Origin of the sequence: Mesorhizobium sp. WSM3864 (genome assembly GCF_002294955.1) — a bacterium.
Classification (GTDB): Bacteria; Pseudomonadota; Alphaproteobacteria; order Rhizobiales; family Rhizobiaceae; genus Mesorhizobium.
Map to the genome: position 1 here is coordinate 1 of NZ_NSGD01000002.1, position 224250 is coordinate 224250.

231 protein-coding genes, 1 tRNA gene, 3 pseudogenes and 1 riboswitch (1 of these 236 only partly in view) are annotated in these 224250 nt (G+C 63.1%); of the genes and pseudogenes, 89 read left to right on the plus strand and 146 right to left on the minus strand.

Annotated features, from left to right (window positions below):
* The 6 genes and pseudogenes from CK215_RS04205 to CK215_RS04230 all read left to right on the plus strand — a co-directional run.
* Positions 1–668: pseudogene (locus tag CK215_RS04205) on the plus strand (hypothetical protein); the annotation flags it as partial.
* 132 nt (positions 669–800) lie between these two features.
* Complete coding sequence (locus tag CK215_RS04210) at positions 801–2849, plus strand: type I secretion protein (protein WP_141245441.1); 2049 nt, start codon at positions 801–803, stop codon at positions 2847–2849.
* An 854-nt stretch (positions 2850–3703) separates the two neighbouring features.
* Positions 3704–5836 carry a type I secretion system permease/ATPase gene (locus CK215_RS04215; protein ID WP_245418597.1) on the plus strand — a complete coding sequence of 711 codons (2133 nt, stop codon included), beginning with the start codon at positions 3704–3706 and terminating at the stop codon, positions 5834–5836.
* Between the two features lie 13 nt (positions 5837–5849).
* Positions 5850–7190, plus strand: coding sequence for an HlyD family type I secretion periplasmic adaptor subunit (locus CK215_RS04220; RefSeq protein WP_066995884.1), 1341 nt, complete (start codon positions 5850–5852; stop codon positions 7188–7190).
* 33 nt (positions 7191–7223) lie between these two features.
* Complete coding sequence (locus CK215_RS04225) at positions 7224–8834, plus strand: GNAT family N-acetyltransferase (RefSeq protein ID WP_095830199.1); 1611 nt, start codon at positions 7224–7226, stop codon at positions 8832–8834.
* Positions 8835–9444: 610 nt separating this feature from the next.
* Positions 9445–9521, plus strand: a tRNA-Pro gene (locus CK215_RS04230).
* Between the two features lie 316 nt (positions 9522–9837).
* Here the strand turns inward: CK215_RS04230 and CK215_RS04235 are convergent.
* Both CK215_RS04235 and CK215_RS04240 read right to left on the minus strand, forming a co-directional pair.
* Complete coding sequence (locus CK215_RS04235) at positions 9838–10116, minus strand: HNH endonuclease (RefSeq protein ID WP_095830200.1); 279 nt, start codon at positions 10114–10116, stop codon at positions 9838–9840.
* Position 10117: 1 nt separating this feature from the next.
* Complete coding sequence (locus CK215_RS04240) at positions 10118–10462, minus strand: hypothetical protein (protein ID WP_095830201.1); 345 nt, start codon at positions 10460–10462, stop codon at positions 10118–10120.
* A gap of 170 nt (positions 10463–10632) precedes the next feature.
* Between CK215_RS04240 and CK215_RS04245 the strand changes: the two genes are divergently transcribed.
* The 4 genes from CK215_RS04245 to CK215_RS04260 all read left to right on the plus strand — a co-directional run bounded on the left by CK215_RS04245 (position 10633) and on the right by CK215_RS04260 (position 13218).
* Positions 10633–10842 carry an XRE family transcriptional regulator gene (locus CK215_RS04245; RefSeq protein WP_245418598.1) on the plus strand — a complete coding sequence of 70 codons (210 nt, stop codon included), beginning with the start codon at positions 10633–10635 and terminating at the stop codon, positions 10840–10842.
* A gap of 301 nt (positions 10843–11143) precedes the next feature.
* Positions 11144–12106 carry an integrase gene (locus tag CK215_RS30600; protein WP_141245442.1) on the plus strand — a complete coding sequence of 321 codons (963 nt, stop codon included), beginning with the start codon at positions 11144–11146 and terminating at the stop codon, positions 12104–12106.
* A gap of 24 nt (positions 12107–12130) precedes the next feature.
* The gene (locus CK215_RS04255; protein ID WP_095830204.1) at positions 12131–12658 is read left to right on the plus strand and encodes a helix-turn-helix domain-containing protein; all 528 of its coding nucleotides are present in this window, start codon (positions 12131–12133) and stop codon (positions 12656–12658) included.
* A 107-nt stretch (positions 12659–12765) separates the two neighbouring features.
* Entirely contained in the window at positions 12766–13218 is a 453-nt protein-coding gene (locus tag CK215_RS04260; RefSeq protein ID WP_245418599.1) for a MucR family transcriptional regulator, read from the plus strand.
* Between the two features lie 300 nt (positions 13219–13518).
* Here CK215_RS04260 and CK215_RS04265 read toward each other — a convergent pair whose 3' ends face one another.
* Complete coding sequence (locus CK215_RS04265) at positions 13519–14412, minus strand: DUF1036 domain-containing protein (RefSeq protein WP_095830205.1); 894 nt, start codon at positions 14410–14412, stop codon at positions 13519–13521.
* Between the two features lie 1303 nt (positions 14413–15715).
* Here CK215_RS04265 and CK215_RS04275 point away from each other — a divergent pair.
* Positions 15716–15913: a hypothetical protein gene (locus CK215_RS04275; protein ID WP_095830207.1), complete on the plus strand. Its 198-nt coding sequence runs from the start codon at positions 15716–15718 to the stop codon at positions 15911–15913.
* Positions 15914–16470: 557 nt separating this feature from the next.
* Positions 16471–16830, plus strand: coding sequence for a hypothetical protein (locus tag CK215_RS30605; protein ID WP_141245443.1), 360 nt, complete (start codon positions 16471–16473; stop codon positions 16828–16830).
* Positions 16831–16944: 114 nt separating this feature from the next.
* Here the strand turns inward: CK215_RS30605 and CK215_RS04280 are convergent, their stop codons facing one another.
* The 17 genes from CK215_RS04280 to CK215_RS04360 all read right to left on the minus strand — a co-directional run bounded on the left by CK215_RS04280 (position 16945) and on the right by CK215_RS04360 (position 31395).
* A complete protein-coding gene (locus CK215_RS04280; protein ID WP_141245444.1) occupies positions 16945–17712 on the minus strand; it encodes an HNH endonuclease in 768 nt (255 codons plus the stop codon).
* Positions 17713–17718: 6 nt separating this feature from the next.
* Positions 17719–18180 carry a hypothetical protein gene (locus CK215_RS04285; protein WP_095830209.1) on the minus strand — a complete coding sequence of 154 codons (462 nt, stop codon included), beginning with the start codon at positions 18178–18180 and terminating at the stop codon, positions 17719–17721.
* Entirely contained in the window at positions 18167–18892 is a 726-nt protein-coding gene (locus CK215_RS04290; RefSeq protein ID WP_141245445.1) for a hypothetical protein, read from the minus strand. The genes CK215_RS04285 and CK215_RS04290 overlap by 14 nt, the downstream gene beginning before the upstream one ends.
* Before the next feature lie 92 nt (positions 18893–18984).
* Complete coding sequence (locus tag CK215_RS04295; RefSeq protein ID WP_095830211.1) at positions 18985–19257, minus strand: hypothetical protein; 273 nt, start codon at positions 19255–19257, stop codon at positions 18985–18987.
* Between the two features lie 213 nt (positions 19258–19470).
* Positions 19471–19845: a hypothetical protein gene (locus CK215_RS30610; RefSeq protein WP_141245446.1), complete on the minus strand. Its 375-nt coding sequence runs from the start codon at positions 19843–19845 to the stop codon at positions 19471–19473.
* A gap of 79 nt (positions 19846–19924) precedes the next feature.
* Positions 19925–20416, minus strand: coding sequence for a lysozyme (locus CK215_RS04305; RefSeq protein WP_245418600.1), 492 nt, complete (start codon positions 20414–20416; stop codon positions 19925–19927).
* Positions 20417–20462: 46 nt separating this feature from the next.
* On the minus strand, positions 20463–20699 hold the full coding sequence (locus tag CK215_RS04310) for a hypothetical protein (RefSeq protein ID WP_095830214.1): 237 nt from the start codon (positions 20697–20699) through the stop codon (positions 20463–20465).
* Positions 20700–21376: 677 nt separating this feature from the next.
* Entirely contained in the window at positions 21377–21790 is a 414-nt protein-coding gene (locus tag CK215_RS31705) for a hypothetical protein (RefSeq protein WP_245418601.1), read from the minus strand.
* A 12-nt stretch (positions 21791–21802) separates the two neighbouring features.
* Entirely contained in the window at positions 21803–23383 is a 1581-nt protein-coding gene (locus tag CK215_RS31710; protein ID WP_245418602.1) for a hypothetical protein, read from the minus strand.
* A gap of 53 nt (positions 23384–23436) precedes the next feature.
* Positions 23437–23802, minus strand: a complete 366-nt coding sequence (locus CK215_RS04325; protein WP_095830215.1) for a hypothetical protein — start codon at positions 23800–23802, stop codon at positions 23437–23439.
* Positions 23803–24216 (minus strand): hypothetical protein, encoded by a 414-nt coding sequence (locus tag CK215_RS04330; protein WP_141245447.1) that lies wholly within the window; start codon positions 24214–24216, stop codon positions 23803–23805. It abuts the gene before it with no gap.
* Between the two features lie 19 nt (positions 24217–24235).
* Positions 24236–24751 carry a hypothetical protein gene (locus tag CK215_RS04335; RefSeq protein ID WP_095830217.1) on the minus strand — a complete coding sequence of 172 codons (516 nt, stop codon included), beginning with the start codon at positions 24749–24751 and terminating at the stop codon, positions 24236–24238.
* Positions 24748–27453, minus strand: a complete 2706-nt coding sequence (locus CK215_RS04340; RefSeq protein ID WP_141245448.1) for a hypothetical protein — start codon at positions 27451–27453, stop codon at positions 24748–24750. Before CK215_RS04340 ends, CK215_RS04335 begins: the two co-directional genes overlap by 4 nt.
* Before the next feature lie 3 nt (positions 27454–27456).
* On the minus strand, positions 27457–27765 hold the full coding sequence (locus CK215_RS04345; RefSeq protein ID WP_095784194.1) for a hypothetical protein: 309 nt from the start codon (positions 27763–27765) through the stop codon (positions 27457–27459).
* Between the two features lie 134 nt (positions 27766–27899).
* Entirely contained in the window at positions 27900–28466 is a 567-nt protein-coding gene (locus CK215_RS04350; protein ID WP_095830219.1) for a DUF2163 domain-containing protein, read from the minus strand.
* Positions 28463–28903 (minus strand): hypothetical protein, encoded by a 441-nt coding sequence (locus tag CK215_RS04355; protein ID WP_141245449.1) that lies wholly within the window; start codon positions 28901–28903, stop codon positions 28463–28465. Before CK215_RS04355 ends, CK215_RS04350 begins: the two co-directional genes overlap by 4 nt.
* A gap of 167 nt (positions 28904–29070) precedes the next feature.
* Positions 29071–31395, minus strand: coding sequence for a phage tail length tape measure family protein (locus CK215_RS04360; RefSeq protein ID WP_170950220.1), 2325 nt, complete (start codon positions 31393–31395; stop codon positions 29071–29073).
* Between the two features lie 28 nt (positions 31396–31423).
* Here CK215_RS04360 and CK215_RS31225 point away from each other — a divergent pair, with 28 nt between their 5' ends.
* Positions 31424–31879: a hypothetical protein gene (locus CK215_RS31225; RefSeq protein WP_170950221.1), complete on the plus strand. Its 456-nt coding sequence runs from the start codon at positions 31424–31426 to the stop codon at positions 31877–31879.
* A 1-nt stretch (position 31880) separates the two neighbouring features.
* Here the strand turns inward: CK215_RS31225 and CK215_RS04370 are convergent.
* The 7 genes and pseudogenes from CK215_RS04370 to CK215_RS04405 form a co-directional block, all read right to left on the minus strand.
* Positions 31881–32057, minus strand: a pseudogene (locus CK215_RS04370) (phage tail assembly chaperone); the annotation flags it as partial.
* A gap of 20 nt (positions 32058–32077) precedes the next feature.
* A complete protein-coding gene (locus tag CK215_RS04375; protein WP_245418603.1) occupies positions 32078–32368 on the minus strand; it encodes a hypothetical protein in 291 nt (96 codons plus the stop codon).
* A gap of 52 nt (positions 32369–32420) precedes the next feature.
* The gene (locus CK215_RS04380) at positions 32421–32849 is read right to left on the minus strand and encodes a phage tail tube protein (protein ID WP_095784187.1); all 429 of its coding nucleotides are present in this window, start codon (positions 32847–32849) and stop codon (positions 32421–32423) included.
* A 23-nt stretch (positions 32850–32872) separates the two neighbouring features.
* A complete protein-coding gene (locus CK215_RS04385) occupies positions 32873–33313 on the minus strand; it encodes a DUF3168 domain-containing protein (RefSeq protein WP_095830225.1) in 441 nt (146 codons plus the stop codon).
* Positions 33314–33326: 13 nt separating this feature from the next.
* Positions 33327–33827: an HK97 gp10 family phage protein gene (locus tag CK215_RS04390; protein WP_095830226.1), complete on the minus strand. Its 501-nt coding sequence runs from the start codon at positions 33825–33827 to the stop codon at positions 33327–33329.
* 5 nt (positions 33828–33832) lie between these two features.
* Positions 33833–34213, minus strand: coding sequence for a head-tail adaptor protein (locus CK215_RS04395; protein WP_095830227.1), 381 nt, complete (start codon positions 34211–34213; stop codon positions 33833–33835).
* A 166-nt stretch (positions 34214–34379) separates the two neighbouring features.
* A complete protein-coding gene (locus CK215_RS04405) occupies positions 34380–34787 on the minus strand; it encodes a hypothetical protein (RefSeq protein WP_095830229.1) in 408 nt (135 codons plus the stop codon).
* 73 nt (positions 34788–34860) lie between these two features.
* Here CK215_RS04405 and CK215_RS04410 point away from each other — a divergent pair, with 73 nt between their 5' ends.
* Positions 34861–35637, plus strand: a complete 777-nt coding sequence (locus CK215_RS04410) for a hypothetical protein (protein ID WP_141245450.1) — start codon at positions 34861–34863, stop codon at positions 35635–35637.
* On the opposite strand, the gene CK215_RS04415 is transcribed toward CK215_RS04410, so the two are convergent.
* The 7 genes from CK215_RS04415 to CK215_RS04445 all read right to left on the minus strand — a co-directional run bounded on the left by CK215_RS04415 (position 35634) and on the right by CK215_RS04445 (position 41957).
* Complete coding sequence (locus CK215_RS04415) at positions 35634–36128, minus strand: hypothetical protein (RefSeq protein WP_245418604.1); 495 nt, start codon at positions 36126–36128, stop codon at positions 35634–35636. The genes CK215_RS04410 and CK215_RS04415 overlap by 4 nt on opposite strands.
* Positions 36129–36138: 10 nt before the next feature.
* Positions 36139–36342 carry a hypothetical protein gene (locus tag CK215_RS04420; RefSeq protein WP_095830232.1) on the minus strand — a complete coding sequence of 68 codons (204 nt, stop codon included), beginning with the start codon at positions 36340–36342 and terminating at the stop codon, positions 36139–36141.
* 53 nt (positions 36343–36395) lie between these two features.
* Positions 36396–37667 carry a phage major capsid protein gene (locus CK215_RS04425; RefSeq protein ID WP_095830233.1) on the minus strand — a complete coding sequence of 424 codons (1272 nt, stop codon included), beginning with the start codon at positions 37665–37667 and terminating at the stop codon, positions 36396–36398.
* A gap of 106 nt (positions 37668–37773) precedes the next feature.
* Entirely contained in the window at positions 37774–38421 is a 648-nt protein-coding gene (locus tag CK215_RS04430; protein WP_095830234.1) for an HK97 family phage prohead protease, read from the minus strand.
* Complete coding sequence (locus CK215_RS04435; protein WP_095830235.1) at positions 38418–39710, minus strand: phage portal protein; 1293 nt, start codon at positions 39708–39710, stop codon at positions 38418–38420. Before CK215_RS04435 ends, CK215_RS04430 begins: the two co-directional genes overlap by 4 nt.
* Positions 39707–41464, minus strand: coding sequence for a terminase TerL endonuclease subunit (locus CK215_RS04440; RefSeq protein ID WP_245418605.1), 1758 nt, complete (start codon positions 41462–41464; stop codon positions 39707–39709). Before CK215_RS04440 ends, CK215_RS04435 begins: the two co-directional genes overlap by 4 nt.
* A gap of 109 nt (positions 41465–41573) precedes the next feature.
* Positions 41574–41957, minus strand: coding sequence for a hypothetical protein (locus CK215_RS04445; protein WP_095830237.1), 384 nt, complete (start codon positions 41955–41957; stop codon positions 41574–41576).
* A gap of 478 nt (positions 41958–42435) precedes the next feature.
* Between CK215_RS04445 and CK215_RS04455 the strand changes: the two genes are divergently transcribed.
* Positions 42436–42717 carry a CRISPR-associated protein Cas2 gene (locus tag CK215_RS04455; protein WP_095830239.1) on the plus strand — a complete coding sequence of 94 codons (282 nt, stop codon included), beginning with the start codon at positions 42436–42438 and terminating at the stop codon, positions 42715–42717.
* Positions 42718–43793: 1076 nt separating this feature from the next.
* Positions 43794–44261, plus strand: coding sequence for a hypothetical protein (locus CK215_RS04465; protein WP_141245451.1), 468 nt, complete (start codon positions 43794–43796; stop codon positions 44259–44261).
* Between the two features lie 273 nt (positions 44262–44534).
* Here the strand turns inward: CK215_RS04465 and CK215_RS04470 are convergent, their stop codons facing one another.
* The 7 genes from CK215_RS04470 to CK215_RS04500 form a co-directional block, all read right to left on the minus strand.
* Complete coding sequence (locus CK215_RS04470; RefSeq protein WP_095830242.1) at positions 44535–44966, minus strand: hypothetical protein; 432 nt, start codon at positions 44964–44966, stop codon at positions 44535–44537.
* Entirely contained in the window at positions 44963–45913 is a 951-nt protein-coding gene (locus tag CK215_RS04475) for a hypothetical protein (RefSeq protein WP_095830243.1), read from the minus strand. Before CK215_RS04475 ends, CK215_RS04470 begins: the two co-directional genes overlap by 4 nt.
* 258 nt (positions 45914–46171) lie before the next feature.
* Positions 46172–47548: an AAA family ATPase gene (locus CK215_RS04480; protein WP_141245452.1), complete on the minus strand. Its 1377-nt coding sequence runs from the start codon at positions 47546–47548 to the stop codon at positions 46172–46174.
* Between the two features lie 49 nt (positions 47549–47597).
* Positions 47598–48020: a hypothetical protein gene (locus tag CK215_RS04485; RefSeq protein ID WP_095830245.1), complete on the minus strand. Its 423-nt coding sequence runs from the start codon at positions 48018–48020 to the stop codon at positions 47598–47600.
* Between the two features lie 109 nt (positions 48021–48129).
* The gene (locus tag CK215_RS04490) at positions 48130–48333 is read right to left on the minus strand and encodes a helix-turn-helix domain-containing protein (protein WP_095830246.1); all 204 of its coding nucleotides are present in this window, start codon (positions 48331–48333) and stop codon (positions 48130–48132) included.
* Positions 48334–48410: 77 nt separating this feature from the next.
* Positions 48411–48785, minus strand: coding sequence for a hypothetical protein (locus tag CK215_RS04495; protein ID WP_095830247.1), 375 nt, complete (start codon positions 48783–48785; stop codon positions 48411–48413).
* Positions 48786–50033: a site-specific integrase gene (locus tag CK215_RS04500; protein WP_095830248.1), complete on the minus strand. Its 1248-nt coding sequence runs from the start codon at positions 50031–50033 to the stop codon at positions 48786–48788.
* Between the two features lie 291 nt (positions 50034–50324).
* Between CK215_RS04500 and CK215_RS04505 the strand changes: the two genes are divergently transcribed.
* Both CK215_RS04505 and CK215_RS04510 read left to right on the plus strand, forming a co-directional pair.
* Positions 50325–50660 (plus strand): hypothetical protein, encoded by a 336-nt coding sequence (locus tag CK215_RS04505; RefSeq protein ID WP_095784165.1) that lies wholly within the window; start codon positions 50325–50327, stop codon positions 50658–50660.
* Positions 50661–50955: 295 nt separating this feature from the next.
* Complete coding sequence (locus tag CK215_RS04510) at positions 50956–51222, plus strand: hypothetical protein (RefSeq protein ID WP_095830249.1); 267 nt, start codon at positions 50956–50958, stop codon at positions 51220–51222.
* 36 nt (positions 51223–51258) lie between these two features.
* On the opposite strand, the gene hdaA is transcribed toward CK215_RS04510, so the two are convergent.
* From hdaA to CK215_RS04525, 3 genes are read right to left on the minus strand one after another with little or no spacing between them, the layout of a single operon-like run.
* Positions 51259–51963 (minus strand): DnaA regulatory inactivator HdaA, encoded by a 705-nt coding sequence (gene hdaA, locus CK215_RS04515; RefSeq protein WP_066995872.1) that lies wholly within the window; start codon positions 51961–51963, stop codon positions 51259–51261.
* Between the two features lies 1 nt (position 51964).
* Positions 51965–53176: an AI-2E family transporter gene (locus CK215_RS04520; RefSeq protein ID WP_066995869.1), complete on the minus strand. Its 1212-nt coding sequence runs from the start codon at positions 53174–53176 to the stop codon at positions 51965–51967.
* Positions 53118–53705 (minus strand): CDP-alcohol phosphatidyltransferase family protein, encoded by a 588-nt coding sequence (locus CK215_RS04525; RefSeq protein ID WP_066995921.1) that lies wholly within the window; start codon positions 53703–53705, stop codon positions 53118–53120. Before CK215_RS04525 ends, CK215_RS04520 begins: the two co-directional genes overlap by 59 nt.
* Before the next feature lie 298 nt (positions 53706–54003).
* Here CK215_RS04525 and purM point away from each other — a divergent pair, with 298 nt between their 5' ends.
* From purM to CK215_RS04540, 3 genes are read left to right on the plus strand one after another with little or no spacing between them, the layout of a single operon-like run.
* Positions 54004–55083: a phosphoribosylformylglycinamidine cyclo-ligase gene (purM, locus tag CK215_RS04530; RefSeq protein ID WP_095830250.1), complete on the plus strand. Its 1080-nt coding sequence runs from the start codon at positions 54004–54006 to the stop codon at positions 55081–55083.
* The gene (gene purN / locus CK215_RS04535; protein WP_066995863.1) at positions 55080–55787 is read left to right on the plus strand and encodes a phosphoribosylglycinamide formyltransferase; all 708 of its coding nucleotides are present in this window, start codon (positions 55080–55082) and stop codon (positions 55785–55787) included. The genes purM and purN overlap by 4 nt, the downstream gene beginning before the upstream one ends.
* A gap of 7 nt (positions 55788–55794) precedes the next feature.
* Complete coding sequence (locus CK215_RS04540; protein WP_095830251.1) at positions 55795–56313, plus strand: histidine phosphatase family protein; 519 nt, start codon at positions 55795–55797, stop codon at positions 56311–56313.
* 120 nt (positions 56314–56433) lie between these two features.
* Here the strand turns inward: CK215_RS04540 and CK215_RS04545 are convergent, their stop codons facing one another.
* The 3 genes from CK215_RS04545 to CK215_RS04555 are packed head-to-tail and all read right to left on the minus strand — an operon-like array spanning position 56434 to position 57201.
* Positions 56434–56640 carry a DUF680 domain-containing protein gene (locus CK215_RS04545; RefSeq protein ID WP_066995855.1) on the minus strand — a complete coding sequence of 69 codons (207 nt, stop codon included), beginning with the start codon at positions 56638–56640 and terminating at the stop codon, positions 56434–56436.
* 55 nt (positions 56641–56695) lie between these two features.
* A complete protein-coding gene (locus tag CK215_RS04550) occupies positions 56696–56902 on the minus strand; it encodes a DUF680 domain-containing protein (RefSeq protein ID WP_066995857.1) in 207 nt (68 codons plus the stop codon).
* A 53-nt stretch (positions 56903–56955) separates the two neighbouring features.
* Complete coding sequence (locus CK215_RS04555) at positions 56956–57201, minus strand: DUF680 domain-containing protein (RefSeq protein WP_066995852.1); 246 nt, start codon at positions 57199–57201, stop codon at positions 56956–56958.
* Between the two features lie 50 nt (positions 57202–57251).
* On the opposite strand from CK215_RS04555, the gene CK215_RS30615 reads away from it, so the two are divergent.
* The 3 genes from CK215_RS30615 (at position 57252) to CK215_RS04565 (ending at position 59759) form a co-directional block, all read left to right on the plus strand.
* The gene (locus CK215_RS30615) at positions 57252–57458 is read left to right on the plus strand and encodes a hypothetical protein (protein WP_141245453.1); all 207 of its coding nucleotides are present in this window, start codon (positions 57252–57254) and stop codon (positions 57456–57458) included.
* A 226-nt stretch (positions 57459–57684) separates the two neighbouring features.
* Complete coding sequence (locus tag CK215_RS04560) at positions 57685–58353, plus strand: response regulator (RefSeq protein ID WP_066995918.1); 669 nt, start codon at positions 57685–57687, stop codon at positions 58351–58353.
* A gap of 5 nt (positions 58354–58358) precedes the next feature.
* The gene (locus tag CK215_RS04565; RefSeq protein ID WP_095830252.1) at positions 58359–59759 is read left to right on the plus strand and encodes a sensor histidine kinase; all 1401 of its coding nucleotides are present in this window, start codon (positions 58359–58361) and stop codon (positions 59757–59759) included.
* Here CK215_RS04565 and CK215_RS04570 read toward each other — a convergent pair.
* From CK215_RS04570 to CK215_RS04595, 6 genes are all read right to left on the minus strand, one after another.
* Positions 59740–60615: an ABC transporter permease gene (locus CK215_RS04570; protein ID WP_095830253.1), complete on the minus strand. Its 876-nt coding sequence runs from the start codon at positions 60613–60615 to the stop codon at positions 59740–59742. The two genes, CK215_RS04565 and CK215_RS04570, sit on opposite strands and share 20 nt — an antisense overlap.
* Before the next feature lie 13 nt (positions 60616–60628).
* Positions 60629–61483 carry an ABC transporter ATP-binding protein gene (locus CK215_RS04575; protein ID WP_066995843.1) on the minus strand — a complete coding sequence of 285 codons (855 nt, stop codon included), beginning with the start codon at positions 61481–61483 and terminating at the stop codon, positions 60629–60631.
* 164 nt (positions 61484–61647) lie between these two features.
* On the minus strand, positions 61648–62649 hold the full coding sequence (locus CK215_RS04580) for an ABC transporter substrate-binding protein (protein ID WP_245418635.1): 1002 nt from the start codon (positions 62647–62649) through the stop codon (positions 61648–61650).
* Between the two features lie 189 nt (positions 62650–62838).
* Complete coding sequence (gene dapB / locus CK215_RS04585; RefSeq protein ID WP_095830254.1) at positions 62839–63618, minus strand: 4-hydroxy-tetrahydrodipicolinate reductase; 780 nt, start codon at positions 63616–63618, stop codon at positions 62839–62841.
* A gap of 299 nt (positions 63619–63917) precedes the next feature.
* Positions 63918–66023, minus strand: coding sequence for a molybdopterin oxidoreductase family protein (locus CK215_RS04590; protein ID WP_095830255.1), 2106 nt, complete (start codon positions 66021–66023; stop codon positions 63918–63920).
* Positions 66024–66273: 250 nt separating this feature from the next.
* Complete coding sequence (locus CK215_RS04595; RefSeq protein WP_095830256.1) at positions 66274–68151, minus strand: ABC-F family ATP-binding cassette domain-containing protein; 1878 nt, start codon at positions 68149–68151, stop codon at positions 66274–66276.
* Between the two features lie 129 nt (positions 68152–68280).
* Here CK215_RS04595 and CK215_RS04600 point away from each other — a divergent pair, with 129 nt between their 5' ends.
* Positions 68281–68535, plus strand: coding sequence for a hypothetical protein (locus CK215_RS04600; RefSeq protein ID WP_095830257.1), 255 nt, complete (start codon positions 68281–68283; stop codon positions 68533–68535).
* Between the two features lie 197 nt (positions 68536–68732).
* Positions 68733–68924, plus strand: a complete 192-nt coding sequence (locus CK215_RS04605; protein ID WP_095830258.1) for a hypothetical protein — start codon at positions 68733–68735, stop codon at positions 68922–68924.
* A 114-nt stretch (positions 68925–69038) separates the two neighbouring features.
* Here CK215_RS04605 and CK215_RS04610 read toward each other — a convergent pair whose 3' ends face one another.
* The 5 genes from CK215_RS04610 to CK215_RS31230 form a co-directional block, all read right to left on the minus strand.
* Positions 69039–69311 (minus strand): hypothetical protein, encoded by a 273-nt coding sequence (locus tag CK215_RS04610; RefSeq protein ID WP_095830259.1) that lies wholly within the window; start codon positions 69309–69311, stop codon positions 69039–69041.
* 10 nt (positions 69312–69321) lie between these two features.
* Positions 69322–69762, minus strand: coding sequence for a MucR family transcriptional regulator (locus tag CK215_RS04615; protein ID WP_066995912.1), 441 nt, complete (start codon positions 69760–69762; stop codon positions 69322–69324).
* 351 nt (positions 69763–70113) lie between these two features.
* Entirely contained in the window at positions 70114–70356 is a 243-nt protein-coding gene (locus CK215_RS04620) for a hypothetical protein (protein WP_245418606.1), read from the minus strand.
* 5 nt (positions 70357–70361) lie between these two features.
* A complete protein-coding gene (locus CK215_RS31715) occupies positions 70362–71423 on the minus strand; it encodes an EamA family transporter (RefSeq protein WP_245418637.1) in 1062 nt (353 codons plus the stop codon).
* A 47-nt stretch (positions 71424–71470) separates the two neighbouring features.
* Entirely contained in the window at positions 71471–72304 is an 834-nt protein-coding gene (locus CK215_RS31230) for a hypothetical protein (protein WP_066995820.1), read from the minus strand.
* Between the two features lie 110 nt (positions 72305–72414).
* Between CK215_RS31230 and CK215_RS04645 the strand changes: the two genes are divergently transcribed.
* Entirely contained in the window at positions 72415–73383 is a 969-nt protein-coding gene (locus tag CK215_RS04645) for a LysR substrate-binding domain-containing protein (RefSeq protein WP_066995818.1), read from the plus strand.
* A gap of 244 nt (positions 73384–73627) precedes the next feature.
* On the opposite strand, the gene CK215_RS04650 is transcribed toward CK215_RS04645, so the two are convergent.
* Positions 73628–73810 (minus strand): hypothetical protein, encoded by a 183-nt coding sequence (locus CK215_RS04650; RefSeq protein ID WP_066995816.1) that lies wholly within the window; start codon positions 73808–73810, stop codon positions 73628–73630.
* Positions 73811–73935: 125 nt separating this feature from the next.
* Here CK215_RS04650 and CK215_RS31235 point away from each other — a divergent pair, with 125 nt between their 5' ends.
* Positions 73936–74091, plus strand: coding sequence for a hypothetical protein (locus CK215_RS31235; protein WP_082980499.1), 156 nt, complete (start codon positions 73936–73938; stop codon positions 74089–74091).
* A 160-nt stretch (positions 74092–74251) separates the two neighbouring features.
* The gene (locus tag CK215_RS04660) at positions 74252–76333 is read left to right on the plus strand and encodes an ATP-dependent helicase (protein WP_095830260.1); all 2082 of its coding nucleotides are present in this window, start codon (positions 74252–74254) and stop codon (positions 76331–76333) included.
* Between the two features lie 83 nt (positions 76334–76416).
* Here CK215_RS04660 and CK215_RS04665 read toward each other — a convergent pair whose 3' ends face one another.
* From CK215_RS04665 to CK215_RS04675, 3 genes are all read right to left on the minus strand, one after another.
* On the minus strand, positions 76417–77202 hold the full coding sequence (locus CK215_RS04665) for a GGDEF domain-containing protein (protein WP_066995812.1): 786 nt from the start codon (positions 77200–77202) through the stop codon (positions 76417–76419).
* A 176-nt stretch (positions 77203–77378) separates the two neighbouring features.
* Complete coding sequence (locus CK215_RS04670; protein WP_245418607.1) at positions 77379–77891, minus strand: hypothetical protein; 513 nt, start codon at positions 77889–77891, stop codon at positions 77379–77381.
* 296 nt (positions 77892–78187) lie between these two features.
* The gene (locus CK215_RS04675; RefSeq protein WP_095830262.1) at positions 78188–78697 is read right to left on the minus strand and encodes a DinB family protein; all 510 of its coding nucleotides are present in this window, start codon (positions 78695–78697) and stop codon (positions 78188–78190) included.
* A gap of 54 nt (positions 78698–78751) precedes the next feature.
* Here CK215_RS04675 and CK215_RS04680 point away from each other — a divergent pair, with 54 nt between their 5' ends.
* Positions 78752–79444 (plus strand): glutathione S-transferase family protein, encoded by a 693-nt coding sequence (locus CK215_RS04680; RefSeq protein WP_095830263.1) that lies wholly within the window; start codon positions 78752–78754, stop codon positions 79442–79444.
* Positions 79445–79583: 139 nt separating this feature from the next.
* On the opposite strand, the gene CK215_RS04685 is transcribed toward CK215_RS04680, so the two are convergent.
* Entirely contained in the window at positions 79584–79799 is a 216-nt protein-coding gene (locus CK215_RS04685) for a hypothetical protein (RefSeq protein ID WP_095830264.1), read from the minus strand.
* Positions 79800–79975: 176 nt separating this feature from the next.
* Between CK215_RS04685 and ndk the strand changes: the two genes are divergently transcribed.
* Complete coding sequence (gene ndk, locus CK215_RS04690; RefSeq protein ID WP_066995802.1) at positions 79976–80398, plus strand: nucleoside-diphosphate kinase; 423 nt, start codon at positions 79976–79978, stop codon at positions 80396–80398.
* 148 nt (positions 80399–80546) lie between these two features.
* Here the strand turns inward: ndk and crcB (CK215_RS04695) are convergent, their stop codons facing one another.
* The 8 genes from crcB (CK215_RS04695) to CK215_RS04730 all read right to left on the minus strand — a co-directional run bounded on the left by crcB (CK215_RS04695) (position 80547) and on the right by CK215_RS04730 (position 86673).
* The gene (gene crcB, locus CK215_RS04695; RefSeq protein WP_245418608.1) at positions 80547–80948 is read right to left on the minus strand and encodes a fluoride efflux transporter CrcB; all 402 of its coding nucleotides are present in this window, start codon (positions 80946–80948) and stop codon (positions 80547–80549) included.
* 32 nt (positions 80949–80980) lie between these two features.
* Complete coding sequence (gene crcB / locus CK215_RS04700; protein ID WP_095830266.1) at positions 80981–81373, minus strand: fluoride efflux transporter CrcB; 393 nt, start codon at positions 81371–81373, stop codon at positions 80981–80983.
* 97 nt (positions 81374–81470) lie between these two features.
* A riboswitch (Fluoride riboswitch) is annotated at positions 81471–81544 on the minus strand.
* Between the two features lie 205 nt (positions 81545–81749).
* Positions 81750–82166, minus strand: a complete 417-nt coding sequence (locus CK215_RS04705; RefSeq protein WP_095830267.1) for a YbaY family lipoprotein — start codon at positions 82164–82166, stop codon at positions 81750–81752.
* Between the two features lie 220 nt (positions 82167–82386).
* Positions 82387–82866 (minus strand): molybdenum cofactor biosynthesis protein MoaE, encoded by a 480-nt coding sequence (locus tag CK215_RS04710; protein ID WP_095830268.1) that lies wholly within the window; start codon positions 82864–82866, stop codon positions 82387–82389.
* Between the two features lies 1 nt (position 82867).
* Positions 82868–83125 carry a molybdopterin converting factor subunit 1 gene (gene moaD, locus CK215_RS04715; protein WP_067330385.1) on the minus strand — a complete coding sequence of 86 codons (258 nt, stop codon included), beginning with the start codon at positions 83123–83125 and terminating at the stop codon, positions 82868–82870.
* A gap of 1 nt (position 83126) precedes the next feature.
* Positions 83127–83723 (minus strand): CDP-diacylglycerol--glycerol-3-phosphate 3-phosphatidyltransferase, encoded by a 597-nt coding sequence (gene pgsA, locus CK215_RS04720; protein WP_067330383.1) that lies wholly within the window; start codon positions 83721–83723, stop codon positions 83127–83129.
* Positions 83724–83827: 104 nt separating this feature from the next.
* On the minus strand, positions 83828–85912 hold the full coding sequence (uvrC, locus tag CK215_RS04725) for an excinuclease ABC subunit UvrC (RefSeq protein WP_095830269.1): 2085 nt from the start codon (positions 85910–85912) through the stop codon (positions 83828–83830).
* Entirely contained in the window at positions 85909–86673 is a 765-nt protein-coding gene (locus CK215_RS04730) for an SDR family oxidoreductase (RefSeq protein WP_095830270.1), read from the minus strand. Before CK215_RS04730 ends, uvrC begins: the two co-directional genes overlap by 4 nt.
* A 412-nt stretch (positions 86674–87085) precedes the next feature.
* Here CK215_RS04730 and CK215_RS04735 point away from each other — a divergent pair, with 412 nt between their 5' ends.
* Positions 87086–87736 carry an outer membrane protein gene (locus CK215_RS04735; RefSeq protein WP_066995784.1) on the plus strand — a complete coding sequence of 217 codons (651 nt, stop codon included), beginning with the start codon at positions 87086–87088 and terminating at the stop codon, positions 87734–87736.
* Between the two features lie 93 nt (positions 87737–87829).
* On the opposite strand, the gene CK215_RS04740 is transcribed toward CK215_RS04735, so the two are convergent.
* From CK215_RS04740 to CK215_RS30620, 5 genes are all read right to left on the minus strand, one after another.
* Complete coding sequence (locus tag CK215_RS04740) at positions 87830–88246, minus strand: GFA family protein (RefSeq protein ID WP_095830271.1); 417 nt, start codon at positions 88244–88246, stop codon at positions 87830–87832.
* A gap of 76 nt (positions 88247–88322) precedes the next feature.
* Positions 88323–88706 (minus strand): TfoX/Sxy family protein, encoded by a 384-nt coding sequence (locus CK215_RS04745; RefSeq protein ID WP_095830272.1) that lies wholly within the window; start codon positions 88704–88706, stop codon positions 88323–88325.
* A gap of 111 nt (positions 88707–88817) precedes the next feature.
* The gene (locus CK215_RS04750; RefSeq protein WP_095830273.1) at positions 88818–89414 is read right to left on the minus strand and encodes a glutathione S-transferase; all 597 of its coding nucleotides are present in this window, start codon (positions 89412–89414) and stop codon (positions 88818–88820) included.
* 121 nt (positions 89415–89535) lie between these two features.
* On the minus strand, positions 89536–89994 hold the full coding sequence (locus tag CK215_RS04755) for a GNAT family N-acetyltransferase (RefSeq protein WP_170950248.1): 459 nt from the start codon (positions 89992–89994) through the stop codon (positions 89536–89538).
* A 248-nt stretch (positions 89995–90242) separates the two neighbouring features.
* Positions 90243–90617, minus strand: a complete 375-nt coding sequence (locus CK215_RS30620; RefSeq protein ID WP_127246189.1) for a histone — start codon at positions 90615–90617, stop codon at positions 90243–90245.
* 737 nt (positions 90618–91354) lie between these two features.
* On the opposite strand from CK215_RS30620, the gene CK215_RS04765 reads away from it, so the two are divergent.
* Entirely contained in the window at positions 91355–91948 is a 594-nt protein-coding gene (locus tag CK215_RS04765; RefSeq protein ID WP_067330364.1) for a TetR/AcrR family transcriptional regulator, read from the plus strand.
* Positions 91949–91968: 20 nt separating this feature from the next.
* Here the strand turns inward: CK215_RS04765 and CK215_RS04770 are convergent, their stop codons facing one another.
* The 5 genes from CK215_RS04770 to CK215_RS04790 form a co-directional block, all read right to left on the minus strand.
* Positions 91969–92805, minus strand: coding sequence for a DMT family transporter (locus CK215_RS04770; RefSeq protein WP_095830274.1), 837 nt, complete (start codon positions 92803–92805; stop codon positions 91969–91971).
* On the minus strand, positions 92802–93380 hold the full coding sequence (locus CK215_RS04775) for a TetR/AcrR family transcriptional regulator (RefSeq protein WP_095830275.1): 579 nt from the start codon (positions 93378–93380) through the stop codon (positions 92802–92804). The genes CK215_RS04770 and CK215_RS04775 overlap by 4 nt, the downstream gene beginning before the upstream one ends.
* 205 nt (positions 93381–93585) lie before the next feature.
* Positions 93586–94038, minus strand: a complete 453-nt coding sequence (locus CK215_RS04780) for a hypothetical protein (RefSeq protein ID WP_095829242.1) — start codon at positions 94036–94038, stop codon at positions 93586–93588.
* 110 nt (positions 94039–94148) lie between these two features.
* Positions 94149–94511, minus strand: a complete 363-nt coding sequence (locus CK215_RS04785) for a DoxX family protein (protein WP_095830276.1) — start codon at positions 94509–94511, stop codon at positions 94149–94151.
* Positions 94512–94536: 25 nt separating this feature from the next.
* Positions 94537–94959: a VOC family protein gene (locus CK215_RS04790; protein ID WP_095779158.1), complete on the minus strand. Its 423-nt coding sequence runs from the start codon at positions 94957–94959 to the stop codon at positions 94537–94539.
* A 181-nt stretch (positions 94960–95140) separates the two neighbouring features.
* Between CK215_RS04790 and CK215_RS04795 the strand changes: the two genes are divergently transcribed.
* A complete protein-coding gene (locus tag CK215_RS04795; RefSeq protein WP_095830277.1) occupies positions 95141–95896 on the plus strand; it encodes a helix-turn-helix domain-containing protein in 756 nt (251 codons plus the stop codon).
* 24 nt (positions 95897–95920) lie between these two features.
* Here the strand turns inward: CK215_RS04795 and CK215_RS04800 are convergent, their stop codons facing one another.
* The 3 genes from CK215_RS04800 to CK215_RS04810 are packed head-to-tail and all read right to left on the minus strand — an operon-like array spanning position 95921 to position 98057.
* Positions 95921–96769 carry a 23S rRNA (adenine(2030)-N(6))-methyltransferase RlmJ gene (locus CK215_RS04800; protein ID WP_095830278.1) on the minus strand — a complete coding sequence of 283 codons (849 nt, stop codon included), beginning with the start codon at positions 96767–96769 and terminating at the stop codon, positions 95921–95923.
* A 7-nt stretch (positions 96770–96776) separates the two neighbouring features.
* The gene (locus CK215_RS04805; protein WP_095830279.1) at positions 96777–97400 is read right to left on the minus strand and encodes a hypothetical protein; all 624 of its coding nucleotides are present in this window, start codon (positions 97398–97400) and stop codon (positions 96777–96779) included.
* Between the two features lie 12 nt (positions 97401–97412).
* Positions 97413–98057: a TetR/AcrR family transcriptional regulator gene (locus CK215_RS04810; protein WP_245418609.1), complete on the minus strand. Its 645-nt coding sequence runs from the start codon at positions 98055–98057 to the stop codon at positions 97413–97415.
* 136 nt (positions 98058–98193) lie between these two features.
* Between CK215_RS04810 and CK215_RS04815 the strand changes: the two genes are divergently transcribed.
* From CK215_RS04815 to galE, 3 genes are all read left to right on the plus strand, one after another.
* On the plus strand, positions 98194–98649 hold the full coding sequence (locus CK215_RS04815) for a carboxymuconolactone decarboxylase family protein (protein ID WP_095830280.1): 456 nt from the start codon (positions 98194–98196) through the stop codon (positions 98647–98649).
* Between the two features lie 798 nt (positions 98650–99447).
* The gene (locus CK215_RS04820; protein ID WP_095830281.1) at positions 99448–100509 is read left to right on the plus strand and encodes a UDP-glucuronic acid decarboxylase family protein; all 1062 of its coding nucleotides are present in this window, start codon (positions 99448–99450) and stop codon (positions 100507–100509) included.
* On the plus strand, positions 100509–101555 hold the full coding sequence (gene galE, locus CK215_RS04825) for a UDP-glucose 4-epimerase GalE (RefSeq protein ID WP_095830578.1): 1047 nt from the start codon (positions 100509–100511) through the stop codon (positions 101553–101555). Before CK215_RS04820 ends, galE begins: the two co-directional genes overlap by 1 nt.
* Positions 101556–101831: 276 nt before the next feature.
* Here the strand turns inward: galE and CK215_RS04830 are convergent, their stop codons facing one another.
* Entirely contained in the window at positions 101832–102299 is a 468-nt protein-coding gene (locus tag CK215_RS04830; protein ID WP_245418610.1) for a DUF995 domain-containing protein, read from the minus strand.
* Positions 102300–102812: 513 nt separating this feature from the next.
* Here CK215_RS04830 and CK215_RS04835 point away from each other — a divergent pair.
* Genes CK215_RS04835 through CK215_RS04845 form a run of 3 tightly spaced genes read left to right on the plus strand, consistent with a single transcriptional unit; the run spans position 102813 to position 105827 of the window.
* On the plus strand, positions 102813–103730 hold the full coding sequence (locus CK215_RS04835) for a lysylphosphatidylglycerol synthase domain-containing protein (protein WP_095779161.1): 918 nt from the start codon (positions 102813–102815) through the stop codon (positions 103728–103730).
* A gap of 5 nt (positions 103731–103735) precedes the next feature.
* On the plus strand, positions 103736–104812 hold the full coding sequence (locus CK215_RS04840; RefSeq protein ID WP_066995901.1) for a glycosyltransferase family 2 protein: 1077 nt from the start codon (positions 103736–103738) through the stop codon (positions 104810–104812).
* A gap of 31 nt (positions 104813–104843) precedes the next feature.
* Positions 104844–105827, plus strand: coding sequence for an NAD-dependent epimerase/dehydratase family protein (locus CK215_RS04845; RefSeq protein WP_095779162.1), 984 nt, complete (start codon positions 104844–104846; stop codon positions 105825–105827).
* Positions 105828–105855: 28 nt separating this feature from the next.
* Here the strand turns inward: CK215_RS04845 and CK215_RS04850 are convergent, their stop codons facing one another.
* From CK215_RS04850 to CK215_RS04860, 3 genes are all read right to left on the minus strand, one after another.
* Positions 105856–108270, minus strand: a complete 2415-nt coding sequence (locus CK215_RS04850; protein WP_170950224.1) for a sulfatase-like hydrolase/transferase — start codon at positions 108268–108270, stop codon at positions 105856–105858.
* Between the two features lie 343 nt (positions 108271–108613).
* Positions 108614–109354, minus strand: coding sequence for a hypothetical protein (locus tag CK215_RS04855; RefSeq protein WP_095830283.1), 741 nt, complete (start codon positions 109352–109354; stop codon positions 108614–108616).
* Positions 109355–109491: 137 nt separating this feature from the next.
* Complete coding sequence (locus tag CK215_RS04860; protein ID WP_245299612.1) at positions 109492–110007, minus strand: hypothetical protein; 516 nt, start codon at positions 110005–110007, stop codon at positions 109492–109494.
* 206 nt (positions 110008–110213) lie between these two features.
* Between CK215_RS04860 and CK215_RS04865 the strand changes: the two genes are divergently transcribed.
* Positions 110214–112886, plus strand: a complete 2673-nt coding sequence (locus tag CK215_RS04865; RefSeq protein WP_095830284.1) for a DUF6212 domain-containing protein — start codon at positions 110214–110216, stop codon at positions 112884–112886.
* Positions 112887–113123: 237 nt separating this feature from the next.
* A complete protein-coding gene (locus tag CK215_RS04870; RefSeq protein WP_127215833.1) occupies positions 113124–113414 on the plus strand; it encodes a hypothetical protein in 291 nt (96 codons plus the stop codon).
* A gap of 34 nt (positions 113415–113448) precedes the next feature.
* Here the strand turns inward: CK215_RS04870 and CK215_RS04875 are convergent, their stop codons facing one another.
* The gene (locus CK215_RS04875; protein WP_170950225.1) at positions 113449–114399 is read right to left on the minus strand and encodes a glycosyltransferase family 2 protein; all 951 of its coding nucleotides are present in this window, start codon (positions 114397–114399) and stop codon (positions 113449–113451) included.
* Between the two features lie 257 nt (positions 114400–114656).
* Here CK215_RS04875 and CK215_RS04880 point away from each other — a divergent pair, with 257 nt between their 5' ends.
* Together CK215_RS04880 and CK215_RS04885 are read left to right on the plus strand one after the other, a co-directional pair.
* Positions 114657–117896 (plus strand): DUF6212 domain-containing protein, encoded by a 3240-nt coding sequence (locus CK215_RS04880; protein WP_095830286.1) that lies wholly within the window; start codon positions 114657–114659, stop codon positions 117894–117896.
* A 107-nt stretch (positions 117897–118003) separates the two neighbouring features.
* On the plus strand, positions 118004–118780 hold the full coding sequence (locus CK215_RS04885) for an OmpA family protein (RefSeq protein WP_095830287.1): 777 nt from the start codon (positions 118004–118006) through the stop codon (positions 118778–118780).
* Positions 118781–118972: 192 nt separating this feature from the next.
* Here the strand turns inward: CK215_RS04885 and CK215_RS04890 are convergent, their stop codons facing one another.
* On the minus strand, positions 118973–119422 hold the full coding sequence (locus CK215_RS04890; RefSeq protein ID WP_066995722.1) for a DNA polymerase III subunit chi: 450 nt from the start codon (positions 119420–119422) through the stop codon (positions 118973–118975).
* A 6-nt stretch (positions 119423–119428) separates the two neighbouring features.
* Positions 119429–120955, minus strand: a complete 1527-nt coding sequence (locus tag CK215_RS04895) for a leucyl aminopeptidase (RefSeq protein ID WP_095830288.1) — start codon at positions 120953–120955, stop codon at positions 119429–119431.
* 349 nt (positions 120956–121304) lie between these two features.
* Here CK215_RS04895 and lptF point away from each other — a divergent pair, with 349 nt between their 5' ends.
* The 6 genes from lptF to rsmA all read left to right on the plus strand — a co-directional run bounded on the left by lptF (position 121305) and on the right by rsmA (position 129106).
* Complete coding sequence (gene lptF, locus CK215_RS04900) at positions 121305–122504, plus strand: LPS export ABC transporter permease LptF (protein ID WP_095779171.1); 1200 nt, start codon at positions 121305–121307, stop codon at positions 122502–122504.
* 2 nt (positions 122505–122506) lie between these two features.
* Positions 122507–123589, plus strand: coding sequence for an LPS export ABC transporter permease LptG (gene lptG / locus CK215_RS04905; RefSeq protein WP_095830289.1), 1083 nt, complete (start codon positions 122507–122509; stop codon positions 123587–123589).
* Entirely contained in the window at positions 123589–126003 is a 2415-nt protein-coding gene (locus tag CK215_RS04910) for an LPS-assembly protein LptD (protein ID WP_170950226.1), read from the plus strand. Before lptG ends, CK215_RS04910 begins: the two co-directional genes overlap by 1 nt.
* Positions 126004–126209: 206 nt before the next feature.
* Positions 126210–127136, plus strand: coding sequence for a peptidylprolyl isomerase (locus CK215_RS04915; RefSeq protein WP_066995711.1), 927 nt, complete (start codon positions 126210–126212; stop codon positions 127134–127136).
* 78 nt (positions 127137–127214) lie between these two features.
* Positions 127215–128249 carry a 4-hydroxythreonine-4-phosphate dehydrogenase PdxA gene (pdxA, locus tag CK215_RS04920; protein ID WP_095830290.1) on the plus strand — a complete coding sequence of 345 codons (1035 nt, stop codon included), beginning with the start codon at positions 127215–127217 and terminating at the stop codon, positions 128247–128249.
* Positions 128246–129106, plus strand: a complete 861-nt coding sequence (gene rsmA / locus CK215_RS04925) for a 16S rRNA (adenine(1518)-N(6)/adenine(1519)-N(6))-dimethyltransferase RsmA (RefSeq protein ID WP_095830291.1) — start codon at positions 128246–128248, stop codon at positions 129104–129106. Before pdxA ends, rsmA begins: the two co-directional genes overlap by 4 nt.
* A 48-nt stretch (positions 129107–129154) precedes the next feature.
* Here the strand turns inward: rsmA and gmk are convergent, their stop codons facing one another.
* From gmk to fabD, 8 genes are all read right to left on the minus strand, one after another.
* Entirely contained in the window at positions 129155–129829 is a 675-nt protein-coding gene (gmk, locus tag CK215_RS04930) for a guanylate kinase (protein ID WP_067330287.1), read from the minus strand.
* Between the two features lie 5 nt (positions 129830–129834).
* Entirely contained in the window at positions 129835–130725 is an 891-nt protein-coding gene (locus CK215_RS04935; RefSeq protein WP_066995699.1) for a YicC/YloC family endoribonuclease, read from the minus strand.
* Between the two features lie 155 nt (positions 130726–130880).
* Positions 130881–132110, minus strand: a complete 1230-nt coding sequence (gene mltG / locus CK215_RS04940) for an endolytic transglycosylase MltG (RefSeq protein ID WP_095830292.1) — start codon at positions 132108–132110, stop codon at positions 130881–130883.
* 103 nt (positions 132111–132213) lie between these two features.
* Positions 132214–133476 (minus strand): beta-ketoacyl-ACP synthase II, encoded by a 1263-nt coding sequence (fabF, locus tag CK215_RS04945; protein WP_095779177.1) that lies wholly within the window; start codon positions 133474–133476, stop codon positions 132214–132216.
* Positions 133477–133510: 34 nt separating this feature from the next.
* Positions 133511–133747 carry an acyl carrier protein gene (locus CK215_RS04950; protein WP_006203723.1) on the minus strand — a complete coding sequence of 79 codons (237 nt, stop codon included), beginning with the start codon at positions 133745–133747 and terminating at the stop codon, positions 133511–133513.
* Between the two features lie 314 nt (positions 133748–134061).
* On the minus strand, positions 134062–134799 hold the full coding sequence (gene fabG / locus CK215_RS04955; RefSeq protein ID WP_095830293.1) for a 3-oxoacyl-[acyl-carrier-protein] reductase: 738 nt from the start codon (positions 134797–134799) through the stop codon (positions 134062–134064).
* A gap of 73 nt (positions 134800–134872) precedes the next feature.
* Positions 134873–135088, minus strand: coding sequence for a CopG family transcriptional regulator (locus CK215_RS04960; RefSeq protein WP_095830294.1), 216 nt, complete (start codon positions 135086–135088; stop codon positions 134873–134875).
* 11 nt (positions 135089–135099) lie between these two features.
* Positions 135100–136041 carry an ACP S-malonyltransferase gene (fabD, locus tag CK215_RS04965; protein ID WP_095830295.1) on the minus strand — a complete coding sequence of 314 codons (942 nt, stop codon included), beginning with the start codon at positions 136039–136041 and terminating at the stop codon, positions 135100–135102.
* A gap of 257 nt (positions 136042–136298) precedes the next feature.
* On the opposite strand from fabD, the gene CK215_RS04970 reads away from it, so the two are divergent.
* The 17 genes from CK215_RS04970 (at position 136299) to CK215_RS05055 (ending at position 154201) form a co-directional block, all read left to right on the plus strand.
* Positions 136299–138245: an LTA synthase family protein gene (locus tag CK215_RS04970; protein WP_082980493.1), complete on the plus strand. Its 1947-nt coding sequence runs from the start codon at positions 136299–136301 to the stop codon at positions 138243–138245.
* A gap of 358 nt (positions 138246–138603) precedes the next feature.
* On the plus strand, positions 138604–139098 hold the full coding sequence (rpsF, locus tag CK215_RS04975) for a 30S ribosomal protein S6 (protein WP_066995640.1): 495 nt from the start codon (positions 138604–138606) through the stop codon (positions 139096–139098).
* Positions 139098–139346: a 30S ribosomal protein S18 gene (gene rpsR, locus CK215_RS04980; RefSeq protein ID WP_006203718.1), complete on the plus strand. Its 249-nt coding sequence runs from the start codon at positions 139098–139100 to the stop codon at positions 139344–139346. Before rpsF ends, rpsR begins: the two co-directional genes overlap by 1 nt.
* 207 nt (positions 139347–139553) lie before the next feature.
* Positions 139554–140138 (plus strand): 50S ribosomal protein L9, encoded by a 585-nt coding sequence (gene rplI / locus CK215_RS04985; protein WP_095779181.1) that lies wholly within the window; start codon positions 139554–139556, stop codon positions 140136–140138.
* 226 nt (positions 140139–140364) lie between these two features.
* A complete protein-coding gene (locus CK215_RS04990) occupies positions 140365–141648 on the plus strand; it encodes a cyclopropane-fatty-acyl-phospholipid synthase family protein (protein WP_095830296.1) in 1284 nt (427 codons plus the stop codon).
* Between the two features lie 71 nt (positions 141649–141719).
* Entirely contained in the window at positions 141720–142043 is a 324-nt protein-coding gene (locus CK215_RS04995; RefSeq protein ID WP_095781493.1) for a YnfA family protein, read from the plus strand.
* Between the two features lies 1 nt (position 142044).
* Positions 142045–143010, plus strand: coding sequence for a small ribosomal subunit Rsm22 family protein (locus tag CK215_RS05000; protein WP_095830297.1), 966 nt, complete (start codon positions 142045–142047; stop codon positions 143008–143010).
* 270 nt (positions 143011–143280) lie between these two features.
* The gene (locus tag CK215_RS05005; protein ID WP_066995631.1) at positions 143281–144771 is read left to right on the plus strand and encodes a replicative DNA helicase; all 1491 of its coding nucleotides are present in this window, start codon (positions 143281–143283) and stop codon (positions 144769–144771) included.
* Between the two features lie 230 nt (positions 144772–145001).
* Positions 145002–146420, plus strand: a complete 1419-nt coding sequence (radA, locus tag CK215_RS05015; RefSeq protein ID WP_095830298.1) for a DNA repair protein RadA — start codon at positions 145002–145004, stop codon at positions 146418–146420.
* Positions 146421–146447: 27 nt separating this feature from the next.
* Positions 146448–147128: a CvpA family protein gene (locus CK215_RS05020; RefSeq protein WP_067001375.1), complete on the plus strand. Its 681-nt coding sequence runs from the start codon at positions 146448–146450 to the stop codon at positions 147126–147128.
* Between the two features lie 111 nt (positions 147129–147239).
* Positions 147240–148721, plus strand: a complete 1482-nt coding sequence (gene purF, locus CK215_RS05025; protein WP_095800085.1) for an amidophosphoribosyltransferase — start codon at positions 147240–147242, stop codon at positions 148719–148721.
* Between the two features lie 27 nt (positions 148722–148748).
* Positions 148749–149492: an SDR family NAD(P)-dependent oxidoreductase gene (locus CK215_RS05030; RefSeq protein WP_067001369.1), complete on the plus strand. Its 744-nt coding sequence runs from the start codon at positions 148749–148751 to the stop codon at positions 149490–149492.
* A gap of 76 nt (positions 149493–149568) precedes the next feature.
* Positions 149569–150210, plus strand: a complete 642-nt coding sequence (locus CK215_RS05035) for a hypothetical protein (protein WP_095779187.1) — start codon at positions 149569–149571, stop codon at positions 150208–150210.
* A 130-nt stretch (positions 150211–150340) separates the two neighbouring features.
* Positions 150341–150565 carry a hypothetical protein gene (locus CK215_RS05040; protein ID WP_067001363.1) on the plus strand — a complete coding sequence of 75 codons (225 nt, stop codon included), beginning with the start codon at positions 150341–150343 and terminating at the stop codon, positions 150563–150565.
* 140 nt (positions 150566–150705) lie between these two features.
* A complete protein-coding gene (locus CK215_RS05045) occupies positions 150706–152208 on the plus strand; it encodes a peptidase S10 (RefSeq protein ID WP_095830299.1) in 1503 nt (500 codons plus the stop codon).
* Positions 152209–152349: 141 nt separating this feature from the next.
* Positions 152350–153243: a DMT family transporter gene (locus tag CK215_RS05050; RefSeq protein WP_095830300.1), complete on the plus strand. Its 894-nt coding sequence runs from the start codon at positions 152350–152352 to the stop codon at positions 153241–153243.
* 58 nt (positions 153244–153301) lie between these two features.
* Positions 153302–154201 carry a DMT family transporter gene (locus tag CK215_RS05055; RefSeq protein ID WP_095830581.1) on the plus strand — a complete coding sequence of 300 codons (900 nt, stop codon included), beginning with the start codon at positions 153302–153304 and terminating at the stop codon, positions 154199–154201.
* Positions 154202–154349: 148 nt separating this feature from the next.
* Here CK215_RS05055 and CK215_RS05060 read toward each other — a convergent pair whose 3' ends face one another.
* Entirely contained in the window at positions 154350–155204 is an 855-nt protein-coding gene (locus CK215_RS05060) for a LysR substrate-binding domain-containing protein (protein ID WP_095830301.1), read from the minus strand.
* A 113-nt stretch (positions 155205–155317) separates the two neighbouring features.
* Between CK215_RS05060 and CK215_RS05065 the strand changes: the two genes are divergently transcribed.
* Positions 155318–155725 (plus strand): 4-oxalocrotonate tautomerase family protein, encoded by a 408-nt coding sequence (locus tag CK215_RS05065; protein ID WP_095829270.1) that lies wholly within the window; start codon positions 155318–155320, stop codon positions 155723–155725.
* A 306-nt stretch (positions 155726–156031) separates the two neighbouring features.
* Entirely contained in the window at positions 156032–158254 is a 2223-nt protein-coding gene (locus CK215_RS05070) for an AMP-binding protein (RefSeq protein ID WP_095830302.1), read from the plus strand.
* A 227-nt stretch (positions 158255–158481) separates the two neighbouring features.
* On the opposite strand, the gene CK215_RS05080 is transcribed toward CK215_RS05070, so the two are convergent.
* The 7 genes from CK215_RS05080 to CK215_RS05110 form a co-directional block, all read right to left on the minus strand.
* Entirely contained in the window at positions 158482–159225 is a 744-nt protein-coding gene (locus tag CK215_RS05080; RefSeq protein ID WP_245299656.1) for a phosphatidylcholine/phosphatidylserine synthase, read from the minus strand.
* A gap of 75 nt (positions 159226–159300) precedes the next feature.
* Entirely contained in the window at positions 159301–160038 is a 738-nt protein-coding gene (locus CK215_RS05085) for a phosphatidylserine decarboxylase (protein ID WP_280940557.1), read from the minus strand.
* 87 nt (positions 160039–160125) lie between these two features.
* Positions 160126–161382, minus strand: coding sequence for a DUF4375 domain-containing protein (locus CK215_RS05090; RefSeq protein WP_170950227.1), 1257 nt, complete (start codon positions 161380–161382; stop codon positions 160126–160128).
* A 149-nt stretch (positions 161383–161531) separates the two neighbouring features.
* The gene (locus CK215_RS05095; protein ID WP_095779192.1) at positions 161532–161873 is read right to left on the minus strand and encodes an antibiotic biosynthesis monooxygenase; all 342 of its coding nucleotides are present in this window, start codon (positions 161871–161873) and stop codon (positions 161532–161534) included.
* 253 nt (positions 161874–162126) lie between these two features.
* Complete coding sequence (locus tag CK215_RS05100) at positions 162127–164010, minus strand: ABC transporter ATP-binding protein/permease (RefSeq protein ID WP_095830304.1); 1884 nt, start codon at positions 164008–164010, stop codon at positions 162127–162129.
* Between the two features lie 7 nt (positions 164011–164017).
* Positions 164018–164365, minus strand: coding sequence for a metalloregulator ArsR/SmtB family transcription factor (locus tag CK215_RS05105; RefSeq protein ID WP_066997341.1), 348 nt, complete (start codon positions 164363–164365; stop codon positions 164018–164020).
* Between the two features lie 132 nt (positions 164366–164497).
* Positions 164498–166093, minus strand: coding sequence for a LysM peptidoglycan-binding domain-containing protein (locus CK215_RS05110; protein WP_095830305.1), 1596 nt, complete (start codon positions 166091–166093; stop codon positions 164498–164500).
* 116 nt (positions 166094–166209) lie between these two features.
* Here CK215_RS05110 and CK215_RS05115 point away from each other — a divergent pair, with 116 nt between their 5' ends.
* Entirely contained in the window at positions 166210–166821 is a 612-nt protein-coding gene (locus tag CK215_RS05115; protein WP_095830306.1) for a TIGR00730 family Rossman fold protein, read from the plus strand.
* Between the two features lie 70 nt (positions 166822–166891).
* On the opposite strand, the gene CK215_RS05120 is transcribed toward CK215_RS05115, so the two are convergent.
* The gene (locus CK215_RS05120) at positions 166892–167782 is read right to left on the minus strand and encodes a LysR substrate-binding domain-containing protein (protein ID WP_095830307.1); all 891 of its coding nucleotides are present in this window, start codon (positions 167780–167782) and stop codon (positions 166892–166894) included.
* 116 nt (positions 167783–167898) lie between these two features.
* Here CK215_RS05120 and CK215_RS05125 point away from each other — a divergent pair, with 116 nt between their 5' ends.
* Positions 167899–168189, plus strand: a complete 291-nt coding sequence (locus CK215_RS05125; RefSeq protein WP_066997354.1) for a muconolactone Delta-isomerase family protein — start codon at positions 167899–167901, stop codon at positions 168187–168189.
* 297 nt (positions 168190–168486) lie between these two features.
* Here CK215_RS05125 and CK215_RS05130 read toward each other — a convergent pair whose 3' ends face one another.
* Genes CK215_RS05130 through CK215_RS31240 form a run of 4 tightly spaced genes read right to left on the minus strand, consistent with a single transcriptional unit; the run spans position 168487 to position 176468 of the window.
* Positions 168487–171705: an efflux RND transporter permease subunit gene (locus CK215_RS05130; RefSeq protein WP_095830308.1), complete on the minus strand. Its 3219-nt coding sequence runs from the start codon at positions 171703–171705 to the stop codon at positions 168487–168489.
* Positions 171702–174803 carry a multidrug efflux RND transporter permease subunit gene (locus tag CK215_RS05135; RefSeq protein WP_095830582.1) on the minus strand — a complete coding sequence of 1034 codons (3102 nt, stop codon included), beginning with the start codon at positions 174801–174803 and terminating at the stop codon, positions 171702–171704. The genes CK215_RS05130 and CK215_RS05135 overlap by 4 nt, the downstream gene beginning before the upstream one ends.
* 29 nt (positions 174804–174832) lie before the next feature.
* Positions 174833–176326, minus strand: coding sequence for an efflux RND transporter periplasmic adaptor subunit (locus CK215_RS05140; RefSeq protein ID WP_245418611.1), 1494 nt, complete (start codon positions 176324–176326; stop codon positions 174833–174835).
* Positions 176327–176330: 4 nt separating this feature from the next.
* Positions 176331–176468 (minus strand): hypothetical protein, encoded by a 138-nt coding sequence (locus CK215_RS31240; RefSeq protein ID WP_170950228.1) that lies wholly within the window; start codon positions 176466–176468, stop codon positions 176331–176333.
* A 334-nt stretch (positions 176469–176802) separates the two neighbouring features.
* Between CK215_RS31240 and CK215_RS05145 the strand changes: the two genes are divergently transcribed.
* Positions 176803–178155, plus strand: coding sequence for a hypothetical protein (locus CK215_RS05145; protein ID WP_095830309.1), 1353 nt, complete (start codon positions 176803–176805; stop codon positions 178153–178155).
* A gap of 73 nt (positions 178156–178228) precedes the next feature.
* Here CK215_RS05145 and CK215_RS31720 read toward each other — a convergent pair.
* From CK215_RS31720 to cysS, 10 genes and pseudogenes are all read right to left on the minus strand, one after another.
* Positions 178229–178459, minus strand: a pseudogene (locus CK215_RS31720) (CorA family divalent cation transporter); the annotation flags it as partial.
* Between the two features lie 50 nt (positions 178460–178509).
* Positions 178510–179196 carry a glutathione S-transferase family protein gene (locus CK215_RS05155; RefSeq protein ID WP_095781505.1) on the minus strand — a complete coding sequence of 229 codons (687 nt, stop codon included), beginning with the start codon at positions 179194–179196 and terminating at the stop codon, positions 178510–178512.
* A 9-nt stretch (positions 179197–179205) separates the two neighbouring features.
* Complete coding sequence (rarD, locus tag CK215_RS05160) at positions 179206–180135, minus strand: EamA family transporter RarD (RefSeq protein ID WP_095830310.1); 930 nt, start codon at positions 180133–180135, stop codon at positions 179206–179208.
* 82 nt (positions 180136–180217) lie between these two features.
* Positions 180218–181834: a citramalate synthase gene (gene cimA, locus CK215_RS05165; RefSeq protein WP_095830311.1), complete on the minus strand. Its 1617-nt coding sequence runs from the start codon at positions 181832–181834 to the stop codon at positions 180218–180220.
* Positions 181835–181898: 64 nt separating this feature from the next.
* Positions 181899–182864 carry a prolyl aminopeptidase gene (gene pip, locus CK215_RS05170; protein WP_095830312.1) on the minus strand — a complete coding sequence of 322 codons (966 nt, stop codon included), beginning with the start codon at positions 182862–182864 and terminating at the stop codon, positions 181899–181901.
* Complete coding sequence (locus tag CK215_RS05175; protein ID WP_095830583.1) at positions 182861–183337, minus strand: GFA family protein; 477 nt, start codon at positions 183335–183337, stop codon at positions 182861–182863. Before CK215_RS05175 ends, pip begins: the two co-directional genes overlap by 4 nt.
* On the minus strand, positions 183334–183825 hold the full coding sequence (locus CK215_RS05180) for a GFA family protein (RefSeq protein WP_095830313.1): 492 nt from the start codon (positions 183823–183825) through the stop codon (positions 183334–183336). Before CK215_RS05180 ends, CK215_RS05175 begins: the two co-directional genes overlap by 4 nt.
* 18 nt (positions 183826–183843) lie before the next feature.
* Positions 183844–184230 (minus strand): VOC family protein, encoded by a 387-nt coding sequence (locus tag CK215_RS05185; protein WP_095777834.1) that lies wholly within the window; start codon positions 184228–184230, stop codon positions 183844–183846.
* Positions 184227–184631 carry a DUF559 domain-containing protein gene (locus CK215_RS05190; RefSeq protein WP_095830314.1) on the minus strand — a complete coding sequence of 135 codons (405 nt, stop codon included), beginning with the start codon at positions 184629–184631 and terminating at the stop codon, positions 184227–184229. The genes CK215_RS05185 and CK215_RS05190 overlap by 4 nt, the downstream gene beginning before the upstream one ends.
* Before the next feature lie 208 nt (positions 184632–184839).
* Positions 184840–186291: a cysteine--tRNA ligase gene (gene cysS, locus CK215_RS05200; protein WP_095830316.1), complete on the minus strand. Its 1452-nt coding sequence runs from the start codon at positions 186289–186291 to the stop codon at positions 184840–184842.
* Between the two features lie 388 nt (positions 186292–186679).
* Between cysS and CK215_RS05205 the strand changes: the two genes are divergently transcribed.
* On the plus strand, positions 186680–186835 hold the full coding sequence (locus tag CK215_RS05205; RefSeq protein ID WP_082953737.1) for a hypothetical protein: 156 nt from the start codon (positions 186680–186682) through the stop codon (positions 186833–186835).
* Positions 186836–186935: 100 nt separating this feature from the next.
* Here the strand turns inward: CK215_RS05205 and CK215_RS05210 are convergent, their stop codons facing one another.
* On the minus strand, positions 186936–187697 hold the full coding sequence (locus CK215_RS05210) for an SOS response-associated peptidase (RefSeq protein ID WP_095830317.1): 762 nt from the start codon (positions 187695–187697) through the stop codon (positions 186936–186938).
* 113 nt (positions 187698–187810) lie between these two features.
* On the opposite strand from CK215_RS05210, the gene CK215_RS05215 reads away from it, so the two are divergent.
* The 4 genes from CK215_RS05215 to CK215_RS05230 all read left to right on the plus strand — a co-directional run bounded on the left by CK215_RS05215 (position 187811) and on the right by CK215_RS05230 (position 190228).
* Positions 187811–188239 (plus strand): NUDIX hydrolase, encoded by a 429-nt coding sequence (locus CK215_RS05215; protein WP_095830318.1) that lies wholly within the window; start codon positions 187811–187813, stop codon positions 188237–188239.
* Between the two features lie 69 nt (positions 188240–188308).
* The gene (locus CK215_RS05220) at positions 188309–188686 is read left to right on the plus strand and encodes a TIGR02301 family protein (protein ID WP_066998125.1); all 378 of its coding nucleotides are present in this window, start codon (positions 188309–188311) and stop codon (positions 188684–188686) included.
* Positions 188687–189023: 337 nt separating this feature from the next.
* Complete coding sequence (locus tag CK215_RS05225) at positions 189024–189281, plus strand: hypothetical protein (protein ID WP_066997401.1); 258 nt, start codon at positions 189024–189026, stop codon at positions 189279–189281.
* A 152-nt stretch (positions 189282–189433) separates the two neighbouring features.
* The gene (locus CK215_RS05230) at positions 189434–190228 is read left to right on the plus strand and encodes a hypothetical protein (RefSeq protein WP_066997404.1); all 795 of its coding nucleotides are present in this window, start codon (positions 189434–189436) and stop codon (positions 190226–190228) included.
* Between the two features lie 179 nt (positions 190229–190407).
* Here CK215_RS05230 and CK215_RS05235 read toward each other — a convergent pair whose 3' ends face one another.
* On the minus strand, positions 190408–191739 hold the full coding sequence (locus CK215_RS05235) for a dihydroorotase (protein ID WP_095830319.1): 1332 nt from the start codon (positions 191737–191739) through the stop codon (positions 190408–190410).
* 85 nt (positions 191740–191824) lie between these two features.
* Between CK215_RS05235 and CK215_RS05240 the strand changes: the two genes are divergently transcribed.
* From CK215_RS05240 to CK215_RS05250, 3 genes are all read left to right on the plus strand, one after another.
* Complete coding sequence (locus CK215_RS05240) at positions 191825–192688, plus strand: folate-binding protein YgfZ (protein ID WP_095830320.1); 864 nt, start codon at positions 191825–191827, stop codon at positions 192686–192688.
* Entirely contained in the window at positions 192688–193326 is a 639-nt protein-coding gene (locus CK215_RS05245; protein WP_095830321.1) for an HD family hydrolase, read from the plus strand. The genes CK215_RS05240 and CK215_RS05245 overlap by 1 nt, the downstream gene beginning before the upstream one ends.
* Positions 193327–193391: 65 nt before the next feature.
* Positions 193392–195533 carry an EAL domain-containing protein gene (locus CK215_RS05250; protein WP_095830322.1) on the plus strand — a complete coding sequence of 714 codons (2142 nt, stop codon included), beginning with the start codon at positions 193392–193394 and terminating at the stop codon, positions 195531–195533.
* A gap of 13 nt (positions 195534–195546) precedes the next feature.
* On the opposite strand, the gene CK215_RS05255 is transcribed toward CK215_RS05250, so the two are convergent.
* Positions 195547–196437, minus strand: a complete 891-nt coding sequence (locus CK215_RS05255; RefSeq protein ID WP_095830584.1) for a fatty acid desaturase family protein — start codon at positions 196435–196437, stop codon at positions 195547–195549.
* 107 nt (positions 196438–196544) lie between these two features.
* Between CK215_RS05255 and CK215_RS05260 the strand changes: the two genes are divergently transcribed.
* Positions 196545–197459 carry a LysR substrate-binding domain-containing protein gene (locus CK215_RS05260; protein ID WP_095830323.1) on the plus strand — a complete coding sequence of 305 codons (915 nt, stop codon included), beginning with the start codon at positions 196545–196547 and terminating at the stop codon, positions 197457–197459.
* 3 nt (positions 197460–197462) lie between these two features.
* Here the strand turns inward: CK215_RS05260 and CK215_RS05265 are convergent, their stop codons facing one another.
* From CK215_RS05265 to CK215_RS05285, 5 genes are all read right to left on the minus strand, one after another.
* Positions 197463–197735, minus strand: a complete 273-nt coding sequence (locus CK215_RS05265; RefSeq protein WP_095830324.1) for a DUF3303 family protein — start codon at positions 197733–197735, stop codon at positions 197463–197465.
* A gap of 73 nt (positions 197736–197808) precedes the next feature.
* Positions 197809–199272, minus strand: a complete 1464-nt coding sequence (locus tag CK215_RS05270; protein WP_066997426.1) for a RimK family protein — start codon at positions 199270–199272, stop codon at positions 197809–197811.
* Positions 199273–199276: 4 nt separating this feature from the next.
* Entirely contained in the window at positions 199277–200374 is a 1098-nt protein-coding gene (locus tag CK215_RS05275) for a GNAT family N-acetyltransferase/peptidase C39 family protein (protein ID WP_066997429.1), read from the minus strand.
* A 207-nt stretch (positions 200375–200581) separates the two neighbouring features.
* The gene (locus CK215_RS05280; protein ID WP_095830325.1) at positions 200582–201376 is read right to left on the minus strand and encodes an anti-sigma factor; all 795 of its coding nucleotides are present in this window, start codon (positions 201374–201376) and stop codon (positions 200582–200584) included.
* The gene (locus CK215_RS05285; RefSeq protein WP_066998131.1) at positions 201373–201891 is read right to left on the minus strand and encodes an RNA polymerase sigma factor; all 519 of its coding nucleotides are present in this window, start codon (positions 201889–201891) and stop codon (positions 201373–201375) included. The genes CK215_RS05280 and CK215_RS05285 overlap by 4 nt, the downstream gene beginning before the upstream one ends.
* A 245-nt stretch (positions 201892–202136) precedes the next feature.
* On the opposite strand from CK215_RS05285, the gene CK215_RS05290 reads away from it, so the two are divergent.
* Together CK215_RS05290 and CK215_RS05295 are read left to right on the plus strand one after the other, a co-directional pair.
* Entirely contained in the window at positions 202137–202382 is a 246-nt protein-coding gene (locus CK215_RS05290; RefSeq protein ID WP_095777849.1) for a type II toxin-antitoxin system VapB family antitoxin, read from the plus strand.
* Positions 202382–202810, plus strand: a complete 429-nt coding sequence (locus tag CK215_RS05295) for a type II toxin-antitoxin system VapC family toxin (RefSeq protein ID WP_095777850.1) — start codon at positions 202382–202384, stop codon at positions 202808–202810. The genes CK215_RS05290 and CK215_RS05295 overlap by 1 nt, the downstream gene beginning before the upstream one ends.
* A 3-nt stretch (positions 202811–202813) precedes the next feature.
* Here CK215_RS05295 and CK215_RS05300 read toward each other — a convergent pair whose 3' ends face one another.
* Positions 202814–205558 (minus strand): DUF2339 domain-containing protein, encoded by a 2745-nt coding sequence (locus CK215_RS05300; protein WP_095830326.1) that lies wholly within the window; start codon positions 205556–205558, stop codon positions 202814–202816.
* Between the two features lie 240 nt (positions 205559–205798).
* On the opposite strand from CK215_RS05300, the gene CK215_RS05305 reads away from it, so the two are divergent.
* The gene (locus tag CK215_RS05305; protein WP_095781524.1) at positions 205799–206263 is read left to right on the plus strand and encodes an NUDIX domain-containing protein; all 465 of its coding nucleotides are present in this window, start codon (positions 205799–205801) and stop codon (positions 206261–206263) included.
* Between the two features lie 9 nt (positions 206264–206272).
* Here CK215_RS05305 and recO read toward each other — a convergent pair whose 3' ends face one another.
* Positions 206273–207025, minus strand: a complete 753-nt coding sequence (recO, locus tag CK215_RS05310; RefSeq protein WP_095830327.1) for a DNA repair protein RecO — start codon at positions 207023–207025, stop codon at positions 206273–206275.
* 289 nt (positions 207026–207314) lie between these two features.
* On the opposite strand from recO, the gene CK215_RS05315 reads away from it, so the two are divergent.
* Positions 207315–208109 carry a type II CAAX endopeptidase family protein gene (locus CK215_RS05315; protein ID WP_095830328.1) on the plus strand — a complete coding sequence of 265 codons (795 nt, stop codon included), beginning with the start codon at positions 207315–207317 and terminating at the stop codon, positions 208107–208109.
* Between the two features lie 34 nt (positions 208110–208143).
* Here the strand turns inward: CK215_RS05315 and CK215_RS05320 are convergent, their stop codons facing one another.
* From CK215_RS05320 to rpoZ, 10 genes are all read right to left on the minus strand, one after another.
* Positions 208144–209037 (minus strand): aminoglycoside phosphotransferase family protein, encoded by an 894-nt coding sequence (locus tag CK215_RS05320; RefSeq protein WP_095781527.1) that lies wholly within the window; start codon positions 209035–209037, stop codon positions 208144–208146.
* 40 nt (positions 209038–209077) lie between these two features.
* Positions 209078–210010, minus strand: coding sequence for a GTPase Era (era, locus tag CK215_RS05325; protein WP_170950229.1), 933 nt, complete (start codon positions 210008–210010; stop codon positions 209078–209080).
* Positions 209995–210711: a ribonuclease III gene (rnc, locus tag CK215_RS05330; RefSeq protein ID WP_066997455.1), complete on the minus strand. Its 717-nt coding sequence runs from the start codon at positions 210709–210711 to the stop codon at positions 209995–209997. The genes era and rnc overlap by 16 nt, the downstream gene beginning before the upstream one ends.
* A gap of 4 nt (positions 210712–210715) precedes the next feature.
* On the minus strand, positions 210716–211465 hold the full coding sequence (gene lepB, locus CK215_RS05335) for a signal peptidase I (RefSeq protein WP_066997458.1): 750 nt from the start codon (positions 211463–211465) through the stop codon (positions 210716–210718).
* Positions 211466–211545: 80 nt separating this feature from the next.
* The gene (acpS, locus tag CK215_RS05340) at positions 211546–211959 is read right to left on the minus strand and encodes a holo-ACP synthase (RefSeq protein ID WP_095830329.1); all 414 of its coding nucleotides are present in this window, start codon (positions 211957–211959) and stop codon (positions 211546–211548) included.
* Complete coding sequence (locus CK215_RS05345) at positions 211956–212540, minus strand: DUF2062 domain-containing protein (RefSeq protein WP_066997464.1); 585 nt, start codon at positions 212538–212540, stop codon at positions 211956–211958. The genes acpS and CK215_RS05345 overlap by 4 nt, the downstream gene beginning before the upstream one ends.
* Positions 212541–212817: 277 nt before the next feature.
* Entirely contained in the window at positions 212818–213198 is a 381-nt protein-coding gene (locus tag CK215_RS05350; RefSeq protein ID WP_066997467.1) for a VOC family protein, read from the minus strand.
* A 73-nt stretch (positions 213199–213271) separates the two neighbouring features.
* Positions 213272–213850, minus strand: coding sequence for an orotate phosphoribosyltransferase (pyrE, locus tag CK215_RS05355; RefSeq protein WP_066997469.1), 579 nt, complete (start codon positions 213848–213850; stop codon positions 213272–213274).
* 119 nt (positions 213851–213969) lie between these two features.
* Positions 213970–216198 (minus strand): bifunctional (p)ppGpp synthetase/guanosine-3',5'-bis(diphosphate) 3'-pyrophosphohydrolase, encoded by a 2229-nt coding sequence (locus CK215_RS05360; RefSeq protein ID WP_066997471.1) that lies wholly within the window; start codon positions 216196–216198, stop codon positions 213970–213972.
* Between the two features lie 125 nt (positions 216199–216323).
* Entirely contained in the window at positions 216324–216725 is a 402-nt protein-coding gene (rpoZ, locus tag CK215_RS05365) for a DNA-directed RNA polymerase subunit omega (RefSeq protein ID WP_095830330.1), read from the minus strand.
* Between the two features lie 296 nt (positions 216726–217021).
* Here rpoZ and CK215_RS05370 point away from each other — a divergent pair, with 296 nt between their 5' ends.
* On the plus strand, positions 217022–217603 hold the full coding sequence (locus tag CK215_RS05370) for an NYN domain-containing protein (protein ID WP_066997475.1): 582 nt from the start codon (positions 217022–217024) through the stop codon (positions 217601–217603).
* Positions 217600–218271, plus strand: coding sequence for a uracil-DNA glycosylase (locus CK215_RS05375; protein ID WP_164747319.1), 672 nt, complete (start codon positions 217600–217602; stop codon positions 218269–218271). The genes CK215_RS05370 and CK215_RS05375 overlap by 4 nt, the downstream gene beginning before the upstream one ends.
* On the opposite strand, the gene CK215_RS05380 is transcribed toward CK215_RS05375, so the two are convergent.
* From CK215_RS05380 to dapA, 3 genes are all read right to left on the minus strand, one after another.
* Complete coding sequence (locus CK215_RS05380; protein ID WP_245418638.1) at positions 218240–218941, minus strand: glycoside hydrolase family 25 protein; 702 nt, start codon at positions 218939–218941, stop codon at positions 218240–218242. The genes CK215_RS05375 and CK215_RS05380 overlap by 32 nt on opposite strands.
* Positions 218942–219027: 86 nt before the next feature.
* Positions 219028–219507, minus strand: coding sequence for an SsrA-binding protein SmpB (gene smpB, locus CK215_RS05385; protein ID WP_067321086.1), 480 nt, complete (start codon positions 219505–219507; stop codon positions 219028–219030).
* Positions 219508–219532: 25 nt separating this feature from the next.
* Positions 219533–220414 carry a 4-hydroxy-tetrahydrodipicolinate synthase gene (gene dapA / locus CK215_RS05390; RefSeq protein ID WP_095777859.1) on the minus strand — a complete coding sequence of 294 codons (882 nt, stop codon included), beginning with the start codon at positions 220412–220414 and terminating at the stop codon, positions 219533–219535.
* 301 nt (positions 220415–220715) lie between these two features.
* Here dapA and CK215_RS05395 point away from each other — a divergent pair, with 301 nt between their 5' ends.
* The gene (locus CK215_RS05395; protein WP_095830331.1) at positions 220716–222758 is read left to right on the plus strand and encodes a lytic transglycosylase domain-containing protein; all 2043 of its coding nucleotides are present in this window, start codon (positions 220716–220718) and stop codon (positions 222756–222758) included.
* A gap of 293 nt (positions 222759–223051) precedes the next feature.
* Positions 223052–223942: an alpha/beta hydrolase gene (locus CK215_RS05400; protein ID WP_095830332.1), complete on the plus strand. Its 891-nt coding sequence runs from the start codon at positions 223052–223054 to the stop codon at positions 223940–223942.
* A 71-nt stretch (positions 223943–224013) separates the two neighbouring features.
* On the opposite strand, the gene CK215_RS05405 is transcribed toward CK215_RS05400, so the two are convergent.
* Positions 224014–224250: the 3' end of a site-specific integrase gene (locus CK215_RS05405; RefSeq protein ID WP_095830333.1), read on the minus strand. It continues 837 nt past the right edge of the window; the window shows 237 of its 1074 coding nt (coding positions 838–1074); its start codon lies off the right edge, out of view; it ends in the stop codon at positions 224014–224016.

Sequence of the window (224250 nt, forward strand, 5' to 3'; positions counted from 1 at the left end):
CCACCGGTGGCGGCGGCGGTGGCGGCGGTGGCGGCGGCGGCGCCGACGCTGATGGCGGCAATGCCAATTCGGATGGCGGCAACGCCAATTCGAACGGCGGCGACTCCGAATCGTACGGCGGTGACGCCCTCGGCGCAGGCTGGGGCGCTGGTACGGGCTCGGGCTCGGGCTCCGGCACCGGCGGTGCCGGCGGCACGGGCGGTGCTGGCACGGGCGGTGACGGATCCAGCGGTGACGGAACCGGCGGCGCGGCCACCAGTGGCGACGCTTACGGCGGCGACAGCCTCGGCGGCTTCGCAGCGGCCTTTGGTGGTGACGGTGGCCATGCGCTGAGCGGCGCCTGGGCTGACGGTACCGGCGGCGACGCCACGGGTGGATACACCGCTTCCGGCTACGGTGGTGCCGGCGGCGCTGGCGGCCAAGCCTTCAACGGTGACGGCGGCACCGGCGGCGACGCTGGGATGTGGGGCTCGCAGAATGGCGATGACGGCTACGTGACCGGCACGAGCCACTCTTCGGCCGACGGCCTGATCGACGTCAGCGCCTTCAATCAGCAGATAGTGATGGGCGCCAACCTTCAGGAAAACCTGGTCGACCAGACCGTGGTTGGCGGCGACTACCACAACACGCTGACTGGCGAGGACGCCGGCGACCATACCGGTACCTGATCGATGTCACACGACTGATTTCGTCACGAAATCAGACAGCTTGGGACTGCGCGGAGTTTCCGCGCAGTCCTTCCATCCGGGAGACATGCCGCCCCGACCGAGCGCGAATGATCTCAAGATACGGAGGCTACCGTGTACACGATGCAGCTGGACAAGATGACCGAGGTCATCTCGCATTTCATCGGCATGTTCGAGATCTCGGTCGAGGAGGCACGGCAGCTAAAGACCTACGACGAGTTCAAAATTGCTGCGGCCACCAAGGAAGAAACTCCCGACCTTCCAAACACGAATGTCAACGTCAAGGCGCCTTATACCCTCGACGACTTCGATCCACACGTTCCGTATATGGGGGTCAAGCCGGACCTGGTGCTGAACACGGTCAGTTCGAGCTTCTGGTACACGCCGCCCGAAATCGTTCAGCACGGCCATCTGAGCCCCGGCCATCATCACTTCCATCTGCCGCATCTGCCGGCTTTCGGTGGCGGCATGGTCCTGCCAAACATCGAACCTCCAGGCGCGATCGCAGCCTACATCAACCAGGAAATCCGCCTGTCCGACAACGACTATGTCGGCGCCGGCGGACATGGGCTGATCTTCACGCCCGCGGCGGTCGACGACAGCAGCCATCTGGCCTCGCTGATGAACGCGGCGGCGGACGTGTCGCCGATCGACGATGTGACGTTGCTGGGCACTCCCGACGACATGGCGGCCGCGGTGGTGACCATGGGCGAACGCATCGCCGCCTACACCGAGGACCCGAGCGGCGAAGCGAACGTCTTCGTCCTGCACCCAGACGCGACTTCCGGCTCGATCTTGGGAACCTATGTCAACGGCCAGCTGGTCGACGATGCCGACGCGCCGAAGGCGGAGGACCACATCAATCTCCTCAAGGAACAGCACCAGGATGACGAGGTTGCCAGCGCTGGACCCGACAAGGACGACTACAACACGCCGCCGGATTCCTCCGATTTCATGTCGGGCTGGGGCAACGGCCTGCTCAGCCCATGCGTTGAACTGGACACCGGCACCAACACGCTGATCAATTCGGCCGTGCTGACCAACAACTGGACGACGACATCGGTCGTCGCCACTGTCGGCAACAGCTATGAAATCAATGCCATCATCCAGATCAACGCACGCTGCGACACGGATATCGTAAGCTCCTCCCTGAATGGGTGGAAGCTGGGCAACGCCCCCGACGAGGCCTTCAACATCGCCGCGTTCAAGCACATCGACCCGTCGGCCGGCAGCGTGGCGCCAACCGCAGCGGACGGTTTCCCCGCCGCCTGGGTGGTGACGCAGGTCACCGGCGACCTCATCATCACGAACTGGATCCAGCAGTACTGCTTCATGACCGACAACGACACCACGGTTATGTCCTCGTCGGGTGTCAGGACCAGCGTGAGCACCGGCGACAACACGGCGATCAACGACGTGTCGCTGAACGAGCTCGGTCACTACTACGACCTGATCATCATCGGCGGAAACATCTACGACGCCAACATCATCCAGCAGATGAATTTCCTGATCGACAACGATCTCATCGGCGCGGTCGATGGTTTCCAGACATCCGGAGAAGGCTCCTACTCGACCGCCGGCAACCTGCTCTGGAACGATGCGACGATCATCAATGTCGGCGGCCAGAACCACTATGAGGCCTTGCCGACGTCCTATCTTCAAGCGGCCCAGGACTTCGCGGCCGGCAAGGACGCCGGCCCTGGCGACATACTGAACGACCCAGCCTTCGCCGGTATCGGCGCCTTGCGGGTTCTCTACATCTCCGGCGACCTGCTCAACGTGCAGTATGTGTCGCAAACGAACGTGCTGGGCGACAGCGATCAGGTTGCCTTGGCGATGAACCAGTTCGTCGCCCATCCCGAGGCGGAATGGACCGTCACCACCGGCGGTAATCAGGTGGCGAACTTCGCGGGGATCATCGACGTCGACGGAACCGACAAGACCTATGTCGGCGGCGAGCACTATTCGCAGGAGATCCTGATCCAGGCCGACATCATCTCGAGCGATCCTGAACTCGGCGGACAGAATCCGGACGCGCTGGTCAACGAAGCGATCGCGTTCCTGGCCGACGATGCGGGCGCCGACGACACGCAGATGGACCATTTGATAGTCCCGACGCCGGATCATGTTCAGGCGGACGGCGTGCAAACAATATTGGGCTGATCCGGGAACCGGGGGATACAATGACCGATGATCGCGACCTGCCTTGGGACACGTTTGCCGAAGACCTAGAGGCGGCGATGCAGGAGGACGACCCGGGATCGTCGAGTTCCGCGGTGCCTCGCAAGACGCTTTCGAACGCCCTGCGGCAGCATGAGCAGGCGATCGACCGGACCATCAAGACAATCGACAATGCCGTCGGCCAGTTTTACGATGCAGTCCCCCATCGCGAAGTAAAGGCCGGTCAGGACCGACCTTTGCCGCAGGTCGACGGCCGGAGCGCAGTAACCAGTCAGCCGAAACCAGAGCAGGCCACAGCGCCCCTGCCTGCGCACCAGCCAGCGAGAACCCCTGCATCGACCAGCCCGGCTGGGCAGGCGGACGGGGGCGGCGTGGTCAGGCAAATCGTCACGCCTCCCACAACGACGAATCCACAGGTCAGCGAAGCGAAGGCGGCCGCGGCCGGCCCCATCAAAATCGCACCCGCCTTGCAGGAGGGGCGAACCGAGGAAAGAGCAAATCCAGTTCTGCAAACGACAGGCGGGCCACCGAACCTGCCCAACGAGATGGGCGCCAATGCAGGGCATCCTCCGGCTTCTTCCGCAGCGCCCAAACCCGTAGCCGCCGTTGACATACCGAACTTCATGGCGCAGCGCCAACTGTGTAAGCCGGAGCCGGCCCCGCAGCCAAGCCAAAGTTCCATCCCCGGCACCACACGGGCGCGTTCGACTGTCGCACCTGAGCCGCTGCCGCCAACGCCAACATTCCAGACGCGACCGGCCGAGTGGCAGGGGCCAGCTTTGACGGCCAAGAAACCTGCTGCTCCGCCTTCAGCCGCCGTTGCAAAAAGTGAGCCGGTGGCCACCGAGCCTCCCGCGACGACAGCGCCGACGATCGACAAACTGAATGTCCCGGCGGACGCGGCGTCGCCTAGGCCACAGCCTGTGCCCCAACGGCCAGCCGAACCCACGCCCAAGCCAATGCCAGCGGCCGAAAGGCAGAATATCCAGGCCAATGCAGCGCCGCCGAGGCCACAGCCTGTGCCCCAACGGCCGGCCGAACCGCAGGCCAAGGTCGCGCCCGACGAGCCAGCCAAGCCGTCGGTAACCGAGATGAAAGACGCGGCAAAGTCGCCCGGCATGATCACCATCGAAGGCGACACTGGTCCCATCAAGACGCAGCAAGGCGGATCTCCCCCAGGAGGTGTCGACGACAAGGGCCGGCGCGGCGGTGGTGGCGGCGGGGGTGGCGGCGCTTTCCACAAGCGCCTCGGCCCGGTCGATTTCGGCGCTTCGCTCAGGGCCGGATTGAGCGCGGTCAGGAAAAACCTGCTGATCGTCATGCTGTTCACGGTCGCCTGCAACATACTGGTCCTGGCGATCCCGATCTATCTGTTCCAGATCTCGGATCGCGTTCTCACCAGCCGTTCCCCCGACACGCTGGTGATGCTGACGGTGGTGATCGTCGGCGCGGTGATGCTGCAGGCGATGTTCGATGCGCTTCGCCGCTTCATCCTGATGCGCACGGCCGTCGAGATGGCGGCCCAATTGGGTGCGCCGATCCTCAGCGCGGCGGCCAGAGCCTCGCTTCACAGCAACGGCAAGGAGTACCAGGTCCTGGGCGACCTGCAGCAACTGAGGACCTTCCTGACCTCCGGCACGCTGCTGTCGTTCCTCGATGCGCCGATGGCTCCATTGATGGTGCTGGTGGTGTTTCTGATCCACCCGCATCAGGGCTTCATCGTCATGACCTCGGCGGTGCTGCTGTTGATCATCACGCTTCTCAACCAGCGCGCGACGGCCGCGACCTTCGGCGAGGCGAACGCGCACCAGAGCAAAGCCAACATCCATCTCGATTCGATGTCGCGCAACTCGCAGATCATCAACGCGCTGGCCATGATCCCCGAGGCCGTGAAGATCTGGGGCAAGGACACCGCAAACTCGCTCAGGGCGCAGGTGATCGCACAAGACCGCAACATCGTCTTTGCCTCCATGTCGAAGGCCGTTCGGCTGCTGACCCAGGTGACGATGCTTGGCTGGGGCGCTCATTTGGCGATCGAAGGGCATCTCACCGGCGGCATGGTCATCGCCGCATCGATCATCGCCGGCCGGGCGCTCGGCCCGATCGAAGGCGCCATCGAGGGCTGGAACCACGTCGTGCATGCCCGCGCCGCCTATGGCCGGATCGCATCGCTGCTGCAATCGTCGCCGCTCAATTTCGAGCGGTTGAACCTGCCGCGTCCCGAGGGCCGTCTCGACGTCGAACGGCTCCTGTTCGTGCCCCAGGGAACGAAGCGGGTTGTGCTGAACGGCATTTCGTTCGCGCTCTCGCCGGGCGATTCGCTGGCCATCATCGGCAATTCGGGCGCCGGCAAGACGACCTTGGGCAAGATGCTGGTCGGGTCGATCCTGCCGACGTCAGGCAACGTACGGCTGGATCTGATGGATCTTCGCAACTGGGATCCACGCCAGTTCGGCGAGAATATCGGCTATCTGCCCCAGGATGTTCAGCTGTTCCCGGCGTCGATCAAGGCCAACATCGCCCGTATGCGTGACGATGCGACCGACGCCGAGATCTACCAAGCGGCGGCGCTGGCCGACGTTCATGAGATGATCTCCACCTTGCCCCACGGCTACGAGACCTTCGTCGCCGCCGACGGAGCGCCGCTTTCAGGCGGGCAGAAGCAGCGCGTCGCGCTTGCGCGCGCCTTCTTCGGCAATCCCCGCCTGGTGGTGCTCGATGAGCCGAATTCGAATCTGGATTCGGCCGGAGACGCGGCACTGGAACGAGCCCTCCAGCACGCCAAGGAAAACAAGATCACGGTGATCACCATCACCCAGCGGCCATCGCTGCTGAAGAGCGTCGACAAGATACTGCTGCTTGTCAACGGCACCGTCGCCCTGTTCGGCATGCGACAGGAAGTGCTGCAGGCCCTTGCAAACCGGGGCTTGAGCATCGAAGGCGGCTCGTTCGGCCATCAGATCCAGTAGCGGGGCCGCAAAGATGACGACCGACATCGCAAAAGTTCACGACATACAGTGGTATTCCGAGGTGCCGCGCTCGATCTGGAAGCAGACCGCATTTGGCGCGCTGTTGATCACGGTGGCCTTCGGCGGCTTCGGCACCTGGGCTTTCACGGCGCCGCTCGCGTCCGCCATCATCGCCCAGGGCAGCTTTGTCGCAACCGGGCAAAACAAGATCGTCCAGCATCTCGAAGGCGGCATCATCAAGGAAATCCTGGTCAATGAAGGCGACCATGTCAGCCTCGACCAGCCGTTGATAAAGCTCGACGAGACCGCCGCGCAGACCAACGAACGGCAATTGTTCCTGCGCAAGGCGCGGCTCGAAGCGATCGCGGCCCGGCTGAATGCCGAGGTGCAGGGCAGCGGCAAGATCCGATTTCCCGCGATCATCCTCGACAACCGGTTCGATCCAGAGGTCTCCCCGATCATGGAAAGCCAGCAGGCCAACTTCGAGGCCGCGGAACGAAAGCGCGACAGCGACATAGCGCTGTTCGACCAGAACAAGAAGGCCATGGAATTCCGCAACGAAGGCATCGAGGAGCAGATCTCGTCGGTGCGCCGGCAACTGCAATTCCTCAAGGAGGAATATCAGGGCAAGCAAAGGCTCCTCGAGCAGGGCCTGATCCGCGGCACCGAGGTAAAGGCGATCCAGCGCGCGATGGCCGACGCCGATGGCCAGATCGGCAAGATGGTGGCGGAAGTCGCCGAGAACCGCGAACAGATCGTCAGGTTCGAGCAGCAGATCACGCAGACCAAGGATACCTATCGCCAGGCGGCGCTCCAGGAACTGCAAAGCCTGGAGGCCGAACTGGACGCCGTGCGAGAAAAGTCGCGCGAGGCGGAGAACGTGCTTCGCCGCGTGACCATCAAGGCTCCCGAGCCCGGCACGATCATACGCATGTACTATCACACCGCCGGCGGCGTTATCGAGAGCGGCAAGGCGATCCTCGAGATCCTGCCCTCGGACGTGCCTCTCGTCATCGAGGCCCAGGTGCCCCGCACCGACATCGACAACATCAAGGTCGGGCAGCAAGCCTCGATCCGGCTGATCGCTCTCAATCGCCGCACGACGCCGGTTCTGGAGGGCGAAGTCTACTATGTCTCGGCAGATGCGTTGCCGGAGATGAGCGGCCCCACGCCCAAGGAAGTCTATCTGGCGCGCGTGCGCGTGCCGGCAAGCGAACTGGCAAAGGTGCATGGTTTTACGCCGACCCCGGGTATGCCCGCCGAGATCCTCGTCGCGACGGAGTCGCGCACATTCTTCAGCTATCTGACGAAGCCGATCGCCGACAGCATGGCGAGAGCCTTCATGGAGCAGTGAGACCTACGAACAGGCAACGATTTCGGGGGAACCATGCAGATCGACGTCATCACGAAACGGGAGGAGCTGAACCGGCTCAGAAAGAACTGGGATGATCTCTACCAAAAGGATCCCGAAGCGCAGTTTTTCCTCTCCTGGACGTTCCTGTCGTCCTATATGCGACGCTATGAAGACGCCTGGTCCGTCCTGGCGGCACGCTCGGGGCCGCCAGGATCTTCCTATGTCGCCCTATTGCCTCTGCGACTGCGCACCAGGCTGAACAAGAAGACCGGTATCTGCCACAACGAGATCAACATGGCCGGCAACTACGCGGCCGACTATGCCGGTATCCTGTGCGCACCGGGCTTTGCCGAGCGCGCGATCCCGGCTCTTGCCAGGCATCTTCTGAAGATGAACTGGGCCAAGCTGCATCTCGAAAATCTGCGCATGTCGGAGAAGCGACGGCGCCTGCTCATCGACAACCTTGCCGACAAGCGGCTGACGGCCCACAAGATGCCGCGCGTCAACAAAACCGACAATGTCGACAATTGCATCTGCCCGGCCGCCGCACTGCCAGGCGATTGGGACAGCTATCTCGAACAAAAGACCAGCTCGAACACGCGCCAGAAGATCAGACGCTTCCTGCGCAAGCTCGATGGATCCGGCGAGTTCCGCATCACCCATGCCGACGCCTCCACGATAGATCGCGACATCGGCATCATCCTCGAAATGTGGCGGATCAAATGGGCGCCGCGGAAGGGCAACCTCCTGCCTGGCCTAGTCAGGTCCAACCGGATCCTGTTCAAGGACGCCTTCGAAAGCGGAACGCTGTTCCTGCCGATCCTGTGGCAGGGCGACAAGCCGCTCGGGGGCCTGGCATTCCTGGTCGACCGGGTCAAAAAAACGATGCTGTTCCATCTCGCGGGACGCGACGAGACCGCGAACGACATCCCGTCCGGGCTCGTGCTGCATGGCTATTGCATTCGTCATGCGATCGAACAGGGCTTCCGCAACTACGACTTCCTGCGCGGCAACGAACCGTACAAGTACTCCTACGGCGTGGAGGAGACCACCATCCATTGCGTCCTGATCAAGACCAGGACCGGTCGCAATCTCGGCGACCGGATCGACGAGAGGTCCGTCGGGAGCGTGCTGGAGCAGGCGACCAAATTCCACGAAGCAGGCAACCTTGCCAACGCCGAAAATGGCTACCGCCAGATCTTGGAGGTCAACCCTCGCCATCCGCGCACGCTTTACGGATTGGGCCAGCTGCTGGCCGCCAAAGGCGACCACTGGTCGGCGGCCGATACTTTCGGATCGCTCGTGGAGATCGCACCGAAATCGGTCAAGGCTTGGTCAAGGCTTGCCGTCGAACTTCAGCTGCTCAGCCGGCACGCGGACGCCGCCGACGCCTTCCGCAAATTGCTTGAGCTCAATCCAGACCTGTCGGGGGCGCGATATGGTCTTGGCCGCAGCCTCGCGCAGCTTAGTCAGGTGGATGAGGCCACCAGGGTGCTGAGCGCCGTCGAGGACAAAGCCGACCCAATGCTTCGCGCCAAAATCCGTCTACAGCTGCGAAAGCTGAAGGAGGACGTAAGTCCGTGCTACATAAAACTGGAGCCGGCAAACGCAGGCGTCTCCAGACTGGAGCGGATGGACGCCTAGCCATAGCGACGCAACCCGGAGATTCGCTTCTGGTGCGTGCACATGCTGCTATCGGATTTGAACTAAAGGGTTGGATCTGATCGGTGTTGGGGGCGAACGGCGCGAGTCTATCCAGGTCCGCCGTTCCGATGAACGACGTCGCTGGCCCTCGGAACGAGCAGCAGGAAGAGACGACAAATTTCGCGCCACACAATCAAGCTGCGTTTGCTATTCTTGCGTATCTTCGCGCGCACGCGAAAACGGAAAAATCGACTCTAGCGTTCCTTGCGTCCTAACCTGCTGTTTGTCTGTGGCTTTCAGTCAGCATCCTCCGGCCTCTACCGTCCCTTGCGCATCGAAGCTCGACGGCGGGCGCGGTCGATAGAGATGTTGCTGGGCGCGCATCCGTACGCCGCCGCGTATCTGCGCCTGCCCATCGCCCGCAGCCGGCATCGAGACTTATTACATTTTTGACCTTCGGCTCGAAAGCAGGAGGGGGGAACGACTGGGCAACACCGTGGGACTTTCCGTGGGACTTTGCGTGCCGAACTCTGCCAATGTACGCCGTTCGTTCCGCTCTTCCATTTTGGGGCTTGCTCAAAATGGTTCGGAACCCTATGGGGATGCCGTTCGGAGTGTAGCGCAGCCTGGTAGCGCACCTGATTTGGGATCAGGGGGTCGCGTGTTCGAATCACGCCACTCCGACCATTAAAGTCAATTAGTTAGCGGCCATCGAATATGTAGCCACGCATTTTGTAACCACCCTGCAACCACCCGAACATAAAAGCCGCCAAGGCGCGCTCCGGGGCTGCCTTGTTTTTAACACCTTCGGCAGACATATACCCGTCAGCCGCCGCCGCTGGCCAGGAACGTCCCTTCAGATAGTCGGAGAGGTTTCGCTAAGCGAGGCAGCATTTGAGCCGATTGACGGCGCGATGACCATGAATGTACCGGCATCGTGCATGAGTCTTGGCAACGAAGGGAAGCGGGCGAGAGCCCGCTTTTTTGTTGCCTAGGGGACGCCTCACCACCTCTCGTAATGCTCGCCGCGCCTGATCGTCTTGTAGGTCAGCCAGTCGACGTCACCACGTCCGGTATTGCAGCGGTAGCACGCCAAGGCGATGTTGCCGCGATCGTTGCCGCCGCGATCGGCACGCCTGTCCAGGTGCTCAAGCGTCTCTGAATCGGGCCGCATCTTGCTCTTGAACGAAATCCGCATCCGGACATCGCAGTAGCAGCAGCGGCCACCCTGCTTTTCCCGCAGGATGGCGCGCAGCTCAGGGCGATGAGACCCGTTGCCCATTTCAGGCAGCCCTCGCCCTCAGGGCTGAGGTTTCCCATGCGTGCTCTGCAGTCCGAACCGCTTCAGCATCACAGTCGGCGATAGGCACAAGCGCGCCGCTCAACATCATCAGGTCCGAAACCGGCACGTCATCTCGCAGGCGTCGGATGCCGTAGACCTCGTCCCCGCGCCTGGTCTTAGACCTGGCCAACACCATCGAGAGGAAGGGTTGGTCTTTATGCGAGACCAGCTGGCCGAGTTCAAAGGTCCAGTTTTCGGCAGTTGGTGTCCCTGCAAGCGCGGCGTTTGCGGCCAGCGCTGCCGCGCCAGCCAGGACAGAACGGCGGGTGATTGGGGTGTGCTGCATCTGATTTCTCCAATTGGTTCCTGCAACCCTGTAATTGGGTAAAATAACCATATGAGCAGCCGCCGCTTGCCGTCAAGAGCAAATTTGGGTACAAACGCCATATTCAGAGTTGAGGTACACACATGCCAGTGACAGGGAACCAAATCAAAGCTGCTCGAGCCTTGGCCGGAATGGACCAGAAGGCCTTAGCCGATGCGGCAAACATCGGAATCAATACAGTTCGAAATTTTGAGGGATGGGGTGGCGCGATCGTCCGCGGTCGACTGGATACCATGCAAGCCATCAACGACGCCTTTGGCGCCGTGGGCATTGAATTGCTCGAGGACGGCCAGATGTCATCGGAGGGTAGAGGCGTTCGTCTGCGCGAGCTAAAGGAATAAACCAAACAGGCGAAACCGACTTCGCCGTCAAGTTAGTTTAGGCGAAAACGCATAATGTTCTCAAAGGCTTGTGAGCGTCAGCGCGACATGAGATCATGGCGATATGGCAGAGCCAGTCCGCCAGATCAGAGTTCGCGCGCCCGGCCTTCGGTGGATCAGGCGGCCCACCCACTTTGAGCCGCGGTGGATCGCTCCAGAGCAAGACAGGAAGGCAGGCTATCGCCCAAAAACCATCAATCTGTCTCGGTGGGCTGGTAAGCCCGATGAGCTGGCGAAACGATGTGACGCGCTATGGGCAGACATGCTCGAATGGCGCTCATCTCGCCTAATGAACCCGTTCAGATTCGATGGAACGATAAAGTCACTTGTCACTGCCTACTCAACGCACCCGCAGAGTAGCTTCCATCAGCTAAAGGCCGTCAGCCACCGTGTCTACACCCACTACTTGAGCCAAATTGAGAAGGAAATTGGCGACCGAGCCGTAGGCGAAATATCCGGTCTGGACCTGAAGGAGTGGCATGTTCGCTGGTCCTCAAACGGGGAGAAGCCCGCGGCATCCAAGATGTGCCGCGCCGTCCTTATGGCTGCCGTTGCATTTGGCGTTGAGGCACGCCTGCCGGGCTGCGCTGATCTTGCCATCTCGCTGAAGGCAGCCAGTCGCAAATTACCAGGACCGAGGCGCCGCGAAACAGTGATGACGGCGGAGCAAGTAGTGGCTTTGCGGGCCGCCGCACACGCGGATGGCCGGCCTTCATGCGCCCTCGCCTACGCTATAGTCTTTGAGGCTGCAGCAAGATTGTGGGACGTGCTCCTGTGGCTGTCGTGGGAAGATGTCGACGCAGATCTGGTGCTGCGCTACGTGCCGTCCAAGACCAGCGGAAAGACCGGCCTGGTCGTCACCTATCCGCTCACCAAGGCGCCGATGGTGACGGAGGAGCTAGCGCACTGGCCAGAGCCGCGCAGCGGCCCGATGATCGTTTGCGAAGGCACAGGCATGCCGTACAGCAGCAACTACTTCGGCGAAAAGTGGCGCCTCGACAGAGCCAAGGCTGGCATCGCCGACAACGTGTGGGCGCGCGACCTCCGAGCTAGCGGTATCACCGAGGGTCGCGCCGGCGGCGTATCGACCGACGATGCGGCTAAGGTCGCCGGCCACGCATCAACCAAGACGACGTCGGGCGTTTACGACCGCGCCACGCTTGAGGCGGCGGAGCGTTTTGCGGATGCTAGAGTCGCTTATCGCCATCGAAAGTCGCACAGCTGAAACTGCTTAGTTCGAAAAGCGGCGATGACCCTCGACAGTATATACAAAGCCGACGAGGCGGCCGAGCGGATGCGCGTTACCAAGCGTGCGCTGATAAAGTTGGCCCGAAAGCATGGCGCATGTTCGCGCGTTGGCCGCGAGTATCTTTTCTCTGAATCTGACCTGCTTGCGATCTGGCAGGCAATCCGCGAGCCGGCCGCGGGCTCGACGTTTGGACTCAATGACAGCACGGGCCCACTCGACAGACACACCCCTGAAGACGAATTGAAGTGGCTTGTCGCTCGCCCACCCACAAGCGTGGATCGCCGCGTTATTGGCGTTCTGAGATACTTGGATCGCCAGACAGAGCCTCTGACTTATAATGAAATCCAGCGAGCCGGCGAAAACACAATTCTACGATTGCTTCAAAAAAATCTGGTGAAGCATTGCGGGTTAGACTGCTCTGGCTCTGTGCGGGTTCGAATAACACCGGAAGGACGAGAGCAGTTGAAGATTGTTGAGCGATGGCTGCAGAAGCGCGCAGCCAGAGGGCTGCACGCCAATAATTGGTGACTGCGCAGACACATGGGTTGGGAAAAAGCAATTGCTACATTGGCGAGTGACCGAACTTGCACTAGAAGCGAGCGCAGAGGGGTGGACAAATACAGGAGCGAATTGTCTTGACCGAACATATCGAAGCCCAAAACGGCGTTCTAATCAGCCTGACCGCGGACATCGTGTCTGCTTATGTCGGCAATAATCCCCTCCCCGTGTCAGGGCTGCCCGACCTCATCGCCTCGATTCATACGTCGCTATCCGGCATTGGCCAGGCCAGCAAGGCCAGGCAACCCGAACAGGAGCCTGCGGTCAATCCGAAGCGTTCGGTATCCCCAGAGCACATCGTTTGCCTCGAAGACGGCAAGAAGTTCAAGTCGCTGAAGCGGCACCTGTCGACTGACCACGGCCTGACACCAGACGAATACCGGGCCAAATGGAGCTTGAAGCCGGACTACCCGATGGTAGCGCCTAACTATGCCGCTCAGCGATCTGAGTTGGCTAAGGCCAGCGGGCTTGGTCGGAAGTCTGGGAAGAAGCCGGCGAAAGGCAATGGCAAAAAGCGCGCTTCGCGATGAATACGGAGCCTTGCCCGTTCTGCACCAGGAGGGCCGGTCGTGTTAGCTTTCAAGCGGATCGTGGTGAAGTGTGAAGACTGTGGCGCCGTCCGAGATACGCGGTGAGCGCCTATATTGCGATGCGATCTCGGACTCCTTCTTCGTAGCCGACGCCCCCTCCGCACCTGCTTGGCAAAAAAGCTGTTGGCCAAGGGAGGCGTTGCCGAGCACTCTCGGGCTGTTTTCGTTCGGCCATCGAATGCCCCAAAGAAGATTGCTATGAAATAGGGACGATCTCGCCGCAATCATCCATTCGGTTGTTCAAAGATACCAATATTCCCAATGGCTTTCCTCGCGGACCGTCGCGTCAAACTGCTTGCCCAAATAGTCTTGCAGATATGCTTTAATCTTTGATAGCGTGGTAAGGCACGAAATTGCCTCGGTCTTTACGTTGTCCAAATACGCATATGCGTTTGCAGCGGAAAGCGACCCTCCTCCGCCGACTACATCTCCCACCAAAGCAACCACGGCTTGCAATAAGTAGAGCGTTTTATTGTCGTTGAGCGCCCTATCTATACACGCATCTACATAGCTCTTCGCAACGCCTCCAATATCGACCGGACCGATTACCTTCAGCTCCACGCAGTGGCGAAGCTTTTTCATTTTTGTCCTTACTCGCTGGAAGTTCCAGTCAATAACTGTTTCGACCGAGTGCACTTGATGCGAGTCGTCCCAGCTAATGAGGCATTTCCTCTGTATAACTCCAGTTTTTATCCTCGGGAGCGCTCTCGCCGGGTCATTTAGGTTTTGAGTAAATTTATCATAGCCCTTAACGTCTATGATCGCGAATTTTTTCTTTGTCCAACCTCTGGGGCACCTGTTGCCTGTGAATGTAAACTCCTTTTTTGTGAAGCAGAACCAAGCCCCCTCCTCGTCTTCCTCGGCCTCCCACGCCCCGGCCGAAGGGCCTGTGTCAAACGCATAGTAATAATAATAGCGATTGGAGAAGTCGCCTATCGGAGAGAAGCACTTTCCGGCTTTCATCTCCCACCAGCCTTCGGCCAGCCATTCGCCGTCTTTGAGATGAGCCACGGCCACCCAAACAGTGTCGACAGTTTTATTGCAGAACTCAAGCTCAGCCCTGGCTTTCGTTGAACCCAAGCAAAAGCACGCAAAAAAGATCGAGAGGGTAAGGCTTCTTATGCTGGCATGCATCGCAGTGCCTCGCTATGAAAGCTTCCCCTAAGCATGCTCTCAATTTTGCTGAAAGGCAACGTGCAGACTCCCTTAGTTCTTACCCGCCAATCATGGGAGAACACGCAGACCTCCTGATGCCGCTAATCCTTGCCATGCGGTCGCCGTGATAAGCAAGGCGCTGAACGCCTTTGCTCAGCGGAGATAGAGGACAGGCGATGCCCGCTCACCCGGCGCCAGGCACCGAGCCATCCAAAGCCGGCCGGAAACTTCCGTGCTATCCGGACAATTGTCCTGAATTAAAAGGCGAAGAAACCCGTGACATCGTAGCGGCTAAGTCTGGCCTAGCCACAGGTGCGGCAACGCGCGGTGGCCTCCTTTCCCGGCTTACTCTTGGTCGCCGTCGTTTGCATCGTCTGCCGCGGCTTCGGCACAATAGTCACTTCGAGTTCCGTTATAACTTCGAATTACGCCCATTGTACTGACGGCGAGTTGCCTATTGCAGACGCTATAGATTTCATACGCTTCCTTCAGAGCGTCAACTGCAGAGGTCATATCGTCGCATTTTTCAACGGGGTCGTTGCTGTTAGTAGCGTTTTGCCAATACGAATAGGACAAACTGCCCAAGTCCCCGGCTCTGCGCAGGTCGGAGTTGAGATCGAACAGATCACAAATGTATTGAGCGTTCGCGCCGTTAACTGATGCGCCAAGAGCGTACAATGTGAATATCGCTCGCATCAACATCCAGCGTCTGCCTTGCAATCAGAATAGTCCAAGGAAACGTGCCCTTTGCAATCAGTAAGCAGGCTCCATTTGCAGTCGGTTAAGCCTTGCTTTCGCTCAGCTTTACAAGCCGAAAGCGCCTCCCTATTGCAATTAGGATTGTCGCTCGGCTTCGGCCGGGCACTGCCCGCACTGCCGCCAGTTCCCGCGCGAGCACCTCCACTGCCTTCTCTGACCGCAGGTGTTCCATCCGCCAAGGCAGCGTTGGCCAACGCTATGAACGCAAACACGAAGACAGCTGCAACTTTCATCGCTGTAGCCCGCTATTGGGAACAAAATATCACATGCAAATATCGTAATAAAGCTGTTGCATTTGCGCCGCGGTGTTTTCCTGATGCCGTTAGTGTCGAAGAAGGGCAGACGCAGCGGATGGCGCAGCGTCAATAGCACTAGTGTCTGTGGAATGCCGGCCTACCATCTCGGCTGCCCGCAGTGATCGAGACCCCAGAGGATAGATACGCTCGAGAGGGAACAAGCTGATCGAGTGCAAGTTGGGACGCTCCTTTGTTGGAGTGAGCCTGATGACGGTTAGGCTTACAGGGTGGAAGAGATGATCGGCGACATGCCGATATCCCATCGCGTGGCCAGCGCAGACACCCCTTGGGAGGCGACCAGAAAAGCCACCGGCAAGGACGTCACAGCCCGGAAAGATGAACGCTTTTGGGTGCGGGTGACAGATGAAGGAAACCGCACGGTTTACAAATATGCCTTCAAGTCTGGTGCCTCGGGCCGCCTTTAAGGTTCTGGGCCGGCTTGGCCGCAAGACTGACCTAGCGAGTCCGAAAAAGAGCCCGCCGCACCTCCGCGCGCGGGGCTCTTTGCGTCGGGACCGACCCGACAGGGCGCGCTCGACCGTCTGGGTGCTGCGACCAGAAACCGAACTGCATCGGCGGCTAAGTGTTCCAAGTCAACAGCCCGCCGACCGGAGCCGACGGGCTTTGATCCAAGACGAGCGAGTTTAACGCGGCTCGATGGGCAGTCCCGAAATCGGGGCAGCCGCAACCGTGGCCAGGCGCTCACGCTTGCGGAGAGTGGGCTTCTCTAAAATTCCCCCTATGTCCTCAAACGCCGCGGCCTGCGCCGATGGCTGGATGGGATACTTCTATGGTGTGCCCGATTTGCGGTCAGACGGTCGATCGCCGAGACCTACGGCAAGCCATCTCGAGCGAACAGCATGGACATGAGGCGCTGGTTGCCTCGCCCGGACTCCGCGGGCAACCTCGTATCGAGTCGTTGCCTTCTGTCCTTGGAGAATATAGGCGTAGAGAATTCATGTGGGAACGGGGGAATCGTGTAATGCTGAAATCTATTGGTATCCTAATTTGTTTTTCGGTCGTTCTGACCACGCTTCCTTCACTGGCACAAACGCGAGAGGACATTGAAAATCTGGCCGACGCTGCGGGTAGTGCTGCGGCTGACTTTGAGGCGTGCGGTAGATCCAGTATGGCACGACGAATAAAGGGCCGATTTGAAAGCCTCGCAGCGGTCTGCACTGATGGCAATGGTGACGAAGACGCTGCATTGAGCGCGTTCAGTTTGGGCTATTCAAATCGTCTAAACGATATCGGCGATCAAGGCGGCACCTGCAGAGGAAACTACCAGTCCAGGTTCAACGTCATCATGGACACGTTGAGGCGCGCCTATAAATCTTGCTAGGTCACCGTGTTGCATAGCTGCGAAGCGCGACAACACTAGCGTCATCGCAAACAAAAATGCCCCGCTGCCGGCGAGGCAACGGGGGGCTGGCAGATAGTCAGCGGAGGCTGCGGCTTAGGGGTTGCGGTTGGGCTTTCTGTTAGTAGGCGCCCTCCAGTCCTGACCAGGATAAAGAGATTCGGCGGCCTTAAGTTTTGCGGTGCGCTCCTTCGCTCTTTCCACCTGGGTTCCGTCTTCGTCTATCAACTCGGACTTTGCATTCTCCCGAAGGAGATCCTCAATCGCGGTCGCGATATTATCGTGGGCGTCTAGAAGTGCCTTGATGCCCCGGGCGGCCGGGCCTCTCAGGTGGGGTGGCAGCCGGTCAACGCTGAACGATCGAAGCGCACGCACACCCGCCGTGATATGCGCTTCACAATTAGAAAGTCGGCGCCTCAAATCCCGAAGTCGCTGAAGCGCTTCGCGATTCAAATCCAAGGCATGAATCGAATACCAGCCGGTCTTGGTAAGGGAGCGAAGTTCAAGACCCTTTCGTTCGAAATGGTCCAAAAACTCATCGGCGTCAGGCCTGAAGAACCTCAGACCATCTGCGCGAGCTGCCGCCGGTGGCGACCTGGTGCCCTTCCGAGTGTTGCACTCGTCGCACGCCCACATAAGATTGTCGTATACGTCTACAAGATCAGGCCGTGCAGTTTGTGGTTCGTAGTGGTCGATCGTGAACCGAATTGCTGCCGCCTCAGCTTCAGTCATCGTGCAATATGCACACGAGTGGAAGAAGTCGTGGCGCAGGAAATTGCGATATTTTGGGTATGGCAGCCCGGCAGGAACGGCCGACCTGACAACTAGCGTTTCCTCCTCGCGAACAACAATCTCGCCTGTCACGCAGAGCTACCGCCTTGATTTTCGAATCGACCTTTCATCCAGCTGATCATAGAACTTTTTGAGTTCGCTTACCACGTTTTCGAACGCCTCAACCTGCGTCTCGAGGAGATCGAGCGACTGCCCTTTTTGCGCGTCCTCGATCCGATCAAGGGACCACCGGACATATTCCAGTTTGTTTTGTTCACTGCGGGTTATCGTCCCTTCAAAAAGCTTATCAAGCAGAGCTTGCCTCGTTCGGAGAAGGTCTTGGGTTTCGGTGGGGGAGATAATCGTCGCGTTTAGACGCGCTGCCAATCTGGCCGAAGTAGCAAAGAGTGATCCGCGAGAGAGATTGGGCGACTCAAGCGCGGAAGCCACCCAGCCCTGTGGCGGGGGCTCAAGGGAGCCGCTCTCTGACACCCCCTCCACACTATTCGTTTTGGCGATGTCAGCCACAATGTCTGCGCTGCGACTCTTAGCCAAGGACATCGAATTCATCTCCAATCGCTAGCTTCTCGAAATATTCGATCGCGGCTTTTCTATTTCTTTGAAACTCTTTTTGAAGCGTATCTTTATTTATTGGGAACGACGTCACGTATCCTCGCTGCCAATCAAATTTGTAATTAGGTATATCAGAATCGTCATCTGGCTTTGTTATTCCGTAGATGCACCGATCTTCGTATTCCTTACTGGATGGGAGATTGCCAACAATCGAAACTTGGTACGCGGAGAGTGCTCCTGGCCACGGTTTAGCCAAGAAATCGATCAACTTTCTGACACCCGGCGGCATGTCGTCTTCGTCGGCATGCGTGCTGGAGACGATACCTACCCTATTTATCGAGCTTGATTTGGCGATTGGCAACAACAAGGTTAGCTCGATGATATCATCAATCGCCGCGTCCAAGAGGCCCGAAAATGGCAGCGGGCTCGAAATCAATTCAGCGACCGGTCGTCCACCACTGATGTTTCGGAATTTCACCCGGTGCTGATAGGCAATCGATACCCGGTTCGACTCCACGGCGTACGTGAAGCCGTTATTATGACGAATCTCTACCTTCAAAGGATCGGGTACGGAGATGGCAAAGTCGGCCTTGCCATCGACGGTCCACCGATTCAACATCGGCGCTATCGAATCGATAATCCTGTCGCTGGACACAAACACCGGCGCATAGAATATGCCCACCGATGGCACTGAGGCCATCTTATCGCACCAAGTCACAAATACCTCCAACCCAGACGCGGTTAGCCCAATAAAGCAGCTTCTGGCCGCTCGGTAAACGCGCGTCATACACATCAGGAGGCATGCCTCACCGGCTTTGCCTCAAATACACGGTCGAGTCGGCTGTTCATGCCGTCCAGCCGTTCGGCGACGGAATCGATCGCCTTCATGATTGCTTGCGTCTGCTCCTGCATGCCGGTCTTCGTGACGTAGGTCTCGGCCGTGTGGAGTTTGTGGGCGGCAAGCTCGTCGCGCACCTTCGAAATGATGGTGCTAAACCGCCAATAGGCAGAGCCGACCGCGCCACCAACCGCCAGCACCAGATAAACCATTTGTTCCGGCGTCATTCTCCCGCCCATCCTTTACGCAGGCGTGAGTCCCGCTCTTGGTAAAACTCTCGCAGCGCCTTCTGCCGGCGCCCGCATTCGATCAGCGACTTTCTATCCGTAACCCACAATCGCTCGACGGTGCGTTGGCTCAACTCGCCTTTGGGCAAGCGCACCGGACCAAGGCATGCCGCAACCAGTTTGGCATCCGGCTCGGCCAGGACAGGCGGCACGCTAATGTATCGCGTCGATACGCATCCCTGCACTGCTAGACAAAGCAGGCCGATCGCGATCAGGGTCGGCATCTGCCTCATCTGACTTTTCCTTGATAAGCTGTTCCAATGCTTGGTTTGCGGCCTCGAGTTCGGCGATGCGTCTCTGCTCCGCAGCCTTCGCCATTGCGTTGGCCTGCGCCTGGCGGCTGATTTCCGCCGCGGTCGCCTTGGCGATCTCAGCCTCGCGCTTTTCGTATTTGGCCGACCACACCGCGGCGGTATGCGATGAGCCAAGATGGTAGGTGTAGCCGAGGGTGGCCGCGATCGCGGCGGCAATCAGTCCGTACTTGATTGGCGAGGCGTAGCCCCCCGTGAGCTTGTCGAGTAGGTTCATGATTTCATGCTCCGCACATAGGCCGACAAAACTTTGTAATCGAGCCATCCGGCAAAAGCGGTCGCCCCTAACAGCGCAGCTACTCCAATCCCGAAACACATAGTTCGGCCTCTCCTATGCGCTGTGCGTCGCCCATCTCACGGCGCTTGACCAGGCCGGCAATCATCTTGCCGCCAGCCTTGTTGAATGCGGTCGCAGCAATGCAACTGTCGTGGTATTTGCCGGCATTTCCGAAAGCTGCGGCGCGCGAATTGCAAGCTGCCCGCGTGCCGACGTTGTAGGACAGCGAAATCATCATCGCGCGCCATGACAGCGGCTTGGCATCGTAGTTGGTAACGCATTTCTGCAGGCCGGGTTTGAAGTCCTTGGTCAGACGCTTCTGCAGCCGAGCATCGCAACCGGCGGGCGTCTCGACCATGCCCATATGGACGTTTTCGGTGTCGCCGTCGCATATCGTAACGACCCCGACGATGTCGCGGTACGCACGAAGTTCTCGGCCTTCCCACGGACGCACAAGCGCCGTGGAGGCCAGCAACACGTCGTCGCCGACCGACACGCCGCCAGGCAGCATTGCGTAGCCGCTAACGCACGCAGCCACTACCGCGGCAATAGCCGCCCTAGCCCGCCTTGACGACAGGATCTTGTTTATCGGCATCAGTGGTGACCTTGTCTGGCTGCCAGATTAGGCGTGCCGTCCAAGCGGAGCCGAGCAGAAGCAGCGTTAGCCACCACGGCAGGAAGTCAGCGATAGACGGGACGACGTTGATGATGAAGTTGGAGACAAATGCGAGCTCGATGAGCCGCATCGACCAAGCGCGCGCGAGCACGCGGCGCCAATCGGGGAGAAGTTTCATTGGTCTCTTTGCTAGACCGCCTCAGGTCATCGCGGCCACGTTGGTGCCACAATGACAGACAACCCACTCATAAGGCGGCAAAACGAGTGTCTGGCTCCGTAGACGGTGATGCGTGCTGAAAAGGGTCTGGTTGAGGGCCGCGAAAGGCTATTCAGAGAAGAAAATTTCCAACAAAATTCTTAGTAGTAGGAATGGCGAGCATCCAAGCAGCCATTTCGAGGCCTAGTAACAACTCACTATTGCCCATCGATATCCGCACTGGTGACCATGATGTGCCCAGGAGTCTTTCGTATAGTGGCCGCAATGCGGTCCATACGGATGACCACAGATCTGCTGACAGACATAGTTTGGTTTGTACCCGCCCGGGTTGCCGCCATCAAAGCAGCCGAACGTAATTGTCACTGTTCCAAAATCACTCGGCACAGCAGCGCAGTCTTCGGCGTCTCCGGGGCGGTCTTCGCCGACGCAAACGTGTTCCGTTCTGGTCGCAGCAGCGCTTGCAGTTACTCCAGCGAACACCAAAGCGACAGCCAGCATTAATAGAGGTATTCGCATTTGGGTATCTCCCCGCGCCAACTCCTAATATTAGCACTTATGACTGTCTATATCAAATGTCCCTTGCTTTGCCCGGCCCTCACGCGGGGAGCTTACAACACCAAAGATGCCCGCGTCCTCAATCACAATTTCCCGGCCGCCACGAAGAACGCATCGATTTGCTCTGCCGTGAAGCCAAGGGCAGCAAAGCCGACCGCCATCATCGGCTCGGTGCGGACGAAGGTTCCGCTATTGTCATATGCGATTTGCACCGCGGCGCCTTGCGACGCCACAAAGCTCTCAACCTGCTCAAGCAAGCCAGCCGCCAGCAGTTGAAGCTTGAACTGGCGTGCCGACACTGAGTTCGGCACGCGCACCTTTGGTCCTGGCAGCCCGTAGACTGCTAGGACGTCAGTTAGCTCGTCTTCGCTTGCGATCCGTGTCACGTTCTCCGTTGGTGGTGGCACAACATAAGCAGCCGCAGCGCTTGACCACGCGCGGCTTTCATCGTCGCCAACAATCCAAGACCAATCGCGAGGATTGTAATTATCAGACATCGAAACCAGCCTTTAAATGTATTGACCGCCATTGGTCGCGACGCCGGCAGCATTGCCGGGAAAATAGTTCGGCCCGGCACCGTTCGTTAGGATGACCGCGTTGCCATCGGTCTGATAACGTGTACCAGTCGCGGAAGCGAATGTTCCGGCGAACGTATTGCTATTGCCGAAAATAATAGCCCCTGTTGTCGCATTCGCAAAACAGCCGAATGAAACCGTTCCGGAGAACGTAACGGTTTGAGATTGCACCCGGATAACGGCACCGCCAACACCCGCCAAATGTAATCCGCCTGCTAAAGTGCTGCCGCTGATTGAATAAGGCCCGCTCGCGAACAGTATAGCGCCATCCGAAGCGCGCAAGTGATGCAGCAATCCAGCGCCAAAATCGAGGTTTTGAAATTCTAATCTGGATGAACCGACAGATTGAAGACCAAACGGATTACCGCCACTTCCGGTGCTTTCAAGTCGAAAGCCGCGAACCTTGTAAATGGTCGAAAGGTTCTGACAGACAAGGACGGCGACGCTTCCGGATAGAGAGCCGGTCAGACGCAAAACAACAGTGGACGGCGACGCTTCATTGCCGACAATATTAATCGAGCCGGCACCAACCGTATTCTTTCCGATCAACCCGACATTGCCAATATCATAGGTTCCCGCGCCTAGTTGAATAGTCACGTCATAAATCGACGTGTCCAACGACGCCGCAACGTCAATCGCCTTTTGAACGGTCAGAAACGCGCCGCCTGCCGTATTGGCTAAACCGTTGTTGCTATCGTTGCCGTCCGTACGAACATAATAGGTTCGCGCCGCCGTGAGAACTTCGCGCGCGTTCATCCATTGCGGCGCATTCGCGGCGGAATTCATGCGCAAGCTTTGCAGCGCCGTTCCTGCCGCGAGGCGCGACCACGTTGCCGAGCCACGGTAAAGGATATCACCTTGCGCCGCGCCGCCGATCATATCCAACACTTGCGACAGCGTAAGTTCTTGCGGCGCGCCGGTTGATGTGATGCGACCGCGAACACGATTAGCCGTCATGTCGGCAAGCTTAACGACCGGGATTGCCGGATTGGTTGCGTCAACCGTAATGCCGGTCCCGCCAACCAAGCTAGACACGCCTCCGCCTGCGACCGCGTCAGCCACGGTGAACGGTCCGATCCATGCAAGCGTCGGGCCGTCCCAGCGATAGAATGCAAACTCGACGCCAAGCTCAGCGCGCAGGAAGATGTAATTGTCATCGCTGGCGCCAAGGGTGAGCGCGTTCCGCTTAGTTAGCGTACCCGAATTGTCGGGATGAATACCGATGAGCGAAAGCTTGACCAGCACCTGCGCCAGGCGACCGTTCAGGTTGACTATGTCCGCCGCTTCAGAATTCTCCTGCGCGATCGCATAAACGGAACCGCTGGCCGTCGTGCCGGGCCACGCGTACGCCAGCGTCAGGGACGTGTCGCTACCAACCGAGAGGATCGGGATTGACAGGCCCGCACTCGAGAACATGCCGCCACTGATAAGCGCGACAGCCCACGCGGTGCCGCTGCCCGTAACCACAGCGTTGCCATTCGTCACGGAGACCGTGCCGGTGTTGTAGATGGTCATGGATTATCCTTGGGATGCGGCGTGCCGCGAATGGGCGTTAAAGGCTGCTGGCGCTACAGAAGCTCGTTAGCGAACACGTAGAACGATATCGTCCTAGCTATATTCCTGCGATTGGAGATCGTTAGCGACGTCAAGGCGTTATTCACCTTGGCGTAATAGTCGAAGAAGCTCGCCATCGAGCCGTCGCTGCTTTTCAGGATTATGACTGGCGGATTCGTAAATCCGTAGCTCGACAGGTCGAACGTCTGACTTCCGTTGCCGGTAAACGTTGCGGTCGACGCAAGGGCCGGCCGCAAGGTGAAACTGGTCTCCGTGAGGATGAAGTCTTCCGGGTCGGTGCTGGAAATGTCCTTTCCTGGTTTCGTAAGGCGAAACGCAGGATTCCCAGCGCTATAGCCGAGAAAGATGCGGTCAACCATTCACCATGCCCTGTTCTTGAAAACGATCCAGGCCGTGCGTTCGGTAGGATAAAACCCAAGACGAGTAGCCATGAAAAAATGGTCGCTGTGCACTTGAGCGCCGCCGATGCTGATTGCTTGCAGGTCACCGCCCGCATAGTCATTGGAGTATCGCGGAGGGTACGTTATCCCCTTATCTGTCGATACCGAATTCGAGATGAAGACGAAGGGGATGTAGCCGAGGTCAATAAATGTGACTGTCCTTGCCGCATACCGCCATGTGCCGTTCCCTTGATTAACGCCACTTTCTGTCCATGTTCCAAAATCATGAATCTGAAGGTGGTCATAATCGGAATTAAGCGTCATCTTTCCTGTTTCGCCCGACGCATCTACTCCAGGCGGCGCGGTCCAAAGACCTATCCGGCCGCCTTTCATTCCCATATGCACAGACATATCACACCGCAAAAATCATATAGTAGAAACCACGGTACAATTGCTGGTTAGAACCGGGCGTCTTCTGATAAGGGGAAGGCCCTCCCGTGTGGGTCCAAGAGCCCCCGGAACCAACACTGGGCCAGTACGGGATTATAATTTGACTTGTTGTTACAGTCACGTACTGGAACATCAATGTGCCGGGGTCACCCTGGTTTGCGAATCGCTGCCAATACGGCGTCATCTGCGCGTAACCCTGTAGGGTACCGCCGAAATCCTTAGAGTCTGGCGGCGCCCCCTCCCAAAGCGTAACGGTTGGCGTATACGTTAGCTCTGGAAAATCGATAGTCAGAGTCGCACCAGTCCCATAGAGTGCGGTGTTAATCGCAAACTCCTTGAACCCCGCAACAACAAGACCGCCGCCAAACGCCCAATCACTATCAAAAACTTTGTCGGGGTCTGGCGGCGACAATGATGCATCTATGCCCGGCTTGGTGATCAAAAGCCTATCGCTGTTTAGCAGTATTCTTGTGGTCATTCGCTAAACTTCAATTGCTTTGTGCTGAGGTCGAAAACCACCTTGCCGTCCACCGACTGCAGCGTTCCAGCAGTAACAGTGCCGATGTTGGCGACAAGCAGCTTAAGTGCGCCCGACTCAAACGTCAGAGGCGTGCCATTGTTTGTGCCGTCCGTGACCACAAACTTGCTCGCGTTGATGATGAAGTTGGAGAACGGCGCCGCCGGGTTACCGCCGGTAAAGCCCGCCTCAACCACCCATCCCGCCGACACCCACGCGTCAGACACCGACGCCCGAACCTCCGCCACCATGCGAGACACCACGTCCCCCGTGCCGGCCTCAGCGCGTAGCTGAAACAGACCATCAGCGGACACATTGTCGACCGACGCCTCAACCGCCGTGACCGAACTGGCGATGGCCGTCAATTCACCGTCGATTTCGGTTATGGTCGCCTCAAGCTCAGTGAACGCCGCCGCATTGGCTCGAGCATTGCGAACCGCAACGGCATTGTCCTGCGCCTGCCTACTGGCTGCATCGACAGCTGAGGCCGCGACCTGCGCAACCTTGTCGCGGATATCCTGCAGGCCCGCCGAAAGGCTGGCCAGGAAGTCCCTGACGTCCTGCTGCGTCTGCGCCAGGCCCACTGATACGTCGAACACATCCTCCGGCGTCGATACGCTTGACCATGCCGTAAAGAACGTCGCTCGCGGTGGCGTCGTTATGATCCTGTGGCGGTACTCATATGTCTTGCTGGGCAGAACGCCTTCCGAGACAGTAAGCACCTGCACGGGAGTTTCGGCGCGCTTCACGAGGCTGTCCCGATAAGCACTATGGATGCCCGACTGTGTGCCGCTCGTGGCAATCGCAGCGCCACCAGGCGTCAACGAAACGGTGAACGTGCCGCTGGTTAGGACCGTCTTCACGTAGAGCGGACTGTCGGCGGTAAGCCCGATCGGCAGGCTTCCGGTAGTCGCAAGATAGAGTAGATCGTTGGCAACCAGACCGTGGCTCGGCCATGTGATGACCGCCGGATTCGCGATGCTGACTGTGACGCCCGCCGCTTCCGGTCTGTATTCGACGTCGACAGCCGTGACGGTCACATCATCGAATGCATCCCAAAAGAAGCGGATGCCGGTCTTGCGATCGGTCGAGCCATCCACCTTCAACTGTATGCCGACGGCGCCGAAGTTCGCCGCGGACACTGCATAGTCAGGCTCGCCGGGCGAGCCCGCATCGATAGGAACGGTCACATAGTCCGTGCCGTCGAATATGCCTTCGCCAACCTCCTGCAGCGTCAGATAGATGTTCCGCGTAGCCTTCTCGCCGAATGGCCCAAGGCGCTTCTCGGTTATCTGGAATGTGCGCGTGCCGAATGCAGCCGAATCCCACTCAATCCATCGACCGACCTGCGCGTCCGCAAGAAACCGCGGATGGATGCAGATTTCGCCGTTGGCCTGGTAGCGGCTGGCCTTGAACTGGATATCGGCAAGCCGGTCCGCAACCTCGGAGCGGTTGACCGCGTCATACGGTATCGAGACCGCAAGTCGTTCGCCGTCCTCGGCCAGCGCAACAGAATCGATGCGCACCGCAAACGGCGTCTGTTCATAAAAATTGTCTGGCTCGAAATAGGTGCCGGACAGCGTGTTGATGAGCTCCGACTTTGAGCGCTTGACGGAGAACCGGAAAGGCTCGTCAACCATGATGTCATCGTCGGTGAACGTCAGGACAGTCGACTGCGCGGCGCCAACGATCGGATATTCGCCGGTAGCGTCCTCAACCCACGTCGAAGCGCACGACTCGAGCAATGGCTGCATGTTCTGGTCGTGCGTTACGCCAGATCCTGCCGCCGGAATAAGGCCGGACGTGTAGCGCTTGCCGGTGCCAACGATTTCGTCGCAAATGTTGGCCGCAACAGTCCACTGCGCAATCGGCAGACGTGACGCCGAAACGCCCTTGCCCACCATCATCTCAGTGCCGTTGAAGACGCCGCGCTCGAGCGCGTAGGCCATCAGCACAGGATTTTCAGTGAACTCCCATGTCGTCTGGTCATTCCAACGATGTGAGCCGCTGCCGCCGACAGTGCTATCTTTGCGCCAGTCATAGAGTGGCGCGCCCTCAATCTCAAAGAAGGCCGGCCACGGCTGCTGAAGATGCTCGCGATTGAGCTCCTGCGTTACGATGGCGTACGCAATGCCCGCGCCACGGTGATTTGTCGTCCAGCGGCCGGCGGGATTTGACTGAGCAATCAGACCGGCGTCGGCCGTCTGCGTCATCGTGCCCTTGTAGAGCTTGACCCAAATCTTCGAGTCGATGTCCTGAATCTGGAAGCCTTTTGTGGCGTCCTCTGTGCCGCCAAGCGTCTTCCATTCGCCCTTGTAGCGAACGCGCGCTATGCCGTTAATCAGGAAGTTGGAGAGGATATAGACGTCTTGGATCTTGCGATTGCCGGATCCATAGGCGTTTCGGTAGACGAGGTGGCCAGCCGTGCCGACCTTACCCATGATGACAGAGCGCGCCAGGTCCTCGCCATAAGCGGTATCAAGTTGCGACGTCTGGGCCTGCTGTTTCGGCTGCGTAAGCTGGCCAATGAGGTACTTAGCGGCGAGGCCAAGGCCGAAGCGCGCAAGGCCGGCAAGAATGGTCGAGCCGCCGAGCCAGGACGCAACGCCACTCAGCCCCACCGCCCCAAGGACGGTCGAGAAAATCGGGACTAGAAATCCCATTCGCTACCCCACTTTGAAGGCTGACTTGATCTCGGTTTGGGGCAGGAACGACAGGCCGCGTTCGTCCTTCACGGCAAAGCCGCGATCGCAGATAAAGCCGCAGGAAAGAACGCCATCGCGCCGCACAACACCTGCGTCGCCGCGCTGCGCCATAAGAGGCGAGATGGGCGGGAACAGGCTTGCAAGCGCCGCCTCGACATCCGCCAAGCCGCGCCTACGCAGGATCTTGGTTGCGCCTGCCGCCGTGCTGTACTTGCCGCCTCGGATATCCTCTGCCGGGTCGAAGCCGGTTACAGCAACGACGGCATCCATGACGGTAAGCAGGCAGTCAGAGACGCCCCATTCGCCTGGCGTGCTTCTATGTTGATTGACCACGCGCGCAAGGCGCCGGTCCCAATCGGACAACCGGGTTAGGGTAAGCATATCGATGTCCTGCTGGCGTGAGCCTAATCGAAGCTGATGTCGAAGCTCTCGTGCTTCACCTTGCTGGCGTACTGGAAGAACATGTCGCCAGCCGACACCAGCTGCTGATCCTCGTGGCTTGCCGTGCGGTAGCCATCTCGGTGGTTTGCGATGGCGCCGGAGCGGACGTTGGCAATCAGCTTAGTTTCGCCGCCATCGCGCGAGTGATCGACGGTGTCGATATACCCATAAGCACCCGGCTCGGCATGCAGGAACGACCGGTCATCGGGATCGAAGTAAAAGTCGTAGACCGTAACCGGCGCATCCTTGTAGCCCTCGCTTTCGATAAGCAGGAGCTTGTCAGGCGTTAGGCCGGAATCGCGTTGCGCGACAAGCTCAGCCGTAAACGTCGACGCTGCAGTGCCGAGGCCATAAACCGGTTCCGAAATGGTGATCAGGGAGTTAGGCCAATAGGTTAGCCCGTCGACAACGATGTCGCCCTTACCGTTCCAAAAACCGTAAGTGCCGGTCGTGCAAGCGATCTTGATGCCGGAGCGGATAATTGCCCGCCCCTCGTCAAGTACCTCTTGCAGGCGCGTTGGGAAGCTCACTTAGGAATCTCCACCAAGGTGAAACTGGCCGACGGAAATATCTCGTCATCGATAGAGAACGAGCCCGGTAGCACGCGCATGTTGGCGATCGGATTCTTGAACCGGATGACTGCAGTCGCGGCGATGTAGACTGGCACGGTCGGTTCAACCGTAATCGTGATGCTATTCGATGCCGCAACGCCGCCACCCTGCACGCGGAATAGCGCGTTGTATTCGCCAGATGTCGCCGAAATCAGATCGCCAGGACCAAGCGTCAAGCCGTTGTCAACGCTGTTGATGACCAGCGAATTGCCGGTGATCGAAACAAGATTGCCGTTGTTGGATAGCGCTGCGTTGGACGCGTCGCCCCAATAGGCTTTCGGCACGCACATATGCTTGGGCATGTAGAGCACGGTTTGCAGCCCGCCGCGGCTCTGATCCTTGAACGCCTCGACCAAAAGGCGCTGTTCAGGCCGCAGCGGAACTGTGCGCATGGCGATTTGCCAATAGGCATCCGCGTATTCGACAAACGACATTGCGCGCGTACCGGAGCGGGAGACGGACACCGATTCCACAAGCTGCGGATACGCCGCCTGAAAGGGGACGTCAGGGAGATTTATCGTTGTCACAGCATCCCCCTGACCTTCGCGTCGCGGATCGACTTCACGACCTTCGGCGTGAATTCCTTCTCAAACTTCTTGAGCGCAGCAGTTACCTGCTCGCCGGCATCGTTGCCGCCGCCCTGCACCGAAATACTAGGCGCGAACGTCACGCCGATGTCGCCACCGCGTGCGGCTGGCGCCTGAATTGCGGGCATCTGTGGTGCGGCAATCGCTCGGCCACGGCGCATGGCTTGGACCGCGGCAACGCCGCCGTTTCGCGCGACGTCGTCCTGGCTGAAAACCACCTCGCCCTTGTGGACGAGACCGGCGACCTTTTTCTTGCCGCCGGGGCCGGTATAGCCGCCCGTGTCATAGAGGCCCATATCGCTGTTGAGGACGCCGCCGCCGGGGAAAACGTTGCCGGAACTGCCGCCGCCGAAAATGGCGCTGAAGATGCCCCCGATGCCGCCGCCACCGCCTGCGGAGTTGGCCTGAATGATGGCGTCGAGAAGATCGTTTTCGATCTTGTCGATAACCTTATCGAGCGCGTTTTCGGCGATCTTGGCGAAATCCTGCCAATCAAGCTTGCCGTCGTCCAGCGCTGAGCGGAGATCGTCAAACGCACCCTTCAGCACATCGCGCTGAAGATCCTGCATTTCCTGCGCCTTGCGCAGCGCATCGGCCTGCCGTGCATAAGCATCCGAAACCGCATCGATCTGCGCGATTTGGGCTGGCGTGAGTTGGGCATTTTGCCAGTCAGTGTCGCCCTTCTTGCGGGCTTCCTCGCGAACCTGCTTCAGTGCCTGCTGCTCGAGGTCGAGTGCCGTGCTACGCTTGGTCTGCGCCTCGTAGGAGAGCCCAAGCGCGTTATATTCCTCGTTCAGAGCGGCTGTGCGGTCCCGGATGGACTGCAAATCCTCCGCAAAGCGATCGTCGGCAGTCTTCGGTTGTGCACGTGCTGCACGACGAGCCGCGGCATCCGCCTTGCGCTTTGCAGCTTCGGCCGCCTTGTCATATTCATGCCCAAGGTCTTCGCGGTTGGGTGCCGAATCCGGCACCGGGGAGCTATCCGGCAGAAGCCCGACCGGTAGCTTTTGCCGGCCGTTCGTAGGGGTGCCTTGGTTGGCGTAATATCTTGATCCTAGAGCGTCAAGCGCAGCATTGGTTCTGGACGCAGCATCCAGAATGTCTTTGAAGCCTGCGAGAATACCCGCGAAATTCGGATTGGCCTGCTCGAGCGCCGCCAACGATTGGAGGATGCCGTCAATCGGCTCCCTGCCCTCACGAGCCTTGTCAAAAAGATCTTGCAGTGCGGCTTGCAGCGGCTTCGAATCCACCTCAGCCAGCTGCAAACTGAACTGATTTACCGTGTCTGTGACGTCGCTAACGGAGCGCGCCAAATCCGGCAGCTTAGCCGCGGTGTCCGCGGCCGACTGCGAAAAATCCAGTATCTCGTGGCGCTTGCTGTCCAGCCCCGGATTGGCATCGGCGATAGCATTAACCTGATCGCGGAACGCCTTAATATCCGGCGTGCCGTTTTTCAGTTCGTCTATCAGCTCTTTGATGGGGGCGGCGAAGGCCGAAAATCGACCTTTATCATCGAAGAACGCCAGGTTGGCGTCCATTTTGCCGAGAGCGTCGAGCGCCTGCTTGCGGAGAAGATCGGTGGCGTCCTGCGCGTTCTGCTTGTTGAGCGCATTGACAGTGCGGGCCGTGTCCGCAGCATAGTTCTGCCGCTTCCCGTTGACTTCATCATACGCATCGCCGAGGCGCTTGATGTTGGCCTCGTGCGTCTTGATGATCTCGTCGAGAGACTTGAAACTGCCGATGCCGCTCGCTTCGTATGCGAGCAGAGCCACACTTGCTGCACCGACCGCCGCCGTGATGAGCGGGAACTTGGTCGCCAGACCGATCGCGCCCTCGCCGATCGCCTTGATGGACGCCATTGCGCCGCCAGGGCCGCTCTGCAGTGCATCAAAAATCTGACCCGCCTGCGATGCAAAAATCTGCATCGGGTTAGCACCAAGAGCAAACATGGTGGCAAGGTCGTTACCCTGCCGCGTCAGGTTGAGGACTTGAGAGGAGGTAAGCTTTGACGTGTCGGCTACTTCGGCAAGCGCGCCTTTCCACTCCTTCACCCTTGAGGACACGGGAATGCCGATCATAGCGTTGATGCGCTTTTGGATCGGAGACATCGATTGGTCGATGCCCTTTCCAAGGCCATCGAACTGTTTCTGGATTCCTGAAGTAGTTTGACCGACGTCCTGGCCAAGTTGCTTCAGCTGCCTCTTGATGGTAGTAAGATCGGTACTTACACTTATAAGAAGGTCATCGGTTTTATCAGACATATTTGAACCTTCTTGCGGGGGAGAGGCAATGAAATGGCTTGTAAGTGCGGCGTGCGCCATGATGGTCGCGGCCGGCGGTGTCGCGTTCGCATACAACACCGGATACTTCGATGACGATCTGACCAAATCGTGCGAAGAAGCTCTGAGGCAAAGGCTTAAGGCCCCTTCCCAGTACAAGCGCATTCGAATGGCCCGCGACAGCAAAGACATGACGCGCGACGAATTCATCACGCATCTGAACACTAGCGGGGACACTGAAAGCGTTCGCCGGTTTTATCTTAAAAGCTTCGACGCGAAGGAAATCGAGCCAAAAAATCTTAGCCTTGCGATCGAATATGACGCTCCAAATTCGTTCGGAACGATGCTTAGGGGCTATGCGGACTGCACCTACGGCAGCACCTACGGGAGGGATCCGGTTAGCTATCTTTTCGTAAAGATTGATGGAAAGACGAGCACCGAGTGGCTGCAGAGCTCATCTCAGTGATCTAGCCATATTTCGCCAACAGCGCAGCCATATCCTCGTCGCTTGGTCCTGAATCTTTCTTCTCGCCGCCGTTGAGCGCGTTAAAGCCCTCGATCGCCATCATGTATTCGGTGAGCGTCGACCGCCAAAACACCTCTGGCGTCCAATGAAGGGCGCCGAATGCGCCCTTCATCCAATCTCGCCAGGGGAACGGCTTTTCTACCCCGCTGCCGGCGCGGCTTGCTCGTTTTTTTGCTCACCGTCGAAGTGGTGCGCGAGCGCCAGCGCGAACGCATCCGAACATGCCTTGAAGTGCTTGAGCCTAAGCGCATCAAGCGCCGCAGCCTTATCGCCGCGAACGGTAAGCAGTTCGATGGCAGCCATGGTGGCCGCCGCCTCAACGCCGGAAAGCCGCTGAAACAAGTCGCCAAGCGACTTGCATTCCAGCCGCGTGGAGACCGCGGCCAGCCCGGCCATAGTGGCGGCAATTACGAGGTCAACGTCACCCACCCTTAGGGCGACCTCTCCTCTTGCGCCGTTAACCTCTAATGCCATGCCCTGCTTACTCCGCAACATACGTCAGTGCGCCGCCAGCCATGAAGGTAGCATCGAAGCCCATCGTGCCTTCCTGCTCGCCGTTTAGGGTGAAGTCGGTCACGTACCAAGGGCCGGTGTAGGAGCCGAGACCAGGCACAATAACCTTGGCATTGAAGGTCACGGCGTTGTTGACGTAGCCCATAAAGGTGGACTGGGCGGCGCCAGCCACAAACTTGCCGGAGCCGGAGAAAGTGCGGTTCTTGATACCGGGGACACCAGTCTTCTGCGGCGTGTCGCCAGGATTATTGCAATCCGGAATCGTGGTGTCGACATCGTTCGCCGACATGTTGAAATTGCGCGTCTGCAGGCCGCACAGATTGTTGAAAGTCTCAGGGCTTCCGCCATCGCCGATTTGAATCAGCAGTAGCCTGCCGGTCTGTTGTCCGTCAGCCATTGTAGGCTCCATAAATTAGGTTGCTAAAGCGCGGCCGAGGATTCGATTACCGCTTCGAAGTCGATGACCGCATGGCCGGTTACGCCATCCGCATCGTAGAACACGCGCTCGCCGCGGTGTTCCAGCGTCACCAGCCGCTTGCTGGGCAACGCTAGTGGGTAGTCATGCAGGGCGTTGGCGATCTCGTAGGCGATCGCCCTGGCGTCCTGCAGAGCGCCTCCGGTGTTCGGAAGCGGATTACTTTCGTCCGTCCAGACATGGATTGTCATATCGGCAATCGTGCCGCTGACGCATTGCATGTCGACGCGCCGCGTCGAGACGTCATCGACCGTCACGTATGGTGGCGAATATGATGCTGGCGGACGATAGAAGATGTTGCTGGCAGGAACCAGGCTCGTCAGCGCCGTGTAGGATCGTAGGCGTGCGGTCGCAACGCCGACGAGCTCATGTGCCGGTGCGGCCATGCGCCCTCCAATGCTACTTCTTGTTGGATGCTTTCACGGCCTTGCTGATCGCACGGCTGATCTTGGCCTTGGCTGCCTTGCGGAGCGCCTTCCACGTGTAGAATACATGTGGATGCGCTCGCGAGCCGGGATGCGCCACAGACGGCACAGAAACCAATCCGCCATCGGAGCCGGCAAACACCACGTTTCCGCCGTTCTTGCCCTTGATGACGTGCGGTGCCGTACCGAACTCGAGAAAGCGCCAGATGAAGTCGGCATAAACCGCTGTTGCGTCTGGATCCTTGGACTGCTTGCCACCCACCGGCAGAATGCCGGGATTATCGGCCTGCCTGCCGCCTCGAATGCTGGCCTTGTAGTCGCCAGAATCTACAGGCGCACGGCTGGCAATTCTGCTAGCCAACTCTTGCGCCACCTCTAACTTGGCCTCTGCGGCGGCTGTCGCTGCCTCTGGCACCAGTTCATCAAGTCTCCGCTGGAGCGCCTCGCGGCCGATGATCTTCGTCTTGATCGCCATGACCGCTAGCTACTCTCGCCTTCTACGACCAGCATCTCAACCATTGCGCCACGCTCGTCAGGATTGACGATCGTCTTGATATTGAAGAACCGGAGCGGCTTACCGCCGACAAGGCCCTTGCGCGCGTCATAGGCGCGCCAGGCTGGCGTCACTGCGCGCGTGTCGGCGCAACTGCGAACCGTCAGGTTATACGGCTGCAAAGCAGCAAGGCGAGCCGCCGTCTCCGTCTCGACATCGGCGCCGAACTTCGGCTGCAGCCGTGCGGAGATGGAGAACACGTCGGCAAAATCGCCTGTGACGTCATTGCCGTACTCGTCCTGCACTACCGATCTTCGCTGGAAAACAACCCGGCAGTTAAGGGCGCCGGCCCCGCTTCGCTTGGCCATTCAACCGCCTCATCGTTCTTGTTCAACTTGCGCAGCCGCACAGCAGCGCCGGCCGCGATAGCCAACCCAGCCGCGTTACGCGTCACGTTGAAGTCGCCAACCGGGTACGCGATCGTAAAACCCGGCTGCCGATAATCCCACGGATGGCTAAAGCGCACCCACACCATTACAGAGCCGCGTCTGGCGCCTGGATGTCTACGTTGATTACGGTCGTGCTCGATGCCAGGCCGATAAGCGCTGGATGGTCGCCAGTGGTCAGGTCGGCAACTGGAACAATCGAGCCGGGCGCGCCACCAAGACAGTAGGCAACGCCCGCCGTAACCGCGGCGCCGATGGTGATCGGGCCGCTGGTATGCACGGCGAGAGGCTGGCCAGATGCCGCCGCATGCAGCGCAATGCCCTTCGGCTTACGCACGATCGCCGAGGCGTCGTTGGTGTCGGCAAGCTTGTACGTGTTGTCCGCCGCCTTGTAGACAACCTGGCCGGCAGTGATGGCTGCGCCGGCAGTGCCGTTGTCGCGCGTGGAATTGGCTCCAGCGGCCACGTTGGCAGCCGTGATGGTAAGTGCGGTCACTATTAAATCCTTACTTGGAAATACCAAGCGCGTTTGTTATCTGTTTGCTCGCTTGGGATGGCTGGGGGATGAAGTGGACGAATTCGACGAATTCTTGGACGAATACGATGATCGTGCCGACCGCCTAGTCGGCGCGCGTTACCAAGACTTTGGCCGCGCGGTACGCCGATTTCTTCAATTGCTCGAAGAGGCCCCCGAACCGTCAGCTTCTCGTTTAAAGTGGCTGCGCAGTCTCTTTCCCTTGGAACGCGTCCAATCAGAAGTCATGGTGGAGCCGAGTGGAATGGTCGGATCCGGGCAACTCGACTGGCCAGACGACAACGAGACCGCCCTGAGCGCTCAATTGAACCTGCTTGCGTCATTTGCCGACAACGACAACGAGGCGTTGCAGGTCGCCCGAGGCTACTTTTACAGCCGCTCGAACAATGTCAATGATACGCTGCATGAGATGACAGGTCACCTGTTCGAGCCAATGATAAGGGATATCAGACGCTATCTCAGCCGAAACAGGGATAAGCCCCTAGACCCTGGCTTGGCTCCTGCATCAGATCGTATCGTACGGATCGACCACAACAGGCCCGAGTACGTGGAAACGGTTGCGGCGATCGAGGATGCAGAAAATGCAGCAGTCGCTTCTAACGAAATTGATCCCGAAGAGCGCGACCGCATCAAATTTGAACTGAATGCCGGCATAATACTGCTGAAAGCCCAGTCGGTTCGCCAATCTGCGATTGAGGCGGTACTTGTCCGGGCACTTAAGTGGCTCGCAGAGAATTTCGCTGGCGCCGCACTGGGGGTAGTCGCCGATCAAGCACTGCAGGCCGTTCTCAAACTGCTGGGCAGCAGCTAGCCACGACGGTAATTCGCAAGCAGGCAGTCGAATGTCGTCCAACCATCGGCTTTTGCGTTTTCGCGCATCTCGTAGCCAGCAGAAAGCCAGAGCAGCAGTGCATGCTTCACCGCCGGCGGGACTTCGGAATATCCAACTTCCGCCGCCACCGCGATGCGAGATTTCGGCTGGATAGCCGGCCAAGACTGTCCGTACTTAAGACCGATTGACGTCTCAAGTCCGTCAGCACGCAGTTCATATACCGTATCGGCCAGCGTCTGCGTGGCGCCGGCCGTGTCGACATATTCAATCGACGTTACGGACTGAGCTGGCGCCTCAGGGAAGCGAGAAAAATCTGCGAAGCAATCACACTTGACCGTGACGGTTTGTACCCCCAGGCGCGTGTTCGTGTACTTCTCTATATGGTCGCGAGCCGCGGCGACCAACAGAGTCAACTCGGCGTCGTCGTCACTGAAATCTTCGGCATTCACATGTCGCTTGGCTTCTGCCAATGTGACAGGCTCAGCCGTTGCCGGCGTTGTCACCGTTGCTGGATACCACATCAGCCTTGCCCCTCTTGGTCGTAGCTGGAGCCTTGGGCTCGGCGTCAATGGCGAACTCGGCAGCCTTCAGACGTTCCGCTTCAGCGTCATCAAAATCGTACTCGTCGCCAGGCGCCAAGCTGAACAGCGGCCCCGAAAGGCCTGTGAGCATCTTCAAAAGCATTTCACCTCCAAAGCGGAGGCGGGCTAACCCGAAGGCAAGCCCGCTATTCCAAATTAGGCCAACTTGAGATGCTTGACCGCCGCGGCGTCGAGCAGTTCGCCGTCGAAACGGATCAGGCCAGCGATGCCCAGATCCGGCCAGAAGCGCTCACGCAGAACGCCGATCACCGGGGCGCCAACCTTGCGGACCCAATACTTGCCCAGATCGCCAAAGATCACGGCCTTGTTGCCGGTCGCGATGTTGGCCACAGCCTGATTGACGTTGTATTTATGATCGAGGAGCAGGGCCGGCTGAGCCTTGGTGACGTCGCCCATCTGCCAGAGGTAGTTGCCCTGGCCGTCCTTGAGCTTCCTGATCGCCTTAAGCGTCTGGTCGTTGAACATCCAACCAACCTTCGGCGACTGACGGTAAGCCGGGTCAACCGAGTGCTGCAGGTCGATCAGTTCGTCCGAGGCGATCGCGGTTGCCGATGCGGCGGTAACGCCGAGCGTCGATGCGGTGACGATACCGTTCGGCGCGGACGTGCCGGTGCCGGTCGTGAGCTGTGCGTTGGCTAGGCGGCCAAGGCGCTCGCCGAGAAGGTCGGAAAGCAGAGACTCAACGTTAAAGATCGAATCCTGCGCAAGCTGCCAGGAGAACTTCACGAACTTCGTGTTGAAGTCGTAGGCCTCGAGTTGCTTCTGGCCAAACACAGCGTCAGCAGAGCCGTCATCGGTAAGCGCCGTGCCTTCCGTACCCTGAACACCAGTGTTGCCGGTGTCGTCCGTGGTCGGGATCGGCAACGCATTGCCGGCAGAGGTGTTCAGTTCGCTGACGATGTTGCCATCGTACATCGGACCCCACGCCTTCATGGCGCGTACGAGCAAGCTCTGCAGTTCGACCGGTACTGTATAGCCGCCCGCCGCGTTCGAGCCGCCGGTCTGGATACGCTTTTCAATCTCGACGGTACCCTGGCGCAAAATGGACCGCTCTTCGGCGTCCAGCGTGTCCAGAGCGCCGCCGCTGGCGAGGAACTTGTAAAAGACAGAGCGGTATTCCGGCTTGTCGCCTTCGGAACGGCCGCGCTGCTCGGTGTCGGCGCCGGTCGGGCGCTGCCGACGACGCTCCTCTTCGGCCGCCCCATTGATGCGGGCCTCGGCTGCAGCCATGCGCTGCTCGCGCTCGATGTCCTTCTCGAGCTTGTCGAATTCGGCCATGATGTCGTCGTGGCGCTTTTCAAGTTCGGCAGCGCGAGCATGGTCCGTATTCTTGCGGATCTCTTCCAGCGCTTCGCGCGCCTGCGCAACAAGCTTGCCGCGCTTTTCCTGCATTTCCCTGAGGGTCATATCGTACCTTTAGGCAATAGAAACCCGCCTCCGCGCGCGGCGGAGCCAAACGGGCTAGTCTTGGGTTGAATGGCGGACTAGCCGCCCTCCGGGCTAAGCCGGGTGACTACGAAGCGTCCGCCGATCGCCCTTCATGCGACTGAATGCCTCGAAACTTCTGCTCCATGGAGGCGCGCCTTTCGGAAACTCGCCTAGCCGCAGCGGCAGCGTCCGCAGCCCGCCTTTCGGCGTCCTTCTTCACTTGCTCGACCTCACCGCGCGCAGCCTCAAGCGAACGCGTGGCCAGTGTGGTGTCGGGGTAGGCCGGCAGCGCCGTGGCGGTCACCTCGTAAAGCTCGGCCTCAAGGATGGTTCGCTTCGGCAGGTCGCCAGTGTCGTCCCACTCCTGCTTGGTAGCCCGGAACGCGAAGGACATGCCACTGACATCGCCACGCTTGACCAACGTCCACAGGTCATTGCCGTCCGTGGTGTCCGGAACGTCGATCTCGACCTTCAGTCCGCGCTGGTCCTCGGCGAGGCGCAGCGTGCCGGATTTGGTGCGACCAATGACACGGCCGATGTCATGATCGCAGAGCGCCAGGATGTCACCGCGAAGTGCCGCGGTGAATGCGCCAGGCGCGATGCGCTCGATGAAATAATCGCCGATAGTGGTATCGCTGTTCCAGATGGCAGCATAGCCAACAAGGGTGCGCTTGCCCTCCGCCTCGCGGAACTCGACGCCGTGCAGGCCACTGCGCTTTTCTAGGTCTTTCATGCGGCCTGGGCCTCATTAGGTTTATTGTTGTCGTTGGCCGGCGGCGTTCTGCCGGGCTTGGCAACGTTGCTGCCAAGGGGAACCGTGGCGCCTTGGATGTACAGCTTGTCGCCGTTTTCCATGGCGGGCCGGTTGTCCAGCGCGCGGCCCTCGTTCGGCGTAAGCAGGCCGTTCTGCACCGCCTGGCCGAGGCCATTCATGCGCGTAAGGAAGTCACCGCGCAGGATGCCATCGAGGTTATGCTCGATATACTTCCCGCCAGCGCCGGCGCGGCCGAATAGCTTGAGGTTCAATTCGTCCTCAAAAGCCTCCGCCCACTGGCCAACCAGGTGCTGCACCAGCATCAGGTTTTGCTGTTCGGTGTTGCTGAACGTGGCGCCGATAAGGTCTTGCAAGAACACCTTCGGCAACTGGTAGATGCGAGCGATCTCTTCCACTTGGAAGCGCCGCGCCTCAATCATCTGCCCCTTTGCGGGGTCAAGGCCAACCGGATTCAGCGTGTAACCAGCCGGTATCGGGAACACCGGCTCATTAGCATTCTTGGCCGCGTCGACCGACCGCTTGATATCGGCCTGAGCGCGGGCCATCGCATCCTTGCCTGCAGGCAGCGGCCCCTGCAGCGCGAGCGGCGGCACGCCGCCGCCGGCGAAGAAATTGCTGCCGTAGTCGTTCATGGCCAGGGCGAGTTGAATCGCCTTCGATGCCATGGTGATCGGGCCGTAGTGGCGAAGCCCGTCGTGCCAAAGCATAAATGGGACGTCAATCACGTCCTCGGCCGGGTACTGTTTGACAGGATGCGTGGCGTCGCCGTATTGGTAGCGAACCTTCCCACCAACACGTTGGATCGTGGTCTTGGTCGGATCCATCGGCCACAGCGAGTCGACCCCACCAGGCGTGCGCTCAATCCACGCCAAACCTCGGCCGCCGGTAAACACCTGCTGCCAGAACCATTGGCGGAACTTGAATGAGCCCTGCTCAGGATTGGGAGCGTCGTGGACAATCGCCTCAAGGCGGCCAGTAAGTTGTTTTGGGCCGTCTTTTGTCTGCTTGTACGCGTGCAGCGGAAGCGCAGCCAACGTGCGAGACAGAAATGCCACCGCAGCCCACACCGCCGGCACCGCCAAGGCGCTGTCGATTGTTACGGCCGGCAGATTTGCCGACTGGATACCGAAGTACGCGAGGAAATTCTCCGCGCTTACCGGAATGTTCTGGTTTTCGATCGTACCCGCCCGGATTTCTCCGGATTGCGTCGGTTCGGCCCGCTTTTCACGGGGAAATGGCCATTTCATGCGGCTTCCATCAAAGAAAATGCGGGATCATCCCAAGGGGACGTCGGCTGAGACACATTCGGCCCGGCGGCGTCTGTCGCGGCACCGATCGCCATGCAAAGAGCGACAGCGACGTCAATTCGCACCGTTGATTTTTGCTTCACAAACCATCGGTTGTCCTGAGGATCGCGATCGAACGTCGCGCCCATTAGGGCTGTCATCAGCACAGGGCTTCGCCTCAAGCGGATGCGCCCGTCGATGATCATTTCCTCGAGAGCAGAAACAGAGCCCGGCATCCACAGCCCTTGCGGGGCTGGCTCGCCGGCCGCTTTAGCGGCCTCGACCTTCGCCTCGCTTGGCCTCGCGCGAACTTTGCCGCCCTGCGGGTGGGGTACGTGCTCAACTTCAACGCCCAGCGCCTCGACTTCCTCGCGGAATTTGTTGTACGCGTATTTGTCGTACGCGATCGCCTGAATGTCGAAGATCTGATTTAACTGCTGCACGCGTGCTGCGACGTAGTCGTAGCGAATGCGCGGTCCTGGTGGCGCGTTTAGCCATCCTCCTGCAACCCACTGCTCATACGGCGCCTTGTCAGCCAGCGCCCTCGCCTTCAGCGTGTCGCCCGGTGTCCAGGCCTCTACCCAGGCATCGAACGTCGGCAGGCTTACCGACGAGCCGTCGTCGCGATGCATCTCCTCGAAGCCAGTCGGGACAACACACGCCAATGCGGTGATGTCCTTGCTGCCAGAAAGGTCGACCCCCAAGAAGACAGGCGCTTCAGCGTGCTCTTCTGGATCGAAGTCGTCCATGACGCTCTCGACCGTCGCCCGCGGCATCCACGCCTTGTCCGCGTCTGTCCATTTGCAGAAATGTAGGCGCAAGATGCCGTTCAGCTTGCCCGGTATCTGCTTCGCCTGCGCAACGACGCCGGCCAGGTAGTCATCCGTCAATATCGTGCCAAGCAGTGGGTTCGCTTTCACCCAGCACGTCGGATCCTCCAGCGGATCATCGTCTTTATCGAGAGCGCACACGTACGCGAAAGTCGTATCGTCAATCACCTCGCCGACATAGGTAAAGTCGTCGTCGGGCTCGCGCGTCCCGGCCGCAACGCGCACCGCATGCTCGTGCTCTTCCCAACACACTGTGTTCCGGTCGCTGCCTGAATTGGTGATCATGAGAAGCAGCGGCTGGCGCCGGAATTTGAATCCGCGCTCGAGCATCTCCATGGTCGTGCGGTCGGGGTGTTCGTGCACCTCATCGCAGAGCGCGTAATGCGGGCGTGGACCAGAACCAGACTTGCCGCTATCTTTCGAAATGGGCCGGAAGAAAGACCCGGAGCGATGGTGCGCGATATTGAATTCGCGCCCAAGGCCGCCGCTGAATGTCAAGCGCTGTTCCAGCGCTGGAGCGGCGCGAACCATCTTCACAGCATCCTGAAACAGGATGCCAGCTTGCTCCTTCTTCGCCGCAGCCGCATAAATCTGCGCACCGGCCTCATCATCAGCCATCAGGCCGTAAAGCCCCACACCGCCAGCAAACGGCGACTTGCCGTTGCCCTTCCCTTGCTCAATGTAGGCGCGACGGAAGCGACGTGTGCCGTCCGGTCGCTTCCAACCAAAGAGCGAGCCAAGCTTGAACGCCTGCGATGGGTGCAGATTGAACGGTCTGCCCTCGAACTGGCCCTCCGAAAGTTTCAGTCGCTCCTCGAAAAACCGAAACACTCGCAGCGCGGCGACGTCATCGAACCACAAACCGCGTTCTGCACCGCTGGCCAAGTCGTCGAGGTGTCGCCGGCAGGCATTCCGCACATGCGGGCCAGCAATGACTTCGCCCGAAAGGACCGCCTCTGCGTAGTCGTTGACACGCCGAAGAGCCGGTCCGACGTCAGTCGAGCAGATCGTCCTTATCCTCGTCATCAGGCACCATGATCTTGGTCGCGTCGGCTGGTGTTGCGCCCATCTGGCCAAGCATTTGGCGGAGCAGGTTCATGGCTTGGACGCCGACCTCTTGACCCGCTATCACGCGTCCTTGGATGTTGGCGGCCATACCAACCAGCATGCGGTGCGACTGGTTGAGCCATGGCAGCTCCTTCTGAAAGAGATGCCATGCCGACTTTGCTTTGCTGGTGTCGGTATCAACGATCCACTTCGGAGGGGCACCAAGCGGCCCACCGGCCTTTGGCTCCGCGCGATCCTTGAAGCGCCCAGCATTTATCTTTTCACGCCCCTCGGCCTTGGCTTTGGCAAGGGGATTTCTCGGCCGTGCCATAGGGCGAAATCCTGAGCGGGGGTCATATTTCGAATTGCAGACGTGTGCGCTGTGGGGGATGCACCGGTTGTAGGTTTCGATAGCCGGCAGGATGCCGACACCCCTCCCCGCCTCACGTCGGCCAGCCGTCAGGCCCGAACCGGATGATGGTCAGACCGAGGTCTTCGCGCTGGCCGCGGCTTGCGTGGCACGGCTTACACGTACTGACGAACGGTCCTGTCCAGAACTTGACGACGTCGCCTTTGTGTCCGCCGTCTGCGTGGTGAACCTCGGTCGCAGGCTCCACAATCTCACGCTCGAGGCACCACTCGCAAAGTGGATCCTGAGCCAGCTTGGTCAGTCGTAGTCGCTTCCATTGCGCGGTGGCGTAGAGGCGACGATATTCTGTGGCTTCTAAGGAGCGGCGGTCGTCTCGCTGCTTGCTAGAAAGCGCCACGTGTGCTTCTCTCCAGTCTGGTTTAAAGGCGGAAGAAAGTAAATGACGACGTTCGTACTTACCTACGATTTGAACAAGGACGAGACATCGGAGGATTACAAGGAGCTCATAGATGAACTGAAGCGTCTTAAGGCCCATAAATACCAGTATTCAGCGTGGCTCATAAATTTGAGCAACACCGCCAAGGAAGTCCACGACCACTTCAAGTCGTTCATGGACAAAGATGATTCGTTGTGGGTGAGCGAACTTACGAAGAAGAACCACTACTCCGGTGCCAAGTCGGGCACCAATCAGTGGCTCAAGGACAACCCACCGGAACGGTGACTGTCCACGGCTGTCCTTTAATCGACGGTGTGCTAAAATATCTGATATTGCGATCGGATATTGGGGAGAGACTCGACATGGCAGGTGGCCGGCAAGGCTCAGGCGAGGAGGCCAACCATCGGCCTGATCCGGGTCACTATGAAGAGCGTAACTACAACCCGGAGCCTCGCAAACCCGAGACAAACTATAAACCTGAAGCGCCAGACGGTACTCCTCCTTCACAGCCTCCTCCAAGAGAAGACTAGCTTTTTCTCTGAAAGCGGAGGTCTACGTTTCTAATGCTGGCTGCAGGCACAATTGTCATCCTGTCTCCCCACACAGCATCTCTTGTGTTCTTTCTTACGCTCTCGACTAGTGATCCGTCTTCCGAACGGCGATACGAGTGCGTTACGTACATAGCAATTGAGCCATCTGTGCCGTAGATAAACGGAGCGATGGGGGCGTCCCGAAATCCCGCGGTGTCTTGGCACATAAGTTCACTGCCGTCAGTCAGGACAACCAGAACCTGGCTGACGTTATGCTTCGTGTCTGCCCCGAGTGCCGTCAGCACGGTAGGGTCGTCGTCCGCGAAATTGACGCGGCTGATTTTTAGGGCCCAACGCACGAAGTTGCGCCCCCACTTCCGCCATAGAATCCCGGCCGCTACCGCTGCAGCGGTTGAACATACAACGGCCCACGCTACAGACATTATGGGCGATGTAACCAGTGCTGAAGCGGTAGCCACCAAGCCGAAGGCTGCGGTGAGAAAGGCCACATCAATCTGCTGGTGGTGATTGCGAATTCCACCATACGCGGCGAGGTACCCAAGATACCCAGCGCCTATTGCCAATTGAATTTGAAGAGAGGATTGGAAGAAGGTATCCAAGCTCACTGGCGACTCCCTGATCCCTTACAACCTCAATGCTATCGCCACGCGGCGTCCCGCGCCACGGTTAGTTGAACAGCTCGGCACTTGCTTGATATGCTTGCGAAGCTTCTGTACAAGTGCTTTCTTATTGTCAGGAACGAAATTCCCGGCTGGCACAGGTTATGTCGATCTGCATGACCTAAGCACTTTGGAATGCGGAGGGTGCATCGTGTTCACGCTTACACTGCCGAGCAATCAGAAAATTGACATAGACGGCAAAGACGTTCTGAGAATACGTGATACAACGTTTAACGACCATCCCGGCAAAGCCAAAACTTTGGTCGATTGGAAGATTAGATCTTTAGTGATGGAGGGCAGCGTTTCTGTTGCGGCTTCCTCAAAAATCGACCAGCCGAAGCTTGCGCTATTGCACCTTCCTGGTGGCAAACCGGTGTGGTTCAATGGCGCAAAGGCCTCTGGCCCGATATTTATACCCTCGACCGATCTGGGAGATGGCTGCAATTCCGGTTTTGAGATGGGAAACACCCGAATTCTCGTCAACGAGTCTCCAGACCTGGTTGCTAAGGTAATCAAGGAAGCCGGCGGTGAAGTCCTCCCACTGCCAAAGGGCACAGTACTTGAGTCCCTCACCAACACGGTAGAGGAGTGGCTTTCCACAGGTGAAGTCTGGCGGTAATCGGAACTCCAAATTGTCCGCGGCCTTGCACCGCGCCGACCGTCATGCGGGGTTACAACGCCCGCGCCGCTGAACGGTTAAGCGAACGCCACCGTCGCCCGTTGAGGGCGCCTGGCGGCAATGATTGTTCCCGCCGCTAATCGCTTGCGGCGGGTCGATCGCTCCATAGAATCGAGCGCATCGAAACGAAAACGGGCGGCGCTTCCGCCACCCGCAAAACTTGATCATGATCCATCCTAGCAAATCACGTGCGCCTCATGCGCACGAGCCGAGCTAGTCGCGCTTCGCGGTGATCCACCGCGGTTTGGGAAGCGGCAGAGCGCCAATCGCCTCGGATAGGCTGTTTGGAATTTCACCCATATCCATGGCGAAAAACTCCGCTTTGTTGCGCATCGCCTCAGCGGCTGCCGTGCACATTGCTTCGGCTTCGGCCTTTGAGATGGTTCCGCGGAGCATAAGCTCCAGTTCGGCTATCCGTTTCTGGAGCAGTTCCGTCTCGCGCTTCAATCTGGCGTCGGCATCACGTTGGGTTGCGGCCCGTTCGTCATCGCGGGCCAAGCCCTCCAGGGCGTGAAGGGCGTACCGAATGTGCCCTTCCCTGCCCTTGCTCTCAGCAATCGCCCAGCCAATCACCCTGACGAACCATTCGGGGAGCGGCTCGCCGTCCTTCTGGCGAATATGATCGAAGCTATAGGGGGACTTCATTGCCGCGAAATCCCGTAGTGCTGAGCTAGCAGCCGCAACCCACCATTGAGGCGTTCGCCGGCAGCAGCAATTGCCTTGCCGCGGTCCTTGTAGTGGCTGATCTTCAATCCAGCTTCGCCAAGCGACTGTCCTTCGACGACCACAGCGTCAACGACTGGGCCGTAGTGGGTGCCGAGCAGTACACGTGCCTTTCGATAGCGGCTACGCGCCTGTGCCATTCGGTCGCCCATTTCTTCGCCAGATCCGCCGTCAACCGAAACACACGAATAGTCGATGGCACCGAGAGGCTGCAGGCCGGCCATGTAATGATCATTGGCGTACCGCAAGCCAGCAGCGTGGAGCACGTCATTGGTTTCCGCGTCTTTGTCCAATTGGCCAGCAGTGTGCATCCGCTGGAAATTGTCCGATCGGCGAACCGGCGGCGTCGCGGTTTCTTCCTGCTCTTCATTATCGTTCGCAGCCACGATCGGCGTCGCGGCAGTCCGCTTGACACCCCACAGATGGCGAGCGACGTCAGCCAGACCCTGCGCGACGCGGTGCGGATTTTCTGTGTCGACGTTTGTCTCTTCGACCACGAACGCCTGGACCGTCGCTTTGCGCCGCGGTTCGTACCGGATCGCACCGATGCAGCCATCGAGGGCGGGCCGCACCGTGTGCCGCTGAACCTCAACCTGACGCCATTTCCCGTCAGCGGTCCTGGCCGAGTAGCGGACAATTGGGCTGGTCAGCTTGGAACGCGTGATCGACGCCAGCTTGATCAGGTGTTCGCCCGCATCGCGCTCATCGCTGTTGATGTAGTCGTTTGTGGTGAGCCATCCGAGAATCGCGGTCGCGGGCATTGGCGTCGTCTTCGCATGCTGCAGTTCGGCCAGGTTGTCGTTGGCAGCGGGGTATGGGTCGTGAACCATTGTCTCGATGACCTGGCCGGCTCTAATTGCCTGATGCATGTCAATTCCTGAACTCAGGGGAGTTTGGGGTTGCTGGCTATTTACTCTCGACTCTCGGGAATGCGTTCCTGACGCATCCCCCTCTTACAGAGGGGTAATTACCGGGAACGCGGGAATGGTAATGAATTCAAGGGTTTAACCCGTTCCCAATTTCGTCGGGAACGTTGGGAACGGGAATGGGAAATAATGTAAAATCAAATACTTAGCATTCCCGTTCCCGCGGGAACGATGCATTCCCGCCAACAATCGGGAACGGGTTCATCGCATCGCTCCAACTCCGAAGTTTCCGAGACCAATGGCGAACATGCCGGTGGGCACGTCTAACCACTTCGCGACCTTTTCGCCCTTGGCACTCGCCCGGACGATCTCTCCGCGTTGTAAGGCTTCTTCGCAAAGGGCGCCGAGGCGCGACTTGGAGAGCACCTGCAATTCCTCTGGCAAGCGCTCGCGAAGTTCGTACAGCCCGCCAGCGCCGGTCTTTGTGAACGGCTTGCCATCAGCTGCGGCACCTTCGACTGCAATGACCAGTGCGGCTCGCAAGTCGCCCTGTTCGGGCAGCGTTGCACCCAGATTGGCGGTCCGGTCGATCAGCAGCCCGTTGTCGGCGCGAGCGTACGTCGACAAGATGCGGCGGGCAGCGCCGTTTGCTTTCGCCACGCCTCCGTGCGCAACGCGGTTCGGCTCATAGGTAACGCCGAGTGTCTTGCAGATCTTCTTTGCCTTATCCGGCTCGCCGTACCAAAGCGCGTAGACAAGCCGCACCCCATCGACCAGTGCGCTGGTGCCGCGGATCGCATCGCGAGCGTCCGCGAGTGTTGCGATCTCCTTCGCGCGCTTGGCCATGTGATGCGCAAAGAACACGTTTGCGCCGGTATGTGCAGCGAGAGACGCGATCGATCCGCATACGAACTGGCCGGCAGCCGGATCCTCGTTTAGGGGCACCGCCGCGAACAACTGCAGAGGGTCAATGGTCACCAGGCGCAGATCTGAAATCCTATCCAGGCTGTCGCAGAATTTCCGCCAGGCGTCCGTCTCGACCAGTTCGCCCCTCGCAACTCGCCAGAAGGGCTGAATGGCTTTGACCGCAGACGGCAACGGAATGGCGATGAGCTTGTCACCTTGCTCTGCGAACCTGGCGCCCTTTGGATCGATGGCGGCCAGCCGCCTGTGCATGGCGCGAACGTCGTCTTCGCCACTCAATAAGAGAGCAGTTCCCTCCTGCACCACCTGCCCACCGAGGATCGGCGGGGGCGGGATTGTTCCGACCTTTCCAAACGCAACGCGCCGGCTAAGCTCGAGCAACGTGAACGATTTGCCGACCTCCCCCTGTGCCGCGATCATACCGGGTATACCGGACTCGACGACACCGCTGACGAGATACTCGGTTGGCTCGGGCTCCCCGACAAAGCGGGAAGCCCGCCAGGCAAAAATATCCAGATCAGACGGTTTCTCTGCTGGCTTGTTGTCATTCGCGGCGGCACTGGCCGTGACGAAACTCGCCATCACCCGCTTTTCGCCGGCTCGCTCGAACGCAATCGTCAGCTTTTCGCCATCGGCATCGACTACTGTTCCGGCACCGAATTTTTGATGTGAAACATTTTGGCCGATCGCCCAATCAGGCGCAGGTGCAGTCATTCGGAAGCTCTCGCGCCTGAGGTGTTATGTGGGCTTGCGCGTAGGTGGGCTAAGCAGCCTTCCGGTGCGCCGCATCCGCCTCCTCGACCGACTGCTGGAAAGCCTCAAGGCTGTCGAACCGATCGCCGTCACAATCGACCACCGTCCCTTCTGGCTCGATCAAAGCAGCATAACCTTCCTCGTCGGATGGGCCAGCAGCCAGCGCAAAGTTGCCACCAGGGCAAATCTGCCACGCAACAACGGACCGGATATCCCACCTGCGGACGCCATTCAAAACGTCGGTCGCAATTGTCTTGAAACCGGGGGCGGCAGACACAATGGGGAAAAAGGCGCGCTCGGGCTCGTCAACGAAGCCGGCATGCATACTGCCGTCCGACATTCCAAATTGATGGCGACCGTCGTGGCACTCCAGCATCTTCACGACATGCTGCGAGTTGAGAGTGTCGCCATTGTCGAGATGGATCAGCGGCATAGGAATCTCCTTCCCGCGTGTGCGGGCAATTTGAAGGAAATGTCGGGTTTTTGATGTCGGCTTTGTTCGCCGGGAGAGGACAGTCGACGGTAACCAATCGAATCCCGAATTATGCGACCTTGGCAGGCTTGCCGTTGTCATTGCTGGAGCGCCGATTGCCGGCAAGCCACAAATCGAGATCCTCGGTGCGATAAATCACTGAATTGCCAAGTTTGATATATGCCGGCCCGCCACCATAGCAGCGCATCTTGTCGAGATTTGATTTCGACAGGCCAACATATTCTGCGGCCTGTCTGACCCGAATATTCGCCATTCAATCCTCCTGTTTCATATTGTCGTAGGAGGTTATAGGCGTTTTCGCCTACGGGATTTAGGCAAAACAAATGGTGTTTATTCGCGGTTCCCCCTGTCGTGGGCCTCCTTCGCCGCGTCGAACTCCGATACTGCTTTGCGAATGTGGGTCTCTGAAAATCCGAATTTCTCGGAGAGTTGGTGCAACGCGTCTTCATATTTTACGCCGTCATCGCGCAGCCAGTGGAACTGTTCGCCGATATCGAACCAGTGCCGAGTCAGTGCCGGTCTTCGGCCGCGCGATCGCTTCGGTGGCTTCAGCATGTCGGCGGCTAGGCCCTGCACCACATCGTCGGCTTTGCCGGAACGCAGAATTGCGACGACCATGGTCTTCGCATCCTCTGTCCTCCCCTCGCTTAAGGCAGCTTGAATTGGCGACGCCTGCAGGCTGAATCCCTTTGGCAGAGGTGCCATTCACCTGCCTCCCATTGCGGTTGCGATCTTGTTCGCGATCAGATCGGCGGCGCGCTTGGCAGCATCGTTCGCAACATGGGCGTATCGCTGCGTTGTCTTTGCGTTTGCGTGCCCAAGGAGGTTTCCGATTACCGGCAAGCCGAGATCGCTTCCCGCGCCCACGCTAGCGAAGGTATGGCGCAAATCGTGCAAGTGGACATCGCCAAGCCCGGCGCGTTTGCAAATGGCAGCCCATGGCTTTTTAAGATCATGCCGCGGCTTCTCATCATCTGTGCCTGCATCTCGCCCAGCGATGACGAACTTGCCCACACGCGGCAGGCCGCGAAGCACATCCTGTGCCGCCGTCGATAGCACAACCGTTTTGCGGCCCGTCTTCGAATCTGGAAGGAAGAGCAATCCTCGCTCAGGGTCGACTTCGGCCCAGCGCAAGTTCAAGATTTCCCGCAACCGACAGCCGGTCAGCATCAAGAGGCGAATGGCACCAGTCACGTGCGGCCCATAAACGATGCGCCTGTTTTCGGGCTTGCGAGCATGCTTGGCGTTCGGCCTTTCTTCATCGACATCGTAGCGCAGGCCAGTCGTCTCGGCTTCGCGCATAGCGTCACCAAGGCGTTGCATCTCGTCACTGGTCAAATATCGCTCTCGACCTTCCTCCTTGAACTTGCGCACTCCCTTCACGGGATTGTCCATTTTGGCCCAATTGAATACCGCCGACGCTACCGCAAGCGCGCGGTTGGCGATGTACTTTCCGCCCACTTTGCCGATCGCGCGGTGCATCGCTCCGATATCGTCATCTGTGATGGTGTTGGCCCGCTTGCTGCCAATGTGCGGCGCAAGGTGCTTGTCGATGACATAAGTGTAGTAATCAGCCGTCGCGGTCTTACGATGCGTCTTCATGTGATCTTCGACATAGGTCGCTGCCAGTAGCGAGAACACCTCCGTTGCTCGCTCTTCGGCCTTTGCCTTGGCGGGATCGGCGCCAAGCTCCACGCCGGCAAGGATTTTCTTGGCCGCTTCCCGCGCCTTGTCGGCCTCAATCTTTTCAAGCCGTCCGATCTTTGATCGCTTCTTGGCAACGCCGCGTCCGCCTGCGCCCGGACGATATTCCACGATCCACGTAGCGACACCGGACGGCATCACACGCAGACCGAAGCCTTTCAGATCTTCGTCCCAGTAAAAAACCGGCGCCGTGCCGCCGGGCTTTTTGATAGATTCGACATTGCGCTTGGTGAGCTTCAAAATCGGCATTTGCCCCTCGTGTAACCACCGTGTAGCCACTTTGTAGGTGTTTGCCAGAAGAAAATCAATGGGCCTTCAGTTTCACTCTATTGGAAAACGTTGGAATATTCTTGCATCTTCAGGGATTTCATTCGAACCAACTGCAACGATATGCAACGCCATATGTAGCCACGCAACGCATATAATATGATTTGGGATCAGGGGGTCGCGTGTTCGAATCACGCCACTCCGACCAGTTTTCCTGAACATCCTAGAGCCCGCGCTTCGGGAACCCTGTCGGCCTTCAGAAGTTCTGTTGCCATGGCCGACACTCCAAGGACCCCCACCATCGCCCGCATCTGGCGCGGCAGGACCTTGCCGGAAAAAGCGGACGACTATGAAACTTACAATTACGAGACCGGCATCAAGCCGCTCATCGAAAAGGCACTCGGCGTCCAGACATTTCGCGAGGACACGGCGACCCATTCCGAGTTCGTGACGATCTCCTATTGGGAGAGCATCGAGGCAATGGCGCGCTTCACCGGCGGCGGGCCGACCCAGGTCCACCACCTCGACCGCGACGCGGAATTCCTGATCGAGCTGCCGAAGAGCGTGCAAGTGCTGCGCTTGCTCACCAGCCATGGCAAGACGGGCTGAAGGTGTCCAGCATCGAGCAACAGGCCTTGATCTCTGAAGGGAGCCGTCGGCGTGGAACCGAGTAAACCCGCCGGGCGAGTCCCCAACAACCTCGAGCCCGGCGAGCCTACAACCCGATCTGCAATGCGACCGGGACCGGGATCAACCGGCGTCTTCCGCGCTGCAAGATGGATGCCAGGGAAGTGGCTCGAAATGGGACAGCCACGATCGTCCCGCAACTCCGGACGGAAAACCGCTACGCGCTTTTCCCGGAGTTGCTCTAAACTCCGGGCAAACGGGGCAAGGGGGACTCTGGATGCCTATTCTCGAGGCGCTGCTGTCGCTGATCGGCCCGGCCTATTTGGCCTATTATGGCTTCGCGGTTCCGGTGGCGGTCGCCTGGGCAATCCTGTGCGCTGCTCTGTGGGTTTGGAACAACCGGCCGAGCAAGAGGCAGAATGGCAGCGTCGCCCTGTCGCGGATCGGCAGCCTGTTGTTCTTCGTCTTTGTCGCCGCATGCTACGTGGCAGCGCATACGGGAGTCTATCTGCTGGCTCGGCATCTGGCCGGATTATGGGCGTAGAGAGCGCACAATCCCGGAACAGCCTTCCTCGACATCCTAAATATCGAACTCGCCCTGGCCCTCGTCCATGGCGCTGACGGTCTCGGCGGCGAGCGCTCGGGTGATCGGCGTCTTGCGCTCGAGAGCGGCGCGGTCGAGGCGCTCCACGACCCGCATGGCAGTCGCCAGCGAGCGTTCGATGCGCCGCACCAGATATTGCACGACATGCGGCTCGACCTCGACCTGGCGGTCGGCGAAGAGCTTGGTGATAACGCCGGCGAGCAGCAGGTCGTCCGGCTCGTGGATCTCGATGGTCGCCGCCGCTTTCAGCCGCGAGATGAGGTCCGGCAGCGCGACGCGCCAGGCCGAGGGAAAGCGCCGCGCCGTCAGAAGCAGCGTGGAGCCGGCGCCGCGCACGGTGTTGATCAGGTGGAACAGGCCTTGCTCGTCGATCGGGAGCTTGTCGATGTCGTCGATCAGCGCGGGGCTCGCGCCTAGCCCGCCAATGTGCTCGCCGATGTGATCGGGAGCGATGGCGACAGCGTGCGCATGCGCTTGCCAGATCTGGGCGAGATGCGTCTTGCCGGACCCGGGAGGGCCGGCGAGCACCACCACCGGCGCGGGCCAGTCCGGCCAGCGGTCGACCAGTGCTGCGGCCTGCGCGTTGGCCCCGGAGACGACGAGCTCGTCGCGCGAGTAGCCGGTACCGTGGCCGAGATCGAGCGGCAGCTGGCGCGGTGGACCGGTTCGTTCGCCAGCCATTTCAGCCACGCGGCGGTGAGCGGTGGCCGCCGCCGCGATCCGCCGGCAAAGGAGGTGCGGGCTCGGTGGCATGGCCGTTGTAGAGCGGCGATTCGAGGTAGCGGGCAATCGCAAAGCGCACCAGCACGGCAATGGCCGCCGAAGCCGGCACCGCAATCAGCAGGCCGACGAAGCCGAACAGCGCACCGAAGGCAAAGAGCGCGAACATCAGCCAAACCGGATGCAGTCCGACGCTTTTGCCGACCAGCCTCGGCTGCAGGATATTGCCCTCGATGAACTGGCCGACGAAGAACACGCAGGCCACCGCCACGATCATCGTCCAATCCGGCCAGAACTGGACGAAGGCGACGCCGACCGCCAGCACCAGCCCGGTCAGCGAGCCGACATAGGGGATGAAGGAGATCAGCCCGGCGAAGAAGCCGATGAGGATGGCGAAGTTCAGCCCCGTCAGCGTCAGGCCGGTGGCGTACATGGCGCCCAGCACAAGGCAGAGCGTGCCCTGCCCGCGCACGAAGCCGGCGGTGGCGGTGTTGATCTCGCGGGCAAGCGCCCTGACCGTCTCGACGTAGTCGCGCGGAACCCAGCTGTCGACCACGGCCACCATGCGGTCCCAGTCGAGCAGCATGTAGAAGGCCACGACCGGGGTGACGACGAAGAGGCTGACCACCGAAACCAGCGCCACGCCCGAGCTCCAGATCGAGGTGAAGACGGTGGTGAGCAGCCCGAAACCGGTGGTGAGCAGCGAGTTCAGTCCGTCGCGCAGGCTGGCCGCGTTGACGCCAAAACGCTGCTCCAGCCACTTCGGGTCGAAGCTGGTGATGAGCGACTGCAGGCGGGTGAGATATTCCGGCAGCTTGCGCGCGAAATCGGCCATCTGCGTGGCCAGCACAGGCACCAGGATAACGAAGGCGAGCACCACGACGACGACGAAGGCAATGAGGATCACCACCGTCGCCATCAGCCGGGAGAGGCCGAGCCGCTGCAGCCGATCGGCCACCGGATCGAGGAAATAAGCGAGTACCATGCCGGCGACGAAGGGCAAGAGGATGCCGGAGAAGACATAGAGGAACAGCGCCAGAAGCACGGCGACGATCAGCCAGAACGCGATCTGCCGGCGCAACGCGGTCGAGGCCGCGGCCGTCCAGGCTTCGCCGTCAGGTGTCCGTGCTGGAATTGCCCGACTTGGTGTTGCTCGTCCGGGAGCCTTCGCCATAGCCACTCATATGCCTTAGCCAGGCCACGAGATAGGCCGCGGCCGAAGCCACGGTCAAGACCCCGGAGAGCAATATGAGCGCCGGCCGGAGCGGATAGAGATGCATGGAAAAGGCAAGCTCGCCCAGCACAAGCGCCGCCAGCGCGATCTGCACGGCGGTGTTCACCTTGGAGACCAAGAGCGGCTTCATCTCGACCGGCTGCGCCATCACGCTGGACAAAAGCACGGCGCAGACGATCAGCGCGTCGCGCGAGACCATGGTCACGACAAGCCAGAGCGGCAGTTCCCCGGCATAACCCATGACGACGAAGACCGAGACCAGGAGAAGCTTGTCGGCGACCGGATCGAGATAAGCGCCGAGCCGCGAGAACAACCGGTAGCGGCGAGCGATGAAACCGTCGATGCCGTCGGAGATGCCGGCGACGAGGAAGCCGGCAAAGGCCCAGTCCCAGCGCGCCTGCAGCATGGCCAACACCACGGCCGGCACCAGCAGCAGCCGCATGATCGTGATCATGTTGGGTATGGTCACGTGATGTCCCGTCATGGGTTTTGTTGGAAGATAGTTGATGGAGATGAGAGGTGCGCGCAAGGGAGGAGTTGCTGATCTCCCCTCTCGAGGGGGAAGATGGCCGGCAGGCCAGTCGCCTCACGCGTCGATCGCCGACCTCCATCTCTGGCGCACAAGGCGCTGGAGCTCCACGCGAGGCGACCCCTCTGTTGCCTCCGGCGACATCTCCCCCTCAAGGGGGGAGATTGGCTCTCACGCGCCTTGCCCCCCGAAACCATTCATGCGATGAGCCCGCAATGGAAACAGGGACGAGCCGAAGATGAGCAACGGCGACAAGGCCAAGCGCAAGAACGGGCTCACCTATGCCGAGGCGGGCGTCGATATCGATGCCGGCAATCTCATGGTCGAGAAGATCAAGCCGCTCGTGCGCGCGACGCGCCGGCCGGGTGCCGACGGCGAGATCGGCGGCTTCGGCGGCCTGTTCGATTTGAAAGCCGCCGGCTTCACCGATCCGGTGCTGGTCGCGGCCAATGACGGGGTCGGCACCAAGCTCAAGATCGCCATCGATTCCAGCAAGCACGACACCATCGGCATCGACCTCGTCGCCATGTGCGTCAACGATATCGTCGTGCAGGGCGCCGAGCCGCTGTTCTTCCTCGACTATTTCGCTACCGGCAAGCTCGATCCGGACCAGGGCGCGTCCATCGTCGGCGGCATCGCGCAAGGCTGCCGGCAGGCCGGCTGCGCGCTGATCGGCGGCGAGACCGCCGAGATGCCCGGCATGTATCACGACAAGGATTACGACCTTGCCGGCTTTGCCGTGGGCGCGGCCGAGCGCGGCCAGTTGCTGCCCACCGACGACATCGTCGAGGGCGACGTGCTGCTTGGCCTCGCGTCCTCCGGCCTCCACTCCAACGGCTTTTCGCTGGTGCGCCGCATCGTTGCCGCGAGCGGACTTGGCTGGAGCGATCCTGCGCCGTTCAACGATGAGCTCAGCCTCGCCGAAGCGCTGCTCGAGCCGACGCGCATCTACGTGAAGTCGATCCTGAAGGCGATCCGCAACACGCATGGCATCAAGGCGCTGGCTCATATCACCGGCGGCGGTTTTCCGGAAAACATTCCGCGCGTGCTGCCCAAGGATTTCTCCGCCGAGCTCGACCTCGAAGCGATCGACGTACCGCCTGTATTCTCGTGGCTCGCCAGGACCGGCGGCGTGGCGCCGCAAGAAATGATGCGCACCTTCAACTGCGGCATCGGCATGGTCCTCGCCGTTGCTTCCGGCCAGGCGGCGCAGGTGGCAGCGGTGCTGCAGGAAGCCGGCGAGACGGTGACGCCGATCGGTCGCATCGTGCCGCGCCGCGACGCCGGCGTCATCTACCGGGGCTCGATCGAACTATGAGCAGGAAACGCACGGTCGTCCTGATCTCGGGCCGCGGCTCCAACATGACGGCGCTGATCGCGGCAGCCAGCGACCCGACCTATCCGACCGAGATCGTCGGCGTCATCTCGGATCGTGCGAACGCCGCGGGCCTCGGCCTCGCGCAGTCGCGCGGCATCGCCACCAAGGTGATTCAGCGCGCCGACCATCCGAGCAAGGACGCACATGACGCTGCGATCGATGCCGCGCTTACCGGCTTCGGCGCCGAGATCGTGGCTCTGGCCGGCTATATGCGCATCCTCGGCCGCGGCCTGGTCGAAAAATGGCAGGGGCGCATGGTCAACATCCACCCTGCCCTTCTGCCTGCCTTCAAGGGGCTGGACACGCATGCGCGCGCCATCCGCGCGGGCGTGCGCATCCATGGCTGCTCCGTGCATTTCGTCACGCCCGAGATGGATGACGGCCCGATCATCGCCCAGGCCGCCGTGCCGGTGATGGTCGGCGACAATGAGGACACTTTAGCCGCGCGGGTGCTGAAGGTGGAGCACCGGCTCTATCCGCTGGCGCTGGGGCTGGTCGCCGAAGGCAAGGCGCGCATGGAAAAGGGCCACACCGTGCTTGCCCATTTCGCCGACGACGCCGACAACGCCACTTCAGTGGTGATGGCGCCCGACCCGCTGCGCGAGGAAACCGACCTCGAACAGCTGGCGCGCATCACGCCGTAGGACTGCCATGGCGACGCCCAGACAACTCCTTGTGCTGCGCCATGCCAAGTCGAGCCGGGACGATCCCAAGCTCGCCGATTTCGACCGTCCGCTCGCCCCGCGCGGGCTGAAGACGGCACCGCTGATCGGGCGCGAGCTTTCGCGGCGCGGCTGGCTGCCGGATCTGGCACTGGTCTCGCCGGCGCTGCGCACCCGCGACACCTGGCGACTGGTCGCCGCCGAGTTGCCGAAGCATGGGCCAGCGGAATTCGCCGAGGAGCTCTACGAGGCGGCGCCGGCCGCCATCCTGGCGTGCGTGCGGCAGGCGAAAGCCACCAGCCTGGTCGTGATCGGCCACAATCCCGGCCTGCAGAATTTCGTGCTGCGGCTCGCCGGCACCGGATCGGACGAGGGCGTGTTCAAGAAAGTCGAAGCGAAGTTCCCGACGGCGGCACTGGCCCGGTTCACGGTGAAGGAGGATTGGGCGAAGCTCGACTTCGGCGGAGCGCGACTGACGCATTTCGTCAGCCCGAAGGATTTGGAATAGAGCGCCTCTGTGCGCAGCCGGGCCTATAGTCACGACATAAGCCGGCCTGCGGATAGCCGGCTCCAAAAACAGAGCGGCGGGACAAGCCCGCCGCTTTGAGGTCTATCGACGATCGACCGTTTAGTGGTTGCCGAACAGATCGCGGTCGGCGCCCTGGGTAACCGGCTTCTGAACATTCGCGACCGACTTCTTGACCGAAGCGGTGTACGAGGTGTCGACCGAGGCGGCCGGCTGGTTGGCATTGGCCGAACCGTAGTTGTCGGAACCGGCGAAAGCGGCACCGGTGGCAACGAGAAGGGCAGCGGCGGTAAGAGCGATCTTGGTCATTTCAGTTACTCCGAAATTGAGGGGCGATGTTGGCAAGGTTGCCCTGACGGGCCGGTTAGTGGTTGCCGAACAGGTCGCGGTCGCTGCCCTGGGTGACGGGCTTCTGGACATTCGCATCAGACTTCTTGACCGAAGCGGTGTACGAGGTGTCGACCGATGCGGCCGGCTGGTTGGCGTTGGCCGAACCGTAGTTGTCGGAGCCGGCGAAAGCGGCACCAGTGGCAACGAGAAGGGCAGCGGCGGTAAGAGCGATCTTGGTCATTTCAGTTACTCCAGATTTGAGAGTTGTGGTTCTGATCGGTTCGGGACGGAGGCCTAGCGGCCCCAAATGCCCTGGCCGGATTCCGGCTGGTTCTGATCGGGCGTGATCCTGAGATCGCGCTGCTCGAACTTGCGGATCGAACCGGTGATGCTGCGGTCGATGTTGTCGCCCGACCGCGGCGCAACCGACTGGGTGACGGCCGGCTGGTTGACGTTGTCGGAACCGTAATGGTCGCTGCCGGCGAAGGCGCTGCCCGTGGCAACGAGAAGGACCGCGGCGGTAAGAGCAATCTTGTTCATTTTAGGTACTCCAGATTTTCAAAATCCTATCCGTCAAGTGGCGTGCCGTAATGGAAATTCGCGTCGCTCGGACCACCCCGAGATGGGTCGGTCCTGTTGCCATTTCCAATCACGAAGATGTGCAAATCGAACCGTTCGGTTCGACCTTGAAATCGCGTGAACAGCGCGGCTGCCACATTCTTTTGTTTGAATATCAACTACTTGCAGTGTTGCCGACGAGGTTTCACGGTCTGGACAGCGAGCCAGCGTTCACCTGAGTTACACAAACCGTCAACATAAATTGAACCGAACCGTTCGGTTTTATCCATCGCGCGAGCGAATTGGGCCTCCAGGCCGACCGACGGAACCGATTTCAGCCGGCGTTTGCCTTGTCGGCGGATCGAGACTATCGATTGCTCTCAAACTTTCCGTTCGGACCGCCCGCCGCGCTTGCGAAAGCCCGGCGCCACCCGGATGGAGGCATTTGCCGAACAGCGATGGACGATGCGGCTCCTGCTTGTCGAAGACAATCGCGAACTGGCCGATTGGCTGAGCAAGACGCTGCGCCAGGCGAGCTACGTCGTCGACGTCGTACATGACGGCGAGGACGTCGAGCATGCGCTGGCGGCCGGCGACCACGCGCTGATCATCCTCGACCTCGCCCTGCCGCGCATGGGCGGGATGGAGGTGCTGAAGCGGCTGAGGGCACGCGGCAACCCGGTGCCGGTCATCGTGCTCACCGCCAACGCCAGTCTCGACGGCCGGGTGAAGGGCCTCAACGAGGGCGCCGACGACTATCTGGCAAAACCCTTCCAGATCGAGGAACTGGAAGCGCGTATCCGCGTGCAGCTGCGCCGCGCCAACGACCGGACAGCGCCCGTCATCTCCTGCGGCGACCTCGTCTTCGACACCAACACCAGGCTGTTCTCGCTCGGCGGCGCGGCGCTTTCGCTGACGCCGCGCGAACATGCGGTGCTGGAACAGCTGGTGGTCAAGGCGGGGCGCACGGTGAGCAAGGCGGCACTCTCGGCGGCGATCTACGACTTCGACACCGACGCCGATCCCAGCGCCATCGAGATCTACGTGCATCGGCTGCGCAAGAAGCTGGAAGGCTCGCGCGTGCAGATCGCCACCTTGCGCGGCCTGGGCTATCTGCTCCGTCATGAAGATTAGGGGCCATGAAGATTAGCAGCAGCCTCCGCCTGCAATTGCTGGCATGGGTGGTGCTGCCGCTTGCCGCGCTGGTGACGGTCAATCTGTGGACCAGCCAGCGCAACGCGCTGGCGACGGCGGATCTGGTCACCGACCGGATGCTGGTCGGCTCGGCGCGCGCGATCGCCGAGCGGGTGGCGATGGCCGAAGGCGTGCTCGACGCCACCATTCCGCCGGCGGCGATCGAGATGTTCGACACCGGCGACCGCGACAGCGTCTACTACCGGGTCGAGACCGCCAACGGCCGGCTGCTGACCGGATATCCCGACCTCCCCCAGGCGCCGCAGAGCGGCAGCATCGAGGCTTCCTATCGCGATCGCCGGCTGCGTCTGACAACGCTCAGCCATGCCGTGATCGGCGCCGGCACGGATTCGCCGATCAGGGTCACGGTGGGCGTCACGCTCGCCGGCCATGACGCGATGGTGCAGCGGCTGTGGTTCAGCGCCTTTGCCCAGCAGCTGGCGCTGGTGGCGATCGCCGGCCTCTTCGTGCTGCTCGGCCTGCGCCGCGGGCTGGCGCCGCTGATGCGCCTGCGCGATACGGTGCGCTCGCCGGATCGCACCGATCTCGACCCGGTCGAGGTGCCGGGCGCGCAAAGCGAGATCCGGCCGCTGATCGACGCGCTCAACGCCTATATGGAGCGCGTGCGGGCGCAGATGGCGGCGCAGCGCCGCTTCATCGCCAATGCCGCGCACCAGCTGCGTACGCCGCTGGCGCTCATGTCGACACAGGCGAGCTATGTGCTGCGCGAAAGCGCCGCCGACCGGCGCGAGGAGGCGCTGGTGGCTCTACAGGCAGGCTCCGGCCGGCTGGCGCGGCTGGCCGAACAGCTGCTCACGCTATCGCGCGCCGAGCCGGGCAGCCGCCGGCCGCGCGCCGACCGCATCGACCTCACCGAAGCCGCCCGCGAGGTGCTGGAAACACATGCGCCGAAGGCCGTCGAGCGCAACATCGATCTTGGGCTCGAGGAAGCCGGACCTGTTCCCGTCATCGGCGACGGCACCATGCTGCGCGAGATGATCGTCAACCTGGTCGACAACGCGCTGCGCTACACGCCAGCCGGCGGCACGGTGACCGTCAAGCTGGCCGCGATCGGTCGCGAGGGCGTGATGACGGTCACCGACACCGGTCCCGGCATTCCGGCCGAAGAGCGCGAGCAGGTCTTCGAGCGCTTCTATCGCATTGCCGGTGCTGCCGAGGAAGGCAGCGGGCTCGGACTCGCGATCGTACGCGAGGTGGTCGAGAATGCCGGCGGCAGCGTTGCGCTTGGCGAGGCCGCCGGCACCGGGCTCAGGGTCGAGGTCCGGCTGCCGCTCGCCGCGCCCCAGGACAGGCCGACTGGAGCGGTCAGGCCCCTTGCTCGTTGAACGGCGCCGGACGCCATTTGACGACGTAGTTCTCGAAGCGGGTGATGATGAACTCCACCACCAGCGCCATCACGGCCAGGACAATCATGGCGGCGAAGACGCCATTGGCGTTGAACGCGCCCTGGGCGGTCGAGATCAGCAAGCCCATGCCCTGCTTGGCGCCGAGGAACTCGCCGACCACGGCGCCGACCAGCGCGAAGCCAAAGCTGACATGCAGGCTCGCCAGGATCCAGCTCATGGCCGATGGAATGATGACTGTGGTGGTGATCTGGTAGGGCGAGGCGCCGAGGATCTGAGCGTTGGCGATCATCGCCCTGTCGGCCTCGCGCACGCCCTGGAAGGCGTTGGCGAAGACCACGAAGAACACCATGACGACGGCCAGCGCCACCTTGGAGGCCATGCCGAGGCCGAGCGCTATGATGAAGACCGAGCCCAGCACGACGCGCGGCACCGAGTTGGCGATCTTGATGTAGATCGAGAAGACATCCGCCAGGAGCTTGTTGCGGCCAAGGACGATGCCGGCGGCGATGCCGCCGACGGCGCCGATGGCGAAGCCGAGGAAGGTTTCCTCGAGCGTCACATAGATCTGCAGCCAGAGCGGCCCCTGCGAGGTGCCCTCGGTGACCCAGGACCAGATCTGCTCCCAGATGCCGGAGGGGCTTGAGAAGAAGAACGGATCGATGACGCCGTGATCGGCGCCAAGTTCCCAAAGAGCGAGGAAGACGATCAGGATGGCGAGCCGCAGGCCGATAACCAGGGCATGGCGGCGGCGCAGCCGCGCCCTCGCCCGGGCTTCCGCGGCGACGATCGAGGTCGCGCGGGCGGCTTGGTGAGAGGCTGGAGAGATGGCGGTCATGGCAAGTCTCCTTTCAATGGCCGGTCTGCAGGCCGCGGCTCTGGCCGAGCTGCACTTCCTCGCGCAGGTCGTTCCAGATCACCTTGGCGATCTCGATGAATTTCGGATCGTATCGGATGTCGGCCATGACACGCGGGCGCGGCAGGTCGATGCGGTAGACACTCTTCACCGTGCCCGGCCCGGCGGTGAGCACATAGACCTTGTCGGCCAGTGCCACCGCCTCCTCGAGATCGTGAGTGACGAAGACGACGGAGGATTTGAGTTCCGACCAGAGGCCGAGCAGCTCGTCCTGCATGGCGGTGCGGGTCTGCATGTCGAGCGCGCTGAACGGCTCGTCCATCAGCAGAATCTTCGGCTGGTTGATGAAGGTTTGCGCTAGCGCGACCCGCTTGCGCATGCCGCCAGAGAGCTGGTGCGGATAGTGTTTCTCGAAACGCGCAAGGCCGACGCGTGCGATCCAGTCGCGCGCCCGGTCATAGGCTTGCGCCTTCGGCGTGCCGCGATAGAGCGGGCCGGCGGCGACATTGTCGATGACGCTGCGCCACGGAAACAGCGCGTCCGCCTGGAAGACGAAACCGATGTCGCGGCTGATCTCGGTTACGGGATTGCCCATGACGCGGACATTGCCGGTCGTCGGCCTGAGCAGCCCGGTGACGAGGTTGAGCGTCGTCGACTTGCCGCAGCCGGTCGGCCCGACGACGCAGGCGAACTCGCCGCGCGCCACCGTCATGGTGAAATCGCGGATGGCCGTCATCATGTGGCCGTCGGGGGTGACGAAGCGCAGCGTCACATCGTCGATGGCGATCGCGGCATCGGCCGGCGGCGCGGCCGGAGACAATTTCTCGGCCGCCATGGTTTGCAACTGCATGGCACACTCCTGTAGCGATGGTGCGAGGATGGCTGGGGGCTCGAGCCCATGGGCCCGCCGCGCCTCGGTATCCGGAAAGGCGCCGCTGCCGAATTGATTCAGACAAGCGGCGCAACTTGTTGTTCTTCAACGACCGAGCCGGCAGGCCCGGCTCCCTGTCGGCGCTACTTGGCGGCGTCGACGAATGCCGTGGTATAGGTCTTCGACAGATCGATCTGCTTGCCCTGCAGGCTCTTCGAGAAGGTCGACAGCACCTTCAGCACCGTCTCCGGGCCATCGGCGGGCATGCGGCCGTCAGGCGTGAACATCGCCTTGCCGCCGGCCAAGCCTTGCACATAGAGGTCCTTGTTGCCGGCGTAATAATCCTTCGGCATCTGGTCCGCGATCTCTTCGGCCGAATGGCTGGCGATATACTTCATCGTCTTGACGAAAGCGTTGGCGAGCTTCTGCGCCTCGTCCTTATGGCTCTCGATCCAGGCGGACTGGACATAGAAGGATGCCGCCGGATAGTCGCCGCCCAGCGCTTCCCTGGTCTTTTCGGGCGTGCGCATATCGACCAACACCTTGGCCTCGCCGGTCTGAAGCAGCTTGGCGATGGTCGGCTCGGTGGTCATGCCGGCCTGGATCTGGTCCTGCTTGACGGCGGCGATGAAAGTGTTGCCGGCGCCCACCGGCAGCAGCGTGTAGTCGCCCGGCTTAAGGCCGTTGCGCACGGCAAGATACTGCGTCAGGAAATCGGTCGAGGAGCCAAGACCGGTGACGCCGAGCGTTGCGCCCTTGAAGTCGGCCGGCGACTTGATTTCCGGATGCTTGGCCGAAACCAGCTCGACCTCGCCCGGCGCCTGGCTGAACTGGACGATCGACTGGATGTATTTGCCCTTCGACTGCAAGTCGACGGTGTGATCATAGAAGCCGACGACGCCCTGCACGGCACCGGCCAGCAACTCATTCTCGGCCTCGACGCCGGCGCGGGAGTTGACCAGCTCAACATCGAGCCCCTCGTCCTTGAAATAGCCGAGCTGCTGGGTGAGCACGGCCGGCAGATAGATCTGCTTTTCCATGCCGCCGACGATGATGGTGATCTTGTCGGCAGCCGATGCCGCCGTGGCGCCCGCGGCGACGATGGCAAACGAAAGCACCGCCGAACGCAAGACGCACTTCGAGATGAAACCGGTCACGTAACTTCCTCCACCTGGGCGGCGTGCCACTAGGCCACGCCGCATTTCCTCCTTGCCGGCCCGCTCCCGGACCGATCCCGCGGCGAACGCCGCAAAACTGTCATGGCATGGCCAAGCTTTCAGCTGGCTTTCAGTCATTTTAGCGGCCGAAAGAGCGAATTCCGCAGCTATCGCTGGTCACGAAGCGGCGAAGCCAAGCACATCGCGCATGCCGTATTCGCCTGGACGCTGTCCGGCCACCCAGAGTGCCGCCGCGATGGCGCCGCGAGCAAACATCGAGCGGTCGCCAGCCGAGTGCGAGAGCGTCAGCGCCTCGCCCTCAGCGAGGAAGCTGACGGAATGCTCTCCGACGATGCTGCCGCCGCGCAGCACGGCGAAGCCGATCTCGCCGACAGGGCGTGTGCCGACAAACCCATTTCGAGCGCGCCGCGCCACTTCGTCCAGCCTGACGCCGCGTCCGCGCGCCGCCGCCGCGCCCAACATCAGCGCCGTTCCGGACGGCGCATCGACCTTGAAACGGTGGTGCGCTTCCAGGATATCGATGTCGCAATCGTCAGGCCCAAGCGCCCGCGCCGCCTGCTCGACTAGCCCGGTCAGCATGTTGAGACCCAGCGAGTAACTGCCGGAGCGCACGATCGCGATCGCCGTCGCCGCCTCGGCGATTGTCTCCAGCTCGGAAACATCGAAACCGGTGGAGCCGATCACCAGCGCCGGACCGCCGCGCGCCGCGCATGCCTGTGCCAGTTCGACTGATGCCGCCGGCGTGGTGAAGTCGATGACGACGTCGGCAAGCGCCAGCGCCTCGTCGCGCGCAACCAGCCCCTCGCCCGTGCTGCCCGGTCGATGGAAGCGGGCGACAAGCTCCAGCCGCGGATCGGCCTGCACCACCTCCGTCATCTCCCGGCCCATGCGGCCGAGCGCGCCGGCGATGGCTATTTTCAATGACTGTTGCGGCAAGGGACACCTCGATGGAGACTTGGGGCCAATGTCGTCCTGGACAGAGCAAGAAGAAGTGAAGCGACGCAGCCACGCGACTTCGTCATCCTCGGGCTTGACCCGAGGATCCATGCCGTGATGGTCGCCGAAGGGGCGGCGGAGCAGAATTCTGCACCGTTGCAACGCCCGCATGTGATGGCATGGATCCTATGGTCTGCGCCCGTCGCTTCGCACCTTGCTCCGCCTTAGGATGACGAAGCAACGGGCTTTTTCGGCTAATCTCCCGGGCATGTGACCTGCCGAGCTCGCGCCACAGACCATCACAGCGCGCGCAGCCAGACCTTGTTGTCGTGGAGGGCAGCACCGCCATAGGGCGCCGGGGCGTCGGCACCGGTCAGCACGTTGATGCCTTCGCCGCGCTCATGCGCACTGTTCGGCCAGATGCCTTCCGCAATCACCACGCCGCACTTCACGCCGTCGAAGAACCTGGCATGCAGCACCACGTCGCCGCGCCGGTTGCCGATCTCAACGCGGCCGCCGTCCTCTATGCCGAGCGCCGCGGCATCTTCCGGGTGCAGCAAAAGCTCCGGCCTGCCTTCCTTGGCTTTCGACACCGGCGTCTCGGCAAAACTGGAATTGAGGAAGTTGCGCGCCGGCGAAGTTGCCAGCCGGAACGGATGCTCTTCGTCCGCGACCTCGATCAGCTCGACATGGTCGGGGAATTCCGGCAGCCGCTCGACCGGTCCGAACAAGCCCATGCTCTTCGGCGGCCGGTTGGGCGCCGACTGCCCGGTCCAATTGGGCCGGAAGTGGAATTTCTTGTCGGCATGGCCGAAGCCGTTGATGAAATGCGCGTCGTCGAAATCGGGTTGCAGGTCGACCCACTTCTGTTCCTTCAGGCTGTCGAAGCTGCCTAGCCCGCGCTTGCCGAGGATGATGTCGATATGCTCTTTCTCGGTCAGGCCAAAGCCCGGCCGGTCGCCGACGCCCAGCCGTTTGCCGAGTTCTTCATTGACGTAGTGGTTGGTGCGCGGCCCCTCCGGCGGTTCGATCAGCTTGGGGCCGAGCGTGATGTGCTGGTTGCCGCCACCCTTGTAGATGTCGTCATGTTCCAGAAACATCGTCGCCGGCAGCACGACGTCGGCGAGCTTGGCCGTATCGGTCATGAACTGCTCGTGCACGCAGGTGAACAGGTCCTCCCGCAGGAAACCTTTTCTGACCAGCCGCTGCTCGGGCGCGACATTGGCGGGATTGGTGTTCTGGATCAGCATCGCCGTCACCGGCGGGCCGCCGTAAAGCGCATCCTCGGCACCGGTCAGCACCGGGCCGATGCGCGAATGGTCGAGATAGCGCACCTTCGGGTCGCGCATCGCGGTGCCTTCGAGCACATCCTGGTTCAGCTTGAAGATGCCGGAATTGGAGTGAAAGGCGCCGCCGCCCTCATATTGCCAGGCGCCGGTAACCGCCGCGATGCATGAGGCGGCATGCATGTTGACCGAGCCGTTGCGCTGGCGCGCAAAACCGTAGCCGAGGCGAAAGTAGGTCTTCTTCGTTGTGCCGACCAGATGCGCGAAGGTCTCGATCTCGGTGACTGTCAGACCCGTCACTGCCGCTGCCCATTCGGGCGTGCGCGTCCTCAGATGTTCTTCCAGCCCGCGCGGATCGTCGGTGTATTTTTCCAGATAGGCGCGGTCGGCCATGCCGTCGCGGAACAAGACATGCATGACCGCGCAAGCCAGCGCGCCGTCGGTGCCGGGTTTGAGCACCAGGCCGAGATCGGCCTGCTTCATGGTGGCGTTGTCGTAGATGTCGATGGCGACGATCTTGGCGCCGCGCTCTTTTCGCGCCCTCGTCGCATGGGTCATGACATTTACCTGGGTGACCACGGCATTGGTGCCCCAGATCACCACGCAGTCGGACTTCGCCATCTCGCGCGGATCGGGGCCGCGCAGAGCGCCCGCCCCCATCATCCAGCCGGTCCAGGCGAGATTGGTGCAGATCGAGCCGAAGAAGCCCGAATATCTCTTCGCGTGCCGCAGCCGCTCGATACCGTCGCGCTGCACCAATCCCATCGTACCGGCGTAAAAATAGGGCCAGACCGTCTCCGAGCCGTATTTCTCTTCCGCCGCGATGAACTTCTCCGCGACGAGGTCGAGCGCCGCTTCCCAACTGGCTTCCTTCCAGGCACCCTCACCCTTTGCGCCCGCGCGCACCAGCGGCTTCAGCAGACGGTCGGGGTGATGGACGCGGTCCGCATATCGCGCGACCTTGGCGCAGACGACTCCTGCCGTGTAGCTGTTCGCTTTCGCGCCGTGGACGCGGCCGATGCGGTTATTGTCGAGCAGCTCCACCTCGAGCGCGCAGGTGGAAGGACAGTCATGCGGACAGGCCGAATGGCCGATCCCGAGCTTGGCGTGCTGGTTCATGCCAGGGTGTGTAGCGGGTTTTGCGGGAGAGGTGTAGGGCCAGATGGGGCTCCTCCTTCTCCCCTTGTGGGAGGAAGGTGGCCGAGCGAAGCTCGGTCGGATGAGGGGTGTTGGAAGGATCGCTACGACAAAGAAATGGGCGATCGAAGCAGCCCTGTTCTTCGGCGCCTCACTCCGTCCAACACCCCTCATCCGTCTCGGCGCTTCGCGCCGATCCACCTTCTCCCACAAGGGGGAAGGGGAAGCCGCCCTACTCCGCGATCCCCTCCTCATATTCCGCCGACATCCTCAGCCACTTGTCCTCGTTGAGGGCAAGTGTGTGGGCAAGCTGCGAGCGCTCCTTGGCCAGCCGCGTCGCGGTCGAGGGGTCCTTCTCGTAAATCGCCGGGTTGGCGAGCTCGTCCTCGATCAGGTCGATGCGCTTGCGGATGCGGTCCATCAGCGCCTCGGTGGCGCGGATCTCCTTGGCTAGAGGCTCGAGCGCCGAGCGCCGGGCGGCGGCCTCGCGGCGACGGTCGGCCTTGGATGCCTTGTCCGCCTCCTTCTGCTCGCGACGATTTGAGGAAACGCCGGTGACCAGCGTTTTATAATCCTCCAGATCGCCGTCATAAGGATTGACCGCGCCGTCCTTGACCAGCCACAGCCGGTCCGCCGTCGCCTCCAGAAGATGCCGGTCGTGCGAGATCAGGATCACCGCGCCAGGGAAATCGTTGAGCGCATGGATCAGTGACTCGCGGCTGTCGATGTCGAGGTGGTTGGTGGGCTCGTCGAGGATGAAGAGGTTCGGCCCCTCGAAGGCCGAGAGCCCCATCAGGAGACGCGCCTTCTCGCCGCCGGACAGGTCCTTGGCCGCGGTGTTCATCTTTTCGGTCGAGAGCCCGAACTGCGCGACGCGGGCGCGCACTTTGGCTTCCGGCGCATCCGGCATCAGCCGGCGCACATGCTCATAGGCGCTTTCCTCGGGACGCAGATCGTCGAGCTGGTGCTGTGCGAAGATCGCCACCTTCAGGCCCGGCGCCACCGTCATCGTGCCGGTCTCGGCTTTGAGGCGGCCGGCGAGCATCTTGGCGAAGGTCGATTTGCCGTTGCCGTTGGCTCCGAGCAGCGCGATGCGGTCGTCGGCATCGATGCGCAGCGTCATCTTCTTCAGCACCGGATCGCCCTCGGTGTAGCCAACATTGACGCCGTTGAGCGCCACGATCGGCGAAGCCACCGTCTTCACCGGCTCGGGAAAGGAGAACGGCCGCACCGTGTCGTTCACCACCGCGGCGATCGGCTTCAGCTTCTCCAGCGCCTTCAGCCGCGACTGCGCTTGCCTGGCCTTCGAGGCCTTGGCGCGAAAACGCTCGACGAAGGATTCCATATGCTTGCGCTGCGCTTCCTGCTTGACGCGGCTCTTTTCCTGCAGCTCGCGCTGCTCGGTGAGCTGGCGCTCGAACTGGTCGTAACCGCCGCGCCAGAAGGTCAGCTTCTTTTGGTCGAGATGGACGATCGAATTGACCGCGCGGTTGAGCAGGTCGCGATCGTGCGAGATGAGCAAAACCGTGTGCGGATACTTTGCGACATAGTTCTCGAGCCAGAGCGTGCCTTCGAGGTCGAGATAGTTGGTCGGCTCGTCGAGCAACAGAAGATCGGGTTCGGAGAACAGCACGGCGGCCAAGGCCACGCGCATGCGCCAGCCGCCGGAGAAGGACGAAGCCGGGCGCTTCTGCGCCGCATCGTCGAAGCCGAGGCCGGCAAGGATGGTGGCGGCGCGGGATTCGGCCGAATGCGCATCGATGTCGGCGAGCCGCGTGTGGATTTCCGCGATGCGGTGCGGATCGGTCGCGGTCTTCTCCTCTTCCAGCAAGGCCTGCCGCTCGACATCGGCTTTCAGCACGATGTCGATCAGCGGCTCCTCGGTGCCCGGCGCTTCCTGTGCGACCTGGCCGATGCGGGTGTTTTTCGGCAGGCTGATCGAGCCGGTCTCGGAGGGGAAATCGCCGGTGATTGCCTTGAACAGTGTCGTCTTGCCGGTGCCATTGCGGCCGACGAGACCGGCCTTGGTGCCGGCCGGCAGGGTCAGCGAGGCATGATCGAGAAGCAGGCGCCCCGCCATGCGCAGCGAGAGATCGTTGATGATAAGCATGGGCGGGCTTTTGCACCGGACGTCGGCGCTTCGCAAGAGCCAGGCCTGGAGGACGGCTCGCCGTGGTTCCGGGCGCCGGTCCCGAGCCCGACCAGGGAACCAGTTGCCGGCCGAAGCGTTCTGAGCCCCGTGATCCGCTATTTCGCCCTCGCCTTCATCTTCTTCCAGGTCGCCACGACCGCCGCGCTGGCGACACAAGTGGTGCTGTTTGAGGGCGAGACGGCTGCAGTGCTCCCCTTAACCGGCCCGGCAAGCGCGGCGCCGACGCTGCCAGTCTCCGCCCAAGTGGGGGAGATGACCGGCAGGCCAGAGGCGGACGCGACGAAGCACCTGCTGATCCAAATTTATCCTGGAAAACAATCCCAGACGTCGCCTACGCAATGACCGATAGGCCGGCGGCGCAGCGCCGCTCTGGGCCGCCGCGCGTCGAAAGCTTTTGGCCCAGGCCTGATGCTTTCTGAAATTGACTTCAGTTTTTGTCGTGACGCTGCGAATTTGGAATTGCGCTGTGAGTCGCGCGTAAGCGCCAAGAATGATCAAGAAGAACAACAACAATAACTTGGCTTGTTTAGGAGCTCACGATGGACGGGGCGGCAAACGATCCGCGCATGGTGAGATATGTGGCGGAGATCACGCGCAGGCTGGCGAAGATGCTTTCAAGCACGCGCTATCAAAGGCTTGTCTATTTTCTGGAAATGACCGCCGTCGAGGCGGACAGCCTCGCGGCCGACCAGGATCGAGGCACCGGGGCGGGCAAGCTGCCGCGCAATTGAAGGCGGCCCGAGCGGGTCCGGCTTTGACAGGTGCTGACGCTGAATACCGCTCCTCCCGCGATTCCGGAAAACCGCTGCGCGGTTATCCCGGAACCGCCTTGACCATGCGCCTTTTCAGCCGCCGACGATGCCGTCCAGGACCGCGAGGCATCTCAGCCGTCGCGCAGCGACGACCGGCCGGTCGTCATGCTCGACGATGGCGCGCTCGAAATTGTCGAGCGCGGTACGTAGATCGATGGCCGGCAGGTCCAATGAAAACAGGACGCGCCGCGCCTTGACCCGCTCGCCGGCAACGGCGCAAGACTGGATGGCCACCCTGCGACGCAACGCGTCGAGCGCGGCAAAGCGGTCGGCCGACGGCGTGGCGCCGTCCGTTGCGGGCAGCATGACCTTCGGCTCAGGCCTTGGCTTTGCGCTTGCCCCTGCCGGAATCCGCGGCCGGCTTGCGGCCCAGGCCGGAAGACTTGGCGAGCGCCGAGCGAGTGGCCGAATAACTGGGCGCCACCATGGGATAGTCCGCCGGCAGGCCCCATTTCGCGCGATATTCGTCCGGCGTCAGCCCATGGTCGGTCGACAGGTGCCGCTTCAGCGACTTGAACTTCTTGCCGTCCTCGAGGCAGACGATGTAGTCGGGGAATACCGAACGCTTCGGATTGACGGCCGGCGTCTGCGGCGCGCTTTCCTTCACCGGGGCGCCCCCGGCGAGCTTGCGCACCGAAGCGCTGACGCTGGCGATCAGATCAGGCAAGCCGGATGCCGGAAGCGGGTTGTTGCCCACATAGGCCGAAACAATGTCGGCGGTCAGCTCGATTGCAGTCTTGTCGTCGATATTGGACAATTTTTTCACCTTCTGCTGGCTCTCAAATGACCAGCTGTTTTTAAGACTTTAGTCTAGGTATCTTATTGGACCTGTCCCCCAACGGACGTCCAGAGTCAGTAAACGTGCGAGACTCAATACCGAAGGTATGTTTTCACCGCGGGCCGCGACCGCGCAAGTTAGGAATTCTAATACCTACAACAAACACTTTACAGCACCGAAGCTCTGCACGGGCGAGGAAATGACGCAACAGCACTTCAATTTCTACGAGTAATTCCTGCAAAAATTGGATTTCTGGACGGAAAGCCAATAATTGCGAGCAGCGCTGGCTCTCCGATCATCGATCATGCCCGATTCGTTAGGGCAAGTCGCTTATTTCGCGGCAGCGCCGCGCCGGAGATCGGTCGGGCCGTCGGCCAGAATCTCCAGCACGCGTTTCCAGCGGGCGCAGCGGCCGAAATCCTTCTGCTCGATGGCCTTCTCAGCCTTCATGGCGGCATAGAGCTGCGCCTCGGCGCCGAATTCCTTGACCAGCCAATGCGCCTCCTGTCTGGCCCGGCGTTCGTCGTCGTCAAGCCCGCTCCCTGGCATGTTTCCTGGTACGATCCCTGGCATGGTCTTCAGCCCTCCGGACGTTCGATGCCGACAGCAATGCAACTGCCGATGACGAGGACGGCGCCAGCCATGGCCGTCATCGACAGGCTTTCGCCCGACAGCGCCAGCAAAAGCGTGGAAGCGATCGGCGTGAGATACGCCACGACCGCGAGCCGCCCATCCTGATCGAGGCTGAGCGCGCGCGACCAGAAATAATAGCCGAGCCCCATCGGCCCGGCGCCGAGATAGAGTCCGAGCAGCAGGTCCAAGCCGCCCAGGGCGGCGACGCCGTCATGCAGACACCATGCGAAGGTCAGCGCCACGCCGATCAGCGCCGAAGGCAGCAGAAGCCGATCCGGCGGCACGGCAAGGCGGCCGACGGCAAGCGAGTAGAAGGCCATGCAAAGTGCCGAGCCGAAGGCGGCGCAATACCCGGCGGGGCTGCCCGCGAACCAGGCACGCGCGTCTCCGCCGGAGATCACCAGCGCGACGCCGGCGAAGCCAAGCGCGGCGGTCAGTCCAAGCAGCATTGGCCGTCTCGGACGGCCGAGCACGATGACCGCGGCGGCGACCATCAGCGGCCAGGTGTAGGCAACGAGATTGGCCTCGATGACCGGCATCGAGGCGAAGGCGATGTATTGCAGCACCATGGTGCCGACCAGGCCGATGAAGCCGACGGCGCAGGCGAGCACGGTACTCCCCTTCTCCCCTTGTGGGAGAAGCTGGATCGGCGCAGAGCCCCGAGACGGATGAGGGATGTTGGAAGAAACTCCTGCGTCGGCGATCCGTCCCGCCCCCTTGATCCGATCTCGCTTGGCGAGGCCACTGCCCGGGCGCGAGCCACGGGTCTCGCCCCCTCCTTCGGACTTCACAAGGGGAGAAGGGAAGAACCTGATCAGCGCAAAGACCAGAACGGCGCCTGAGAACTGCAGGAACTGCACCTCCGATACCGGGTGATTGGCAAGCAGCGTCTTGCCGACCAAAGCGTTGGTTGCCCAGAGCGCCACGGCGCCGAAGGCAAAGGCCAGCGCCACCGGGGGAGCGGCGCTGGAACGGTCCTTCCGCCTTCCGGCGGTGACCGGGCCCAGGCTTAGCGATGCTGAAGGCGGCTGGCGACCGGCCGGATCGTCAGCCACTACCACGATTCCCTGGCTCCGCCGGAGACCGGATCGACAGCCGGCTTCGGCACGGGATGTTCTTCGGCATGGCGGCGATAGGCCGGCAGCTGGTTCGTCCAGACGTCCTCGGCGAGTTCGTTCACCCAGCCGCGGTCCTGGTCGTTGTCGGCGGCGAGGTAGAACATGCGGTTGTCGTCGACATAGGGCTTCGCCACCGAACGCTGGTTGAGCACCAGGGTGACGCGCGAGCCGAGCTGGATCGGCGCGGTGCGATGGAGCACGCCGAGGAACTGGCCGAGCGTGGCGTAATTCATCTTGTGGTCGATGCGCATGACCCTGTTGCGCGGCAGGTCGCTGCCGGATTCGAGGATGGCACGCCCCGTCTCGGAATCGTCGCAATAGATTTCAAGATGGCCGCCGATCAGAGGATCGCTGATCGAGAGCGGAATGAGTTCCGTCACCGGAACGCCATCGCAGTGCCAGTCGACGGCGCCGTCCTTGGGGTTCATGAAGGTGACGGTCGAGCCGACGATAGACAGCGGATAGGGTTCGAGCTTGGTGCCCATCATGTCGGACAGCCGTTCCAGCCGCAGCTTGTCGTTGAGCAGTTCCTTGATCTCGGGAATGTAGCGGTCGGCGCCAGTGATGAAGGTGAGGTCGAGATGCTTGTGCACGGCGTGGCTGGCCTTGAGCTTGAGCGCCGCCTCCTCGATCGCGGCGAGCAGTTGCGGGTCGTAGCCGTGAAGATACTGGGCGACGCCGAAGCTCGACACTTTCCACGCCGTATCATGACCGATGATGGCTTCACGGCTCATCGCATAGCGCAGTTCGGGGATTGTATGGGCGTTCATTCTACTTCTCCAAGGCGGGGGCAACACTTGGTAAACAGTCGATTGAGCACCCTCCCCTGTAAATTTAGGAATGCTGGTGCTACTTTAAGCATAGCTAAAGGTCGAACCCCGTGCGTCTGCTCAGCCAGGTCAACTTAAACTCGCTGAAAATCGTGGAGAGCGCCGCCAGGCACCGCAACTTCACGCGCGCGGGCGAAGAGCAGTTCATCACCGCCTCCGCCGTCAGCCAGCGGGTGAAGAGCCTGGAGGACCAGCTGCGCTTCAAGATCTTCCAGCGCGGCGGCAACGCGGTGTCGCTGACGCCGGAAGGCGAGACCTACGTGGCGCGCGTGCGCGAGGCGCTGGAGCGGATCGTGGCTGCCAGCATGGAGGCGACCGGCCAATCCCAGGCGCATGTGCTGAAGATCTGCGTCTTGCCGACCTTCGCGGCGCGCTGGCTGTTTCCGCGGCTTTCCACCTTCCAGCGGCAGTATCCGGATATCGAGATGCGGGTCTCGACTTCCTATGCCACGCATGAATTCGCCACCTCCGAATACGATCTCGAGATCCGCTACGGCGATGGCAATTTCCCCGGCCTCAACTCCGCGCTGCTGTTCAAGGAGGACCTGACGCCGGTGTGCAGCCGCAAGCTGTTCCGCGAGGTGCTTGGCGACAAGCCGCTGTCCAAGGTGACGCCGGAGGACCTCAGGCACTTCACCCTGCTCCACTCCGACACCTGCACCCAGAACTGGCAGTCGTGGCTGGCTTTTGCCGGCGCGAGTTTCGTGCTTGGCGAGACCAAGAGCATCTATTTCGATTCCTGCATGATGTCCTACGAGGCGGCCAATGCCGGCATGGGCTTTGCCGTCGCCAACCGCGCCTATATGGCAAGCGACATCCGAGCCGAGCGGCTGGTGGCCCCCTTCGCGGTCCACCATCCCAACACCGCCGGCTGGTATTTCGTCAGCCCCATCAAGGCGCTCGGCGCCCGCAAGGTGGAGCTGTTCAAGCAGTGGATCATGGCCGAAGCGGCGCTGACGCAGCGCCAGCTGGACCTGGAGATCGCCAACGTGCCGCTGGCGCGCGCCGCGATGGCGTGACGCGCAAGCGACGCAAACACACCCCTGAGATTCTCCGATCTTTGAAGGCCGACAAAGCGTTTGGACGAATACCTGTAGCCGGCTAGCGCGATCGCCCCATGACGCGGCGGAGAGACTCAGCTATCTTTGATCCTGCGGCGGGCCTGATTTTCCCGCTTGGCCGGCGCTTTCCAGCTTCCTCCCAAGCAGCGCCGGCCTTCTTCTGCGGCGGCGCCGCTTCGCCTCCCGACAACACCGTCCGCTTTCATTGCTTCGGTGGCGTGCCGGGCTGGTCGCCGCCGGTGGTCGATTGCGGCACCGGGTTCTTGTCGACCTGCGGGTTTTTGTCGACAGTGTCGCTCGGCGCCTTGGTGGGCTGCACGCTGTTGTCGCAGGCGGCGAGCGCGAGCCCTGCCGCGAGTGCCAGCAGCACAGGAAGTTTCATCATGACGACCTCCTCTCGTTCGCCCCTTTCTTCGAAGCAAACGAGGCGGCGGCGGTTTGGTTGCGCCGTCCGGCGGGAACCAACGCGGCTGTCTCCGGTTGAACCTCGATAACTCACGAGGAGATGTCATGATCCGTCTGCTGCTCGTCGGCCTGTTCGGCTACACGGCCTATCGCGTCACGATGAGGATCATCGAGGAGGCGTCCGGCGAGCTCGCGCCGCCGGACGGTCGGCGGTCGCTGCGGCGCCAGTCCGCGGCGATGGGTGTCGAGCCGAAAAGATAGATCGGCCAATCTCCCGCTTGTTGGGAAGATGGCCGGCCTATCCAGCACATGCCGGCGCGTGCATCGTCCCCTCTGCCCTGCCGGGCATCGCCCCCCACTTGGGCGCCTGTCGGGAGATCAGCTGTATTGCGAACAAAGCGGAAACGATGCTTGATGGGCGATGAACATCGCCGCCCGTGATTCGTCCTTCGAAACTCCTGCCTATCTTGCCCGGCTGAACGACGAGCAGCGGCTGGCGGTGGTGCATGGCGACGGCAAGGTGGCCGCGCCGCTGCTGGTGATCGCCGGCGCCGGCTCCGGCAAGACCAGCACGCTGGCGCATCGCGTGGCGCACCTCATCGTCAAGGGCGCCGATCCGCGCCGCATCCTTTTGATGACCTTTTCGCGCCGCGCCGCGGCTGAAATGGCAAAGCGTGTCGAGCGCATCGCCGGCGAGGTGCTGGGCCGCGATGCCGCGATCATCGCCGATGCGCTCTCCTGGGCCGGTACTTTCCACGGTATCGGCGCCAGACTCTTGCGCGACTATGCCGAGCAGATCGGCCTCGATCCGGCTTTCACCATCCACGATCGCGAGGATTCGGCCGACCTGATGAACCTTGCCCGGCACGAGCTCGGTTTTTCCAAGACCGAAAGCCGCTTCCCGACCAAAGCCACCTGCCTGCAGATCTATTCGCGGGCGGTGAACGCGCAGGCGCCGCTCGGCGAGGTGCTGGGCTCGGCCTTTCCCTGGTGCTCAGGATGGGCGGAACAACTGAAGGAGCTGTTCGCGGCTTATGTCGAGGCCAAGCAGGCGCAGAACGTGCTCGATTACGACGACCTTTTGCTCTACTGGGCGCAGATGGCGGCCGAGCCGGAGATCGCCGCTCACCTTGGCTCCCGCTTCGACCACGTGCTGGTCGACGAATATCAGGACACCAACAGGCTGCAGGCCTCTATTCTGTTGGCGCTGAAGCCGGACGGCGCGGGCTTGACCGTGGTGGGCGATGACGCACAGTCGATCTATTCCTTCCGGGCCGCGGAAGTGCGCAACATTCTCGATTTCCCAAAACAGTTCGCGCAAGGCGCCGAGATCGTCATGCTGGAGCGCAATTACCGCTCGACCGAGCCGATCCTGGCCGCCGCCAACAAAGTGATCGGAGAGGCAAGCGAGCGTTTCACCAAGAATCTCTGGACCGAACGCCGGTCGTCGCACAAGCCGCAACTGGTAAGCGTGCGCGACGAGGCTGAGCAGGCCAATTATGTCTGCCAGGCGATCCTTGCCGAGCGCGAGGCCGGCACGGCGCTCACGGCGCAAGCCGTGCTCTTCCGCGCCTCGCATCACAGCGGGCCGCTGGAGGTGGAGCTCACGCGGCGCAACATCCCCTTCGTCAAATTCGGCGGGCTGAAATTCCTCGATGCCGCGCACGTGAAAGACATGCTGGCGATGCTGCGCTTTGCCGAGAACCCGCGCGACAGGGTCGCCGGCTTCCGGGTGCTGCAGTTGATGCCCGGCATCGGCCCTTCGGCCGCCTCGCAGATCGTCGAGGCGATGGCGACGTCGCTCGACGAGACGCTGGGCCTTGCCCGCTTCCGGCCGCCGCAGCGCGCGGCCGCAGACTGGCCGGTTTTTCTCGACATCTACAGCGGACTGCGCGCCGGCGCCAAATGGCCGGCCGACCTCGAGCGGATCAGGCTCTGGTACGAGCCGCATCTGGAGCGTATCCACGAGGACGCCATCACGCGCCGGGCCGACCTGTTGCAGCTCGAGCAGATCGCGTCGGGCTATCCCTCGCGCGAGCGTTTCCTGACCGAGCTGACGCTCGACCCGCCCAACGCCACCAGCGACCAGGCCGGCCCGCCGCATCGCGACGAGGATTACCTGATCCTGTCCACGATCCATTCGGCCAAGGGCCAGGAGTGGAAGAACGTCTTCGTGCTCAACACGGTCGACGGCTGCATCCCGGCCGATCTCGGCGTCGGCACTAAGGAGGATATCGAGGAGGAGCGGCGGCTGCTCTATGTGGCGATGACGCGCGCCAAGGACAGCCTGCACCTGGTGGTGCCGCAGCGCTTTTATCCGCACAACCAGCCGGCGCGCGGCGACCGTCACGTCTATGCCTCTCGCACCCGCTTCATCCCGGCTTCGATGCTTTCGGCTTTCGAACAGTCATCCTGGGCGAGCGCGGCGATCACGGACGATCCGCGCCAAAAGCCGGGCGTTAAGGTCGATCTCGGCGCGCGCATGCGCGGCATGTGGAAATAGGCGCCTACCCAAAGGCGGGGACGACGCTCCACTCAACCAGAACCACTGGTGAGGGCGCTCCGTTTCCTGCAGCGCGGGTTCGTTCAGTGGAAGGTGCCGGCGGCCTCGCCGGATAGCCTGCTGCGCGGGCTTTCGAAGCTCACCTGGTCGCGTCCGTTCGACTTCGCCTTGTAGAGATGCCTGTCCGCGACTTGAAACATGTGGTGATAGGTGGTGGGCCCGCTGAAGGCGACGCCGCCAATGCTGACCGAAAGCGGGCACGGCTGCCCGCCTGGAGCGAACTCGGCCTCGCGGATACGCAGCCTGATCGACTCGGCGACCAGGAAGGAGCGCGTCGCGTCGGCGCCCGGAAGGAAGACCGCGAATTCCTCGCCGCCGATGCGTCCGACGATGTCGGCGCCGTGGAGCTGGCTCCGGATCGTGCTCGCGATCAGCTTCAGCGCCTGGTCGCCGCAATCGTGGCCGAGCCGGTCGTTGATCGACTTGAAATGGTCGGCATCGACGATCAGCAGCGCGCCGGCTTCGGCGACCGCATGGCTGCGAGCCTTGTCGAGATAGGCCTCGACCAGCATCGAGAAAGCGCCGCGGTTGAAGACCGCCGTCAGGCTGTCGGTCGCGGCAATGATGCTGAGCTCCTTCTGGGCGATGGCCAGCTGGCGCATCTTCCACATCAGGAAGAACAGGAAGGAGCCGCCAAGGATGAGCGGCAGGAACAGGTCGGTGAGCTTGGCCCAGAGCAGCGCTTCGGGTGACAACGAGGGGAAGTTGAAGGAATCGACAAAAAAGGCCGCGGCAATGAAGAATGCCGTGCCGGCAACGGTGACCAGCGCGACCCTGCCCCAACTGGTGGGGGACAAATCGATGCGCATGGCATTGCTCCCACTACAACTGGCCTATTGTGGAGCGCGAGCGCAAACGAAGTCCTAATATATTGGCTTCAATGGGAATGTGGTTAACCAGGCGTCGAGCGCGCCGCCAGCCTGAAGAAGGCCCGCCGACGCAGCGGCGGGCTTTGCAGTTGGCCGGAAGCTCTCGTTGCGCGCCGTCAACGACGCGAAATCATCAGGCAGAGCGCCCTCAGATCACGATCATAGGTGCCTTCGCTGCTGAGCACATCGACGCAGCGCTTCTTCATCCGCGACAACTGGCTGCTCGACATTTGAGCGACGGCGGAAGACAGGTTCGTCGTTCCCGGCGGCGTCGCGCCGACGGTTCCAGGAACGGCGGCGCCAGCGCCGAGGGCGACGCCAGCGCCGTTCGCGCCGCCCGTCGTCACGTTGAGCGCGCTATTGGTGCCGTTGCCCAAAGTCGCATCGGCTCCAGCCCCGTTGGTGCCGCCGATGGATGCCGTGGCCGTGGAACTGCTGCCGCCGATGGTGGCGTTTCCGCTGCCGCCGCTTGCGCCGCCGATCGAAACCCTGGCGCTGTTGTTGCTGCCGCCGAAGGATGCATTTCCGTCAGCCCCATTTGGGCCGCCCGCATTGGCGTCGGCGCTGTTGCCGCCTACGGATACGCCGCCGAGGCCGCCGACCCCGACGCTCTGGGCGTTCGCCGGCATGGCAAGAGCAACGACGATTGCACCACTCGCCAATGTGCTGGCGAATCTTTTTACGATACTGGCCATGACACTCTCCCTGTGGTCTTGTATTTCCGCCTTGCATCATTTGTTGCGCTTTTCTAGAGCGCGTAGCTTTTGAGACAGAAATACGCCGAGAGTGCCCTTTCGGTTTCTTTAGCTATTTCGCATATGACGAATCGTAGTTTTCAAAAACGATGCTTCTGCTTTAAAAATATAGACGAAATTGTCGTGTTTTTTAGTTTTCCGGAATTGTCCAACCGGAATCCCTGCAAGCTTCAGGCGTAGGCGCGGCCTTCTTCGGAGCGCTGGAACTGCATCAGGTCAAGCGGCACCGAGGGCCTGCCGAGGACGGTAAGGCACATATGCGCCTGGCCGCGATGGTGGGTCTGGTGATTGAAGAGATGGCTGAGCGCCGGCGCCAGCCGCTGCGAAACGGTGCGCATGTCGGTGGTCATATAGGAAAATCGCCCGGTGAGCGCCTTATCGGTCATGCCGCCCATCCAGTCGACGATCCTCCTGTCCTCGGCCTCGCGTGCCAGGCGCAAGCCCGGGAAGGCGCGATAGAGGATCGTCGCAAGGTTTGAGGGCGCGTCCCCCTCGCCCGTAAAGCGCTTCATCCAGACGCGGTCGGTGACGAGCAGGTGATTGAGCGTGCCCAGCATCGAGCCGAAGAAGGCGCCGACATCGCGGCCGAGTTCCTCTTCGCTGAGATCGGCGGCGGCATCATAGATGCGCGTGTTGGCCCATTGATTGTAGGCCGCAAACATCATGAAATGCTGTTTCATTCTTCCATCCGGCTCGCAACGAATCCCGGCTCTTCGTAACCCGCAGGAACCGTAATGACCATTCTGTTCTATGATCTCGTCGGCCATGACGCAAAACGCCCATTCAGTCCGCATTGCTGGAAGACGAAGATGGCGCTGGCCCACAAAGGGCTCGATGCCACCAAGGTGCCGACGCGCTTCCTGGAAGTCCCCAAGGTGGAAGGCGGCGTGTCGAAGACGGTGCCGGTGATCCGCGATGGCGAGCGCGTGGTGGCCGATTCCTTCGCCATCGCACTTTATCTCGACGAAGCCTACCCCGAGCGGCCGATGTTGTTCGGCGGCGAAGGCGGCAAGGCGACGGCGCGCTTCATCGAACGCTGGTCGCAGCTCACCATCCATCCTTACCTCATGACGGTGCTGCTCACCGATCTGCATAGGATGCAGGACGAGGCGAACCGCGCCTATTTCCGCGAGAGCCGCGAGCAGCGGCTCGGCAAGCGGCTCGAAGAGGTGGTGGCCGGCCGCGACGAGGGGCTTGCTGGCTTTCGTGCCTCGCTCGAGCCGCTGCGCTCGATGCTCAGCTATCAGCCTTTCATCGGCGGGACATCGCCGCTGTTTGCCGACTACATCGTGTTCGGGGCGCTGCAATGGGCGCGCATCGCCTCGCCCTACCAGCTGCTCGAGACGGGCGACGGCGTTGCCGAATGGTTCGAACGCTGCCTCGACCTGCATGGCGGAATCGGCCGGCAGGTCGCCGCGGCGGCGTAAGCGCTAATCTTCCTCTTGTGGGAAGATGTCGCCGAAGGTGACAGAGTGGGCGCCTCAACAGCTGCGGCGCCTACTTGCGAGAGAAGAAGTCGGCGTCTCACGCGCGGTGCCCCGCTCTGGCCTGCCGGCCATCTCCCCCTCAAGGCGGGAATTTTCCGGCTTCATCCTTTTCGACCAGCCTGACGCAGATCGGATCGCCCTCTCCCATGCGGGCGCATTGCCATTCCGGGCCGAAGCCGAAATTCTGCTGTCCGGTTTGTGGAAAGAACAGCAGGACCAAGACGATCACGGCAAGGACCACGGCCATCAAGAAAATGCCGGCGATATCGTCGCGTTTGAGGTAGAGCCGGTTCATCGCCTCCTGATCCGCTGCCGCGGCGCTCCGGACTGCACGCGAAGCGCGCTCTCAGCCGTCTAATTATCCCGCAAACGGCCGGCCTTGACCAGAAGCCGCCTCCCCTTGGCAAGCCGCCAAGCGGCTTGTATAGAGCCCGCCACTCCAATTTCCATTCCCAGAACAAGGACGACCCAATGGCGATCGAACGCACCTTCTCCATGATCAAGCCGGATGCCACCAAGCGCAATCTGACCGGCGCCATCACCAAGATGCTGGAAGACGCGGGCCTCAGCGTCGTCGCATCGCGTCGCGTATGGATGAGCCGCCGCGAGGCCGAAGGCTTCTACGCCGTCCACAAGGATCGTCCTTTCTTCGGCGAGCTGGTCGAATTCATGTCGTCGGGCCCGACCGTCGTGCAGGTTCTGGAAGGGGACAACGCCATTGCCAAGAACCGCGAAGTGATGGGCGCCACCAACCCGGCCAATGCGGCCGAGGGCACCATCCGCAAGGTGCATGCGCTGTCGATCGGCGAAAATTCGGTGCACGGCTCGGACGCGCCGGAGACCGCCGCCCAGGAGATCAGGTACTGGTTCTCCGACACCGAGATCGTCGGCTGAGACGCTTCGGTCCCGGCAATGAAGGCGGCTCTTGGGCCGCCTTTTTTGTTGGAGCGGGCCGGCCGGACAGGCTTTTGGGGACGGGGGATTGCGGGCGGCAGCGCCGCGGCCTCCGAGCCGGCGAGAAGTGCCATGCTCTCCTGCCTGATCACCTGGTGATCGGCAAGCGGTTGAATCTGGCCGCCATGAGATAGCCGAGCCAAGCCGACGCAAGCGACAGCACCACCACACTGACAAGATAGGTCGCGGCAAGGCCGAGGTCGCCCTCGAGAAGCAGAATGAAGGTGTCGAGGCTCATCGACGAAAAGGTGGTGAGACCGCCGCAGAAGCCGCCGGTCACGAACTGGCGGCCGGCCGGGCCGACCATCAAGCGTCCATCCGGCCGGGTCAGCGTGGAAAAGAACATGATGACCCAGGAGCCGACGACGTTGACGAACGCCGTTGCAAGCAGCGCGCTCCAGCCCAGCAGCGAGACGACGACGTAGCCGCATAAAAAGCGCGCCAGCGAACCGATGGCCGCGCCGCAGCCCACCGCCAGATAAAGCCGCATGGCTGTCTGTCTATCGTTTCCACACATGGGCCCTACCCCGCCATCCGCACGACGGTCCAAAAGCCGAAGGCGACGGCAAGCACGCAGAGCGCCGCCGAAGCCACGATGTTGAAGGCGGCGAGCCGGCGCTCGCCGTCGAGCGCGAGGTTGAGCGTCTGCAGGCAGAAGGACGAAACCGTGGTGTAGCCGCCGAACAGACCGACCACGATCAGGTCGCGCACGAGCTCGCCGGAAAAGATGCCGCCGACGGCCCGCGCCGCGCCGGCGAAGGCGCCGATGGCAAGCGCGCCGGAGACGTTGACCACCAGCGTGCCCCAGGGAAAGGTCTCGCCGACGCTGCGGCCGACAAGGCCCGACAGGATGAAGCGGGAAATACCGCCGAGGAAGCCGCCGATCAGGACCAGGGCGCAGGCCGCAAGGCTCATCGCTTCATTGCCTTTCCACAAAGCGATTCCTCGCGGGAATCGCGCCATCAAGACAGGCGTGTGCGAGCGGAAAAACAAATCCTGCCGCGCGAAAGCACGCCTGGCAGGAGTCATCAGCCCAGATACGAAAAGCTCGGGCGGTTTCGGGGGAACCCCATCCCCATTTGACGAGGGAAACTAGGTGGTCGCTGGGGCGCGGTCAATCGGGGCCAATGGTTGCGCCGCGTTTCTTCGCGCCCCCTTAACATTTGCCGAATCCGTTATGGTGGCGGACGAGAGACCGGAACTCCCGGGGCGGCCGCTGACGCAGAAGCAGCCGCGGTCCCTCGTCTCTATGCGTTTCCGGCGTGTCGGGTATCTTGCGAACCAAGCCGGGCTACGACGTTACCTTCTTCAGCACGATGGTCTGTGGCTTGCCGTCCAGCGGATCGACCTGGTGGCGAGTGTCGGTGACGAAGATCAGCCGGTCATCGACCGTTATGCGGGCCTGCAGCGCGTAGGCCCTGCCGGGCTGGATTGCCTTGGGATCGAAGCCGATCTCGAATTTGATCGGCACCTGGCCGGCCAGGACGATCTTGCGCTGGCCGAGGAGCGTCGCCGGCGCGTCGGCCAGCGAGATGTCGGCGAGCTCGACCGAAAGCACGGCATTGGGCGGCAGCGCGATGCGCTCGCGATAGGTCACCTCGCCGGCAATCGTCTTTTCGGCGGCACTGGTGAACTCCGGCACGGCAAGCACGCCGACCACCAGCGGCACCAGGCCGAAGATGAAAAATTCCGCAATCCTGTCCAGCATATGATTGCTCCCGCCCAGCAAATCAAACCGATTTGCAAGGTCGGGAAGGATTGCGGTCGTTCGATGGCCTTGGGGAGGAAATTTCGCCGGCTTGTCCCTCAGCCGGATTGCCAATCCGAAATTGCGAAGAGCAGTTCGGGGCGACCCTCTTCTCCCCAAGGGGAGAAGGTGCCGCGAAGCGCGCCGGATGGGGCGATCGCCAAGCCAATGCCGTCCTAGCTTACTTGTCCGCGGTCTTCCAACGATCCGCGGCTTCGTCGTCGGCTTCCTTGGCATCGACCCAGCCGCCTTCTGAGCCGTCGGCACGGTGCTCCTTCTTCCAGAAGGGCGCGCGCGACTTCAGGTAATCCATCAGGAAATTCGCCGCCTCGAAGGCCGCCTGGCGATGCGCGGAGGCCGCGACCACCAGCACGATGTTTTCGCCCGGCGTGATTTTTCCATGGCGGTGGACGACGGTGAGCCCCTGCAGCGGCCAACGCCCGATGGCCTCAGTGGCGATGCGGCCGATCTCGGCCTCGGCCATGCCGGGATAGTGCTCGAGCTCGAGGGCGGCGAGCGCGCCTTGCTCGTCACGGCAGAGGCCGGAGAAGGTGACCACGGCGCCGATATCGGCGCGGCCCTCGGTCAGCGCGGCAATCTCGGCGGCGACGTCGAAATCCTCGCGCTGGACGCGGATGGCCGGCACGACCGTGCTCGCCATCTCAGCCCCCGGTCATCGGCGGAAACAGCGCGATCTCGCGCGCGCCCGCGATTTTCTCGCGGTGGCCGACATGTTCCTGGTTGATGGCGACGCGAATGACGTCCGGATATTGCAGCGCGTTTTCGTATTCCTCGCCGCGCGACTTCAGCCAGCGCAACAGGTCGGCAACGGTCTCGACGCCGGCGGGCAGCTCGACATGCTCTTCCGGCTTGCCGATGCGCTCGCGCACCCAGGCGAAATAAATAAGCTTGGTCGACATCTCACTCGTCCATGATGTGCTTCAGGCCGGCGCGGAAATAGTCGTAGCCGGTGTAGAGGGTGACAAGTGCCGCGATCCACAAGAGCACCAGGCCGATTTGGGTGGTCAGCGGGAAGATCTTGTCGCCGGCCGGCCCGACGAGCAGGAAGGCGATGGCGACCATCTGGATGGTCGTCTTCCATTTGGCGAGCTGCGTCACCGGCACCGAGACCTTCAGCGCCGCCAGATATTCCCGTAGGCCCGAGACAAGAATCTCGCGGCACAGGATGATGATCGCGGCCCAGAGCGACCAGCCGGCAATGCCGGCATGGCGGTCGGTGTCGGCGGCGAGCAAGAGCAGGCAGGTGGCGACCAGGAGCTTGTCGGCGATCGGGTCCAGCATCTTGCCGATGTTGGAGGTCTGCTGCCAGGCGCGCGCGAAATAGCCGTCGAAATAGTCGGTGATGGAGGCGAGCAGGAAGATGGCGAGCGCCGACCAGCGGGCGAAGTCGGAGGACTTCAGATGGCCCTCGAGAAAAAAGCACAGCACCACCAGCGGCACCGCGATGATGCGGGCGTAGGTGAGGATGTTCGGCAGGTTGAAAGCGCGCTGGGCCATATCTGATCGGGATCTCTCTCCGCCTGCCTACTCAAATCAGAAGCCAATGTGGGGGGTCAACAGGCGAGATTCGATTGGTCAACCCAAAATAGGCGCAAGAATGGTCAGCTGTCATGAAAATGGTTGTAGACCAGCTTCGCCACGTGCTCGGAGATGCCGTCGACCTTGATCAGGTCCTCGACCGCGGCGCGGCTGACCGCCTTGGCGGTGCCGAAATGGTGAAGCAGCGCCCGCTTGCGGCCTGGGCCGATGCCGGCGATCTCGTCGAGCGGGCTCTTGACCATCTCCTTCTTGCGGCGGGCGCGGTGCGAGCCGATGGCGAAGCGATGCACCTCGTCGCGCAGGCGCTGGACGAAATAGAGCACCGGGTCGCGCACCGGCAGCGTGAAAGAGTCCCTGCCCTTGACGAAGAAGCGCTCGCGCCCGGCGTCGCGGTCCTGGCCCTTGGCGATGCCGATGGCGACGACCCGGTCCTCGATGCCGAGATCGGAGAGGATCTTGCGCACCGCCGTCATCTGGCCCTGGCCGCCGTCAATCAGGATGACGTCCGGCCATGCCGGGAAGCTGCCGTTTCCCTCGACAAGATCCTCTGCCGCATCGTCCTCGGCCTCCGCGCCCGCTCCGATTGAAGGCTGGACGTCGCCATGCTCCCTGAGGAGCCGCGAGAAGCGGCGCTCCATCACCTCGCGCATCATGCCGAAATCGTCGCCGGGCGTGATCTCGGTCGAGCGGATGTTGAACTTTCGGTACTGGTTCTTCACAAAACCTTCCGGCCCGGCGACGACCATGGCGCCGACCGCATTGGTGCCCATGATGTGCGAGTTGTCGTAGACCTCGATGCGCACAGGCGGCCTTGGGAGGCCGAAGGTCTCGGCAAAACCTTGCAATAGCCGCGCCTGCGTCGACGTTTCCGCCAGCCTGCGGCCGAGCGCCTCACGCGCGTTCTGCAGCGCGTGATCTGTGAGATCCTTCTTCTCGCCGCGCTGCGGCACCGAGATCGCTATCCTGCGCCCGGCACGGGTGGAGAGCGCCTCGGCGAGCAGCTCCTGCTCCTGCACCGCCTGGGAGAGAAGCAGCGTACGCGCCGGCAGCTTGTCGTCATAGAACTGCGCGAGGAAGGAGCCCAGCACCTCGGCCGGCTCCAGCGCCGGATCGGCCTTGGGAAAATAGGCGCGGTTGCCCCAGTTCTGGCCGGTGCGGAAGAAGAACACCTGGATGCAGGTCTGGCCGCCTTCCTGGTGGATGGCAAAGACATCCGCCTCTTCCACAGTCTGCGGGTTGATGCCCTGATGCGCCTGCACATGCGACAGCGCCGCCAGGCGATCCCGGTAGATAGCGGCCCGCTCGAAATCGAGCTCTTCGGAGGCTTGTTGCATAGCGGCCGAGATCTCGGTCTTCACCTTCTGGCTGCGGCCGGAGAGAAAATCCTTCGCCTCGGCAACCAGCTCGGCATAGCCCCGATGCGATATCTCGCCGGTGCAGGGACCGGCGCAACGCTTGATCTGGTAGAGCAGGCAGGGCCGCGTGCGGTTCTCGTAGAAGGAATCCGTGCAGCTTCGCAGCAGGAAGGCGCGCTGCAGCGAATTGATGGTGCGCCCGACCGCGCCGGCGGAAGCGAAGGGCCCAAAATAGTCGCCCCTGCGCGAGCGCGCGCCGCGATGCTTATAGATACCGGGCGAGACATGGTCGCCGGTAAGCAGGATGTAAGGGAACGACTTGTCGTCCCGCATCAGCACGTTGAAGCGGGGCCTCAGCCGCTTGATGAGGTTGGCCTCGAGCAGCAGCGCCTCGATCTCGGTGCGGGTGACGACGAATTCCATCGTCGCCGTCTCGCGCACCATGCCGCCGATGCGGGCGGTGTGGAAGCGCCCCTGCGCATAGTTGGTGACGCGCTTCTTCAGGCTGCGCGCCTTGCCGACATAGAGCACGTCGCCGGCGGCGTTCATCATTCGGTAGACGCCCGGCTGGTTGGGCAGCCGCTTGACCAAAGTCTGGATCACCTCGGCGCCGACCATGCCGTCGGCGTCGCCGGCATGCGGCGTCCAGTCGATCGCGGTGAAAGCGACCTCGGGACCGGCGGCAACCGCCTCAGGCTCGACGATTTCCTCCGACGCCTCGTCCTCGATGTCGAGATCGGGCGGCAAATCATCGGCGGCGCCGAGGGGGCTGTGTTTATGGGCAGGACTCATTCCACCATGCCTGTCACATCGGGCGTCTGCCATGCAAGATGCTGGCCGCCGTCGAGCGCGATCATCTGGCCGGTGACGGAGCGCGCCTCCCAGAGATAGCGGATGGTGGCGCCGAATTCCGGTAATTGTGGGCCGCGCTTCAGAATCAGCCCTTCGACCTGCCTGCCGAAATCTTCGTCGTCCTGGCGCTTGTTCTTCAGTGTCGGGCCGGGGCCGATGGCATTGACGCGAATGCGCGGCCCCAGCGCCTGCGCCAGCATCTGGGTCTGCGTCCACAGGGCCGATTTCGACAGCGCGTAAGAGAAATAGCGCGGCGTCGGCCGCCAGACACGCTGGTCGATGACGTTGACGATCAGTCCCTCCGCGCCGTCCGGCAAGGCGCGAGCAAAGGTCTGCGCCAGCAACGCCGGCGTCTTCAGATGAATGGCGAAGTGGCGGTCCCAGGCCTGCCAGTCGAAATCCTCGATACGGTCGTCGACGAACAAGGAGGCGTTGTTGACGAGCAGCGTGACCGGGCCAAGGGCAGCCTCGGAGCGGCCGACGAGATCGCCGACGGCTTTCATATCGGTGAGGTCGGCAACGAGCACGGCGGCACGGCCGCCCTGGTTCCTGATGCGGCTGGCCAGCGCCTCGGCTTCGGCTCCGGAACGATTGGCATGGATGGCCACGGCAAAGCCATGCGCGGCAAGGTCTTCGACGATCGCCTTGCCGATCCTTTTCGCTCCACCCGTCACCAGCACCACGCCAAAGGCTTCTTTCATGTCGTCAATCCTCTATCGGCTTCACGATTCCGGGAAGCCGGCACAATATGACGGGCCAAGCGTTAAATGCCATTTCTACCTGGGGCAGGAATGTGGCGAAGCGGCCCGTACGCACGCTGCCGACCCGGATTGCGGAAGTTTCACAATGCAATATATGTCCCCGAACCCCTTGAACCAAGCGGTGTGCAGCGCAACATGATTAGCGTGCTGACATTCGCTGTTGCGAAGATGCAACGTCACCTTTTGGCCTCATTCGCGCCAGGGAATGACCCAAGTTCAGGTTCGCTTCAGCCGTATTTCAGCACGACATTTGGAACCGTTGAACGCCAGGCCCGTTTATCCCCCCGGACGGGCCGGGGGCATTCATGAACATAAAAAGCCTCGTGTCTTGTGGCTTAAGGAGTAAACAACAATGCAAGCTAATCTCAAGTTTGCGCGGCCGCTGGCGGTTGCGCTCGGGCTCTTCGCCCTCGGTGGTACCGCTTATGCCGCAGACGCCGTCACCGAAGAGCCGCCGGCACCGGCCCCGGTCGCCGAACTCCCCGTCGCTTCCTGGGCCGGCCCCTATGCCGGTATCAGCCTCGGCTACGGCTTCAGCGGCCATGCCGACGCCCGCGACATCGGCGTCAATGTGAAGACCAAGGGCTTCATCGGCGGCGTCTTCGGCGGCTACCAGTGGCAGCAGGACAACTTCGTCTACGGCGCTGAAGCCGATCTCGGCTACAATGGCGTCAAGGGCGACAGCGCGGGCATCGATGCGAAGGGCGGCCTCGAAGGCTCGCTGCGCGCTCGCCTCGGCTATGCCGTGACCCCGGAAATCCTGCTCTATGGCACCGGCGGTCTCGCCGCCAAGAACCAGAAGATCGACGACGGCGTCAGCAGCGACAGCAAGGCGATGCTGGGCTGGACGGCCGGTGTCGGCACCGACATCAAGATCACCGACAACGTGTTCGGTCGTGTCGAGTACCGCTACACCGACTACGGCGACAAGAATTTCGACAATGTCGGCAACGTCAAGTCGAAGGACAACCGCGTCCTCTTCGGCGTCGGTATGAAGTTCTAAGTCGTCCAAGCCACGACACGGAAAAAGCCGGGCCGCGCGCCCGGCTTTTTTTGTGGTTGGCGTTGCCCCAGGCCGACACGTTTGGCCACGCCTTCAACGCAACCCGGTGGATGGCGCCTGCTGGAAAGCCTCATGGGCTGAAATCGACTGCAGCTGGTCGAGCCAATTCGCGCGCGAGCGCGTGAAGACCTGGGCGTCCGGACGGTAGTCGGCCGGGTCGGTCATGGTCGCGGCGTGAACGTGGATCTCGTCGGGCCATCTGTCGGAGCGGAAGTAGAGCCTGGTGCCGCAGGACGGGCAGAACCCGCGAAAGGTGTTCGGGCTGCTTTCATAGTGCCTGATGACGCCGGCCCAGTTCAGCTGCTCCGGCCTCATGCCGAGGAAAGCAGTGAAGGGAGCGGACGTGGCGCGCTGGCAATCGGCGCAGTGACAGACAAGATTTCGCGTGAGCTCCCCGGAATAGATCCAGGTGACCGCGCCGCACATGCAACGTCCCGCCAGAGATGCCATCGCTTCCTCCGCCGACTGCGTGCCCGGGCCGACCCCGCCGACACCGCCGATGTGAAGGATAGGCGGCGCGATCTGTTCAGGCTGGCCGCTTTGCGACCTTGGCGGGTTTGACCTTCGGCGGCAGTGTCTCGACGAAAGCCAGCGCACGATCGATCCACTCGGCGAGATCTGCCTCGGTTGCAGTGCCTTCCGGCGCGACATGGACATAGCCTTTCATGGAACGCCCGCCCATTTCCATCGGCCGCGCATGGGGCCGTGCGGCTGCGGCCGCGTGCCGTTCCTTGCCGACACGCACAAGCAAACCGCGCTTCGATGTGCCGATCAGCATATTGCCATTGATCATGAAGCAGGTGCCGCCGAACATTTTCTGTTCCGTGAAAGCGCGCCGGCCAAGGGCCGCGCGCAGGCGCTGGACCATGGGGTCGGGAGTGGTGCTGCTCTTGGTGACTGCCTTCGCCATGCTCAGCCCTCCGCAGTTTGCGCGGCATCAGGCAATCATGGAAGTGGGTCGAGGTTCAAGATGGGCGCGCGAACCGCCAATCTCCCCGCTCGTAAGGGAGATTACCAGTCCTCACCCCGGCACGCAGCCCTTCAATTCCGGAAACTTCTCGTCGAAGCGCGCGGCCCAACGTGTAAGCCGGCCGCGGCCCTTTTCCCACTGGCCGCCGAAACGCAGCGCGAGATAGCCGAGAGTGGCACGCAGCGCCAGCTGGCCGGCGGTGACCTTCTTGGGCAATTTCGGCGGGTTGGCGTTGAGCAGGTCGAGCGCGGCGGTGATCTTCGCCCACTGACGGTCGAGCCAGGGCTGATAGACCATGGCGTCGGGGCGCGTGCGCCGCTCATAGACCATCGACAGCGCGCAGTCGCAGATGCCGTCGGCCAGCGCCTCCAGCACCTCGGCCTCGAGCCGCTTGTCGGGGTTGCGCGGGAACAGCACGTTCTTCGACAGCCGGTTGAGATGCTGGGTGATCGCCCGGCTGTCGTGGATCGTGCGGCCGTCCTCCAGCACCAGCACCGGGATCTTGCCCAGCGGATTGGCCGAGATCAGCTCCGCCGGCTTGTCCTCCGTCTTGACCGGCACGAGGTCGATGGCGATGCCGGCATAAGCGGCGGCCATGCGGACCTTCGAACTATAGGGAGAGGTGGAGGCGTAGAGCAGCTTCGGCATGGATCGGGTTCCTGATTGTCCGCGCGCACTGTTGACCGAATGCTATTGCCAGAGCAACGGCCAGCGCCGCCAAAACCTACCGCCAGTTGGCCGCACCTTGTTCGAGCGGCGCGTGCCGCCGCTACTTCAGGGACCGCTCCATGATGATGGTTCGTTCGTCGTCGTGGAAGCTGTCCCGGAGCGCGCAGAAGCCAAGTCTGAGATAAAATCGCGCCGCGGTGACCGAGGACGGCACCGTCAGCACCGTCGCGCCGTTTGCCCGCGCTGCCTCCTCGATCTCCAGCATCAGCCGGCTGCCGACGCCGCGTCCCTGAAATTCAGGATCGACGAACACAGATCGAACCGTTGTTCCGTCCAGCCCCGCGGTACCGACAATTTTGTCGCCGCAAATGGCGACAAAGACTTGGCGCTTCTTGAAAAGTTGCAGCACGGCCGAGGGGCTGAAGCTCTGCTCAACGCGGGCGATGATTTGCGGCCCGTACTCCCTGGCGTTGTTTTTCCGCAGAGCGGCAACAATGACCCGGCTTACCGCTTCGGCATCGCCCTCGCCTGCCCGTCGAATTCCAAGCCACAAAGCCATGATCAACCCTTTCTACCTGATCGACGTGCGGCAGCAGCCGACATCGCCCGGACCAGAACGGATCGTGACGATGCGAGCCGGTCGCGCAACAAAAAAGCTCCCGGAAGTTTGCCGGGCGGCAAATTTCCAGGAGCTTTCAGGACAGGCCTTTGCCATCCACTTCGCCCGCTGTCATGCCGAACTGGCGAGAGGGGCGCCTCGACGGCACCCACCCTCGCCTGTTCAGGCTCGCGAGCGAAGTTACGCGATTACTTCTTGGCCGGCGCCTTCTTGGCAGGCGCTGCCTTCTTCACGGCTGCCGTCGACTTGGCGGCTGCTGCTTTCATCGGCGCCTTGGCGGCGGGCTTGGCCGCTGCCTTCGCTGCCGGCTTCTTGGCGGCGGGCTTCGCTGCCGCCTTCGCGGCGGGCTTGGCTGCCGCCTTCGCGGCGGGCTTGGCTGCCGCCTTCGCGGCCGGCTTAGCCGCAGCCTTCGCCGCAGGCTTTGCCGCTGCCTTGGCCGGAGCCTTGGCGGCTGCCTTCGGTGCCGCTGCCTTCTTCGCTGCTGCAGGTTTCGCGGCAGCCTTCGGTGCCGCTTTCTTTGCCGGCGCTTTCGCCGCCGGCGCCTTGGTTGTCGTCTTTGCCATGCGATGCCCCTTGCGTTTTGCCCAAGGTCGTGAGTGACCCGGCGTGCTCATGCATATCTGACTCGCGGCTATCTAGCCAGCGAAGCAACACAATGAATTTCAGTTATTGAATTTTGGTTACGCAAGACGCGTTGACAAGGGCATCGGCGAAAAAAACGACAGAGAATCTTTGCCCTTCGAAGTGAAAATGCGCCGTCGAGAATTCCCGATGCTCTCTATCGCCGGATCATCCAGACATCTTGATGCCGCGCAGAGCGTAGAATGTGAGCGTATTGCTCATAATGGACAACGCACACCATACAAAGCACCTCATCTTGTCCAGCGGAAAGATTTACAAGTCAAGGCGGAGCAGAACCGAACCGGCGAAGGGGCAAAGCTTGCGTGGCAAAAAGCGAGCTTACCGCTCATATTCAAAAAACTGCCGCTGGAGAGCTTGATCCGCTCAGGCTCCACTGCAGACGGCGTGAGGACTCCGCCGTTCCATCCTCCTCGCAAGTTCCGGGGGGAGAAAACCGTTGCGCACAGTCCTGGAATTGCTGTTCTTCGTTGGTCGCAATTCCGGACGGAAAACCGCTTCGCACTTTTCCTGGAATTGCTGTTCTTCCTTGGTCGCAATTCCGGACGGAAAACCGCTTCGCACTTTTCCTGGAATTGCTCCATAAAATGTGAGTATCTTGCTTATATTCTCGGGAGGCAGGTTGGGGATGTCTACTCGCATTGCAAAGCCAGCCCCGCGCATGCGCAAGGAGCCGCGCCAGGCGCGCTCGGTCGCCACCGTCGAGGCGATAATCGAAGCAGGTGCCCGCGTTCTAAGCGAGATCGGCTGGGCGGGCTTCAGCACCAACAAGGTGGCCGAGACTGCGGGCGTGAGCATCGGGTCGCTCTATCAATATTTCCCCGACAAACTTGCGCTGGTCGACGCCATCCGACGCCGCCACTTCGACCATGTGCTGTCCGTCATTCGCGAAGCCGCGGCCGAGGAGAAGCCGCTCAGGCAATTCGCGCGCGAACTGGTGCGCGGCATGATCGCCGCGCACAGCATTCACCCGACGCTGCATCAGGTGCTGCTCGACGAGACGCCGGGCGACCGCGGCTCGCGCGCCGCGCATGCCTCGTTCCAGGCCCGCTATCTCGAGCACTATGCGGCGGCCGTCGCGCAATACCGCCGGCGCCTGAAGAATACCGAGACCGTGGCGCGCGTGCTCTCCTCAGCCGTCGAGGGCGTGATCCACAATGCGGCGCGCCGCAACATGCTCGATGCGCCGGAGCTGCAGAAGCAGCTCGGCGAGCTGATCTGCGCCTATCTGTCAGGCCAGGGCGCGCGAGCGTGACGATCGCGAGACCGACGCCGTCAGGGTCGATAGCCGAGGCAGATCGCGCCCAGTGCGACGACGGCACAGGCTCCGATACGGCGCGGCGTCAACTGCTCGCCGAGGAAAAAGCGGCCGATGAAGGCCGCGAAGACGACACTGGTCTCACGGATGGCGGTGATCGGCCCGGCCGGCCCCAGCGCGAAGGCGGCGACCACCGCGCCATAGGCCAGCAGCGCGAATAGGCCGCCGCTCAAGGCCTTGCGTGTTTCCGGCGCACGCAGGTCGACAATGAGCCTGCCGCGCAGGCCGACGAAAGCCGCCGGCAGCAGGGCACCGTAGATCAGCAGCACCCAGGCGGTGTAGGCGGCGCTGTCGCCGGCGACGCGCACGCCGATTGCGTCGACCGTCGCATAGGCCGCGATGATGACGCCGGTGGCCAACGCGTAGAGGATCGATGTCACTGAGGCCCTGCCCCGCCCGACTGACAGACCCATAATGCCGCAGGCGACCAGCGCGATGCCGATGAGTTCCGGCGCGGCGAGCCGCTGGCCGGCCAGCAGGAAGCCGCCGAGCGCCACCAGCAGCGGCACGCTGCCGCGCACGATCGGATAAACCTGCCCGAGCTCGCCAAAGCGGTAGGCGGCAACCAGGAACACGCTGTAGCCGACCTGAAGGACGGCCGACAGCACGACATAGGGCCAGGCAGCCGCAGCCGGCAACGGATGGAAGAGCGCCAGGACAATAGCAGCGGCAGTGCTCGAGAAGCTCATGACTGTGACCGTCCACAGCCTGTCGGCCCCGGTCCGTAGGAAGGCGTTCCAGCTGGCATGCAAAATGGCCGCGGACAGCGCGAGCCCAACGACCGTCGCGCTCATTGGGGGACCCGCGCGCCGGCGAGGATGGCGGAAGCCGCCTTGCGCGCATTGGCGATGGCGGCATCAGCCTCCCCCATCTGGGCCAGCAGCGTCGCGCCCTCGATCAGCATCAGCAGCGCCGTGGCGACGCCCTCGGCACGCTCCGGCGGCATCTCTTCTTCCAGGATGGCGCGCAGGCGCGCCCGCAAACCCTTCTTCTGGCGGCTGGCTGCCTTGAACACCGGATGATAGGGATCGCCGAACTCGGCGAGCGCGTGCGCGAACAGGCAGCCGTGGAAGTCCGGATCGCGAAACCAGCGTTCGTGCCAGTCCAGTATCGTTAAGATCTTCGCTTCCGCCGTGTCCGCCGTCGCGGCCAGCCGGTCGAGCTGGCGTTCGAAACGCGCCGCGCGGTGCTCGAGCACTGCGACGATTAGCTCGTCCTTCGCCGGGAAGTGGCGGTACATCGTCATCTTGGCGATGTCGGCCTCGGCGATAATGCGGTCGATGCCGGTGGCGTGGAAGCCGTCGCGCTTGAACAGCGAATACGCGGTGTCGACGACATGCTGGCGTTTGGCGGAGGGCGATGCGGGCATTATGCTGCCGCGTGATGAGACAGGTCTGTCTCTTTTTAGGCGACAGTTCGACAGTTGTCAATCGGCAGCCGATTAGCCGATTTTGCCTTCCGGCAATGGCCGGCAAGCTCAGAATTATTCGCGATGGGACTGATGCCGTCGACGGGCCGAACGGAGTGGCCTGCGACCTGAAGGGCGCAGACCGGGGGAATGGATCTGCGGCTTCTTACCGAAGCACGCGGCAGCGGCCGTTATAAACCATCCAGCGGTCGAAGCCGGAGACGCAGAACTCGACATTGTCGCCGATCGAGGCGAAGCCTTGGCCTTCCTCGATCAGGTAGAAGATCGAGCGGTCGCGGCCGTCCGACAAGCTGACGGTGGCGCGGCAATAGTGCCGGCCGATCGGCCATCTCTCGCTCGACGGCAGATAGCGATGCAGGCGGATGTTATGGAAATCGGTGATCGCGACATCCGGCAGGTGCGGCACATGATGAACCTGATAGCTGAAGCGATCGGTGATCTTGCTCAGCACCCAGGCCTCGGCGCAGACGCTGCCGTCATCCTCGGTTAAAACGGCAAGGTCGGCGGCCTGCGCTGCCTGGGTGAAACCAAGCGACGTGCCAAGCGGCGTCAGAAGCGAAATCAGCGCGGCAAGGGCGGAATGGGCGAAGCGAGTCATGACAGCCTCTCAAGGTCGGTTGCACGCACTGTGCGGATTCGCTTGACGGCGGTCAAGCGGTTGTGAAGACAATGGTTTCCCAAATCATCGTTCCAGATGCGGTCCGGCTGTCAGACGGTTCCCGCCACCAGCAGTCCGCCGACGACGGCCAGGTTGATCAGGAAGCCGTTGCGCAGCACCTGCCGCTCCGGCTCTTCGGACTCCCAGAAGCGCAGCAGCGCGACGTTCGTCGCCAGCGTGAACAGGACAAGCGCACCGGCGGCGAAAGGCACGGCAAGGCCGAGCGCGAGCATCAGGCCGGCGACGACTTCGAGCGCTGAGCCGGCTGCCAGCATGACAGCGGGAGCCGGAAACTTCCGGCTCGCCAGATAGTCGCACATCGCCTTGAATTTCAGGAAGTGCTCGATGCCGGCGAAGACGAACACGCCGCCGATGAGAAGCGCGCCTATCGCCTGAACGGTATCGATCGACATGTCGACCTCCTGCCAGGCTTCCGGGTCAATCCTTCGGGATGAAAGCGGGGTTGTAGACGACTTCCCAGAGATGATCGTCGGGATCCTGGAAATAGCCGGCATAGCCGCCCCAGAAGGTCTTTTGCGCCGGCTTGGCGACGCGGGCGCCGGCCTTGACGGCCTCGGCCATCGCAGCGTCGACCTCGGCCTCGCTCGACACGTTGTGGCCGATGGTGAACTCGGTCGGACTGCGGCCGCTCTGCGGCACGGTGGCGTCGAGGGCGATGCTCGCGCGCTCGAAGATCGCGAATTTCAAGCCGCCGGCAAGCTCGAAGAAGGCGACGGCGCCGTGCTCGAACTCGCGGCCGATGATGCCCTCGGTCGGCAGGCCCAGGCCGTCGCGGTAGAATTTGAGCGACGCCTCCAGATCGTCGACGCCAAGGGTGAAGACGGTGATGCGAGCTTTCATTTCTGTCACTCCCTTCTATATTCGTCACCACATCCGCGACCGGATGCGGCGCAGTGAAGGCGCTGGACGCGCCAAGAGGCTGCATCCGTTTTGCCACGGCGGAAGCGACCCGCATTGAAGATTTCGGCCAAAATGGCCGAAGCGGATCCGCCAGAGGACGCCGAAGCAGATCGGAGAAGATATGGAAGCGGTCCTGGCGCAGACCACCGGCTTCTTTCGGGAACGGCCCGCCCCGCGAGGCCTGGCCGGCGCCTTCTCCGCCGTCTGGGTGCATCGCATGGCGAAGCAGGACGTCCCGCCAATCGTCATCACGCCAGACGCGACCATCGATCTGCAATGGATCGAAGGTCGCTTCCGCGTGGCCGGACCGGACAAGGAGCCGCAGATCGAGCGCCTTCCCCCCGGGTCGGTGATCATCGGCTTCCGCTTCCGGCCGGGCGCGGCCGCCGGGTGGCTCGGCGTGCCGGCCGGCGAAATCGTCGGCGGGCGGCTGAGCCTCCAGGACTTATGGGGTACGCGTGCCCGCGAACTGTCGGATCGCGTCAAGGCCGCGCCCGACCTCGCCGGCATGGTGCGGCAGCTGGAGAATAAAATCGGCGCGCATACAGAGGGGTGCGATGCGCTCGATGCGCTGATGGGCAGGGCCTTCGACCTCATTGATGAAGGCCTGTCGCCGGAGACGCCGCTGGTTCCCTATCTGCTCAACCGCCTCAACATGAGCGAGCGGACGCTGCGCCGGCGTTTCGAGGAGGCTTTCGGCTATGGTCCGAAGACGCTCGACCGCATCCTGCGCTTCCACCGCTTCCGGCGCCTGCAGCGACGGCATAGCGATGCCTCGACCGCGCTGCTCGCCATCGAGGCCGGCTATGCCGACCAGGCGCATCTGATCCGCGAAACCCGGCGGCTGACCGGCGTGACACCCTCGGCGCTGGCGTAACTAATCTTCGGCTGGTCCCCGATCTCACTCACCGGCCAGCCATTCGATCGTCCAGCGCGACGGCTGTTCGACGGCAAGCGCTCCATGCAAGGCCGGCAGCATCAGCCGCAATTCGACCTCCAGCGTGAAGGGCGGGTTCACCACCACAAGGCCACTGCCGTCGAGGCTCGGTTCGCTCGAGGCAGGCCGGATCTCGAAGCCGATGTCGAGCAGTTTTGGAATGCCTGTCTCCTTCAGCGCGGCGCGGAAGGCGGCGACCGCCTTGCGATCCTTGATCGGATACCAGAGCGCGTAGATGCCGCCCGGCCAGCGCCGGTGCGCTCGGCGCAGGTTCTCGACGAGACGCTGGAACTCGCCCTCCTCCTCGAAGGGCGGATCGACAAGCACGAGCCCGCGCTTTTCCTTCGGCGGCAGATGCGCGCCGAGCGCCAACCAGCCGTCGAGCTCGATCACCCTGGTCTGGATGTCGCCGGCGAAGACGGCTTTGAGCCGCGCAGCGTCCTCGGAATGCAACTCGATCGCCGTAAGCCGATCCTGCTTGCGCAGGAGATGGCGCACGATCAGCGGTGAGCCGGGATAGCGGCGGAGACCGCAGTCGGGATTTTCCAAGCGCACCGCTTCCAGATAGGGCTGAAGCAGCGCGGCCGTCCGAGGCTCGAGCGCGGCCTCGGACAGCCGGCCGATGCCGCCCTGCCATTCACCCGTCTTGCCGGCCTCCACCGACGCGAGATCGTAGCGGCCGATGCCGGCGTGAGTGTCGATAACGCGAAAGGCCTTGTCCTTCTGCTTCAGATACTCGACCAGCCGGCTGAGCACCGCGTGCTTGACGACATCGGCGAAATTGCCGGCGTGGTAGGCGTGGCGATAATTCATGCCGCCTTCACCTTTGCGAACCGCCGCGGCCCCAGCGCGGCGGCGGGGGCTGCGAGTTGGGATTCTGCGGCGGCTTGTTGCCACGCCCAAAGACCAGCGAAAGCACCAGCCCAGCCAAGCCGACGCCCATCAGCGTGTAACCGGCCGGCTGCGCGCGTTCGTCGACCGAGCCGGTGCCGGCACGCAAGATCAGGTCGACGGCGCGCATGTCGATGCCGTCCGCATCGCCCGGACCGACAGTGAAGACGTAAGCGCCCGGCGTGACCGTCTCTATCACGCCGGCCTCGTCGCGAAAGATCTTGTCGGGCAGTTGCGGGCTCACCTGGCGTGGATTGTCGGCGTGGTTGAAGGAGAGCGTCGAGGCGAGCGCCGTGCGGCCGCCGCTTGCCGCGGTCAGCGTCAGCACCGTGTGCTGCTGCGAGGCGACGCGCTCGGCACGCGCGGTGAGGTCGACCAGCACGCGGACAGGCGCGTCGCGCGCAGCGAGCCGTACGGTCGCCGGCCGGAAGCGGCCGCCCTCGTAGACGCGCCAGGTGCCGATCGCATGGCCGGAGAAATTGCTCATCGCCCAGGGATAGAAGACCCCTATGGCAGCGCCGGCGATGAGCACAAGAACCGAGAGGAAGCGCATTGAAAGCCCTGGTTAGAGTTTCTTGCGGGCGCGATCGCCACTTTTGGCGGCCTCGTCCCGGGCAGCGTCGCGAATCCGCTCCATCTCGTCCAGAAACATCTCCAGGCCAAGCTCGAAAGTCTTGTCGAAACCGCTTGTGCCAAAATAAGCCGCGGCCGCCACGACACTGGGATAGTCGCGCTGCAATTCTTCGTCGCTGACCGTGGTGACCGCCGACGGCCCCTTGGCGTAGCCGGCGGTCTCGTCGAGGATCGCCCCCATCAGATAATAACCGGCGGCGCGGAACAGACGGGCGCTGAGCTCAGGTCCGAAGCCGCCATCCTCGAACAGGCCGATGATGGCGTTCAACTTGGCGAGGCAGGGCGGCGAGTTCATGCGATAGACGACGATGAACGGCGCGAAGGCCGGATGCTCCGTCGCCACACGCCGGAACTCCTGCATGCCGATGCGCGCCCGCTCACGCCAAGGAAGGCCCTCATCGGGGATCACGAGCCCGCTCATCTGGCGATCGACCAGCGCCTCGTAGAGATGCGCCTGCGAGGGAAAGTGATGGTAGATGCTCATCGCCTCGCAGCCGAGCCTGGCGGCGAGCTTGCGCATCGAGAAGCCGGAGAGCCCTTCCCGCTCGATTACCTCAAAGGCCGCGTCCTCGATCATTTCGCGGGACAGTTTTCCGCGGGTTCGGATTCTCTTGCTCGGTGAGTCCATGGCGCCGCTTGACAACTTACACTGTAAGGTTCATGTTCCAAATAACCTTACACCGTAAGGCTCACAAAAACCAGAGGAGAACACCATGCCTGTCATTCGCATCATCTCAAGCGCGCACTCCTGCCTTCGTTCAGCCTCGCTGCTCGCCGCTATCGCGTTCACCGCGGCCTTGACCATGCCTGCCGGCGCCGACGACTATGACGACGCCATCAAGGACATCCAGTCGACCATGGGCGGCGTGCCCGGCTTCATGAAGCAGTTCCCGAAAGCCGCTCTGCCCGGCGCGTGGGCAGAGGTCAAGGCCATCGAGCTCAGCGACAATACGGCGCTGCCGCCGAAGGTGAAGTCGCTGATCTCGCTGGCGGTCGCGGCGCAAATCCCCTGCAATTATTGTGTCTGGTCGGACACCGAGAACGCCAAACGCGCCGGCGCCACCGACGAGGAGATCCAGGAGGCCGCCTTGACCCGCCACTGGAGCACCATCTTCAACGGCATGCAGGTCGACTTCGCCCAGTTTAAGAGGGAGATGGGCGGAGAATAAGGAGGGCAATGAGGAGTAGAAATAGGAATGCACGGCGTCCAGTTGTCCAACCTGGGCTACTCCTTGTGCTCCCCTTTTTGATGCACCTCAGAGTGGTGGCGATGCCGGGAGGCCATCTCGGCGTGCCGGACAGCACGGGTGCGGAGCCGTCGTCACCACGGCCGCCTAGCCCCGATCAATTCGGAAAGCGCGTTTCGCAGATAGGGCCTACAGGCTCGCCAGATCTACCTGTTGGCGAACTAAGATATACTTGCGCAATTTTCTAGCCCGAAAGACCGGCCGCAAGAAATGCCAGAGCCCGAGAGACGGCGCCAGACGCATTCCTTGTCCTTCACCTTGAAGCCTTCCGCCTCTAACGCTCGACAAGCTTTGCGTAGGCCCTGGCACGCGGTGTTTTACCGCGGGAAAACCGGCCGGAACCGACCCCTTCTATGACTCAAAGGCGCGCCTGCCTACGCTTACAGTTAACCAACCGCAAAAGACTGAAGTTAATGAATCCCTAAATTAGTTGACTATGCCGCGCACAGGTATATCTTTCTATACGTTGGGTGTGCAATTTGGGCGAGCAGTCCGCGGTGGTGGCAACCATGTTCGTGGATCGCGACTTAGGGGCAAAGGGACGCTGAGCGGCAGCACATAAGCCGTACGGCAACGACCCCGCTTACTCAGACAAAACACATCGTGTTTTTGGCGACTTCGCGCATGCGGAGGGGATCGCCATGATTTCACCTGGTCGGGCAACGCTGTCGCCCCGGCCCGGAACGACGATGCGTGGGTGTGTGCGAGTATGAGGTCGCCATGGGTAGGGTCATCAAAGTTCTGAAGCTGGACACCAAGCCGGGACGGAGGCGTGCCGATCAAGGACGCGCGCTGGTCGCCGGCGGAGCAGGATTTCTGGGTTCTCATCTGTGCCAAAGGCTGCTTGCCGATGGATATGAAGTCATCGCGCTGGACAATTTCCACACGGGCAAGCGCTACAACCTGTCAGCGATAGCGCGTGACGCGACTTTCGCCTGCATCAGGCACGACATCGTCGAGGAACTGCCGACGGACCTTGCTGTCGACGAGATCTACAATCTCGCCTGCCCGGCTTCTCCGCCGCATTATCAGGCCGATCCGATCCACACCTTCAAGACCAGCGTGCTCGGCTCGATCAACCTTCTAGAGCTCGCGCGGCGACACAACGCCAAGATCTTCCAGGCCTCTACTTCGGAGGTCTATGGCGATCCGCTGGTGCATCCGCAGCCCGAAGGTTACTTCGGCAATGTCAACACGCACGGTCCGCGCTCCTGCTACGACGAGGGCAAGCGCTCGGCCGAGACGCTGTTCTTCGATTACTCGCGGACATACGGGATCGATGTCCGCGTCGCGCGCATCTTCAACACCTACGGTCCGCGCATGCGGCCCGACGACGGCCGCGTGGTGTCGAACTTCATCGTCCAGGCGCTGCGCGGCGACGACATCACCGTCTACGGCAGCGGCGCGCAGACGCGCTCCTTCTGCTTCGTCGACGACCTGATCGAAGGCTTCGTGCGCCTGATGAACGCCGGCGTGGCGCCCCAGCACCCGGTCAATCTCGGCAACCCCGTCGAGTTCACCGTCATGGAATTGGCCGAGCTGGTCATCGACTATACGAATTCACGCTCGCGCATCGTGCACCGGCCGCTGCCGGTCGACGACCCCAGGCAGCGCAAGCCCGATATCTCGTTTGCCAGGCAGCATCTCGGCTGGGAGCCGAAGGTTGCGCTGAGCGAAGGCCTCGCTCACACCACTGCCTATTTCGACGCCGTCCTGGGCGGACGCCGGTTCATCGCCCCGCGCAGGGTCCAGGCATCAACCGCCAGGGAGGCAACGGCATGATGACCCGCCGCCCCGTTCTGGTGACGGGTGGCGCCGGCTTCATCGGCAGCCATGCCTGCAAGCTGCTGTCGGCGGCGGGCTACTTGCCGGTGGTCTACGACAATTTGAGCCGCGGCAACGAGAAAGCCGTCGCCTGGGGGCCGCTGGTCGTCGGCGACATCCGCGACCCCGAAGCGTTGCGGCGGGCGATCGAGACTCACAGACCACAGGCGATCATCCATTTCGCCGCCCTTGCCTATGTCGGCGAGTCGGTCAGCGCGCCGGCGGATTATTATGCGACCAATGTCGGCGGCACCATCGCCGTACTGGACGCCGCGCGGGCAAGCGGCATCGACAAGGTGATCTTTTCCTCGAGCTGCGCGACCTATGGCGTGCCGGAAGCATTGCCGGTGAGCGAGGCCTCGCCGCAGAAGCCGATCAGCCCCTATGGCCGCAGCAAGCTGATGGGCGAAGAAATCATCAGGGACTATGCCGCTGCCTATGGAACGAGATACGCGATCCTTCGCTACTTCAACGCCTGCGGCGCCGATCCCGAAGGCGAGCTTGGCGAGTGGCATACACCCGAAACCCACCTCATTCCGAGGGTGCTGATGGCGGCGTCCGGCATGATCGAGGCGATCGAGGTCTTCGGCGCCGATTACGAGACGGCGGACGGCACATGCGTGCGCGACTACATCCACGTCAGCGACCTCGCCCGCGCGCATCTCATGGCATTGATGCATCTCGAGGCCGGCGGCGACAGCCTGTCCGTCAATCTCGGCACCGGCCGAGGCATCTCGATAAAGGAGATCCTCGAGGCCGTCGGCCGCGTCACCGGCCGGACGGTCCCGGTCGCCTATAAACCGCGCCGGCCCGGCGACCCGGCCGGGCTGTTCGCCGATCCCAGCCTTGCACAAGAGCAGTTGGGCTTTGTGGCGGAACTTTCCGATCTCGACACCATCGTCAGGACGGCAGCGCCCTTCTTCGGGCTCCGACCGGCCCTGAAGCCGAAGGTTTTCAAAGCGTCCACCGACGTCTCGCGCGCGAAGCGCGCGCCGCGCGCATGAACGCCGCGGAAAAACGCCAGCCTGCACGGCTGGCAGTCGTCCCTGTGAGTACTGTGTCGGGGCGTGGGCTCGCTGAGCTGGGTTGAGGGCTTGTCTCAGCGAGCCTCTTAGATTTGATCCGCTGGGACAATTCCGAGCGGAAACTGCTAGAGCAATTCCAGGACGTGCGCAGCGGCTTCCGTCCGGAATTGCGTGAGCAAAGAGATAGAGCGGTTCGGCGTTTCCGTGAAACGGCCAGCCGCTCTAGGCATCTTTCTGGACGTGCTTCAGCAGCGACTAACTCTTGGGATCGACCAGCTTGCGGGCCTTTTCGAAATCGACGCTCCTGGTATCGCCCGCCTGAATTTTCTTGAGCTCGTCGGCCGAATTGTCCGAAGCGTGCCTGAAGCTGTACCACCGGCCATCCGGATCCCTCCGTTGCTGGACGGTCCCGTTCAGGACGCGATGGCTGAAACAGGTGCGGATGGGCTGTGCCGTATAGGCCGTGGACCGCCAGACGAGCTCCATGCACATCTTGCCATCATTGCTGAGATGCCATGTACCTTCGGCGAAGGACGTTGAACCAGGCTTGGACGTCCAGGCACGCATGCGCCTGTCCTGGGCGAAATAGGCGGCTCCGTCCTCCCAGTTCCAGGTGCGGTCGGCATAGAACAACTGCAACTCAAATGCCGTCGGCGTGGTGCCTGCTTGTGCCGCTGCCGGAGACCCAGCGCCGGCTGCCTGAGCAACGCCGGACAGCGCCACTCCACCGCAGAAGAGCAGAAGCATCAGGTCCGCGCGCCGCGCAGAACGACGGCACCTCACGCTCCGCGCTGGTCTGGACGGCAATATTTTTCGAACTGCAGGAATGATGAGCGATAACATTTCGACGACGCCTTTCGATCTGGCGTCACTACCCAGATTGGGTATTCGATCCCAATGCGCAGCTACCGCCCCCACGTGATATTAACTGCCGCTCGAGGAATGGTGTCAACCTTCCCGTCGCAGCGAGCCAGGATCGCCCGCGAACGGTGATTGCGGCCGCGCCAAAGCTTGTGGATGGGCAAGCCGCTGGTTTATAGGATCGGCCGCTTATGATGGAGCAGAAACGTTGAACGGGCCGGCGACCACGGAAGGGCTCGGAATCTTGGCGCCTCGCCAGGCCATTGGAAGCCGGCAAGGGAGCCGGCGGCCTGGAGCCGTCCCCGGCCGTGCGCCCGATTTCGAAATCGAAGCAATTACCCGGAGTGCGGCGGTCGGCGCCATTCGGAGAACTGGTTGAAAAAAGCATTCTCGATAATCGTCACCCTGGCGCTGCTGGCCTGGCTTGCGGCAGACTCGCGCTGGAAGATGGTGGGCGACGCCTTCGCCAGCATCACGCCCGGCGCCTTCGCTGCGGTGACGCTGGCGCTGTTCGTCACTTATGTGCTGCGCGCGCTGCGGGTCTGCGACGAGTTCCGCGACGAGGTGAACGGCCGCTTCGGCGCCTGCCTGCGCGTCATCCTCATTCACAACGCCATGATCAACGTGGTGCCGTTCCGCGGCGGCGAGACCGCCTTCCCGCTGCTGTTGCGGCAGGTGTTCGGCATCTCGATCGTGCGCGCCGGCGCTTCGCTCCTGTGGTTCAGGCTGCAGGACGCCTTCGTCGTCGGCGTGCTCGCGTGCCTGGTGTGGCCCGGTCTTCACCCGGCGCTCAGGGCCGCGGGAATAGCAGCGCTGATTGCCTCCGCCTGGTATCTGCCGCGCTGGGCGCGCGCGCCGCATGACTGGGCCGGGCGCGGCAGCATCGTGTCGAAGCTCGGCAAGCTGCGCGATATCTTCACCGAGGCCACGGGGCGCTCCCGCTACGGCTGGTGGTGGACGGTCGCCAACTGGACGCTGAAGCTTGCCGTGCAGGGATGGCTGCTCGCCATGCTGCTCGGCACCTCCTTCCAGACTGCCTTTCCCGGCGCCGTCGGCGCCGAGGCCGCCGCCATCCTGCCGGTGCAGGGTGTCGCCGGCTTCGGCACTTACGAGGCTGGGGCCGCCGCAGCGCTGCTTTATTCCGGCATCGCCATGAAGGACGGGCTGCAGGCGGCGCTGGCGCTGCATCTGTTCATCCTCTGCTCGGCCGTTGCCACCGGTGCGATCGCCTGGCTGTTTCCGTCGAAATCGACGCTGCCGGAGACGCCGGCTACGGGACCCGCAAGGAAATGACCGCCATGGACATGCTTCCCATTCCTCAGTCGGGGCTGCCTGCCGGTGCCGTCATGCCCGAGCACCAGCTTTCCATCGTCATCCCGATGTATAACGAGGCCGACAACGTCGAGCCGCTGATCGTGCGTATCCACCAGGCGATGGAGAACTACAGCCAGCCCTGGGAAGTGGTGCTGGTGGACGACGGCAGCACCGACGCCACGCCGAACGAAATTCGCCGCCTGGCGGCCGAATACGGTGCGCATGTGCACGCTGTGGAGCTGGTGCGCAACTTCAAGCAGACGGCGGCCATGCAGGCCGGCCTCGACGCTGCCCGCGGCGATGTCATAGCGACGCTCGACGGCGACCTGCAGAACGATCCGTTCGACATACCGCGCATGGTCTATCGACTGCTGACCGAGGACCTCGACCTCGTCGCGGGCTGGCGCAAGAACCGCCAGGAGGGTTTCTGGATGCGCCGGCTGCCGTCACGCATCGCCAACTCGCTGATCGCGCGCGTCACCGGGGTTCGGCTGAAGGACTATGGCTGCAGCCTCAAAGTGTTCCGCGGCAGCGTCATCCGCAGCGTCAGGCTCTATGGCGAAATGCATCGCTTCATCCCGGCCTGGTTGGCGACGGTGACGACGCCGCGCCGTATCGCCCAGGAGGTGGTGACGCATCACGCCCGCATCCACGGCCAGTCGAAATACGGCATCTCGCGCACCTTCCGCGTGGTGCTCGACCTGGTCTTCATGTTCTTCTTCATGCGCTACCGCACCAGGCCCGGCCATTTCTTCGGCGGGATCGGGATCGTGTTCGGCGTGCTCGGCTCGCTGATCCTTGCTTACCTGTTCAGCTTGAAAGTGTTTTTCGGACAGGACATTGGAACGCGCCCGATGCTGTTCACCGGCTTCTTCCTGGTCATCGCCGGCCTGCAGATGGTAACGTCGGGCGTGCTCGCCGAGATGCTGTCGCGCGTCTATCTCGAGGCGAATGTTTCGCTCGCCTATGTAGCGCGCCCGCAGCCCGCGCCTGGCGAAGGCGATGGCTGGCGTTGGCCGAGCCCGCCCGCGCAAGCCAAGAAAGCCCCGAGACGGAAATGATCCCGCCCCTGCCCTCATCCGAGGTCCGCGCATGACCATCCTTGTGACCGGAGCCGCCGGCTTCATCGGCAGCCATGTCTGCGAGCGCCTGCTCGCCCGCGGCGACGCCGTTGTCGGCGTCGACTGCATGAACGCCTACTACGACCCGGCATTGAAGGCGGCACGGCTCGCCAGGCTTTCCGGCCGGCACGGATTTTCGTTCCGCCAACTCGACATAGCCGAGCCGGGCGCGCTGGCGGCGAATCTCGAGGGAACGCTGCTGAGCGGCATCGTGCATCTCGGCGCCCAGGCGGGCGTGCGCTATTCGCTCGAAAATCCGCGCGCCTATATCCACGCCAACATCGCCGGCCACCTGGAGGTGCTGGAGCTCTGCCGTGCATCGCCCGAGATCAAGCATCTGGTCTATGCCTCGTCGAGCTCGGTCTATGGCGGCAACACCAAGGTGCCGTTCGTGGAAACCGACCGCGTCGATAATCCGGTGTCGATCTACGCGGCGACCAAGAAGGCGGACGAGCTGATCAGCTCGACCTATTCGCATCTCTTTGGGCTGCCGCAGACGGGCCTGCGCTTCTTCACCGTCTATGGCCCCTGGGGACGACCGGACATGGCGGCCTGGATCTTCACCGAGGCGATGCTCTCCGGCAAGCCGATCCGCGTCTTCAATCACGGCGAGATGTGGCGCGATTTCACCTATGTCGACGACGTTGTCGAGGGCGTGATTGCGGTTCTCGACAAGCCGCCGGCGGCCGGCCGCGAGCGCCACCGCATCTACAACATCGGCAACAGCCAGCCGGTGCATCTCGGTCGCTTCATCGAGACGCTGGAAGGGCTGCTCGGCGTGAAGGCCATCCGTGAGGATCTGCCCATGCAGCCCGGCGATGTCGAGAAGACCTTTGCCGACACCAGCGCGCTAGAGCGCGACATCGGCTTCAAGCCGAAAGTGCCGATCGAGGAAGGACTGGCGAAATTCGTCGACTGGTACCGGCGGGAATGGCGGCCGGAGGGCAAGCTGTAAAGCGAGGCGCTGCCGCCGATGCCCTGCCCTACATGCATCCTTCGATAAACGGACTGCTGACCCATAGCGAGCCGTTGGTATACATGGCGGTTCCGCTGTCGTCGGTGTAGCCATGGGATTGCTCGTCGACGTGCAGCTTGCCGTTGGGCACAAGCTGCCCGTTCACTTTGATGGTCTTGATGAAAAGGTTGCGATCGCCGGGCCGGCCGTCTCCGGCCCACTGGTCGTTGACATAACGAATTTCGATCGTCTTTGGATTGGGCACGCCGTTAAGGTTGATGTGGAACGGTTGCGCCTCGACGGCCGCCTCCGTCAGTTCCGCCACGCGCTGCTCGCCTGTCGAGGCCTTGCTCTCCCTGCCCTGGACGGCGATCTCACCAAGGCGCTTGCCGTCGGCGAAGACGTCGAAGCGAGGCTGACCCTGGTAGTCGGTGCCGGCCGCGTCGATCTCCAAGCTTGTGGCTGTGCAGCGCCCCGCGTCTCCGGCCGCGTTGGCGACAAGTGTGGCTATGCGCCGCTTTTGCGATTGCACCCAGCCGGCAATCGGCTGCAGCAGCGCCGTTCGATCGCTCAAGCCTTCGTCGAATAGGTTCGTCTTTTCGCCGGGATCGGCCTTAAGGTCGTATTCCTCGACCTTGCCGGTGGTAGCGTTGAAAATCACCTTTCGATCATTATCGCGATAACCGAGCAAGGAGCCGGCCCACGGATTGAAGAAGAAGGTCCTGTTTGGCCGTTGCTCGCTGAACAAGCTGCGGCCCTGCCACTGCTCGGGCAATGGCAGTCCCAGTATGTCCATGATCGTCGGAGCGATATCGACGATGCCGCCGACCGGATGCGCAACTTCGTCATGGAAAAGGTGCTTGTTGATCATTATCAGCGGAATGTGGACGTTCTCGTCGTAGATCGCGGTGGCATGGACGTAGTCGCCATGTTCTCCGAACGCCTCGCCATGATCGCCAAGGACGACAACCAGCGTCGAATCGAGCTTGCCGGACTGCTTCAGTGAATCGAGGATTTCACCGAACGCTGCGTCGCCGACCTTCAGGGCGTTGAGATAGGCATTGAATTTTTCGTCATCGACGTAGTGCACCGGCCCGATGTCTTTGGCGGAAGGCACCATCTTCGAGAACATCGGGCTTCCGGTGATATACGGATAATGCGTCATCGCCGTGAACATGACGCCGAAGAAGGGCTTCTGCGGATCCTTCTTCATCCAGTCGATGATCGTTTGGGCCGTGCAGAGGTCACTGTTGTAGTCCATGTTCTTCCACTGCTCGGTACTGAGCTTGAAGGTCGGGGTGGCGCATTTCTGCCCCCGATAGTCCTGGATGACGTCCAGTCCCTTGTTGAGCAGGAACTCGTCCACACGCTGGAAACGGGAATCGGCGCTCCAGAAGAACCCGGTGCGAAAATTGTGCTTGGACAGGGTGTTGGAGATCGTCTCCAGCGGCAGGTACGGATATTTGGCAGTCATCCCGTAGAATGAGATGTCGTTGTACATCGAGGTCAGCAGCGAGAAGATCGAGTAGTGCGTGGACGGCGCATGCGCATAGATCTTGTCGAACCGAATGGAATCTCCGGCATAGCTCTTTATGTTCGGCGTGATCGGATACTGGCCGCCAAAGGTCTCGATGTATTTCGACGGCACCGACTCCATCATGAAAACCAGCACGTTCTTGATCGGATTTGGCGTCGGCGCCTTGAAGCTTGAGGTTTCCGCCGGACGTTCCCCGACGCTGGCGACATCGGGATCATCGCCGCCGCCGCTCATCGCAAAAGTCACCGGCGTCGAACTGAACCACGCCGACTGAACGAAATACACGATAGGATTGTCGACCTTGGATGCTGGCAGCGACTGAGCGCGCACATAATAGCCGCTGCCGACCAGGGCCGCGCCAATGCACAGAACCAAAGCGATGAGAAACCTCTTGCGGCCTGCGGAACTCAGCCGCTGGCACAAACTGCCCGCGGCGTAGCCGAGGGCCAGCACCAGAACGATGGACCCGAAAAGGATCGCGGCATCCCTCACGTTGAGGGCGTCGCCCATCGCGCTCTTGGCGTCGGCATTCTGCAGGAAGTCGCCATAGACCAGCCACTGGAAGGTGAAAGGCTCACCCAGCATCTTGACGAGATTGATGTTGGCAAATCCCCAGCCGAGCGACACCAGGACCACGAGATAGAAAAGGGAGGCGACTGCCGCGGATGCGAGCCGGCTTGATTTTGTAAGGAAGAGCAGGATCAGCGTTGCCGCCGTCACTGATGTGATGAGGATCAGGTCGTAATAGCTTGCCGCCAATCCCATGGGAATGGACGCCAGGCCTTCCTGAAATGTCGTTTGCGGATCGACGATGACGGCCCGGTAGATGCCCAGCAGAAGCCATAACCACAGGCTGGTGCAAATGACGCGCAAGGACATCCGCGTGAAGCGAAGTTCCTGCGTCAATGCAGGTTTCGTCCTCGATCCCGTCTGGCCACCCTCGGACCGGCTCGCCGAGCCCATACCGCCGCCGATACTCATGAAATTGCCCACCGCCAGTCTGTGCTCCGGCCAGAAACCACGGCCGGCAGCTTTCAAACCCCGTGCGCAAAATCGGTTCGGGGCAGGAAAGAGTCAACAAAATCAAGTGTGCGTTAACGACGTCTCTTCAGAACTGGTTAACCGCAAACACTGAAAGACAATGGGTTTGCCAAAGGGCCGATCAGCGTTGGAAGCGGCGAGCTTGCGGCAACAAAGAAAGCTGAGACCGTGTTGTGCGCCGGCCAGCCGGCCCAGCTTCATTCCGACGTCAGCCGAATGCGTACAGACCGTCCGTCGAGACTGCCCTGAAATAGGTCACGAATTCCCAGTAATTCTCGATGCGGTCGACGAAAGGCCGCTGCGGCGGCTTCAGGATCTCGGTCTCGAAGTGGTCCAGTCGCTGGGAACCGCCGAGATAGGCAATGATTGCATTGCCAACCAGTGGATCGCCGATGTCGCTATAGTGGATCGGGAAATACGGCTGTCGGGTCTCGAACAGCACGGATCTGATCTTTGCGCGAAACAGATTCAGCTCGCGCAGAAACGCGTTGAAACGTTCTATGTCGAAATGCACCTTCTTTCTCGGGCTGTCGGCTGCGAACCGGTCGGTGGCATGGACTGTCCATACTCCGGATGCTTCCGCTTCGAGCAGCGAGACGAAGGACGCGATCGGATTCCTGACAAGCCAGAGCTTCTTGACGCTTTCATCTTCCAACACGGGGAGTATGGCCGCGCGTGTCTGGTCGGGAAATACGTGAAAACCGACGAAGCGAGCCGACGGATCGTCGAAGATGCGCGCGATGAACTGCTCCGGCTCGACATCTCGCAAATCGACCCGATCGCGCGGCAGATCGATTTTCTCGTGATAGTCATGGCGCAAGCCGACGAAGCTCGGATTGAAGATTTCGCCGTGCAAGACCATCCCGTCATATTGGTTGAGATGGCGATTGAGCGCTTGAGAACCGGTTCGTGGCGAAGCGATCAGCACGAACTTCTGACAAGACTGCATTCACGCCACACCCGTTGGAGTTTGCCCGAACATACACAAACGACCTCTCCGTTCAAATGTGAGCGGCCGCTTGAAACGGCAACGGCGGGCGCCCTGAAGCACCCGCCGTCGTCGGTGTCCCAGCACCTGCTGAGGGTTCAACCGCCGCGCAGGCGCGTTGGGCTGAGGCTCGCAATGGTCGAACGCTGTTCTGCAGGACAAGTCGGCAGGAACCGGCTCGCATCCGCATAGGTCATGGTGGTGACGGAGTTCTTCAGGCCGCCGCGCTTGGCGATCCAGCCGCGAACCCAGCCAGGGTAGTTCTTCATCATGAAGTCGGCCGCGACCTGGTTGCCGCGCGCCCCGGCGCCATACGGCAGGTGGAAGCCGAACGATGCGTTGCGCGTGACGCAGACCTTGCTCTTGGGCATCGCCAGGTAAAGCGTGCAGGCCGAATCGCACGCACCGTTGAAGCGCACGAAGCCGCCGCTGCGGCGCATCTTCAGCATGCGGATGGCATAGTCGATTACATAGCCGCCGCGGTCGCCGCTGATCGTCTTGACGTAGCCCTTGCCGAGATTCATGCGCGGACGCAGCAATTGATCTGCCGAGCTCGTCGAGATCATCGCGCCCGTCAAGGCGAGCGCAGCGAGAAACTTCAATATCGTTTTCATTCGCGCCTCCTGCTATGCCGTGAACGGTTAGCCGGGACGCGTAAAGATTGGTTATGCCGTGTCGATAAACTTGTAACAGTCGACTGATTGTACAGTCTTTTTAGGAGCCGCTTGATTGCACTGGTTTATCAGTGGCGCAGAAGGATGATCACTGAAAAGTAAATCCGGCAAGCCTTGCCGGTCGATTTGGGTCAGAGGAACGTTCAATGACCGCTGCAAGCAAGCCGAAGCCGAAAGGCGGTAGTCGCCGCATCTGCGTGGTCACGCCTGCGATCCGGCGTGACGCCGATAAAGACGATGCCTCGACGCCCGGCGAACTTGCAAGGCTCTTCGCCGAAAACGGAGACGACGTCACGCTGCTGTGGGTTGCCGGCCGGGACGTGCCATCCACGGACGAGGTCGCGGCCCGACGGGCGGAGTTTGAGGCCGCCTCGGTCAAACTGGAGGTTCTCGACCGGTCCGACCAGTTGCTTCCCTCGCTGGCGACGCCCGAAAGCCGATCCGCTGCGCTGCTGCATTATCTCGAGCGGTGCAGTTACGATCTGGTCTACGCGCCGCTGGAGGGTGGCCTGCCCTACTTCACCCTGCTCGCGGCTGAGACCGATGCCTTCGCCACGTCGCCGATCGTCCTCCTTGCCCGCGCTCCGCAAGAATGGGCGCATGAAGCCGACAAAACATTCATGGGCAGCACCGAGGCGATCGCCACGGCCTACATGGAAAAGTACTGCGCCGAGATGGCCGACAGGACGGTCTGTGCATCCGCCGCCCTGCGCCAATGGATGCTGTCGAGAGGCTGGAAGGTGCGGAAGGCGACGGTGCTGCCGCCACCGCTTCGGGCCGTCCGGACCAAAGCGCCGCAGCCACCCATCGCGAGCAAGGCGCGTGAGCTTGCCGCCCTGGCCGGATCGCGCTTTCGTGACGGGCTGACGCTGCTCTGCGACGCGCTCGACATCCTCGCGCAATCGGCGCCCGAAGGGCTGACCCTCACCGCGTTCGGTCCATTCGGCAAGATCATGGGCGAGCACAGCGGCGGACTGCTTCTGCGGCGCGCCGAACGTTGGCCGTTCCGGCTCAAGCTGGTGCCGCGCGCGACCCTCGAGGAGAGGCTCGACTACCTCGCACGCAGCGGCGCCTTGGCCGTTGTCCCTAGCCTTGCCGCATCGACCGGCGAGGCCGTTGGCGCATGCACCGCGGCAGGGCTGCCCTTCGTCGCAACCAATGCCGGCGCGAATGCCGAAGCCTGGAAGGCTCAAGCCGGCCAGCCGCCGCTGGTCGAGCCCGACGCGGCGCAATTGGCGGCCGCCATGCTGGCAGCGCTCGAGAAACCGCCTCGGCCACGGCGGATCGATATGACGGGCCCCTGCCGCAAGGCATGGTTGGATACACGCAATGTGCCCGCTGCCCGGAAGCGCATTCGCAAGCAGCCTCAACCGGCGCCCCTGGTTTCGGTGGTGATGGCGCATCGCAACCGGCCGCTCTATCTCAAACAGGCCATCGAAGCGGTCGAGGCGCAAACCTACGGCACTCTTGAACTGGTGCTGGTCGACGACGGAAGCGACCTGGAAGAAGCCAGGCAATTGCTGGATACGTTGGAACCAGGCTTCCGTAAGCGCGGATGGAGGATCCTGCGCCGGCCGCACAAGCATCTTGGCGCCGCCCGCAATGCCGGCGTGCGCGCCGCGCGCGGCGAACTGATCCTGTTCGTGGACGACGACAATGCGCTTTTTCCGGAAGCCGTCGAGCATTTCGTCCGTGGCATGGCGGCATCGGGCGCGGACATCTGCACGGCCTTCCAATTGCTCTTCTATGAGGATTTCGTGCCCGAGGACCGGGCCGACGGCCTGATCCAGTATCTGCCGTTTGGCGGCCCCGACGCGCTGGGCCTGATCCACAACGTCTATGGCGACGCCAATGCGATGGTGCGCCGGTCGGTTTTCTCGCAGATCGGATTTTGGCTTGAGGATCCCGGCTATGCCATGCACGACTGGGAGTTCTTCGCGCGGGCGTCACTCGCCGGGCTCAAGCTCAGGCCCATTCCAAAGCCGCTCTACTGGTACCGCTCGAAGCCGGACGGCATGTTCCGCACGTCGAATTGGTACGACAACCGCTTGCCTGTCCTGGAGGCGTTGCGGACGCTGCGATCCGATGACACCCGGCTGCTCCACCAAATGGCCATCGCGCAGAACACGGCGCGTTCCGAAGTCGACAGCGCGCGCGAGAACCTGAAATATACGCCTGCCGATCGCAAATATTTGGCTCTCAGCGACCTCGAGCCGAACGGCGAGGAAGCGATCGAGACGCTCGCCGGCATCGCCGCTTCGGTCGGCCGCCACGATACTGCCACCGCCTTGCTTGCAGACGGTCTCGCCAGGCCGCAGCCAGACGCATCAGGCAGAGCCGTGGCGGCCGGCGCTTCAGGCGCGCTCGCTTACGACGCGCTGAGGAGCGCAAGGCTGCTTACGCCGCGCACTGCCGCGCTGCCGTTGCTGCTGGTCGCGCCCGACGGCGGCGTGTTCCTGCGCCCGCATGCGGAGGGTGCGGTCGCCGCATCGATCGATCACCAATTCCCGCCCTTCTTTCGCAGAATAGAGGCCGCCATCGAACTCGCCCATGCCGAGGCTCCGGCAATCGCGTTCGGCCTGGCGCTCGCCCGCCCGGACCGGCCTATAGACTGGCAGCAGGATGTCGGCGCGCAGACAATCGGCTTTTCCGGCTGGATGACGGTCCGCGACAGATTCGTGCGCCACGCCCTGGCGGCGACGGTCAATGTCAGGCGCAAGATGCCGCTTTCGATCGTGCTCGCGGTGCGCTTCGCGGAAGGACCGAACGGTGCTCCGAGCAACGCCTTCTTTCGGACGCTGACGGTGTTCAGCGACTAAAGCAGGACGTTCGAAATCTGAACTCGACATGCTGCCGGTTCGCCTGTTTTTCGGCGCCGCATTTCTGCGGCCACGACGCGATTCAGCCCCGTCGGCGAGAAATAGCCTTCACAGGCCCAAGCAGCCGCTCAAAGTTAACCATCTCTCAAGCCGATTTCTTCCGCTATGGTTGACAAATTGCTAACAAATCAATAGTATCAACAGCCTATGGGGTGTGTAGTGGCAAGGGTGGGCGTAATGCGTAAGATACAGTCGCTACTTCTGGGCGGACTCAGTCTGCTCGGGTTGAGCGTCGCGTTTTCGAATGCGGCGCAAGCGCAAATCGAAGTTGCTCCAATCAAGGAAGCCGAGCTCGCCTGCGAGCAGGCCCTCAAGATCGGCACCATCGAGGCGCTAGAGGACTACCTGCATCGTTATCCGAATGCGCCAACGGCCTGCAAAGCGCTTGCTTTGAACAGCCTGTCGCAGTTTGCCGGGGGCGGTGGGAACGGCAATGGCGGGGATGGCGGCGGCCGCTACGGCGGATAATTGCCGGCCGCATTTTCGCCAATAGATCGTCAGATCAGCTGGCCGCGGTTTCGTGTAACCGCGGCCAGCCCGTCGCGACGAATTCGGCGTAGCGATCCGAGGTTTTCATCCAGCCGAGTTCCACGAGCTGGGCTGTGTCGCGATAGCGCACGGACCGGTCGTTGCGAAGCGAGAGCTTCGGATTGAGCTCCAGTGCTTCCATATAGGCGGCGCGCTCTTCGAGCGTCTTTTCTTTCAGTTGCGCATTCTCGCCTAGCGAGGATGCCGATTTCTGCTGGAAGCCCCAAACAAATTTGAAGTGCAGCAGCGCGACGCGGAGTTCGCTGAACCGCACCTTGCTGATGGTGTGCTGCGCCGCGTGATAATGTGTGTCCCTGCTCCACCGCACGATCGGCACCTTGGTCAGGCACGGTGGAAAGGTCTGCTTGAAGCGGCCGCGCCAGAAAACGCGCTCGCGCACCCCGCCGAACATTTGCTCGGGAGGATAAAGTCCATCCCGAGCGCGCAACCACCCCGGCTCCGGATCGAAATAGGGGGATGCGTCCACCAGAGGGATGCTGCCGTCGTAGCTGCATTCCGCCAACGGTTCGTCCGCGTACATGTCGATCATGGATCCGATCACAGCTTCGGCCCCGGTCGACTCGAGATAGTTGAAAAGCCGGCGCAGGCTGACGCGCTCGAGATCGGGATAGACGAGAAGCTCGTCGGCATCGACGGACAGACACCAGTGGCCGGAGCCGAACACGCGCATCAATGTGTTGATCCATCGCGGCGGGGTGATGTTCTCTGCGAAATGCGACCCCTCTGTGTGGAAACAATGGCTGTCCGGCTGCTCCAGGACTAGTTCTCGCGTCCCGTCCGTCGAGCCGTTGTCCAGGAAGAAGAACCGGTCGACTCCGAGCCTTCGATAATGTTCGAGAAGATGCGGCAGCAACGTCCTCTCGTTGCGCAGTGCAACGAAGCACAGAATCTCGTCCTTGCGCAAGTCAAGCGGCCTATGGTCCAGCCGCTCAAGGTGTTTTGGAGGTCGATGGGCAAGCATGCGAACGCCAATCAATACGGTTTGCGCGAGGAGCCTGGACAGGCTTGCGATGATTATCCCGGTCAGACGATTATCAAAGTGTTATCCACCTGTTGGCAAGACTGCTGCGGCTGAGGATCGAGGGGGACCGATTGAAGGTTGGTTCGAAGACGGGCGCAATCTCTACGCCTAAGCGGCAGTCAAGCCACAAACCCCGCAGGGTGTGTGTCGTTTCCGAAGTCGAGTTCGGCTCGACGGTTACCGCTGATCCAGGGTCGGCGACATATGCGCTGGCGCAGCATCTGGCGAAAATCGGCGACACGGTCACGCTGCTATGGGTGCCGAGCCCGCTCGGCAGCCAGCCCGACGAGCAGGAAATCGACAGGCTCGCCAAATGGAGCTTCGATAATTTCCTGGTGCGGCTCGAGCTGCTGCCCCGGTCACCCGAATTGCTGCGTGGCCTCGAGTCCAGCGACAAGAATTCCGTAGCCGTCTACCACTACCTCAAACAGAGCCCCTTCGATGTCGTCTATTTCGCGCTTGAAGGCGGGCTGGCGCATTTCCCCACCGTCGCCAAGCGCACGGGTGTCTTTGCCGACCCTCCCATCCTCGTGGTGCTCGCGCATGGGCCGCTCATGTGGGATCTGGAGGCTAACGCCAGGGCGATCGAACGCAAGGAGCAGATGACCGTCGCCCATATGGAGAGGACCTCCGCCGAGACCTGCGACCATCTCGTCGTCACAGGCCAGTCCCTGCTCGACTGGATGACCAAGGCGGGGTGGAGACTGCCGGCCAGCCAGCACATCGCGACGCCGTTGCAGCCGGAGGAGTGGCGTTCGAACTTCGCCGTCGATCACTACCGGCCCCGGGAAAAACCGGCCGCCGAGGTGGTTCATTTCTCGGGCACCAAGACGCGAAGCGGACTGACGCTGTTTTGCGACGCACTGGATCGCCTGGCCGAGAATGGCGTGACGGACCTGGCCGTGACGATCGTCGGCGCATTTGGTCATGTGCTCGGCGAGCATTCGGGCGGCATGATCCTGCGGCGCGCCCGGCATTGGCCCTTCAAGCTGAAACTGCTGCCCATCCGGGACGAGCCCGAGATCTTTCGTTACCTGCGGCAAAGCCATGCGCTGGTGGCAATCACGCACTCGGCCGCGCAGCTCCCGCTGGATGTGGTGACGTGCCTTGACGAGAAGATCCCGTTCGTCACGACGGACGTCGGCAGCATACGCGGGCTGCTTCAGCCGGAGTCCGCCGAGGCGGTCATGGTGGAGGCATCCCCCTCCGCGATCGCGGCCAAGATCCAATCCGTGCTCGAGAGCCGCTCGTTCGGTCCGGCAAAACCGTTGCTTGACCGGGAAGCGCGCGAGAAGGCTTGGAGCAAACTGCACGTCAAATTGTGCCGGCATCCGGCCAGAGCCGACGGCCCAAGCCGGAACCGCAGCCGACCGCCGCTGGTATCCATCATCACGGCGCACTACAATCGGGCGCGGCTGTTGCCGCAGGCGATTGCCTCGGTCCGGCGCCAGGACTACCCCAATATCGAACTGATCGTCGTCGATGACGGCAGCACGGATCCGGACGCAATTCGGCTGCTCAATGAAATCGAGCCCGAGTTCGAGCAACGCGGCTGGCGGATCATCCGGCAGAAGAACGGCTTCCTCGGCAAAGCGCGCAACACCGGTATTCGCGCCGCCAAGGGGTCCTTTATCCTGTTCCTGGACGACGACAACGCTCTCTTCCCCAACGCGGTCAGCACGTTCGTGGCCGGCATGCAAAAGTCCGGCGCCGATATCTGCACGACTTTCGCCAAATGGCTCAACGAGCCCTTCGTGCCGCCGGACACCAAGAGCGGCTATATGCTCTACTTTCCGGTCGGCGGTCCGCCGGACATTGCGCTGATTACCAATCCGTATGGCGACGCCAATGCGATGTTCCGGCGCGAGGTGTTCGACAAGGTTGGCTACCTCAACGAGGAGCGCGGCTTTTCGGCGAGCGATTGGGAATTCTTCCTGCGCGCCGATCTCGCGGGTCTGGAAATCGTCACCGTACCGGAGCCGCTGTACTGGTACCGGTCTTCGCCGGCCGGCATGAACCGCAATGCCGAGTGGCTGAGGAATCGCCGGCCGATCATCGATGTGTTTCGAAAGCACAAGTTCGCGCACACCGACATGTTCGTGCAGCTCGGCATCAGCTCGAACACTGCCGATCATGAGAAGGACCTCAACCTCTGGAACCTTGAACTGCGCGTCAAGGACGAACGGTATCTGCGGCTGAGCTCAGCCTCCCCCAACTCCGCGGACGCAGTGCAGTTGCTGGCCGAGATTGCGGCGCGAGAAGGCAGGGCCGATACGGCCATTTCGCTGCTCGCTCACGCCGGACGGTCCGACTTCACGCTGGGCGTCGTCGAACTGCTCAACGCCGCCGCTGAAGAAACAGTGCCGGAACTCCATTCCTCGCTCTACAGCGAGCGCTACCTCCCGGTCGAAGCCCTGCGCCGCGCCTATGTCGGCTCGCATCCGGCTGCCGATGCGGATCTCTTGAGCTATGTCGAGCAGTCGCCGGACCAGCTGTTTGTCCAAGCCACCGCCGGCACCGTCTCAATGGCGCTGCTGAAGGGCGTCTGTCCGGCGGGGACGATCAGCGCCAGCTGCTGGGTCTATCTCGATGAGGCACTGACCGCACCGGCGCAGTTCCAGATCGCGATCGTGGACGCGGAAAACCAGACCTTTGACCAGCTCGCCCGGCTCCTCGAGGATGGCGACGGGAACGGTTGGGCCGATGTCAGCCGCCCGCACGAACCACGCGAGATCGCAACGGGCGTCCACTCGCCTGCTCCCGGCAGACGCGACCTGCTGCTCGCCGTCAGATGCGGAGGCAATCGGCCGGACGCTCGGGTGCTCGGGGGCTTTTCAAGCATTCAGGTCCGAAATGTGGTTTCGACCGGCGGGAAGCACCCGCGTCTCAACGCGCCGCAAGAACGTCAACGCATGCGGCGGCTGACCGGCGAGGAGCTGAAGCGCGCAGCGCTTGTAACGAACTATCCGTCCGAGTTGCCGGCATTGCTGGTCGCCGGGGACAATGGCGGTATCTTTTTGCGGCCGAGCATCCATGGCCCGGTTGTCGCCGCCCTCAATTCGACTTTCCCGACCTTTGCCCGCAGTGTCATCGCTACGGTGGAGATCGCCCACGAGGATGCCTCGCCGTTCGAATTCGCCATGGCGCTGGGCCGGCCGGAGGAAAAGCTGGTCTGGAAAAACGACGCGCCGGTCGGCGCGCTGGCATTCTCCGGATGGACGCGGATTTCGAAACCTTTCGAGTTGCACGATTTGAAGGTTTCCGTCCGGGAGATCGACCGCAAATGGCTGACCATCTATCTGGCCATCAAACTGCCGCGCGGTTCGAAGCCGATGCCGTCCAACGCCTTCTGGCGCAAATTGCTGCTCCTCTGGGACTGAAGGGCGGGAGCCCGCCAATCGCGCGAACGTGACCTTTCATGGGTGCGAATCAGAGGTGCGAAGTGCGATAAGAACAGATCGGGTCAGTGTGGAAGGGCGCCAAAGAAATGAAAAGTATTGTCGGCCTTGTCCTGGGTCTTTTCATCATTCCCGTCAGCGCCGCATTTTTCACAGCCGCCGCCCAGGAGCGCGACGTCGGGCCGAAGTGCACCCAGTGGAACTCGTACCGCGTCCTGTTCAAAAAGGGCGACGGCAAGATTTCCCACGAAACCGCGAAAGGGCTGGCGGCATTCGTCAAGGACGCCGGTCGCGATTGCGGCTACCGGCTCTACGCGACGGCCAGCAAGGAAGGCGCGTACGACAAGGCGGACAGCATTGCCGGCCAAAGGCTGAACGCCACACGCGCGTTTTTGAAAGCGCAGGGCGTCAAGCCCGAAATGGTGCTGGCGCTTTCTCATTGGGTCGACGATAGCGCCAGCGATAAGAACCAGGCGCGGAGCGCTATCCTGTATACCTTGCCGAAGCAAGGGATCTCCTGCCGGCAGTATGAAAAGCGAAGCCCTGCCCAGGTCGCCCTCTTCTTCGACAGCAGATCCTCGGTGATTTCACCCCCGGTCAAACGCGACCTCGAGAAGTTCGCCAACAGCATCAAGGATTCGCGTTGCAACGTGGAACTGACGGCATTGGCCGCCAAGGAGATCACGGGCGCCAATGCGGCAAAGGCGAACAAGACTCTCGCCAAACAGCGGATCAAGGCAATCATGGACATTCTAAGCGCAGCCGGTATCGACAGCGACCGGCTGGTCGATACGAATGTTGAGTATGTCGGCGACAAGAAGCCGAATACCGCCAAAAATCGCATGGCCACCGCATCGCTGATGTAGCGCGCCTGCCGCCGGCGAATGTTACGAGTTTGAAACGCCACCCGTGCTCGGTGGGGAAATGTCCGTCGAGCAAATCAAGAAGACTTCTTCAGGGTCAAAGTGCATATCGCCGGCCAAATCCACCGACAGGTGAAGGACCTTCCACCCAGCACGAAAATCAACAAGGCGACGATAATCGACCGCTGATCACTCTCACGCCTTGCGCTCCCAGCGACGGTCGGGCGTCTGCTGCCAGTAGGTCACCGCGTGGCCGGCTTCCTTCATCGTCTTCCAGTGGCTGCGCGCGCCTTCGAGCTGCGCTGCGTCGTGGCCGTCGAACAGGAAGACGGCGCGCTCGTAGCCCGAAAGCTCGGGCGGGTGCGCACCATCGACCAGGAAGCGTATCTGGGCAGCGTTGGGATTGCCCTCCCCCGTGGTGAGCAGGATCGGCTGCTCGGCCGGATAGGCTTCGCGGTCGGTGGCGTGCGCGAGGAAGGAGTCGTCGCGAAACGTCCACAAATGCTGGTCGAGCGCGTCCCGCCGTTCCTCCGTGCCGGTCTGCACGACCGCGCGCCAGCCGCGCTCGACACTGCGCTCGAGCAGGCCCGGCAGGGCTTCCTCAAGCGTCGATTCGGTCAGGTGGTAGAACAGGATGTCGGCCACGACAGCTTACCCTTCGTAATGGTCGCGTACCAGCCTATCGAGCAGCCGCACGCCAAAGCCGGAGCCCCAGGATTGGTTGATCTCGCTCGCCGGCGCGCCCATCGCGGTGCCGGCGATGTCGAGATGCGCCCAGGGCGTGTCCTTGACGAAACGCTGCAGGAACTGCGCGGCGATGATGGCGCCGCCATAGCGGCCGCCGATGTTCTTCATGTCGGCGTTCTTGGACTCGATCAGCTTGTCGTATTCGGCGCCAAGCGGCATGCGCCACAGCCGCTCCTGCGTCGCTTGGCCGGCGCCGAAAAGCCTGCCGGCCAGCTCGTCATTGTTGGAAAACAGGCCGGCATAGTGCTGGCCAAGCGCGACCATGATGGCGCCGGTCAGCGTCGCCAGATTGACCATGAATTTCGGCTTGAAGCGATCGTTGGTGTACCAGAGCGCATCGGCGAGCACCAAGCGGCCTTCTGCGTCGGTGTTCAAGACCTCGATCGTCTGGCCCGACATCGAGGTGACGATGTCGCCCGGGCGTTGCGCATGGCCGTCGACGGCGTTCTCGACCAGGCCGATGACGCCGACGATATTGGCCTTGGCTTTGCGGGCGGCCAACGCACGGATCAGCCCGGTGACCGCGGCGGCTCCGCCCATGTCGCCCTTCATGTCCTCCATGCCGGAGGCCGGCTTCATCGAATTGCCGCCGGTGTCGAAGGTGACGCCCTTGCCGATGAAGGCGATCGGCGCGTCCTTGGCCTTGCCGCCCTTCCATTGCATGACGGCCATGCGGGCGCCGCGCGGCGAGCCCTGCGCAACGCCGAGCAGCGAGCCCATGCCGAGCTTCTTCATCTCCTTCTCGGTGAGGATCTCGACCTCGACGCCAAGGCCTTCCAGTTCCTTCGCGCGAGCGGCGAACTCGACCGGACCGAGCGTATTGGCCGGCTCGTTGACGAGATCGCGCGCAAGCAGCACGCCTTCGATAACGGCCTCTTCCGCGGCGAACGCCTTCTTGGCGGCGGAAGGGTCGGCGCAGTGGATGGTTATCTTGGCCGGCTTTGCGGTTTCGGCCTTTTTTCTCTCCGCGCCCTTGGCGTCGGACTGGCCGTCTTCCTTGTCCTTCCTGGTCTTGTATTTGTCGAAGCCGTAGCTGCGCAGCAGGATGCCGGCGGCAAGGTGCGCCGCCTGCCTGCCGTCCGGCTGGAGGTCCGGAAGATCGAGGATGACAGCGACTTCCACAGCCTTGCGCAGCGCGGCGGCAACCGCGCCGCCGAGCTTCAGCCAGGCGTAGTCGTCGAGGCTTGCGACCTTGCCGGCGCCGACGGCCACCAGCCGGTCGACAGAGGTTCCCTCCGGTGCCAGCACTTCCACCGAGCTCGCGAACTTGCCGGAGAAATCGGCGACCGGAAACGCGCGCGCCAATGCGCCAGCCGGGTCGCAGGCCTTCGCGGCATCGCCAAGGCCGCCGCCGTCGGCCGCAAGCACGAAGACGCTGCCTTTTTTGGGCGCGGCGAATTTGGCGAAGGCAATCGAAGGTCTCGAAGTCATCAGATCCTGCTTCCGGGGTGAGGCGCCGCGAACCGGCTTTCAAGCGTGCGCGACATTTGGTCGTTTTCGGCCATTTGGCAAGACTTTGGCCGAAATCGCTGTCTATATCGCCCCCGAAACCAACCAAGGATTCGTCGCGGCGGAACGCAAGCTTCATGCCGCAACCTGTTGTTAACCATCAATGTTTCGCATTTCTTATTCATTGACGCGGAGACTCCGCCGCGCCGGGCGCGTGGCGTGGAGAGGACAAACCAGATGAGCCGCCTATGGACCCGGTTGTGCAGGCGTCGGCGGATGACTACCTTGTCGGCGGGCATGATGCCGTTCGGCACAATCGAGAAAAGCCTTCATGAAGGTCGTTGAACGCTACATCATGCGTCGCGCTACCGCGATGTTCCTGGCGGCGCTGGCGTGGACACTGGCGATCGTGTGGACGACGCAGGTGCTCGCCAAGATCGATTTGGTCACCGACAGCGGCCAGTCGGCGTTGACCTTCTTCGAAGTCGCGGCCCTGATCATCCCCTCGATCGTCCCGATCGTGGTGCCGTTCGCGCTTGTGGTCGCGGTGGCGCAGACGCTGAGCGCCATGAACACGGATTCGGAGCTGGCGGTGATCAACGCCGCGGGCGCCTCGCGTTGGGCGATCGCGCGGCCGATCCTTCTGCTGGCGCTGGCGGCCAGCGTCTTTTCCTTTGCCGTCGATAACGGCGTCGATCCCTATGCCAGGCAGAAGAACCGGCAGCTGGTGGCGGCCTCGCGCGCCGACCTTCTGTCACTGATCATCCAGGAAGGCACCTTCCGTAAGATCGACGACGGCCTGTTCCTGCAGATCGGAGAACGGCTGCCCGACAACAAGCTCGGCGGCATCTTCGTCGCCGATTCGCGCGAGGAAGGCGCCAACCTCACCTATTACGCAAAGACCGGCAGCATCGTCGAAAAAGGCGACGAGAAGGTGCTGATGATGAATGACGGCGTCATCAACCGCAAATCGGTGACCGGCGACCTTTCGGTCATCCGTTTCACCTCCTACGCCTTCGACCTGTCGGCCTTCATGTCGGCGGCGAACGAGATCACGCTGCTGCCCAAGGACCGGACGACGCCATACCTGCTCGACCCGGATCCCAACGACAAGATGTACCAGCGCAATCCGGGCAGCTATACGGCCGAGGTCAACCAGCGCTTCTCCGAATGGTCCTATTCGCTGGTCTTCGCGCTGATCGCGCTTGCGGTCGCGGGCGACGCGCGCTCGCACCGCGAGGCGCGCATCCATCCGCTGATCACGGCAATCGCTATCGCCCTTTTCGTCCGCTGGCTTGGCTTCTTCGCCGCCGGCAAGGCCGACAAAGTCTGGTACTACGCCTATATGGTCTACGCCGTTCCGATCGTGGCGTCGGCGGTCTCCGCCTGGTTCATCGTCTCGTCGCGGAGCATGGAACTGCCCGCCGCCTGGGCCGACTGGATGACGAATCTCGCCGGCCGCGTCAGCGAGGGCTGGACGGCGCTCAAGCTGTGGCTCGCCCGGCGCGGCACCTCCGGCCAGGGAGCCTGACGATGGGCTGGACGCTGGGCCGCTACTTCTTCTTCCGCTACGTGTCGATCACCATCTGGTTCTTCCTCGGCCTTCTGGCGCTGGTGTTCCTGATCGATTTCACCGAACTTTCGGGGCGCACGACCGGACTGCCGGGCTTCACCTACGGCACCGCCTTCGCCATTTCGGCGCTCAGGATGCCGATGATCATGCTGCAGACGGTGCCTTTCGTCGGGCTGTTTTCGGCGATGGCGACGCTGGTCTCGCTCAACCGCCGCTACGAGCTTGTCATCGCGCGCTCGGCCGGGGTTTCGGCCTGGCAGTTCCTGTTCCCGTGCTGCGTCGGCGCGCTGATGTTCGGGCTGCTGTCGGTCGGCGTGCTCAACCCGATCGCCGCGCACGGCTTTTCCTGGTCGGAGCAGATGGAAAACCAGTTGCGCGCCGGCAAGTCGAACGCCGTCGCGGAGGACACGACGCCCTGGCTGAGGCAAAAGACCAACTCCGGCGACACCATCATCGGCGCCCGCGCCATCCTCAACCAAGGACTGGAGATGGCGGACGCGGTATTCTTCGTCCTCGACCAGCAGGGCAACATCATCGAGCGCAAGGACGCCGCGCGCGCCTTCCTGCGCGACGGCTACTGGGAATTGCAGGACGTCAAGCTGTTCAAGGACGGCAACATCCGTGCCGAGACCTCCGACCGCGTGGGCACCAACCTCAAGCCGGAATTCGTGCAGGAACGCCTGGCGCGCCCGGAAACCATCCCGTTCTACGATCTGCCGGCAAAGATCGAGGTTGCCCGCTCCTTCGGCCTCAAGGCAAATGCCTTCGCCATGCAGTTTGATTCGCTGGTGGCGCTGCCGTTCCTCCTCGTCGCCATGACGCTGATTGCGGCAACAGTTTCAATGCGATTTGCGCGGATGGGGCAGTCGGCGACGATGATTCTGGGTGGCGTCCTGGCCGGCTTTCTGCTTTATGTCGTTTCGGTACTGGTCAAGGCATTCGGGGTCGCCGGATTCGTGCCTACAATGGTGGCTGCATGGGTTCCGGTTGTCGTGGCTATGTTCTTCGGGGTGACTTTTCTGCTATACAAGGAAGACGGCTAGTGAGGGAGGCTGGTTTGCGCAGCCATAGGCAGGCCGGCCTGGCACGCCTTTATGGGGCGACAGCCTTGGCATGTTTGTTCGCTTGCGTGGTACCGACGGTGCCGGCGCTGGCGCAGACCATCACGGCGAAGCCTGTTCCCTCCGGCACACAGATGCTGCTGGCCGCCGATACGCTCGTCTATGACAACGACAAGCACACCGTGACGGCCGTCGGCGGCGTGCAGATCGACTATGGCGGCAACAAGCTCGTCGCCCAGCGCGTCGTGTACAACCGCGACACCAAGCGCCTCGTCGCCAGCGGCGCCGTCGAGCTCATCAACAGCGACGGCACCAAGATCAATTCCGAGCACATCGACATCACCGACGATTTCGCCGACGGCTTCGTGAACGCGCTGCGCGTCGAGACCGTCGAGAAGGCCTATTTCGCCGCCGAAAGCGCCGAACGCATGGGCGGCGTGCTGACGACATTCCACAACGGCATCTACACCGCTTGCGAGCCTTGCGAGGACAAGCCCGACTCGGCACCGACATGGCGCGTCAAGGCGAGGAAGATCATCTGGAACGGCGAGAAGAAGACGGTTCGGTTCGAGAATGCGAATTTCGAGTTCTTCGGCTATCCGCTTGCCTATTTGCCAGCCTTCGAGATCGCCGACCCGACGGTCAAGCGCAAGAGCGGCTTCCTGATCCCCGGCATCGTCTACAACAACAACCTCGGCGTCGGCCTCAAAGTACCCTACTATTTCGCGCTCTCGCCGACCTATGACCTGACCGTCACCGGCAGCGGCTTCACCAAGCAGGGCTTCCTCGGCGAGGCCGAATGGCGTCAGCGCTTCAACAATGGCGAATACAGCCTGAAAATCGCCGGCATCAATCAGCAGGATCCGGACGCCTTCATCGGCACGGGCAATCGCTTTACCGTCGATTCGGGAGAGCCAAACGATCCCAACAAGTTCCGCGGCATGATGGGCACCAAGGGCCAGTTCGCCATCAACGAGCGCTGGAACTTCGGCTGGGACGTGCTGCTGCAGACCGACAAGAATTTTTCGCGCACCTATAACATCGACGGCTACAACGACCTCGTCCACCAGTCGTCGATCTATCTGACGGGCCTGAGCGACCGTAATTATTTCGACGTCAGGGCAATGCGGTTCGAGGTGCAGGAAGACACGCTGTCCAGCGACCCGACGGCGCGCTCCGCCAAGCAGCCCTGGGTGCTGCCGTCGTTCGACTACGCCTATATCCCCGACATGTCGGTGGCGGGCGGGCAGTTGTCGCTCAACGTCAATGCTCGCGTCATGAGCCGCGACCGGCTGGACGCGGTGCTGGCCAATCCGCTCGACGACACTTCCATCAACAACGTGCGCGGCCTCGAGGGCCAGTCCAGCCGGCTGACGGCGGAGGCCGAATGGAAGCGCACCTTCACCACCGATGACGGACTGCAGCTGACGCCGTTGCTCGCCTTCCGTGGCGACGCCGGCTATGTGTCGACCACATCCGAATCGCTGGCGGCGGTCAACCAGATGGCGGCGAATCTCGGCGAGGATGTCGACATGCGCTCCTCGCTCGCCCGCTACATGGCCACGCTCGGCCTGGAGATGCGCTGGCCGCTCCTGTTCTCGATGTCTAACTCCAGTCATGTCCTGGAGCCGACAGCGCAGATCTTCGTGCGGCCGAACGAGCAATATGTCGGCGGGCTGGCCATTCCGAACGAGGACGCGCAGAGCTTCGTCTTCGACGCCACGACTCTGTTCGAGCGCGACAAGTTCTCCGGCTACGATCGCATCGAAGGCGGCACGCGCGCCAATGTCGGCTTCCGCTACTCCGGCGCCTATGGAAACGGCTGGGGCACCAACGCCATCTTCGGCCAATCCTACCAACTGGGCGGCGAGAACTCCTTCGACGCGCCGGACCTCGTCAATGTCGGCGCCTATTCGGGCCTGCAGACCGCCAAGTCCGACTATGTCGGCCTCATCGGCTTCAACAGCCCGAGCGGCTTCTCCGGCTCGCTCAGCGGCCGGTTCGACGAGCAGACATTCGAGGTCAGGCGCGCGGAGATCAAGGCGGCCTATTCCGGCCTGCCGGTGTCGCTCAGCGCCAAATATGCCTTCATCCAGGCGCAGCCGCTCTACGGCTTCGCCACGGACCGCCACGAGGTCACGCTCGGAGCCTCTACGCACCTGGCCGAGAGCTGGCGGGTCTTCGGCACCGGCACCTACGACCTGGAGACAAGCGTCCTGGTTAAGGACGGCGTCGGCTTCGCCTATAACGATTCCTGCTTCACCTATGTGATGACGTTCTCGCAGACGCGCGATACGGTCACCAAGGAGGTGTCGCAGAATATCGGCTTCAACCTGTCGTTCCGCACGCTCGGCGATTTCGGCTCGTCGACCAGCGGCGTCGACACGATCCAGTAAGCGGAGGCAGCGCCGGTCACGGCGTGCGCCGTCGCCGGCGTGAAGCTTGGATTGGCGCGTGATCCTTCGAAAGTGGGGCCGATTCTCGGGGGCATGCGCCGGCGACATTGTTTCGCCGCATAGGACGGGCATGGGGTCGACCACATAGCGCATGCGTTCGGAGGACGTGCGGCGCCGTCGTGGCGGATAGGAATTGGGAAGGTGAGATGAGGAAATACCTGTTTTCGGCAGGATTCGCGCTGCTGGTGGCGGCGACCTCGGTTTCGATCGCGGCAATGACGCCGCCGGCATTCGCCAGCCAGATCAAATATGTCGTCAACAACATACCGATCACCACCGGCGACATCGCCCATCGCGCCGCATTCTTCAAGCTGCAGCGCAAGAAAGGCGACGCGGCCAAGGAAATGATCGACCAGACGCTGCGGCTTGCCGAGGCCAAGCGGCTCGGCATCCGCATCACCGACCAGCAGGTCGACGCCGCCTATCAGCGTTTTGCCTCCAACAACAAGATGCCGCTCGCGAAGCTCGACGCCGTCATGGCGCAGTCGGGCGTCACCAAGGAGCATTTCAAGGAGTTCATCCGCGCGCAGATGGCCTGGAACCAGGCGCTTGGCGCGCGCTACCGCTCCGGCGAGGGTGGCTCGGTGACTGAGCAGGATGCGGTCCGCCGCATGCTCGACAAGGGCGGCTCCAAGCCGAGCGCCACGGAATATATGCTGCAGCAGGTCATCTTCGTGGTGCCCGCTTCCGAGCGCTCGGCCACGCTTGCCAAGCGCAAGCGCGAGGCCGACGCCATGCGTGCCCGCTTCAACGGCTGCAACACCACGCGCGAATTCGCCAAGGGGCTGATCGACGTCACGGTGCGCGATCTCGGCCGCGTGCTGGCGCCGCAATTGCCGTCGGACTGGGCCGAGCAGATCAAGGCGACCAAGGTCGGAGGGGCGACGCCGACGCGCGAGACCGAACGCGGCGTCGAGTTCATCGGTATCTGTTCCTCGCGCGAGGTTTCCGACGACAAGGCCGCCCAGATGGTGTTCCAGGCCGAAGGCGGCAGCAACGACAAGGACGCCGACGAGCTCAGCAAGAAATATGTCGAGGAACTGCGCAAGAAGGCCACCATCGTCGAGCGATAGGCCGTTGCGGCGCATGACAGAACAAGGCTCGAGCCACCCGCCCTGCTTCGAAGCAGGTATGGCGCCCCACGTGACGCCATGAGCGCAGGTAGGACCGACGCGCCGCTGGCGGTCAGCGTCGGCGATCCATCCGGCATCGGGCCCGAGATCGCCATCACCGCCTGGCAGGCGGGCGACAGCGCCGGCGTGCCGCCCTTCTACCTGCTCGCCGATCCTGCCCTGATCAAGGCGCGGGCGCGTCAGATCGGGGCCAACGTGGCGATCATGGAGACCCTGCCGGGGCAAGCGGCGCATCACTTTCCCCGCGCACTGCCCGTCGTGCCACTCTACGCCCGGCATCTGGACAGTCCCGGAAAGCCGAATTCGGCCAATGCCGCGGGCACCATCGAAGCGATCGACCGCGCCGTCGCCGACTGCCTCGCCGGCGGCGCCGCCGCGGTGGTCACCTGTCCCATCGCCAAGAAGCCGCTCTACGACGCCGGCTTTCGCTTTCCCGGCCACACCGAATACCTGGCGCATCTGGCCTCGCGCCACACCGGCGCCGAGGTGACGCCGGTGATGCTGCTTGCCGGGCCCGAATTGCGCACGGTTCCGGTCACCATCCACATCGCGCTTGCCGAGGTGCCGAAGGTTCTGACGAGCGAGCTGATCGTGGCCACAGGACGCATCACCGCCGCCGACCTCGAGAGCCGCTTCGGCATCGCGCGGCCCAGGCTCGCCATCGCCGGGCTCAATCCGCATGCCGGCGAAGGCGGCGCGATGGGCGCGGAGGATCTGTCGATCGTGCTGCCTGCCGTCGAGGCGCTTCAGGCCGAGGGCATCGACGCCGTCGGGCCGCTGCCGGCCGACACGATGTTCCATCCGCAGGCACGCGCCGGCTATGACGCAGCCCTTTGCATGTATCACGACCAGGCGCTGATCCCGGCCAAGACGCTGGCCTTCGACGAGGCCGTCAATGTGACGCTCGGCCTGCCCTTCATCCGCACCTCGCCGGACCACGGCACGGCGTTCGACATCGCCGGCAAGGGCATTGCACGCGCCGACAGCCTGATCGCGGCGCTGAGGCTGGCGCGCCGCCTCGCCGACAGCGGCCGCCGGACTGCGGCGGCATGAGGCTCGATTTGAGCGGGGGGCGCACGACCATCGACGGATTGCCGCCACTGCGCGATGTGATCGAGCGCCACGGTTTGCAGGCGAAGAAGTCGCTCGGCCAGAACTTCCTGCTCGACCTCAATCTGACCAGCAAGATCGCGCGCGCGGCCGGCGACCTCAGCGAGACGACCGTGATCGAGGTCGGGCCCGGCCCCGGCGGGCTGACCCGGGCGCTGCTCTTCAACGGCGCCAAACGCGTGATCGCCGTCGAGCGCGACGAGCGCTGTCTGGAAGCGTTGGCGCAGGTGTCCGGCCATTATCCCGGCCGGCTCGAGGTCATTCCCGGCGATGCGCTGAAGACGGATTTTGCCGCGCTTGCCGGCACGACGGGCGGCAGCCCGGTGAAGATCGCCGCCAACCTGCCCTACAACATCGGCACGGAGCTTCTGATCCGCTGGCTGACGACGGCCGACTGGCCGCCCTTCTATCAATCGATGACGCTGATGTTCCAGCGCGAGGTGGCCGAGCGCATCACAGCAAGCCCGGGCAGCGACGCCTATGGCCGGCTTGGCGTGCTAGCCGGCTGGCGTACCGAGGCAAAGATCGTCTTCGACGTGCCGCCGCAGGCTTTCACTCCGCCGCCGAAGGTCACGTCCTCGGTGGTGCATCTGGTGCCGCGTGCATCTCCCCTGCCCACCGACGGCAAGAGGCTGGGGCGCATCACCGAAGCCGCCTTCGGCCAGCGCCGCAAGATGCTGCGGCAAAGCGTGAAGAGCTTGGGCGGAGAAGCCCTGCTCACCCGCGCCGGCATCGACCCGACGCGCCGGGCCGAGACGCTGAGTGTGGAAGAGTTCGTAAGGTTGACGAACGCGGTGTAGCCTGCCGGCCTGCTTCTCCCCTTGTGGGAGAAGGGGAGGCACTGCCTCTCACTCCGTCGTCTCGTCCAGCAAGCCCGAGATGAAATCGAACAGGCCCGGCCGACGGTCGCGGCGCAGGCGCTCGGCTGTAACGATTGCACGCACCTCGGCAAAGGCGCGGTCGAGATCGTCGTTGACGATGACGAAGTCATATTCCTTCCAGTGCTCAATCTCGACGCGGGCATTCTTCAGCCTGGTCTCGATGACCTGCTCCTGATCCTCGGCGCGGCGCTTCAGGCGCGCCTTCAACTCCTTCATCGAGGGCGGCAGGATGAAGATCGAGACGATGTCGGCGCGCATCTTCTCCTTGAGCTGCTGGGCGCCCTGCCAGTCGATGTCGAACAGCATGTCGCGGCCTTCGGCAAGCGCTGCTTCGGCCGGCTCGCGCGGCGTCGCATAGAAATTGCCGTGCACCTCGGCCCATTCGAGCAGCGCGTCGGAATCGCGCAACCGTTCGAACTCGCGCATGGTGCGGAAAAGATAGTGGACGCCTTCGATCTCCGAGCCGCGGCGCGGCCTGGTGGTGACGGAGACCGACAGCTCCAGGCTCGAATCGCTTTCCAGAAGATTGCGCGCGATCGTCGACTTGCCGGCGCCCGACGGCGACGACAGCACCAGCATCAGCCCGCGGCGGCGGATGCGGGACCCCAGATCCCTGGCGGCCGTAGGCTCCTTGGCAACCATCCCCGTCACTCCAGATTCTGAACCTGCTCGCGAAACTGGTCGACCACCGCCTTGAGCTCCAGCCCGATCGCGGTGACCGCGGCGGCATTCGACTTGGAACACAAGGTATTCGATTCGCGATTGAATTCCTGCGCCAGAAAATCGAGCTTGCGGCCGACGGCGCCGCCGCTGGAAAGCAGCGTGCGGCCTGATGCGACATGCGTCTTCAGCCGGTCGATCTCCTCGCGGATATCGGCCTTGGTGGCGAGGAAGGCCGCTTCCTGATGCAGACGGACCGCGTCGAGATTGGCCGACGCATCCATCAGCAGCCGGACCTGTTCGGTGATGCGCTCGCGGATCGCCGCCGGCTCGCGCGACGGGTCGGCCTCGGCCTTCAGCGTCAGCGCCTCGATGGCGTCGATATGGCCGGACAACAACTTGCGCAGCGCGGCACCTTCGCTCTGCCTTGCCTGCTCCAATCCGGCCAGCGCCATGTCCAGCGCCGACAGGATCGTCGCGTCGAGGGCGGCGCGCTCCTCCTCGGTCTCGACCGTCTCCAGGATGTCGAGCACGCCGCGCAGCGCCAGCAGACCGTCAGCCGTCGCCGGCGCGGTGCCGAACTGCTCCTGGAGGCGCTTGGCGAGTCCCGCCAGGTCCTTCAGGAACGCCTCGTTGACCACCGGCTGCGCCTGCTGGGCGGCGGCGCGCGCGACAGTCAGCGTTGCCTGGAAATTGCCGCGCGCGAAGCGCTTCTGCACGGTCTGCCTTACAGCGGGCTCCAGCCGGTCGAAACCCTGCGGCAGCCTTAGCCTGACCTCGACGCTCTTGCCGTTGACCGATTTGACTTCCCAGGCGATCGACGTGCCGTCGAGCTCAGCGACGGCTCGCGCGAAACCGGTCATGCTCTGCACGTTCATGATGCGTGTCACCCCTTGACGCAGGCCCGGCGCGATGGCCCGAGCATGCGCCCCTTGCAAAACGCCGGACCTCTGGCCAGCGTCGGATGTCCCCTCAAAACATGAATACGGCCCGGCGTCAAAGGAGGCGGGCCAGATCCGGCAATCACCGCGGCCTACTGGGCCGCGTCGCCATTCTCGCCGCTGGCGCCTGCACTTGCACCGTCGTCGGGAGCGGCCGGCGCCGTCGTCTGGCCGGAGGCCTTGGCTGCCGCATCGGCCTGCTTCTTCTGCACCGCCCGATAGCGGGCGACGTTCTGGTTGTGCTCTTCCAGCGTCGCGGCAAAGACATGGCCGCCATTGCCGTCGGCGACGAAATAAAGGTCGTCGGTCTTCGACGGATTGGCCACCGCCTCAAGTGCGGCGCGGCCCGGATTGGCGATCGGCGTCGGCGGCAGGCCCTTGATCAGATAGGTGTTATACGGCGTCTGCTTCTCGATGTCGGACTGATAGATCGGCCTGTCGGCCGGTTTGCCTTTGCCGCCGAACAGGCCGTAGATGATGGTCGGATCCGACTGCAGCCGCATGCCCTTGGCGAGCCGGTTGAGGAAGACCGCGGCCACGCGCGAGCGCTCGTCGCCCCTGCCCGTCTCCTTCTCGACGATCGAGGCCAGGATGACGAAGTCCTCCATATTGGCGATCGGCAGGTCGGGCGCGCGATGCGTCCAGACGTCCTCGACCAGCTTCTTTTGGTCGGCGACCAGCTTGTCGACCATCTGCTGCCGGGTGGCGCCGCGCGTGAAGCGCAGCGTGTCGGTCGCGATGCTGCCCTCGGGCGGCATGGCCGCCGGCATGTCGCCGGTCAGCGCCTCCTGCTCGGCCACGCGCTGCAGCGCCTGCTCAACCGTCAGCCCCTCGGGGATGGTCAGCGAATACATCACCGACTTGCCGCTCTTGAACAGCTCCATGATGTCGCGCATCGAGGCGCGCGGCTTGATGGCGTATTCGCCGGCCTTCAGCGCGGAATCGTTGCCTGTGGCACGCACCCCCAGCCTGAAGATGCGCGCATCGCTGACCAGGCCGCGCCGCTCCAGCTGGTCGGCGATCTCCTGAACGCCGGTGTTCGGCTTGACCATGAAGGTGTCGCCATTGGCCGACGGACCCGGCTCAATGAAGGCCTGCATGCCGAAATAGAGTGCGGCACCCGAGGCAAGCACGACCAGGATCACCAACGAAAGGAAGAAATTCAGGAATACGACGACCTGGCTGCGCGACGCGCGCGAGCGTTTCGACGGCGGCGGCGTGCCGGCCTCGGGGCGCAGCGCCTCGGCGGCGGTCTTGGGCACGATCGGTCCTTGCGCCTGACGCTGTCCGAATTCTCCACCGCCGCCCGGATTTGTATTCATGGCGCCCTACCGTCTGATCTTGCAACGAATCCCCTAGCCGAAGTGTAGGGGCAAATTTGGCAAAAATGACGGCAGGCGGCGGACCTGCCGGTAGGCTGAATGTTCAGCCATCGTAACGTTGGAAGACGAGCGAGGCGTTGGTGCCGCCGAAGCCGAAGGAGTTCGACAGCGCCACATCGATCTGGCGCTGGCGCGGCTTGTTCGGCACGAGATCGATCGCCGTCTCGCGTTCCGGATTGTCGAGGTTGATGGTGGCGGGGGCAATGTTGTCGCGGATGGCGAGGATCGAGAAGATCGCTTCCGCGGCGCCCGCAGCGCCCAGCAGATGACCGATCGACGACTTGGTGGACGACATCGAGATCTTGGAAGCGGCATTGCCGACCAGCCGCTCCACGGCACCGAGCTCGATCGTGTCTGCCATGGTCGAGGTGCCGTGCGCATTGATGTAGTCGATGTCGGCGGGCGAGAGCTTCGCCCGATTCAGCGCCGCCGTCATGCAGCGGAAGGCGCCGTCGCCGTCCTCGGCCGGGGCGGTGATATGATAGGCATCGCCGGTCAGGCCGTAGCCGGTGACCTCGGCATAGATCTTGGCGCCGCGCGCCTTGGCGTGCTCGAGCTCCTCCAGGACGACGACGCCGGCGCCCTCGCCCATGACGAAGCCGTCGCGGTCGCGGTCATAGGGGCGCGAAGCGATCTCGGGCGCATCGTTGCGCTCGGTGGAGAGCGCGCGGCAGGCGGCGAAACCTGCCATCGAAAGCCGGGTGATCGGCGCTTCGGCGCCGCCGGCCACCATGACGTCGGCATCGCCCCAGATGATCAGACGCGCGGCATCGCCGATGGCGTGCGCGCCCGTCGAACAGGCGGTGACGACAGCATGGTTCGGGCCTTTCAGCCCGTGCCGGATGGAAACCTGGCCGGAGACCAGGTTGATGATCTGTCCGGGGATGAAGAACGGGCTGATGCGGCGCGGGCCGCGCTCCTTCAGGATCATCGCGTTCTCGGCGATGCCGTCGATGCCGCCGATGCCGGAACCGATCAGCACGCCGGTGGCGCACTGGTCCTCATGCGTCTCGGGCTTCCAGCCGGAATCGGCCAGCGCCTCGTCGGCGGCCGCGATGCCGTAGAGGATGAAGTCGCCGATCTTGCGCAGTTCCTTCGGCTCGAGCACGGCCTCGGGATTGAAGGTGCCGTTCGAGCCGTCGCCGCGCGGAATGACGTGGGCGATCTTGCAGGCAAGGTCGTCCACCTCGAATTCGGTGATGCGGCAGGCGGCGCTGCGGCCGGAAAGCAGTTCCTTCCAGCTGTGCTCGACACCCATGCCGAACGGCGAAAGCAGGCCAAGGCCCGTGACGACGACTCGCCTCATCGCAGGTCCTCCCCGGCGATACCCGCGGAATGCCTCAGGCCGAGGCCTTATCGATATACTTCACGGCATCGCCGACAGTCAGGATGGTCTCGGCGGCGTCGTCTGGAATCTCGACGCCGAACTCTTCTTCGAACGCCATCACGAGTTCGACCGTATCGAGGCTGTCCGCGCCCAGATCGTCGATGAAGCTCGCCTGCTCCGTCACTTTGTCGGCATCGACGCCGAGATGCTCGATGACGATCTTCTTGACGCGCTCTGCGGTGTCACTCATTTGGGGCCTCGTCTTACGTTGTGTTGTCTTCGTTAGCGGGCGGAATGCCGCTAATCAAGCTGAAAGATGGTCTTGTGGGAAACGCAACGCCACAGGACCGGTTTTTGCCCGAACCGCCGGGTTGCCGGCCGCATTACACGAAAAACAGCGGGCGTCCAAGCCGAAATGGCTGTTTTCACAGGCGCCCGGGGCTCGGTCGCCCAGGTGTGTGAGATTCAGCTCAAGCCGAGCCGAAAATGGCGGCTTTCGAGGGCCGGAGCGGAAGCGCAGGAAGCCGCCGTTTGCAGGCCGGCATCACCTGAATCTCAAATACCCTAGATCATCGCCATGCCGCCATTCACGTGGATGGTCTGGCCGGTGACATAAGCCGCCTCATTGGACGCGAGATAGGCGACGGCCGAGGCAACCTCGGCGCTGGTGCCCATGCGCCGGGTGGGAATCGCCGCCATGATGGTTTCTTTCTGCTTGTTGTTGAGCTTGTCGGTCATGGCCGATTCGATGAAACCCGGGGCGACGCAGTTGACGGTGATGTTGCGGGTGGCGATCTCCTGCGCCAGCGACTTGGAAAAGCCGATCATGCCGGCCTTGGAGGCGCAGTAATTGGTCTGGCCGGGATTGCCGGTGACGCCGACCACCGAGGTGATGTTGATGATGCGGCCATGGCGGCGGCGCATCATCGGATGGGTGAGCTCACGAGTGAGACGGAACACGGCGGTCAGGTTCACCTCGAGCACGGAATCCCAGTCGGCGTCCGACATGCGCACGAACAGGCCGTCCTTGGTGATGCCGGCATTGTTGACCAGGATGTCGACGCCTTCGAGATCGGCCTCCGCCTTCTGGCCGAGCGCCTTGACCGCATCGCGGTTGGTCAGATCCGCCGGGAAGAGCTTTACGCGGTCGCCGAGCTCGCCGGCCAGCGTTTCCAGCTTCTCGACGCGGGTGCCGTGCAGGCCGACGATCGCGCCCTGGCTGTGCAGCACCCTGGCGATCGCCTCGCCGATGCCTCCCGATGCACCAGTGACGAGCGCCTTACGGCCGGTCAGTTCGAACATTGCTTCAACCTCATTCTTCCGGACGCCCCGCGAGCGACCCTCGTTCCGCATTTGTCATGTTGTCCAGGCCATATCAGAAGTTCTCGGCGCTCACGACCGATTCTTCACCAAGCCTGATCCGCTCCAGTACTTCCGCAGCCAGGTAATAGTCCTCGAGATCTTCGAGTCCACGCTCAACGAAGTCACGCAGGTATTCGGCTTTGCTTCGATCAGTCATCGCCACGAGATCGTCGAGGCGACGCTTAGGGAGAAAGACGGATGGAAGTAAGAATGCCGCACCTGCCAGCAAGAGTTCCCTGTTTATCCTAAAGTTGCCAGCGCCGCCTCGACTTCCGCCGCCGTGCCGATGGCGCCGGTCGCGATATCGCGGTTGATGCGTCGCGCCAAGCCCGACAGCACCTTGCCGGCGCCAACTTCGTAAAGCGTCGCGACACCTTTGGCGCAGAACCATTCCACCGTCTCGCGCCAGCGCACGCGGGCAACGACCTGCTCGACCAAGCGGCGGGCAATCTCATCCGGGTCGCTGGTCGGCGTGACCGAAACATTTGAGACGATGGGAACCACCGGCGCGCTTTTCGCGACTCCGCCCAGCGCCTCGCGCATGATATCGGCGGCCGGCGTCATCAATGCCGAGTGAAAAGGTGCCGAGACCTGCAGCATCAGCGCCCGCTTGGCACCCTTTTCGGTGCACAGCTTCGCCGCCAGTTCGACGGCCGCCTTGGCGCCGGAAATCACCAGTTGGCCACCGCCATTGTCGTTGGCGATCTGACAGACCGAGCCTTGTGCCGCTTCGGCGCAGGCGGCTTCGACATCGGCCTGCTCCAGCCCGATGATGGCGGCCATGGCGCCCTCGCCCGCCGGCACCGCCGCCTGCATGGCGTTGCCGCGGGTGCGCAACAGCCGCGCGGCATCGGCCACCGAAACGAAGCCGGCTGCGGCAAGCGCCGAATATTCGCCAAGCGAATGGCCGGCGACATAAGCCACCTTGTCCTTCAACGAAAAACCGCGGGATTCCAGCGCCCTTACGGCCGCCAGCGACACCGCCATGAGCGCCGGCTGGGCATTGGCCGTCAGCGTCAGGGTTTCTTCCGGCCCCTCCCAGATCAGCTTCGACAGTTTCTCGCCGAGCGCCTCATCGACTTCCTCGAAGACATGGCGCGCCTCGGGAAAGGCATCGGCGAGGTCCTTGCCCATTCCGACGGCCTGGCTGCCCTGTCCCGGAAAGGTGAATGCGACGGCCATGTTAGCGTCTCCAGCGGCTGGTTTTTCCCTGCCTCTGGCGCAAGGCGGACGGCCAAGTCAAGCCCGCAAGCGCCAGTTCAGCGACTGTTCCAGCCGGGACAACGGCCGAGTTCCCTGTTCTGAAAAGCTTTTTGGCGATCACACCTGATGAAAACCGCTCACGAATCGTTTGCTGGCTCTTCTTATTTCCGCCACAGGCGCTAGCTTTGTGTGACATTTCGATGACAGTGGCGTGACGCGAGTGGAAGACGCGTGACATGGGCCGGGGAAGCAAAGTGGCTAGGATCAGGAAAGGCGCGGCCAAACCCGCGCCGCAATTTTTGGAAGACGATCCGTCCACCGGCTATCTGCCGGGGCGCAGATGGCCGATTGTCCGCTACGGCCTGGCGACGCTGCTTGCCTCCGCCCTTCTGGTGTTCGCCATCGAATGGATCGTGCGCGGCGACTTCTTCGGCACCGTCGACTTCTTCCTGCAGCCCTTCAAGCCCGGCTGGACCACCATCATCGTTTTTTCGCTGGTGCTGATCGGGCTCGACGCCATACTCGGCCGCAGCCATCAAAGCCTGATGATCGTCGCGCCGGTGACATTGGCATTGGCCTTTGTCGGTCACCAGAAATCGCACTATCTTGGCGATCCGCTCTACCCGACCGATTTCCTCTATGCCCGCCAGATCATGGCGCTGATGCCGCTTCTGGTGCGCGAGCGCCCCTGGACGGCAGTGCTGCTTGCGGCGGCGATCGTCGCCAGCCTCGCGCTGCTCGTCTATGGCTGGCGGCTCTGGCGCCGGCGTGTGCCGATCCTCAGCCGCAAGGGACGGCTGGCGCGCTTGACGCTTGCCGTGCCGCTGCTCGCCTTCTTCGTCTCGATCATGGACTACGCCACCTTCTCGTGGACGCGCGACAGGCTGCAGATCATCCCGATCATGTGGGACCAGAAGGAGAACTATGCCTCCAACGGCTTCGCGCTCGCCTTCGCGCTCAACGTGCCGATGGCGCATGTCTCGGCCCCGCCCGGCTATTCCGAGAAGACGATGGATGCGATCGCGCGTCCCGGGGTTGCCGCCTCGGTGCCCGACCAGAAGCCCGATATCATCGTGGTGATGAGCGAATCCTTCTGGGATCCGACGGAGCTTCCCGGCGTCAGCATCAAGCCCGATCCGATCCCGACGGTGCGCGCGCTGCGCTCGGGCTCGATGTTCTCGCCGGAATTCGGCGGCATGACCGCCAATATCGAGTTCGAGGCGCTGACCGGCTTCTCCAACGCCTTCCTGCCGGCGGGCTCGATTCCCTATCAGCAATATGTGCGCACGCCGACGCCGTCGCTGGCGACTTTCCTGAAGAGCGAAGGCTATAGGGCGCGCGCCATCCACCCGGGCACCAACTGGTTCTGGAACCGGGGCGCCGTCTACGCCGATTTCGGCTTCAGCGACTTCCGCTCGGAAGAGACGCTGCCGCCGATGGAAAAGCGCGGGCCGCTGGCCTCCGACGCGGCGATGACCGACGAGATCATGCGCGAGGCCGATGCCAGCGAAGAGCCGGTATTCCTGTTCGCGGTCAGCCTGCAGAACCACGGGCCCTACGAGCCCTACCGCTATTACAATCCGACCCATAGCGTCGACGCGCCGATCAGCACCTGGGCGCGGGAATCGCTGCTCTCCTATGCCGAAGGCTCGGCCGACGCCGATCGCGGCCTGCAGCGCCTGATCGACTGGGCGAAGAAGCGCGAGCGGCCGACCATCATCGCCTTCTTCGGCGACCACCTGCCGCCGCTCGGCCCGGTCTATGTCGAGACCGGCTTCCTCAAGGACAATGTCGCGCCGCGCAAGGAACCGACGCCCGAGGCAGCGCTCGAGCATCACGACACGCCGCTGATCATCTGGTCGAACCGCTCCGGTCCGGTCGAGAATCTGGGCTCGGTGAGCCCCGCCTTCCTGCCCTATCATATCCTTACCACGGCCGGGATCACCCACCCCTATTACACCGGCTTCCTCGGCGCGCTGCGCGAGCACTACCGGGTGGTTGACCGCAACCTTTTGCTGTCGCCCTCCGGCGAGGCGACGCCCGACTGGGCGCGGCAGAAGAAGATCGATCCGAAGATCAACGATTTCCGGCTGATCCAGTACGACATGATGTTCGGCAAGCGCCGGGTCGCGCCCGACTTCTTCCCCGAGACGGTAGTCCCGCTCGTCGCGCATATGAGCTGACGAGATCGCCTTCCGACGAAATGGCCGACCTGCGGCCGGCGGGTCAGCCAATTCCCACAAGCGCCGCCAGGCCTGCGACACTGCGGAGCCGCCGGCCCTCTCTCCCGCCCTTGCCTTCCTCACGAATTGATGTATAGACGCCGGCAATCTGCCGGTCCTTGCTGGGGGCTGAACGGAGGGCCGTGGCCTTAGAGGGCCACGTCATGAAGCCAGAAGCGCTTTGGGCCTCCCGTGTCTCCGCTCTCGACCGTCTCGTGATGCTCCTTTCTTCCCCGCTCCTTCGCGACCGGGTCAGACAAGTTGCAGAGGCTTAGCCGCGAGGGCCGGTGAGAGAAACGAAGAAAGGCAGAAAAACATAATGGCTCTTTACGAACATGTGTTTCTTGCCCGGCAGGACCTGTCGCAGCAGCAGGTTGATGCGCTTGTCGAACAGTACAAGGGCGTCATCGCCGCCAATGGCGGATCGGTCGGCCGGATCGAGAACTGGGGGCTGAAGTCCCTCACCTACCGGGTCAAGAAGAACCGGAAGGCTTACTACACGCTGATGGACATCAACTGCCCGCCGGCCGCGCTCAACGAAATGGAGCGCCAGATGGGCCTGTCGGAAGACGTGCTGCGCTTCCTCACCATCAAGGTCGAGGCGCACGAGGAAGGCCCCTCGGCGATGATGCAGAAGCGCGAAGAGCGCTCCGAGCGCGGCGGCTTCGGCGACCGCGACCGTGGCGACCGTGGCCCGCGTTCGTTCGGCGATCGCGACCGCGGCGACCGTGGCCCGCGTTCGTTCGGCGACCGTGATGGCGGCGACCGTGGTCCGCGCCGTCCGCGCGAAAACGTTGAAGGGGGTGCAGAATAATGGTCGACATCAACCAGATCCCGACCCGGCGCCCGTTCCATCGCCGCCGCAAGACCTGCCCGTTCTCCGGCGCCAACGCTCCGAAGATCGACTACAAGGACGTGCGTCTGCTGCAGCGCTACATTTCCGAGCGCGGCAAGATCGTGCCGTCGCGCATCACCGCCGTCAGCCAGAAGAAGCAGCGTGAGCTCGCCAAGGCGATCAAGCGCGCCCGCTTCCTTGGCCTGCTGCCCTACGTGGTTCGCTAAGCTATTGATGCGGGCGGCTTGCCGCCCGCTTCGGCCCACGGCGACGGGCGCCGCAACGGGCAGGCTCAAATCCCGAGTTGAGGCCATAAACCTCTAACTGCCAAAACAGGCAGGACAGCGACACCGGCGAAGACGCCATTTGCTTCCTGACCTGTTCCCAAAGAATCCGCCGTCATCCGCGATGGCGCCAACCAAAGGAACGAAACCATGGAAGTCATTCTCCTCGAGCGCATTTCCCGCCTCGGCCAGATGGGCGAAACCGTCAAGGTCAAGGATGGGTTCGCCCGCAACTTCCTGCTGCCGCAGGGCAAGGCGCTGCGCGCCAACGAAGCCAACAAGAAGAAGTTCGAGGGCCAGCGCGCCCAGCTCGAAGCCCGCAACCTCGAGCGCAAGTCGGAGGCTGCGCAGATCGCCGAGAAGCTCGACGGCAAGAGCTTCATCGTCGTGCGCTCGGCAGGCGAGACCGGCCAGCTCTACGGCTCGGTGTCGACCCGCGACATCGCCGAACTGCTGACCGCCGAGGGCTTCTCCGTCAGCCGCAACCAGATCGAGCTCAACCAGCCGATCAAGACCATCGGCCTCTCCAACGTGGCGATCGCGCTGCATCCTGAAGTCGAGGTCACGGTGACGCTCAACGTCGCCCGTTCGGCCGATGAGGCGGAGCGCCAGGCCAAGGGCGAGACGCTGACGACGGCCGAAGCCATCTATGGCGAAGACATCAACGACAACGCCCGGCCGGAAAACTTCTTCGATCCGAACGCCGAATTCGAAGGCGGCGAGGACAACGCCTGATCGACAAGGCAGGAGCCGTGCTGCGGCTCCTCGTCCAGCGCCGGCTGGACCAACGCCCGGGTCTTCGACCCGGGCTTTTTTGTGCCAATAGGAACTTTTCTAATCCCTATATCTTGTTGCAGATTACGGCGTAGCGCGTCGATTGGACGCGGGCGATGCGCTGTGGCAGTTTCGATTTGGCATTCGGTCCGACTGCCGGATGGTCCGTCTGAGGGGACATTTGGTCATGAACATCCTGTTGAAACACGTTCTCGAACGGCTGGTGCGGACCGGCGACCTCAAAGTGACCGGGCCGAAAGGCACGACGCATAAGTTCGGCGACGGCAGCGGCGAACCGGTACACATCCACATCAAGACCATGCATGCCGAGCGCGCGATCACCTTCGATCCGATGCTGGCCGTGCCCGAAGCCTATATGGATGGCGAACTGGACATCCCCGAGGGCGGCGTCCTCGGGGTGATGCGGATCGCTTTCCAGAACATGGGCAGCGGCGGCATCGACGTGACCTGGTCGAAGGCCATCGAAGGTCTGCGCCATGCCTTCCGCCGCCTGCAGCAGATCAACACGGCGTCGAGATCTCGCCGCAACGTGCAGCGCCACTACGACCTCTCCGGCGAACTCTACAATCTCTTCCTCGACGAGGACATGCAGTATTCCTGCGCCTATTTCGAACAGCCCGACATGACGCTGGACGAAGCGCAGGTCGCCAAGAAGCGCCACATCGCCGCCAAGCTGAGACTTAAAGCCGGCCAGACGGTGCTCGATATCGGCTCCGGCTGGGGCGGCCTCGGGCTTTATCTCGCCAAGGCCTTCGACGTCGACGTGCAGGGCGTGACGCTATCCACCGAGCAGCAGGGCGTCTCCACCGACCGCGCACATGCACTGGGCCTGCAGGACCGCGCGCATTTCGACCTCAAGGATTATCGCGCGCTCAACGAACGCTTCGACCGCATCGTCTCGGTCGGCATGTTCGAGCATGTCGGCGTCAACCACTACCGGACTTTCTTCGACAAGGCGGCGACGCTGCTCAAGCCCGACGGCGTGATGCTGCTCCACACCATCGGCCGGTCCGGTGTGCCGTGGGCGACCAGCGCCTTCATCCGCAAATACATCTTCCCAGGCGGCTACGTCCCGTCGATGTCGGAAGTGCTGCCCGCGATTGAGAAATCCGGCCTTATCGTCACGGACATCGAGATTCTCAGGCTTCACTACGCCGACACGCTGAAGCATTGGGGCCAGCGCTTTGCCGCCAACCGCGACAAGGCTAAGGCTATCTATGACGAGCGCTTCTGCCGCATGTGGGAGTTCTACCTCGCGGCCTCGGAAGCCGCCTTCCGCTGGCAGGACCTGGTGATCTTCCAGTTCCAGATCGCCAAGAAGAACGACACGCTGCCGATGACGCGCGACTATATGGCCAAATGCGAGAAGGCGCTGGAATTGCGCGACCTCGGCCATCAGGAACCGGCGACGCCCGCCGTCAAGCCGACCCGCCGCAAGAAGGTGGAATAGAACGGCGGCGATTGCCGCTTGCCATTGCGGCCTGACGCCACGAAAAAGGTCTCGTTCGCGAGGCCTTTTTCATGAACTACCTAATCTACATCGCGGCGGCACTTGCCGAGATCGCCGGCTGCTTTTGCTTCTGGGCCTGGTGGCGGCTGGGGAAGTCGCCGCTCTGGCTGGTGCCAGGTCTGGCGTCGCTGGCATTGTTCGGCTTCCTTTTGGCGCTGGTCGACACGAGCGCCGCCGGTCGCGCTTACGCCGCCTATGGCGGCATCTACATTGCCGCTTCGCTCGGCTGGCTTTGGCTAGCCGAAGGCGTGCGCCCCGACCGTTTCGACCTCGCCGGCGCCGCGCTCTCGATCGTCGGCGTCTCGGTGATCCTGCTCGCGCCAAGAGGAGCCTGAATTGGAACTGCCCACCGCGCTCCGGCAAGGCGTCGACAGCCTGCTCGAAAAAGTACCGCTGCCGGCGCTGAAACAGGCCGCGAGAACGCTTTCGGAACGCTATCGCGCCGAGTTGCGTGACGGCCGCCTGCATATGGGCGAAGACATGGCGGTGAAGGCTTACCTGGCGACCAGGCTGCCCGCCACCTATGCCGCCGTTCGCGCCTGCCTGGACGCGCTGGCGGACGCCCGTCCGGATTTCCAGCCGAAAAGCCTGCTCGATATCGGCGCCGGTCCTGGCACCATGCTTTGGGCCACGGCCGATACCTGGCCGGAGCTCGAACGGGCGGTTCTGGTCGAGGCAAGCGCGGCGGTGCGCAAGGTCGGCCAGTCGCTGGCCGCCGGCGCGATCGCTGCCCGCGCGAGCTGGGTAGCCGGCGACGCCACCATCGATCTCGACGGTCTCGACCCGGCGGACTTGATCAGCGTCGCCTATGTGCTCGACGAGATCGCGCCGGCCTCGCTGCCAAAACTCGTCGACCGGCTCTGGCGATTGACGGCCGACACGCTGCTGATCGTCGAGCCCGGCACGCCGGCCGGCTGGCAGCGTATCCTTGCCGCGCGCCGGCAGCTCATCGACGCCGGCGCGCACGTCTCGGCGCCCTGCCCGCACGAAGCGCCCTGCCCGCTCGCTCCGCCAGACTGGTGCCATTTCTCGCGCCGCGTCGCGCGTTCGCGGCTACATCGGCTCGCCAAGGACGCCGAAGTGCCGTGGGAGGACGAGAAGTTCATCTACCTCGCCGCCTCGCGACTGCCGGCGCCGGCGCGCGCGTCACGGGTGATCGCGCCACCAAAGGGCGGTTCGGGCAGGGTCGTGCTCAAGCTCTGCCAGCCCAACGGCCATGCCGGCGAGCGCCTCTCCAGCAAGCGCGACGGCGAATTGTTCAAGGCGGCCAGGCGGGCGGACTGGGGCGACACGCTTGGCTGAGCCGCTTGTGATCCAGGGGCGAGGCGACACCGCGCAGACGAGCTTGCCACGACTGACATAGCCAGCATCGCATTTTCCTGTTTTGTTCTCGTTCGAGGCCCGCTAGGGTTGCGCACTTCGATTCGAGTCAATGACGATTCTTTCCACGGAAAAATTTCGGTTGTGAATCGCGAGCATCGAAAGCCGGTTGGAACCTTACTGTTGCAGATAAGTCAGCACCGATTTTTCCAGTTCTGATATCGAGGAAGCGGGATCGAAATCGGGGACATCATGGCTGAAGCAGCGCGCAAGCTCGGCGTGGCGGAGCAACCGCTCTACCGCGAGGCACCGAACAACATCGAGGCCGAGCAGGCGCTGCTTGGCGCAATTCTGGTCAACAACGACGCTTTCTACCGCGTCTCGGATTTCCTCAAGCCCGCACATTTCTACGAGCCGTTGCACCGCAAGATTTTCGAGGTCGCGGCCGAGCTCATCCGCATGGGCAAGATCGCGACGCCGATCACGTTGAAGACCTTCCTGCCGGCGGAAGAGAAGGTCGGCGACATGACGGTGGCGCAGTATGTCGTGCGGCTCGCCGTCGAGGCGGTCACAGTCGTCAACGCCGCCGATTACGGACGAGCCATCTACGACCTCGCCACGCGCCGGGCGCTGATCACCGTCGGCGAGGACATGGTCAACATCGCCTATGACGCGCCGGTCGATATGTCGCCTTCGGAGCAGATCGAGGACGCCGAGCGGCGCCTGTTCGAGCTCGCGGAGACCGGCCGCTACGACGGCGGCTTCGAGAGCTTCAACGACGCGGTCAAAACCGCCGTCGACATGGCCAACGCCGCCTACATGCGCGACGGCCATCTGTCAGGCATCGCCACGGGCCTGCGCGACCTCGACCGCCGCATGGGCGGCCTGCAGCCTTCCGACCTGATCGTGCTTGCCGGGCGCCCGGGCATGGGCAAGACCTCCCTGGCCACCAACATCGCCTTCAATATCGCCGAGGCCTATCAACCGGCGCAGCAGGCCGACGGCACCTTCAAAGCGGCCAATGGCGGCGTGGTCGGCTTCTTCTCGCTCGAAATGTCGTCGGAACAGCTCGCCACCCGCATCATCTCCGAGCAGACCGAAATCTCGTCATCGAAGATCCGCCGCGGCGAGATCACCGAGATGGATTTCGAGAAGCTGGTCGCCTGTTCGCAGACGATGCAGAAGATCCCGCTGTTCATCGACCAGACCGGCGGCATCTCGATCGCGCAGCTCTCCGCGCGGGCGCGGCGGCTGAAGCGCCAGCGCGGCCTCGACCTCATCGTCATCGACTATATCCAGCTGATGCAGGGCTCGAGCGCGCGCGCCTCGCAGAACCGCGTCCAGGAAATCACCGAGATCACCACGGGCCTGAAGGCTCTAGCCAAGGAGCTCGGCGTGCCGATCATCGCGCTGTCGCAGCTGTCGCGTCAGGTCGAAAGCCGCGACGACAAGCGCCCGCAGCTCTCGGACCTGCGCGAATCCGGCTCGATCGAGCAGGACGCCGACGTGGTGCTGTTCGTCTACCGCGAGGAATACTACCTCAAGAACCGCGAGCCGAAGCTCGGCACCGACGAGTACATCAAGTGGGAAAACGAAATGAACGAGGCGCGCGGCAAGGCCGAGTGCATCGTGGCCAAGCAGCGCCACGGACCGACCGGCACCGTCAGCCTCGCCTTCCATGGCGAGTTCACGCGGTTCTCGGACCTGGCCGAGGAGCATCATTTGCCGGAGAGGTTTGAGTAGTTTTTGGCCCACGTCAGCGCTCCGTCACACCCCCCTCTGTCCTGCCGGACATCTCCCCCGCAAGGGGGGAGATTGGCTGTCGCCGCGACCTTCGCCAATCGCCGCCGTTGCAAGAAGAGCGCCGGCGGCCAAGCTGCTGATCTCCCCCCTTGCGGGGGAGATGGCCGGCAGGACAGAGGGGAGTGGGCGGGAACGCCGGCCTTCGAAAATTTGCGATCGGCCCGACGCTAATGGCCAAATCGCGCGTTCAGTTCATCTGTCAGAATTGCGGCTCGGTGCATCAGCGCTGGGCCGGCAAATGCGATGCTTGCGGCGAGTGGAACACACTGGTCGAGGAAGGCACCGCGGGCGGCATCGGCTCGGGGCCGGCCAACACCCGCAATGCGCGCAAGGGCCGCGCCGTGGTGCTCACCAGCCTGGCCGGCGACATCGAGGACGCGCCGCGCATCGTTTCCGGCATCGGCGAACTCGACCGCGCCACCGGCGGCGGCTTCGTGCGCGGCTCCGCCCTTCTGGTCGGCGGCGATCCCGGCATCGGCAAGTCGACGCTGCTGACGCAGGCCGCAGCCGCTTTGGCCTCGAAAGGCCACCGCATCGTCTATGTTTCAGGTGAGGAAGCGGTCGCGCAGATCAGGCTGCGTGCTCAGCGCCTCGGTGTCGCCTCGACGCCGGTCGAACTCGCCGCCGAGACCAATGTCGAGGACATCCTCGCGACAATCGCCGACGGCAAGCGGCCCGATCTGGTGATCCTCGATTCCATCCAGACGCTGTGGACCGATCTTGCCGATTCGGCGCCCGGCACGGTCACCCAGGTGCGCGCGGCCGCTCAGGCGATGATCCGCTATGCGAAATCCACCGGCGCCGCGATCGTGCTCGTCGGCCATGTCACCAAGGAAGGCCAGATCGCCGGCCCTCGCGTCGTCGAGCACATGGTCGACGGCGTGCTCTATTTCGAGGGCGAAGGCAACCACCACTTCCGCATCCTGCGCACGGTGAAGAACCGCTTTGGGCCGACCGACGAGATCGGCGTCTTCGAGATGTCGGACAAGGGCCTGCGCGAGGTCGCCAATCCATCCGAGCTGTTCCTCGGCGAGCGGCATGCGAAGTCGCCCGGCGCCGCCGTCTTCGCCGGCATGGAAGGCACAAGGCCGGTGCTGGTCGAGATCCAGGCGCTGGTGGCGCCCTCTTCGCTCGGCACGCCGCGCCGCGCCGTCGTCGGCTGGGACGGCGCGCGGCTCTCTATGGTGCTGGCGGTGCTGGAAGCGCATTGCGGCGTCCGTTTCGGCCAGCACGACGTCTATCTCAACGTCGCCGGCGGCTACCGCATCTCGGAGCCGGCGGCCGACCTCGCGGTCGCCGCAGCATTGGTTTCGTCGCTCACCGGTCTTGCCCTTCCCGCCGATTGCGTCTATTTCGGCGAAATCAGCCTTTCGGGCGCGGTGAGGCCGGTTGCGCATGCGCAGCAGCGCCTTAAAGAGGCCGAAAAGCTGGGTTTTGGAAGCGCGGTGCTGCCGCTCGGCAGCGAGGAAGTCGTTGGCGGTAATGGGGCCGGGGGAATCGCGGCCGGCGCTTTCCAGCCCACCGAGCTTGCCGACCTGGTGGCGCGCATAGCCGGCTCACGGCGCAGCCGCGCCGACGAGGGGGAGTGATGCAGCTCATGATGTGGGGCGAAAGACATGCCGATTACGCTGCTTGACGGAATTCTCGTCGGCTTCACCCTGGTCTCGGCGATGCTTGCCATGGTGCGCGGCTTTTCCCGCGAAGTATTGTCGGTGGTGTCGTGGGCAGCGGCGGCGGCGGCGGCCTTCTTCTTCTACAAGCCGGTCCTGCCCTACGTTCAGCCCTATGTCGACAACGACAAGATCGCCATGGCCGCGGCGGCCGGCATCGTCTTTGTCATCGCGCTGATCGTCGTCTCGGTGATCACCATGAAGATCGCCGACTGGATCATCGATTCGCGCATCGGCGCGCTCGATCGCACGCTCGGTTTCCTCTACGGCGCGGCGCGCGGCATCCTGGTCGTCGCGGTGGCGCTATTGTTCTTCAACTGGCTGGCCGGCGCCAAGGCGCCCGCCTGGGTTGCCAACGCCAAGTCGCGGCCGCTGCTCGAGACGATCGGCGCCAAGCTCGAAAGCGTGCTGCCCGAGAACACGGAAGAGCTGGTCAACAAATACACGCGTAAGGTCACGCCCCAGGCCGGCGCGCCGGCGACCACCGACCAGCCCGCGGCCGAGCCGCCGGCGACCGGCGACGACAGCGCGACGGCGCCCGACGACAGCGAAGGCGAAGCGCCGGCCGACAATGAGCCGGCCCCAGCCCCCGCCCCGGCTCCCGCCGCTCCGGCGCCGGCAAACTGAAATCCAGGCCAGTTCCGGCACTGGCCTGCATTTTATGAATGCGGCATCGCATGCGTTGCGTTCGATGAGCGATCGCCTTATATGGCGGTTTTAGCGGAGCTTGAGCCCCAGATGGCAGACTCAACGGCAGACGCAGGCAAAGTCCTTTCCGCCGAGGCCGATGACCATTTCCATGACGAGTGCGGCGTGTTCGGCATTTTCGGCCGGCAGGACGCGGCTGCCATCGTCACACTCGGGCTTCACGCGCTCCAGCATCGCGGTCAGGAAGCCGCCGGCATCGTTTCCTATGACGGCACCCAGTTCCATGTCGAGCGTCATGTCGGGCTGATCGGCGACACCTTCACCAAACAGAACGTCATCGATCGCCTGCAGGGCAACCGCGCCATCGGCCACACCCGCTACGCCACCACCGGCGGCGCGGGCCTGCGCAACATCCAGCCCTTCTTCGCCGAGTTGGCCGAAGGCGGCCTTGCGGTCGCCCATAACGGCAACCTCACCAATGCGCTCACCGTCCAGCGCGCATTGCAGAAACAGGGCTCGATCTTCTCCTCCACTTCCGACACCGAGACGCTGCTGCATCTGGTCGCGACCAGCAAGGAACGCGATTTGAACTCGCGCTTCATCGATGCCGTTCGCCAGGTCGAGGGCGCGTTCTCGCTGGTCGCGATGACGGCCAAGAAGATGATCGGCTGCCGCGATCCGCTCGGCATCCGTCCGCTGGTGCTCGGCGACCTCGACGGCGCCTGGATACTTGCTTCGGAAACCTGCGCGCTCGACATCATCGGCGCTCGTTTCGTGCGCGACATCAAGCCGGGCGAGATGGTGGTCATCACCTCCAAGGGCATCGAGAGCCTGTTCCCGTTCGAGCCGCAGAAGACCCGCTTCTGTATCTTCGAATATGTCTATTTCGCGCGGCCGGATTCCTCGGTCGAGGGCCGCAACGTCTATGAGGTCCGCAAGCGCATCGGCGCCGAGCTGGCGCAGGAAAACCCGGTCGAGGCCGACATCGTCGTGCCGGTGCCGGATTCCGGCACGCCGGCCGCGATCGGCTTCAGCCAGGCCGCAGGCATTCCCTTCGAGCTTGGCATCATCCGCAACCACTATGTCGGCCGCACCTTCATCCAGCCGGGCGATTCCATCCGCCACATGGGCGTGAAGCTCAAGCATAATGCCAACCGCCGCATGATCGAGGGCAAGCGCGTGGTGCTGGTCGACGATTCCATCGTGCGCGGCACCACCAGCCAAAAGATCGTGCAGATGGTGCGCGACGCCGGCGCGAAGGAAGTGCATATGCGCATCGCATCGCCGCCGACCAGCGCATCGTGCTTCTACGGCGTCGACACGCCGGAGAAATCGAAGCTTCTGGCATCGCGCATGTCGGTCGAGGAGATGGCCGAGTTCATCCGCGTCGATTCGCTCGGGTTTTTGTCGATCGACGGGCTCTACCGCGCCGTCGGCGAGGCGCGCCGCGACAACGACCAGCCGCAATTCTGCGACGCCTGCTTCACCGGCCAGTACCCTACCCGCCTGCTCGACTTCGAAGGCCACGACAACGTGCGCACGCTGTCGCTGCTGGCGAGCGGCGGGTCGTAAGCCGGTCCACCCCACGGAATCCCTCACATGACTCTCGACCTTTCCGGCCGCGTCGCGGTCGTCACCGGCGCCTCGCGCGGCATCGGTTACTTCATCGCCAGGGAACTGGCTGCCGCCGGCGCGCATGTCGTCGCGGTCGCCCGCACCGTCGGCGGGCTGGAAGAGCTTGACGATGCGATCAAGGCCGACGGCCGCGGACAGGCCACGCTGGTGCCGCTCGACCTTGCCGACATGGCGGGCATCGACCGGCTCGGCGGCGCAATCCACGAGCGCTGGGGAAAGCTCGACATCCTGGTCGCCAATGCCGGTATACTCGGGGTGATCTCGCCGATCGGCCATGTCGAAGCAAAGACCTTCGATAAGGTAATGACCGTCAACGTCACCGCGACCTGGCGCCTGATCCGTTCGGTCGATCCGTTGCTTCGGCTCTCCGACGCCGGACGGGCGATCATCATGTCCTCCAACGCGGCGCACTCGGCGCGCGCCTTCTGGGCGCCCTACGCGGCTTCCAAGGCCGCGGTGGAGACGATGATGCGCTCCTGGGCGCATGAGACCGAGAGCCTGCCGCTTCGGGTCAACGCCGCCGATCCGGGCGCCACCCGCACCGCAATGCGCGCTCAGGCCATGCCGGGCGAGGATCCCGAGACGCTGCCGCATCCGTCCGAGATCGCCAAACGCATCGTGCCGCTGGCAAGCCCGGACTTGAAGGAAACCGGGCTGATCTTCCAGGCCAGGCACAACCGTTTCGTCGCCTATCGGCAACCGGAATAAACCTGCCTCAAGGCGGATGAAACAGGCCTCCGGCTACGTTCTTCGAATGTAGAACATTCGAAACCGGAGGACCGACATGCGCAGACTTCTTCTCGTTGCCGCCACCGCCATTACCGCCGCACTCGCCGCCACGGCAGGCGCGGCCCTGTCGCAAGATGCCAAGATGAGCTTCTTCGTCACCAGCGTCGGCTCCGGCAAGGGCGCCGATCTCGGCGGCCTCAAGGGTGCGGACGCGCATTGCGCCTCGCTGGCAGAAGCGGCCGGCGTCACCGGCAAGACCTGGCACGCCTATCTCTCCTCCAGCGCCGAGGATGCGCGCGACCGCATCGGCAAGGGTCCCTGGTTCAATGCCAAGGGCGAGAAGATCGCCGACGACGTCGCCTCGCTGCACAGCGAAGCCAACGCCATCAGCAAGCAGACGGCGCTTACCGAGAAGGGCGAAGTCGTCAACGGCCGCGGCGACAAGCCCAACCGCCACGACGTGCTGACCGGCTCCAAGCCCGATGGCACCAAGATCGCCGACCAGACCTGCGGCGACTGGACGATGAGCGGCGCGGAAGGGGCGGCCATGACGGGCCATCACGACCGCGCCGGCCTCGACGAATCGGCCGCGGCGAAGTCGTGGAATTCCTCACATGCTTCGCGTGGCGGCTGCAGCCAGGAGGCGCTGAGAGGCACGGGCGGCGACGGCCTGTTCTACTGCTTCGCTGTCGAATAAGCGTCCGGCCAGCGGTCGTTCACGGGTCTGTGACCAGGGCGGGGCAGCGTATGCCGCCGCCCCGCTTTCGCCATTTGCTGGGAGTTGCTAGCATCGACCCGACTCCGACATCCAGCAAAGAGGAATTCCCATGGCTGCCACCCCCAGCGTAGCGTTGGTCTGGTATCTTGTGATCGCCGGCCCGCAGGGCGGCATGGCGGTGCTGCCCAGCACCTTCGACACCCGCGAACAGTGCACCAACGCGATTGCCGAATATCAGAAGCAGCCGACGCCGCAGGGTTGGGCCGTGCAGTGCGTGCCGAGCGCCTCGCCCTTCACCGACGAAGGGGATGCGGAAGTGCCATCGGCACAGTAGCGCCAGCTGATCTCCCCCCTTGTGAGCCAATCTCCCCCGCGACGGGGGAGATCGCAGTTCCAACGCAGCGCCAAGCCTATGCCCTTTGACTTCGGCCGCCCCGGCCATACCTTTGCGGGGGTCGTTCCCGCGGAGGTCGCATGCGGTCCAAGTTGAAGCTCCTGCCCTTCATCCTCCTGGCGCTCACAGCCTTTGCGCAGCCAGCCGGCGCCGAGACACCTGAACGGCCGACGCCGGCCGGCGGCGTGCTGTCGCTTCTGCCGCCGCCGCAGGTCACCGAGCATTCGATCACCCTTGGCGGGCGCAAGCTCGACTACCAGGCCAAGGCCGGCACGCTGTCGCTGCTTTCCGGCAAGGGCGAGGTCACGGCCGAGATCTTCTACGTCGCCTACACGCAGCAGTCGCCCGCCCTGGCCAAAGAGCGGCCGATCACCTTCGTCTTCAACGGCGGGCCGGGCGCGGCTTCCGCCTACCTGCATCTCGGCGCGATCGGCCCGCGCATCGTTGCGACCGCTGCCGACGGCCAATTCCTGCCGCCGCCACAAAGGCTCGTCGACAATCCGGACAGCTGGCTCGACATGACCGATCTCGTCTTCGTCGATCCGGTCGGCACCGGCTACAGCCGCGAAGCGCCGGGCCAGGACACGAAAGGGTTCTGGGGCGTCGACCAGGACGCCAGCTCGGTCGGCGCTTTCATACGGCTCTATCTGGCGCAGAACGGCCGCACCGCTTCACCGCTCTTCCTCGCCGGCGAAAGCTATGGCGGCTTTCGCGCCGCGCTGCTCGCCAGGACGCTGCAGGAGGATGTCGGTTTGAGCCCCTCCGGCATCGTGCTGATCTCGCCGGCGCTGGAGTTCATGCTGGTGCGGCCGGACCAATTCGACCAGTTGCACTGGGCGCTCGAACTGCCTTCGCTGGCGGCAGTGCGGCTTCGCGCCGACGGCGTCAGCGGCGAGGCGCTGCGCGACAGGCTGGCCGAGGTCGAGCACTATGCGCTTGGCGACTATCTGACGGCGCTCGCCAGCGGGCTGGAGCAAGGCGGCAAGCTCGCCAGCGGGCGCGTGGCGGAAATCACCGGCCTGCCGCTCGAACTCGTCGAGCGCAATTTCGCCCGTGTCCCTACCGGCCTGTTCACCCGCGAGTTCCAGCGCGCCAAGGGCAAGGTGCTCAGCCCGTACGATGCCACGATCAGCACCGCCGATATCTCGCCGGGCAGCGCCCGCATAGAAGGCCCGGACCCGGTGCTTGACCGCAGTGTGCCGGTGCTGACCTCGGCCTTTGTCGCTTACGCCCGTAACGAACTGAATTATCGCACGGATGTCAGCTACCGGCTGCTCAACGGCGAGATCAGTCGCAATTGGGAGTACGGCACCTCGGGGCAAGGCTATGCCGGGGCGATGAACGACCTGCAGCGGGCGCGTTCGCTCAACCCCTCGCTCGGCGTGGTCATCGTCAACGGCTATACCGACCTCGTCACGCCCTATCTCGCTTCGCGCTATCTGGTGAACCAGCTTCCCTCGCTCGCCGACGCCAAACCGATCCGACTCGATGTCGTCGAGGGCGGCCACATGATGTACCTCAAGCCCGACGGAAGGCGCGCGCTGAAGGAGGCAGCCTCCGAGCTCTATCAGGCGACGCAGTAAGCGCTTCTCGATCGGCCACGAGGGCTCTGCCCCAACGCAAGCGCCGCGCTGGAACAGCGCGGTAGAAGCTTTCGCCCGTATAGCTGGCAGAAGTGGATCCGATGGGGCGGAGCCGCCTCCACGCTGGCAAATCGATACCGCATGGCCGATGTCGTCGTCCTCGAAAGCCGCGAAAGGGTGCTGGCCGGCATCCTGTTCACCGCGGCCGCCTATTTCCTATTTTCGGCGCAGGATGCCTCGATCAAGCTGTTGGTGGCCGGCATGACGGTGTGGCAGATCATGTTCTTCCGCTCGGTCACCATCCTTGCCGCCTGCGGCGCGATCGGCGGACGGACGCTGTTCGCCGACACCGTAAACTCGCCCATCGTGCGGCCGATGCTGGTGCGCAGCGCGTTCACGCTCGCGGCCTGGCTCTGCTACTACAACGCCGCACGCTCGCTGCAGCTCGCCGAGCTCACCACCATCTACTACGCCGCGCCGATCATCGTCAGCGTGCTTTCAGTGGTGATGCTGGGCGAGACCGTGCCGCTCTTGCGCTGGGCGGCGGTGTTCGTCGGATTCGTTGGCGTCTTCATCGCCTGCGACCCGGCGCGTCTCGGCTTCTCCCTGCCGGTCCTGCTTGTGCTGGCGGCAGCGCTTTTGTGGGGCATCGCCGTGGTGCTCTTGCGCAAGACCGCGATGCAGGAGCGCACGACGATCCAGCTGGTGCTCAACAATTTCTACTTCCTGCTTTTTTCGGCAGTGCCGGCGCTGATCTGGTGGCGCATGCCCGACGCGTCGCAGCTCATGCTTCTCATGAGCGTCGGCGCGCTCGGCGGCGTCGCGCAATACATGCTGTTCGAGGGCATGAAACGGGCGCCGGTTTCGATCGTGGCGCCATTCGAATACACCTCGCTGGTCTGGGCGTTCGCGCTGGGCTTCGCCATCTGGGGCGACGTGCCGAGAACCGAAGTTTTCACGGGCGCGGCTTTGATCGTCGGCGCCGGCCTGCTGATCGTCGGCAACGAGCGTTTCCGCAAACGGGTCGAGGACTGATGACAGAAGGCTGTCAGCACGAGCGGCATAGTCTGGTGCCATGACGGATACGGTCGACATGCCTGAAAAGCTTGCCAAGGGCACCGCCGACGCCACAGCCGAGCGTATGCTGGGCGTGGTGCTAGTCTCGGCCTCGGCCGTCGCCTTCGCGCTCACCGGCGTGCTGACCAAGTCGATCCATGCCGATCCGCTGACCATCACCTGCTGGCGCGGCTTCTTCGGCTCGATCCTGATTGCTCTTTACGTGCTGTGGCGCCGCCGCCGCTCGGGCGGGCGCGAGAGCCTCAGGCTCGGCTGGCGCGGCTGGCTGCTTGCGGTCGAGGGGGCTGCCGCCAGCATCGCCTTCATCGCGGCGTTCAAATACACCTATGTCGCCAATGTCGCGGTGATCTACGCCACCTCACCCTTCATAGCCGCACTGCTTGCCTTGCTGCTGGTGCGGGAAAAATTCCGGCTGCAGACGATGCTGGCGGCGGCCGTGTCGCTATGCGGCGTCGCCGTCATGGTGGGCGGCGGCTTTGGCAGCGGCCACCTGTTCGGCGACGGGCTGGCGCTTTTGATGACCACCGGCAGCGCGCTCTACATGATCATGGTGCGCGCCTTTCGCGACTCGCCCGTCGTCTGGGCCGGCGCGGTGTCGGCCTTCCTGCTCTTCGTCCTCGGCTGGTTCGTCACCGACCCGGTTGCCGTTTCGACCCGCGATATGGTGCTGCTTGCCACCTTCGGCTGCTCCTTCGCGCTGGCCTCGATCCTGTGGACCGAAGGTTCGCGGCTTATCCCCGCTGCCGAATCCGGCCTGCTCGGCTCGGCCGAAGTGCCGTTCGCCATCCTGTTCGCCTTTCTGTTCCTCGGCGAATTCCCACCGCTGGCCAGCATCGTAGGCGGCGCGATCGTGCTTTGCGCGGTTTTCGCGCACGCCGCACGCGACTGGTCGAGAGCCAAATCGACGCGTTCGTAAATTTTTTTCGCGGTCACGGAACCATCACCCGACTCAGGCATTGTTAGATCGACGGGTCACCCCCCAAGTCCCCCCAAACCCCTCGACCCGTCCGACTAGAAGCCGACCCGCAAAAAGGTCGGCTTTTTCTTTGGGCGTTCCTGGCCGTTCAGGGCGGCAGCGCCAGGCCGGTGCCCAGAAGCTCCGCGAGATCCCGCGCCGGACGAGCCGCCTCGCGGCCGAGCCGGATGGCGAAGCCGGCCATTGGCAGCGGCGGCAGGTTGAGATCGGGGGACGCTTCCACGATACCGGAATGAGCAAGACGCCGGGTGCGCGGCGTCAGCGCGATGCCGGCATTGACCGCGCTGCGCAGGCCGGCAAGGCTGGAGCTGCCGGCAGCGATGCGGTAGCGGCGGCCGGCGGCGTCGAGTGCATTGAGCGCAGCCTCCCTGAAGCCGCAATAGGGATCGAGCAGCGCCAGCGGCACCACGTCCTGCCGCGTCGCCAGCCCTTTTTCCGAGCAGAGCCACAGCATCGGCTCGCTGATCAGGAACGCTTCATCCGGGGATGGCGCATGGCGCATGGTGATCGCGAGATCGAGCTGGCCCGCCTGCAGCGCGGACCCGAGCTCCAGGGAGCGGCCGACGCGCAGCTCGATCCTGACGCGCGGATGGCTGGCGGCGAAGGCGCGCAACAGCTCCGGCAGGCCACGATCGGCAAAGTCCTGCGTGGTTCCGATGGCGATGCGACCGCCGACGCGCGCGCCTTTCAGCGCCAGCCAGGCCTCAGTGTGGACGGCAAGGATGCGCCTGGCATGGCCGACAAGGTCCTCGCCGGCAGGCGTCAGGCCGCGGCCCCGGCCCTGGGGCGCGAGCAGCGGCTCGCCGACGATCTCCTCCAGCCGCTGCATCTGCGCCGTGACGGCGGATGGGGAGCGGCCGACAGCGGACGCCGCCCTGGCCAGGGAGCCGCCATCGACGAAGGCGAGGAAAGTTTTGAGCAGGTCGGGATCGAGAGTTTCCATACTTCGGTGATATCGAAGTAATTATCAAAGACAATTCGATTTTTTTGATGCACGGCTAGTGGCATGGTCCCTTCATCGGCGGCGCGAAGCCGTCAGAAGCGAAGGAGAGAAAAATGCCGATCATCAATGTCAGCGTCACCGGCGAGCCCGACGCAAAGCGTTCCGCCGCGATCGCGAAGGAGATTACCGAGATTACGGCCACGCATCTGTGCAAGGACCCGACCATCACCGCGGTTGCGGTCAGCTACGTCGATCCGCAGCACTGGTTCGCCGGCGGCAAGTCGCTGGCCGGGCATGGCACGAGCACCTTCTGGCTCGACATCAAGGTGGTGGACGGCACCAACACCAAGCTCGAGCTCGAAGCCTATCTCAAGGCGATTTTCGACGCGTTCGGCCGCCTGCTCGGCGGCGTCCATGAGGAAAGCTACGCGCTGGTGCATGAGGTTCCGGCGGCGGCCTACGGTTTTGGCGGCAAGAGCCAGGAGTTCCGCTTCATCAGCGGGAGACTGAAGGTGGCGTAGCGGCACGCCTTCCCTTCTCCCCCTGTGGAAGAAGGTCGATCGGCGCCCAGCGCCGAGACGGATGAGGGGGTTCTGGAAGAAGCACGGCCTCGAAGAATCGATTGCTTTCAGGCACTTGCATATTCAGCGAAGCGGTCCGTCCGACACACCTTATCCGGCCGATCTTCGCTCGGCCACCTTCTCCCGCAAGGATAGACCGGAGCGCCCTCCCAACCCCACATTGACCTTGCCCCCACTTCCGCTACCTTCTGCCACCGAAGCGGCCGCGCAAGAGCCGCACCGTGGAGGACGTTGGGAGAGAGCGGCATGATCCTGACATTGGCGCTGCTTGCCGGTCTTGTCTTTGCCTGGCTGCTGATTGGCGTGATCGAGAGGTTCCGGCTCGACCTGCGCTTTACCCAGGCGTTGCTCTACGTGCCGTTCAAGCTCGCCTACCGTATTGCCGACGACCGCATCCGCATTGCCCGCAATGCCCGCACGCCGGTGATCTATGTCGTTTCGCACCAATCGCGCATCGAGCCGGCGCTGATGCTGTCGCTCTTGCCGGACGACACGCTGCACATTCTGGACGAGGCCTCGGCCCGCTCGCCCTGGCTGGAGCCGTGGCGCGAGCTTGCCCGGACCATCGCCTTCAATGCCGAACATCTCTTCGTGAGCCGGCGGCTGGTGCGCGTTTTGAAGGGCAAGGGCCGGCTTGCGGTCTATCTGCCCGACGACGTCGAGCCGGACGTCAAGTCGTTCCGCCTGTTCCGCGCCATCACCCGCATCGCCATGCAGGCCGACGCCCGCATCGTGCCGATCTTCGTCGCCGGTGCGCGCGACCTGCCGATGTCGCTGACGCCGGCCGACAAGGCGCCGCGCCACTGGTTCCCGCGCCTGTCGCTCAGCGTGCTGGAACCGATGACCGTCGCCGAGCTGGTGGCGCGCAACCCCGACATGGCGTCGAACACCAACGCCCTGTTCGACCGGTTTGCCGAGGCGCGGCTCTACGGCAGCAATCTCGACCGCGGCCTTTTCCTGGCCGTGCGCGACGCGGCGGATCGCGTCGGCGCCTCGCATCCGATCATCGAGGACGTGATTTCGGGCGCGCTCAGCTATCGCAAGATGTTCATCGGCGCGCGCGTGCTCGGCCGCCGCTTCGAGGCGGTGACGGCGCCCGGCGAAGCGGTCGGCCTGCTCCTGCCCAATGCCAATGGCGTGGTGCTCTCCTTTATCGGGCTTATCTCGGCGGCCCGCGTCGCGGCGATGATCAACTACACCGCCGGCCCGGCGAGCGTCACCGCCGCGATCCGCACGGCGGTCATTCGCACAGTGGTCTCTTCTCGCGCGTTCATCGAGAAGGCCGCCATCGACGACATCGTCGCCGCCGTCGAGGCGGGCGGCGCCAAGATGCTGTGGCTGGAGGATGTGCGCGAGAGCGTGACCTTGCTCGACAAGGTCGCGGCGGCGCTTTTCTGGCGTTTTCCGCTGCAGCGGCAGCATGCGTCGAAACCAGCGGTGATCCTGTTCACCTCGGGCTCGGAAGGAACGCCGAAGGCAGTGGTGCTGTCGCACCGCAACCTTCTCGCCAACGCCATGCAGGCCGAGGCGCGCATCACGATCTCGCCGGCCGATATCCTGCTCAACGTGCTGCCCGTCTTCCATTCCTTCGGGCTGACCGGCGGCACGATCCTGCCGCTGGTAACCGGTGTGAAACTGTTCCTCTATCCCTCGCCGCTGCACTACAAGATCATTCCGGAGATCGCGCGCAAGGTGAGGCCGACCGTCATGTTCGGCACCGACACTTTCCTCGCCAACTATGCCCGCACTGCCAAGGACGGCGATTTCTCCAGCCTGCGTTTCGTCGTGGCCGGCGCCGAAGCGGTAAAGCCCGAGACAAGGCGCACCTACCGCGACCGTTTCCAGGCATCGATCATCGAAGGGTTTGGGCTGACCGAGGCGGCGCCAGTGGTGGCGGTGAACACCGCCATCCACAATCGCGATGGCACGGTCGGCCGGCTGCTGCCGGCGATCCGCATGAAGCTTGAGCCGGTCGAGGGCATCAGCGAGGGCGGCCGGCTGTGGCTCGACGGGCCGAACATGATGATGGGCTACATGACCGCCGACCGCCCCGGCGAGTTGCAGCCGCTCGAGGGCTGGCACGACACCGGCGACATCGTCTCGGTCGACCGCGACGGCTTCATCACCATCCGCGGGCGGGCAAAACGCTTTGCCAAGATCGCCGGCGAGATGGTGTCGCTGGGCGCGGTCGAGATGCTGGTGCAGTCGCTGTGGCCGGAACAGCGCCATGCCGCGGTGGCGGTGCCCGATAAGAGGCGCGGCGAGCGCATCGTGCTGGTCACCACGGCCGACGACGCCAATGCCGAAGAGCTGCGCCAGTTCGGCAAGAAGGCCGGCGCGGCCGAGTTGATGGTGCCCAATGACATCATCAAGGTGGAAGAGATCCCGGTGCTGGGTTCCGGCAAGACGGATTACGTGTCGGCGCGGAAGCTGGCGATCGACCGGCTTGGGCTGAGCGCGGCGGCTTAGGCCGTATCGCAAGCGCTGGCGGGACAGCGCCCCCCTCTGTCCTGCCGGACATCTCCCCCACACGGGGGGAGATCAGATGCCGTCTCGGCTTTCGCCAATCAGCATCGTTGCAGGATGCGCGGCTTGAACGAAGCTGCCAATTTCTCCCCCAAGTGGGGAGATGTTCGCCAGGACAGAGGGGGGCGCGAAGGAACTCGGCGGCTCGAAGTCGCGCCTCTCGAGCGGGTTCAGCCGATATCCGAAGGCGGCACCTTCTCGCCTTCGCGCATGGCCCGCTTCGAATAGGCTCGCACCGAGAACGGCAGGAAGACGAGGTAGCCGGCGACCGATGCTGTCAGCGTGTACCAGGGATAGGCCATCAACAGCAGGATGTAGAGCACGACGCCGAGGATGACCGGAAGCACTCTGTCTCCCGGCACCTTGACGCTCTTGCCCGAATAGACCGGCAGGCGACTGACCAAGAGGAAGGCGACGAGCACGGTGAAGCCAGAGGCAACGAAGGCCGCCCCCCGGGTCGGTTCCAGGCCGAGCCGCAGGAAGTAGAGATAGCAAGGCAGCATGACCAGCACCGCGCCCGCCGGCGCCGGGACGCCGACGAAATACTCGGTCTGCCAGGCCGGCTGGTCGGTGTCGTCGGCCAGCACATTGAAGCGGGCGAGCCGCATGCCGCAGGCAATGGTGAACAGGAGCGCCGCGATCCAGCCCGGCGAGCCGGCGCGGTCGAGCAGGAAGGCATAGAGCACCAGCGCGGGCGCGACGCCGAAATTGACGATATCGGCCAGCGAATCCATCTGCGCGCCGAATTTCGAGGTCGCCTTCAGCATGCGCGCCAAGCGGCCGTCGATGCCGTCGAGGAAGGCGGCGAGCAGCACCATGACGACGGCCGGCTCGAAACGGTCCTCGAAGGCGAAGCGGATGCCGGACAGGCCGGCGCAGATCGCAAGAACGGTAACCAGATTGGGCAGCACCATGCGCATCGGAATTTCGCGGATGCGAGGGCCGCCGCTGGCGTGTGCCTCGAACTTCTTGAAAGGCGCGCCCACCGCTCAGGAAATCCTGACCAGCGGGGCGACGGCGGTGCCGCCGAACTCGGCAAGCACCGTCTCGCCGCCCACCGCCGTCTGGCCGACGGCGACGCGCGGCACGGCGTTCGACGGCAGGAAGACGTCAACGCGGGAGCCGAAGCGGATCAGGCCAAAACGCTCGCCGATGCCGATCGAGCCGCCCTGCTCGGCCCAGCAGACGATGCGGCGCGCCACAAGGCCGGCGATCTGCACGGCGGCAACGGTGCCGTTGGGACTGTCGATGACCAGCCCGTTGCGCTCGTTCTCCGAGCTTGCCTTGTCGAGCTCGGCATTGAGGAATTTGCCGGGACGATGCTCGATGCGCGTGATCCTGCCGCGCACCGGCGCGCGGTTGATGTGGCAGGAAAAGACATTCATGAACACCGAGATACGGGTCATTTCGCCCGTGCCCAGGCCAAGCTCGCGCGGCGGCACGGCAGGCCCGACCGCCGAAACCACGCCGTCGGCCGGACTGACTACCAGCCGGTCGTCGACCGGCGTGACGCGCTCTGGGTCACGGTAAAAATAGATGCACCAGCCGGTGAGGATCAGCCCGAGCCAGAACAGGATCGAGGAGAAATAGCCGAGGAACAGCGTGGCCGCGCCGAAGGCGGCGATGAAGGGATAGCCCTCGCGATGGATCGGAACGAACGTATTCTTGATCGTATCGAGAAGCGTCATAGGGCTTGGGGCGGTCCCTGTTTCAGGTCCGGCCTCAATAGCCGAAAGCCCCCCTCCCCGCAACGCAACAATGGGAGAGGATGGACGTGTCACCGGAGGTGAACACCGCGAAAAGCGAACAGATACCTACCTGGCGGCAGCGGAGCGATCAAAGTGATTTTGGAGTTCGGACATGGTAGCCTCGGCGACCCTTTCGTCATCGTTGCCCCGCAAGAGCAGACCGCCATTCGGCGAAGACAAGAAAAGGAAGGCCCGGTTGGACGCCAACACCACCCAATTGACGACCTGCCCTTCCGCCGTTTGCACCACCGAGTTCGCTGAAACAACTGCATCCACAGGGTCGAAACCGGCCTTGCGCAGCAGCAGGTCGACTGCGGCCGGAGCATGGAATTGCTCGGCCAATTCGATAACCGTGTCGATCTCCGATCCTTCAGCATGACCAAGCTGGACGCCGATCCGTGGTGCGTTCGCTCCCAACGGGTTCTCGCCCGGGCGTACGATTGGTGGATCTTCGGGTGCGATATGTTCATATACGGCAACGCTTGCCTTTGTTTCGGCACAGAGCCGGAGTTCTTTCGCACTGGTTCGAAGCTGGAAAACCAACTGCTTTTCGCCTTCGATATCCAGCATCCTCGCCATGCCGAACGCCAGTTTGATCTCCGATGGAGATATCTTCGCGCAGGCGAGGCCGGCGCCGACTTCGCGCCGACTCAACATCTGGCTGACCAGGTTGCCAACCGACTCATGAAGAAGCCTAGTTTCGCGCTGGGGGTTGGCCATAACGAGTTGATTCATCGCTTCGTCGTAATCGTCATCATCGACAATCTGCAGATCGGGCCAAGAAGCGATCCAACGCGCAAGCAAATGCTCCATCGGCACGGCGTCATCCGCTTCGTAGAACGCATCGTCGAGCGTATCCAGGAAATCGTCGCGGCCACCCTCGAAGCCCGTTTGTCTCGCCGCTTCGTCGGGATGTTTGGCAACCCAAGCCGACATCTTTTCCAAGGTTGCCAGCTGTCCTTTTGCCCCACACGCGCTGAGTCCGGCTCTGGCATTGGCAATCGTGGTGTCGATTTCGCTGCCTGCATTATGGATGAATTGACTATGGCCGCCGTTCTTTACCTCCGAGGAATACCAATCCGCGTCAAAGACCTGCATCGCCTTTGGGTTGATCTCCGGGTAGCGATAGAGCCCTTTGGAAATCATCGTCACGGCGAATTGCATAATGGCGACGACGAGTTGAAAAGGCTGTTCACCAGCCCCTTCAATCTTCGAACGAGGCACCATAATCAAGGGTATCAATAGGCCGCCTCCTTTTTGTTCGGAAGCCAGCAATTTCTTTGTGGAATCTGCTTTGGATTTGCGTGAGAAGAACCCGAACATCGAACGCTTTTCCGTCATCCAAAGTAAAATGCGCAACTATTGCTGCCGAAACAATATCAGCAGCCGTTGGAGATAAAAGCCCCCGCCCGATTGATTGATAGGATGAGCGACGCCCGTATCGGCCGGGCGCCGCTGCGGAAGGATACACCTCATAACTCCGGCACGCGCTGGTAGTTGGCGATATCCGCCTTGACCCCGAGGCGGGCGATCGTTGCCTGAGGGCTGAAGGCGATGCGCTCGTGCGCGGCCTTGACGATCGGCACGACGTTGTCGACCGCGGCCTGACTTTCCCATTCGACCATGGTGACGATGTTGAATTCGCCGGGGCCGGAGAACTGCTCGAGCAGGAAGTCCTGGACGAAGCCGTCCTGCTGGCGCAGCAATTCGTGCGTCATCCTTACCTTGCCGAGGATCTCGTCGCGCGCTTCCGCCGGCACGACGAATTTGTCGACCCGGAACACGCTGCCAGCGCGTTGATCTTGAGTGCTCATTTCGATCGGTCTCCGTTCTTGGAAGGCTTGCTTCGCAGGGTTCGGAGACGGTTTGCAAGCTCAAGCTAGGTTGAGGTCAAGGGGATTTTGCGCCGACTTCTCCTTCTCCCCTTGTGGGAGAAGGTGTCGCCGAAGGCGACGGATGAGGGGTGCTCCAGCGAGGTGAGACGCTGACATTCCCTGGAACACCCCTCATCCGTCTCGGCGCTGCGCGCCGATCCACCTTCTCCCACAGGGGGAGAAGGAAGAGGCGCTAGCTCACCTCCGACGTCCTTCTCCGTACGATCACACCGAACTCGTCGCTTTCACGCGCAATGCGCAGGCGCTCCTCGGCTTCGGTGGCCTCGCGCTGGCGGTCCCACATCGAGGCGTAGAGGCCCTGCTGGCGCAAGAGCGCGGCGTGGGTGCCGCGCTCGGCGATCTGGCCGTCCTTGAGCACGATGATCTCGTCGGCCGAAATCACCGTCGACAGCCGGTGAGCAATCACAAGGGTGGTGCGTCCCTTGCTGACGAGGTCCAGTGCTGCCTGGATCTCCTGCTCGGTTTGGGTGTCCAGCGCCGAGGTCGCCTCGTCCAGCATCAGGATCGGCGGGGCCTTCAGGATCGTGCGGGCGATCGCGACCCGCTGCTTCTCGCCGCCCGACAGTTTCAGCCCGCGCTCGCCGACCATCGAGCGGTAGCCGTCGGGGAGTTTTTCGATGAACGGCCCGATCTGGGCGAGCTCGGCGGCCTTGCGCACCTCCTCCTCGCTGGCGCCGACATGGCCGTAGCGGATGTTGTAGGCGATGGTGTCGTTGAAGAGCACCGTGTCCTGCGGCACCATGCCGAGCACCGCGCGCAGGCTCTCCTGCGTGACGTCGCGGATGTCCTGGCCGTCGATCAGCACCTGGCCGCGCTGCACGTCATAGAAGCGGAACAGAAGCCTGGAGATAGTCGACTTGCCTGCGCCGGAGGGGCCGACGATGGCGACCGTCTTGCCGGCCGGCACCTCGAAGGAGACGCCCTTCAGGATCTTGCGGTTCGAATCATAGGAGAAGTGCACGTCGCGGAACTCGACCTTGCCGGCACTCACCTTCAACGGCTTGGCGTCCGGCTTGTCGACGATCTCCTGGGGCACGTCGAGCAGGTCGAACATGTGCTCGATATCGGTCAAGCCCTGGCGGATTTCGCGATAGATGAAGCCGATGAAGTTGAGCGGCACCGAAAGCTGCATCAGCATGGCGTTGATGAAGACGAAATCGCCGACCGACTGCGTGCCGGCCTGCACCTCGAGCGCCGACATGCACATGACGATGACCGTGCCGAGGCCGAAGATGAGACCCTGGCCGAAGTTAAGCCAGCCGAGCGAGGTCCAGGTCTTAGTGGCGGCAATTTCATAACGCGCCATCGAGCGGTCGAAGCGCTCGGCTTCCATGCGCTCATTGGTGAAATATTTGACCGTCTCGAAATTCAAGAGCGAGTCGATCGCCTTGGTGTTGGCGTCGGTGTCGCTTTCGTTCATGTCGCGGCGGATCGAGATGCGCCAGTCGCTGGCCTTGACTGTGAACCAGACATAGATCCACACGGTGACCGCGACCACGGCGACGTATTTCCAGCCATAGGTGTAGGCGAAGATGCCGGCCGTCAGTGCGAATTCGAGGATGGTCGGCGCCGTGTTCAGCATGACGAAGCGCACGATCGTCTCGATGCCCTTGGTGCCGCGCTCGATGATGCGCGACAGACCGCCGGTGCGGCGCTCAAGATGGAAGCGCAGCGACAGCTGGTGCATGTGGACGAAGGTGCGGAAAGCAAGCTGGCGCACCGCATATTGGCCGACGCGGGCAAACAGCGCGTCGCGCAGCTGGTTGAAGCCGAGCTGGACCAGCCTCAGCACATTATAGGCGATGACCAGCATCACCGGCGCGAGCATGAAGGCGGGCAGCGGCGGCGGCGTCTTCGAGGCGTGGGCGAGCGCATCGGTTGCCCATTTGAAGAAATAGGGACCGGCGACCAGGGTGACCTTGGCGACGACGAGAAGCAGCGTCGCCCAGGTAACGCGGGCTCTCAAGTCGGCGCGGTCGGCCGGCCACATATAGGGCCACAGATTGCGCAGTGTGGTGAGGGTGCCGGTTTCGGCGGAGACGGTCTTGTCGGCCATTTTGTTCTTAGCTTTCTTTCATGCTTTTGCCGCAGCAGGAATCGACCAGGGCCGCGAGCGACGCCGAGACTTCGGCGAGCGTAGCGCGGTCCACCGCGTAGCGTGAACGCTGGCGATCCGCCTCGAAGCGGACGAGCCCTGCTTCGACCAGGATCTTCAGATGCTGCGAAACGGTCGACTGGGCGAGATCGAGATGATCGACCACCTCGCGGCAGGAGCAGCAGCTACTGGCCGAGAGATGCTTCAGGATCTCAATGCGTGCCGGATGCGACAGCGCCGCGAACCGCGTGGCGATGCCGCGGCTGTCGAGGGCTCGGCTATTGAGGGCGCGGTTGACGGATAAGGATTCGGTCATCGTTCATCGCCGATAAACGATGGAGGATGAGAGGGCAAGCCAGGCGGATGGGTAGCACGGTAGGAAGTGTCGAACGCCGGCGGGGCAGCGCCCCTCTGCCCTGCCGGGCATCCCCACGAGGGGGATTGCGCTCTACTCCGTCTTTGGCGCCGTCATCTGGTCACCCATGGCCTTCATGTCGGCCGGCTCGCCTTCCTTCGACTTGCCGGGGACCTTGAAGACCTGACCGGGCCAGATGCGGTCGGGATTGCGGATCTGATCCTGGTTGGCGAGATAGATGGTCGAGTAGCGCACGCCATGGCCATAGACGCGCCGCGAGATGCGCCAGAGCGTATCGTTGCGGCGGATGATGACGGCGCCATCGACGTGTTCGAGCTTCGGCGCCATGGTTTCAGGCACGTCGGCCGCAGGATTCGCTTCGGCGACCTCGGCCGACGTGTCGGCGGTCGCGGCGGGCTTGCCCGCTTCGTCGGTAGCGGTGGCCGGCGCCGTCGTCTCGGCGGGATTGGCCGCCCCGGACTTTGCCTCCGCGGGCTGGGACCCCGCACCCTGGGCGAGCTTGCTGTCGGCGGGCTTGGCCTGGTTGGGCGCGACGGCGGCAATCGACTCGCCGGGCTCGCGTTCGAACGGGACAGCGGCGCGGGCGACGACCTTGACGCCGTCGTCGGCCAGGCCGTCGACATGAATGGTGTGGTTGCCGACCGGAATGTCGCGCGCCGCCTCGATCAGGAAATGGCCGTCAGGCGAAGTTTTCGCCTCGCCAAGCAGTACATCGTCGGCATAGGCGCGCACCTTGCGGCCGGGATCGGCCCTGCCCGCGACGAAGATCTTGCCGCCGTCGATCTCAACCGCCTCGACGGCCATCTTCGGTTCGTCTGCGGCGGCGTTCTGGGTCGCCGGAGCGGAAGGCTGATCCGTAGCTGCCGGTGCCGTTGCAGCCGGCGCCCCCGCCGGGGCAGACGCCGCCGGCGCGGTTGCGGCCGGGGCTTGCGCGTCCGGGGCGGCTGCCTGACCGGTGGCGGCAGGTGCCGCCGGCTTGGCCGCGGGCTGCGGAATGGTCAGCAATTCGGACGGCTTGCCCGGCTCCTCGACCATCGCCAGCACCTGGCCGGTCGGGCTCTGCGGCACTGAGACGACGGCGGTCTGCGCCGAGGCGACTGCGACGCCGCCAGCGGTCGAGCGCAGCGTGATCGTGTAGTCGCCGGGCTTCAGCGGATCGTCGAGCACGATGGCGAAGGCACCATCGGGACCGGCATCGGTCGAGCCGAGCACCGTGCCGCCGTTCAGGACTTCGACCTTGGCATTGGGCGCCGCGCTGCCGGCGACGACAATCGAGCCATTGCCTTCGACGCGCACGACATCGAAGGTTGGCAGCGTGGGTCCTGCGGCGGCCGGCGCCTGAGCGGCCGGCGCGGATTCCGCCGGGGCCGTCGCGTTGTTGGCAGGCGCCATTGCATTGTTGGCGGGCGCCGTCTTGTTGGCCGGCGCCATCGTGTTGTTGGCCGGCGCCATTGCATTGGCCGGGGCTTGCGCCTGCGGTACACGCGCCTCGGTGGAGGTGCTTGAGGATTCGGCCGGCTTCGTGCCTGCCTGCGGCAGCGACGCGACCTGCGGCGGATTCTGCTTGTTGATGTATGGGTCGAGCGCGCCCGACCCGTAGGCGACCGCCGCGACGACGGCAACGCCGCCCGCCGCGAACAAAAACGCCTTGGAAGAATTGATAGCCATAATCTTTTCTGCCCCTTAGCCACCTAACGCCGGTCTAGCGTGTTTTCACCAAGCTCACAAGAAAAAGCCCGTCCTTGGGCTTGACCGCGCCAACCGTCCCTATCACCAATCATGACATGAACACGATTCGATCCGTCTGCGTCTATTGCGGTTCGTCTCCGGGCCGCGACGAGGCCTATGTCAAGGCCGGCCACCTGCTCGGCCGCTCGCTGGCGAAGTCCGGCCTGCGCCTGATCTATGGCGGCGGCACCAAGGGAATCATGGGCGCCGTCGCAGACGGGGCACTCAAGGCCGGCGGCAAGGTGACCGGCATCATCCCGCGCTTCCTGATCAACAAGGAGGCGACCGAGACCGCTCTCGACAAGCTCGACGAGCTGGTGATCACCGACAACATGCACGAGCGCAAGCACAGGATGTTCGAGAAATCCGACGCCTTCGTGGCGCTGCCGGGCGGCATCGGCACGGTCGAGGAGATCGTCGAGATCATGACCTGGGCGCAACTCGGCCATCACCGCAAGCCGATCGTGTTCGCCAACATCAGGGCCTTCTGGGACCCGATGCTGGCGCTCATCGAGCACATGTCGGGCGAAGGCTTCATCCACACCGCACATAGGGTGAAGCCGCTGGTGGTCAACGACCCCGAGGCAATCGTCGCCGCCATCATGGTGGCGGGCTCGTCGGTCGATGCGCCGACGGAAGGGGTGCAGGCGGTGATCGACAAAATGTAAGGTGAATGGTGAATAGTGCGGATCGCACGAGCCGAAATCTGTCCACCGCCAGATAGTAACTATTCGCTATTCACCATTCACCGTTCACCGTCCTCCTCAAATCCTCAATCACCGCCCTCCGGTCATTGCGCCGCCAGGCGAGATGGATTTCAACGCTGCGCTTGAACCATGGCAGGTCGCGAAAGACGATGCCGGCCGGCGCAGCGCTTTGCAGGCTTTCCTGTACCGTCGCCAGGCCCAGCCCGGCGCTGACCAGGCCGAGCGAGGTCAAGGGATCGGCCGTCTCGTAGGCGATGTCGGGCACGAAACCGGCCTCCATGCAGGCCGCCAGGAACTGCGCGCGGTTGGTGTCATCGGGTTGGCGCACGACGGTGATCCAGACGCGGGCGTCAAGATGGCGGGGCCTGATGTCGCTCGCATCGACAAGCGGATCGCCTTCGGGGATCGCCAGCACCAGCGGTTCGCGCCGCACCAGCATGCTCTCGATATCCGGATCGCCTTGCGGCGCCGGCGCGTAGACGAAGCCGAGGTCGAGCACGCGCTGGCGCAGATCCTCGAACTGCGCGGCCGTGCGGCGGCTTCTCAGTTGCAGATGAAAATCCGGCCGCTCGCGGCGGAATTCCCTGAGCATCGCGGCGATCAGCCCGGCATGCACCGCCCCCTCGACGTAGCCGATGGCGAGGCTGCCGGTCGCGCCGCTTGCAAGCTTGCGGCCGAGCTCCTCCAGCCGCGCGGCATTGACGAGCAGAGCGCGCGCCTCGGTAAGGAAAGCCCTGCCCTCGGCGTTAAGATGGACGCGCTGCTTCGATCGCTCGAACAGCGTGACGCCGAGTTGTTCCTCGAGCTGCATGATCTGCCGGCTCAAGGGCGACTGCGAGATATGCAGCTGCTCGGCGGCGCGGCCGACATTGCCGGCCTCGGCGACGGCAACGAAATAGCGGATCTGCCGCAGGTCAAGCATTCTGCGTCTCTATGATCTAAGTCCTTCAAGGTCTGATCTTTAGCCTAATCAGTCTTGGACAGTCTGACCAGCCGGCGCGATATCTTCCGCATCAACCGGCCACAAAGGAGACCGCCATGCAGTTCTTTGCCCTTCTCACCCGCAACACCGAAAAGTTCAGCGATAGCGATTTCGCGCCGCTGCTTCCGGGCGAAGCCGAGCAGCGGCGCACGCTCTATGCGCAAGGCGCCGTGCGCCAGGTCTGGAACCGCGGTGACATCCCCGGCAGCGGCATGATGTTCGAGGCTGCCGACGACAAGGAGGTGCGCGGCCATCTCGCCACCCTGCCGCTTGTCGAGGCCGGAATGATGGACATCGCGGCGATCGTGCCGCTCAATCCCTATCCCGGCTTCGGCCCGAAGCGTTGAGACCGGGATGAAGAGAGGTGCTGCCGCTCACCCGGCAGCACCTATGAGCGACCAAGGAAGCGACGCAAAAGGCCCGCCCGCGACGCCCCTGTATAGCGCTTGGGCAATTGCCGGGTGAGCAGGAACTGGTCGCGCCCTTCGAGGGCGCATCCGATGATGAAGCATCTTGCCAGTTCACCAAGCGATGGCCCAGATCTCACGATCAACCGCCTCGGGTGGCGTTGAGGGAGATGAAGGCGCGCCGGGCCGAACTGTTTCGCTTCGCGCGGTCGAACAACTCAAGGTCGCGGTGCCCGATCACTCCGCCGGCGCCACTCGCAGCGTCGGTCTGCGGGCGCTGAGCCGGTCGAGATAGAGATAGACGACCGGGGTGGTGTAGAGCGTGAGAAGCTGCGAGACGATGAGGCCGCCGACGATCGCGATGCCGAGCGGCTGGCGCAGCTCCGCCCCAGTGCCGGTCTCGAGCGCCAACGGCAAGGCGCCGAGCAAAGCCGCAAAGGTCGTCATCATGATCGGCCGGAAGCGCTGGAGGCTCGCCTTGTGGATGGCTTCTCGCGGCGCAAGCCCTTCCTGGCGCTCGGCCTGCAAGGCCATGTCGATCATCATGATGGCGTTCTTCTTGACGATGCCGATCAACAGAATGATGCCGATCAGCGAGATCACGTCGAATTCCATGCCGGTGACGATGAGCGCGAGCAGCGCGCCGATGCCGGCCGAGGGCAGCGTCGACAGGATGGTGATCGGGTGCACGTAGCTTTCGTAGAGCACGCCGAGCACGACATAGATCGTGGCGAGCGCGGCAGCGATCAGCAGGAGCTCGTTGAGCAGGTTGGAGCGGAAGGCGAGTGCGGTGCCGGCAAGCGAGCCGTGGATCGACACCGGCATTTTCAGCTCCGCCATGGCGCGGTCGATTGCCGCCGAGGCGTCGCCGAGCGTGGCGCCATCGGCAAGGTTGAACGAGATCGTCGTGGCGACGAAGTGGCCCTGGTGGTTGACCGAAAGCGGCGTGGTCGCCGGGCCGTAAGTGCTGAAGGCGGCGAGCGGCACCATGGTCTCGGCCGAGGTGCTGACGGCGGCGCCGCTCGAGGCGCTGCCGTGGCCGGTGACGGCGATCGCATTGGTCGCCTGATTCTGCAGCGAGCCCGACAGGCTGCCGGCCAGTGCGTTGGTCTTCTGCGTGCCGCTCGCCGCCGCGCCCGAGGTGCTGACATAGATTCCGTTGAGCGCGCTCGGATCCTGCAGATAGCGCGGCGCGACTTCCATCACCACGTGATATTGGTTGCGGGCGTTGAAGATGGTCGACACCTGGCGCTGGCCGAAGGCGTCGTAAAGCGTGTTGTCGATGCTCGCCGGCGTCAGGCCGAGCCGGGCCGCGCTCTCGCGGTCGACGGTGATGTTGGTTTCGAGCCCGGCCTCGTCGCGGTCCGAATTGACGTCGGTTAGCTCCGGCGCCTGTTTCAGCAATTCGACGAGTTTCGGCGCCCATTCGTCGAGGTCCGCGGTCGTATCGGCCTGCAGCGTGTATTGATAGGTGGCGAGGCTTTGGCGGCCGCCGACCCTGATCTCCTGGCGCGGGTTCAGGAAGAGCTGCGCGCCGGGCAATTGCCTGAGCTGTGCGCGCAGCCGCCCCAGCACCGCCTGCAGCGGCGCACGATCGCCCTTCGGCTTCAGGTTGACATAGACGAAGCCGGAATTGGTCTGGCGGCCGCCGATGTAGCCGACGACGTTCGCCACCGACGGATCGCTCTTCAGGATCGTCTCCAGCCGCTCGAATTTCTGCCGCATCAGTTGGAAAGAAATGGCCTGGTCGGCGCGCAGGCCGCCGATCAGCTCGCCGGTGTCCTGCTGTGGGAAGAAGCCCTTCGGCACGATCGTATAGAGGTAGACGTTGAGCGCGACGGCCGCGATCAGGATGATGAGCATCGCCTCGGCATTGTCGAGCGACCAGGCGAGCGAGCGGCCGTAGCCGGCGCGGACGCGCTCGAAGACGCTTTCGCCGAAGCGGGCGAGGATGGAACGGCGCTCCGACCGGACTGCACCCGCGCGCAAAAAATGTGCGCACATCATCGGCGTCACCGTCAGCGACAGCACCAGCGAAATGGCGATCGCCAGCGACAAGGTCATGGCGAATTCCTGGAACAGGCGGCCGAGTATGCCGCCCATCAAAAGGATCGGCAGGAACACGGCGACGAGAGAAGCGCTCATCGACAGAACGGTGAAGCCGACCTCTTGAGCGCCGACCAGCGCCGCCCGGCCGCGCGGCATGCCGTCCTCGATGTGGCGCATGATGTTTTCCAGCACCACGATGGCGTCGTCGACGACGAAGCCGGTGGCGATGGTGAGCGCCATCAAGGACAGATTGTCGAGCGTGTAGCCGAGCAGGTACATCGCTCCGAAGGTGCCGAGGATCGAGACGACCAGCGCCACGCTCGGGATCAGCGCCGCGCGCCAGTCGCGCAAAAAGCAGAACACCACGAACACGACCAGCAGCACCGCCAGCACCAGCGTCAGCTCGGTGTCGCGCAGCGAGCCGCGGATGGTGAGGCTGCTGTCCGACGCGATGCTGAGGCGCGCATCCGCCGGCACCGAAGCCTGCAGTGTCGGGATCAGCGCGCGCACGCGGTCGACCGTGTCGATGATGTTGGCATTGGGCTCGCGATAGAGCACCAAAAGCACGGCCGGCACGCCATTGGCGAGGCCGAGATTGCGCACGTCCTCGACCGAGTCCTCGACATCTGCGATGTCGGCGAGGCGCACCGCCGCACTGTTGCGCCAAGCGATCACCAGGTCGCGATAGTCGGCGGCATGGCTCGCCTGGTCGTTGGTGTAGAGCTGGTAGCGGAGCGCGCCGTCCTCCTCGAAGCCCTTCGGACTGCGGGCATTGGCCGAGGCAAGTGCGGCGCGCACATCCTCCAGGCCGATGCCGTAATGGAACAGCGCGCCTGGATTGAGCTCCACCCGAACGGCGGGCAGCGACGAGCCGCCGAGATCGACATTGCCGACGCCCTCGACCTGGGAGAGGCGCTGCTGGAGCACGGTCGCGGCGGCATCGTAGAGCTGACCGGGTGTGAGTGTGCGCGAGGTCAGCGCCAGGATCATCACCGGCGCGTCGGCGGGATTGTATTTGCGGTAGGTCGGGTTGCTGCGCAGATCGGACGGGAGGTCGGCGCGCGCGGCGTTGATGGCGGCTTGAACATCGCGCGCGGCGCCGTTGATGTCGCGATCGAGGTCGAATTGCAGCACCACGTTGGTCGAGCCGGTGCCGGAGCGCGACGTCATCTCGGAAACGCCGGCGATCTGGCCGAGATGGCGTTCGAGCGGCGCCGCGACATCGGTCGACATCGTGTCGGGACTGGCGCCTGGCATCGAGGCCTGCACCGAGATGGTCGGGAAATCCACCTTGGGCAGCGGCGCGACGGGAAGATTGACGTATGCGATCAGGCCCGCCGCCGCCAATCCGATGGCCAGCAGCGTCGTGGCGACCGGCCTGGCGATGAAGGGCGCGGAGAGGTTCACGGCGTGAGCCCGCCGGCCGGCGCTCTCGCTTCACGCGCCCCCGACCGCGTCAGTCTATCGAAGGCAAGGTAGATCACCGGCGTGGTGAAGAGCGTCAGCACCTGGCTGACGATCAGCCCGCCAACGATGGTGATGCCGAGCGGCTGGTGCAATTCCGAGCCGGCAAGGCCGCCGAGCAGGAGCGGAAGCGCCCCGAACAGCGCGGCCATCGTCGTCATCAGGATGGGCCGCAACCGCAGCAAGCAGGCTTCGTAAATTGCCTCGCGCGGGTCCAGCCCCTGCAGCCGCTCGGCCTGCAGGGCGAAGTCGATTATCATGATGGCGTTCTTCTTGACGATGCCGACCAAGAGCACGATGCCGATGATGCCGATCACGTCGAGATCGTGGCCGGCGAGCATCAGCGCCACCAGCGCGCCCACGGTTGCCGAGGGCAGCGTCGAGAGGATCGTCAGCGGGTGGATGAAGCTCTCATAAAGCACGCCAAGCACGACATAGACGGTGGCGACTGCCGCGAGTACCAGCAGCAGCTCGTTGGAGAGCGAGCTTTGCAAGGCAAGCGCGGCGCCCTGGAAGCCGGTAACCAGGCCGGCGGGCGGCTGCATGTCATGTTCCGCCTTGCTGATCGCCGCGGTGGCGTCGCCGAGCGAGATGCCGGGCGCGAGATTGAACGAGATGGTCGCGGCCGGGAACTGGGCAAGGTGGTTCACCAGCAGCGGCGCCTGCCGGACACTGATATTGGCGATCGCCGATAGCGGCACCTGGCCGGAACCGGAGGACGGCAGGTAGATCGAGCCCAGCGAAGCCGGCGTCTGTCCCACCGAGGGGTCGGCTTCAATGATGACGCGGTATTCGTTCGACTGGGTGAAGATGGTCGAGATGATGCGCTGGCCGAAGGCATCGTAGAGCGCGTTGTCGACGGTCGCTGGCGTAATCCCGAAGCGTGCCGCCGTCGCTCGGTCGATGGTGATGTCGACCGCAAGCCCGCTCTGCTGGCTGTCGCTGGCGACATCGGCGAGTTCGGGAAGTGCCGCCAGCCTATCGGTGAGCTTCGAAGTCCAGGTCGCCAGCTCGGCCGGATCCGAATCCTGCAGAACGTATTGGTACTGCGACGCGCTGGAGGTGGAGTCCACGCTCAGGTCCTGCACCGGCTGCATGTGCAGCGCGATGCCGGTCACGACGTCGGTCTCCCGAGCCAGCCGCCGGATGATCGCGCTGGCATCGGCCGCGCGCTCGTCGCGTGGCTTGAGATTGATCAGCATGTGGCCACTGTTGGCGGTCATGTTCTGGCCGTCGACGCCGATGAAGGACGACAGGCTCGCGACATCCGGGTCCTTCAGGATGACATCGGCGAGCGCCTGCTGGTGCGCTGCCATGTCGGCGTAGGAGGCCGAGCCCGCGGCCTCGGTGATCGCCGAAATCGCGCCGGTGTCCTGAACCGGGAAGAAGCCTTTCGGGATGACAACATAGAGATAGACGGTGAGCGCAAGCGTGGCTGCGGCGACCAGCAGCGTCAGCGCCTGACGGTCGAGCACCCACCGCAAGGCGGCGGCATAGCCATTCGCGACAGCGTCGAAGCCGGCCTCGGCGCCGCGCGCCAGCGCGCCCTGCCTGCGTTCGGACGGCGGCTTGAGGAGCCTGGCGCACATCATCGGCACCAGCGTCAGCGAGACGATGGCCGAAATGACGATGGCGATCGCAAGCGTGATGGCGAATTCGTGGAACAGGCGGCCGACGACGTCGCCCATGAACAGAAGCGGGATCAGCACCGCGATCAGCGAGACGGTGAGCGAGATGATGGTGAAGCCGATCTGGGCCGAGCCTTCGAGCGCGGCGGTGACCCGATCGTCGCCATGCTCGATGAAACGCGAGATGTTTTCGATCATGACGATGGCGTCGTCGATGACGAAGCCGGAGGCGATGGTCAGCGCCATCAGCGACAGATTGTCGAGGCTGAAGCCCCAAAGATACATGACCGCGAACGTGCCGATCAGCGACAGCGGCACCGACAGGCTCGGAATGATCGTCGCCGGAATGTTGCGCAGGAACAGGAAGGTGACGAGCACGACCAGAAGCGCCGCCGTCGCCAGCTCGAACTCGACGTCATGGACTGAGGCACGGATGGTGGTCGTGCGGTCGGTCAGCGGCTCGACGGTGACCGCCGCCGGCAGGCTGGCGCGAAGCTGTGGCAGCAGCGCCTTCACCGAGTCGACGACGCGGATGACGTTGGCGCCGGGCTGGCGCTGGATGTTGAGCAGGATCGCCGGCGAGCGGTTTTCCCAAGCGCCCAGCTTCGAGTTCTCCGGCCCCTCTATGATATCGGCGACCTCGCCCAGCCTGACCGGCGCCCCGTTGCGGTAAGCGACGACCATATCCGCATAGGTCTTGGGGTCGCTGATCTGGTCGTTGGCGTTGATGGTGTAGGAACGGGCCGGCCCGTCGAAGCTGCCTTTCGGCGTGTTGACGTTGAGCGTGCCGATGGTGGTGCGCAGATCGTCGATGTTGAGCCCCATGGCGGCCAGCGCCTTGAGCTTTACGCGGATGCGCACGGCCGGCCGCTCGCCGCCCGAGATGCTGACCAGCCCGACGCCCGGAAGCTGCGAGATCTTTTGCGCCAGCCGCGTCTCGGCATAGTTCTCGACTTCGGTCAGCGGCAGCGTCTTCGAGGTGATCGCCAGCGTCAGGATCGGCGCGTCGGCCGGATTCACCTTGGCGTAGATCGGCGGCGCCGGCAGGTCGGCGGGCAGAAGGTTGCCGGCCGCGTTGATCGCCGCCTGAACCTCCTGCTCGGCAATATCCAGGCTGAGGTCGAGGCTGAAGCGCAGCGTGATGACCGAGGCGCCGGCCGAACTCCCCGACGACATCTGCTCCAGACCCGGCATCTGGCCGAACTGGCGCTCCAGGGGCGCCGTGACTGAAGTCGTCATCACGTCCGGGCTGGCGCCGGGATAGAAGGTCTGCACCTGGATCGTCGGGTAGTCGACCTCAGGCAAGGCCGAGAGCGGCAGGAAGAGATAGGCGATCATGCCGACCACCAGGATGGTCGCCATGATCAGCGTGGTGGCCACCGGCCGCAGGATGAAAGGCCGCGACGGGTTCAGCCAACCGGAGACGAGACCGCTTGGCGTGCTCATTGGGCTTCGCCGCTGTCGCCACCATTTCCGCTGCTGCCGCTATTACCGTTGCCGTCGCGACGATGGTGGCGGTGGTGCTTGCGGCCGGCATCGCCCGATGCGTCCGCGCCGCCGCCTGCCGAGCCTTGGCCCTGGCCGCCCGACAATGCGGGCGCGTTGCCGGGGCCGACGGCAGACGTATTGCTGGTCGCGGCGGCCGGCGCACCGGCGGCCGCGCTGCCCCTACCCGCGGCTTTTGGCTGCGCGGGAGATCCAGCGCCGGCGGTCGGCGCGGCGCTGTTGTCAGGCACGGTCACCTTGGCGCCGTCCTTCAGCCGGTCGACGCCATCGACGACCACCTTGGCGCCCGGCGGAAGGCCCGACAGCAATTGCGTCACCGAGGCGTCGCCCGGGCCAAGGGAAACGGTCTTCACCGAGACGGTGCTGTCGTCGTTGAGCTGATAGACGAAAGTGCCTGGAGCGCCGTGCTGGATGGCCGCGTTGGGCAGCACCGTCACGCCGGTCAGGGTGCGCACCAGGAGATGCACGTTGACGAACTGGTTGGGATAAAGCCCGCCGTCGGCGTTAGCAAACACGGCGCGCAGCTTCACGGTGCCGGTGGTCGGATCGATCTGGTTGTCGATCGTCTGCAGGGTGCCTTCGGCGATCTGCTTGGTGTCGTTGCGGTCGAACAAGGTGGCCTTGAGCCCCGCATTGCCATGCGTCTGTTCCAGCACTTCGGCGAGGGTGTCTTCCGGCAGCGAAAACAGCACCGAAATCGGCTGCATCTCGGTGATCACCGCAATGCCGGTGCTGTCGGAAGGCGTGACGTAATTGCCCTGATCGACCTGCCTGAGGCCGATGCGGCCGTCGGCAGGTGCAACGATATGGCTGTTGGCGATATTGACCTCGACGGCCTCGATCTGCGCCTGGTCGGACATGACCGTGCCCTCGTCGGATTGCACGGTCGCGCGCTGCAGGTCGACCGCCTGCTGCGTGATGGCGTTGGAGGTCAGCTTCAGATCGCGGTCGAGGTCGAGCCTGGCATCGCTCAGCAGCGCCTGATCGTGCTTCAATTGCCCCTGCAGCTGATGCAGCGAGGCTTGAAGAGTGCGGTCGTCGACCTGGGCAAGAAAATCGCCTTTCTTCACCATCTCCCCTTCGGTGAAGGCGATCGCGGTGATCTGCCCGCTGACCTGCGGGCGCACCGTCACCGTCGACAGTGAGGTGACCGTGCCCAGCGCCTCCAGCGTGATCGGGATGTCGGCCTGCGTCACCGAGGCGACGGCGACCGGCTGCGCGCCGAGATCGCCGCCCCGGAAGCGCCCGCCGCCGCGCGCGCCTTGCTGGTGCACCGGTGCTGGATGCAGCCAGAAGGCGACGCCCGCTCCAGCCGCCACCAGCAGCAGCGCGACCATCCAGCCGCGGCGCCGGCGACGCACGACCACCGGCTTGATGTCCGTCATCGGCTCACGGAGCGGCTGTAGCCGGCTGGCGACTTCGTCGTCCACTTTGTCACCTATCCATCGAACCGGAAGCGGCCAGGTCGAAAGCGGCCAGGTCGACCACGTCCTTGGCCAGCGTCACAGGCCCAAGAAGCAGTCCGGCCGGGAACATAACGCCGGAACCCGGCCGTGCAATTGCGCGCGACATTAAATTCCCGTAAGAATTGAATGGGTTAGGTTGAAGACCACACTCAAAAATGCATGCCTGGGGCGGGCTGTTCGGGGACGTGCCCCCATCGCGTGGGAGTGACCGGCCGCGCCGCGCCGGCCAATGATGACAAGGCTTTAAGGGGTGAATCCGGCCCGTGCGGCGGACCACCTTTCGAAGGCCGGACGTCGTTCCCGTCCCGGCGGCAACCGCAGCCTCCGAGCGGGACGCCACTCCATCCCGCTCGCAAAGATGTGAACGCAGCCACGTGCGAAGCTGCCCTATTCCTCAGCTTTATCGGCAGCGGGCCGGATCGCGATCGAAGAGGGAAGCCATGACCTTTGCACGGCTGCTCGCCTTGCCCCTGCTCAGCCTGTTGGCGCTCGGCCACGCGACCGCGCAAAGTCCGGACGGGGTCACCTCGCATGACGCACAGGTCGAGGATCTGAAAGTCTTCCGCCATGACTTTCTCGAGGTCGACCGATCCTACTCGCAAGCCGCCCGCGCGGAAGCGGAACTTCGCCTGCAGGCCCTGGACGCAGCTGCAGGCTCGATCGATGCGGCGATGTTCACCGTTCATCTCTGCCAGATCGCGGCACTGGCCGACAATGGTCACACGACCTGCAAGTTGCCGCGCGCCAATGGTGTGGCGATGTCTTTGCTACCCATTGACGGCGCCTTCTACGTCATAGCGGCCAGCCCGCAAAACGGCGATCTGCTGGGCAGCCGACTCGCCGGCATCGACGGCCATCCGGCTGCTGAAGTGTCCTCGGCGCTGCGCAGCCTGCATGGCGGCGTGGCGGCATGGCGCGACATCGAGGCGACCGACGCGATCGTCCGGCCCGATCTGCTGCATGCGCTCGGGCTCGCCAATGCCGCCGGCGACGCGACCTTTCGCTTCCAGACGCCCGACGGCCGCATCATCGACCGCAAGCTCACGCCGGAGCCGCAGCGCCGCGACTGGGTGAAGATTTTTCCCAAGGGCCGCGCGCCCTGGCCGCTGCGGGATCAGGAACAGCCGTTCCGCTGGCGCGATGCGCCCGAACTCGATGGCGTAGTCGCCCAAATCAGACGCAACGTCGACGGCAAGACCGGGAAGATAGCCGATTTCCTGGCTGAGGTCGAAGCCGCCCGGGTCCGCCTCGGCCGCAAGAACCTCGTCCTCGACATGCGCTTCAACACCGGCGGCAACTTGATGCTGACCCGCGATGCGCTCAGTTCCTGGCCGTCCCGCGTCAGCCCGCCGGGACGGCTGTTCGTGCTGGAAAGCCCGATTACCTTTTCGGCGGGAATTGTCGACGTCGCCTATCTCAAGCAGGCTGGCGGGGACAGGGTCACACTGGTCGGCGAAGCGCCCGGCGACCGCATGATGTTCTTCGCCGATCAGCAGCAGGTGACGCTGCCGCATTCGGGCGTCGTGCTGCAGTCCGCGACGCAGCGCTACGACCTTCAAAACGGCTGCAAGGCCTACACCGACTGTTTCGTCGGCATGGCGCAACCGAGTTCCGCCACGGGCACGACGCCCGTGCTTGTCGCCACCATCGACAAAGGCAAGGGCCGCAAGCCGGTTGCGCTCAAGACGCTAGAGCCCGACATTGCCGCGCCATGGTCGATCGACGATCTGCTCAAGGGTCGCGATCCCGGAATGGCGGCCGTTCAGGCGGCGTTGGCGGGACAGCAAGAGTAGGACTGTTCAGTCGTGTTTTTATAGCGGAAGCGACCGGCGACATGGCGGCAAGGCTCTCGCACCGCGCGCATACGACGACGACCGAAATCGCCGTCACCACCCAGAAGCCGAGCGCCGTGTCGACTAGCGGCAGCGCGCCGACATTTATGCCGAACAGGCCGGAGATGATGGTCATCGGCAGCAGCACCGCCGTCATCACGGAGAGGATGTAGAGCAGTTGGTTCGACCGCTCGGTGAGCTTCGCCATCAGTTCGTCCTGCAAAAGCCGGGTTCGCGCCTGCAACTGCTCGCCGTCGTGATGCAGCGCCGGCATCGTCTACATGGTCGTACGGCGGCTGGGCTGGGTTTAGCGTCCTATGCGCTTGCGCGCAGATCCTCGACGACCGTACCGGCAGCGCGGACTTCCGCCTCATGGTCCGGCTCGCGCCATGTCTCGGCGAGACCGGCCGCATACCATTCGCGCATGGCAGGCAGATCGAGCAACCGCTGGGGATAAGCAGCGGCAGCGCCCTCGAATGCCAGTCCATAGGACTGTGCCCGGAAAGCGACCGGAGCGAAGAAGGCATCGACCGCGGTGAAGTGGTCTCCGGCAAGGAACGGTCCGCCGAAGCGCGCAAGGCCGTCGTTCCACAAGTCGCCCAGGCGGAAGAGATCGTGCTTCAGCGCAGCGGACATCGATGCCAGCTTGACGCGCACGCCACAGCTCATCGGGCAGTCATTGCGCAGCGCGGTAAAGCTCGAATGCATTTCGGCGGCGGCGGAGCGCGCCCAGGCGCGCGCTTTGGCATCGGCCGGCCAGACGCCCTGATGCCGCTCGGCCAGATATTCGACGATCGAGAGCGAATCCCACACCGCCCAGCCATCGTCGACCAGGCAGGGCACGCGGCCATTCGGCGAGAATGACCGGAAGATGCTGAAACTTGAACCGGTCGGGAACGGCGTCAGCCGCTCCTCGAAGCGAATGTCGAGGGTCCGCATCAGCAGCCAAGGCCGCAGCGACCAGGACGAATAGTTCTTGTTGCCGATATAAAGCTGGTACATTTGCCGCCCTCACCTCGTCGCGGGACCCGCCTGGCGAACCTCGCGCCCTCTGAACATCGACCAGCTGTACATGGCCAGCGCAGTCCAGATAAGGGCGAAAGCTATGGCCTGCGTGCTGCCGAACGGCTCATCGAAGATCAGGACGGCGATCAGGAACACCATGGTCGGCGCGATATATTGCATGATGCCGATGGTGGAGAGGCGCAAAAGCCTGGCGCCGAAGGCAAAGAGCAGAAGCGGCACCGCGGTCACCGGGCCGCAGCCGATCAACAGCGCGGTGTCGGCGCCGGTGCTGGAGATGAAATGGTCCTCGCCCGTGGCGACCAAGTAGGCGATGTAGCAAAGCGCCGGCACCGACAGCAAAAGGACCTCGAGCAGAAAGCCCTGGCTCGGCCCGATCGGCAGCGTCTTGCGGAAGAAGCCGTAGGCGGCGAAGGAGAAGGCCAATGCCAGCGATACCCAAGGCAATTTGCCGGCCTCGACGGTGAGCACGGTCACCGCAATGGCGGCCAGCGCCACCGCCGCGATCTGCAGCCGGTCGAGCCGTTCGCCGAGGAGAACCGCGCCGACCACCACGCTGACCAGCGGGTTGATATAGTAGCCGAGCGCCGTCTCGACCGTGCGGTCGACTGCGATCGCCCAGACATAGATGCCCCAGTTGACCGAGATGAGCGTCGCCGTCAGCGCCGCCATGGCGAGGCTTTTCGGCGAGCGGATCGCGGCCTTGAAGTCGGCGGTGCGGCCGGCCCAAACCAGCACGGCAGCGGCGATCGGCACCGACCAAACGATCCGGTGCGAGATCACCTCGATCAGCGGCAGATGCGCCACCGCTTTCATGTAGAAGGGCAACAGCCCCCAGAGAAAATAGGCGCCGAGCGCCAAAAGGAAGCCGCGGCGAGCCTTGGCGTCTTGATCGAGATCGGCTGTTGCGGTGACCATGGCTCAACGCTATGGCCCAGGGGACCGTCCAAGACCATCGCAAAATTCTGATGGATCAATGGACTTTTGATGATGGTTCAACCTACTCCGCCGCGACTAAGCCAGCCATATCACGGTTCTTCATCAGCTTGTAGATGATTGAATCCATCAGCGCCTGGAAGGAGGCGTCGATGATGTTTTCCGAGACGCCGACAGTCCACCAGCGGGCGCCGGTGGAATCGTGCGATTCGATCAGCACCCGGGTGATGGCTTCGGTCCCGCCGTTGAGGATGCGCACCTTGAAGTCGGCGAGCTCGAGGTCGACGATCTCGTTCTGATACTTGCCGAGATCCTTGCGCAGCGCGATGTCGAGCGCGTTGACCGGGCCGTGGCCTTCGGCCACCGACATCTTCTCCTCGCCGTCGACCATCACCTTCACGATCGCCTCGGACACGGTCTTCAGGTTGCCGTTGGCATCGAAGCGGCGCTCGACCATGCAGCGGAACGAGGTGACGTTGAAGAACTCCGGCAGGCCGTGCAGCATCTTGCGGGCCAAAAGCTCGAAGGAGGCGTCGGCGCCCTCATAGGCGTAGCCTTCGGCCTCGCGCTCCTTCACGACGGCGATGAGCGCGTCGAGCCGGCTGTCGTCCTTCGGCACGTCGATGCCGCGCCGCTTCAATTCGGCGAGAAAATTGGCCTTGCCGCCCTGGTCGGAGACCATGACGCGGCGGCGGTTGCCCACCGCTTCCGGCGGCACATGCTCGTAAGTCGCCGGCTCTTTGGCCAGCGCCGAGGCATGGATGCCGGCCTTGGTGGCGAAGGCGGATGAGCCGACATAGGGCGCCTGAGCTTCCGGCGCGCGGTTGAGCAATTCGTCGAAAGCGCGGGAGAGCCGCGAAATGCCGGTCAGTGCTTCGGCCGAAATGCCTGTCTCGAAGCGGTCGGCGAAGGCCGGCTTGAGCGCGAGCGTCGGGATGATTGTGACCAGATTGGCGTTGCCGCAGCGCTCGCCGATGCCGTTCAGCGTGCCCTGGATCTGGCGCACACCGGCCTCGACGGCGGCAAGGGAATTCGCCACCGCCTGGCCGGTGTCGTCATGGGCATGAATGCCGAGATGGTCGCCAGGGATGCCGCTCGCGATCACCTTCTCGACGATGGCCCGCACTTCCGAAGGCTGCGTGCCGCCATTGGTGTCGCATAGCACCACCCAGCGCGCCCCGGCATCATAGGCGGTCTTGGCGCAGGCCAGCGCGTAAGCCGGATTGGCCTTGAAGCCGTCGAAGAAATGCTCGCAGTCGACCATCGCCTCCTTGCCGACGGCGACCGCCGCCTGGACCGAGACTTTTATCGACTCAAGGTTCTCCTCGTTGGTGCAGCCGAGCGCCACGCGCACGTGATAGTCCCAGCTCTTGGCGACGAAGCAGATCGCGTCCGACTTCGATTGCACCAGCGCCGCCAGCCCCGGATCGTTGGAGGCCGAAACCCCTGCCCGCTTGGTCATGCCGAAGGCGACGAATTTCGCGCTTTGCGTGCGCTTCTGATGGAAGAAGGCGGTGTCGGTCGGGTTGGCACCGGGATAGCCGCCCTCGACATAGTCGATGCCGAATTCGTCGAGCAGCTTGGCGATCGCGATCTTGTCCTCGACGGAAAAGTCGATGCCCGGCGTCTGCTGGCCGTCGCGCAGCGTGGTGTCGAAGAGGTAGAGGCGTTGCTTCGTCATGGCTGTAGCTCGAAAAGTCGAGATCCTTCGCGCCGGGGGCGCCGTAGAGCACAAACCTGCATGGTTATTTGCCTGCGTATTTGTCCGTCGCCCGGATCAGCCGATCCAGAATCCCCGGCTCCGAATACGAGTGGCCGGCGCCTTCGATGAGGTGGAAATCCGCCTTCGGCCAGGCCTTGTGCAGGGCCCAGGCATAGCGCGCCGGGCACGGCATGTCGTAGCGGCCGTGGACGATGGTGCCTGGGATATCCTTCAGCTTCCAGGCGTCGCGCAGCAGCTGTCCTTCTTCCAGCCAGCCGGCATGGACGAAATAGTGGTTCTCGATGCGGGCGAAGGCGATGGCATAGTCGTCTTGGCCGAAAGGCGTGCTGGTTTCCGGCTCCGGCAAAAGCGTGATCGTCTCGCCTTCCCACAGACTCCAGGCAAGCGCCGCCTCGACCTTCGCCTTGCGGTCGCTGCCGACCAGCCGCTTGCGGTAGGCGGCCATCATGTCGCCGCGCTCGGCCTCGGGGATCGGCGCCAAAAAACGTTCCCACTTGTCGGGAAACATCTCGGAGACGCCGAACTGATAGTACCATTCGAGCTCGGCGCGGGTCAGCGTATAGATGCCGCGCACGACGAGCTCGCTGACGCGCTCGGGATGCGTTTCGGCATAGGCGAGCGCCAGCGTCGAGCCCCACGAGCCGCCGAACACCAGCCATTTGTCGAAGCCCGCCATCTCGCGCAGGCGTTCGATGTCGGCGACGAGATGCCAGGTGGTGTTGGCTTCCAGCGAGGCGTTGGGCGTCGACTTGCCGCAGCCGCGCTGGTCGAACAGGATGACGTCGTAGAGTTTCGGGTCGAACAGCCGCCGGTGTTTCGGCGAGATCGTGCCTCCAGGGCCGCCATGCAGGAACACGGCTGGCTTGGCGCCTTCGGTGCCGCAGCGCTCCCAATAGATGGTGTGGCCATCACCGACATCGAGCATGCCTGTTTCGAACGGCTCGATCTCGGGATAGAGCGTGCGCAAGGAACTGCTGTGGATCGTCATAGTTTCAGTCCCTGCTGCGGCCAGTTGGCCGTCTCGTCATCGGGATGCTGGAAGGAGATGATCTGCTCCTGCCGTCGATAGTAGTCGGGGTCGTCGTGGACCGGCGCCTCGAAGATCTTCTCCACCCAGGGCAGCCGCACCGCGTAGTTGACCTGGATCTGCGGCGCCAGGTCCGAACGCTCGTCGAACGCACCGATGGCGATCTCCAGCCCACCCGGCTGGCGGTAGGTGAGCGGCGTGCCGCAGCGGCGGCAGAAGCCGCGATCGATGTTGACCGAGGACTGGAAATAGCTCGGCTCCTCATGGGTCCATTCGACGCCATCCTTCGGCACCGTCACCAGGGCGCCAAAGAAATTGCCGAACTGTTTCTGGCACATGCGGCAATGGCAGATGGACGGGCGCCCGAGCTTGCCGTGGACGCGGAAGCGCACGGCGCCGCACTGGCAGCCGCCGGTTCGAATTTCATCGGTCATGGTTTTTCCTCCGGCGGCCATTGGTCCGTGTCGTGATCGGGATGTTGATAGGAGACGAGCTCGACGAGATAAGGCGCCGACGAAACATCGCCCATCGTCTCCTCGGACGGCAGTCTCGAAACGCCGTCGACATAGGGCAGCTTCGCTTCGACGCCCCACTGGATGGTTGGCGCGATGCCGGCCGGGTCGTCGAAGGCGGCGATCGCCAGCGCCACGCCGTCCGGCGCCTCGAAGGTCAGCGGCGTGCCGCATTCGGCGCAGAAGCCGCGCCATGCCGCGTTGGACGAGCGGAAGCGCTTCGGCCCGCCGCGCGTCCAGTCGAGCCTGGCGCCGCGCACCGAGACCAGCGGCAGATAGAAATTGCCGCTCGCCTTCTGGCACATGCGGCAATGGCAGACCGAGGCATCGCCCAGCGCACCCTCGACGCGGAAACGTACGGCGCCGCACTGGCACCCGCCCGTATAGACCGGCCGGTTATCAAGGCTCATCGATCCCTCCCATCGAGCTCACTCCGGATCATGGCAGACCGCCTCGACATTGTTGCCGTCGGGATCGAAGACGAAGGCGCCGTAATAATTGGGGTGGTAATGCGGACGCAGCCCCGGCCCGCCATTGTCCTTGCCGCCGGCCGCAAGGGCCGCGGCATGGAAGGCGTCGACCTCGGCGCGGCTGCGCGCGGTGAAGGCGACATGCTGATGGTCCTTCGGCTTCTCCTTGCCCGCGCTCAGCCAGAACACCGGCCGGTCGCGGCCATAGCCGCCGACCTTGGCGCCGCCGGTATATTCCTCCGGCACCATGTAGAGCAGCGAAGCGCCAAGCGGCGCCATCGCCTGGTCGTAGAACGCCTTGGACTTTTCGAAATCGGAAACGCTGATGCCGAGATGATCGATCATGGAACGAGCTCCTGCGTTGCGGTCTCCGGCACTTCGGCGCCGGCCAGGCCGGCCGCAATAACGATGTGCTGGCAGACATTGTCGATATCGCGGATCACGTCGTCGTTCCAGAAGCGCAGCATGGTCCAGCCTAGGCCTTCGAGCTTGGTGGCCCTCGCAGCATCGGATGCAGAAGCGTCGGCACGAGCGTGCTGAGACCCGTCAATCTCAACGATCAGTTTTTTGGTCGGACAAGCAAAGTCGACGATGTAGCCCGCAATTGGCATCTGTCGTCGAAAGGAAAGGCCCATAAGCCTGTGCGCTCTAACTTCATTCCAGAGCTTCAATTCGGCATCGGTCATTTGCGTGCGCATCTTGCGCGCGTTGCCGCGATTGACGGAGGGCACTGGATAATGCGTCATCGCGAGGCACCCCCCTCTGCCCTGCCGGGCATCTCCCCCTCAAGGGGGGAGATTGGCGGTTTCACCGACGGCGCCCAATCTTCAACGTCGGAGTTTAGCGAAAGCCGGGGTGACGTCCGATCTCCCCCCGTGAGGGGGAGATGTCCGGCAGGACAGAGGGGGGCGCCTGGCGCCAGCCTCTCCATTCCCGTCAAGTAAACAGCCACCCTCACCGCTTGATCTCCCAGGTCGTCACCCGCTGGCCGGTGACTGGATCCTTGCCGTCCTTGAGCTGAACGCCTTGCGCCAGAAGCTCGTCGCGGATGCGGTCGGCCTCAGCCCAATTCTTCTCGGCGATGAACTTCAGGCGCCTGGCGATCGCCGCAGCGATCGCTTCCTCATCTACCTTCGCCGCGCCGACATCGAAACCCAGAAAGGCAAGCGCCGCTTTCAGCGAAGCCGCGGCGGCGTTCTCGCCGGCGCCAGTGAACTCCACCGCTTCGCCGGCAAGCTGCGTCAATCGCTGAAAGGCAGCGTAGGTGGCGAGGTCGTCGGACAGCGCCTCCAGCACGTCTGCCGGCAGGTCCCCCGCCGCCGCGGGCGCTAGATCGGCCGCACGCTTCCATTTGCGCAGCGTGTTTTCCGCCTCTTCCAACTTGCGCACGGAAAAGTCGATCGGCTCGCGGTAATGCGTCATCAGCATCGCCAGCCGCAGCACCTCGCCCGGCCATTTCCTGCCGCCGAAAGTCTCGGTCTCCAAGAGCTCATGGATCGAATAGAAATTGCCGAGGCTCTTCGACATTTTCTGGCCCTCGACCTGAAGGAAGCCGTTGTGCATCCAGACATTGGCCATGACCTTGGTGCCGTGGGCGCAGCGCGACTGGGCGATCTCGTTCTCGTGATGCGGGAAGATCAGGTCGAGACCGCCGCCATGGATGTCGAAGATCTCGCCGAGATAGGCGGCCGACATGGCCGAGCATTCGATGTGCCAGCCCGGACGGCCCCTGCCCCACGGGCTTTCCCAGCCGGGCTCTTCCGGCGTCGAGAGTTTCCATAAAACGAAATCGCCGGGGTTCTTCTTGTGGGCGTCGACCGCGATGCGGGCGCCGGCCTGCTGCTCGTCGAGATTGCGCTTCGAAAGCTCGCCATAATCGGGCATCGAGGCGGTGTCGAAGAGCACCTCGCCGCCGGCGACATAGGCGTGGCCGCGCTCGATCAGCTGCGCGATCAGCGACAGCATGTCGGCCTTGCCGTCGGCGCGGGGCGCGACGAACTCGGTCGCCCGCGGCTCGTAGGTCGGCTCCAGGCAGCCGAGTGCCGCGACATCCTTGTGGTACTGGTCGGCGGTCTTTTCGGTGACGCGCCGGATCGCGTCGTTCAGCGAAAGCTTCCCGGCTTCGATCTCGGTGCCGAAATCGCGCAGGGCGCGCGCATTTATCTTGTCGTCGACATCCGTGATGTTGCGCACATACGTGACGTGCTTTTCGCCATAGAGTTGGCGCAGCAAACGGTACAGCACGTCGAAGACGATCGCCGGCCGCGCGTTGCCGATATGGGCAAAGTCGTAGACGGTCGGGCCGCAAACATACATGCGCACGTTTTGCGGATCGATCGGAACGAAACGCTCCTTCGCCCGCGTCAGCGTGTTGTAAAGGCTGAGGCCCTTCGATGCGTCAGACATTCGTGCTCTTCCGATCCCTTATGTTGGACGGAGCCTCCCCGCGCGCGGGCGCAAATCGGGCTCCAGCCTGCTGGCCGGGGCGTTTGTCCAATCTAGGGGAAGATAAGGCGAAAACGTCCGGACCAGCGCGAGGCTAGCCAATAATGCAAATGCCACAAATGGCGAAAGACGTTTTCATGCCCGGCTTTATCGCGTCCGCAGGTGTTGCCGTCAAGTCGCTCAACTCGGGAAAGCTGTCGTTCCATCACAGGTAAAAACGGGCCGAAACATTTTATTAAGCATCTCGGCACAGTGATGAAACATTATCGGACTAGACCGCCAAACGTCACGATTTGGTCCGAATCGACCACCAAACCCAGACACGAAAACGTTACCAGGGAAGAGAACAATGCCTCGAAGTAAGCAAGAACAAAGCCGACCGGCGCAACAGCCGCTCGCCAGCCACTACCGCGCGATCGGCCCTGCGGCCATCGTCGCAGCCCTTCTTCACACCGCGAAGAAGAAGAAGCCGGCGCAGAAGATCATCTCGCCGCGCGCCGCCTGAAACGGCAGGACCGGCGCAGTCTCCGAAGATCGGAGTGCCGGCAATGAGGGCGACGCCAATGCTCGTCCTGGAGATGGAAGGCCTCCGCTAGCAGCCTTCGCTAAAACAGGGTCATCTGGTTTTCGCCCGCGCCGGGTTTCTGGCGCCTAACCCTGTCGGGGTGAGGCCCGACCATGCCCCTCTCCTGAATCTCCGGCCCGGTGTTGGCGACCTTGTTGACGAGGTCGGAAACCGGAATCGCCTCGAAGAAATCGGGCTCGGCGGGCTTGAGGAGGTCGAGCACGTCGCGCGGCTCCTGCGTGCGGCAATCCAACCAGCGGGCGAAATCGCGTTCGTCGATCACCACCGGCACGCGGTCGTGGATATGGGCGGTGCCGGCGTTGGCCCGCGTGGTGAGGATCGCGCCGGTGTCCATCTCGGAACCGCCCGGCTCGGCATAAGTCTCGATCAGACCGGCGAAGGCGATCACCCCGCCCCGCCGCGGCCGGATCCAGTAGGGCTGGCCCTTGGCGCTACCCGACTGCTGCCATTCATAAAAGCCGGAGGCCGGCACAAGGGCCCGGCGATGGCGCATGGCGGTCTTGAACGAGGCCTTCTGCAGCACGCCTTCCGAGCGCGCGTTGAAGAGCAGCGGAAATTCCTTCGTATCCTCGACCCAAGTCGGGATCAGGCCCCAGCGCACCAGCATCGCCTGGCGGTCTGGCAGGTTGGAGCCTGGCGCTCTTGGCGGACCGGCGAACGCCATCAGCACCGGCTGCGTCGGAGCGATATTGTAGCGGGCCGGAAACGCCTCCAGCTCCGCCAGGCCAAGAATGGCGGCGGTCTGGTCCGGCGAGGCGGTCAGGGCAAAGCGTCCGCACATGGATTGGCTCTTCGGTCGGGATCGCCATGAAAGTGGCGATGGAACCGCCGCGCCGCAACCGCTAAAGCTGTCCGGTCCACAACCAAGCCGGCAGCCGGCGCGATTCGCAACGCATGAACAAGGTTCGCAAGATTATCCCGGCAGTCTCCGTCGCCGTCGTGCGCGGCAAGACGGTGCTGCTTGTCAAGCGGGCGCGGCCGCCTTCGCAAGGGCTCTACGCGTATCCCGGCGGCAAGGTCGAGCGGGGCGAGACGCTGGCGCAAGCCGCGGCGCGCGAACTCAAGGAGGAAACCGGGCTCGAGGCGACGGATTACCGCCCGCTGCGCGACATCCATATCGACGGCCGCGCTGAGCACCACGCGGTCGACTATCTGCTGACGGTGTTCGGCGCGGCCTATGTCGGCGGCGAGCCGGCAGCGAGCGATGACGCCGAGACGGCGGCGTTCTACACGCTGGCGGAAATGGCGGCGATGCCGCTGGCGGGCGATGTGTTTGAAGTTGCCGAGGAGTTGCTTGGCCCTGTGCAAGCCGCCGAGCGGTGACCCCAGAATGGCCTTGCAGGCGACAAAATGTTTCGCCACAAAGCCTTGCTCTTCCATCGCAAGGCCCTGATGACCCGCGCCTCCCCCTTTCTCGCCGCAAGCCTCGCCATCAGCATGGCCGTCACGGTGCAGCCGGCATCGCCGGCCGAGGCGCCGTTCGAGCCCGGGCTAATGCGGCTTGCCGAGGTGCTGGGTTCGCTGCATTTCCTGCGCAACCTCTGCGGCGAGAAAGGCGACCAGTGGCGGCTGGAGATGGAAAAGCTGCTTGAGTCGGAAAATCCCGATCCCAACCGGCGCGCCCGCTTCATCGCCTCCTTCAATCGCGGCTACCGCTCCTTCAGCGGCACCTACACGCAGTGCACGCCTTCGGCCACCGAGGCCATTGCCCGCTACATGAAGGAAGGCGAGACGCTGTCGCGCGATATCGCTTCCCGTTACGGGAATTGAGGACCGGCATCGATCGCGACTATCCACCGACAAATCGCTCCAATGTGGCCGGCCTTATTGTATCAGGCTGCGCCTTGGTGCAATCATCTGTTGCGCTTGTGCAACAATGTTAATGAAACGTTAGTGGACAAATGCGGAATTAACTCAAACTGAAGGTTTTAATGCCGCAAGTTGGTCTAATCGGCTAAGCTCGGTCGGAATTGATCGCAGCCTTGCTCGATATGTAGATTGCGACTGCAGAAATGTCGTATTTACAAGCACTTGTACGAGCAGCGCATGAACTGGCAAGTCAAGCCCGGTGCCTTGCCGGACCGAGCTTGAAAAGGTGGACATCGCAATGGAACATGGCGTCAGCGACATCGACGCGTTGGTCAGGGAAGAAAAGCGCCTGACCGCCGTGGAGAGCCACAGTGAAGCCTGGGCGGAAGGATTGTCGGCCGGCATCGAGCCCGAAATCATCGCCGAGGCTGCGCTGGAAACCGCCTTCGGCGAGATGCTGCGCGCCAATGGTGAGACCTCAGCGCTGGCCCTGCTCGACCGCATGCGCGAAAAGGTGATCTCCGGCGCCTTCGAGCCGGAACGGCTCAGGCACTAGCCCGCCCGCTTTGGCTGCTTTTGACGGCGACGCGCCGTTTGGGCATCATACCCGCCGCCTAGCCATTAGTCTTTTTCGCAATTCCGGACGGAAACCATTGCACAGTTTCCTGGAATTGCCCTAGCGAGCCCGGAACCATGGAGAGGCAAGGGGTGAGATTTTCGTTGGCAGGCAGGCCGCGCGGGCTGGCTCTTAGCATCTGGATCACTGCTTCCTGCGCCGGACCATTGGCAATCTGCCTCGCCAGCACGCCTTGCTATGCGCTAAGCGAGATCCAGCGCGAGGATTTGCCTTCGCCGGTCACTCCGCCCACCAGTGACGAAACGACCGCTCCGGGGACCACCGTGCCAATGCCGGCCGCGCCCGGCACCAAACCCTCCGACAACAGCCAGCCGGCCGACGAGACGGACAAGAGCGCGCCGGAAGCGCCAACCGGCAGCGGCGGCATCACCAGCCCGCGCTCCGACCCGGATTCGCCGCCGCCGCCCGTCGTCTACGACCTCGACAAGCTTCCCGAGCCGGTCAAACGCATGCACGGCCTGATCATCGAGGCCTGCAAGAGCGGCGACATCGAGAAACTTCGGCCGCTGATCGGCTCGGGCGAATCCATGACGCAGCTTTCGCTCGGCGACATCGAGGGCGACCCGGTCGCTTTCCTCAAGGGACTCTCCGGCGACGGCGACGGCCAGGAGATTCTCGCCATTTTGGAAGAGGTGCTCAGCGCCGGCTATGTCCATGTCGACACCGGCACCCCGCAGGAGCTCTATGTCTGGCCGTATTTCTTCGCGCTGCCGCTCGACAAGCTGGATCCCAGGCAGCGCGTCGAGCTGTTCAAGCTCGTCACCGCAAGCGACTATGACGACATGAAGCAGTTCGGCGCCTATATCTTCTACCGCGTCGGCATCACGCCCGCCGGCCAGTGGCTGTTCTTCGTCGCCGGGGATTGAGCCAGAAGCTCATCCCTTGCCAATTTTGGTCTGCGGCCATATGCGGTTTGCCTCCTCTCGCAGAGCCGGAATCGCATCGGCTCCCACCGTCGGCATTTCGAGAAGAAAATCGACGAGGGCAAGTTCCCGCAGCTGCAGGCACTGTTAATGCAGGGCGCGCTTAAGAAATCCAACGTGGCCTAAGCCGCCAGCGCCTCGGAAAACTCCACCGCCCTGCCCTGGCCGGGCGTGACGATCTCGCCGTCCCACATTACCCGGTTGCCGCGCACGATGGTGCCGACCGGACAGCCGGTGACCTCTTTGCCGTCATAGGGCGTCCAGCCCGCCTTGGAGCCAGCCTGCGCGTTGGTGATGGTCTCGCGGCGCTTCAGGTCTACGACGGTGAAATCGGCGTCGTAGCCGGCGGCGATGCGGCCCTTTCTCGCCATGCCGAAGATGCGCTGCGGACCGTGACTGGAGAGATCGACGAAACGCCGCAAAGTGAGCCGGCCGGCGTTGACATGGTCGAGCATGATCGGCACCAGCGTCTGCACGCCCGTCATGCCCGAAGGCGAGGCAGGATAAGGCTTGGCCTTCTCGGCCAGCGTGTGCGGCGCGTGGTCGGACCCCAGCACATCGACGATCCCTTGCTCGATGCCGTGCCAGACGCCGTCGCGGTGGCGCGCCGCGCGCACGGGCGGGTTCATCTGGATCAGCGTGCCGAGCCGCGCATAATCGTCAGCCGAGAGCGTCAGGTGATGCGGCGTCGCCTCGCATGTAGCGACGTCCTTATGCTGCTCGAGGAAAACGATCTCCTCGGCCGTCGAGATGTGCAGCACATGGATGCGCGCGCGCGTCTGTCTCGCGATGCGCACCAGGCGTTCGGTGCAGCGAAGCGCCGCGATCTCGTCGCGCCAGACAGGATGCGACGAGGGATCGCCCTCGACGCGCAGACCGAGCCGCTCGCGCAGACGGAACTCGTCCTCGGAGTGGAAAGCGGCGCGGCGGCCGGTGTTGCGCAGGATGGAGGCGACGCCTTCGTCGTCCTCGACCAGCAGGTCGCCGGTGGACGAGCCCATGAAGACTTTTATGCCGGCAGCTCCTGGCAGCCGCTCGAGCTCGCCGACATCGCCGGCATTGTCGCGCGTGCCGCCAACCCAGAAAGCGAAGTCGCAATGCATGCGGCCGGTGGCGCGCCGCACCTTGTCGGCAAGGGCCGCCTCGCTGGTGGTCAGCGGATTGGTGTTGGGCATCTCGAAGACCGCGGTGACGCCGCCCAGAACCGCGGCGCGAGACCCGGTTTCCAGATCTTCCTTGTGCTCCAGTCCCGGCTCGCGAAAATGCACCTGGCTGTCGACGACGCCGGGCAGGATGTGCAGGCCCGTGCAATCGATCGTCTCGCCGGCCGACGCTTGGCCGAGATCGCCTATCGCGGCAATACGCCCGGCCTTCACGCCGACATCGCGCCGGCCTTCACCGTCATGGTTGACTACCGTGCCGCCTGTCAGGATGAGGTCGAAGGTGGTTGCCATGGACTGGTCCAATCTCTTGCGGGGGGAGTGTGGCCGGCTTACGTAATGACCATCATTTTTGCAAGATCAGGCCGACTTCACGCCCATGCCCTTTGCCCTGCTGAAAGACCGCGCGCTCATTTCCGTGTCAGGCCCGGATGCCGAACATTTTTTGCAAAACATCCTCACCACCGATCTCGATGCGCTCGGCACCGGCGAGGCAAAGCCTGGCGCGCTGCTTTCGCCGCAAGGCAAGATCCTGTTCGATTTTCTCATCTCTCGCGTCGGCGAGAACGGCTTCCGGCTGGAATGCCGGACCGACATAGCCGATGACTTCGTGCGCCGGCTGATGCTTTACCGGCTGAGGGCAAAGGCCGAGATTGCCAAGCAGGATCAGGCGCTTGTCACGGTTGCATGGGGCGATGATTCAACCGCCTCACTTGCCGACTCAACTTCGCTCGCCGACATCCGCTTCCGCGAGGTGGAGGTCAGGCGCACCTATGACCGCGCAACACAGGACGACGGTGATGCCGGCGCATGGCAGGCCCTGCGTATCGCCAACGGCATCGCCGAAAGCGGCAGCGACTACCAGCTCGGTGACGCTTTCCCACATGACGTTCTGCTCGACCAGTCCGGCGGCGTCGGCTTCAAGAAAGGCTGCTATGTCGGCCAGGAAGTCGTCTCGCGCATGCAGCATCGCGGCACCGCGCGACGCCGCGTGCTGATCGCCACAGCCGGGGGTTCCCTGCCTGCGCCCGGTACCGAGCTCACCGTCGCCGGCCGGCCGGTCGGCACGCTGGGTTCGGCAAGCGGCGGACGCGGCCTCGCCATCGCCCGCATCGACCGCGTCAAGGCAGCGCTCGATGCCTGCGACCCGATCATGGCCGGCGATGTCCCGGTGACGCTCGCCATCCCGGGCTGGGCGAAATTTTCCTTCCCGCAAGACACCGTCAGCGCGGAGGAGGCCTGATGGCGGCCGACAGGGCGGGAGCGCCGCCGCGCGCCTGGCAGCGCATGCTGTCCGGCCGGCGGCTCGACCTGCTCGACCCCTCGCCGCTCGACATCGAGATCGCCGACATCGCGCATGGCCTCGCCCGCGTCGCCCGCTGGAACGGCCAGACCAGCGGCGAGCACGCCTTTTCGGTGGCTCAGCATTCGCTGCTGGTCGAGGCACTCTATGGTGAGCTGGTGCCGGCCGCCTCCGCCGAGGCGCGGCTCGCGGCGCTGCTGCACGACGCGCCCGAATATGTCATCGGCGACATGATCTCCCCCTTCAAATCGGTGATGGGCGGCTCCTACAAGGACTGCGAGCTCAGGCTGCAGCGCGCCATCCATCAACGTTTCTCGCTGCCGGCCGAGCTCGGTTCCACCTTGCGCAAGGACATCAAGCGCGCCGACCAGATCGCCGCCTATTACGAAGCGACGCTGCTTGCCGGCTTCTCGACCGCGGAGGCGACGGAGTATTTCGGCCGGCCGCGCAGCTTTTCCGCCGACCATTTCGACTTCACTCCACACTCGGTGACCTGGGCGCAGGCGGCATTTCTGAAACGATTCGCGGCGCTGGAAGCTAAACGCCAGCCTTTTCTTGCTGCCAATTCCGTCAAATAAAAGAACGCTAAATTAACCGGCGGCCACGACAGTAAACTGTTCAGTCACCGTCGGCAGGCGCGCTCATGCCCGTTGCTCATGTCAAGGCTGGTTCGGCCGCAGTCAGGCGGAAGGCAACCGGTATTGGCCCGGTTCGACGAATAGCGGAGGAGCTTCGCGCACAAAACGAACGCTTTTCGGCCGCCGTCGAGAACATGTCGCATGGCCTGTGCATGTTCGACGCCGACGAGCGCATGATCATCTGCAACCGAAACTACATCGACCTCTTCCGCCTCGACGCCAAAGTCACGAAGCCCGGCATTCGCTTCTTCGACATCTTGCAGCACAGCGTCGAAATCGGCATCGCCTCGCAAACCGCCGAGCAGCTCTACGCCGTCCGCAAACCCTATATCGACGGCGCTAGGCCCTCGACTTATGAGGAGACGCTGGCGGACGGGCGCATCATCGTCATCTCGCATCGGCCGCTGGCCTCCGGCGGCTGGGTGTCGATCTACGAGGACGTGACCGTGCAGCGGCGCGCCGAAGAGGAACTGAAGGAGCAGCATCGCCGCTTCGACGCCGCTTTGGCCAACATGTCGCAAGGCCTGCTGATGTATGACGCCGACGGCAAGATGATCGTGCGCAATCAGCGCTTTCTCGACCTCTACAAAGTCGCCGCGACAGATTTCCCTTTTGGAACGACACACCGCGACGCGCTCAAACGACTGCTGGAACTCGGCATCTACACCAAGATCGACGTCGACAGCGAAGTCACCAGGACCGAAGCCTGCCTGCGAGCAGGGAAAATGCAGTCGGCTTACCGCTATCTTGCCGACGGCAGGACTTTTCTGGTGGTTCGGCAGCCGATGAGCGGCGGCGGCTGGGTCGTGACCTTCGACGATGTTACCGAGCGTCGCCGCGCCGAAGAGCGCATGACGCATCTTGCGCATCACGACACGCTGACCAACCTGCCCAACCGCTCGATGTTCCGCGAGCGCCTGGACCAGGCATTGAGCGAGGCCAAGGCCGCGCCGGTGGCGATCTTCTCGCTCGACCTCGACCGCTTCAAGGCCGTCAACGATACGTTCGGGCATCCGGCCGGCGACTGGCTGCTGAAAAGGGTGGCCGAGCGCCTGCAGCGCTGCCTGCGCAGCGACAAGGACGTGGTGGCGCGTTTCGGCGGCGACGAATTCGCCATCATTCAATCCAATATCAGAAACGCGGTCGACGCCGAAAAGCTGGCCAAGCGCATTATCGAGGTGATCGGCAAGCCTTATCGCGACAAGGGCCGCGAAATGCATGTCGGGGTGAGCCTCGGCATCGCGCTTTATCCCAGCGACGGGCAGGATGCGGATACGCTGCTCACCAATGCCGACATGGCGCTCTACCGGGGCAAGAGCGAGGGGCGCAACATCTACCGTTTCTTCGAGCCGGGCATGGATGCCATGGTGCGGGAGCGCCTGGCGCTCGAGGCCGACCTCGAAGCTGCACTTCCGAGACGCGAGTTCGAACTGGATTTCCAGCCGATTCTCGACATCGCCTCCGGCGAGATCGTCGGCGCCGAAGCGCTGATGCGCTGGCGCTCGCCGTCGCGCGGGCTGGTGCCGCCGCAAGACTTCATCGCCGCGGCCGAAGAAACCGGGCTGATCGTGCAACTCGGCGACTGGGCGCTGCGCAAGGCCTGCGGCGTGGCGGCGGGCTGGCCGCAGGACGTGCGCATGGCGGTCAACGTCTCGGCGGCCCAGATCAAGAGCGGCGGCTTCGCCCGCAGCGTGATTGCGGCACTCGCCTTTTCCGGCCTGCCAGCAAGCCGGCTGGAACTCGAAATCACCGAAACGGTGATGATGGACGAGAGCGACAGCGTGCTGAGGACGCTCGGCCAATTGCGCGGGCTTGGCGTGCGCATCGCGCTCGACGATTTCGGCACCGGCTATTCTTCGCTCGGTTATCTGCGGCGCTTCCCGGTCGACAAGATCAAGATCGATCGCTCCTTCATCCACGATCTCGACAAGCGCGACACGGCGGCGATCGTGCGCACGGTCATCGGGCTCGGTGCCGAGCTCGGCATCACCGTCACCGCGGAAGGCGTCGAGGCCGAAGCGCAGCTCGACATGCTGCGCAAGGCCGGCTGCGGCGAGGCGCAAGGTTTTCTGATCGGCGCGCCGGCCAGGGCCTCGGAGATGAGCCGCCTGCTGCGCTCGCAGGAAAAGCTTCGCCGATCCGGTTGATGCCGGGCACCGGTCAGCGCAGCGTCTCGAAGTATTTCTCGTGGAAGCTCACATAGCCGGGTTCTACCACTTTGAGATGCGGCGCGATCAGCCGATGAAAAGCCGGCAATTGATGGAACGGCACACCCGGATAGGCGTGGTGCTCGGCATGGTAGGGCATGTTCCAGGCGAGCTTGCGCACGAACCAGTTGGTCAGCGTCGTCCTGGTGTTTTCCAGCATATTGGCGACGAAGGGGCAGCGGCCATGCTCGGCCAGCAGATAAAGCCTGAGAAAGGGCTGCCCGAGCAGCGCCGGTACGAGCCAGACGTAGAGGATCACGGTCGCCTCGAGCCAGATCGCAAGCGTCAGCACGACGAGGTAGAAGGCGATCATCGCCCGCGCTTCGGCCTGGACTTTCGGCAAGCCTTTCGGGGGCACATAGCTGTCCCGGCAGCGGCCGCTGGCATTTCTGTAGAGCGTCTTGAAATGACCCCACCACACCGGCAGGCCAGACACATGGACGATGTACTGTCGCAAGGTCTCGGGCTTCGGGAAAGCCAGCTCCGGATCGTTCTGCGGGTCCTGAGTGAAGCGATGATGGGCGAAATGGAAATAGCGGAACCAGTCGGCGGGCAGCGCGATCGCCAGGCTGCAGAGCCGCGCGACGGCATCGTTCAGCCACTGCGTCTCGAAGGCCGTCCTGTGCACGGTCTCATGCAGCAGCGTGAACAGGAACACGATCAGGATGCCCTGCGGCAGCATCAGAACCGGCCAGTATGGCACCTTGGCCGCGATCAGCGCGCCGAGAGCGACGATGGCGCCGAGATGAACGGCGAATTGGATGATGCCCGGCAGATCGGACTTGCCGGTCAGCCGGCTGCGCTCCTCATTGGTCAGCGAGGCGATGACGTCGCGGTGGTCGATGGTGTGGTCGATGGCGCTCATGAGGCTACCGTACTGCAGAAAGAAAGCTTTCGAAAAACGAGGAATTCTGCAAGATAGATAAGCTCAGCTTATCTTTTCGGGTCGCCATGGTCGCACTTCCCTCCCTGCGCGGACTTCAAGCCTTCGAGGCGGCGGCGCGCAGCGGCAGCTTTGCCGCAGCGGCGGAAGAGCTGTCGATTTCGGCGGCGGCGGTCAGCCAGCTCATCCGCACCGTGGAAGAACAGATGGGCCGCAGGTTGTTCCACCGCGTCAACCGGCGCGTCGTGCTCACCGAAGCCGGCGTCGAGATGTTGCCGAGGCTTACCATGGCCTTCCAGGAAATCGGCAGCGTCGCGCGGGATGTAGGCGGCGATGCGTTCCGGCCGAGGCTCGTCATCTCGGTGCCGCCTTCGATGGCGATGGGCTGGCTTTCCGAACGCCTCGCCGGCTTTGTCGCCAGCCACGGCGCCGCGGATATTTCGCTGAGAGGCGAGGACGACCCTGTGCCGTTCGACCATGAGATGGTCGACATCCGGCTTTCCTACGGCCCGCACTATCGCGAGCACCCGACCGAGGAGATCGCCCGGGATGCGGTCTATCCCGTCTGCGCGCCCAGCCTTGCCGGTGCAGTCAAGCCGGAAACTCTCGCCGGCCTGCCGTTGATCCACACCGACTGGGGCCCGACCGGTGCCGCCTTTCCGTCCTGGCGCAACTGGTTCGGGACCGCAGGCATCGAGCCCGGTCGGGCCGTCAAACTCGGCCTCTCCGCCAACTCGTCGCGGACGGCACTCGACCTCGCCATTTCAGGACTGGGCGTCGCGCTGGCGCAAGGCATCTATTGCGCCCGGGCGCTCGAAAATGGCAGGCTGGTGCGGCCCGTGGCCCGATCCCTGGAGCTGCGCCAGCCCTATTGCCTGACGATCCCCGAACGCAGCGCAAGGCGCGACGTCGTGGCGGCGTTCCGCGAGTGGCTGATCGAGGAATGCGTGCGCGCGGTCAGGTCGCCGGCGCTCGGTGCCTAGCAGTCAGAGATGCCCGGCCAGGGCCGCGACCATGTCCTTGCTGGTGGCTACCGGAACGATCTCGAACTCCACCAGATCGGCCCATTCGATGACCCAACGCTGCAGCAGCGTGACGTCATCGGCTTCGACCTGCAGGAAGCAGCGGCTCATGTCGCCTGCGATCCAGCTATGGTGAACGACAAGCGCGTCCGGTTTCAGCCGGCCCCGATCGCGGAAACGCCGGTAGATTTCCTTGCGGTCGCAGCCGCGAAAATCCTCGATCACCAAAAACAGCATCTTGCCCCCATTCAGTTGATTGTCTTAGCCGTATTCAGCGACGCCAGCCGATCCCGTCCGGATGCAAAATGCTTTAGCGACCAGTGCGCTCCAGCCGCTCCAGGAACCATTGCGTAAGCCGCACCCAGAGCTCGTCCTTCTCGCCGGAATCCTCCCAGCCATGGTCGAGATTGGGGTTATCGTTGACCTCGATGACGAAGACGCCGTCCTTGGTTTCCTTGAGGTCGACGCCGTAGAGCCCGTCGCCGATGCAGCGCGCCGCCTTGACCGCCGTCTCGACCACGTGCGGCGGCGTCTGCTTCAGCGTGAAGGTCTTGATGCCGCCCTGATCGGGCTTGCCGTTGGCCTTGTGGTTGACGATCTGCCAGTGTTTTTTGGCCATCAGGTAATGCACGGCAAACAGCGGTTGGCCGCCGAGCACGCCGACGCGCCAATCATATTCCGTGGGGATGAATTTCTGCGCGATGAGGAGGTCGGAATCCTCCAGCCACTCGGTCGCCAGCTTTGTCAGATCGGCAAGGTTCTCGCATTTCTTGACCCCGCGCGAGAAGGATGAGTCCGGGATTTTCAGCACCAGCGGAAAGCCCAGCGTCTGGGCGGCGAGCTCCAGATCGGAGGTGCCGGCAATCATCACCGTCGGCGGCACCGGCACCTTGTTGTAGGTCATCAGCTCGTTGAGATAGACCTTGTTGGTGCAGCGGATCATGGACAGCGGGTCGTCGATCACCGGCATGCCCTCCTGCTGGGCGCGGCGCGCGAAGCGGTAGGTGTGGTTGGAGATGGATGTCGTCTCGCGGATGAACAGCGCGTCGTAATTGGCGAGCTTGGCCAAATCCTTCCTGGTGATCGGCTCGACCTCGACGCCCATCTTCTCGGCGATCCTCGCCCAGTAGCGCAGCGACGAAATCTCCGAAGGCGGCAATTCCTCATGCGGATCGACGAGCGTCGCGAACGTGTAGCGCGCCGGCGTGCGCCCCTTGGTGTCGCGCCACTCGCGGTTGGTGTAGGTCTCCAGGCACTGCAGGAAGACTCCTTCTTGCTCCTCGCTCATGCGCGCGAGCGGCAGGAAGCCGATCTTGCGGATCGAAGCCCATTCGGCGCTGTCCTTGATGTGGACCTCGAGCGCCGGCGCGCGAAACCAGTCGAACAAGAGCTTGGTGAACCGGTCCCAAACTTTCGAGGGCCCGATGCCGAAAAAGACGGCGACCTTCGTCGGAAAGGTTCCGTCGAGATCCTTGCGGCATTTATTGAGCGCGAGCTCGAGTTCCGGCAACGCATGCTCATAGAGCTTGCGCTCCGACAGATCGATCATGGTCTCGACGGTCGGGATCACTTTGTGGCCGCGCGATCCGGCGAGCAGCGAGGCATAATAGCCGCGGCTCTGATAGCCGTAGTTGTTCGACAGGTTGATCACCTTAGGGCGCTGGCCGCGAAACAGCGCCGGATGCGCGAGATAGTCGCGGTTGGTGATGATCTTGTGCGGCGTCGCCACCTGATCGAGATCGTTCTGCCTGCCTGTTAGGATGACCCAGGTCATTGTGTCAGCGTTTTCCCAGGTTGATGGCGGCGCGCAACCCGTCGCGGCCGAACTGAGCCATGTTCATGAAGATGCCATAGGGCACGGGAATGTTGGCGGCGTCGAGGATGGTTTCCTGCCTTTCGTCTTCGACCCAAGGATCGTGGATGAGGATATGGTCGCCGTCGTCGCCGATGGCCAGCACCCAATGCGGCACCTTCTTGCCGAACATCAGGAAGCCGCTGATCAGCACCAGCACCAGCTTGCCCTCGGCAAGGGCGGCGCGGATGTCGTCGATGCCGAAAGGACGGTAATTCACCGGGATGCCGTAAAGTTCCGCGCGCCGGCGGAAGTCGACCTGGGCGAGCTCCATCACCCGGCGCTTGTCCTCGCTGCGCACCGACTGCAGGAACAGCGCGCCGTGAAAGGATACGAAGATCTCGGCGGCAAGCCCGCTTTCATAGCCGGCCACGGCCAGGCCGAAAGGCTCGCAGCCGCCCGGCCCCGACATCATGAATACCGTGGTCGCCTCGCGCCACAGGCGTATTTCCATGATCGGATCGGGCACGAAGCCGGAATCGAAGTTGGCCATCGCCATCATCAGGCAGCACGGACCGCAGGTGAACTCGCAGGTCTGCTGGTAAAACGGCACCCCGGTGCTGGTCGGGACATCGCCGCGCAGCGTCTTTTCGTAACGCAGCGCGGTGGCGCCGTCCTCGTAATAGTCGGGCTCGCGGCCGATCTTTCGGTAGCCTGCCTGCTCGTAGATGCCGATGGCGCGCTGATTGTCCTCGCGAACCTCGAGCCGCAGCATCATGCGATCGTGTTCATAAGCCGCCTCTTCGGCCGCGGCCAGCAATTGGCGGCCGATGCCGAGATTGGCGAAGAAGGGACCGACGGCGATGGAATAGAGCCGGGCCACACCGCTGCCCTTGCGAAACAAGACCACCGCGTAGCCGGCGACATGGCCGTCATTCTCGGCCACCAGCATCTCGGCGGTCTCACGCTCGATCAGTTGGCGAAAGGAGCGGCGCGACAGGCGATCGCTTGAGAAGACAGCCTTCTCGATGGCGGCGAGATCATCGACGTCCGACGCGCGGGCCTTGCGGATCTCGGCAGGCATGCGGGGTTTGGGAGAACCTCGATTGGATTAAAGGAAACGGCCCCGGTCAAAAGCAGCACCCCGGCCGAAGCGCCGGTCTTCATCAAGCGCTATCGCTCCTTGATTAGGGCCGAATTGTGACAGGTTCCGCGGCGGCAGAAAAGCACCACGGCTTTGAACTGAACCACTAATTCGAAACAGCGTAGGCCGTTGAAAACAGCCGCCTCCTCAGCTCGAAATACCGGCCAGAAGCTGGCCATAGGCGCTCTTGGCGACCTCCGACAGACGCTCCGGCGGCAATGTGCCGACGACGGCGCAGCCATAGCCCTTGTCCAGCCAATACACCGCTTCCGGACCGTCAGCCTCGGCCGTATAGGTTCCCTTGGTGGTCTGCGATGATTCGGCGGTGACGAAGAGCGAGATGCGCTCGCCCTTGGCGTCCTCGTAAAGCAACATCGCGGCCTTGCCACGCTCGCCCGCCGGCAACAGCCGGCCGCCGACGAGTGCGAAGCCCTCGGCCGCGAGATCGGGCGCCACCAGCTTCAGCCCTACCCGGTTGGACAGCCAGGTCTGCAGATGGTCCTTGTCGCTTGCCGGCACCTCGACCGCGTGACGCTTCTCGGCGGCGTAGATGAGATGGGCGGAAATCGCCTGCTCCGCGAGTTGGTCGTCGCTCTCACCGCTGCGGCCAATGCCGTCGATGCCGGCGAGATAGCCACCGAACCCGCCGACCATCAGCACGGCTGCCGCCGCCGCCGAAAGCCACCAGCGCGAGCGCCAGGCAGGCGTCCGCGCCGGCGCTTCGCCAAGCACGGCGTGCCGTAGCCGTGCCGGCACCGGTTCGTCCATCACGCCGGCCAGGGCGGCGCGGAGCGTCGCACCGTCGGCTATGTAACGGGCACTCTTCGCCTTCATTTCGGGATTGGCTTCGAGCCAGGCGTCATAGGCCATGCGCTCCTCGCCCGGCAGTTCGCCATCGAGGGCCATGTGGATATCGCGTTCGGTGAAATCGCGCCGGGTCATCGCTCGACGATCCTTATCGAGCGGCGGCGCGAGGAGTCGTCCAGCAGGCCGCGCAGTTCCTCGCGGCCGCGCGCGATGCGCGACATCAGCGTGCCGGCCGGAACGCCCAGGATGTTGGCGGCCTCGGCATAGGAAAAGCCTTCGATAGCGACCATGACCAGTGCCGCGCGACGATCGGGGCCGATCGCCTGCAGGGCATCCATGATCTCGCGCGAGGCTATGCTTTCGACCTGATCGGCGGGCGCGGCCTGGGCTTCGCCGGCTTCCAGAGGCAACATTGCCGCCTCGCCTCGCCGGTTAACCTTGCGCATCTGGTCGATGAACAGATGATGCATGATCGTAAACAGCCACCTCCTGGGGCTTTCTCCAGTTTGCCAGTTGTCGAGCCGCACAAGCGCCCGCTCGAGGCAGTCCTGGACGAGATCGTCGGCGGAATCGCGGTCGCGCAGCAACGAGCGCGCGTAGCGGCGCAGACGCGGTATCTCGCTCAGGATCGCTGCCTTCTTGTCGTCCATGACCGCTTGTTTCGTGGTCGTCTTCCATTCGATTGAACGCGCCTTCCCGGCGCGGCGCAAGCAGCCAGCACGAAGCGGACCACCCGCTCCGGTACCCAAGCACCTGAATAACGCCGGCGGATGCCGGTTTATTCCCGGCTCGAGCGGAAGCGGAACCAAGGTTGAATACCGGTTCTGGCCATCGTATATTCGTCATTGAATATCTTGGATATTCATGTTAGAATATACGCCGGAGGAATTCGACAATGTCTTTGTATATCCGCGATGACGAGGTTGACGCGCTGGCTCGTCAGCTGCAGTCCGCGATCAAGGCGCCCACGAAGACTGAAGCCGTGCGGATCGCGCTCAAGCGTGAGCTCGAACGGGCACATGCCGTCCTCCCACTAAGCGAGCGCATTAGAAAGTATCAGGACGCAGCGAGGGCGCTCGGTCCGGACGACCCGGACTTCGACATGAAGAAATTCATGGACGAAGGATGGGATGACCTCTGATGTTCCTCGATGCTTCCGCTATCATCGCTATCATATCGGAAGAGCCGGATGCGAACCGCCTTCTTAGGAAAATGGAAGCCGCCGAGAAGCTTTATTTCTCGCCGAGTTCCGCATTCGAGGCGATTGTTGGGATAGCTCGCAGGAAGTCCGTAGCGGAAAACGACGACCAGCTTCCGACACCACCCGCCCTGATCGAACGATGTAAAATGATCGTCTTGGGTTTCCTGGCCGAACTCAAGGCCGTTGAGGTCCCGCTGGACACACGGATCCGAGAACTCGCTGTAAGGGCCGCGCAAGATTATGGTCGATATGTGGGCCACCCAGCCAAACTGAATTTCGGCGACTGCTTCAGCTACGCATGCGCCAAAGCCTATCGCGTACCTCTGCTCTACAAAGGCAACGACTTCTCGCAGACCGATCTGGCCTGACCTTTATTCGGCTCCTAACCTCGCCGCCCTTGTCAGCAGACGCTGATAGAAAAGTCCGATGCCGATCAGCACGGCGCCCAGACCGATGAAGGAGAGTGCGCGCAGCACGCCTTCCAGCTCCGACATGTCGAAGAGGAAGACCTTCAGCACGGCGACCGCTATGAGCACGGCCGAGGCAATGCGCAGCACCTGCGACCTCAGCCAGACGCCGGCGGTCAGCAGCGCCACGCCGATGACCAGCCAGAGCGCCGAATAGGTATAGGTCTCAAGCTGGCCGAGGCCGCTCCACAGGCCGATGAACTCGCCCTTGAACAGGCGCCGGACCGACAGCGTGGCGTAGGCGAAGGCGAGCAGCGAAGCGACCAGCGCCAGCATCGCGGCATACCATCTCGGGCGCCTCTCGCGAACATAAAGCGCCAATGCTCCTGCTGCGACCGCCGGCAGCAGATAGGCGAGCAACAACAGGTTGAAGAACGGGACGGCGCCGGTCGATTCATCTGTCAGCAGCGGGTTCAGCACCACGAAATGCCGGATGAGGATGAAGGCGACCGAGAGCACGCCGGCGGCCATTGAGCCATAGCGCAGCACCGGGCTCGGCGAGCGCAGGTCGATGGCGACCAGTATGGCGCCGGCGCCGAGCGCGATCAGCGTGTAGATCGCCTGCTCGGCAAGGGTGACGGGGCCGGTGTCGATGACGCCGCCATGCATGGCATGGCGCACCAGCATCGCAATCGTGAGCAGGCCGAACAGCGCCGAGGCCGCTTCCATGGCAAGACGCGGCCGTCCGTTGGTGGTGCGCGCGAGTTGCCAGGCGGCGAAGCCGAAGGCGAGCGCCGGAACGCCATAGCCCGGCAAGAGCCAATTGAAGACCGGCGTCGTCGACAGTGCCGCCGCGCCCACGATGGTCCGATCGAAGGCGACGCGGCCGAGCACAGCGACCGCCGCGCCGACCGCGATCCAGCCCAGCACCGGGAAGCTGCGCCAGCGCGTCGCGAGCGCCGGCACGACGGCGGCGGCGCCGAGCAGCACCGTCGTCCAGCCGGAGCCGAAGGCCATGTGCAGCATCAACAAGCCTGCGACGCCGCCGCCGCCGAGCGCGAAGGAGACGGCGGGGCCGCCGCGGAGCGGCGGTTCCTCGGCGCGCGCGATCCACTCGCCGCCGGCGGCAAAGACGACCACCAGAAGCAGGGCTGGCAGCGCGTAGCCAAAATCGCGGTCGATGTCGCCGAAGGTGAGCCAGAGCGCGGTGAGCACGACCAGCGGCACAATGACACCCCATGCCGCCCAGGACGCGGCGCGGATAGGCGCAGCAGCCGCAAAGCGGCGCGCGGCCCAGAACCCGGCTGCGACGAAGACCAGGGCAAGCGCGATGCCGAGGCGGAAGGTCAGCGTGTCGGATGCGGCCAGCGGCTCGGCGCCTAGGCCGACATCCAGCGCATCGGCGCCGATGGTGGCGGGCGGGATGATGCCAAGATAGATCAGCGCCGTCGCCAGGCCGGCGGCGAAGAGGAGCGGCAAGGCGCGCGGCCGGTAGAGCGCCACTGCCAGCAGAGCGGCGAGCAGCACCGCGCCGTGCGAGGCATAACCCGCCTTGGCAAACACCGGATCGACCGACAGCCCGAGCGCGGTCAGCGCAACGAAGAAGCCGGGCGCGATTGATGGCCAGTCGAAGCCGGGCTCCGCGTCGTCGCGGCCAGCAGTCAAGAAATCGGCTAGCCAGACGAAGGCGAGCACGGCAAGCGAGGCCAGGCTGATGAACAGCACCGTCGAGAGATTCACCTCCAGTGCATTGGTCATGTAGACGATGGTCCAGATGCCGGTGCCGGCGAAGGCTGCCGCGACAAGCGCCTTCCAATCGCGGATGCGGGCGATAGCGGCCGTGGCGGCAAGCACGATCGCCAGGTAGACGAACAGCGCCCACGGGTTCGGCGCCTCCGAGGCGACGAGCGCCGGCGTCACCATGGCACCGACGAGGCCGATGCCGGCCAGCGCCAGGCCGTGGACCAGCGAGACGGCAATGGTGGCGACGCCGATCACGCCGAGCAGCGTGAAGGCGAGCGCGGGGCCGATAAAGCCGTAGATGCCATAGGCTGCATAGACGGTGCCGAACAGGATAAAGGCGCCGGCGCCCGTCAGAATCGCCGGGATGTAGGCGCCGGCGGCCCCCTGCACCGGCACCCGGAAGCCGGTGCGGCGGATGAACTCGGCGCCGGCAAGCAGCACAAGGCCGAGAACGCCGGCCATGGTGAGGCGCACGCCGGGGCCGAAAATGCCGGCCTCGATCGTGTAGCGGATCAGGAACAGGCCACCCAGCGCCAGCGCAATGCCGCCGACCCAGACCGCCCAACGCGTGCCGAGCGCCGTCTCGACATCGCGGGCGGCCCTTGCAGGTACTGCCGCTTCGGCCGGCGCGGCAGGTTGCGTCAATTGTCCCTCTCCGGCGGGTTCGGACGGAGTCCCCTCGCCCGCTTGAGCTGGCGCTTCGGCTTTTGGTTCGTCGGGCGTCGCGGCGGCTGTGGCCTGCGGGGCTGCTTCACCTGCCGGCGGCGTGGCGGCTGCGGGAGCTTCGCTTCCAGCAGCTCCGCCCGCGGCCTCGCCAGTCCTGTGCGCGGGCTGCGGGACACCCGAAAGCACCAGGCTGCGCAGCGCGCCAAGCTCGCGCTCGATCAGTCCGATGCGCGTTTGCTGGCGTGAAATGATGACGAATAGAGCGATGACGGCGGCAATGGCGATCAGGCCGAAAAACATGGCGGTTTCCCCTCAAAACCGTGCCAGTCGTGGCCGACAAATGCGGCGATGAGACGGCTACCCAATCAGCGCGCTGCCGACCTTGCAAAGATCGAGCATGTTTCGGCGCCGATTGCCAGCGACCGCAGGCTTTATCCAACGGCGATACGTCCAAGCGGCTGAGGCTCGGGCCGCAAATTGCCGGCCGCTGGCCGCGAAATACTCGTGCTATTCTCAAAAGAATTACCAAGAGGATGACCGATGCCGCAACGAAGCGCGGGCCTGCTGATCTTCAGGCAAACCGCCGGTGTGTTCGAGTTTCTGCTGGTCCATCCCGGCGGACCATTCTGGGCAAGGAAAGATGAAGGGGCCTGGTCGATCCCGAAGGGGCTGATCGACGATGGCGAGGAAGATCTCGTGGCCGCTCGGCGTGAGGCCGAGGAGGAGCTAGGCGTCGCGATCGACGGCAATTTCCAGCCAGTCGGCAGCTACAAGCAGCCGGGCGGTAAAATCGTGATCGCCTGGAGCGTCGAAGCGGACATCGATGTGAATGCCGTCAGGAGCAACATGTTCACCATGGAATGGCCGCCAAGGTCGGGAGCCATGAAGGAATTTCCCGAAGTGGACAAAGCCGGCTGGTTCTCACTCCCCGAGGCGGGTCTCAAGATCCTGAAAGGCCAGCGTCCCATCCTCGACGATTTTCTGGAGCGACGGCGAGCCGACTAGATCCTCGCCTTATTCGCCGGCAATCACCTTCACCGCCGCCTGATGCCGGCGCAGAGCCGCGAGGAAGCCGGCGCGGGCGTCGGGCGGCTCGATGCCGCGCGGCTCATAGACGTGGCGAGTGAAGAAGAAGCCGGTCAGCCGGAAGGCGTCCTCCAGCGCCGCGGCATCGGCGCGCACGCCGGAGCCGCGCTGCAGGAAGGCGGGCAGCGCCAGCATCTTGTCGTGCCATGCCGCCCCAGCAGCGCGCGAGACGGCGCGTCCGGATTTCGGCGACACATAGGCGAGATCCTGCCGCGATCCGGTCGCCGCGCACTGGCTGAGGTCGAGGCCGAAGCCGAGCTCATCCAGGATCAGCAATTCGAAGCGCGCCACCAGCTCGCCCGCGGCATCGGCATCTCCCAGATGGGAGATCATCACCGCAAGAGCCTCGTAGAGGCCGCCATGGGCATCGCGTTCGGGCAGAAGCCTGAGATGCGCGGCCATGGTCTGCAGGCCGTAGACGGCGACTGCGCTGTCCATCAGCCGGGCGGCGTTCATCTCGATCGCCTCGGCCTGGAAGATGCCGAGATGCTCGTCGAGACGTGCCCGCCACAAAAGGTCGACGCGATTGCCGGGCTGCAGCACCGGCTGCTGCTTGCGCGAGCGGCCGCCCCGCACCAGGCCGAGATGCCGGCCATGGGCGCGCGTCATCACCTCGAGGATGGCGCTGGTTTCGCCATGCCTGCGGGTGCCGAGAATGATTCCCTCGTCGCGCCATTCCATACGTCGAGCTTTTCACCTGTTGGGCGGCGAAATCAAGATTGCCGCCCGTAACCCAAAATCTGTCCTGACAGTGATGGCAGGCAACATCTGCCGCTGCCGCCGAGGCGGCAATATCGGAAAATTCTCAGAAACCGTTCGGGATTTTTCGGCCGCGCCGGCGCCAAATACAGGCGCGTTGACCGGGTGAACCGGCGCAGACCGCCGAGCGGCTCGGCTGGCCTTTTCCCGAAGCGTCGACCTCTCTCGGGCAGGCGACCACTCCTAACAATGGCCCGATGAGAGGATCGATATGAGCTCCTTCCTGGGCGTGGTGCGCGGGCACCAGTTGACCATCTTCTTTTCGCTGGCGCTCGGCCTGACATGGCTGGCGTTCATTCCCTTCTATCTGTCGCATGGCGAGAGCATTCCCTGGTTCACCTTCGGACCGGCAATCTCATGCTTCACCGTCGCAGGACTCGCCGGCGGCTGGGGCGCGGTAAAGACCATCTTCGCCTCGATGGTGAAATGGCGCGTTCGCCCGATCTGGTATCTGGTGGCGGTCGGCCTGCCGTTCGGGACGCAGCTCGCCTCGATCCTGATCAATCCGTTCCTCGGTTCGGCGGAGCCGTCGTGGGGGAACATTCCGGCCTTCTCCGAGGTGGCGCCCATGATCGCGCTCTATGCCGTATTCAGCGGTCCGCTGGGCGAGGAGCCCGGCTGGCGCGGCTTTGCGACCCCGCATCTTCTTGGCCGTCGCCCAGCACTCGCCGGCAGCCTGATCCTCGGCGTGATATGGGCAATCTGGCACTTGCCGCTCGGCCTGCTTGGCGATCTCAGCCTCTACAGCACGATCAACGTCGTGCTGGCCGGGATCGTCTTCACCTGGCTTTACCAGAACACGGGCAGCGTATTGCTGGCCATCCTGATGCATGTCTCACACCAGAACAGCGTACGCTTCCTCGCCAAGGTGTTCGTCGACGGCGACTATATCCAGCAGCAATGGCTCGGCGTCGCGATCTGGGCGGTCATCGCGATCACGATCGTTGCCTATTACGGCACGGAAAGCTTTATGCGACGGCCGGCGAAGCGACTTGCCACTGCATGAATACTCGACCGGTGACGGCGCCTGCTTGGCGCCGTCATCCCAATTTGCGATGATCGGCGAGCACTTCGTCGATCACGCGGCGCTGCCTCCCGACCTCGGCCTGGTTGGCGTCGTGACCGGCAACGGTGATGAGCGCCTTCCACAGCGTCCAGCCGCGTCCGCGCGCCCAGGTCGCGTCATCGACGTCGATGCGCGCGCGGAATGCCTCGCGGCTCTCGCCCTCGAACAGCGTCCAGGCAATCGCGAGATCGCAGGAGGGATCGCCGACGCCCGACGTGCCGAAATCGATGACAGCGCTCAGACGGCCGTCCTCGACCAGCAGATTGCCTGAGGCGACATCGCCGTGGAACCAGACGGGCGAGCCGTGCCAGCCGGCAGCAAGCGCCGCCTTCCAGACGGCAGTGGCGGCTTGCGTATCGATCCGGCCTTCAAGCGCAGCGATGGCCTGTCTCGCCTCGTCGTCATAGACGGCCAGCGGGCCGCCGCGATAAAAATTGTGCTGGCCAGGTGCCGGCCCCGCGGTCGGATCGATCCGTTTCAGGGCTACGAGGAACTCAGCCAGCGAGACCGCGAACGCGCGAAGGTCGGCGATGTGACCGGCTTTCGCCGTCTCGCCTTCGATCCAGCGGTAGACGGACCAGTGCCAGGGATAGCCCGCCGCCGGCTCGCCCATGGCGAGCGGCTCGGGAATCGGCAGCGGCAGAAGCGGCGCAAGCTTGCGCAGCCAGCGATGCTCCTTCTCGACCTGCAGCGCATAGGGAGCAGCACTTGGCAGCCTGACCGCCATCGCGTCGCCGAGATGGAACGTACGGTTGTCCCAGCCGCCCAACGCGACCGGCTTCACAGGCAGATGCCGCCATTCGGGAAACTGCGCGTCGACGAGCCGCCGCACGAGAGCGGTGTCGATATCCATCTTCGGGCTGTGCATGTCGTTATCCCAAAACTGCGTCGTTTTTGGGCGACATGGATCAGTTGGGAAACTCCAATCCCATCTCGCGATAGCGCTCGGGGTCATCGCCCCAGTTCTCGCGCACCTTGACGAACAGGAAAAGATGCACCTTCTGCTCGAGGATCTCGGCGATCTCGGCGCGCGCGGCCTGGCCGATGGCGCGGATCGTCTCGCCCTTGTGGCCAAGCACGATCTTCTTCTGGCTCTCGCGCTCGACATAGATGACCTGCTCGATGCGCACCGAGCCGTCCTTCTTCTCCTCCCACTTCTCGGTCTCGATATGCGAGGAATAGGGAAGCTCCTGATGGAGCCTCAGATAAAGCTTTTCGCGCGTGATCTCGGCCGCGAGCTGGCGCATCGGCAGATCGGAGATCTGGTCTTCCGGATAGTACCAGGGACCGGCTGGAAGGGTCTCGGCAAGATAATCGAGCAGGTCCTTGCAGCCGGAGCCGGTGAGCGCCGAGACCATGAAGGTGCGCTTGAACGGCACTCTTTCGTTCGCTGCCGCGGCCAAAGCAAGAAGCGTCTCCGGCTTGACCCGGTCGACCTTGTTGAGGACGAGCAGCATCGGCTGCTTGACGTCCTTCAGCCGGTCGAGGATGGCGTCGGCATCGCCTTTGATGCCGCGTTCGGCATCGATCAGCAGCACCACCACATCGGCATCCTTGGCGCCGCCCCAGGCGGTGGTGACCATGGCCGTGTCCAGCCGCCGCCTCGGCTTGAAGATGCCGGGCGTGTCGACGAAGACGATCTGCGCGTTGTGATGCGTGGCGATGCCGCGCACGATGGCTCGGGTGGTCTGCACCTTGTGGGTGACGATCGACACTTTCGCGCCGACCAGCTGGTTGACCAGCGTCGACTTGCCGGCATTGGGCGCGCCGATCAGGGCGACGAAGCCTGAGCGCGTAGGAGGCGTTTCGGAGGTTTCGGTGGCGGTCATGCAGCGCTCCATACGCCTTCGCGCAGCAGCAACGCGGCCGCCGCCGCCTGCTCCGCTTCCCGCTTGGAACGGCCGCTGCCGATCGCCGGCGCGAAAGAGCCGACCTTGACGCTGACGGTGAACAGCGGGTCGTGGTCGGGCCCTTCGCGAGCATCCACCCGGTAGGCCGGCACCGCGCCCGACGCCGCCTGGTGCGCCCACTCCTGCAACTCGGTCTTGGCATCGCGGCGGGCAGCACCGATCGCCTGCGAGCGCGGCTGCCAGTAGCGGTGGATAAACGCGCGGGCGGTCTCAAGGCCACCATCCAGGTAAAGCACGGCGATCAGCGACTCCAGCGCGTCGGCACGCAGATTGGTTCGCTTGCGGCCTTCGAGATTGCGCACGTCGGAGCCGGCGCGGATCAGCTCCGGCAGGCCGATCTCCTCGGCGATCTCGGAGAGCGCCTCGGCATTGACAAGCGCGTTGAGGCGGAGCGACAGCTCGCCCTCGGCGGCATCGGGAAAGGCAGCGAGCAGCATGTCGGCCACGACCAGGCCGAGAACGCGGTCGCCCAAAAATTCGAAGCGTTCGTAGTCGACGCCGGCATGCGTCGAACGCGCGCTGGCATGGGTCAGCGCGCGCTGCAGACGCTGGCGGTCGGCGAAGGCGTGGCCGGTGCGCTCGACAAGCGCTTCGGCAAGGGCATCGGCGGTCAAACGCTTGGTCGCCGCCATGACCTTAGTGGACGAGATGGAACAGGCGGCCGGCACGCATCAGCGACGGCCACTTCCAGATTTCCAACGGGCTGGCGCCATCGGCGATCGAGAAGAAGATGACGTTGGCGCGGCCGACGAGGTTCTCGGCCGGCACGAAACCGACGGTGAAGCGGCTGTCGGAGGAGTTGTCGCGATTGTCGCCCATCATAAAATAGTGGCCGGGCGGCACGTCGAACTCGCGCGTGTTGTCGCCGATCGAATTGGGCGTCAGATCGAGCGTGTCATAAGTGACGCCGTTGGGCAGCGTCTCGCGATAGACGTCGACGGGACGGTCGACCTCGGTGATGTCGGGATTGTCGATCTGGCCGACCTTTTCGCGCGGCACCGCGGTGCCGTTGATGAAGAGCTGGCCGTCCTTGACCTGGATCTTGTCGCCGGGCAGGCCGACGACGCGCTTGATGTAGTCGACGGACGGATCCGGCGGGAACTTGAACACGACCACGTCGCCGCGCTTGGGCTCAGAGCCCCAGATGCGGCCGGAGAAAATATTGGGGCCGAAGGGCAGCGAGTAGCGCGAATAGCCATAGGCCCATTTGGTGACGAACAGATAGTCGCCTTCGAGCAGCGTCGGCCGCATCGAGCCGGAGGGGATGGAGAAGGGCTGGAACAGCAGCGTGCGGATGACAAGCGCGAGCAGCAGAGCCTGGATGATGACGGAAAAGGTTTCCCCAAGCCCGCCGGATTTCTTCTGCGATTTTTCAGCCACGCTCATGTCGTCCTCGATTGTGCGTTGGTTGGTATAGAGTCTCGGCGCGCGCTGGGCAACGTCATGCCGCCCGTGGTCAGATGGAATCAATGTGGCGCTTGTTCGGCGGGCACTGCCTCGATGATCACAAAGGCTTGAGCAAGCGGAAAATCGTCGGTGATGGTGAGGTGGATCAGCGCATAATGGCCCTTGGGCAGGATTTTTTCCAGCCTGGCGGCAGCGCCACCGGTGAGCGCCATGGTGGGCGCTCCGCTGGGCAGGTTGACCACGCCCATGTCGCGCCAGAAGACGCCCTCGGCCATGCCGGTGCCAAGCGCCTTGGCGCAGGCCTCCTTGGCGGCGAAGCGCTTGGCGTAGGAAGCGGCACGGGCCGCGCGCTTCTCCGATTTGGCCTGCTCGACCTCGGTGTAGATACGCTGGATAAAGCGCTGGCCGTGCCGTTCCAGGGACTTCTCGATACGTCTGATGTCGATCAGGTCGCTGCCGATGCCGATGATCATTCCGCGGGAACTTCCCGTCCGCCCTGCCGAGCCTTCCCGGCTCGCTCGGTCATTCGCCGCTGCCGTTGCGCGCGAAAAGCGGTCATGCCCCACCGCGTGACACCATAGAAGACGAGCCCGAAGACCAAGCCGAGGGGCACCGCGCCGAGAAGCATCGGCTCCAGGATCGGGTGCCACAGCTTGGCGAAGGAAAGCGTGTGCATCATTTCCCCGAGATGCTCCGGCGGCCCATGCCTGGGCAGATGTTCATGCAGGATGAGCTTGCCAGTCTCCCAGGACGCGCCCCAGAGCAGCGGGAAGGACAGCGGATTGCCGAAGAACACCGCACCGAGGGCTGCCGCCACCAGATTGCCGGCGATCACCCAGCAGAGCACGGCGGCGATGATGAAGTGGAAGCCTAGCGGGAAGAAGGAGGCGAAAACGCCTGCCGCGACTCCGGCGGCCACCGAATGGGGCGTCGCTTTCAGCCGCAGAATGCGCTTGGAGAAATACTGAACGGAGCGCGAGAACGAGCGGCGCGGCCATAGGTAAGTACGCACCCGCTCCAGGAGGCCATCAGGCTCTCGGCGTCGAAAAAGCACTCTGTTTCGGTTCCTGGTCCAACACACGCTTCCCTGCCAGCCGGGTCGCGCCAACATATCTTGCGCTTCAACGGCGCAGGAAGGCAACAAAACTTTGCTATAGCGGCGATTGCCAGACCACGGAACAGCGAAACGTCGCCGCGATGGTCTGCCGCAGGCTCTTACATGAGCGCCATTCTGGCGAAACTGAGGAAGACTGGGCAAAGCATGTTTGGCCATTCGTCCTTGCGCGACCGCGGCGCCGAGGTATCGGACGCGGTCAGCCCGGGCTTTTCAGCTAAGTTCGATATTCGCTGACCTCGACCAGGTTGTCGTCGGGATCCCGGAAATAGACCGACATCATCCTGCCGCGAGCACCGGTGCGCTCGACAGGTCCGACTTCGACCGCCACACCGTTGGCTTCGAGGCTGGCGCGGATGTCGGCAAGAGGCACCGCAGCAATGAGGCAGAAATCGCCGGAGCCCGGCGTCGGCGCCTTTGCCTTCGGCTCAAAGGTGCGAGCGACCTCGTGCAGATTGATCTTCTGCGATCCGAACAGAAGCGCGGTCGGCCGGCTCGGCTCGTCCAGCCGCCCCATGCCAAGCACGCGCTGATAGAAGTCGCAAGTCGCTTCGACAGACCGGACCGTCAGGACGAAATGATCGATGCCGGCTATCATGGGCCTCTGCGCGCTTCGCTGGCAAAGAGATTCAACCGGCACCCTCAGGTGCTTGTTTTCATTCATCGCCAGGTCAGATATTTCGGCTTCCCGGCTTAACGGCAGGGATGGCGGCAAGTTCCGGCGGCAGGCGGTCGGGCGGGTAGGCCGGCACCTCATATTCGGCGAGCGCAATCAGCGGCACGCCGACATCGGTCTTGCCGGCCGAACGGTCGATGATGCAGGCGGCCGCCACCACCTCGGCGCCGAGCTGGCGCAGGCAGTCGATGGTCTCGCGTATCGAGAGACCCGTGGTGACGATGTCCTCGACAATGACGACGCGCGATCCCTTGGCGATCTCGAAGCGACGCAGCCGGAACTCGCCCCCTTCCCGCTCGACCCAGACCGCCGGCGCGCCGAGATGGCGCGAGGTCTCGTAGGCCGGGATCAGGCCGCCGATCGCCGGGCCGACGACATAGTCGATCCTGCCCGTCACCGCCTCACGAATCTTTTCGGCCAGCGCCTTGCACAGGCGCTCGGTCTTGTCGGCATGCATGAAGACGCGCGCCTTCTGCAGGAAGATGGGGCTGCGCAGGCCGGACGTCAGGATGAAATGCCCTTCGAGAACCGCGCCAGCCTCGCGGAAAATACCCAGCACTTCATCGGTGTTCATTGTTCGCTCCATGCTCTTGGCGAGTGGTGAGTAGTTATTAGTGAGTAGTGAGTCGAAGGATGAATGGTGAATGGTGAATGGCATTGAGAGCAACCTATTCACTATTCACTATTCACTATTCACCCATTCACACGCCGTGCGTCGCTGACGCTCGAATTGTCCTTCAGCTGTGACAGCAGCCGGTTGAGGTGCTTCAGGTCCCAAACCTCGAGGTCGATCAGCATCTCGGTGAAATCGGGCGCGGTGCGCACCATCGACAGCGTGTGGATGTTGGCATCGTTGGACGCGACGACCTGCGCGATGTCGGCGAGCGAGCCCGGCGCATTGATGGCTGTGACCGAGATGCGGGCCGGGAAGCGCTCCTTGGTCCGCTCGTCTATATCCCAGCGCACATCGATCCAGCGCTCGGGCTGGTCGTCGAAAGCCTGCAGGGCCGGCGACTGGATAGGATAAATGGTGATACCGGTTCCTGGCTGGATGATGCCGACGATGCGGTCGCCGGGCACCGCCCCTTCCGGCGCGAAGCGCACCGGCAGGTCGCCGCGCACGCCGCGGATGGGCACCGCACCGTCGCGCTGCTGGTCCTTGCCCTTGCGCGCGGCGCGGCCGGGCATCTGGAACAGCATGCCGGCGGCGTTGCGGATCTTCGACCAGCCTTCCTCGCGCTGCTTGGGCGCCGCGACTGTGACGCGCTCGTCCTTGTAGTCGGGGAAGACTGCTTTCATGACATCGGTCGAGGCAAGCTCGCCGCGGCCGACAGAGGCCAGCACGTCCTCTATGTCCTTGCGCGCCAGGCGATGCAGAACCGGCTTCAGGCTTTCCTTGGTGAAGTTCTTGCCGGCGCGCTCGAAGGCGCGTTCGAGGATGCGGGCGCCGAGCCCGGAATATTGCTTGCGGATGGCATTCTTGGTGGCGCGGCGGATGGCGGCGCGCGCCTTGCCGGTGACGACGACCGATTCCCAGGCTGCCGGCGGCACCTGCGCCTTGGAGCGGATGATCTCGACCTCGTCGCCGTTCTTCAACTCCGTCATCAGCGGCATGATGCGGCCGTTGACCTTGGCGCCGACACAGGTGTCGCCGACATCGGTGTGGACGGCATAGGCGAAGTCGATGGGGGTGGCGCCGCGCGGCAGAGCGATCAGCATGCCTTTGGGCGTGAAGCAGAACACCTGGTCCTGGAACAGCTCGAGCTTGGTGTTTTCCAGGAAATCCTCGGGATTGTCGCCCTCGGCCAGTTGTTCGATGGTGCGGCGCAGCCAGGCATAGGCGTTGGTTTCCTTGGAGATCGCGTGCGCTGCGCCGTTCGGCTTGCCGCCGCTGTCCTTGTAGATCGAATGCGCGGCAACGCCGTATTCGGCGATCTTGTTCATCTCGCGGGTGCGGATCTGCAGTTCGACGCGCTGGCGCGAGGGGCCGACAATGGTGGTGTGGATCGAGCGGTAGTCATTCTGCTTCGGCGTCGAGATGTAATCCTTGAAGCGGCCAGGCACCATCGACCAGGTGGTGTGGATGGCACCAAGCGCGCGGTAGCAGTCCTCGACGGTGTCGACGACCACACGGAAGCCGAAGATGTCGGAGAGCTGCTCGAAGGAGAGCGCCTTGGCCTCCATCTTGCGGAACACCGACCACGGCTTTTTCTGCCGGCTTTTGACGCCGGCTTTGATCGCGTGTTTTTCGAACAGGCCGGACAGCGCCTTCTCGATCTCGTCCAGCACCCCCTTGTTGCGCTCGAAGATCTCGGCGAGCCGCGCAGTGACGGCGCGATAGGCTTCCGGATTGATGTAGCGGAAGGCGATCTCCTCAAGTTCCTCGCGCATGCCTTGCATGCCCATGCGGCCGGCGAGCGGCGCATAGATGTCCATCGTCTCCTCGGCGATGCGCAGGCGCTTGGACTCGGGCATATGGTCGAGCGTGCGCATGTTGTGCAGGCGATCGGCGAGCTTGACCAGCAGAACGCGAATATCCTCGGAGATCGCCAGCAACAGCTTGCGCAGGTTCTCCGCCTGCTCGGCCTTCTTGGAAACGAGGTCGAGCTTCTTCAGCTTGGTCAGTCCCTCGACCAGCTTGCCCATCTCGGGGCCGAACAATTCATCGATCTCGGCCCGGGTCGCGGTTGTGTCCTCGATCGTGTCGTGCAGCAGGGCAACAGCGATGGTCGCCTCGTCCATATGCATCTCGGTGAGGATGGCCGCCACTTCCAGCGGATGCGAGAAATAGGGATCGCCCGAGGCGCGCTTCTGGTGGCCATGCTTTTGCATGGCGTAGACATAGGCCTTGTTGAGCAGCGCCTCATTGACGTCAGGCTTGTAGCGCTGCACGCGCTCGACAAGCTCATACTGACGCATCATGGGCGGGATCTCGCGGTGATGAAATGATTGATGCGCCGCACCGGCGTGCGACGCATCCCATAGATAGCCACGAAACTGACGATACGGAAGTCCCGGATGCTTGATCCAGGCCCGTGTCCAAGAGCTTAGTAGTCGTCGCTCTTTTCCGGCGGCACCAGACCCTCGATGCCGGCGAGCAGGTCTTCCTCACTCATGCGGTCGAAGGCGATGTTCTCTTCGGCATCGTCGGTGTCGGCAGCAGCGGTGGCAGCGCCGGTCTGGTTGGCGATGGCCTCGCCCTCGGCCTCCGGCTCGTCGACCTCGACATGCTTCTGCAGCGAGTGGATCAGGTCTTCCTTGAGGTCGTCCGGCGACAGCGTCTCGTCGGCGATCTCGCGCAGCGCAATGACCGGATTCTTGTCATTGTCGCGAGGAACGGTGATCTGCGCGCCCTGGCTGATCTGGCGGGCACGGTGGCCGGCGAGCAGCACGAGCTCGAAACGGTTGTCGACCTTGTCGATGCAATCTTCAACGGTTACGCGGGCCATGGACTGCCCCTTTCATGCGTGGATTTGATGGAAAACTGGCGGGCTCCATAACAAGGACGCCGCCGAAATACAAGCTTTATGGCGGACACCGCCGAAGCACGAGCCCTTGCCCGGCTCAATACCGGACCTCGCCTTGCTTACCTGGTGCCGATCACAATTGCTTGCAATGCGCGCCCTGCCCTTGGATATCCATAAATCTGGCGTTATCTCGAAAGGGGCGGGAAGAGGGACCATTATCGGGCCTACCCGTCACGTCCTTTTAGACGACAGAAATTTTTGAAAAGGGATATTTTTCAATGTTCGATCCCCGTGAAAAGATCGCTCTTTTCATCGACGGCGCCAACCTCTACGCCACCTCGCGGGCGCTGGGCTTCGACATAGACTACCGCAAGCTTCTGTCGAGCTTTCAGAAACGCGGCTACCTGCTCAGGGCCTATTACTACACCGCGCTGGTCGAGGATCAGGAATATTCCTCGATCCGGCCGCTGATCGACTGGCTGGACTATAACGGCTTCAAGGTGGTGACCAAGCCAGCCAAGGAGTTCACCGACTCGACCGGCCGGCGCAAGATCAAGGGCAACATGGACATCGAGCTCACCGTCGATGCGCTGGAGCTTGCCGATGTCGTCGACCACTATGTCATCTTCTCCGGCGACGGCGACTTCCGCACGCTGGTCGAGGCGCTGCAGCGGCGTGGCCGCAAGGTGTCGATCATCTCGACCATGGCCTCGCAGCCGCCGATGATCTCCGACGACCTGCGCCGCCAGGCCGACCACTTCATCGACCTCATGACGCTGAAGAATGAAGTCGGCCGCGATCCATCGGAACGGCCGGTCCGCCGGCCTGAGCCGGCTGAAGCCGACGAGGACGATTATTGAGCGCGGCAGCCTTGAGCGCCGCGCCCTCCCCCGAGCCTGACCGCGATTGTCCGCTTTGCCCGCGGCTGCACGACTTCATCGCCGCCTGGCGCCAGCGCGAGCCGGGCTGGTTCAATGCACCGGTGCCGACCTTCCTGCCGCCGGAAGGCGAGGACTCGGTCAGGCTCCTCATCGTCGGGCTGGCGCCCGGCCTGCGCGGCGCCAACCGCACCGGGCGTCCCTTCACCGGCGACTATGCCGGCGACCTGCTCTACGCAACGCTGATCGCTCAAGGGTTGGCGCGAGGGGAATTCAAGGCCAGGCCCGATGACGGGCTGGAGCTCGTCGGCACCGCGATCACCAATGCGGTGCGATGCGTGCCGCCGGAAAACAAGCCGGTCGGCGCCGAGATCGCCACCTGCCGGACCTTCCTCAAACCGACGATCGCGCGCTTTGCCAATCTGCGGGCCATCCTGACGCTGGGCTCGATCGCGCATCAATCGACGGTGCGGGCGCTGGGCGGGCGCGTCGCCACCCTTCCGTTCCGCCACGGCGGACGACAGCAGGCCGGCGGCATCACGCTGTTCTCCAGCTATCACTGCTCGCGCTACAACACCAACACCGGTGTGCTGACGGAAGCGATGTTCGTCGATGTGTTCAAGGAGATAGCGGCGTTCCTGAAGAGCTAGAATCCGGCGCCACGGCAAACAGCTCGGAGAGCCTCGCCGGCCCGCCCTTCAGCACATTCAGGTCGACGTCGCCGTCGATGCCGTCGACACGGCCTGTGTCGAGATATTGCCAATAGACCCAGTCGTCTTCGTTCAGCGGCCCCCGCACAGAGCGCAGCCAGCGCTGTCGAACCGCGATATGAGCGGCATAGGTCGGCGCCGTCTCATCGGTAATATAGAAAATGGCCGGCTTGCCGTAAGCCGCCTCGACCGGGCCAAGGAATGCCAGCAGTTCGGCGTTCAGCTCGGCGGGCGAAGGGCGTCGCGGGCAATTGCCGTGGAACTCGATGTCGACCACCGGCGGCAAGAGCTGCTCGCCGCGCGGCACGACCGAGATGAAATTCCTGGCCTGGTCGGCACCCGGGCGGCAGAAGGTGAAGAAATGATAGGCGCCGACAGCGAGGCCAGCCGCGCGGGCCTGGCGCAAATTCTCAGCAAAGGCGTCATCGACATAGTCACCACCTTCCGTCGCCTTGATGATGGCGAAGACGACATCGTCGGCCGCGACGCGCGGCCAGTCGATCCTGCCCTGGTGATGCGAAACATCGATGCCCCTTAAGGGGAATTTGCCGCGATCCGGCGGGAAAGCACGGTGCCGGAAGAAGCCCTCTGCCCATGTGGCAAGCGCCAGAAAGACGAAAGCCAGGGCCAGGGCAATCAAGCCGTTCCTCAAGCCTTGGCTCCCTGCTCGCCTTGCCCCGCATATCGAAGGTGGCTTTATCCGCGCTCCTTAAGGAGCCGTCCCTTCTCGCGCGACCAGTCGCGCTGCTTTTCGGTCTCGCGCTTGTCGTGCAGCTTCTTGCCGCGGGCGATGGCGAGCAGGAGCTTGGCGCGGCCGCGATCGTTGAAATAGATTTTCAGCGGCACCAGCGTCATGCCTTCGCGCTCCACGCTCTGCGCAAGTTTGGCCATCTCGCGCTTGCTGACGAGCAGCTTACGGCGCCGGCGCGGCTCGTGGTTGAAGCGGTTGGCCTGGAGATATTCCGGCAGATAGGAATTGATCAGCCAGATCTCGCCGCCTTCGGCGGAGGCGTAGCTCTCCTGGATGTTGGCCTGGCCCTGGCGCAGCGACTTGACCTCGGTGCCGGTCAGCACCAAGCCGGTCTCGATCGTGTCGAGCACCTCGTAGGAAAAGCGCGCCTTGCGGTTTTCGGCGACCGTCCTGTTGTTGGGGTCGGCTTTCTTGACTTGATTCATAATGCGGAGAGGTGGCGCCTCATCCCTAATTAATCAAGCCGGCGTGCTTCAGCGCCGCGTCGAGCTTCTCGGCGGTCGAAGCTTCGACCGTCACCAGCGGCGAGCGGACCACGTTCTCGACCTTGCCCAGCTTCGACAGGGCGTATTTGGCGCCGGACACGCCGGGCTCCACGAAAATTGCTTTATGCAGCGGCAGGAGACGATCCTGCAGTTCTAGCGCCTTGGCGCTGTCGCCGGAGAGCGTCGCTTCCTGGAACTCGGCGCAAAGGCGCGGCGCGACGTTCGACGTCACCGAGATGCAGCCGACGCCGCCATGCGCGTTGAAGCCGAGCGCGGACGCATCCTCACCGGAAAGCTGGATGAAATCCTTGCCGCAGGTCATGCGCTGTTCCGAGACGCGCTCGACCTTGCCGGTCGCATCCTTGACGCCGGCGATGTTCTTGAAGTCGTGGCGCAGCCTGCCCATCGTCTCCGGGGTCATGTCGATCACCGAGCGCGGCGGGATGTTGTAGATGATGATCGGCAGCTTCGTTGCCCTGGCAACGGCTGCGAAATGCTCGTAGAGGCCGCGCTGGGTCGGCTTGTTGTAATAAGGCGTGACGACCAGGGCTGCATCGGCGCCTGACTTTTCGGCATACTGCACCAGGCCGACGGCTTCCTCGGTGTTGTTGGAGCCGGCACCGGCCACAACTGGAACCCTGCCCCTGGCGACCTCGATGCAGACCTTGACGACATTGCGGTGCTCGTCATGCGACAGCGTCGGCGACTCGCCGGTGGTGCCGACGGGCACGAGGCCCTTGGTGCCCTCGGCGATCTGCCATTCGACAAACGCGCGAAAGGCTTTCTCGTCGAAACGCCCGCTCTTTTCGAACGGTGTCACGAGCGCAGTCAGCGAGCCTCTCAGCATATTGTCCAAACTCCTTGGGACTTTGTTGGTCCAAGCATGTCGCTCTCCCAAAGCCGGGTGCCCACTTTGGGCGACATGCATCAGCGTTTTGTCGATGCGTTAATTTCGGCGCCTTCTAATCGAAAGCGAAGCCGCGCACCATAGTCTCGACACGGTTCAGCGGCAAGCATTGCTGTAGTGCCAGCAAGCGTAATTCGAACGGCCTCGATAACCTTTTGTTTACGAGCCTTTCACGACCTAAGTTTAGGCTCCGGGTCGGCCTCGAAGGCCCTGCCTGCTGACAATGTGCCGGGGTGGAACAATGCCGACAAGTCGGCCTCATCTGTTCGCGCTTTTGAGCGCGGCTGTCGCGCTGATACCGGGTATGGCGATCGGCGGCAGCGTCGACGTGCGCGTGACGGCGGCGATTGCCGCGCCGGGCTCGCCGTCGGCCGCGGACCAGGCGCAGCAGCTTCAGCCTCCGTCCAGCATCGGGCAATTGAAGAGCGGACTCGACGCGCTCGCGGTGAACAACATCGCCGCGGCGCGCAATGCCCGCGACACGTTGCCCTCCACCTCGCTCGACCGGCACATTCTGGCCTGGGCGATCGCGCTGTATGGCGGCGACCAGGTGCCGAGCGGCGAAATCGCCGATGCCGCCAAGATGCTGCCTGGATGGCCGGGCACGATCGCGCTGCGCAGGAACAGCGAGCGCGCGCTCTATCGCGAGAACCCGCCGCCGCAAGTGGTGGTGCGGGCCTTCGGCCGCAGCCAGCCGCTGACGCCGGAAGGCGTGATCATCCTTGCCCGCTCGCAGGTGGCGCTGGGCGATCAAGCGGCGGCGCGCGCGGTGCTGGTGCCCTTCTGGCGCACGGAGAAGCTGGATGCCCAGGACGAAACTTCCATCATCAAGGAATTCGGCACGCTGATCCCCGCGGCCGATCATCGCTATCGCATGGAGCGCATGTTCTATGCCGACCGGCCGTCCTCGGCGCTGCGCGTCGCCGGCCTTGCCGGCGCCCAGCAACTGGCGGATGCCTGGGTGGCGGTCGATAAAGGCGAAAAAAACGCGGCGAAACTGTTGAAGGCGGTGCCGGCTACGCAGCGTTCGGCCGGCTATTTCTTCGCCGAGGCAGAATATCTGCGCAAGCAGCAAAAAGTTGCCGATGCCGCGGCAGTCGTGATGAAGGCGCCGACCAATCGCGACGCGCTGGTCGATCCCGATGCCTGGTGGGTGGAGCGGCGCGTTCTTTCGCGCGAGCTGGTCGATCAAGGCGACATAAAGACCGCCTACAAGATCGCCTCCATGCATGCGGCCGAAAGCGCGGCCAGCGCCGCGGAAGCCGAGTTCCATGCCGGCTGGTATGCATTGCGCGGTCTCAACGATCCGGCAGCGGCCGCCTCGCATTTTTCACGCATCGCCGAGCTCGCCCAGGGACCGGTGTCGCTGTCGCGCGCCTATTACTGGCTTGGCCGCGCCGCGGAAGTCGGCGGCCCGGGCAGCGCCAAGGACTATTTCACCCGGGCAGCCAGCTACGGCACCACCTTCTACGGCCAGCTTGCCGGCGAGCGTGTGGGCCTCAGAACCTTGAGCATCGTCCATCCCACGCCCAGCGCGGCCGACCGCCAAAGCTTCGAGGGCCGCGAGGCGGTGAAAGCGATCAAGCGGCTGCAGGAGGCAGGCTATGACCGCTATGCCGAGACGCTCTACCGCGACCTCGCGGGGCAGCTGACCAGCCCCGGCGAGCTTGCGCTGCTGGCGGGGCTTGCCGAAAAACAGGGCAACCATTTCATGGCGCTGAAGGTCGGCAAGATCGCCGCCCAGCGCGGCATCGATGTGGGTGCGCTTTCGCATCCGTTGGGTGTCATTCCCGATTCGGCCGATATCTCCGGCTCCGGCAAGGCGCTGGCCTATGCCATCGCCCGCCAGGAGAGCGAGTTCAATGTCGCGGCGATTTCCAGCGCCGGCGCGCGCGGCCTCTTGCAGTTGATGCCGGGCACCGCCAAGCAACTGGCGAAGAAGGCCGGCATGATCTTCTCGCAAACGCGGCTGACGACCGATGCCGGTTACAACGCGACGCTGGGGTCCGCTTTTCTCGGCGAGCAGCTCGACCGCTTCAACGGCTCCTATGTGCTGACCTTCGCCGGCTACAATGCCGGCCCAAACCGCGCCGCCCAGTGGGTGGCGAAATATGGTGATCCGCGCGGCAAGGACGTGGACGCCGTCGTCGATTGGGTCGAGAGGATCCCCTACACGGAAACAAGAAGTTACGTGCAGCGCGTGATGGAGAATTATGAAGTCTACAAGATGCGTATTTCCGGCAAATACGACATCGTCGGGGATCTGGTGAACGGGCGGAGTTGATCGCCGTGGGGCGTATGCAAGCCTCAGGTTGGCGATCCTTCGCGCCCCCTCTGTCCTGCCGGACAGCCCCCGCACTTGGAGATTGGCAGTTTCGCTGCCGGCTCGTTCATGCCGCTTTGGCGATGGGTAAAAGCTTAGATGACAGTCAATCCCCTTGCGGGGAGATGTCCGACAGAACAGAGGAGATGCTGTCCCGCCAGCGTGGCAAGGTTGTGTAACGTGCCTTCCCATCATTTGACCGCGGCCGCCCTCGCCTGTAGCTGTCGGTCACCTCAGCGAGGAGCAGCATCCGGATGGCGAGCGACGGTTTCTCCGACTTCTTCTATGCCGCACCCGATGGGCTGAAACTGCATGCCCGCATTTATGGCGAGCCGAACAGCGGTGGCTGGCCGGTCGTCTGCCTGCCCGGCCTCACCCGCAATGCGCGCGACTTCAATGAGCTCGCGCTTTACCTCTCCGGCAAGGCGAAGACGCCGCGCAAGGTCGTCGCTTTCGACTATCGCGGCCGTGGCCGATCCGACTACGATCCCGACATCAGCCACTACAATGTCGGCGTCGAAGCCGGCGACGTGCTCGCTGGCTTGTCGGCGATGGGTATCGAAGAGGCTGGCTTCATCGGCACCTCGCGCGGCGGACTCATCATCCATGTGCTCGGCGCGCTGAAGCCGGCCGCGTTGAAAGCCATTGTCCTCAACGATATTGGCCCGGTGATCGAGGCGGAAGGTCTGGCCCATATCCGCTCATATCTCGATCGCGCGCCGAAGCCGAAGACATTCGCCGAGGCAGTCGATGCGCAGCGGCGCGTGCATGGTGGCGGCTTCCCGGCGCTCACCGATGCCGACTGGGCGCGTATGGTTGGCGCCATCTGCCGCGACACGGATGCCGGGCTGGTGCCCGATTTCGATCCTGCCCTGGTCGAGACCCTGGCCAATGTCGACTTCAGCAAGCCACTGCCGGATCTTTGGCCACAGTTCAACGCGCTTGCCGCCGTGCCGTTGCTCGCCATACGCGGCGGCAATTCGACGCTTCTCTCCACCGCGACGATCGAGGAGATGACAAAGCGTCATCCCGGCATGGAGACGATCACGGTCGAAGGCCAGGGACACGCGCCCTTCCTGGAAACCGGCAACCTGCCGAAGAAGATTGCGGATTTCCTCGATCGCGCCGAAGCCAAGTCCACGTAAAGTAAAGCCCGAGACTAACTCCGCCCCGGGCTTGTTTTTGAAATGTAGATTTCCCGACGCGTGGCGCGCGCCTATTTGCCCTTCGAGCTCTTGCGGCGTGCCTTCGCGGGCTCCGAGCCGCTCTCCTTGCGAGCGGCTTTGGTCGATGACGGCGTGGTCAACGGGGACGCAAACACCGAGTTCTCTGCGGGCCGCGGCGCCTCTTCGGCGCGCGGCTTCTCCAGCACCACGACGCAGCCATCGAGGTCGTTGGTGGCGAGGTGCGCGTAACGCATGGTCATCGACAGCGTCTGGTGACCGAGCCACAT

What these genes read in the sequence shown, in the direction of transcription:
- CK215_RS04220 (WP_066995884.1), top strand. Translation starts at nt 5,850, where the DNA reads ATGACGACCGACATCGCAAAAGTTCACGACATACAGTGGTATTCCGAG.
- CK215_RS04225 (WP_095830199.1), top strand. Translation starts at nt 7,224, where the DNA reads ATGCAGATCGACGTCATCACGAAACGGGAGGAGCTGAACCGGCTCAGA.
- CK215_RS04235 (WP_095830200.1), bottom strand. Translation starts at nt 10,116, where the DNA reads ATGGGCAACGGGTCTCATCGCCCTGAGCTGCGCGCCATCCTGCGGGAA.
- CK215_RS04240 (WP_095830201.1), bottom strand. Translation starts at nt 10,462, where the DNA reads ATGCAGCACACCCCAATCACCCGCCGTTCTGTCCTGGCTGGCGCGGCA.
- CK215_RS04245 (WP_245418598.1), top strand. Translation starts at nt 10,633, where the DNA reads ATGGACCAGAAGGCCTTAGCCGATGCGGCAAACATCGGAATCAATACA.
- CK215_RS30600 (WP_141245442.1), top strand. Translation starts at nt 11,144, where the DNA reads ATGCTCGAATGGCGCTCATCTCGCCTAATGAACCCGTTCAGATTCGAT.
- CK215_RS04255 (WP_095830204.1), top strand. Translation starts at nt 12,131, where the DNA reads ATGACCCTCGACAGTATATACAAAGCCGACGAGGCGGCCGAGCGGATG.
- CK215_RS04265 (WP_095830205.1), bottom strand. Translation starts at nt 14,412, where the DNA reads ATGCATGCCAGCATAAGAAGCCTTACCCTCTCGATCTTTTTTGCGTGC.
- CK215_RS30605 (WP_141245443.1), top strand. Translation starts at nt 16,471, where the DNA reads ATGCTGAAATCTATTGGTATCCTAATTTGTTTTTCGGTCGTTCTGACC.
- CK215_RS04285 (WP_095830209.1), bottom strand. Translation starts at nt 18,180, where the DNA reads ATGTCCTTGGCTAAGAGTCGCAGCGCAGACATTGTGGCTGACATCGCC.
- CK215_RS04290 (WP_141245445.1), bottom strand. Translation starts at nt 18,892, where the DNA reads ATGGCCTCAGTGCCATCGGTGGGCATATTCTATGCGCCGGTGTTTGTG.
- CK215_RS04295 (WP_095830211.1), bottom strand. Translation starts at nt 19,257, where the DNA reads ATGACGCCGGAACAAATGGTTTATCTGGTGCTGGCGGTTGGTGGCGCG.
- CK215_RS30610 (WP_141245446.1), bottom strand. Translation starts at nt 19,845, where the DNA reads ATGAACCTACTCGACAAGCTCACGGGGGGCTACGCCTCGCCAATCAAG.
- CK215_RS04305 (WP_245418600.1), bottom strand. Translation starts at nt 20,416, where the DNA reads ATGCTGCCTGGCGGCGTGTCGGTCGGCGACGACGTGTTGCTGGCCTCC.
- CK215_RS04310 (WP_095830214.1), bottom strand. Translation starts at nt 20,699, where the DNA reads ATGAAACTTCTCCCCGATTGGCGCCGCGTGCTCGCGCGCGCTTGGTCG.
- CK215_RS31705 (WP_245418601.1), bottom strand. Translation starts at nt 21,790, where the DNA reads ATGTCTGATAATTACAATCCTCGCGATTGGTCTTGGATTGTTGGCGAC.
- CK215_RS31710 (WP_245418602.1), bottom strand. Translation starts at nt 23,383, where the DNA reads ATGACCATCTACAACACCGGCACGGTCTCCGTGACGAATGGCAACGCT.
- CK215_RS04325 (WP_095830215.1), bottom strand. Translation starts at nt 23,802, where the DNA reads ATGGTTGACCGCATCTTTCTCGGCTATAGCGCTGGGAATCCTGCGTTT.
- CK215_RS04330 (WP_141245447.1), bottom strand. Translation starts at nt 24,216, where the DNA reads ATGAAAGGCGGCCGGATAGGTCTTTGGACCGCGCCGCCTGGAGTAGAT.
- CK215_RS04335 (WP_095830217.1), bottom strand. Translation starts at nt 24,751, where the DNA reads ATGACCACAAGAATACTGCTAAACAGCGATAGGCTTTTGATCACCAAG.
- CK215_RS04340 (WP_141245448.1), bottom strand. Translation starts at nt 27,453, where the DNA reads ATGGGATTTCTAGTCCCGATTTTCTCGACCGTCCTTGGGGCGGTGGGG.
- CK215_RS04345 (WP_095784194.1), bottom strand. Translation starts at nt 27,765, where the DNA reads ATGGATGCCGTCGTTGCTGTAACCGGCTTCGACCCGGCAGAGGATATC.
- CK215_RS04360 (WP_170950220.1), bottom strand. Translation starts at nt 31,395, where the DNA reads ATGTCTGATAAAACCGATGACCTTCTTATAAGTGTAAGTACCGATCTT.
- CK215_RS31225 (WP_170950221.1), top strand. Translation starts at nt 31,424, where the DNA reads ATGAAATGGCTTGTAAGTGCGGCGTGCGCCATGATGGTCGCGGCCGGC.
- CK215_RS04380 (WP_095784187.1), bottom strand. Translation starts at nt 32,849, where the DNA reads ATGGCTGACGGACAACAGACCGGCAGGCTACTGCTGATTCAAATCGGC.
- CK215_RS04385 (WP_095830225.1), bottom strand. Translation starts at nt 33,313, where the DNA reads ATGGCCGCACCGGCACATGAGCTCGTCGGCGTTGCGACCGCACGCCTA.
- CK215_RS04390 (WP_095830226.1), bottom strand. Translation starts at nt 33,827, where the DNA reads ATGGCGATCAAGACGAAGATCATCGGCCGCGAGGCGCTCCAGCGGAGA.
- CK215_RS04395 (WP_095830227.1), bottom strand. Translation starts at nt 34,213, where the DNA reads ATGGCCAAGCGAAGCGGGGCCGGCGCCCTTAACTGCCGGGTTGTTTTC.
- CK215_RS04420 (WP_095830232.1), bottom strand. Translation starts at nt 36,342, where the DNA reads ATGCTTTTGAAGATGCTCACAGGCCTTTCGGGGCCGCTGTTCAGCTTG.
- CK215_RS04425 (WP_095830233.1), bottom strand. Translation starts at nt 37,667, where the DNA reads ATGACCCTCAGGGAAATGCAGGAAAAGCGCGGCAAGCTTGTTGCGCAG.
- CK215_RS04430 (WP_095830234.1), bottom strand. Translation starts at nt 38,421, where the DNA reads ATGAAAGACCTAGAAAAGCGCAGTGGCCTGCACGGCGTCGAGTTCCGC.
- CK215_RS04435 (WP_095830235.1), bottom strand. Translation starts at nt 39,710, where the DNA reads ATGAAATGGCCATTTCCCCGTGAAAAGCGGGCCGAACCGACGCAATCC.
- CK215_RS04445 (WP_095830237.1), bottom strand. Translation starts at nt 41,957, where the DNA reads ATGGCACGGCCGAGAAATCCCCTTGCCAAAGCCAAGGCCGAGGGGCGT.
- CK215_RS04455 (WP_095830239.1), top strand. Translation starts at nt 42,436, where the DNA reads ATGACGACGTTCGTACTTACCTACGATTTGAACAAGGACGAGACATCG.
- CK215_RS04470 (WP_095830242.1), bottom strand. Translation starts at nt 44,966, where the DNA reads ATGAAGTCCCCCTATAGCTTCGATCATATTCGCCAGAAGGACGGCGAG.
- CK215_RS04475 (WP_095830243.1), bottom strand. Translation starts at nt 45,913, where the DNA reads ATGCATCAGGCAATTAGAGCCGGCCAGGTCATCGAGACAATGGTTCAC.
- CK215_RS04480 (WP_141245452.1), bottom strand. Translation starts at nt 47,548, where the DNA reads ATGACTGCACCTGCGCCTGATTGGGCGATCGGCCAAAATGTTTCACAT.
- CK215_RS04485 (WP_095830245.1), bottom strand. Translation starts at nt 48,020, where the DNA reads ATGCCGCTGATCCATCTCGACAATGGCGACACTCTCAACTCGCAGCAT.
- CK215_RS04490 (WP_095830246.1), bottom strand. Translation starts at nt 48,333, where the DNA reads ATGGCGAATATTCGGGTCAGACAGGCCGCAGAATATGTTGGCCTGTCG.
- CK215_RS04495 (WP_095830247.1), bottom strand. Translation starts at nt 48,785, where the DNA reads ATGGCACCTCTGCCAAAGGGATTCAGCCTGCAGGCGTCGCCAATTCAA.
- CK215_RS04500 (WP_095830248.1), bottom strand. Translation starts at nt 50,033, where the DNA reads ATGCCGATTTTGAAGCTCACCAAGCGCAATGTCGAATCTATCAAAAAG.
- CK215_RS04505 (WP_095784165.1), top strand. Translation starts at nt 50,325, where the DNA reads ATGGCCGACACTCCAAGGACCCCCACCATCGCCCGCATCTGGCGCGGC.
- CK215_RS04510 (WP_095830249.1), top strand. Translation starts at nt 50,956, where the DNA reads ATGCCTATTCTCGAGGCGCTGCTGTCGCTGATCGGCCCGGCCTATTTG.
- hdaA (WP_066995872.1), bottom strand. Translation starts at nt 51,963, where the DNA reads ATGGCTGGCGAACGAACCGGTCCACCGCGCCAGCTGCCGCTCGATCTC.
- CK215_RS04520 (WP_066995869.1), bottom strand. Translation starts at nt 53,176, where the DNA reads ATGGCGAAGGCTCCCGGACGAGCAACACCAAGTCGGGCAATTCCAGCA.
- purM (WP_095830250.1), top strand. Translation starts at nt 54,004, where the DNA reads ATGAGCAACGGCGACAAGGCCAAGCGCAAGAACGGGCTCACCTATGCC.
- purN (WP_066995863.1), top strand. Translation starts at nt 55,080, where the DNA reads ATGAGCAGGAAACGCACGGTCGTCCTGATCTCGGGCCGCGGCTCCAAC.
- CK215_RS04540 (WP_095830251.1), top strand. Translation starts at nt 55,795, where the DNA reads ATGGCGACGCCCAGACAACTCCTTGTGCTGCGCCATGCCAAGTCGAGC.
- CK215_RS04545 (WP_066995855.1), bottom strand. Translation starts at nt 56,640, where the DNA reads ATGACCAAGATCGCTCTTACCGCCGCTGCCCTTCTCGTTGCCACCGGT.
- CK215_RS04550 (WP_066995857.1), bottom strand. Translation starts at nt 56,902, where the DNA reads ATGACCAAGATCGCTCTTACCGCCGCTGCCCTTCTCGTTGCCACTGGT.
- CK215_RS04555 (WP_066995852.1), bottom strand. Translation starts at nt 57,201, where the DNA reads ATGAACAAGATTGCTCTTACCGCCGCGGTCCTTCTCGTTGCCACGGGC.
- CK215_RS30615 (WP_141245453.1), top strand. Translation starts at nt 57,252, where the DNA reads ATGGAAATTCGCGTCGCTCGGACCACCCCGAGATGGGTCGGTCCTGTT.
- CK215_RS04560 (WP_066995918.1), top strand. Translation starts at nt 57,685, where the DNA reads ATGCGGCTCCTGCTTGTCGAAGACAATCGCGAACTGGCCGATTGGCTG.
- CK215_RS04565 (WP_095830252.1), top strand. Translation starts at nt 58,359, where the DNA reads ATGAAGATTAGCAGCAGCCTCCGCCTGCAATTGCTGGCATGGGTGGTG.
- CK215_RS04570 (WP_095830253.1), bottom strand. Translation starts at nt 60,615, where the DNA reads ATGACCGCCATCTCTCCAGCCTCTCACCAAGCCGCCCGCGCGACCTCG.
- CK215_RS04575 (WP_066995843.1), bottom strand. Translation starts at nt 61,483, where the DNA reads ATGCAGTTGCAAACCATGGCGGCCGAGAAATTGTCTCCGGCCGCGCCG.
- CK215_RS04590 (WP_095830255.1), bottom strand. Translation starts at nt 66,023, where the DNA reads ATGAACCAGCACGCCAAGCTCGGGATCGGCCATTCGGCCTGTCCGCAT.
- CK215_RS04595 (WP_095830256.1), bottom strand. Translation starts at nt 68,151, where the DNA reads ATGCTTATCATCAACGATCTCTCGCTGCGCATGGCGGGGCGCCTGCTT.
- CK215_RS04605 (WP_095830258.1), top strand. Translation starts at nt 68,733, where the DNA reads ATGGACGGGGCGGCAAACGATCCGCGCATGGTGAGATATGTGGCGGAG.
- CK215_RS04610 (WP_095830259.1), bottom strand. Translation starts at nt 69,311, where the DNA reads ATGCTGCCCGCAACGGACGGCGCCACGCCGTCGGCCGACCGCTTTGCC.
- CK215_RS04620 (WP_245418606.1), bottom strand. Translation starts at nt 70,356, where the DNA reads ATGCCAGGGATCGTACCAGGAAACATGCCAGGGAGCGGGCTTGACGAC.
- CK215_RS31230 (WP_066995820.1), bottom strand. Translation starts at nt 72,304, where the DNA reads ATGAACGCCCATACAATCCCCGAACTGCGCTATGCGATGAGCCGTGAA.
- CK215_RS04650 (WP_066995816.1), bottom strand. Translation starts at nt 73,810, where the DNA reads ATGATGAAACTTCCTGTGCTGCTGGCACTCGCGGCAGGGCTCGCGCTC.
- CK215_RS31235 (WP_082980499.1), top strand. Translation starts at nt 73,936, where the DNA reads ATGATCCGTCTGCTGCTCGTCGGCCTGTTCGGCTACACGGCCTATCGC.
- CK215_RS04660 (WP_095830260.1), top strand. Translation starts at nt 74,252, where the DNA reads ATGAACATCGCCGCCCGTGATTCGTCCTTCGAAACTCCTGCCTATCTT.
- CK215_RS04665 (WP_066995812.1), bottom strand. Translation starts at nt 77,202, where the DNA reads ATGCGCATCGATTTGTCCCCCACCAGTTGGGGCAGGGTCGCGCTGGTC.
- CK215_RS04670 (WP_245418607.1), bottom strand. Translation starts at nt 77,891, where the DNA reads ATGCCGGCGAACGCCCAGAGCGTCGGGGTCGGCGGCCTCGGCGGCGTA.
- CK215_RS04675 (WP_095830262.1), bottom strand. Translation starts at nt 78,697, where the DNA reads ATGAAACAGCATTTCATGATGTTTGCGGCCTACAATCAATGGGCCAAC.
- CK215_RS04680 (WP_095830263.1), top strand. Translation starts at nt 78,752, where the DNA reads ATGACCATTCTGTTCTATGATCTCGTCGGCCATGACGCAAAACGCCCA.
- CK215_RS04685 (WP_095830264.1), bottom strand. Translation starts at nt 79,799, where the DNA reads ATGAACCGGCTCTACCTCAAACGCGACGATATCGCCGGCATTTTCTTG.
- ndk (WP_066995802.1), top strand. Translation starts at nt 79,976, where the DNA reads ATGGCGATCGAACGCACCTTCTCCATGATCAAGCCGGATGCCACCAAG.
- crcB (WP_245418608.1), bottom strand. Translation starts at nt 80,948, where the DNA reads ATGCGGCTTTATCTGGCGGTGGGCTGCGGCGCGGCCATCGGTTCGCTG.
- crcB (WP_095830266.1), bottom strand. Translation starts at nt 81,373, where the DNA reads ATGAGCCTTGCGGCCTGCGCCCTGGTCCTGATCGGCGGCTTCCTCGGC.
- CK215_RS04705 (WP_095830267.1), bottom strand. Translation starts at nt 82,166, where the DNA reads ATGCTGGACAGGATTGCGGAATTTTTCATCTTCGGCCTGGTGCCGCTG.
- CK215_RS04710 (WP_095830268.1), bottom strand. Translation starts at nt 82,866, where the DNA reads ATGGCGAGCACGGTCGTGCCGGCCATCCGCGTCCAGCGCGAGGATTTC.
- moaD (WP_067330385.1), bottom strand. Translation starts at nt 83,125, where the DNA reads ATGTCGACCAAGCTTATTTATTTCGCCTGGGTGCGCGAGCGCATCGGC.
- pgsA (WP_067330383.1), bottom strand. Translation starts at nt 83,723, where the DNA reads ATGGCCCAGCGCGCTTTCAACCTGCCGAACATCCTCACCTACGCCCGC.
- uvrC (WP_095830269.1), bottom strand. Translation starts at nt 85,912, where the DNA reads ATGAGTCCTGCCCATAAACACAGCCCCCTCGGCGCCGCCGATGATTTG.
- CK215_RS04730 (WP_095830270.1), bottom strand. Translation starts at nt 86,673, where the DNA reads ATGAAAGAAGCCTTTGGCGTGGTGCTGGTGACGGGTGGAGCGAAAAGG.
- CK215_RS04735 (WP_066995784.1), top strand. Translation starts at nt 87,086, where the DNA reads ATGCAAGCTAATCTCAAGTTTGCGCGGCCGCTGGCGGTTGCGCTCGGG.
- CK215_RS04740 (WP_095830271.1), bottom strand. Translation starts at nt 88,246, where the DNA reads ATGGCATCTCTGGCGGGACGTTGCATGTGCGGCGCGGTCACCTGGATC.
- CK215_RS04745 (WP_095830272.1), bottom strand. Translation starts at nt 88,706, where the DNA reads ATGGCGAAGGCAGTCACCAAGAGCAGCACCACTCCCGACCCCATGGTC.
- CK215_RS04750 (WP_095830273.1), bottom strand. Translation starts at nt 89,414, where the DNA reads ATGCCGAAGCTGCTCTACGCCTCCACCTCTCCCTATAGTTCGAAGGTC.
- CK215_RS04755 (WP_170950248.1), bottom strand. Translation starts at nt 89,994, where the DNA reads ATGGCTTTGTGGCTTGGAATTCGACGGGCAGGCGAGGGCGATGCCGAA.
- CK215_RS30620 (WP_127246189.1), bottom strand. Translation starts at nt 90,617, where the DNA reads ATGGCAAAGACGACAACCAAGGCGCCGGCGGCGAAAGCGCCGGCAAAG.
- CK215_RS04765 (WP_067330364.1), top strand. Translation starts at nt 91,355, where the DNA reads ATGCGCAAGGAGCCGCGCCAGGCGCGCTCGGTCGCCACCGTCGAGGCG.
- CK215_RS04770 (WP_095830274.1), bottom strand. Translation starts at nt 92,805, where the DNA reads ATGAGCGCGACGGTCGTTGGGCTCGCGCTGTCCGCGGCCATTTTGCAT.
- CK215_RS04775 (WP_095830275.1), bottom strand. Translation starts at nt 93,380, where the DNA reads ATGCCCGCATCGCCCTCCGCCAAACGCCAGCATGTCGTCGACACCGCG.
- CK215_RS04780 (WP_095829242.1), bottom strand. Translation starts at nt 94,038, where the DNA reads ATGACTCGCTTCGCCCATTCCGCCCTTGCCGCGCTGATTTCGCTTCTG.
- CK215_RS04785 (WP_095830276.1), bottom strand. Translation starts at nt 94,511, where the DNA reads ATGTCGATCGATACCGTTCAGGCGATAGGCGCGCTTCTCATCGGCGGC.
- CK215_RS04790 (WP_095779158.1), bottom strand. Translation starts at nt 94,959, where the DNA reads ATGAAAGCTCGCATCACCGTCTTCACCCTTGGCGTCGACGATCTGGAG.
- CK215_RS04795 (WP_095830277.1), top strand. Translation starts at nt 95,141, where the DNA reads ATGGAAGCGGTCCTGGCGCAGACCACCGGCTTCTTTCGGGAACGGCCC.
- CK215_RS04800 (WP_095830278.1), bottom strand. Translation starts at nt 96,769, where the DNA reads ATGAATTATCGCCACGCCTACCACGCCGGCAATTTCGCCGATGTCGTC.
- CK215_RS04805 (WP_095830279.1), bottom strand. Translation starts at nt 97,400, where the DNA reads ATGCGCTTCCTCTCGGTTCTTGTGCTCATCGCCGGCGCTGCCATAGGG.
- CK215_RS04810 (WP_245418609.1), bottom strand. Translation starts at nt 98,057, where the DNA reads ATGATCGAGGACGCGGCCTTTGAGGTAATCGAGCGGGAAGGGCTCTCC.
- CK215_RS04815 (WP_095830280.1), top strand. Translation starts at nt 98,194, where the DNA reads ATGCCTGTCATTCGCATCATCTCAAGCGCGCACTCCTGCCTTCGTTCA.
- CK215_RS04820 (WP_095830281.1), top strand. Translation starts at nt 99,448, where the DNA reads ATGGGTAGGGTCATCAAAGTTCTGAAGCTGGACACCAAGCCGGGACGG.
- galE (WP_095830578.1), top strand. Translation starts at nt 100,509, where the DNA reads ATGACCCGCCGCCCCGTTCTGGTGACGGGTGGCGCCGGCTTCATCGGC.
- CK215_RS04840 (WP_066995901.1), top strand. Translation starts at nt 103,736, where the DNA reads ATGGACATGCTTCCCATTCCTCAGTCGGGGCTGCCTGCCGGTGCCGTC.
- CK215_RS04845 (WP_095779162.1), top strand. Translation starts at nt 104,844, where the DNA reads ATGACCATCCTTGTGACCGGAGCCGCCGGCTTCATCGGCAGCCATGTC.
- CK215_RS04855 (WP_095830283.1), bottom strand. Translation starts at nt 109,354, where the DNA reads ATGCAGTCTTGTCAGAAGTTCGTGCTGATCGCTTCGCCACGAACCGGT.
- CK215_RS04860 (WP_245299612.1), bottom strand. Translation starts at nt 110,007, where the DNA reads ATGAAAACGATATTGAAGTTTCTCGCTGCGCTCGCCTTGACGGGCGCG.
- CK215_RS04865 (WP_095830284.1), top strand. Translation starts at nt 110,214, where the DNA reads ATGACCGCTGCAAGCAAGCCGAAGCCGAAAGGCGGTAGTCGCCGCATC.
- CK215_RS04870 (WP_127215833.1), top strand. Translation starts at nt 113,124, where the DNA reads ATGCGTAAGATACAGTCGCTACTTCTGGGCGGACTCAGTCTGCTCGGG.
- CK215_RS04885 (WP_095830287.1), top strand. Translation starts at nt 118,004, where the DNA reads ATGAAAAGTATTGTCGGCCTTGTCCTGGGTCTTTTCATCATTCCCGTC.
- CK215_RS04895 (WP_095830288.1), bottom strand. Translation starts at nt 120,955, where the DNA reads ATGACTTCGAGACCTTCGATTGCCTTCGCCAAATTCGCCGCGCCCAAA.
- lptF (WP_095779171.1), top strand. Translation starts at nt 121,305, where the DNA reads ATGAAGGTCGTTGAACGCTACATCATGCGTCGCGCTACCGCGATGTTC.
- lptG (WP_095830289.1), top strand. Translation starts at nt 122,507, where the DNA reads ATGGGCTGGACGCTGGGCCGCTACTTCTTCTTCCGCTACGTGTCGATC.
- CK215_RS04915 (WP_066995711.1), top strand. Translation starts at nt 126,210, where the DNA reads ATGAGGAAATACCTGTTTTCGGCAGGATTCGCGCTGCTGGTGGCGGCG.
- pdxA (WP_095830290.1), top strand. Translation starts at nt 127,215, where the DNA reads ATGAGCGCAGGTAGGACCGACGCGCCGCTGGCGGTCAGCGTCGGCGAT.
- rsmA (WP_095830291.1), top strand. Translation starts at nt 128,246, where the DNA reads ATGAGGCTCGATTTGAGCGGGGGGCGCACGACCATCGACGGATTGCCG.
- gmk (WP_067330287.1), bottom strand. Translation starts at nt 129,829, where the DNA reads ATGGTTGCCAAGGAGCCTACGGCCGCCAGGGATCTGGGGTCCCGCATC.
- CK215_RS04935 (WP_066995699.1), bottom strand. Translation starts at nt 130,725, where the DNA reads ATGAACGTGCAGAGCATGACCGGTTTCGCGCGAGCCGTCGCTGAGCTC.
- mltG (WP_095830292.1), bottom strand. Translation starts at nt 132,110, where the DNA reads ATGAATACAAATCCGGGCGGCGGTGGAGAATTCGGACAGCGTCAGGCG.
- fabF (WP_095779177.1), bottom strand. Translation starts at nt 133,476, where the DNA reads ATGAGGCGAGTCGTCGTCACGGGCCTTGGCCTGCTTTCGCCGTTCGGC.
- CK215_RS04950 (WP_006203723.1), bottom strand. Translation starts at nt 133,747, where the DNA reads ATGAGTGACACCGCAGAGCGCGTCAAGAAGATCGTCATCGAGCATCTC.
- fabG (WP_095830293.1), bottom strand. Translation starts at nt 134,799, where the DNA reads ATGTTCGAACTGACCGGCCGTAAGGCGCTCGTCACTGGTGCATCGGGA.
- fabD (WP_095830295.1), bottom strand. Translation starts at nt 136,041, where the DNA reads ATGGCCGTCGCATTCACCTTTCCGGGACAGGGCAGCCAGGCCGTCGGA.
- CK215_RS04970 (WP_082980493.1), top strand. Translation starts at nt 136,299, where the DNA reads ATGGGCCGGGGAAGCAAAGTGGCTAGGATCAGGAAAGGCGCGGCCAAA.
- rpsF (WP_066995640.1), top strand. Translation starts at nt 138,604, where the DNA reads ATGGCTCTTTACGAACATGTGTTTCTTGCCCGGCAGGACCTGTCGCAG.
- rpsR (WP_006203718.1), top strand. Translation starts at nt 139,098, where the DNA reads ATGGTCGACATCAACCAGATCCCGACCCGGCGCCCGTTCCATCGCCGC.
- rplI (WP_095779181.1), top strand. Translation starts at nt 139,554, where the DNA reads ATGGAAGTCATTCTCCTCGAGCGCATTTCCCGCCTCGGCCAGATGGGC.
- CK215_RS04990 (WP_095830296.1), top strand. Translation starts at nt 140,365, where the DNA reads ATGAACATCCTGTTGAAACACGTTCTCGAACGGCTGGTGCGGACCGGC.
- CK215_RS04995 (WP_095781493.1), top strand. Translation starts at nt 141,720, where the DNA reads ATGAACTACCTAATCTACATCGCGGCGGCACTTGCCGAGATCGCCGGC.
- CK215_RS05005 (WP_066995631.1), top strand. Translation starts at nt 143,281, where the DNA reads ATGGCTGAAGCAGCGCGCAAGCTCGGCGTGGCGGAGCAACCGCTCTAC.
- radA (WP_095830298.1), top strand. Translation starts at nt 145,002, where the DNA reads ATGGCCAAATCGCGCGTTCAGTTCATCTGTCAGAATTGCGGCTCGGTG.
- CK215_RS05020 (WP_067001375.1), top strand. Translation starts at nt 146,448, where the DNA reads ATGCCGATTACGCTGCTTGACGGAATTCTCGTCGGCTTCACCCTGGTC.
- purF (WP_095800085.1), top strand. Translation starts at nt 147,240, where the DNA reads ATGGCAGACTCAACGGCAGACGCAGGCAAAGTCCTTTCCGCCGAGGCC.
- CK215_RS05030 (WP_067001369.1), top strand. Translation starts at nt 148,749, where the DNA reads ATGACTCTCGACCTTTCCGGCCGCGTCGCGGTCGTCACCGGCGCCTCG.
- CK215_RS05035 (WP_095779187.1), top strand. Translation starts at nt 149,569, where the DNA reads ATGCGCAGACTTCTTCTCGTTGCCGCCACCGCCATTACCGCCGCACTC.
- CK215_RS05040 (WP_067001363.1), top strand. Translation starts at nt 150,341, where the DNA reads ATGGCTGCCACCCCCAGCGTAGCGTTGGTCTGGTATCTTGTGATCGCC.
- CK215_RS05045 (WP_095830299.1), top strand. Translation starts at nt 150,706, where the DNA reads ATGCGGTCCAAGTTGAAGCTCCTGCCCTTCATCCTCCTGGCGCTCACA.
- CK215_RS05050 (WP_095830300.1), top strand. Translation starts at nt 152,350, where the DNA reads ATGGCCGATGTCGTCGTCCTCGAAAGCCGCGAAAGGGTGCTGGCCGGC.
- CK215_RS05055 (WP_095830581.1), top strand. Translation starts at nt 153,302, where the DNA reads ATGCCTGAAAAGCTTGCCAAGGGCACCGCCGACGCCACAGCCGAGCGT.
- CK215_RS05060 (WP_095830301.1), bottom strand. Translation starts at nt 155,204, where the DNA reads ATGGAAACTCTCGATCCCGACCTGCTCAAAACTTTCCTCGCCTTCGTC.
- CK215_RS05065 (WP_095829270.1), top strand. Translation starts at nt 155,318, where the DNA reads ATGCCGATCATCAATGTCAGCGTCACCGGCGAGCCCGACGCAAAGCGT.
- CK215_RS05070 (WP_095830302.1), top strand. Translation starts at nt 156,032, where the DNA reads ATGATCCTGACATTGGCGCTGCTTGCCGGTCTTGTCTTTGCCTGGCTG.
- CK215_RS05080 (WP_245299656.1), bottom strand. Translation starts at nt 159,225, where the DNA reads ATGGTGCTGCCCAATCTGGTTACCGTTCTTGCGATCTGCGCCGGCCTG.
- CK215_RS05090 (WP_170950227.1), bottom strand. Translation starts at nt 161,382, where the DNA reads ATGTTCGGGTTCTTCTCACGCAAATCCAAAGCAGATTCCACAAAGAAA.
- CK215_RS05095 (WP_095779192.1), bottom strand. Translation starts at nt 161,873, where the DNA reads ATGAGCACTCAAGATCAACGCGCTGGCAGCGTGTTCCGGGTCGACAAA.
- CK215_RS05100 (WP_095830304.1), bottom strand. Translation starts at nt 164,010, where the DNA reads ATGGCCGACAAGACCGTCTCCGCCGAAACCGGCACCCTCACCACACTG.
- CK215_RS05105 (WP_066997341.1), bottom strand. Translation starts at nt 164,365, where the DNA reads ATGACCGAATCCTTATCCGTCAACCGCGCCCTCAATAGCCGAGCCCTC.
- CK215_RS05110 (WP_095830305.1), bottom strand. Translation starts at nt 166,093, where the DNA reads ATGGCTATCAATTCTTCCAAGGCGTTTTTGTTCGCGGCGGGCGGCGTT.
- CK215_RS05115 (WP_095830306.1), top strand. Translation starts at nt 166,210, where the DNA reads ATGAACACGATTCGATCCGTCTGCGTCTATTGCGGTTCGTCTCCGGGC.
- CK215_RS05120 (WP_095830307.1), bottom strand. Translation starts at nt 167,782, where the DNA reads ATGCTTGACCTGCGGCAGATCCGCTATTTCGTTGCCGTCGCCGAGGCC.
- CK215_RS05125 (WP_066997354.1), top strand. Translation starts at nt 167,899, where the DNA reads ATGCAGTTCTTTGCCCTTCTCACCCGCAACACCGAAAAGTTCAGCGAT.
- CK215_RS31240 (WP_170950228.1), bottom strand. Translation starts at nt 176,468, where the DNA reads ATGTCGCGCGCAATTGCACGGCCGGGTTCCGGCGTTATGTTCCCGGCC.
- CK215_RS05145 (WP_095830309.1), top strand. Translation starts at nt 176,803, where the DNA reads ATGACCTTTGCACGGCTGCTCGCCTTGCCCCTGCTCAGCCTGTTGGCG.
- CK215_RS05155 (WP_095781505.1), bottom strand. Translation starts at nt 179,196, where the DNA reads ATGTACCAGCTTTATATCGGCAACAAGAACTATTCGTCCTGGTCGCTG.
- rarD (WP_095830310.1), bottom strand. Translation starts at nt 180,135, where the DNA reads ATGGTCACCGCAACAGCCGATCTCGATCAAGACGCCAAGGCTCGCCGC.
- cimA (WP_095830311.1), bottom strand. Translation starts at nt 181,834, where the DNA reads ATGACGAAGCAACGCCTCTACCTCTTCGACACCACGCTGCGCGACGGC.
- pip (WP_095830312.1), bottom strand. Translation starts at nt 182,864, where the DNA reads ATGACGATCCACAGCAGTTCCTTGCGCACGCTCTATCCCGAGATCGAG.
- CK215_RS05175 (WP_095830583.1), bottom strand. Translation starts at nt 183,337, where the DNA reads ATGACCGATGAAATTCGAACCGGCGGCTGCCAGTGCGGCGCCGTGCGC.
- CK215_RS05180 (WP_095830313.1), bottom strand. Translation starts at nt 183,825, where the DNA reads ATGAGCCTTGATAACCGGCCGGTCTATACGGGCGGGTGCCAGTGCGGC.
- CK215_RS05185 (WP_095777834.1), bottom strand. Translation starts at nt 184,230, where the DNA reads ATGATCGATCATCTCGGCATCAGCGTTTCCGATTTCGAAAAGTCCAAG.
- CK215_RS05190 (WP_095830314.1), bottom strand. Translation starts at nt 184,631, where the DNA reads ATGACGCATTATCCAGTGCCCTCCGTCAATCGCGGCAACGCGCGCAAG.
- cysS (WP_095830316.1), bottom strand. Translation starts at nt 186,291, where the DNA reads ATGTCTGACGCATCGAAGGGCCTCAGCCTTTACAACACGCTGACGCGG.
- CK215_RS05205 (WP_082953737.1), top strand. Translation starts at nt 186,680, where the DNA reads ATGCCTCGAAGTAAGCAAGAACAAAGCCGACCGGCGCAACAGCCGCTC.
- CK215_RS05210 (WP_095830317.1), bottom strand. Translation starts at nt 187,697, where the DNA reads ATGTGCGGACGCTTTGCCCTGACCGCCTCGCCGGACCAGACCGCCGCC.
- CK215_RS05215 (WP_095830318.1), top strand. Translation starts at nt 187,811, where the DNA reads ATGAACAAGGTTCGCAAGATTATCCCGGCAGTCTCCGTCGCCGTCGTG.
- CK215_RS05220 (WP_066998125.1), top strand. Translation starts at nt 188,309, where the DNA reads ATGACCCGCGCCTCCCCCTTTCTCGCCGCAAGCCTCGCCATCAGCATG.
- CK215_RS05225 (WP_066997401.1), top strand. Translation starts at nt 189,024, where the DNA reads ATGGAACATGGCGTCAGCGACATCGACGCGTTGGTCAGGGAAGAAAAG.
- CK215_RS05235 (WP_095830319.1), bottom strand. Translation starts at nt 191,739, where the DNA reads ATGGCAACCACCTTCGACCTCATCCTGACAGGCGGCACGGTAGTCAAC.
- CK215_RS05240 (WP_095830320.1), top strand. Translation starts at nt 191,825, where the DNA reads ATGCCCTTTGCCCTGCTGAAAGACCGCGCGCTCATTTCCGTGTCAGGC.
- CK215_RS05245 (WP_095830321.1), top strand. Translation starts at nt 192,688, where the DNA reads ATGGCGGCCGACAGGGCGGGAGCGCCGCCGCGCGCCTGGCAGCGCATG.
- CK215_RS05250 (WP_095830322.1), top strand. Translation starts at nt 193,392, where the DNA reads ATGCCCGTTGCTCATGTCAAGGCTGGTTCGGCCGCAGTCAGGCGGAAG.
- CK215_RS05260 (WP_095830323.1), top strand. Translation starts at nt 196,545, where the DNA reads ATGGTCGCACTTCCCTCCCTGCGCGGACTTCAAGCCTTCGAGGCGGCG.
- CK215_RS05265 (WP_095830324.1), bottom strand. Translation starts at nt 197,735, where the DNA reads ATGCTGTTTTTGGTGATCGAGGATTTTCGCGGCTGCGACCGCAAGGAA.
- CK215_RS05270 (WP_066997426.1), bottom strand. Translation starts at nt 199,272, where the DNA reads ATGACCTGGGTCATCCTAACAGGCAGGCAGAACGATCTCGATCAGGTG.
- CK215_RS05275 (WP_066997429.1), bottom strand. Translation starts at nt 200,374, where the DNA reads ATGCCTGCCGAGATCCGCAAGGCCCGCGCGTCGGACGTCGATGATCTC.
- CK215_RS05280 (WP_095830325.1), bottom strand. Translation starts at nt 201,376, where the DNA reads ATGACCCGGCGCGATTTCACCGAACGCGATATCCACATGGCCCTCGAT.
- CK215_RS05285 (WP_066998131.1), bottom strand. Translation starts at nt 201,891, where the DNA reads ATGGACGACAAGAAGGCAGCGATCCTGAGCGAGATACCGCGTCTGCGC.
- CK215_RS05290 (WP_095777849.1), top strand. Translation starts at nt 202,137, where the DNA reads ATGTCTTTGTATATCCGCGATGACGAGGTTGACGCGCTGGCTCGTCAG.
- CK215_RS05295 (WP_095777850.1), top strand. Translation starts at nt 202,382, where the DNA reads ATGTTCCTCGATGCTTCCGCTATCATCGCTATCATATCGGAAGAGCCG.
- CK215_RS05300 (WP_095830326.1), bottom strand. Translation starts at nt 205,558, where the DNA reads ATGTTTTTCGGCCTGATCGCCATTGCCGCCGTCATCGCTCTATTCGTC.
- CK215_RS05305 (WP_095781524.1), top strand. Translation starts at nt 205,799, where the DNA reads ATGCCGCAACGAAGCGCGGGCCTGCTGATCTTCAGGCAAACCGCCGGT.
- recO (WP_095830327.1), bottom strand. Translation starts at nt 207,025, where the DNA reads ATGGAATGGCGCGACGAGGGAATCATTCTCGGCACCCGCAGGCATGGC.
- CK215_RS05315 (WP_095830328.1), top strand. Translation starts at nt 207,315, where the DNA reads ATGAGCTCCTTCCTGGGCGTGGTGCGCGGGCACCAGTTGACCATCTTC.
- CK215_RS05320 (WP_095781527.1), bottom strand. Translation starts at nt 209,037, where the DNA reads ATGCACAGCCCGAAGATGGATATCGACACCGCTCTCGTGCGGCGGCTC.
- era (WP_170950229.1), bottom strand. Translation starts at nt 210,010, where the DNA reads ATGGAGCGCTGCATGACCGCCACCGAAACCTCCGAAACGCCTCCTACG.
- rnc (WP_066997455.1), bottom strand. Translation starts at nt 210,711, where the DNA reads ATGGCGGCGACCAAGCGTTTGACCGCCGATGCCCTTGCCGAAGCGCTT.
- lepB (WP_066997458.1), bottom strand. Translation starts at nt 211,465, where the DNA reads ATGAGCGTGGCTGAAAAATCGCAGAAGAAATCCGGCGGGCTTGGGGAA.
- acpS (WP_095830329.1), bottom strand. Translation starts at nt 211,959, where the DNA reads ATGATCATCGGCATCGGCAGCGACCTGATCGACATCAGACGTATCGAG.
- CK215_RS05350 (WP_066997467.1), bottom strand. Translation starts at nt 213,198, where the DNA reads ATGATAGCCGGCATCGATCATTTCGTCCTGACGGTCCGGTCTGTCGAA.
- pyrE (WP_066997469.1), bottom strand. Translation starts at nt 213,850, where the DNA reads ATGAACACCGATGAAGTGCTGGGTATTTTCCGCGAGGCTGGCGCGGTT.
- CK215_RS05360 (WP_066997471.1), bottom strand. Translation starts at nt 216,198, where the DNA reads ATGATGCGTCAGTATGAGCTTGTCGAGCGCGTGCAGCGCTACAAGCCT.
- rpoZ (WP_095830330.1), bottom strand. Translation starts at nt 216,725, where the DNA reads ATGGCCCGCGTAACCGTTGAAGATTGCATCGACAAGGTCGACAACCGT.
- CK215_RS05370 (WP_066997475.1), top strand. Translation starts at nt 217,022, where the DNA reads ATGTTCGATCCCCGTGAAAAGATCGCTCTTTTCATCGACGGCGCCAAC.
- smpB (WP_067321086.1), bottom strand. Translation starts at nt 219,507, where the DNA reads ATGAATCAAGTCAAGAAAGCCGACCCCAACAACAGGACGGTCGCCGAA.
- dapA (WP_095777859.1), bottom strand. Translation starts at nt 220,414, where the DNA reads ATGCTGAGAGGCTCGCTGACTGCGCTCGTGACACCGTTCGAAAAGAGC.
- CK215_RS05395 (WP_095830331.1), top strand. Translation starts at nt 220,716, where the DNA reads ATGCCGACAAGTCGGCCTCATCTGTTCGCGCTTTTGAGCGCGGCTGTC.
- CK215_RS05400 (WP_095830332.1), top strand. Translation starts at nt 223,052, where the DNA reads ATGGCGAGCGACGGTTTCTCCGACTTCTTCTATGCCGCACCCGATGGG.